Source organism: Arthrobacter sp. P4_H3, assembly GCF_056400885.1.
Map to the genome: position 1 here is coordinate 1 of NZ_JBFUKK010000011.1, position 211,141 is coordinate 211,141.

General features: G+C 66.5%; 200 protein-coding genes, 2 tRNA genes, 1 rRNA gene, 1 pseudogene and 2 riboswitches. Of the genes and pseudogenes, 56 read left to right on the forward strand and 148 right to left on the reverse strand.

What is annotated here, in order from left to right; all coding sequences use genetic code 11:
- The 5 genes from AC1DRE_RS15150 to AC1DRE_RS15170 form a co-directional block, all read right to left on the reverse strand.
- Positions 1 to 187: ribosomal RNA gene (locus tag AC1DRE_RS15150) — 16S ribosomal RNA — on the reverse strand; the annotation flags it as partial.
- Positions 188 to 697: 510 nt separating this feature from the next.
- The gene (tyrS, locus tag AC1DRE_RS15155) at positions 698 to 2,017 is read right to left on the reverse strand and encodes a tyrosine--tRNA ligase (RefSeq protein WP_476985371.1); all 1,320 of its coding nucleotides are present in this window, start codon (positions 2,015 to 2,017) and stop codon (positions 698 to 700) included.
- Between the two features lie 123 nt (positions 2,018 to 2,140).
- Positions 2,141 to 4,369: a HelD family protein gene (locus tag AC1DRE_RS15160; RefSeq protein WP_476985372.1), complete on the reverse strand. Its 2,229-nt coding sequence runs from the start codon at positions 4,367 to 4,369 to the stop codon at positions 2,141 to 2,143.
- 146 nt (positions 4,370 to 4,515) lie between these two features.
- Entirely contained in the window at positions 4,516 to 5,073 is a 558-nt protein-coding gene (locus AC1DRE_RS15165) for an adenine phosphoribosyltransferase (RefSeq protein WP_476985373.1), read from the reverse strand.
- An 82-nt stretch (positions 5,074 to 5,155) separates the two neighbouring features.
- Positions 5,156 to 5,809, reverse strand: coding sequence for a DNA-3-methyladenine glycosylase (locus tag AC1DRE_RS15170; RefSeq protein ID WP_476985374.1), 654 nt, complete (start codon positions 5,807 to 5,809; stop codon positions 5,156 to 5,158).
- A gap of 94 nt (positions 5,810 to 5,903) precedes the next feature.
- Here AC1DRE_RS15170 and AC1DRE_RS15175 point away from each other — a divergent pair, with 94 nt between their 5' ends.
- Positions 5,904 to 7,427 carry an AlkA N-terminal domain-containing protein gene (locus tag AC1DRE_RS15175; RefSeq protein WP_476985375.1) on the forward strand — a complete coding sequence of 508 codons (1,524 nt, stop codon included), beginning with the start codon at positions 5,904 to 5,906 and terminating at the stop codon, positions 7,425 to 7,427.
- A gap of 60 nt (positions 7,428 to 7,487) precedes the next feature.
- Positions 7,488 to 7,982 (forward strand): methylated-DNA--[protein]-cysteine S-methyltransferase, encoded by a 495-nt coding sequence (locus AC1DRE_RS15180; RefSeq protein ID WP_476985376.1) that lies wholly within the window; start codon positions 7,488 to 7,490, stop codon positions 7,980 to 7,982.
- Positions 7,983 to 8,003: 21 nt separating this feature from the next.
- On the opposite strand, the gene AC1DRE_RS15185 is transcribed toward AC1DRE_RS15180, so the two are convergent.
- The 10 genes from AC1DRE_RS15185 to argC all read right to left on the reverse strand — a co-directional run bounded on the left by AC1DRE_RS15185 (position 8,004) and on the right by argC (position 18,216).
- Positions 8,004 to 8,741, reverse strand: coding sequence for a maleylpyruvate isomerase family mycothiol-dependent enzyme (locus AC1DRE_RS15185; RefSeq protein ID WP_476985377.1), 738 nt, complete (start codon positions 8,739 to 8,741; stop codon positions 8,004 to 8,006).
- Between the two features lie 30 nt (positions 8,742 to 8,771).
- Positions 8,772 to 9,311 (reverse strand): pyridoxamine 5'-phosphate oxidase family protein, encoded by a 540-nt coding sequence (locus AC1DRE_RS15190; protein ID WP_476985378.1) that lies wholly within the window; start codon positions 9,309 to 9,311, stop codon positions 8,772 to 8,774.
- A 147-nt stretch (positions 9,312 to 9,458) separates the two neighbouring features.
- Positions 9,459 to 10,886, reverse strand: coding sequence for an argininosuccinate lyase (gene argH / locus AC1DRE_RS15195; protein WP_476985379.1), 1,428 nt, complete (start codon positions 10,884 to 10,886; stop codon positions 9,459 to 9,461).
- 5 nt (positions 10,887 to 10,891) lie between these two features.
- Complete coding sequence (locus AC1DRE_RS15200) at positions 10,892 to 12,097, reverse strand: argininosuccinate synthase (protein ID WP_104172431.1); 1,206 nt, start codon at positions 12,095 to 12,097, stop codon at positions 10,892 to 10,894.
- Between the two features lie 118 nt (positions 12,098 to 12,215).
- Positions 12,216 to 12,752: an arginine repressor gene (locus tag AC1DRE_RS15205; RefSeq protein ID WP_476985380.1), complete on the reverse strand. Its 537-nt coding sequence runs from the start codon at positions 12,750 to 12,752 to the stop codon at positions 12,216 to 12,218.
- Positions 12,752 to 13,759 (reverse strand): ornithine carbamoyltransferase, encoded by a 1,008-nt coding sequence (argF, locus tag AC1DRE_RS15210; RefSeq protein ID WP_476985381.1) that lies wholly within the window; start codon positions 13,757 to 13,759, stop codon positions 12,752 to 12,754. The genes AC1DRE_RS15205 and argF overlap by 1 nt, the downstream gene beginning before the upstream one ends.
- On the reverse strand, positions 13,756 to 15,036 hold the full coding sequence (locus AC1DRE_RS15215) for an acetylornithine transaminase (protein ID WP_476985382.1): 1,281 nt from the start codon (positions 15,034 to 15,036) through the stop codon (positions 13,756 to 13,758). The genes argF and AC1DRE_RS15215 overlap by 4 nt, the downstream gene beginning before the upstream one ends.
- A complete protein-coding gene (argB, locus tag AC1DRE_RS15220) occupies positions 15,033 to 15,992 on the reverse strand; it encodes an acetylglutamate kinase (RefSeq protein WP_104172435.1) in 960 nt (319 codons plus the stop codon). The genes AC1DRE_RS15215 and argB overlap by 4 nt, the downstream gene beginning before the upstream one ends.
- Positions 15,993 to 16,021: 29 nt before the next feature.
- Positions 16,022 to 17,188, reverse strand: a complete 1,167-nt coding sequence (argJ, locus tag AC1DRE_RS15225; protein WP_476985383.1) for a bifunctional glutamate N-acetyltransferase/amino-acid acetyltransferase ArgJ — start codon at positions 17,186 to 17,188, stop codon at positions 16,022 to 16,024.
- The gene (gene argC / locus AC1DRE_RS15230) at positions 17,185 to 18,216 is read right to left on the reverse strand and encodes an N-acetyl-gamma-glutamyl-phosphate reductase (RefSeq protein ID WP_476985384.1); all 1,032 of its coding nucleotides are present in this window, start codon (positions 18,214 to 18,216) and stop codon (positions 17,185 to 17,187) included. Before argC ends, argJ begins: the two co-directional genes overlap by 4 nt.
- A 167-nt stretch (positions 18,217 to 18,383) precedes the next feature.
- On the opposite strand from argC, the gene AC1DRE_RS15235 reads away from it, so the two are divergent.
- The 4 genes from AC1DRE_RS15235 to AC1DRE_RS15250 all read left to right on the forward strand — a co-directional run bounded on the left by AC1DRE_RS15235 (position 18,384) and on the right by AC1DRE_RS15250 (position 26,101).
- Positions 18,384 to 19,472, forward strand: coding sequence for a fatty acid desaturase family protein (locus AC1DRE_RS15235; protein ID WP_476985385.1), 1,089 nt, complete (start codon positions 18,384 to 18,386; stop codon positions 19,470 to 19,472).
- A 148-nt stretch (positions 19,473 to 19,620) separates the two neighbouring features.
- Positions 19,621 to 20,586, forward strand: coding sequence for a quinone oxidoreductase family protein (locus AC1DRE_RS15240; protein ID WP_476985386.1), 966 nt, complete (start codon positions 19,621 to 19,623; stop codon positions 20,584 to 20,586).
- 114 nt (positions 20,587 to 20,700) lie between these two features.
- A complete protein-coding gene (locus tag AC1DRE_RS15245) occupies positions 20,701 to 24,678 on the forward strand; it encodes a Pls/PosA family non-ribosomal peptide synthetase (RefSeq protein WP_476985387.1) in 3,978 nt (1,325 codons plus the stop codon).
- 55 nt (positions 24,679 to 24,733) lie between these two features.
- Positions 24,734 to 26,101 (forward strand): M1 family metallopeptidase, encoded by a 1,368-nt coding sequence (locus AC1DRE_RS15250; RefSeq protein WP_476985388.1) that lies wholly within the window; start codon positions 24,734 to 24,736, stop codon positions 26,099 to 26,101.
- Positions 26,102 to 26,132: 31 nt separating this feature from the next.
- On the opposite strand, the gene AC1DRE_RS15255 is transcribed toward AC1DRE_RS15250, so the two are convergent.
- From AC1DRE_RS15255 to pheS, 3 genes are read right to left on the reverse strand one after another with little or no spacing between them, the layout of a single operon-like run.
- Positions 26,133 to 26,813 (reverse strand): 4'-phosphopantetheinyl transferase family protein, encoded by a 681-nt coding sequence (locus tag AC1DRE_RS15255; protein ID WP_476985389.1) that lies wholly within the window; start codon positions 26,811 to 26,813, stop codon positions 26,133 to 26,135.
- A gap of 46 nt (positions 26,814 to 26,859) precedes the next feature.
- A complete protein-coding gene (gene pheT, locus AC1DRE_RS15260) occupies positions 26,860 to 29,403 on the reverse strand; it encodes a phenylalanine--tRNA ligase subunit beta (protein ID WP_476985390.1) in 2,544 nt (847 codons plus the stop codon).
- A 2-nt stretch (positions 29,404 to 29,405) separates the two neighbouring features.
- Positions 29,406 to 30,467, reverse strand: a complete 1,062-nt coding sequence (gene pheS / locus AC1DRE_RS15265) for a phenylalanine--tRNA ligase subunit alpha (RefSeq protein ID WP_214953183.1) — start codon at positions 30,465 to 30,467, stop codon at positions 29,406 to 29,408.
- Positions 30,468 to 30,750: 283 nt separating this feature from the next.
- On the opposite strand from pheS, the gene AC1DRE_RS15270 reads away from it, so the two are divergent.
- Both AC1DRE_RS15270 and AC1DRE_RS15275 read left to right on the forward strand, forming a co-directional pair.
- The gene (locus AC1DRE_RS15270; protein ID WP_476985391.1) at positions 30,751 to 31,242 is read left to right on the forward strand and encodes an eCIS core domain-containing protein; all 492 of its coding nucleotides are present in this window, start codon (positions 30,751 to 30,753) and stop codon (positions 31,240 to 31,242) included.
- A 1-nt stretch (position 31,243) separates the two neighbouring features.
- Entirely contained in the window at positions 31,244 to 31,888 is a 645-nt protein-coding gene (locus AC1DRE_RS15275; protein ID WP_476985392.1) for an SIMPL domain-containing protein, read from the forward strand.
- A 34-nt stretch (positions 31,889 to 31,922) separates the two neighbouring features.
- Here AC1DRE_RS15275 and pcp read toward each other — a convergent pair whose 3' ends face one another.
- Positions 31,923 to 32,573 (reverse strand): pyroglutamyl-peptidase I, encoded by a 651-nt coding sequence (pcp, locus tag AC1DRE_RS15280; protein WP_476985393.1) that lies wholly within the window; start codon positions 32,571 to 32,573, stop codon positions 31,923 to 31,925.
- Between the two features lie 78 nt (positions 32,574 to 32,651).
- Between pcp and AC1DRE_RS15285 the strand changes: the two genes are divergently transcribed.
- Positions 32,652 to 33,821, forward strand: a complete 1,170-nt coding sequence (locus AC1DRE_RS15285; protein WP_476985394.1) for an Rv2578c family radical SAM protein — start codon at positions 32,652 to 32,654, stop codon at positions 33,819 to 33,821.
- Positions 33,822 to 34,016: 195 nt separating this feature from the next.
- Here AC1DRE_RS15285 and AC1DRE_RS15290 read toward each other — a convergent pair whose 3' ends face one another.
- The gene (locus tag AC1DRE_RS15290; RefSeq protein WP_476985395.1) at positions 34,017 to 34,469 is read right to left on the reverse strand and encodes a (deoxy)nucleoside triphosphate pyrophosphohydrolase; all 453 of its coding nucleotides are present in this window, start codon (positions 34,467 to 34,469) and stop codon (positions 34,017 to 34,019) included.
- Positions 34,470 to 34,681: 212 nt separating this feature from the next.
- On the opposite strand from AC1DRE_RS15290, the gene AC1DRE_RS15295 reads away from it, so the two are divergent.
- Positions 34,682 to 35,893 carry an MFS transporter gene (locus AC1DRE_RS15295; RefSeq protein WP_476985396.1) on the forward strand — a complete coding sequence of 404 codons (1,212 nt, stop codon included), beginning with the start codon at positions 34,682 to 34,684 and terminating at the stop codon, positions 35,891 to 35,893.
- 63 nt (positions 35,894 to 35,956) lie between these two features.
- Here the strand turns inward: AC1DRE_RS15295 and AC1DRE_RS15300 are convergent, their stop codons facing one another.
- On the reverse strand, positions 35,957 to 36,874 hold the full coding sequence (locus AC1DRE_RS15300; protein WP_104172449.1) for a cation diffusion facilitator family transporter: 918 nt from the start codon (positions 36,872 to 36,874) through the stop codon (positions 35,957 to 35,959).
- A gap of 233 nt (positions 36,875 to 37,107) precedes the next feature.
- Between AC1DRE_RS15300 and AC1DRE_RS15305 the strand changes: the two genes are divergently transcribed.
- On the forward strand, positions 37,108 to 37,377 hold the full coding sequence (locus tag AC1DRE_RS15305; RefSeq protein WP_476985397.1) for a GlsB/YeaQ/YmgE family stress response membrane protein: 270 nt from the start codon (positions 37,108 to 37,110) through the stop codon (positions 37,375 to 37,377).
- Between the two features lie 110 nt (positions 37,378 to 37,487).
- On the opposite strand, the gene AC1DRE_RS15310 is transcribed toward AC1DRE_RS15305, so the two are convergent.
- The 4 genes from AC1DRE_RS15310 to infC all read right to left on the reverse strand — a co-directional run bounded on the left by AC1DRE_RS15310 (position 37,488) and on the right by infC (position 40,475).
- Entirely contained in the window at positions 37,488 to 38,384 is an 897-nt protein-coding gene (locus tag AC1DRE_RS15310; RefSeq protein ID WP_476985398.1) for a TrmH family RNA methyltransferase, read from the reverse strand.
- 49 nt (positions 38,385 to 38,433) lie between these two features.
- Entirely contained in the window at positions 38,434 to 38,949 is a 516-nt protein-coding gene (gene rplT / locus AC1DRE_RS15315) for a 50S ribosomal protein L20 (RefSeq protein WP_476985399.1), read from the reverse strand.
- A 120-nt stretch (positions 38,950 to 39,069) separates the two neighbouring features.
- The gene (rpmI, locus tag AC1DRE_RS15320) at positions 39,070 to 39,264 is read right to left on the reverse strand and encodes a 50S ribosomal protein L35 (protein ID WP_009358635.1); all 195 of its coding nucleotides are present in this window, start codon (positions 39,262 to 39,264) and stop codon (positions 39,070 to 39,072) included.
- 113 nt (positions 39,265 to 39,377) lie between these two features.
- A complete protein-coding gene (gene infC / locus AC1DRE_RS15325) occupies positions 39,378 to 40,475 on the reverse strand; it encodes a translation initiation factor IF-3 (RefSeq protein ID WP_476985525.1) in 1,098 nt (365 codons plus the stop codon).
- 345 nt (positions 40,476 to 40,820) lie between these two features.
- On the opposite strand from infC, the gene AC1DRE_RS15330 reads away from it, so the two are divergent.
- The gene (locus tag AC1DRE_RS15330) at positions 40,821 to 41,219 is read left to right on the forward strand and encodes a DUF1844 domain-containing protein (RefSeq protein WP_307049910.1); all 399 of its coding nucleotides are present in this window, start codon (positions 40,821 to 40,823) and stop codon (positions 41,217 to 41,219) included.
- 80 nt (positions 41,220 to 41,299) lie between these two features.
- Here AC1DRE_RS15330 and AC1DRE_RS15335 read toward each other — a convergent pair whose 3' ends face one another.
- From AC1DRE_RS15335 to AC1DRE_RS15370, 8 genes are all read right to left on the reverse strand, one after another.
- Complete coding sequence (locus AC1DRE_RS15335) at positions 41,300 to 42,598, reverse strand: MFS transporter (protein WP_476985400.1); 1,299 nt, start codon at positions 42,596 to 42,598, stop codon at positions 41,300 to 41,302.
- 58 nt (positions 42,599 to 42,656) lie between these two features.
- Positions 42,657 to 43,625 carry an SseB family protein gene (locus AC1DRE_RS15340; protein WP_476985401.1) on the reverse strand — a complete coding sequence of 323 codons (969 nt, stop codon included), beginning with the start codon at positions 43,623 to 43,625 and terminating at the stop codon, positions 42,657 to 42,659.
- A gap of 13 nt (positions 43,626 to 43,638) precedes the next feature.
- On the reverse strand, positions 43,639 to 44,385 hold the full coding sequence (gene priA / locus AC1DRE_RS15345) for a bifunctional 1-(5-phosphoribosyl)-5-((5-phosphoribosylamino)methylideneamino)imidazole-4-carboxamide isomerase/phosphoribosylanthranilate isomerase PriA (protein ID WP_476985402.1): 747 nt from the start codon (positions 44,383 to 44,385) through the stop codon (positions 43,639 to 43,641).
- A 54-nt stretch (positions 44,386 to 44,439) separates the two neighbouring features.
- Positions 44,440 to 44,580 carry a hypothetical protein gene (locus AC1DRE_RS15350; protein WP_476985533.1) on the reverse strand — a complete coding sequence of 47 codons (141 nt, stop codon included), beginning with the start codon at positions 44,578 to 44,580 and terminating at the stop codon, positions 44,440 to 44,442.
- A gap of 18 nt (positions 44,581 to 44,598) precedes the next feature.
- Positions 44,599 to 45,372, reverse strand: coding sequence for an imidazole glycerol phosphate synthase subunit HisH (gene hisH / locus AC1DRE_RS15355; RefSeq protein WP_476985403.1), 774 nt, complete (start codon positions 45,370 to 45,372; stop codon positions 44,599 to 44,601).
- On the reverse strand, positions 45,369 to 45,995 hold the full coding sequence (gene hisB / locus AC1DRE_RS15360) for an imidazoleglycerol-phosphate dehydratase HisB (RefSeq protein WP_104172458.1): 627 nt from the start codon (positions 45,993 to 45,995) through the stop codon (positions 45,369 to 45,371). The genes hisH and hisB overlap by 4 nt, the downstream gene beginning before the upstream one ends.
- An 88-nt stretch (positions 45,996 to 46,083) precedes the next feature.
- Complete coding sequence (locus AC1DRE_RS15365; protein WP_476985404.1) at positions 46,084 to 47,202, reverse strand: histidinol-phosphate transaminase; 1,119 nt, start codon at positions 47,200 to 47,202, stop codon at positions 46,084 to 46,086.
- Positions 47,203 to 47,264: 62 nt separating this feature from the next.
- On the reverse strand, positions 47,265 to 47,630 hold the full coding sequence (locus tag AC1DRE_RS15370) for a LysM peptidoglycan-binding domain-containing protein (RefSeq protein WP_364128893.1): 366 nt from the start codon (positions 47,628 to 47,630) through the stop codon (positions 47,265 to 47,267).
- Positions 47,631 to 48,058: 428 nt separating this feature from the next.
- Here AC1DRE_RS15370 and lexA point away from each other — a divergent pair, with 428 nt between their 5' ends.
- On the forward strand, positions 48,059 to 48,808 hold the full coding sequence (lexA, locus tag AC1DRE_RS15375; RefSeq protein WP_476985405.1) for a transcriptional repressor LexA: 750 nt from the start codon (positions 48,059 to 48,061) through the stop codon (positions 48,806 to 48,808).
- 33 nt (positions 48,809 to 48,841) lie between these two features.
- Here lexA and AC1DRE_RS15380 read toward each other — a convergent pair whose 3' ends face one another.
- Both AC1DRE_RS15380 and hflX read right to left on the reverse strand, forming a co-directional pair.
- Entirely contained in the window at positions 48,842 to 50,899 is a 2,058-nt protein-coding gene (locus AC1DRE_RS15380; protein WP_476985406.1) for an ATP-dependent DNA helicase, read from the reverse strand.
- Positions 50,892 to 52,460: a GTPase HflX gene (gene hflX, locus AC1DRE_RS15385; protein WP_476985407.1), complete on the reverse strand. Its 1,569-nt coding sequence runs from the start codon at positions 52,458 to 52,460 to the stop codon at positions 50,892 to 50,894. The genes AC1DRE_RS15380 and hflX overlap by 8 nt, the downstream gene beginning before the upstream one ends.
- A 529-nt stretch (positions 52,461 to 52,989) precedes the next feature.
- On the opposite strand from hflX, the gene AC1DRE_RS15390 reads away from it, so the two are divergent.
- Positions 52,990 to 53,604, forward strand: coding sequence for a class I SAM-dependent methyltransferase (locus tag AC1DRE_RS15390; protein ID WP_476985408.1), 615 nt, complete (start codon positions 52,990 to 52,992; stop codon positions 53,602 to 53,604).
- Here AC1DRE_RS15390 and dapF read toward each other — a convergent pair.
- The 6 genes from dapF to AC1DRE_RS15420 form a co-directional block, all read right to left on the reverse strand.
- Entirely contained in the window at positions 53,585 to 54,529 is a 945-nt protein-coding gene (gene dapF, locus AC1DRE_RS15395; protein ID WP_476985409.1) for a diaminopimelate epimerase, read from the reverse strand. The genes AC1DRE_RS15390 and dapF overlap by 20 nt on opposite strands.
- Positions 54,530 to 54,606: 77 nt before the next feature.
- On the reverse strand, positions 54,607 to 55,569 hold the full coding sequence (gene miaA / locus AC1DRE_RS15400) for a tRNA (adenosine(37)-N6)-dimethylallyltransferase MiaA (protein ID WP_476985410.1): 963 nt from the start codon (positions 55,567 to 55,569) through the stop codon (positions 54,607 to 54,609).
- A 3-nt stretch (positions 55,570 to 55,572) separates the two neighbouring features.
- Complete coding sequence (gene miaB / locus AC1DRE_RS15405) at positions 55,573 to 57,141, reverse strand: tRNA (N6-isopentenyl adenosine(37)-C2)-methylthiotransferase MiaB (RefSeq protein ID WP_476985411.1); 1,569 nt, start codon at positions 57,139 to 57,141, stop codon at positions 55,573 to 55,575.
- A gap of 17 nt (positions 57,142 to 57,158) precedes the next feature.
- The gene (locus AC1DRE_RS15410) at positions 57,159 to 57,638 is read right to left on the reverse strand and encodes a regulatory protein RecX (protein WP_476985526.1); all 480 of its coding nucleotides are present in this window, start codon (positions 57,636 to 57,638) and stop codon (positions 57,159 to 57,161) included.
- Between the two features lie 163 nt (positions 57,639 to 57,801).
- On the reverse strand, positions 57,802 to 58,857 hold the full coding sequence (recA, locus tag AC1DRE_RS15415) for a recombinase RecA (protein ID WP_476985412.1): 1,056 nt from the start codon (positions 58,855 to 58,857) through the stop codon (positions 57,802 to 57,804).
- A gap of 211 nt (positions 58,858 to 59,068) precedes the next feature.
- Positions 59,069 to 59,293: a DUF3046 domain-containing protein gene (locus AC1DRE_RS15420; RefSeq protein WP_364128776.1), complete on the reverse strand. Its 225-nt coding sequence runs from the start codon at positions 59,291 to 59,293 to the stop codon at positions 59,069 to 59,071.
- Between the two features lie 41 nt (positions 59,294 to 59,334).
- On the opposite strand from AC1DRE_RS15420, the gene AC1DRE_RS15425 reads away from it, so the two are divergent.
- Positions 59,335 to 59,856 (forward strand): MarR family winged helix-turn-helix transcriptional regulator, encoded by a 522-nt coding sequence (locus AC1DRE_RS15425; protein ID WP_476985413.1) that lies wholly within the window; start codon positions 59,335 to 59,337, stop codon positions 59,854 to 59,856.
- 83 nt (positions 59,857 to 59,939) lie between these two features.
- On the opposite strand, the gene AC1DRE_RS15430 is transcribed toward AC1DRE_RS15425, so the two are convergent.
- The 7 genes from AC1DRE_RS15430 to AC1DRE_RS15460 form a co-directional block, all read right to left on the reverse strand.
- Positions 59,940 to 60,392, reverse strand: a complete 453-nt coding sequence (locus AC1DRE_RS15430) for a helix-turn-helix domain-containing protein (protein ID WP_476985414.1) — start codon at positions 60,390 to 60,392, stop codon at positions 59,940 to 59,942.
- A gap of 140 nt (positions 60,393 to 60,532) precedes the next feature.
- On the reverse strand, positions 60,533 to 61,027 hold the full coding sequence (locus AC1DRE_RS15435; RefSeq protein WP_214953227.1) for a CinA family protein: 495 nt from the start codon (positions 61,025 to 61,027) through the stop codon (positions 60,533 to 60,535).
- On the reverse strand, positions 61,024 to 61,665 hold the full coding sequence (gene pgsA / locus AC1DRE_RS15440; RefSeq protein WP_476985415.1) for a CDP-diacylglycerol--glycerol-3-phosphate 3-phosphatidyltransferase: 642 nt from the start codon (positions 61,663 to 61,665) through the stop codon (positions 61,024 to 61,026). The genes AC1DRE_RS15435 and pgsA overlap by 4 nt, the downstream gene beginning before the upstream one ends.
- A 9-nt stretch (positions 61,666 to 61,674) precedes the next feature.
- Positions 61,675 to 64,602: an FtsK/SpoIIIE family DNA translocase gene (locus tag AC1DRE_RS15445; RefSeq protein ID WP_476985416.1), complete on the reverse strand. Its 2,928-nt coding sequence runs from the start codon at positions 64,600 to 64,602 to the stop codon at positions 61,675 to 61,677.
- Positions 64,603 to 64,800: 198 nt separating this feature from the next.
- On the reverse strand, positions 64,801 to 66,492 hold the full coding sequence (locus AC1DRE_RS15450; protein ID WP_476985417.1) for a ribonuclease J: 1,692 nt from the start codon (positions 66,490 to 66,492) through the stop codon (positions 64,801 to 64,803).
- Positions 66,493 to 66,533: 41 nt separating this feature from the next.
- Positions 66,534 to 67,442 (reverse strand): 4-hydroxy-tetrahydrodipicolinate synthase, encoded by a 909-nt coding sequence (dapA, locus tag AC1DRE_RS15455; RefSeq protein WP_476985418.1) that lies wholly within the window; start codon positions 67,440 to 67,442, stop codon positions 66,534 to 66,536.
- An 86-nt stretch (positions 67,443 to 67,528) separates the two neighbouring features.
- Entirely contained in the window at positions 67,529 to 67,861 is a 333-nt protein-coding gene (locus AC1DRE_RS15460; RefSeq protein WP_104172475.1) for a hypothetical protein, read from the reverse strand.
- 67 nt (positions 67,862 to 67,928) lie between these two features.
- On the opposite strand from AC1DRE_RS15460, the gene AC1DRE_RS15465 reads away from it, so the two are divergent.
- Positions 67,929 to 69,164 (forward strand): heparan-alpha-glucosaminide N-acetyltransferase domain-containing protein, encoded by a 1,236-nt coding sequence (locus AC1DRE_RS15465; protein WP_476985419.1) that lies wholly within the window; start codon positions 67,929 to 67,931, stop codon positions 69,162 to 69,164.
- 22 nt (positions 69,165 to 69,186) lie between these two features.
- On the opposite strand, the gene AC1DRE_RS15470 is transcribed toward AC1DRE_RS15465, so the two are convergent.
- The 9 genes from AC1DRE_RS15470 to AC1DRE_RS15510 all read right to left on the reverse strand — a co-directional run bounded on the left by AC1DRE_RS15470 (position 69,187) and on the right by AC1DRE_RS15510 (position 77,036).
- Positions 69,187 to 69,669: a hypothetical protein gene (locus AC1DRE_RS15470; RefSeq protein ID WP_476985420.1), complete on the reverse strand. Its 483-nt coding sequence runs from the start codon at positions 69,667 to 69,669 to the stop codon at positions 69,187 to 69,189.
- Positions 69,670 to 69,674: 5 nt separating this feature from the next.
- Complete coding sequence (dapB, locus tag AC1DRE_RS15475) at positions 69,675 to 70,433, reverse strand: 4-hydroxy-tetrahydrodipicolinate reductase (RefSeq protein WP_476985421.1); 759 nt, start codon at positions 70,431 to 70,433, stop codon at positions 69,675 to 69,677.
- A gap of 115 nt (positions 70,434 to 70,548) precedes the next feature.
- The gene (locus AC1DRE_RS15480; protein ID WP_476985422.1) at positions 70,549 to 71,076 is read right to left on the reverse strand and encodes a molybdenum cofactor biosynthesis protein MoaE; all 528 of its coding nucleotides are present in this window, start codon (positions 71,074 to 71,076) and stop codon (positions 70,549 to 70,551) included.
- On the reverse strand, positions 71,066 to 71,590 hold the full coding sequence (locus AC1DRE_RS15485) for a MogA/MoaB family molybdenum cofactor biosynthesis protein (RefSeq protein WP_476985423.1): 525 nt from the start codon (positions 71,588 to 71,590) through the stop codon (positions 71,066 to 71,068). The genes AC1DRE_RS15480 and AC1DRE_RS15485 overlap by 11 nt, the downstream gene beginning before the upstream one ends.
- Entirely contained in the window at positions 71,587 to 72,081 is a 495-nt protein-coding gene (gene moaC, locus AC1DRE_RS15490) for a cyclic pyranopterin monophosphate synthase MoaC (RefSeq protein ID WP_364128744.1), read from the reverse strand. The genes AC1DRE_RS15485 and moaC overlap by 4 nt, the downstream gene beginning before the upstream one ends.
- Positions 72,069 to 73,334 (reverse strand): molybdopterin molybdotransferase MoeA, encoded by a 1,266-nt coding sequence (locus AC1DRE_RS15495; RefSeq protein WP_476985424.1) that lies wholly within the window; start codon positions 73,332 to 73,334, stop codon positions 72,069 to 72,071. Before AC1DRE_RS15495 ends, moaC begins: the two co-directional genes overlap by 13 nt.
- Positions 73,335 to 73,425: 91 nt before the next feature.
- Positions 73,426 to 74,877 (reverse strand): molybdopterin-dependent oxidoreductase, encoded by a 1,452-nt coding sequence (locus AC1DRE_RS15500; protein ID WP_476985527.1) that lies wholly within the window; start codon positions 74,875 to 74,877, stop codon positions 73,426 to 73,428.
- Between the two features lie 157 nt (positions 74,878 to 75,034).
- The gene (locus AC1DRE_RS15505) at positions 75,035 to 76,306 is read right to left on the reverse strand and encodes a sensor histidine kinase (RefSeq protein WP_476985425.1); all 1,272 of its coding nucleotides are present in this window, start codon (positions 76,304 to 76,306) and stop codon (positions 75,035 to 75,037) included.
- A complete protein-coding gene (locus tag AC1DRE_RS15510) occupies positions 76,293 to 77,036 on the reverse strand; it encodes a response regulator transcription factor (protein ID WP_364128737.1) in 744 nt (247 codons plus the stop codon). Before AC1DRE_RS15510 ends, AC1DRE_RS15505 begins: the two co-directional genes overlap by 14 nt.
- 132 nt (positions 77,037 to 77,168) lie before the next feature.
- Between AC1DRE_RS15510 and moaA the strand changes: the two genes are divergently transcribed.
- Together moaA and AC1DRE_RS15520 are read left to right on the forward strand one after the other, a co-directional pair.
- Positions 77,169 to 78,305 (forward strand): GTP 3',8-cyclase MoaA, encoded by a 1,137-nt coding sequence (gene moaA, locus AC1DRE_RS15515; RefSeq protein ID WP_476985426.1) that lies wholly within the window; start codon positions 77,169 to 77,171, stop codon positions 78,303 to 78,305.
- A 4-nt stretch (positions 78,306 to 78,309) separates the two neighbouring features.
- Positions 78,310 to 78,576 (forward strand): MoaD/ThiS family protein, encoded by a 267-nt coding sequence (locus AC1DRE_RS15520; protein ID WP_104172485.1) that lies wholly within the window; start codon positions 78,310 to 78,312, stop codon positions 78,574 to 78,576.
- A gap of 43 nt (positions 78,577 to 78,619) precedes the next feature.
- Here AC1DRE_RS15520 and AC1DRE_RS15525 read toward each other — a convergent pair whose 3' ends face one another.
- A complete protein-coding gene (locus tag AC1DRE_RS15525) occupies positions 78,620 to 79,744 on the reverse strand; it encodes a helix-turn-helix transcriptional regulator (RefSeq protein ID WP_476985427.1) in 1,125 nt (374 codons plus the stop codon).
- Between the two features lie 163 nt (positions 79,745 to 79,907).
- Between AC1DRE_RS15525 and AC1DRE_RS15530 the strand changes: the two genes are divergently transcribed.
- Positions 79,908 to 80,189, forward strand: a complete 282-nt coding sequence (locus AC1DRE_RS15530) for a hypothetical protein (RefSeq protein ID WP_476985428.1) — start codon at positions 79,908 to 79,910, stop codon at positions 80,187 to 80,189.
- A 192-nt stretch (positions 80,190 to 80,381) separates the two neighbouring features.
- On the opposite strand, the gene AC1DRE_RS15535 is transcribed toward AC1DRE_RS15530, so the two are convergent.
- The 8 genes from AC1DRE_RS15535 to AC1DRE_RS15570 all read right to left on the reverse strand — a co-directional run bounded on the left by AC1DRE_RS15535 (position 80,382) and on the right by AC1DRE_RS15570 (position 89,023).
- Positions 80,382 to 80,768 (reverse strand): nuclear transport factor 2 family protein, encoded by a 387-nt coding sequence (locus AC1DRE_RS15535; RefSeq protein ID WP_476985429.1) that lies wholly within the window; start codon positions 80,766 to 80,768, stop codon positions 80,382 to 80,384.
- Positions 80,769 to 80,816: 48 nt separating this feature from the next.
- Positions 80,817 to 81,275: a DUF1579 family protein gene (locus AC1DRE_RS15540; protein ID WP_476985430.1), complete on the reverse strand. Its 459-nt coding sequence runs from the start codon at positions 81,273 to 81,275 to the stop codon at positions 80,817 to 80,819.
- A gap of 116 nt (positions 81,276 to 81,391) precedes the next feature.
- On the reverse strand, positions 81,392 to 82,735 hold the full coding sequence (locus tag AC1DRE_RS15545; RefSeq protein WP_476985431.1) for a M16 family metallopeptidase: 1,344 nt from the start codon (positions 82,733 to 82,735) through the stop codon (positions 81,392 to 81,394).
- Positions 82,736 to 82,922: 187 nt separating this feature from the next.
- Entirely contained in the window at positions 82,923 to 85,175 is a 2,253-nt protein-coding gene (locus AC1DRE_RS15550; RefSeq protein WP_364128887.1) for a polyribonucleotide nucleotidyltransferase, read from the reverse strand.
- A 246-nt stretch (positions 85,176 to 85,421) separates the two neighbouring features.
- A complete protein-coding gene (gene rpsO, locus AC1DRE_RS15555; RefSeq protein ID WP_104172489.1) occupies positions 85,422 to 85,691 on the reverse strand; it encodes a 30S ribosomal protein S15 in 270 nt (89 codons plus the stop codon).
- Positions 85,692 to 85,914: 223 nt separating this feature from the next.
- The gene (gene kynU / locus AC1DRE_RS15560; protein WP_476985432.1) at positions 85,915 to 87,159 is read right to left on the reverse strand and encodes a kynureninase; all 1,245 of its coding nucleotides are present in this window, start codon (positions 87,157 to 87,159) and stop codon (positions 85,915 to 85,917) included.
- Positions 87,156 to 88,010: a tryptophan 2,3-dioxygenase gene (gene kynA / locus AC1DRE_RS15565; RefSeq protein ID WP_476985433.1), complete on the reverse strand. Its 855-nt coding sequence runs from the start codon at positions 88,008 to 88,010 to the stop codon at positions 87,156 to 87,158. Before kynA ends, kynU begins: the two co-directional genes overlap by 4 nt.
- A 29-nt stretch (positions 88,011 to 88,039) precedes the next feature.
- A complete protein-coding gene (locus AC1DRE_RS15570) occupies positions 88,040 to 89,023 on the reverse strand; it encodes a bifunctional riboflavin kinase/FAD synthetase (RefSeq protein ID WP_476985434.1) in 984 nt (327 codons plus the stop codon).
- Between the two features lie 233 nt (positions 89,024 to 89,256).
- On the opposite strand from AC1DRE_RS15570, the gene AC1DRE_RS15575 reads away from it, so the two are divergent.
- Positions 89,257 to 90,099 carry a DUF937 domain-containing protein gene (locus tag AC1DRE_RS15575; RefSeq protein WP_476985435.1) on the forward strand — a complete coding sequence of 281 codons (843 nt, stop codon included), beginning with the start codon at positions 89,257 to 89,259 and terminating at the stop codon, positions 90,097 to 90,099.
- 28 nt (positions 90,100 to 90,127) lie between these two features.
- On the opposite strand, the gene AC1DRE_RS15580 is transcribed toward AC1DRE_RS15575, so the two are convergent.
- The 5 genes from AC1DRE_RS15580 to truB form a co-directional block, all read right to left on the reverse strand.
- Positions 90,128 to 90,733, reverse strand: a complete 606-nt coding sequence (locus AC1DRE_RS15580; protein WP_476985436.1) for a P-loop NTPase family protein — start codon at positions 90,731 to 90,733, stop codon at positions 90,128 to 90,130.
- A 259-nt stretch (positions 90,734 to 90,992) separates the two neighbouring features.
- Positions 90,993 to 92,921: an HNH endonuclease signature motif containing protein gene (locus AC1DRE_RS15585; RefSeq protein WP_476985437.1), complete on the reverse strand. Its 1,929-nt coding sequence runs from the start codon at positions 92,919 to 92,921 to the stop codon at positions 90,993 to 90,995.
- Positions 92,922 to 92,962: 41 nt separating this feature from the next.
- Positions 92,963 to 93,421 (reverse strand): hypothetical protein, encoded by a 459-nt coding sequence (locus tag AC1DRE_RS15590; protein ID WP_364120593.1) that lies wholly within the window; start codon positions 93,419 to 93,421, stop codon positions 92,963 to 92,965.
- Between the two features lie 15 nt (positions 93,422 to 93,436).
- Positions 93,437 to 93,790, reverse strand: a complete 354-nt coding sequence (locus AC1DRE_RS15595) for a hypothetical protein (RefSeq protein WP_214953279.1) — start codon at positions 93,788 to 93,790, stop codon at positions 93,437 to 93,439.
- A 1-nt stretch (position 93,791) separates the two neighbouring features.
- Entirely contained in the window at positions 93,792 to 94,712 is a 921-nt protein-coding gene (truB, locus tag AC1DRE_RS15600; protein ID WP_476985438.1) for a tRNA pseudouridine(55) synthase TruB, read from the reverse strand.
- A gap of 172 nt (positions 94,713 to 94,884) precedes the next feature.
- Between truB and AC1DRE_RS15605 the strand changes: the two genes are divergently transcribed.
- Both AC1DRE_RS15605 and AC1DRE_RS15610 read left to right on the forward strand, forming a co-directional pair.
- Positions 94,885 to 96,036, forward strand: coding sequence for a pyridoxal phosphate-dependent aminotransferase (locus AC1DRE_RS15605; RefSeq protein WP_476985439.1), 1,152 nt, complete (start codon positions 94,885 to 94,887; stop codon positions 96,034 to 96,036).
- Positions 96,037 to 96,176: 140 nt separating this feature from the next.
- Positions 96,177 to 96,386 carry a hypothetical protein gene (locus AC1DRE_RS15610; RefSeq protein WP_476985440.1) on the forward strand — a complete coding sequence of 70 codons (210 nt, stop codon included), beginning with the start codon at positions 96,177 to 96,179 and terminating at the stop codon, positions 96,384 to 96,386.
- 51 nt (positions 96,387 to 96,437) lie between these two features.
- On the opposite strand, the gene trxA is transcribed toward AC1DRE_RS15610, so the two are convergent.
- Positions 96,438 to 96,911 carry a thioredoxin gene (gene trxA / locus AC1DRE_RS15615; RefSeq protein WP_476985441.1) on the reverse strand — a complete coding sequence of 158 codons (474 nt, stop codon included), beginning with the start codon at positions 96,909 to 96,911 and terminating at the stop codon, positions 96,438 to 96,440.
- Between the two features lie 86 nt (positions 96,912 to 96,997).
- Positions 96,998 to 97,483 (reverse strand): nucleoside deaminase, encoded by a 486-nt coding sequence (locus AC1DRE_RS15620; protein ID WP_476985442.1) that lies wholly within the window; start codon positions 97,481 to 97,483, stop codon positions 96,998 to 97,000.
- A gap of 185 nt (positions 97,484 to 97,668) precedes the next feature.
- Between AC1DRE_RS15620 and AC1DRE_RS15625 the strand changes: the two genes are divergently transcribed.
- Entirely contained in the window at positions 97,669 to 98,781 is a 1,113-nt protein-coding gene (locus tag AC1DRE_RS15625) for a ScyD/ScyE family protein (protein WP_476985443.1), read from the forward strand.
- 76 nt (positions 98,782 to 98,857) lie between these two features.
- Here the strand turns inward: AC1DRE_RS15625 and rbfA are convergent, their stop codons facing one another.
- The 5 genes from rbfA to rimP form a co-directional block, all read right to left on the reverse strand.
- A complete protein-coding gene (gene rbfA / locus AC1DRE_RS15630) occupies positions 98,858 to 99,367 on the reverse strand; it encodes a 30S ribosome-binding factor RbfA (protein ID WP_476985444.1) in 510 nt (169 codons plus the stop codon).
- 245 nt (positions 99,368 to 99,612) lie between these two features.
- On the reverse strand, positions 99,613 to 102,516 hold the full coding sequence (infB, locus tag AC1DRE_RS15635) for a translation initiation factor IF-2 (protein ID WP_476985445.1): 2,904 nt from the start codon (positions 102,514 to 102,516) through the stop codon (positions 99,613 to 99,615).
- Between the two features lie 152 nt (positions 102,517 to 102,668).
- On the reverse strand, positions 102,669 to 103,070 hold the full coding sequence (locus AC1DRE_RS15640; protein WP_476985446.1) for a YlxR family protein: 402 nt from the start codon (positions 103,068 to 103,070) through the stop codon (positions 102,669 to 102,671).
- Between the two features lie 178 nt (positions 103,071 to 103,248).
- Positions 103,249 to 104,229, reverse strand: a complete 981-nt coding sequence (nusA, locus tag AC1DRE_RS15645) for a transcription termination factor NusA (RefSeq protein ID WP_104172507.1) — start codon at positions 104,227 to 104,229, stop codon at positions 103,249 to 103,251.
- On the reverse strand, positions 104,229 to 104,846 hold the full coding sequence (gene rimP, locus AC1DRE_RS15650) for a ribosome maturation factor RimP (RefSeq protein ID WP_476985447.1): 618 nt from the start codon (positions 104,844 to 104,846) through the stop codon (positions 104,229 to 104,231). Before rimP ends, nusA begins: the two co-directional genes overlap by 1 nt.
- A gap of 87 nt (positions 104,847 to 104,933) precedes the next feature.
- Between rimP and AC1DRE_RS15655 the strand changes: the two genes are divergently transcribed.
- The 3 genes from AC1DRE_RS15655 to AC1DRE_RS15665 all read left to right on the forward strand — a co-directional run bounded on the left by AC1DRE_RS15655 (position 104,934) and on the right by AC1DRE_RS15665 (position 108,034).
- Positions 104,934 to 106,100, forward strand: a complete 1,167-nt coding sequence (locus AC1DRE_RS15655; RefSeq protein ID WP_476985448.1) for a ferritin-like domain-containing protein — start codon at positions 104,934 to 104,936, stop codon at positions 106,098 to 106,100.
- Positions 106,101 to 106,181: 81 nt separating this feature from the next.
- Positions 106,182 to 106,910: a VIT1/CCC1 transporter family protein gene (locus AC1DRE_RS15660; protein ID WP_476985449.1), complete on the forward strand. Its 729-nt coding sequence runs from the start codon at positions 106,182 to 106,184 to the stop codon at positions 106,908 to 106,910.
- Between the two features lie 41 nt (positions 106,911 to 106,951).
- Positions 106,952 to 108,034 (forward strand): aminoglycoside phosphotransferase family protein, encoded by a 1,083-nt coding sequence (locus tag AC1DRE_RS15665; RefSeq protein WP_476985450.1) that lies wholly within the window; start codon positions 106,952 to 106,954, stop codon positions 108,032 to 108,034.
- Here AC1DRE_RS15665 and AC1DRE_RS15670 read toward each other — a convergent pair.
- The 12 genes from AC1DRE_RS15670 to AC1DRE_RS15725 form a co-directional block, all read right to left on the reverse strand.
- Entirely contained in the window at positions 108,031 to 109,443 is a 1,413-nt protein-coding gene (locus AC1DRE_RS15670) for a pyridoxal phosphate-dependent decarboxylase family protein (protein WP_476985451.1), read from the reverse strand. The genes AC1DRE_RS15665 and AC1DRE_RS15670 overlap by 4 nt on opposite strands.
- Positions 109,444 to 109,530: 87 nt before the next feature.
- A complete protein-coding gene (locus AC1DRE_RS15675) occupies positions 109,531 to 110,325 on the reverse strand; it encodes a TSUP family transporter (RefSeq protein WP_476985452.1) in 795 nt (264 codons plus the stop codon).
- Positions 110,326 to 110,343: 18 nt separating this feature from the next.
- Entirely contained in the window at positions 110,344 to 112,155 is a 1,812-nt protein-coding gene (locus AC1DRE_RS15680; RefSeq protein ID WP_476985453.1) for a proline--tRNA ligase, read from the reverse strand.
- A gap of 441 nt (positions 112,156 to 112,596) precedes the next feature.
- On the reverse strand, positions 112,597 to 113,184 hold the full coding sequence (locus AC1DRE_RS15685; RefSeq protein WP_476985454.1) for a hypothetical protein: 588 nt from the start codon (positions 113,182 to 113,184) through the stop codon (positions 112,597 to 112,599).
- A 206-nt stretch (positions 113,185 to 113,390) separates the two neighbouring features.
- A complete protein-coding gene (locus tag AC1DRE_RS15690) occupies positions 113,391 to 114,278 on the reverse strand; it encodes a GNAT family N-acetyltransferase (protein ID WP_476985528.1) in 888 nt (295 codons plus the stop codon).
- A complete protein-coding gene (gene ispG / locus AC1DRE_RS15695) occupies positions 114,241 to 115,407 on the reverse strand; it encodes a flavodoxin-dependent (E)-4-hydroxy-3-methylbut-2-enyl-diphosphate synthase (RefSeq protein ID WP_364120539.1) in 1,167 nt (388 codons plus the stop codon). Before ispG ends, AC1DRE_RS15690 begins: the two co-directional genes overlap by 38 nt.
- A 49-nt stretch (positions 115,408 to 115,456) precedes the next feature.
- Positions 115,457 to 115,750, reverse strand: a complete 294-nt coding sequence (locus AC1DRE_RS15700; protein WP_104172518.1) for a YciI family protein — start codon at positions 115,748 to 115,750, stop codon at positions 115,457 to 115,459.
- Positions 115,751 to 115,792: 42 nt separating this feature from the next.
- Positions 115,793 to 116,401, reverse strand: a complete 609-nt coding sequence (locus AC1DRE_RS15705) for a hypothetical protein (protein WP_476985455.1) — start codon at positions 116,399 to 116,401, stop codon at positions 115,793 to 115,795.
- Positions 116,398 to 117,072 carry a MarR family transcriptional regulator gene (locus AC1DRE_RS15710; RefSeq protein ID WP_476985456.1) on the reverse strand — a complete coding sequence of 225 codons (675 nt, stop codon included), beginning with the start codon at positions 117,070 to 117,072 and terminating at the stop codon, positions 116,398 to 116,400. The genes AC1DRE_RS15705 and AC1DRE_RS15710 overlap by 4 nt, the downstream gene beginning before the upstream one ends.
- 105 nt (positions 117,073 to 117,177) lie before the next feature.
- Entirely contained in the window at positions 117,178 to 118,509 is a 1,332-nt protein-coding gene (locus AC1DRE_RS15715) for a M50 family metallopeptidase (protein WP_476985457.1), read from the reverse strand.
- An 18-nt stretch (positions 118,510 to 118,527) separates the two neighbouring features.
- On the reverse strand, positions 118,528 to 119,712 hold the full coding sequence (gene dxr / locus AC1DRE_RS15720) for a 1-deoxy-D-xylulose-5-phosphate reductoisomerase (RefSeq protein WP_476985458.1): 1,185 nt from the start codon (positions 119,710 to 119,712) through the stop codon (positions 118,528 to 118,530).
- A gap of 46 nt (positions 119,713 to 119,758) precedes the next feature.
- On the reverse strand, positions 119,759 to 120,502 hold the full coding sequence (locus AC1DRE_RS15725) for a TSUP family transporter (protein ID WP_476985459.1): 744 nt from the start codon (positions 120,500 to 120,502) through the stop codon (positions 119,759 to 119,761).
- 60 nt (positions 120,503 to 120,562) lie between these two features.
- Here AC1DRE_RS15725 and AC1DRE_RS15730 point away from each other — a divergent pair, with 60 nt between their 5' ends.
- Positions 120,563 to 122,044 carry a lipase maturation factor family protein gene (locus AC1DRE_RS15730; protein WP_476985529.1) on the forward strand — a complete coding sequence of 494 codons (1,482 nt, stop codon included), beginning with the start codon at positions 120,563 to 120,565 and terminating at the stop codon, positions 122,042 to 122,044.
- A gap of 27 nt (positions 122,045 to 122,071) precedes the next feature.
- On the opposite strand, the gene AC1DRE_RS15735 is transcribed toward AC1DRE_RS15730, so the two are convergent.
- Both AC1DRE_RS15735 and AC1DRE_RS15740 read right to left on the reverse strand, forming a co-directional pair.
- Entirely contained in the window at positions 122,072 to 122,758 is a 687-nt protein-coding gene (locus AC1DRE_RS15735) for a response regulator (RefSeq protein WP_476985460.1), read from the reverse strand.
- On the reverse strand, positions 122,755 to 124,362 hold the full coding sequence (locus AC1DRE_RS15740) for a sensor histidine kinase (protein ID WP_476985530.1): 1,608 nt from the start codon (positions 124,360 to 124,362) through the stop codon (positions 122,755 to 122,757). Before AC1DRE_RS15740 ends, AC1DRE_RS15735 begins: the two co-directional genes overlap by 4 nt.
- Before the next feature lie 323 nt (positions 124,363 to 124,685).
- On the opposite strand from AC1DRE_RS15740, the gene AC1DRE_RS15745 reads away from it, so the two are divergent.
- From AC1DRE_RS15745 to AC1DRE_RS15760, 4 genes are all read left to right on the forward strand, one after another.
- Positions 124,686 to 125,696 (forward strand): Bug family tripartite tricarboxylate transporter substrate binding protein, encoded by a 1,011-nt coding sequence (locus AC1DRE_RS15745; protein WP_476985461.1) that lies wholly within the window; start codon positions 124,686 to 124,688, stop codon positions 125,694 to 125,696.
- A complete protein-coding gene (locus tag AC1DRE_RS15750) occupies positions 125,693 to 126,196 on the forward strand; it encodes a tripartite tricarboxylate transporter TctB family protein (protein ID WP_476985462.1) in 504 nt (167 codons plus the stop codon). Before AC1DRE_RS15745 ends, AC1DRE_RS15750 begins: the two co-directional genes overlap by 4 nt.
- Positions 126,196 to 127,806, forward strand: coding sequence for a tripartite tricarboxylate transporter permease (locus AC1DRE_RS15755; RefSeq protein ID WP_476985463.1), 1,611 nt, complete (start codon positions 126,196 to 126,198; stop codon positions 127,804 to 127,806). Before AC1DRE_RS15750 ends, AC1DRE_RS15755 begins: the two co-directional genes overlap by 1 nt.
- 70 nt (positions 127,807 to 127,876) lie before the next feature.
- Positions 127,877 to 128,269, forward strand: coding sequence for a universal stress protein (locus tag AC1DRE_RS15760; protein WP_476985464.1), 393 nt, complete (start codon positions 127,877 to 127,879; stop codon positions 128,267 to 128,269).
- Between the two features lie 60 nt (positions 128,270 to 128,329).
- Here AC1DRE_RS15760 and AC1DRE_RS15765 read toward each other — a convergent pair whose 3' ends face one another.
- The 7 genes from AC1DRE_RS15765 to AC1DRE_RS15795 form a co-directional block, all read right to left on the reverse strand.
- On the reverse strand, positions 128,330 to 129,163 hold the full coding sequence (locus AC1DRE_RS15765; RefSeq protein WP_476985465.1) for an HpcH/HpaI aldolase/citrate lyase family protein: 834 nt from the start codon (positions 129,161 to 129,163) through the stop codon (positions 128,330 to 128,332).
- A 2-nt stretch (positions 129,164 to 129,165) separates the two neighbouring features.
- On the reverse strand, positions 129,166 to 129,714 hold the full coding sequence (locus AC1DRE_RS15770; protein ID WP_476985466.1) for a MaoC family dehydratase: 549 nt from the start codon (positions 129,712 to 129,714) through the stop codon (positions 129,166 to 129,168).
- Positions 129,711 to 130,478: a CoA transferase subunit B gene (locus tag AC1DRE_RS15775; RefSeq protein ID WP_476985467.1), complete on the reverse strand. Its 768-nt coding sequence runs from the start codon at positions 130,476 to 130,478 to the stop codon at positions 129,711 to 129,713. Before AC1DRE_RS15775 ends, AC1DRE_RS15770 begins: the two co-directional genes overlap by 4 nt.
- 2 nt (positions 130,479 to 130,480) lie before the next feature.
- Positions 130,481 to 131,290, reverse strand: coding sequence for a CoA transferase subunit A (locus AC1DRE_RS15780; protein WP_476985468.1), 810 nt, complete (start codon positions 131,288 to 131,290; stop codon positions 130,481 to 130,483).
- Positions 131,291 to 131,350: 60 nt separating this feature from the next.
- On the reverse strand, positions 131,351 to 132,526 hold the full coding sequence (locus AC1DRE_RS15785) for an acyl-CoA dehydrogenase family protein (RefSeq protein WP_476985469.1): 1,176 nt from the start codon (positions 132,524 to 132,526) through the stop codon (positions 131,351 to 131,353).
- A gap of 75 nt (positions 132,527 to 132,601) precedes the next feature.
- Complete coding sequence (locus tag AC1DRE_RS15790; protein ID WP_476985470.1) at positions 132,602 to 134,815, reverse strand: acetyl/propionyl/methylcrotonyl-CoA carboxylase subunit alpha; 2,214 nt, start codon at positions 134,813 to 134,815, stop codon at positions 132,602 to 132,604.
- Positions 134,816 to 134,822: 7 nt separating this feature from the next.
- A complete protein-coding gene (locus tag AC1DRE_RS15795) occupies positions 134,823 to 136,430 on the reverse strand; it encodes a carboxyl transferase domain-containing protein (protein WP_476985471.1) in 1,608 nt (535 codons plus the stop codon).
- Positions 136,431 to 136,577: 147 nt separating this feature from the next.
- Here AC1DRE_RS15795 and AC1DRE_RS15800 point away from each other — a divergent pair, with 147 nt between their 5' ends.
- Positions 136,578 to 137,246, forward strand: coding sequence for an SACE_7040 family transcriptional regulator (locus tag AC1DRE_RS15800; protein ID WP_396020195.1), 669 nt, complete (start codon positions 136,578 to 136,580; stop codon positions 137,244 to 137,246).
- 249 nt (positions 137,247 to 137,495) lie between these two features.
- Here the strand turns inward: AC1DRE_RS15800 and AC1DRE_RS15805 are convergent, their stop codons facing one another.
- Genes AC1DRE_RS15805 through pdhA form a run of 3 tightly spaced genes read right to left on the reverse strand, consistent with a single transcriptional unit; the run spans position 137,496 to position 141,063 of the window.
- The gene (locus AC1DRE_RS15805; protein WP_476985472.1) at positions 137,496 to 138,878 is read right to left on the reverse strand and encodes a dihydrolipoamide acetyltransferase family protein; all 1,383 of its coding nucleotides are present in this window, start codon (positions 138,876 to 138,878) and stop codon (positions 137,496 to 137,498) included.
- Positions 138,875 to 139,885, reverse strand: coding sequence for an alpha-ketoacid dehydrogenase subunit beta (locus AC1DRE_RS15810; protein ID WP_476985473.1), 1,011 nt, complete (start codon positions 139,883 to 139,885; stop codon positions 138,875 to 138,877). The genes AC1DRE_RS15805 and AC1DRE_RS15810 overlap by 4 nt, the downstream gene beginning before the upstream one ends.
- Entirely contained in the window at positions 139,885 to 141,063 is a 1,179-nt protein-coding gene (pdhA, locus tag AC1DRE_RS15815; RefSeq protein ID WP_476985474.1) for a pyruvate dehydrogenase (acetyl-transferring) E1 component subunit alpha, read from the reverse strand. The genes AC1DRE_RS15810 and pdhA overlap by 1 nt, the downstream gene beginning before the upstream one ends.
- A 196-nt stretch (positions 141,064 to 141,259) precedes the next feature.
- Here pdhA and AC1DRE_RS15820 point away from each other — a divergent pair, with 196 nt between their 5' ends.
- Together AC1DRE_RS15820 and AC1DRE_RS15825 are read left to right on the forward strand one after the other, a co-directional pair.
- Positions 141,260 to 141,733 (forward strand): Lrp/AsnC family transcriptional regulator, encoded by a 474-nt coding sequence (locus tag AC1DRE_RS15820; protein WP_476985475.1) that lies wholly within the window; start codon positions 141,260 to 141,262, stop codon positions 141,731 to 141,733.
- Between the two features lie 234 nt (positions 141,734 to 141,967).
- Complete coding sequence (locus AC1DRE_RS15825; protein WP_476985476.1) at positions 141,968 to 142,498, forward strand: hypothetical protein; 531 nt, start codon at positions 141,968 to 141,970, stop codon at positions 142,496 to 142,498.
- 100 nt (positions 142,499 to 142,598) lie between these two features.
- Here AC1DRE_RS15825 and AC1DRE_RS15830 read toward each other — a convergent pair whose 3' ends face one another.
- Both AC1DRE_RS15830 and AC1DRE_RS15835 read right to left on the reverse strand, forming a co-directional pair.
- Positions 142,599 to 144,215, reverse strand: coding sequence for a solute symporter family protein (locus tag AC1DRE_RS15830; protein WP_476985477.1), 1,617 nt, complete (start codon positions 144,213 to 144,215; stop codon positions 142,599 to 142,601).
- Positions 144,212 to 144,592 (reverse strand): DUF485 domain-containing protein, encoded by a 381-nt coding sequence (locus AC1DRE_RS15835; RefSeq protein ID WP_476985478.1) that lies wholly within the window; start codon positions 144,590 to 144,592, stop codon positions 144,212 to 144,214. Before AC1DRE_RS15835 ends, AC1DRE_RS15830 begins: the two co-directional genes overlap by 4 nt.
- A gap of 181 nt (positions 144,593 to 144,773) precedes the next feature.
- Between AC1DRE_RS15835 and AC1DRE_RS15840 the strand changes: the two genes are divergently transcribed.
- Genes AC1DRE_RS15840 through AC1DRE_RS15855 form a run of 4 tightly spaced genes read left to right on the forward strand, consistent with a single transcriptional unit; the run spans position 144,774 to position 148,589 of the window.
- Complete coding sequence (locus AC1DRE_RS15840; protein WP_476985479.1) at positions 144,774 to 145,991, forward strand: sensor histidine kinase; 1,218 nt, start codon at positions 144,774 to 144,776, stop codon at positions 145,989 to 145,991.
- Between the two features lie 45 nt (positions 145,992 to 146,036).
- The gene (locus tag AC1DRE_RS15845) at positions 146,037 to 146,756 is read left to right on the forward strand and encodes a LytR/AlgR family response regulator transcription factor (protein ID WP_214953349.1); all 720 of its coding nucleotides are present in this window, start codon (positions 146,037 to 146,039) and stop codon (positions 146,754 to 146,756) included.
- Positions 146,753 to 147,103: a DUF485 domain-containing protein gene (locus tag AC1DRE_RS15850; RefSeq protein ID WP_104172545.1), complete on the forward strand. Its 351-nt coding sequence runs from the start codon at positions 146,753 to 146,755 to the stop codon at positions 147,101 to 147,103. The genes AC1DRE_RS15845 and AC1DRE_RS15850 overlap by 4 nt, the downstream gene beginning before the upstream one ends.
- A 7-nt stretch (positions 147,104 to 147,110) precedes the next feature.
- Positions 147,111 to 148,589: a sodium/solute symporter gene (locus tag AC1DRE_RS15855; RefSeq protein ID WP_476985480.1), complete on the forward strand. Its 1,479-nt coding sequence runs from the start codon at positions 147,111 to 147,113 to the stop codon at positions 148,587 to 148,589.
- Between the two features lie 36 nt (positions 148,590 to 148,625).
- Here AC1DRE_RS15855 and AC1DRE_RS15860 read toward each other — a convergent pair whose 3' ends face one another.
- The 6 genes from AC1DRE_RS15860 to rpsB form a co-directional block, all read right to left on the reverse strand.
- The gene (locus tag AC1DRE_RS15860) at positions 148,626 to 149,210 is read right to left on the reverse strand and encodes a DivIVA domain-containing protein (protein ID WP_476985481.1); all 585 of its coding nucleotides are present in this window, start codon (positions 149,208 to 149,210) and stop codon (positions 148,626 to 148,628) included.
- Between the two features lie 78 nt (positions 149,211 to 149,288).
- A complete protein-coding gene (locus AC1DRE_RS15865; RefSeq protein ID WP_476985482.1) occupies positions 149,289 to 150,209 on the reverse strand; it encodes a phosphatidate cytidylyltransferase in 921 nt (306 codons plus the stop codon).
- On the reverse strand, positions 150,209 to 150,766 hold the full coding sequence (gene frr / locus AC1DRE_RS15870; protein WP_104172549.1) for a ribosome recycling factor: 558 nt from the start codon (positions 150,764 to 150,766) through the stop codon (positions 150,209 to 150,211). The genes AC1DRE_RS15865 and frr overlap by 1 nt, the downstream gene beginning before the upstream one ends.
- A gap of 111 nt (positions 150,767 to 150,877) precedes the next feature.
- Positions 150,878 to 151,615 carry a UMP kinase gene (gene pyrH / locus AC1DRE_RS15875; RefSeq protein WP_104172550.1) on the reverse strand — a complete coding sequence of 246 codons (738 nt, stop codon included), beginning with the start codon at positions 151,613 to 151,615 and terminating at the stop codon, positions 150,878 to 150,880.
- Positions 151,616 to 151,762: 147 nt separating this feature from the next.
- Complete coding sequence (gene tsf / locus AC1DRE_RS15880; RefSeq protein ID WP_476985483.1) at positions 151,763 to 152,599, reverse strand: translation elongation factor Ts; 837 nt, start codon at positions 152,597 to 152,599, stop codon at positions 151,763 to 151,765.
- Between the two features lie 136 nt (positions 152,600 to 152,735).
- On the reverse strand, positions 152,736 to 153,647 hold the full coding sequence (rpsB, locus tag AC1DRE_RS15885; protein WP_364120445.1) for a 30S ribosomal protein S2: 912 nt from the start codon (positions 153,645 to 153,647) through the stop codon (positions 152,736 to 152,738).
- A gap of 475 nt (positions 153,648 to 154,122) precedes the next feature.
- Here rpsB and AC1DRE_RS15890 point away from each other — a divergent pair, with 475 nt between their 5' ends.
- Positions 154,123 to 154,650, forward strand: a complete 528-nt coding sequence (locus AC1DRE_RS15890) for a M23 family metallopeptidase (protein WP_476985484.1) — start codon at positions 154,123 to 154,125, stop codon at positions 154,648 to 154,650.
- A gap of 10 nt (positions 154,651 to 154,660) precedes the next feature.
- On the opposite strand, the gene AC1DRE_RS15895 is transcribed toward AC1DRE_RS15890, so the two are convergent.
- From AC1DRE_RS15895 to AC1DRE_RS15915, 5 genes are all read right to left on the reverse strand, one after another.
- Positions 154,661 to 155,851 carry an acyl-CoA dehydrogenase family protein gene (locus AC1DRE_RS15895; protein WP_476985485.1) on the reverse strand — a complete coding sequence of 397 codons (1,191 nt, stop codon included), beginning with the start codon at positions 155,849 to 155,851 and terminating at the stop codon, positions 154,661 to 154,663.
- Between the two features lie 185 nt (positions 155,852 to 156,036).
- The gene (locus AC1DRE_RS15900; protein WP_476985531.1) at positions 156,037 to 157,227 is read right to left on the reverse strand and encodes a glycosyltransferase; all 1,191 of its coding nucleotides are present in this window, start codon (positions 157,225 to 157,227) and stop codon (positions 156,037 to 156,039) included.
- Between the two features lie 114 nt (positions 157,228 to 157,341).
- Positions 157,342 to 158,247 (reverse strand): DMT family transporter, encoded by a 906-nt coding sequence (locus tag AC1DRE_RS15905; protein WP_104172576.1) that lies wholly within the window; start codon positions 158,245 to 158,247, stop codon positions 157,342 to 157,344.
- Positions 158,247 to 158,870 carry a CDP-alcohol phosphatidyltransferase family protein gene (locus AC1DRE_RS15910; protein ID WP_476985486.1) on the reverse strand — a complete coding sequence of 208 codons (624 nt, stop codon included), beginning with the start codon at positions 158,868 to 158,870 and terminating at the stop codon, positions 158,247 to 158,249. Before AC1DRE_RS15910 ends, AC1DRE_RS15905 begins: the two co-directional genes overlap by 1 nt.
- Positions 158,871 to 158,951: 81 nt before the next feature.
- A complete protein-coding gene (locus AC1DRE_RS15915; protein WP_476985487.1) occupies positions 158,952 to 159,809 on the reverse strand; it encodes a phage holin family protein in 858 nt (285 codons plus the stop codon).
- Between the two features lie 184 nt (positions 159,810 to 159,993).
- On the opposite strand from AC1DRE_RS15915, the gene AC1DRE_RS15920 reads away from it, so the two are divergent.
- The 3 genes from AC1DRE_RS15920 to AC1DRE_RS15930 are packed head-to-tail and all read left to right on the forward strand — an operon-like array spanning position 159,994 to position 161,856.
- Positions 159,994 to 161,217 carry a multidrug effflux MFS transporter gene (locus AC1DRE_RS15920; RefSeq protein ID WP_476985488.1) on the forward strand — a complete coding sequence of 408 codons (1,224 nt, stop codon included), beginning with the start codon at positions 159,994 to 159,996 and terminating at the stop codon, positions 161,215 to 161,217.
- 10 nt (positions 161,218 to 161,227) lie between these two features.
- The gene (locus AC1DRE_RS15925) at positions 161,228 to 161,407 is read left to right on the forward strand and encodes a hypothetical protein (protein ID WP_476985489.1); all 180 of its coding nucleotides are present in this window, start codon (positions 161,228 to 161,230) and stop codon (positions 161,405 to 161,407) included.
- 41 nt (positions 161,408 to 161,448) lie between these two features.
- Positions 161,449 to 161,856 (forward strand): hypothetical protein, encoded by a 408-nt coding sequence (locus AC1DRE_RS15930; RefSeq protein ID WP_364120426.1) that lies wholly within the window; start codon positions 161,449 to 161,451, stop codon positions 161,854 to 161,856.
- 56 nt (positions 161,857 to 161,912) lie between these two features.
- On the opposite strand, the gene AC1DRE_RS15935 is transcribed toward AC1DRE_RS15930, so the two are convergent.
- The 6 genes from AC1DRE_RS15935 to AC1DRE_RS15960 all read right to left on the reverse strand — a co-directional run bounded on the left by AC1DRE_RS15935 (position 161,913) and on the right by AC1DRE_RS15960 (position 168,335).
- A tRNA-Asn gene (locus AC1DRE_RS15935) sits at positions 161,913 to 161,985 on the reverse strand.
- Positions 161,986 to 162,111: 126 nt separating this feature from the next.
- Positions 162,112 to 162,184 (reverse strand) — tRNA-Asn (locus AC1DRE_RS15940).
- 90 nt (positions 162,185 to 162,274) lie between these two features.
- On the reverse strand, positions 162,275 to 164,182 hold the full coding sequence (dnaG, locus tag AC1DRE_RS15945; protein WP_476985490.1) for a DNA primase: 1,908 nt from the start codon (positions 164,180 to 164,182) through the stop codon (positions 162,275 to 162,277).
- A 73-nt stretch (positions 164,183 to 164,255) separates the two neighbouring features.
- Positions 164,256 to 165,545 (reverse strand): deoxyguanosinetriphosphate triphosphohydrolase, encoded by a 1,290-nt coding sequence (locus AC1DRE_RS15950; RefSeq protein ID WP_476985491.1) that lies wholly within the window; start codon positions 165,543 to 165,545, stop codon positions 164,256 to 164,258.
- A complete protein-coding gene (gene dusB, locus AC1DRE_RS15955) occupies positions 165,538 to 166,719 on the reverse strand; it encodes a tRNA dihydrouridine synthase DusB (RefSeq protein WP_364120420.1) in 1,182 nt (393 codons plus the stop codon). Before dusB ends, AC1DRE_RS15950 begins: the two co-directional genes overlap by 8 nt.
- A gap of 86 nt (positions 166,720 to 166,805) precedes the next feature.
- Entirely contained in the window at positions 166,806 to 168,335 is a 1,530-nt protein-coding gene (locus AC1DRE_RS15960; protein WP_476985492.1) for a YibE/F family protein, read from the reverse strand.
- A gap of 291 nt (positions 168,336 to 168,626) precedes the next feature.
- On the opposite strand from AC1DRE_RS15960, the gene AC1DRE_RS15965 reads away from it, so the two are divergent.
- From AC1DRE_RS15965 to AC1DRE_RS15975, 3 genes are read left to right on the forward strand one after another with little or no spacing between them, the layout of a single operon-like run.
- The gene (locus AC1DRE_RS15965; protein WP_476985493.1) at positions 168,627 to 169,358 is read left to right on the forward strand and encodes an alpha/beta hydrolase; all 732 of its coding nucleotides are present in this window, start codon (positions 168,627 to 168,629) and stop codon (positions 169,356 to 169,358) included.
- 2 nt (positions 169,359 to 169,360) lie between these two features.
- Positions 169,361 to 170,173, forward strand: coding sequence for a DUF1295 domain-containing protein (locus AC1DRE_RS15970; RefSeq protein ID WP_476985494.1), 813 nt, complete (start codon positions 169,361 to 169,363; stop codon positions 170,171 to 170,173).
- Between the two features lies 1 nt (position 170,174).
- Entirely contained in the window at positions 170,175 to 171,071 is an 897-nt protein-coding gene (locus AC1DRE_RS15975; protein WP_476985495.1) for a lysophospholipid acyltransferase family protein, read from the forward strand.
- A 53-nt stretch (positions 171,072 to 171,124) separates the two neighbouring features.
- Here AC1DRE_RS15975 and AC1DRE_RS15980 read toward each other — a convergent pair whose 3' ends face one another.
- The 3 genes from AC1DRE_RS15980 to AC1DRE_RS15990 form a co-directional block, all read right to left on the reverse strand.
- Positions 171,125 to 172,132, reverse strand: a complete 1,008-nt coding sequence (locus AC1DRE_RS15980) for a GNAT family N-acetyltransferase (protein WP_476985496.1) — start codon at positions 172,130 to 172,132, stop codon at positions 171,125 to 171,127.
- A gap of 2 nt (positions 172,133 to 172,134) precedes the next feature.
- Positions 172,135 to 173,520: a glycine--tRNA ligase gene (locus AC1DRE_RS15985; RefSeq protein WP_476985497.1), complete on the reverse strand. Its 1,386-nt coding sequence runs from the start codon at positions 173,518 to 173,520 to the stop codon at positions 172,135 to 172,137.
- 124 nt (positions 173,521 to 173,644) lie between these two features.
- Positions 173,645 to 174,649, reverse strand: a complete 1,005-nt coding sequence (locus tag AC1DRE_RS15990) for a DMT family transporter (RefSeq protein ID WP_476985498.1) — start codon at positions 174,647 to 174,649, stop codon at positions 173,645 to 173,647.
- Positions 174,650 to 174,682: 33 nt separating this feature from the next.
- On the opposite strand from AC1DRE_RS15990, the gene AC1DRE_RS15995 reads away from it, so the two are divergent.
- On the forward strand, positions 174,683 to 174,919 hold the full coding sequence (locus AC1DRE_RS15995) for an RNA-binding S4 domain-containing protein (protein ID WP_476985499.1): 237 nt from the start codon (positions 174,683 to 174,685) through the stop codon (positions 174,917 to 174,919).
- Positions 174,920 to 174,964: 45 nt separating this feature from the next.
- Here the strand turns inward: AC1DRE_RS15995 and AC1DRE_RS16000 are convergent, their stop codons facing one another.
- The gene (locus AC1DRE_RS16000; protein WP_476985500.1) at positions 174,965 to 175,615 is read right to left on the reverse strand and encodes an alpha/beta hydrolase; all 651 of its coding nucleotides are present in this window, start codon (positions 175,613 to 175,615) and stop codon (positions 174,965 to 174,967) included.
- Positions 175,616 to 175,691: 76 nt separating this feature from the next.
- Here AC1DRE_RS16000 and AC1DRE_RS16005 point away from each other — a divergent pair, with 76 nt between their 5' ends.
- The 3 genes from AC1DRE_RS16005 (at position 175,692) to AC1DRE_RS16015 (ending at position 178,339) form a co-directional block, all read left to right on the forward strand.
- Complete coding sequence (locus AC1DRE_RS16005; RefSeq protein ID WP_476985501.1) at positions 175,692 to 176,555, forward strand: SGNH/GDSL hydrolase family protein; 864 nt, start codon at positions 175,692 to 175,694, stop codon at positions 176,553 to 176,555.
- Between the two features lie 7 nt (positions 176,556 to 176,562).
- Positions 176,563 to 177,681, forward strand: coding sequence for a winged helix DNA-binding domain-containing protein (locus tag AC1DRE_RS16010; protein WP_476985502.1), 1,119 nt, complete (start codon positions 176,563 to 176,565; stop codon positions 177,679 to 177,681).
- Positions 177,682 to 177,793: 112 nt separating this feature from the next.
- Positions 177,794 to 178,339, forward strand: a complete 546-nt coding sequence (locus AC1DRE_RS16015; RefSeq protein ID WP_476985532.1) for a hypothetical protein — start codon at positions 177,794 to 177,796, stop codon at positions 178,337 to 178,339.
- Positions 178,340 to 178,358: 19 nt separating this feature from the next.
- On the opposite strand, the gene AC1DRE_RS16020 is transcribed toward AC1DRE_RS16015, so the two are convergent.
- From AC1DRE_RS16020 to mmsB, 5 genes are read right to left on the reverse strand one after another with little or no spacing between them, the layout of a single operon-like run.
- Positions 178,359 to 178,697: a YciI family protein gene (locus tag AC1DRE_RS16020; protein WP_476985503.1), complete on the reverse strand. Its 339-nt coding sequence runs from the start codon at positions 178,695 to 178,697 to the stop codon at positions 178,359 to 178,361.
- Between the two features lie 45 nt (positions 178,698 to 178,742).
- Complete coding sequence (locus AC1DRE_RS16025) at positions 178,743 to 179,816, reverse strand: HNH endonuclease (protein ID WP_476985504.1); 1,074 nt, start codon at positions 179,814 to 179,816, stop codon at positions 178,743 to 178,745.
- Between the two features lie 5 nt (positions 179,817 to 179,821).
- A complete protein-coding gene (locus AC1DRE_RS16030) occupies positions 179,822 to 180,040 on the reverse strand; it encodes a hypothetical protein (RefSeq protein WP_476985505.1) in 219 nt (72 codons plus the stop codon).
- Between the two features lie 50 nt (positions 180,041 to 180,090).
- Complete coding sequence (locus AC1DRE_RS16035) at positions 180,091 to 181,575, reverse strand: CoA-acylating methylmalonate-semialdehyde dehydrogenase (RefSeq protein ID WP_476985506.1); 1,485 nt, start codon at positions 181,573 to 181,575, stop codon at positions 180,091 to 180,093.
- Positions 181,576 to 181,606: 31 nt separating this feature from the next.
- Entirely contained in the window at positions 181,607 to 182,509 is a 903-nt protein-coding gene (gene mmsB / locus AC1DRE_RS16040) for a 3-hydroxyisobutyrate dehydrogenase (protein ID WP_476985507.1), read from the reverse strand.
- 142 nt (positions 182,510 to 182,651) lie between these two features.
- Between mmsB and AC1DRE_RS16045 the strand changes: the two are divergent.
- Positions 182,652 to 183,545: pseudogene (locus tag AC1DRE_RS16045) on the forward strand (LysR family transcriptional regulator); the annotation flags it as partial.
- Here AC1DRE_RS16045 and AC1DRE_RS16050 read toward each other — a convergent pair.
- The 4 genes from AC1DRE_RS16050 to AC1DRE_RS16065 all read right to left on the reverse strand — a co-directional run bounded on the left by AC1DRE_RS16050 (position 183,514) and on the right by AC1DRE_RS16065 (position 188,831).
- The gene (locus AC1DRE_RS16050) at positions 183,514 to 184,509 is read right to left on the reverse strand and encodes an alcohol dehydrogenase catalytic domain-containing protein (protein ID WP_476985508.1); all 996 of its coding nucleotides are present in this window, start codon (positions 184,507 to 184,509) and stop codon (positions 183,514 to 183,516) included. The pseudogene AC1DRE_RS16045 and the gene AC1DRE_RS16050 sit on opposite strands and share 32 nt — an antisense overlap.
- A 6-nt stretch (positions 184,510 to 184,515) precedes the next feature.
- Positions 184,516 to 185,898 (reverse strand): MFS transporter, encoded by a 1,383-nt coding sequence (locus AC1DRE_RS16055; RefSeq protein ID WP_476985509.1) that lies wholly within the window; start codon positions 185,896 to 185,898, stop codon positions 184,516 to 184,518.
- Between the two features lie 171 nt (positions 185,899 to 186,069).
- Positions 186,070 to 187,248: a homoserine O-acetyltransferase MetX gene (gene metX / locus AC1DRE_RS16060; RefSeq protein ID WP_476985510.1), complete on the reverse strand. Its 1,179-nt coding sequence runs from the start codon at positions 187,246 to 187,248 to the stop codon at positions 186,070 to 186,072.
- Positions 187,249 to 187,260: 12 nt separating this feature from the next.
- A riboswitch (SAM riboswitch) is annotated at positions 187,261 to 187,376 on the reverse strand.
- Between the two features lie 138 nt (positions 187,377 to 187,514).
- Positions 187,515 to 188,831 carry a bifunctional o-acetylhomoserine/o-acetylserine sulfhydrylase gene (locus tag AC1DRE_RS16065; protein WP_364120366.1) on the reverse strand — a complete coding sequence of 439 codons (1,317 nt, stop codon included), beginning with the start codon at positions 188,829 to 188,831 and terminating at the stop codon, positions 187,515 to 187,517.
- Between the two features lie 62 nt (positions 188,832 to 188,893).
- Positions 188,894 to 189,009: riboswitch (SAM riboswitch) on the reverse strand.
- A 160-nt stretch (positions 189,010 to 189,169) separates the two neighbouring features.
- Between AC1DRE_RS16065 and AC1DRE_RS16070 the strand changes: the two genes are divergently transcribed.
- A complete protein-coding gene (locus tag AC1DRE_RS16070; RefSeq protein WP_364120363.1) occupies positions 189,170 to 189,808 on the forward strand; it encodes a VOC family protein in 639 nt (212 codons plus the stop codon).
- 122 nt (positions 189,809 to 189,930) lie between these two features.
- Here AC1DRE_RS16070 and AC1DRE_RS16075 read toward each other — a convergent pair whose 3' ends face one another.
- The gene (locus AC1DRE_RS16075) at positions 189,931 to 190,698 is read right to left on the reverse strand and encodes a CPBP family intramembrane glutamic endopeptidase (RefSeq protein WP_364120360.1); all 768 of its coding nucleotides are present in this window, start codon (positions 190,696 to 190,698) and stop codon (positions 189,931 to 189,933) included.
- 94 nt (positions 190,699 to 190,792) lie between these two features.
- Between AC1DRE_RS16075 and AC1DRE_RS16080 the strand changes: the two genes are divergently transcribed.
- Complete coding sequence (locus AC1DRE_RS16080; RefSeq protein ID WP_476985511.1) at positions 190,793 to 191,473, forward strand: histidine phosphatase family protein; 681 nt, start codon at positions 190,793 to 190,795, stop codon at positions 191,471 to 191,473.
- A gap of 5 nt (positions 191,474 to 191,478) precedes the next feature.
- Here the strand turns inward: AC1DRE_RS16080 and hutI are convergent, their stop codons facing one another.
- From hutI to tdh, 4 genes are all read right to left on the reverse strand, one after another.
- A complete protein-coding gene (gene hutI, locus AC1DRE_RS16085; RefSeq protein WP_476985512.1) occupies positions 191,479 to 192,681 on the reverse strand; it encodes an imidazolonepropionase in 1,203 nt (400 codons plus the stop codon).
- Between the two features lie 11 nt (positions 192,682 to 192,692).
- Positions 192,693 to 193,820, reverse strand: coding sequence for an NAD(P)/FAD-dependent oxidoreductase (locus AC1DRE_RS16090; RefSeq protein ID WP_476985513.1), 1,128 nt, complete (start codon positions 193,818 to 193,820; stop codon positions 192,693 to 192,695).
- A 40-nt stretch (positions 193,821 to 193,860) separates the two neighbouring features.
- The gene (locus AC1DRE_RS16095; RefSeq protein WP_476985514.1) at positions 193,861 to 195,069 is read right to left on the reverse strand and encodes a glycine C-acetyltransferase; all 1,209 of its coding nucleotides are present in this window, start codon (positions 195,067 to 195,069) and stop codon (positions 193,861 to 193,863) included.
- Between the two features lie 68 nt (positions 195,070 to 195,137).
- Positions 195,138 to 196,184 carry an L-threonine 3-dehydrogenase gene (gene tdh / locus AC1DRE_RS16100; RefSeq protein ID WP_476985515.1) on the reverse strand — a complete coding sequence of 349 codons (1,047 nt, stop codon included), beginning with the start codon at positions 196,182 to 196,184 and terminating at the stop codon, positions 195,138 to 195,140.
- 122 nt (positions 196,185 to 196,306) lie between these two features.
- Between tdh and AC1DRE_RS16105 the strand changes: the two genes are divergently transcribed.
- Entirely contained in the window at positions 196,307 to 197,215 is a 909-nt protein-coding gene (locus tag AC1DRE_RS16105; protein ID WP_104172612.1) for a LysR family transcriptional regulator, read from the forward strand.
- 80 nt (positions 197,216 to 197,295) lie between these two features.
- Here AC1DRE_RS16105 and gatB read toward each other — a convergent pair whose 3' ends face one another.
- The 4 genes from gatB to AC1DRE_RS16125 all read right to left on the reverse strand — a co-directional run bounded on the left by gatB (position 197,296) and on the right by AC1DRE_RS16125 (position 202,288).
- Entirely contained in the window at positions 197,296 to 198,804 is a 1,509-nt protein-coding gene (gene gatB / locus AC1DRE_RS16110) for an Asp-tRNA(Asn)/Glu-tRNA(Gln) amidotransferase subunit GatB (protein ID WP_476985516.1), read from the reverse strand.
- A complete protein-coding gene (gatA, locus tag AC1DRE_RS16115) occupies positions 198,804 to 200,384 on the reverse strand; it encodes an Asp-tRNA(Asn)/Glu-tRNA(Gln) amidotransferase subunit GatA (RefSeq protein ID WP_476985517.1) in 1,581 nt (526 codons plus the stop codon). Before gatA ends, gatB begins: the two co-directional genes overlap by 1 nt.
- A gap of 3 nt (positions 200,385 to 200,387) precedes the next feature.
- Positions 200,388 to 200,684 carry an Asp-tRNA(Asn)/Glu-tRNA(Gln) amidotransferase subunit GatC gene (gene gatC / locus AC1DRE_RS16120; protein WP_011691167.1) on the reverse strand — a complete coding sequence of 99 codons (297 nt, stop codon included), beginning with the start codon at positions 200,682 to 200,684 and terminating at the stop codon, positions 200,388 to 200,390.
- A 128-nt stretch (positions 200,685 to 200,812) separates the two neighbouring features.
- A complete protein-coding gene (locus tag AC1DRE_RS16125) occupies positions 200,813 to 202,288 on the reverse strand; it encodes a CitMHS family transporter (protein WP_476985518.1) in 1,476 nt (491 codons plus the stop codon).
- A gap of 168 nt (positions 202,289 to 202,456) precedes the next feature.
- Between AC1DRE_RS16125 and AC1DRE_RS16130 the strand changes: the two genes are divergently transcribed.
- Both AC1DRE_RS16130 and AC1DRE_RS16135 read left to right on the forward strand, forming a co-directional pair.
- The gene (locus AC1DRE_RS16130) at positions 202,457 to 204,199 is read left to right on the forward strand and encodes a sensor histidine kinase (RefSeq protein ID WP_476985519.1); all 1,743 of its coding nucleotides are present in this window, start codon (positions 202,457 to 202,459) and stop codon (positions 204,197 to 204,199) included.
- On the forward strand, positions 204,192 to 204,854 hold the full coding sequence (locus AC1DRE_RS16135; protein WP_364120331.1) for a response regulator: 663 nt from the start codon (positions 204,192 to 204,194) through the stop codon (positions 204,852 to 204,854). Before AC1DRE_RS16130 ends, AC1DRE_RS16135 begins: the two co-directional genes overlap by 8 nt.
- 62 nt (positions 204,855 to 204,916) lie before the next feature.
- On the opposite strand, the gene AC1DRE_RS16140 is transcribed toward AC1DRE_RS16135, so the two are convergent.
- Together AC1DRE_RS16140 and AC1DRE_RS16145 are read right to left on the reverse strand one after the other, a co-directional pair.
- Entirely contained in the window at positions 204,917 to 205,300 is a 384-nt protein-coding gene (locus AC1DRE_RS16140; RefSeq protein WP_476985520.1) for a RidA family protein, read from the reverse strand.
- Positions 205,301 to 205,346: 46 nt separating this feature from the next.
- Positions 205,347 to 205,850, reverse strand: a complete 504-nt coding sequence (locus tag AC1DRE_RS16145) for a GNAT family N-acetyltransferase (RefSeq protein WP_476985521.1) — start codon at positions 205,848 to 205,850, stop codon at positions 205,347 to 205,349.
- A gap of 270 nt (positions 205,851 to 206,120) precedes the next feature.
- Here AC1DRE_RS16145 and AC1DRE_RS16150 point away from each other — a divergent pair, with 270 nt between their 5' ends.
- Positions 206,121 to 207,476, forward strand: coding sequence for an LLM class flavin-dependent oxidoreductase (locus AC1DRE_RS16150; RefSeq protein WP_476985522.1), 1,356 nt, complete (start codon positions 206,121 to 206,123; stop codon positions 207,474 to 207,476).
- A gap of 39 nt (positions 207,477 to 207,515) precedes the next feature.
- On the opposite strand, the gene AC1DRE_RS16155 is transcribed toward AC1DRE_RS16150, so the two are convergent.
- The 3 genes from AC1DRE_RS16155 to AC1DRE_RS16165 form a co-directional block, all read right to left on the reverse strand.
- Positions 207,516 to 208,328 carry an inositol monophosphatase family protein gene (locus tag AC1DRE_RS16155; protein WP_476985523.1) on the reverse strand — a complete coding sequence of 271 codons (813 nt, stop codon included), beginning with the start codon at positions 208,326 to 208,328 and terminating at the stop codon, positions 207,516 to 207,518.
- A complete protein-coding gene (ligA, locus tag AC1DRE_RS16160; RefSeq protein ID WP_476985524.1) occupies positions 208,325 to 210,631 on the reverse strand; it encodes an NAD-dependent DNA ligase LigA in 2,307 nt (768 codons plus the stop codon). The genes AC1DRE_RS16155 and ligA overlap by 4 nt, the downstream gene beginning before the upstream one ends.
- 115 nt (positions 210,632 to 210,746) lie before the next feature.
- On the reverse strand, positions 210,747 to 211,010 hold the full coding sequence (locus AC1DRE_RS16165; RefSeq protein ID WP_104172623.1) for a hypothetical protein: 264 nt from the start codon (positions 211,008 to 211,010) through the stop codon (positions 210,747 to 210,749).
- Positions 211,011 to 211,141 lie beyond the last annotated feature (131 nt).

Genomic DNA, 211,141 nt, shown 5'->3' on the forward strand with positions numbered 1-211,141 from the left:
GAGAGGAGTCATATCCGGTATTAGACCCAGTTTCCCAGGCTTATCCCAGAGTTAAGGGCAGGTTACTCACGTGTTACTCACCCGTTCGCCACTAATCACCGGTGCAAGCACCGGATCATCGTTCGACTTGCATGTGTTAAGCACGCCGCCAGCGTTCATCCTGAGCCAGGATCAAACTCTCCGTTGAAGTAAAACAAAAACAGACACAACCACCACCCCCGGGAAAACGGAAGAAAGCGGCTGCACAAAATTTGAAACCAGCTGAAAAACAACCAGGCCACACCACGGGGTGGCACAACCTGGCCAATTCAACCAATCCATATAAATAAATTGGTATCAACAAACTTGGCACACTATTGAGTTCTCAAACAACAGACACATTCGAATACTTCTCAAACAAATATTTGAATTCCGATGAATTCTTTGTTAGTATTTCTTCGCTGCGATGTTTCTAGCTTATTTCATTTATTTCCACTTTGCAAATCCGGATATTCTCCAGAAATTCACTCGGTGGAATGAATCCGCCCAGCAAAACGTGAAGCAATTTTTCATCTCTGCGCCTTGCGCATGAAGAATTGCTTCTCATTTGTAGGGGGTCTGTCACCACTCAGCGGCGGCGACTCAGAAAACAATACACGCTCCTCCCCGGCCGTGCAAATCGGCCGGAAAGGAGCGTGCGGTTGACTCCTGGGGACTGCTAGTTCGAGGACAGTGCTACTTCCACGGTCGCAAGATTCTTCTTCCCCCGGCGCAGCAGCAGGTAGCGCCCGTGCAGGAGTTCGGTACCTGGAATGACGGCGTCGGGGTCAGTCACCTTGGTGTTGTTTACATAGGCACCGCCTTCACCCACGGTCCGGCGGGCAGCCGACTTGCTGTCCGCGAGCCCGGAGGCCACGAGCAGGTCAACGATGCCGAGGCCATCGGCGTTAATGCGGGCCAAAGGCAGCTCAGCGGTTGCGGCCGCAAGGGTGCTCTCGTCCAGAGCCGCGAGGTCCCCGCCACCGAACAGTGCCGCCGAGGCGGCGATGACCTTCTCAGTTGCTTCCACGCCATGGACAAGCGAGGTCACTTCGAACGCAAGCCTCCGCTGGCCCTCCCGTGCAAAGGGACGCTCGGCAATGGAAACTTCCAAGGCTTCGATTTCGGCGCGGGTCAGGAAAGTGAAGACCTTCAGCCTCGCCGCAACGTCGGCATCGGCCGTGTTAAGCCAGAACTGGTAAAAGGCGTACGGGCTGCACATCTCCGGATCGAGCCAGATGGCGTTGCCTTCGCTCTTGCCGAACTTGGTTCCGTCCGAATTGGTGATGAGCGGCGTGCCGAGTGCGTGCACGTGCTTCCCTTCAACCTTGCGGATGAGTTCGGTGCCGCTGGTGAGGTTGCCCCATTGGTCCGATCCCCCAGTCTCCAGGACGCAACCGTAGTCCCGGAAGAGCTGCAGGTAGTCCATACCCTGGAGGATCTGGTAGCTGAACTCGGTGTAGCTGATGCCTTCATCCGAGCTGAGGCGGGAGGCAACGGCGTCCTTGCGGAGCATTGTGCCGACACGGAAGTGCTTTCCGATTTCGCGGAGGAAGTCGATCGCGCTCAGCGGGGCGGTCCAGTCCAGGTTGTTGACCATCCTCGCGGCGTTTTCGCCTTCGAAGCTCAGGAAGCGGCGGACCTGTGCCTGGAGGTACCCGACCCACTCGGTAACAGTGTCCTTGGTGTTCAGGGTCCGTTCCGCCGTCGGCCGCGGATCACCGATGAGGCCTGTCGACCCGCCAACGAGGCCCAAGGGTTTATGCCCGGCCAACTGGAGCCTGCGCATCAGGAGCAACTGCACGAGGTTGCCCAGGTGCAGGCTGGGTGCTGTGGGGTCGAACCCGCAGTAATAGGTGATCGGGTCCCCGGCGAGCAGCTTTTCCAGTTCCACTTCGTCAGTGGACACGTGGACCAGGCCGCGCCAGTTGAGCTCTTGCCAGATATTGGCAAAGGTCGGATCGTTCTGCTGGGACTCGAGATCATTTAGTTGGGACACGTGATCTAAGTTAGCAGGATTGGTTGGTCCCCAGCGCTGCGTGACAAGCCAGGCGGGCGCAGTGCGACGGTGCCGCCGGGGCGGCAGGAGGCCGGTAGGGTCCGGTCCTCCCGCCATCAGGGATTAGCGTTCGATGCCTGCCGGCACCGGGGCTGCTGCAATCAGCCGCAGCCGCTGCGTTGGCCGGGTCATGGCAACGTACAGGTCGCCTACCCGTCCGTGCTCATGGTTGAGCATCATGGCCGGCTCCAACACCACAACGCCGTCGAACTCCAGGCCCTTGGCTTCCCTCGGGCTGATAACGACAATGTCCTGCTCGTAGCTGCCGGCACCGGTACCGACGCGCCGGCCGTAGGCGGCGCGCAGCGCCGACGTGGCCTGCGGCAGCAGTTCGCCGTCGGCAATCACGGCGAGCAAGCCGCCGTCGAGCGCGTCCAGCTCGTCCGGGAGGACCTCCACGAGCCGGCTGACCACAGAACCGTCATCCACACGGTCAATGATCGGCGACCAGCGGCCTTCGCGGACAGCCTTGGGGGCCGAAACAACCAGTCCTGCAGCGGTGGCCATCCTGGCCGCTGCTTCAGCGATCTGTGACGGAGTGCGGTAGTTGACCGTCAGTTCCTCGAGCTGCCAGCGGTCGCCGAACATCGGTTCCAGCGCGCCCTGCCAGGAGTTTGCACCCGCTACGGAACTGGTCTGGGCAATATCGCCCACGATCGTGAACGACTTCAACGGGCAGCGCCTGACCAGCAGGCGCCACTGCATCGGCGACAGTTCCTGGGCCTCGTCAACCACAACGTGCCCGAAGGCCCAGGTGCGGTCGCTGGTTGCCCGCTCCGCCGCACTGAGCCGCGCTTCACGCTCCTGGTTCTGGTCGACGAGTTCCTCGGCCGTGATCAGCACGTCCACGCCGGCGGTTTCCATGTTCACCAGCGTCTGCTTTGCGTTGGCAATGTCCCGTGCACGGTCGTGCTCCTGCTGGGCCAGTCCGCGGCCGGCCGCGGGATCAAGCTCGCCGAGCAGTTCGGCGGCTTCATCCAGCAACGGCACGTCCGCTTCGGTCCACGGGCTGTCAGCCGGACGGCTTAGCAGGGCGCGTTCAGCGTCGGTGAGGTCAGGGGTGCAGGCTTCCAGGATGGCAGGCTTGCTGAACAGCTCGGAGATGAGCTTTTCCGGTGTCATCGGCATCCAGCAGAGATTCAGTGCGATCCGGACATCGCGTGCCGTGCGGACGTCCTCGGCCAGATACGAGCGGTCGGCGTTGTTGCCGATGCTGCCGGCTTCCACCAGCTCGGTCATCTGTTCGGTCAGCTCGCGGAGCAGGATCTTCACGAACGTCACGCGCGCCTCGTTGTGCGGCTTGTGGGTGGCGCGGGCCTTTTCCCGCGCCCGGCGGACCTGGCGCGGGGTCAGGAGCAGCTTGCGGCCGTCCACGTCAAGGATCCGGTTCTCGGCCGGGATCCGCTGCCGGTTGGACACCGCATTGGCCACCACCTCGGCCATGGACAGCCGTCCCTTGACCGCTGCGACGTCCGATTCCTGTTCCGGTACGGCATTGATGCCCGGCATCAGCCGGCCGACGCTCGCCATAACGACGCCCGTCTCGCCGAGGGACGGCAGAACGCGCTCGATGTACTTCATGAACGACGACGACGGGCCCACAAGGAGCACACCGGCAGTCTTGAGCCGGTCGCGGTGGGTATAAAGCAGGTACGCGGCCCGGTGCAGTGCGACAGCGGTCTTGCCCGTTCCAGGGCCACCCTGGACGACGACGGCTCCGGACATGGAGGAGCGGATGATCCTGTCCTGTTCGGACTGGATGGTGCCCACGATGTCCGACATGCGTCCGGTGCGCTTGGAGTTCAGGGCCGCCAGCAACGCGCCCTCACCCTGCAGCGATTCATTGTCAGCCAGCATGCCGGCGTCAAGGACGTCGTCTTCAATGGCCTTGACCTGGCGGCCCTGCAGGATCAGGTGGCGGCGGCGGCGGACACCCTGGCGGTCGAAGGCCGTGGCCTGGTAGAAGTGCCCGGCTTCGGGTGCGCGCCAGTCAACCATGAGCCGCTGGAGGTCGTCCGTGGTGAGGCCGATACGGCCGATGTACTGGGCCTCCCCCGAGTCCAGGTCGAGGCGGCCAAACACCAGCCGGTCGTCCACAGCATCGAGCTGCGCCAGGCGGTCCTCATAGAGGGCCGCGAACGCGTCCCGTTCGGAAACGTTCTGCATGGTTCCCACGGCTCCGGCACGGCGGACCTGGGCCAGTTGAGTGCGCTTTTCCTCGCGCAACTCATCGAGGCGGGCATACAGTCCAGCAACGTAGTCCCGTTCATGGGCCAAATCAGCGTCGAACATCGAGACTTTCCCCTATCGCAAAAGACGGACCGTCCATTCTACAACCATTTTGAGGAACGCGCCTGAAACAGTTCAGTTTCGCCGTTTTCCGGCGCCAAGCTTGGCGCGGCCGGACTCCCCGCGGCACCGGTTCCGACGGGACCACGTCAGATCCGGATGAGCGAGCGGACACGGTGGCCGGTAAGTGCCGAACGCCCGCGCAGCTCGCCGAGCTCCATGACCACGCCCACCCCGGCAACGTGGATTCCGCAGCGTTCGAACAGCCTCGTGGCGGCGCCGAGCGTGCCGCCGGTGGCCAGGACGTCGTCGAGAATCAGTACACGGCTTCCGGCCGGCAGGTCGGTGGTGTGCAGTTCAAGCGTTGCGGTGCCGTACTCCAGCGCGTAGTCCTCCGCGACCACCTTGCGAGGGAGTTTGCCGGCTTTCCGGACTGTGATGACGCCCGTATTGGTGGCGTAGGCGGCAGCGGCTGCCAGCAGGAAGCCGCGGGCCTCAACTCCGGCGACGGCGTCGAACTGTCCTCTGAACGGCTCAACCAGGGCGTCCACAACAGCGTGCAGCGCCGCCCCGTTGGCAAAGACGGGCGTCAAGTCCTTGAACACGATTCCCGGCTTGGGGTAGTCCGGCACCGTGGCGCACAGGCTGTTGACCAGCTGGTCCACGGGAACGGTTCTTCTGGCTTGGCCCGGCTCGCTTTGATTCACGCATCCACCCTATGCCGGTGGCGGCCATTCTTCACGGTCCGCCCCGAGGAGCAGCGGCGCCTACACACGTGAAGCAGCGGCCTTAAACCGGACGGGCTTTGGCGGCCTTGTAGCGCGAGACCGTGGGATCACCGGTCAGCCAGTACCGCCACGGATAGGCGTGGCTGCCGCCCGCTCCTGAAACCCCGACCCGCGGCCCCGTGCTGATGTCGCGTGCCCGTGACACCGGCAGCTCAAGCCTGAACGGTTCGCTGAGGGCGTCCCGGCCGCTGTCCGCCGTCGTCAGTCCCAGCGCCGTCGCCAGGCGGGCAGGCCCGCTGGCCAGGTCCTTGGGGGATTTCGACGTCGGACGCCTGACGCGGGCAAGTTCCTCGCCGCCCACTATTTCCCCGCCGCGGAGCAGGAGCGCAGAGGCAACGCCGGGCGGTCCGCAGACAATGTTGGCGCAGTAGTGCATCCCGTAAGTGAAGTAGACGTACAGGTGCCCGGCCGGTCCGAACATGGGCTTGTTGCGGCCAGTGGGTCCGCGGAAGGTGTGCGAACCGGGGTCCGGGTGCGGCGAGTCGTGCGGACCGAGGTAGGCCTCCACCTCGGTGATCCGCACCGAGACCGAACCTTCGGGACTTGCGTAGCTAAGCACCGCGCCGAGCAGCTGTGGCGCCACGTGCCGGGCGTCCCCGGACAGCAGCTGACGCACGGAGTGTTCGTGTCCGGCTCGTGGCGGGCTGCTGCTCATGCAACGACTTTAACAAAGACCGCCTTGACTACGCCGCCACGGCCGTGTCCGATTTCCGCTAGCACCGGGTGCGGTGAGCTGACAGGATGGAGCCATGGACTTCTGGCAGCGCTACCGGGCAATCGATGCCCGCGACACCCGCTTCGATGGGCAGTTCTACACGGCTGTCCGGACCACGGGCATCTACTGCCGTCCATCATGCCCGGCCAGGACGCCGAAGGCGGAGAACGTCACGTTCTACGAAACCTCCGCTGCTGCCCATGACGCAGGGTACCGGGCCTGCAAGCGCTGCCTTCCGGAAGCCGTTCCGGGCACGCCCGCGTGGAACATCCGTTCCGACATTGCGGGCCGGGCCATGCGGCTCATCAACGACGGCGTGATCAACCGCGACGGCGTGGAGGGGCTGGCGTCGCGGCTCGGCTACTCCTCACGGCAGCTCAACCGGATCCTGAGCCATGAGCTGGGCGCCGGTCCGTTGTCGCTGGCACGGGCCAGCAGGGCGCAGACCGCCCGGACCCTTCTGGTGTCCACCCGGATGAAACTCGCCGATGTTGCCTTCGCGGCCGGGTTCAGCAGCGTCCGCCAGTTCAACGAAACCATCGGCGAGGTGTTCGCCATGACGCCGACGGCGCTGCGGGCCACGGCCCGCCACCACCGGGCACCGGCCGCCACCACGGCATTGACGCTCAGCCTGCCTTACCGTGAACCGTTCGATCCGGGCATCTTCGACTTCCTCGCGGTCCGGTCCATCCCCGGGATCGAGACCGGTACAGCAACTTCCTACGCCCGGACCCTGCGGCTCCCCCACGCCGATGCCCGCTTCAGCGTTGAGTACGACGGCGGCGCCCCGGGACGGCCCCTGATCCTCACCATCGGGGCGGTGGACCTGCGGGACCTGCCGTCCCTGCTGAGCCGGGTCCGGCGGCTCCTGGACCTCGATGCCGACCCGGTGGCCATCGACAGCGCGCTGGCAGCCGATGCGCGGCTGGTGCCGGCGGTAACGGCCCTGCCCGGCATGCGGATGCCCGGGGCCGTGGATCCGCAGGAGCTGCTGATCCGGGCCATGATCGGACAGCAGATCACCGTCGCGGCTGCCCGGACCGCGCTGACCCAGCTGTCCGCCTGCGGAAGCGAGAGCCTGGTGCCCGCGGACGGCCTGCACCGGCTGTTCCCGACGGCCGCGCAGATCGCCGACCCCGGCTTCGGCCTGCTGCGTGGTCCGCAGCGGCGCATCGATTCCGTCCGCACCGCCGCTGCCGCGATGGCCTCCGGCGACCTTGAGTTCGGCTACGGCGACGACCTCGCCGGGCTGCAGGCCAAGCTCCTCCCGCTCCCCGGAGTGGGACCGTGGACCGTGGGATACGTTGCCATGCGGGTGATCGGTGCCCCGGATGTGTTCCTGGCCAACGACGCCGCGGTGAAAAACGGGATCCTTGCGCTCGACGCTGCAACTCAGGAGGACGGCCGCCGGCTGCCCGGCGAACACACCCCGGACTTCACCGAAGTGCGCCCCTGGCGTTCGTATGCCACCATGCACCTCTGGCGCGCCGCGGCCCTGCGCTCCAAGCCCAAACCCAAGCTGCCGGCAGGCACGCCGTCCGCCGTTCCGGCAGGTTGACCCATAGACGTGACCCAAAAAGACGTGACCCACGAAGACTCAACCCAAGGAAGCAAAGCCATGAAAGCCGAACTGCTGACCATGTCCACTCCGGACGGCCCGTTCACCATCATTGCCCGCGACGGTGCCGTCCTGGCGTCCGGCTGGACCGCGGAGCCGGCGGAGCTGACCGGCCAGATCCATCCCGAACTGCTGCCGGATGAGTTCGTCCCGGTTCTTGAGCTGGGCGAAATTTCTGACGCCGTGGATGCTTTCTACGCCGGCGATCCGGAGCCCGCCATGCGGGTGCCGGTGCTGCAGAAGTCCGGGCCGTTCCGCAGCCATGCCTGGGACGTGCTCCGGACGGTCAGCCCCGGACGGCCGGTGACCTATACCGAATACGCCGAACTGTCCGGAAACCCCAAGGCTGTCCGCGCCGCGGCCAGCGCGTGCGCATTCAACGCTGCAGCCCTGTTCGTGCCCTGCCACCGCGTGGTGCGGACGGACGGCACCCTGGGCGGATTCAGGTGGGGGCTCACGGTCAAGGAGAGCCTGCTGGGACGGGAAAAACGCTGACGCCAGCGGCGTGCGCTGCGGCTATTTGTTGATCGGAACGCCCGAGGGCCAGGGCAGGAGCTCCGGAAGGTCAACACCGTCCGCCGCAGCGGACGCGCGCAGGCTGCCCAGCGAAGGCTGGCGTCCCGCCAGCCAGGCAGCGATGTCGGTCAGCATTCCGTTGATGACAGTGGACCGGTTTCCCGTGCCAATGCTCACCGGCGGCAGGCCCAGGGGCTGGAGGACGAACTTCTGCCCCTCCGGCACGCGGGCTGCCAGGAATCCGAACAGCTGCTCGCAGAAAGTGCGGCTCCAGGTTTCCGGCCCGAGTCCGGTGTTGAGGTCCGAGGTGTGGATCACAAGTTCCCGCCACAGTGCGGCACCGCCGTCCAGCACTACTCCGCCGCGGTAGGAAATCGGCGCCTGCCAGCCGGCAGCATCCAAGGAATCGAAGGCCCTCAGTGCCCGTTCCAGCGCAGAGTCCAGATCGGCACGGTGTTGCGCCAGGGTGTGCCCGGCCGCCATCTCGATGGCCTTCGTGCGGCCCTCATAGCCGCCGTCGTAAAGATCCACCGTCTCCCCGCGGCCCGCGAATTCGAGTTGCCGGGCCATGGCGTTCGAGATCCCGGCGATGTGCGCCAGGACGTGCCCGCGCGTCCAGCCGGGCAGCGTGGACGGTGCCGTGACGTCGGCTTCGGTGAGTTTGCCGGCCTGGGAGGCAACGACGTCGGCAGCTTTGTGGAGTTCGGTGAGCAGTGCGTCCGGTGTGATTGCGGTCATACGGCAATCGTAGCGGACAGTTAATCTGACTTAACGCGGCCCGTGCACCCGGCCCGGACCATAGCGGTGGCGCACGTGGCGGCGGTCGTGGCGGGCCTGCCAGAACTCGATCTCCACTGGCTGGATGGCATAAAGCTGCCAGTCCGGGTTCCGGCTGCCGTCCGCCGCGGGCCGGGCATCCCAGTCCGCCGCCGAAGCCGCCGCGGAAAGCTCCACGACGAGGCCGGCCACACGGACCTGCCTGCCTTGCAGCGGCCAGTAGAAATTCAGCGCAGCCTTGGGGTTACCTGCGAGTTCCTGCCCCTTGCGTGAGGTGCGGGACGTCGCGATGTGCCAGCCGTCGTCGTCGATGTCCTTCAGGATCAGCATCCGGGACGACGGCTGCGCCCCGGCACCCACGGTGGCCAGGCTGCACGCGTGCGGTTGCGGCTCCCCCGCGGCCAGCGCCTCCGCAAGCCACCGCCGGAACAGTTCGGCCGGGTCCGCGGGGGCCGCCGCAGCGTCAAAATCCGGAAGATCCTCCGGGAAGTCCGGCAGGGCACGGAGGTACTGGCGGAAGGATTCGCTCATGGCGCAATGGTAGCGGGGAGTTTTCGGTCGTTAACGCCCAACGCTCTCTCACTTTTCGCAGGAAAATCGGAAACGCTCTCTCACTTTCTTGAGGAAAGCGAGAGAGCGTTGGCCAAAAAGCTGCAGGAAGTGAGAGAGCGTGCGGTGTTAGCCCGCGTACTCCCGCACGCCGGCAAGCTCTGCTTCCAGCGCCAGCAGCTGGCGCTCGACGGCGGCCGGTGCCGTTCCGCCCTGGGAGTTGCGGCTGTTGAGCGACCCTTCGGTGGACAGGACCGTGCGGACCTCCGGCGTCAGGTGCTCCGAGATCGCGGCGAATTCCTCATCCGTCAGGTCCCACAGCTCAACGTCCCGGCTTTCGGCCTGCTTGACCGCAGCTCCGGAGAGCTCGTGCGCCTCGCGGAACGGAACTCCCTGGCGGACCAGCCATTCGGCAATGTCCGTGGCCAGCGCGAAGCCCTGCGGTGCCAGCGACTCCATCCGTTCGGTGTTGAACTTCAGCGTCGCGATCATGCCGGAGACTGCCGGGAGCAGGACTTCCAGCGTGTCGGCGGCATCGAACACCGGCTCCTTGTCCTCCTGCAGGTCGCGGTTGTACGCGAGCGGCAGGCCCTTGAGCGTGGCCAGCAGCCCGGTCAGGTTGCCGATCAGCCGGCCGGCCTTCCCGCGCGCCAGTTCAGCCACATCCGGGTTTTTCTTCTGCGGCATGATCGAGGACCCGGTGGAGTAGGAATCGTGCAGGGTGACGAAGGAGAATTCCTTCGTGGCCCACAGGATGACTTCCTCCGAGACCCGGGACAGGTCAACACCGATCATGGCGGTGACCCAGGCGAACTCGGCGAAGACGTCGCGCGAGGCGGTGCCGTCGATCGAGTTGTGCGTTGCCGAGAAGAAGCCCAGGTCCGCGGCCACGGACTCAGGGTCCAGGCCCAGCGAGGAGCCCGCGAGGGCCCCCGAACCGTAGGGCGAAACACCTGCGCGCTTGTCCCAGTCCTGCAGCCGCTGCACATCGCGCAGCAACGCCCAGGCGTGGGCCAGCAGGTGGTGGCTGAGCAGCACCGGCTGGGCGTGCTGGAGGTGGGTCCGGCCGGGCATGGCCACACCCTGGTGCGCCTTGGCCTGGTCCACCAGCGCCTGGATCGTTGCCAGCACGCCGCGGGCAATGATCCGGGCGTGGTCACGCAGGAACATCCGGCCGAGCGTGGCCACCTGGTCGTTGCGTGACCGCCCGGCGCGGAGCTTGCCGCCCAGCTGGGTGCCGGCACGCTCGATGAGTCCGCGTTCCAGCGAGCCGTGGACGTCCTCATCGGACTCCGCCGGCAGGTAGGCGCCGGAGGCAACGTCGTCGTCCAGCTGGGTCAGGGCAGCGAGCATGCCTTCGAGCTCGGCATCGTCCAGCAGCCCGGCCTTGTGCAGCACACGGGCGTGCGCCTTGGATCCGGCGATGTCATAGCGCGCCAGCCGCCAGTCAAAGTGCGTGGACTTGCTCAGCGCCGCCAGGGCGTCTGCGGGGCCGCCGGCGAACCGGCCACCCCACAGAGCACCGGTGTTGGTAGCTTCTGACTTCTGTTCAGCCACAGGGGCTACTTTCCTGCGACGCGGATGTCGCGGCCGGAGGCCACCTTGGCGGACATGCCCCACAGCTCGATGAAGCCGCGGGCCATCGACTGGTCGAAGGTGTCGCCGGTGTCGTAGGTGGCGAGGTCGAAGTCGTACAGGGAGGTGTCGGAGCGGCGGCCGTTGACTACTGCCTGGCCACCGTGCAGGGTCATGCGGATGTCGCCGGAGACGTACTTCTGGGTGTCTTCGATGAAGGCGTCCAGGGAGCGCTTGAGCGGGGAGAACCACTGGCCGTCGTAGACCAGTTCGGACCAGCGCTGGCCGACAGTGGCCTTGAAGCGGGCCTGTTCACGCTCTACGGTGATGTCCTCGAGGTGCTTGTGCGCGGTGATCAGCGCCATGGCACCCGGAGCTTCGTAGATTTCGCGGGACTTGATGCCGACGAGGCGGTCCTCGACAACGTCGATGCGGCCCACGCCCTGGGCGCCGGCGCGGCGGTTGAGTTCCTTGATGGCCTGCAGCGGGGTGACCTTGACGCCGTCGATCGCTACCGGAACACCGGCTTCGAAGGAGATGGTGACCTCATCCGGCGCCGGCGGGAATTCAGGGGTCGCGGTGTAGTCGTAGATGTCCTTGGTGGGCGCGTTCCAGATGTCCTCGAGGTAGCCGGTTTCGACGGCGCGGCCCCAGACGTTCTGGTCGATCGAGTACGGGTTCTTCTTGGTGGTCTCGATCGGCAGTCCCTTTTCCTCGGCGAAGGCGATGGCCTTGTCGCGGGTCAGGGCGAGGTCGCGGACCGGGGCGATGCACTTCAGGTCCGGGCCGAGGGTCTGGATGCCGACTTCGAAGCGGACTTGGTCGTTGCCCTTGCCGGTGCAGCCGTGGGCCACGGTGGTGGCGCCGAATTCGCGGGCGGCCTTGACCAGGTGCTTGACGATCACCGGGCGGGAGATCGCGGAGACCAGCGGGTAGTGGCCCTGGTAGAGGGCGTTGGCCTTCAGGGTTGGCATGCAGTATTCGTTGGCGAACTCATCGCTGGCGTCAGCCACGTAGGCTTCGACGGCGCCGCAGCCCAGCGCGCGCTGGCGGATGGTCTCCAGCGACTCGCCGCCCTGTCCGACGTCGACCGCCACGGCGATGACCTCGGCGCCGGTGGCTTCGCCGATCCAGCCGATGGCTACGGAAGTATCCAGGCCACCGGAGTAGGCCAGAACAATACGCTCAGTCACGGAAATGCTCCTTAGTTGTTTGGTGATGCTTGATGTCTGATGAAAGTTGTTGGTGAAGCTGTCTGCTAAGAGCCTGTCACATCGCTGTGGCGGGCCCAATCCCGCGGCGTTCCGCCGGCTATTGGCTGCCGGCTTCCTCGGCGAACTGCAGGAAGCGGGCGGCCACCTCCGCGCCGCCCATCGGGTCCCGCGTGACCAGCAGCACGGTGTCATCCCCGGCGATGCTCCCCAGGATGGTGGGCATGACCGAATGGTCGATGGCCAGGGCGAGGAAGTTCGCAGCTCCCGGCGGGGTCCTGAGCACCACGATGTTCGCCGAAGCTTCAGCCGTGACGAGCAGTTCGCCACACAGCCGGGCAAGGCGGGCGTCCAGGATCTCCTGCGTGACGCCGGACTTGGCCGCGCGCTCCCCGCCCTCCCCCGGAACGGCGTAGACGAGCACGCCGTCCTTGCCGCGGACCCGGACTGCGCCGAGCTCCACGAGGTCGCGGGACAGCGTGGCCTGGGTGACCTGGACGCCGTCGTCCGCCAGCAGCGCGGCCAGCTCGGCCTGCGAGCGGACCGACTCGCCGGTCAGGATCGCGGTAATCCGCGCCAGCCTGGCCGTTTTGGTGGCGGGGCTCGGGCCCTGCGCCGCCGGGGGGTTGGTGGACACTAGAACGTGCTCTCCCCGGTGCCTTCAACGGGAGAAAGACCGTCGACGAATGCCAGCCCGGACCGGTGCATAAGCCAGGCCATCAGTGCCTTCTGGGCGTGGAGGCGGTTTTCCGCCTCATCCCAGACGATCGACTGTGGGCCGTCAATGACTCCCGCGGAGATCTCGTAGCCCCGGTACGCCGGCAGGCAGTGAAGCACGACGGCGTCCGGCGCCGCCAGCTGCATCGCCGCTTCGTCCACGGAGTATTCGCGGAACAGCTGGAGCCGGGCTCCCTTCTCGGCCTCCTGGCCCATGGACACCCAGGTGTCGGTGGCGACGACGTCGGCACCCTTGAGCGCCTCCGCGGGGTCCGTGGTGATCAGGACCGAGCCGCCCGTTTCCGCTGCCCGCTCTTCCGCCGCAGCCACGATATCGGCGGACGGCAGGTAGCCGTCCGGACCGGCGATGCGCACGTGCATCCCGGCTGTCACGCCGGCCAGCAGGTAGGAGTTCGCCATGTTGTTGGCGGAGTCGCCAAGGTAGCTCATGGTGAGGCCCTTGAGCTCGCCCTTGTGTTCCTTGACGGCCAGCAGGTCCGCCAGCAGCTGGCAGGGGTGGTAGTCGTCGCACAGCGCGTTGATGACCGGGACCTTGGAATTTTCGGCCATGGCCACGAGCCCGGCGTGTGCGCCGGTCCGCCAAACGATGGTGGAGACCATGCGCTCCAGGACCTTGGCCGTGTCCTCCACCGATTCCTTGTGGCCGATCTGCGCCTCCCCCGGGTTGATGATCAGGGCGTTTCCGCCCATGTCCGCCACGCCGGTGGCGAAGGAGACCCGGGTCCGGGTGGAGGTCTTGTCGAAGATGACGGCGACGGTTTTCCGTCCGCTGCCTTCAGCGGCGAACGGCTGGACGCTGTAGGGCGCGGCCTTCATGCGCACGGCGAGGTCGAGGACCTCGGCCTGCTCGGCCGGGGTGAGGTCGGTGTCCTTGAGGAAGTGACGGGTGGTTGCGGAGCTGGTCACTGGGCATCCTTTGCGGTCTGGAGGAGCGTGGGCAGTGCCTGGACGAAGCTGTCGGCCTGTTCGGCGGTCAGGATCAGCGGCGGGGCGAGGCGGATGGTGCGCGGACCGGGGCTGTTGACGATGAAACCGGCATCCAATCCTGCGGTGACCACGGCGGGCGCGACGTCCGCGTCCAGGTCGAAGCCGATCAGGAGGCCTTCGCCGCGCACTTCCGTGACGCCGTCGACCTCGGCCAGCTTCGAGCGGAGGCGTTCCCCCACGCTGCGGACGTTGTCCAGGACGCGCTGGCTCTCAATCGCATGGAGCGTGGCCAGCGCGGCGGCTGTAGCCACCGGGTTCCCGCCGAAAGTGGTGCCATGCTGGCCCGCAGTTAGGAGTGAGGAGGTTTCAGGGCCGAAGGTGACCAGCGCTCCGATCGGGAAGCCGCCGCCCAGGCCCTTGGCGAGGGTCACGGCGTCGGGCACGATCCCGGCGTCTTCACTGGCAAGCCATTTGCCGGTGCGGCCGATGCCGGTCTGGACTTCATCGAGGATCAGCAGCGCGCCTGCCTTCGTGGTGGCTGTGCGCGCGGCCTGCAGGTAGCCGGCGGGCAGCGGCCGGACACCGGCTTCGCCCTGGATCGGTTCGAGGAAAACAGCCGCCGTCGTTTCATCGATGGCTGCCACGAGGGCGTCGATGTCCCCGAACGGGATGTGCACCACACCGCCGGGCAGCGGTTCAAACGGCGCCCGGTACGCTTCCTTGGCGGTCAGCGCCAGGGCGCCCATGGTCCGGCCGTGGAAGGCGCCTTCGAGGGCTATGATCTTGGTCCGCCGTTTGACGGTTCCACCTTCGCCGGCCGACGCCTCGGCGCCGGAGTTGCGGCGCGCCAGTTTGAACGCGGCCTCGACGGCTTCGGTTCCGGAGTTCGCGAAGAACACCTTGGAACCGGCTGGTGCCTTGCTCAGTTCGAGCAGCTTTTCGGCCAGCGCGATCTGCGTGGGGCTGGTGAAGAAGTTGGAGACGTGGCCCAGGGTGGCCAGCTGGCTGGAAATCACCGACGTCACGAACGGGTGGGCGTGGCCCATGGCGTTCACGGCGATGCCGCCCAGCAGGTCCAGGTACTCCTTGCCGTCCGCGTCCCAGACCAGGCATCCTGCGCCGCGGACCAGGACACGCTGCGGCGTGCCGAAGACGCCCATGAGTGAGGAGGAGTACCGGGTCAGCCACTCGGCTCCCGTTGTGTGGCCACGGGTCTCCACCAGTTCGACCACCGGGGACTTTTCAATCTGGCTCATGCGTTCGTTTCCTCGTCCGGGACCACCTGCGTGCCAATGCCCGCGGCAGTGAATGTTTCCAGCAGCATGGAATGCGGCAGGCGCCCGTCCACAATGTGCGCCCGCTCCACTCCTTCGTCGACCGCCTTCAGGCAGGCGGCCATCTTCGGGATCATGCCCGACTCAAGCCGCGGCAGCATCTCCCGCAGCTCCGACGCGGTCAGGGACGAGATGAGCGATGATCTGTCCGGCCAGTTCGCGTAGAGGCCCTCGACGTCGGTGAGGATGACCAGTTTGGAGGCGCCCAGGGCCGACGCGACGGCGGCCGCCGCGGTGTCCGCGTTGACGTTGAGCACCTGCCCGGTGGTCTGGAACCGGCGGGTTCCTTCCTCGCTGCTGCCCTCGTCAATGATTTCCGGGGCAACAGTCGAAATCACCGGGATCCGGCCGGCCGCGAGGATATCAACGATGCCTTCCGGGTTGACGCCGACGACCTCGCCGACGAGGCCCAGGTCCACTTCCTCGCCGTCCACGACGGTTCCCGTGCGGACGGCGCGCAGCAGGCCGCCGTCCTCTCCGGACATGCCGACGGCGTAGGGGCCATGGGAATTGATGAGGCCCACGAGTTCGCGGCCCACCTGGCCGGTCAGCACCATGCGGACCACGTCCATGGCCTCGGGGGTGGTGACGCGCAGGCCGCCTTTGAATTCGGACTCGATGCCCAGGCGGCTGAGCATGGCGTTGATCTGCGGACCGCCGCCGTGCACCACGACGGGGTGGATTCCCACGTGGTGCAGGAACACCACGTCCTCAGCAAACGCACGGCGTAGTTCCTCGTTGACCATGGCGTTGCCGCCGTACTTAATCACCATGGTGGAGCCGGCGAATCGCTGGATCCATGGCAGGGCCTCGATCAGCGTGCCGGCTTTGTCCTGGGCGTCGCTCATCGACGTGGTCTCGCGTGTCTGGGTGTTCATGCTGTCTCCCCGGAAGGTGGGTGCGACACCTAGCTTGAGTAGGCGCTGTTTTCGTGGACGTAGTCGTGCGTGAGGTCGTTGGTCCAGATCGTGGCCTCTGCCTCGCCGGCCTGCAGGTCGATCTCCACGAGGACCTCGCGGGGCTCGAGGTCCACAAGGCTGCGGTCCTCGCCAATGCTTCCGTTCCGGCAGATCTGCACGCCGTTCATGGAAACGTTCAGCTGGTCCGGTTCGAATGCGGCATCGGTGGTGCCAACGGCGGAGAGCACACGCCCCCAGTTGGGGTCCTTGCCGAAAATGGCCGCCTTGAACAGGTTGGAGCGGGCCACGGCGCGGCTGACGATCTCGGCGTCCTTTTCGCTGGCGGCGTTGAAAGTGCGGATCGCGATGTCGTGGCTGGCGCCCTCGGCGTCGCCGATCAGCTTACGGGCCAGCTCGGCGCAGACCTGGGTCAGTCCGGCACCGAAGTCCCTGGCGGCGGGCACGGCACCCGAGGCGCCGGATGCCAGCAGCACCACGGTGTCGTTGGTGGACATGCAGCCGTCCGAGTCCGCCCGGTCAAAGGTGACCCGGGTGGCGTCGCGGAGCACGACGTCGAGCATTTCAGGCTGGACATCCGCGTCGGTGGTGATGACCACCAGCATGGTTGCCAGCCCGGGAGCAAGCATGCCGGCGCCTTTGGCCATGCCGCCGATGGTGTACTGGTTGCCTTCGGCGTCCTTGCCGGTGAAGACGGCCTCCTTGGATACGGAATCCGTGGTCATGATCGCTGTGGCAGCAGCAGTGCCGCCGTCCGCGCTGAGGGCCGACTTCGCCGCACTGATGGCCGGGATGATCTTGTCCATGGGCAACTGCTCGCCGATCAGGCCGGTGGAGCAGACAAAAATATCCGTGGCCGAAACGCCCAGCACTTCGGCGGTCTTTTCCGCAGTGGCGTGGGTGTTCTGGAAGCCCTGCGGGCCGGTGCAGGCGTTGGCGCCGCCCGAGTTGAGGATGACGGCGTCGACGCGGCCGTCCTTGACCACCTGGCGCGACCAGTGCACCGGTGCCGCGGCCACGCGGTTCGAGGTGAACACCGCCGCTGCCACCTTCGAGGGGCCGTCGTTGACGACGAGGGCAAGGTCCGGGTTACCGGATGTCTTCAGTCCGGCTTTGACGCCGGCGGCCCGGAATCCCTTGGGTGCGGTAACGGTCACGGAGCAACTCCCTGCAGGTTGAGGCCGGCGGTTTCCGCCAGGCCAAGGGCGATATTCATGGACTGCACGGCGCCGCCGGCGGTCCCCTTGGTCAGGTTGTCGATGGCGCACGTGACGATGACGCGGCCGGTGTGGGCGTCGAAGGCGAGCTGCATCACGGCGTGGTTGGAGCCCTGGACGGCCTTGGTGGCGGGCCACTGCCCTTCGGGGAGCAGGTGCACGAACGGCTCGTCGTCGTACGCCTCTTCCCAGGCGCTGCGCAGCTCTGCCGCCGTGACGCCGGGCTTCACCTTTGCCGTCGCGGTGGTGAGGATGCCCCGGCTCATCGGGGCAAGGGTGGGCGTGAAGGATACCGTCACAGCCTCGCCCGCGGCGTTGCCCAGCCCTTGTTCGATCTCGGGGGTGTGGCGGTGGCCGCCACCCACGCCGTAGGGGCTCATGGACCCCATGACCTCGGAGCCGATGAGGTTGACCTTCGCGGCTTTCCCGGCACCCGAGGTGCCCGAGGCAGCGACAATCACCACGTCGTCGGGCTGGAGGAGGCCGCCGGCGAACCCGGGCGTCAGGGCCAGCAGGGCCGACGTCGGGTAGCAGCCCGGTACGGCGATCCGCTTGGCTCCCTTGAGCCTTTCCCGCTGGCCCGGAAGTTCGGGCAGCCCGTAAGGCCACGTCCCGGCGTGCGCGGAACCGTAGAACTTTTCCCAGGCGGCGGGGTCTTCCAGTCGGTGGTCGGCACCGGCGTCGATCACTACCGTGCCCTCGGGCAACTGCGCCGCGATCTCGGCGGAGGCCCCGTGCGGCAGTGCCAGGAACACCACATCGTGGCCCGAGAGGTTCTCCACTGTGGTGTCCTCAAGGATGCGGCTGGCCAAACCATGGAGATGCGGCTGCAATTCGCCTAGTCTGGAACCGGCGTTGCTGTGCGCTGTGATGGCGCCGATGGTGACGTCAGGGTGTCCGGCCAGGAGCCGAAGCACCTCGCCGCCGGCGTAACCGCTCGCACCGGAAACGGCAACAGAAATAGTCATGGGAACGACTATACAGCAAGACTATGCATAGAGGCCGATATTTATGCATCAACTCCCACCTGCCCTCATTATGAGTGTGAGCGTATGCTTGGAGAAGGGTGATCCTGACCGTGCGGTCCGAATGTCGGCTGCAGCGTTGCCCGTAACAGTTACGAGGCCCCGAGTCCATGACCCCCACAACTACTTCGGAGCGCCCCCAGACGCGCGTCCGGCAGCCTAATGCGGTTGTCCTGAGCTACTCAGAACTCCTCAAGAGCGTCAAGGCAGCGGGCCTGCTCGAACGGCGCGTCGGCTTCTACGTCACCGTGTTCTCCGTCCTGGCGCTCCTGATGACCGCCACCTGGTTCGGTTTCGCGCTCATCGGTGACAGCTGGTTCCAGCTCCTGATTGCCGCCGCCCTGGGCATCCTGTGCACCCAGCTGAGCTTCCTGGCCCACGAGGCCGGGCACCGCCAGATCTTCGCCTCCCGCCGCGCCAACGACTGGGCCGCAAGGCTGCTCGCCACGTCCGTGGCCGGCATGAGCTATTCCTGGTGGGAGCAGAAGCACGGCGCGCACCACAACCACCCCAACGTCATTTCCAAGGACCCCGACATCGCGCCCGGTCCTATCGCTTTCCACACCGAAGCGGTTGTCGCCCGGCAGGGACGGTTCGCCTTCCTCACCCGCAAGCAGGGCTGGTTCTTCTTCCCGCTCCTGTTCCTGGTGGGCCTCGGCCTGCAGATCGATTCGGTCAAGTTCATCTTCCGCCGCGCCAAGGTCACGCACCGCTGGGTTGAAATCCCGATCCTCCTGGCACGCCTGAGCCTGCTGCCGGTCCTCACCTTCACTTTCCTGCCGTGGGGCATGGCCCTGGCGTTCATCGGCGTCCAGCTCGCCGTCTTCGGCTTCTACATGGGCGCTTCCTTCGCCCCGAACCACAAGGGCATGCCGGTCCTGCCCGCGGACAGCCGCGTGGACTTCTTCAGCCGCCAGGTCCTGACGTCCCGGAACATCTCCGGCGGCCGTTTCATGGACATCCTGCTGGGCGGGCTCAACCGCCAGGCCGAGCACCACCTGTTCCCGGACATGGCCCGCCCGCAGCTGGACAAGGCCGCCAAGATCGTCCGCGAGTACTGCGCCAAGCACCAGGTCCCCTACACAGAGACCACCCTGCTGCAGTCCTACGGCATCATCGTCCGTTACCTCAATGACGTGGGCCTCTCCGCGGGCCGCCACTTCGAATGCCCCATGGCTACCGTCACCCGCCGCTACTAAGCACGCGCCGCTGAGGCCGCACACCCGCATTCCACGTTTGACCCGAAGTGACGGCCGGTTACCGGCCGTCACTTCGTCGTTGGCAGCGGTGTCCCTAGGATGGATCCAGTATCCGGGCCTGGAAGTCCCAGCCCAGGGAAGGAGACACATGATGCACGCAATCGTCGCCCGCAAGGCGGGCGGCCCGGAGGTTCTGGAGCTGGCAGAGGTGGCTCGGCCGGTGCCCGGTCCCGGCCAGCTCCTGGTCAAGGTCGCCGCCACCGGGGTGAACTTCATCGATACCTACAAGCGCAGCGGCACGTACAAGGTGTCGTATCCGTTCACGCCGGGCTCCGAGGCGGCCGGCACAGTGGAGGAGCTGGGCGAGGGCGTAACGGTGTTCTCGGTCGGAGACCGGGTGGCCACCGCTGAAGGCACCAACTGCTATGCCGGCTACATCCTCATCGATGAGGACAAGGCACTGCCTGTCCCCCGCGGCGTAGACGATTTCACCGCGGCCGCCCTTCCGCTCCAGGGCATCACCGCGCACTATCTGATCAATTCCTCCTTCCGCGTCGAACCGGGCCACACGATACTGGTGCACGCCGGAGCCGGCGGCGTCGGCCTGCTCATGATCCAGCTGCTGAAGGCGAAGGGCGCCCGCGTCATCACCACCGTCTCCTCCGACGACAAGGGGAAGCTGGCCCGCGAAGCCGGCGCCGACCAGGTGCTGCGCTACGAAGGCTTCGCCGCCCGGGTCCGGGAACTGACCGACGGAACCGGCGCGGACGCGGTGTACGACGGCGTCGGGAAGGACACGTTCGACGGTTCCCTCGCTGCCCTGCGTGTCCGCGGCACGCTTGTTCTCTTCGGAGCCGCATCCGGACCGGTTCCGCCGTTTGATCCGCAGCGGCTTAACGCCGGCGGCTCCCTGTACCTGACCCGGCCGACCATAAACCACTTCCTGCGCAACGCCCAGGAACGCCGCTGGCGCTCCGACGAGATCTTCGCGGCGGCCGCCAACGGCAGCCTCAAGGTCCGGATCGGCGGCCGCTACGACCTGACAAAGGCGGCCCAGGCCCACGACGACCTCGAACAGCGCCGCACCACCGGCAAGGTCATCCTGGTTCCCTGACCCGGCCCAGGAGGGCCGGTAATAGGCGACCCCGGTTAACGCGGCGCAAACAGCCTGCGAACCCCCGGCGAACTGCGACACCTTCTGTTCATCTTGTGCGGAAAGAATCACCCCGTGACTGAACAACCGCAAGCTCCCGGCGCCACGCCGGAGACCGGCACCGATTCGCGTCCAGCCGTCCGGAACCTTTACCTGCCGCAACTGCCGGGCGCCGCTGCCGCGCCACCCGAGCGGACGTTGATCGACATCCTCCAGGAGACGGCCAGGAAGTATCCGGAGGCCTCGGCGCTGGACGACGGCCACCGGCGGCTGAGCTATGCACAGCTGATGGCCGAGGTCCGGGCAACGGCGCGGGAGCTGCACCAGGCGGGTCTCGGGGCCGGCGCCAAGATCGGCGTCCGCATCCCGTCCGGCACCAACAAGCTGTACGTCTCCATCCTGGCGGTCCTGCTGATCGGGGCCGCGTACGTCCCGGTGGATGCTGATGACCCCGACGAACGTGCCAAGCTGGTGTTCAGTGAAGCCCGTGTGGCGGCCATCCTCAGGGCCGACGGCGGGATCGTCACAGGGGGCAAGCGCCCGCAGCCGTTCCCGGATCCCCGGATGCCGGAGCCCGACGACGACTCCTGGGTGATCTTTACCTCCGGCTCCACCGGCACACCAAAGGGAGTCGCCGTGCAGCACCGGTCCTCGGCCGCATTCGTCGATGCCGAAGCCCGGATCTTCCTGCAGGAGGAACCCATTGGCCCCCAGGACCGCGTCCTGGCCGGACTGTCCGTGGCGTTCGACGCTTCCTGCGAAGAGATGTGGCTGGCCTGGCGCTACGGTGCATGCCTCGTCCCCGCTCCGCGGTCGCTGGTGCGCACCGGAATGGACCTCGGTCCGTGGCTGATCAGCCACGGGATAACAGTGGTGTCCACGGTGCCCACCCTCGCCGCCCTGTGGCCGGCCGAAGCGCTGGAAAACGTGCGTCTGTTGATTTTCGGCGGCGAGGCCTGTCCGCCCGAGCTCGCGGAACGGCTCGCCGTGGACGGCCGGGAAGTGTGGAACACCTATGGACCGACCGAGGCCACCGTAGTGGCATGCGCGGCGCCGCTGGGCCTGCCCGGTCCCGTCCGGATCGGCCTGCCGCTGGACGGCTGGGACCTCGCCGTGGTTGACGCGGGCGGAGTTCCGGTGGCAGAGGGCGAAGTGGGCGAGCTCATCATCGGCGGCGTGGGGCTGGCCCGGTACCTCGACCCCGCCAAGGATGCCGAAAAGTACGCGCCAATGCCATCCCTTGGCTGGACCCGGGCCTACCGGTCCGGAGACCTGGTCCGCTACGAAGCGGAGGGCCTGGTCTTTATGGGGCGCGCCGACGAGCAGGTGAAGCTCGGTGGCCGGCGGATTGAACTCGGCGAGATCGACGCGGCGCTGCAGGCGCTGCCGGGTGTTGCCGGCGCGGCGGCGGCAGTGCGCACGACGGCGGCAGGGAACCAGATCCTGGTGGGCTACCTTGCCCCTGCGGGCACCGCGGATATCGACCTCACCGTCGCCCGTGGTCTGCTGGGGGCCAGCCTTCCGGCAGCGCTCATCCCGCTTCTGACGGTGGTTGAATCCCTGCCCACGAAGACAAGCGGGAAAGTTGACCGCCACTCCCTGCCCTGGCCGTTGGCCGGAGCAGGGGCCGCCGACGCGGACAATGCCCCGCTGAACCTGCCGGACGACGCCAGCTGGATCGTGGAGCAGTGGGGCCGCGTTCTGGGGACACCGGCGTCCGACCTGGATGCCGATTTCTTCGCCCACGGCGGCGGATCCCTCGCGGCAGCGCAGCTGGTCTCGGCGCTGCGGGTCCGTTACCCCACCATCACCGTGGCCGACATCTACGCCACCCCCAGGGTGGGCGCGCTGATCGACGCCGCCCGTCAATCCCTGCCTGAAGGAGTGGCCGGTCCGGCGCCCGAGCGGGAGGTCCGCCCCACGGCATTGAAGTCCCAGGTTTTCCAGACGCTGATGGGCGTCCCCCTGCACATCCTGGTGGGGATGCGCTGGCTCACCTACGTCATGGCGGCCAACAACCTGCTGGCAGCCTTTGCCGGCTTCTCGGCGGCTCCTGTCATCTCGTGGTGGTGGGTGGCTGCCTCCTGGCTGGTGTTCGTGAGCCCGGCCGGCCGGATGGGCATTTCTGTCCTGGCTGCCAGGACCCTGCTCCGGAAGGTGGCCCCCGGGACCTACCCCCGGTCCGGCAAGGTGCACCTGCGGCTGTGGCTGGCGGAGCAGATCCAGGATTTGTCCGGCGCCATCAGCCTGGCCAGCGCTCCCTGGGTTCCCTATTATGCGAAGGCCCTTGGCGCGAAGATCGGCAACGACGTCCAGCTGCACTCCCTTCCGCCGGTCACCGGAATGCTGTCGCTGGGGCGCGGCTGCAACATCGAACCCGAAGTGGATCTGTCCGGATGGTGGATCGATGGCGATTCCGTCCACATCGGCCGGGTGCATGTCGGGGCGGGCGCAGCAGTGGGGGCTCGCAGCACACTCATGCCGGGCGCAAGCATCGGCGCCGGCGGTCAGGTGGAGCCGGGGTCTGCCGTGCTCGGAAAGGTCAAGGCCGGGCAACTCGTGGCCGGTTCCCCCGCCGAGCGGATCGGCAAGGCCAAACACTCGTGGCCGGAGACGCCGGCCGCCCATCCGCTGATCGGCAGGCTCTGGTTCGGTGCATTTGCCACAGCCTCCGCCATTCTGGCGACCATCCCCTACATGTCCGCTTTCGCAGGGGCGTTCGTGGTGTTCCTGTTGATCCGCGGCAGCGAATCCCTCTCGGCTGCGGTGCCCCAGGTCCTGGCCTCGCTGCCGCTCGCGGCGCTGGCGTGGTTCATCACCAATCTCCTGTTGATCCTCGCCACGACCCGCCTGCTGGGCGTGGGTCTGACGGAAGGCTACTTCCGGGTGCGGAGCCGGATCGGCTGGCAGGTCTGGGCCACGGAACGGGTGCTGGACCTGGCCCGCGACGTCCTGTTCCCCATCTATGCCAGCCTCTTCACCCCGGTCTGGCTGCGGTTGCTCGGAGCAAAGGTGGGCAAGAACGTGGAGGCTTCCACTGTCCTGCTGCTCCCCAAGATGACAACCGTCGGCGAGGGTGCGTTCCTTGCGGACGACACCATGGTGGCGTCCTACGAGCTTGGTGGCGGATGGATGCGGATTGCCCCGGCAAAGATCGGTAAGCGCTCCTTCCTCGGCAACTCCGGGATGACCGGTGCGGGACGGAGCGTCCCCAAGAACTCGCTGGTGGCCGTCCTCTCGGCCACTCCGGCCAAGGCCAAGTCGGGCACCTCCTGGCTCGGCAGTCCGCCCGTGCGGCTGCGGCGCACGGCCATCGCCACAGACAACACCCTGACGTTCCAGCCGCCGCTGCGGCTGAAACTGGCGCGCGCCCTGTGGGAGCTTTGCCGGTTCATCCCGGTGATCCTCACGGTGGCCCTGGCCGCCGGCGTGATGCTCGCGTTCGACTGGCTTGCCTCGGTGTCCGGCTACGGTATCGCTGCCCTGCTGGGCGGCCTCGTGCTCCTTGCGGCAGGTGCCGTTGCAGCTGTCAGTGCCGTCGCCGCCAAATGGCTGCTGGTGGGCAGGATCAGGGCCGGCGAGCACGCCCTGTGGAGTTCCTTCATCTGGCGGAACGAGGTTGTGGATACCTTCATCGAAATGGTCAGCGCGCCGTGGTTCGCCCGCTCGGCTTCGGGAACGCCGGCCCTTGTGTGGTGGCTGCGGGGCCTGGGCGCGAAGATCGGCCGCGGCACGTGGTGCGAGAGTTACTGGCTGCCCGAGGCGGATCTTGTGACGCTGGGCGAGAGTTCAACGGTCAACCGGGGCTGTGTGGTCCAGACCCACCTTTTCCACGACCGCATCATGAGCATTGACACTGTTACCCTCGAAGACGGAGCCACGATGGGACCACATGGCGTCATCCTTCCGCGGGCAAGCATCGCGCGGGGCGGCACCGTGGGGCCGGCATCCCTGGTCATGCGCGGGGAAACCGTTCCCGCCGCGACGTACTGGATGGGCAATCCGGTCAGCCCGTGGGCAGGCCCGGCAGTCCCGGCTCGGCGGCTCAAGTAGCTCCAGCACAGCCTGTCCCCGGATCCGCAACGTTCGCAGTACGAAGGCCCGCTCTATGAGTTTTGCAGCAACTTCCAGCCCCGACGGCGTGCGGCGGCCGGACGAACCGTCAGGCTCCCCGGATCCCTACGTCCCGGGGCACGGCACGAACGCCTACCGGGTCACCAGGTACGAACTGGACCTGGACTACAAACTGGCCAGCAACAGGTTGAACGGCCGGGCAGTCCTGCACGCGGAGGCGGACCGGGCGGCGTCGGCCATTGTCCTGGACCTCGCGGGAATGCGCGCCGTCAAAATTTCACTCAACGGCAAAAAGGTGCGGAAATTCAGCCAGCGCGCTGAGCAGCTGGTGGTGGTCCCTGACGCCGCCCTGCTCCCGGGAGACCGCTTCATCCTGGACATCCGGTACGAGGGAAATCCCGCTCCCCGCCGGGGCCTGTGGGGCGAAGTGGGCTGGGAGGAACTTACCGACGGAGCACTGGTGGCTGGCCAGCCCAACGGCGCCGCCTCCTGGTTTCCCTGCAACGACCACCCGCGGCACAAAGCCAGCTACAGGATCGCAGTGACCACGGACGTCAATTACCGTGCCGTGTGCAACGGACTGCTGATCTCCCGCAGGACAGGGTCCAGCCGTGAGACGTGGACCTACGAACAGGCCGAGCCGATGTCGACCTACCTCGCCACCGTCCAGATCGGCCGGTACGATGTCCTCACCCTGGACACGACGCCCGTTGCCGGCAGCGTCCCGCAACACGTCGCGGTGCCCGCGGCCCTGGCAGATGCCGCGCGCCGCGGACTGGCCCGCCAGCCGGAGATGATGCGGACGTTCGTCAACAGCTTCGGCCCCTACCCCTTCCAGGAGTACACCGTGGTGGTGGCCGAGGACGAGCTCGAAATACCCCTCGAATCCCAGACGCTCTCCATCTTTGGCCCCAACCACTTGGACACCGGCTGGGAATCGCAGCGGCTGATCGCCCACGAGCTGTCCCACCAGTGGTTCGGCAATTCCCTGACCGTTGGGGCCTGGAGCGACATCTGGCTGCATGAAGGATTCGCCTGCTACGCGGAGTGGATCTGGTCGGAGGCGGCCGGCGTCATGAGCGCCGCGGAGCGCGCAGCTGCCGCCTGGCGGAAGCTCGACGCCGGGAGCCAGGACATCGTGGTTGGCGACCCCGGCCCTGAACTGATGTTCGATGACCGCGTGTACAAGCGCGGCGCCCTCGCCCTGCACGCGCTGCGGATCCGGTGCGGCGACCTCGCCTTTTTTGCGCTGCTGCACGACTGGGCCGCGAACAACCGCCACGGATCCGTCTCCACCGCCGGGTTCATCCAGACCGCGGACCGTGTGGCGGGCATCGATTCGGAAGCCCTGCTCCATCCCTGGCTGTTCGAGGAGACACTGCCGCCCCTGCCGGCCCGTTAGCGCGCCCGGCTACTTCGGCCGGACCTTGAAATCACCCGACGGCGACGGCGGCCACCAGGTCCACCGGCAGTCCGGACACAGCCGGGGCCAGGTACCTGACGCCGGGCCGGTCAAGCACATCAACCGTCTCCGGCGCCCGGCTGAGGCCCTCCCCCGTCATCTTCAGGAACGCCTCCTTCCGCGCCCACAGCCGGGCGCGGCCGCGCAGGAGGTTATCCCCGTGCAGGGAGGCCACAGCCTGGCGTTCCGCCGCCGTCAGCGCCACCGCGTCGAACCCGTCAAAATCCAGCCGCTGCGGATCTTCGACGTCGACCCCCAGCCGCTCCTCCGGACCGGGGTCCGTCACCACCGCCAACAGGGTCCAGCCCGCTGCCCGCGACAGGCTCAGCAGCAGGGGTGCGGGCACTCCATCCAGCGTGTAGCCGGGCCTGCCGTGGGTGATGCCCGGACCGCTGCCGCACCGCGGGCAACTGTACCGGGCGGTCAGGTCCTGTGCGCGCACGCCCAGCAGTTCCGCCGCGAACAGGCGCTGGGCCAGCCTTGCGGCCAGGAAATCCTGACGTGGCACGGCCGTCATGGCCCGGGCGCGCTCCAGCTCCGCCGGGTCCAGGAACTGCCGGGCATCGCGTTCCAGCGCCGCTTCCGCCCGTGCTGGATCCTGCCCGGGTACGCGGAAGGGCGGGCAGGCACGCACAATAAGCTGTGATGCCATGGCCCGCCCTTCCGGTCTTAGCCCTGAGCGCCTCGCGCTGACCCGACTAGCGCTGAACGGCCCCGAAGCGCTCGGCGGCCATGGCAACGGCGCTCTCACGGGCGGCAGACGCCTCGTCCGCCGTCAGCGTCCGGTCCGCGGCACGGAAGCGGAGGCCGAAAGCCAGCGACTTCTTGCCGTCCTCGATGCCCTTTCCTGCGTAGACGTCAAACAGTGCCACATCTTCCAGCAGCTCGCCGGCGCCTTCACGGAGGGCGGCCAGGACGTCGTCGGCCGGGATCTCCTGGGGAACCACCAGGGCAACGTCCTGGGTGGCCACCGGGAAACCGGAGATGTGCTTCGCGACGATGACGTCGGCTGCCGCTTCGAAGAGGGCGTCGGCGTTGAACTCGAGCGCCACCGAACGTGCCGGCATGTCATGCGCGGCCAGCAGCTTGGGGTGCAGTTCGCCGGCGTAGCCGACAACCTCGCCCGAACGCAGGGCCAGCTGGGCTGCGCGTCCCGGATGGTATGCCTGGTGGTGGCCCTGGCTGACCACAATTTCAACTCCGAGGACGTCGCCGGCGAGGCGGGCGATGTCCACGGCGTCTGCCCAGTCCCAGGCACGCGGCGTGTGGGCTGCGGCAGCGGGCGAGTCATGGCCCGTCAGGACCGCTGCGATGTGCAGCGGCTGGTCCGGAACGCCGTCGTACAGGGCATCCAGCACCTCATCGGAGGGCTTGACGCCGAGCGGCGGGATGGACGGCGTACCCATGGTGTCACCCGGCAGGAACACCAGGCCGGCCTCGAAGACCGCCAGGTCGCGGAAGCCGCGCGAGTGGTTGCGCTTGGCCACCTCGATCAGGCCGGGAAGGACGGACGTCCGCAGGTAGCCCTGTTCCTCGCTGATCGGGTTGGCCAGCTTGACGGCCTTGCGGGCGGTTCCCTGCTCGGCCACGCCAAAGGTGTCATTGGCGGCCTTGGACACGAACGGGTAGGACAGGACCTCGGTGAGCCCCGCATCGGCCAGTGCCTGGACCAGGCGGCGGCGCTGCTGCTGCACACGGGTCAGGCCGCGTCCCGGGGGTGCCACCGGGAGCGTCGCCGGAATCTGGTCGTAGCCGACCAGCCGGGCGATTTCCTCGGAGAGGTCTTCCTTGGTTTCGAGGTCGTTCCGCCAGCTCGGGGCAGTGACCGTCCAGCCGGCGTCGTTCTTCACCACCGTAGCGCCGAGGTCCTCGAGGGAGGTGACGATCTGCTCCTCGGTGAAATCAATGCCGATCCGCGCCGCGGCAAACGCCGCGGGCAGTTCGATGGCCACGGCGTCAGGTGCAGTGCCGACATCGGTGCCGGAATCGTCGGCAGTGCCGCCTGCGAGCTCCACCAGGAGGTCAACCACACGCTGCGCGGCAGTGCCGGCCACCTGCCAGTCAACGCCGCGTTCGAAACGCTTGGACGCCTCGGAGGGCAGCTTGTGCCGCCTGCGTGACCGGGCGATCGACACCTCGTCGAAGTGCGCGGCCTCGACCAGGACGTTCGTGGTGGAATCCGACACTTCGGTGGCGGCGCCGCCCATCACGCCGGCGATGCCGATCGCGCCGGAGCCGTCAGTGATGAGGAGGTCCTCGACGTCGAGCTTGCGTTCCTTGTCATCCAGGGTGGTGATCTTCTCCCCCGCGACGGCGCGCCGCACCACGATGTCGCCGGACAGTTTGTCCAGGTCGTAGCAGTGCGTGGGCTGGCCGAGTTCCAGCATGACGTAGTTCGAGATGTCCACCGGGAGGGAGATGGAGCGGATCCCCGCAAGACGCAGGCGTGAAACCATCCACAGCGGCGTCGGTTTGGTCGCGTCCACGCCGCGGACGGTGCGGGCCACGAAGCGGTCGCAGCCGGGCTTGCCGTAGATGGGGGCGTCGTCGTTGAGCTTGACGCCATAGCCGCCGGCCAGCTCAGCCGGGGCCTGCACCTTTGCCGCCGGGTCCGTGAAGGACGTTCCGGTGGCGTGGGCGTATTCGCGGGCCACGCCGCGGATGGAGAACGCGTAGCCGCGGTCCGGGGTCACGTTGATCTCGGCTGCCTCGTCGTAAAGGCCCAGCAGCTCCATGGCGTCCGTGCCGATTTCCGGATCCAGCCCGATGCGGGACAGCACCAGGATGCCGTCGTGGTCCTCGCCGATGCCCAGTTCGCGGACGGAGGCGATCATGCCGGCCGAGAGATGCCCGTAGGTCTTGCGCGCGGAGATGTGGAAGTCGCCGGGCAGCACGGCGCCGGGAAGGGTGACAACGACCTTGTCGCCCTCCACGAAGTTGTGGGCTCCGCAGATGATGCCCTGGACACCGGACGGGTCGATGCCTTCGCCGGTGAGGGTCTGTTCCCGGCCCTCCGGGACCACGCGGACCTGGCACCAGTTGATGGTCTTGCCGTTGGTCTGCGGTTCCTTGACGAGGCTCAGGACCTGGCCCACCACGATGGGGCCCTGGAGAGTGTCCGTGGGCCGGTGGACCGCTTCTTCTTCAAAGCCGACCTTGACCAGTTCGGCCATCACGTCTTCGGCCGTTGCTCCGGCCGGTACCTGCGCGAATTCACGCAGCCAGGAAAGTGGGATACGCACTGTTAGATCTCCATCCCGAAGTGCTCGCTGAAACGTACATCGCCTTCGATCATGTCGCGCATGTCGCCCACCTCGTTGCGGAACATAAGGGTGCGCTCGATGCCCATGCCGAAGGCAAAACCTGAATAGACGTCCGGATCGATGCCGGCAGCCCGAAGGACATTGGGGTTGACCATGCCGCAGCCGCCCCATTCGATCCAGCGGGGACCGCCCTTGGCGCCGGGGTGCCAGATATCCAGCTCCGCGGACGGCTCGGTGAACGGGAAGTAGTTGGGGCGCAGGCGGATCTGGGCCTCGTCACCGAACATCTGCCGGGCGAAGTGCTCCAGCGTTCCGCGAAGGTCCGCCATGCTGAGCTTCCTGTCGATGGCCAGGCCCTCGAACTGGTGGAACACCGGGGTGTGCGTGGCGTCCAGTTCGTCGGTGCGGAACACCTTGCCCGGGCACAGCACATAGATCGGCACTTCGCGTTCCAGCATGGAACGGACCTGCACCGGGGAAGTGTGCGTGCGCATCAGGAGGTGGGCCTCGGGAGGCTCCACAAAGAACGTGTCCTGCATTTCGCGGGCGGGGTGGTCCGGCTTGAAGTTCAGGGCGTCAAAGTTGAACCACTCGGATTCCACCTCGGGACCTTCAGCGATTTCCCAGCCCATCCCGACGAAGATGTCCGCCACACGGTCCTGCAGCGTGGACAGCGGGTGGCGCGCACCGGCACGGCGGCGGCGCGGGGCGGCAGTGACGTCCACGGTCTCCTCCACGAGGATCCGTGCGTCATTTTCGGCTTCCAGCTCGGCGGTGCGGTCCGCGAGCGCCTTGTTGACGCGTCCGCGGGAGGCACCCATGAGTTTTCCGGCGGCGGCCTTCTGGTCCTTCGCCAGGCCGCCGATCTCACGGTTGGCGAGGCTCAGCGGCGACTTCTCCCCGGTGTGCGCGAGCCTCACGGCCTTGAGCTCATCAAGGGAGGAGGCAGCAGCAATGGCGGCGACGGCGTGGTCTACGGCGGCAGTAATGGCAGCTTCATCCAGAGGGTTCGGGATGGCAGCGCCCGGCAAAGTTTCAGTCATCTACTGTTCTTAGCTACGAGTCGGGTATCGCCAGCGACCTGTCCAGCTGCATTCGGGTCCACCGGCAGCGTGTCCGTCACTGACTTGTCTTTCCGCGCGGCCGTTTTCCGCGGACGCGTGGAGCGACAAAGGGCAGGGCTCGCCGGAATTCGTCCGGCGGGCACTCTCCCCCAGTCTAGTTGAAGGCGCCCGGCTGAACGTGCCACAGCACCCAAGGTGTCAGTCCTGTTGAGAGCAATGGCGGGCAGGAGCAGGGATCACCGGCTGCCGCTACCATGGCCTCATGACCTCCGGACAGCGGCTGCGGCAGATCGCCAACGCGCTGAATGCTTCGACTCTCCTGGGCCTGCTGCTGGCCCGGTGTGCCCGCACGGCCGTCCGCACCGGACCGCGCGGCCTGCTGATCGCCACCGGTTACCGGTGCCGGCTCCCCTTTGCCCAGGCGTTCACCGTGGGGAATGTGGTGCTGTTCCGCGCCGACGCGCCGGAGGCCCTGTCCAATCCGGTGCTGTTGCGGCATGAGGAACGGCACAGCAGCCAATATGCCTTGTGCTGCGGCCTACCGTTCCTGCCGCTGTACTTCATCGCAGCCGGCTGGTCGCAGCTGCGGACGGGAAACCCCGGCTCCGCGAACATCTTTGAACGCCTCGCAGGCCTGGAGGCCGGCGGATACGCGGATATGCGCACCCATAGACCGGACAAGCGCCGTAAGGACCAACGCCGAATAGGCAAACGCCGCACGGGCAACGCTGCCCCCGATGGAATTGAGGCATGACATGACCAAAATCGCGAGGACAGTAGCGGTGACAGGTTCGGGGACGGCTGAGGCAGTGCCGGACCTCCTGACGGTGTCCGTCGGCGTCGAGTGCCGCCGGGAGGACGTTGGCGCCGCGTATGCGGCAGCCGGAAGGGCCTCGGCGGGGATATCGGCAGTCCTCCGGGAGCGCGGTGTGGACGACCGGGACATCAGCACCTCCGGCCTCAACGTCCGCGCCGACGTCGTCTGGAAGGAAGGCGAGGGCCAGACCGTGGCGGGGTATGTGGCCTCAAGCATCCTGTCCGTCCGGCTGCGCGACGTTGCCGGCTCCTCGGACGTTATCGCCGGGGCGGTGGACGCCGGCGGCAACGACGTCAGGCTGAACGGGCTGGACCTCGGCTTCGCGGACCCTGCCGCCGTCACCGCACAGGCACGGGAGGCCGCCTGGCGGGACGCCCTTGCTACCGCCAGTCAGTTCGCGTCGCTGGCGGGGGCTGAACTTGGTCCGGTGGTCTCAGTCACCCAGCAGCCCGGCGTGCCGGGACCGATTCCGCTGGCGAAAATGCAGCGGGCCATGGCCACGGACTCCGTGGGGATCGAGGCCGGGCAGTCGAGCGTGTCGGCAACGGTGGGCGTCGTCTGGGAGCTTCGCGAACGCAGCTAACCTCGCGGCCGGCGAGCGCCGGGACGCGAGAGGCTTAGTGGACTGTACCGGCCGACAACTTGATGTCCGACGTCGTGGCCAGGGCAGTGCGGACGACGACGGCGAGCGCCTCCGCCATCACGGCTGCGGGCAGCGACGGGGTACCGCTGCCCTTGGGCACCTGCCGGGTCTCAAACGGGACATGGATGAAGCCGCCCCGCGTTGCCGGGGCGCCGATTCCGGTGCTCAGTGAGTGCATCAGTGCGTAGAAGATGTGGTTGCAGACGTAGGTGCCGGCGGTCTGGGAAACCTCGGCCGGGATCCCGGCGGTCCGAAGCGCCTCCAGCGCCGCCTTCACCGGCAGTGAGCTGAAATAGGCGGCCGGGCCGCCGGCGACCACTTCCTCGTCCACAGGGCGGTTTCCGGCATTGTCCGGGATGCGGGCGTCGTCGCAGTTGATGGCGACCCGCTCCAGGGAGATCCGCGGCCGGCCGCCGGCCTGGCCGACGCAGATCACAAGTTCCGGGTTGTGGCGCCGCAGCGCGTCCTCCAGCACTGTGATGGACTGCCCGAACACACACGGCAGTTCCACGGCAGCGACGGTATGGCCCTCCCCCTGCAGGATTCCGGACGCCGCCTCCGCGGCGGCCCAGGACGGGTTGGTGGTTTCGCCGCCGAACGGTTCGAACCCGGTCAGGAGAATCATGGCCCCAGCCTAGCAACAGCGGTCCACACGGGGATCGGGGCCTTGACTTCTATTCGAACATACCTTCGAATAGTAACCATGAGATGGGACGCACAAGCACTTCGGCCGGCGACTGCAGGCAACACCGAAGGCAACGCATCAGCGGCCGCCCCAGCCGTTGACGCGTTGCTGCCGCTGGCCGGACTTGTGCGTTCCGTCTCAACCCCCGAATTCGCCGGGGTCACTTTCCATGAGGTCACCGCCAAATCGGTGCTCAACAAAGTGGCGGCCGGTTCCCGCATGCCCTTCGAATGGACCGTCAATCCCTATCGCGGATGCAGCCACGCCTGCGTCTATTGTTTTGCCCGCAAAAGCCACACCTACCTGGACTTTGATGCCGGCCTGGATTTTGACAGCCAGGTGGTGGTCAAGATCAATGCTGCCGAAGTCCTGCGGAAGGAACTTGCCAAGCCTTCCTGGGGCCATCATCACGTGGCCCTGGGCACCAACACGGATCCGTACCAGCGCGCCGAGGGCCGGTACCAGCTGATGCCGGGCATCATCAGCGCGCTTGCCGATTCAGGAACGCCGCTGTCCATCCTCACCAAGGGGACCCTGCTGGCCAGGGACATCCCGCTGCTGAAGCACGCCGCTGCGCAGGTGCCGGTCGGGATAGGGATTTCGCTGGCCATGACTGACGAACAGTTGGCCGAGGCAGTCGAGCCCGGCACTCCGGGACCCCGGGCGCGGCTCAAGCTGGTCTCGAGGCTACGCGAAGCCGGCTTGCCGTGCGGCGTCATGGCCATGCCCATCCTGCCTTGGCTCTCCGACAGCGACGAAGCACTGGATTCGCTCTTTGGCGCACTCGCGGCGGCAGGTGCTACGGGTGTTACGGCCGGTGCCCTGTACCTGAAGCCGGGGACGCGCGAATGGTTTATGCAATGGATCGCTGCCCGCCACCCCGAACTGGCAGGCCGTTACCGCCGGCTGTACGGCACAGGGTCCTACGCGTCCAAGGAGTACCGCGAATGGCTCGCGGGGCGGATCCGCTATTTCAAGGCCCGGCATGGCTTCTCCGGTTCGCACGGCTTCAGCCACCGCGATCTGGCCCAGGACCCTAGGGAAGAGGAAGCACAGTATCCCGCCGGCAGCATTCCCGACGCCGGAACCGGCCCGGGGAGGACAACGGGTCTACGCGGCACCGCAGCAAACCCCGGCGGGGGCGGTCATGCCTCCAGTGAGGATTCCGCCCAGCCCACGCTGTTCTGACCCCGGCAAGGAGCCCGCAGGCAGCCGTCCGTGGAGCGCGTGCGGCTCAAAGCACCGGCTTGAAAGCACCCGGCTTCGGCACTGCCATGGGCAGGACCGGAGCCGCGGCGCGTGGCCAGTGTCTCCCACGCCGGCCCCTGAAGGCGGCGAATCCGAAGTTCGTCCGCTGAAACGGAGTTCAGCACTCGGATAATTTCACGATTCCAGTGGAACCCGCCCTGAACCGGCAACGGCGGCCAGCAGGGCCCGGACAATCGGGAAGTCCGCGGGTATCCAGGGCAGGGTGAGAGCTTCCTCACTTACCGCCAGGCTGATCCAGCGCAGTTCGTCGTGGTCTTCCAGCGGGCGGGGTTCGCCGTCCGCAATCTCGGCAAACCAGACCCGCATGGAAGCCTTGGCATTGAGCGGCCAGCCGGCGGCGGATTCCGCCAGCAATTCAGTGCCCAGCCGGACGCCGATGCCCAGTTCTTCGCGGAGTTCGCGGTGCAGGGCGTCTTCCGCTGATTCGGGCGGCTCCACCTTCCCGCCGGGAAACTCCCACATCCCGGCGAACTGGGGCGGCGCCGTTCGGCGCGCCACCAGGAGCCGGGCAGGGGCACTCAGCGAATCCACAACCGCTCCGCCAACAACATTGATGAGTCCAGTCACCGCAACAGTCTATGGGGGACAATGGTTGAGGCCGATTCCACCGCCATCCCCGAAAATGGCCGCCACATCGGAATACGGACCACTCCCCCATCGTTGCAGTAATCAGATTTATTCAGTCACGCCTCAGCCGCTACGTATGCTTCCCGCACTGCCGGGAACGGTGACCGCCTGAAGCAGACCCGCCAGAACCGGAACTTTCGAAGAGCAGGCCAATGACCTCCACGCCCACCCTCCGCCCCGCCAAGCCAAAGGCAGGAGCCCAGCACCTTGCCCTGGCCATCGTGTCCCTTGCGATGGGCGGTTTCGGCATCGGCGTCACGGAATTCACCATGATGGGACTGCTCAAGGAGGTGGAGCAGGGCCTGAACATCGGCACCCCGGAAGCCGGCCACCTCATCTCTGCCTACGCCCTCGGCGTTGTCATCGGGGCGCCCCTCCTCGCAGCCGTCGGTGCCAAGCTTCCCCGCAAGCACCTCGCGCTGGGTCTTATGCTGTTCTTCAGCCTGGCCAACCTCACGTCGTACATCGCGCCGGACTACGGCACCATGCTGCTGTCCCGGTTCGCGGCCGGCCTGCCGCACGGAGCGTTCTTCGGTGTGGCGGCCGTGATCGCCGCGTCGCTGGTCGCGCCGACCAAGCGCGGTTGGGCGATCTCCATGGTCATGGCCGGCCTGACGATCTCGAACGTCATCGGCGTTCCGTTCGCCACGTGGCTGGGCCAGACCTTTGGCTGGCGCCTGCTCTTTGTCCTGGTGGGCGCAATCGGGCTGGTCACGCTTGGCATGCTCTGGAAGTTTGTCCCGTTCCAGGCGGCACACCCTGACGCCAGCATCCGTCGGGAACTTGGCGCCCTGAAGCGGCTTCAGGTCTGGCTCGCCATCCTCATCGGCATCGTGGGCTTCGGCGGATTCTTCGCCACCTACACGTACATTGCGCACACCATGACCTCCGTGGCGGGCATCCCGGCCGCCTGGCTGCCGCTTGTCGTGGCGCTGTACGGCCTGGGCATGGTGGCGGGAAACATCGTTGGCGGACGCATCGCAGACAAGTCCGTCATGGGCACAATCTATTGGGTCCTGCCCGGCATCGCGGTCGCGCTGGTCATCTATGCGGTGGCGGTTCACTGGCCATGGTCTGCCTTTGTGATGGTGTTTGTGGTGGGCGGGGCAGGCTCCCTCCTGGTCCCGGCCCTGCAGACCCGGCTGCTGGACGCCTCCCCCGATGCCCCGTCCCTGGCATCCTCGCTCAACCATGCGGCCCTGAACGTGGCCAATGCACTCGGCGCCTTCCTGGGCGGCCTGGTCATCGCGTGGGGCTGGGGCTATGTTGCGCCTGCACTCGTGGGGGCGGTCCTGGCCATCCTGGGCCTCGCCGTTGCCCTGCTCAGCGGCCTGTTGGAACGCAAAAGGCCGCTGGTCTCCTAACCTGCCCTAACAGGTTCGGTCCAGCGGCCTACGGCGGGCGTGGAATTGCCCGGGCGGGTTGGATTAGACGTGCGCGCGTTCCACGTCGGGTTCAAGGTAGATGACCCGCGCAATGGGCACAGCCTCACGGATGCGGCTTTCGGCGTCGTCGATGACCTTGGCGATCTCCGCGCCGGTAGCGGCGGCGCCGACACTGATCTTGGCTGCAACCAGCAGTTCTTCCGGGCCAAGGTGCATGGTCTTCAGGTGGATGATCCTGGTTCCGTCGGCCTCGAGGGCGCCGCTGATCCTGGCGGAGTCAGCTTTCGTTGCGGATTCTCCGAGGAGCAGCGACTTGGTCTCCAGGGCCAGCACGATGGCGATGGCCACCAGCAGGAAGCCGATCATCGCGGTGCCAAGGGCGTCCCAGATGCCATTACCGGTAATCAGGGTCAGGCTTACGCCGAACAGTGCGAACACCAGGCCCAGCAGGGCACCGAGGTCCTCGAGCAGGATGACGGGCAGTTCGGGCTGCTTGGCGTTGCGGATGAAGTGCACCCAGCTCTGCTTGCCGCGCACGTGGTTTGACTCGATGATCGCCGTCCGGAACGAGAACGATTCGGCGACGATTGCCCCGATCAGCACAGCCAGGGGAACCCACCAGAAGTCGCCTTCGATGGCGTGGGGGTGCTGAATCTTCTCCCAGGCCTCGTACAGCGCAAACAAGCCGCCCACGCTGAACAGCACAATCGAGACAATGAACGCATAAATGTACCGTTCGCGTCCGTAGCCAAAGGGGTGTTCGGGGCTCGCGGCACGCTTGGCGCGTTTGCCGCCTACCAGCAGGAGGATCTGGTTGCCGGAGTCGGCTACGGAGTGGATGGCCTCAGCCAGCATCGACGACGACAGCGTCAGGAAAAAAGCGACGAACTTCAGTACAGCGATGGTCAGGTTTGCAGCCAGAGCCGCGACGATCGCCTTGGTACCGCCATTTGCAGCCAAGTGAGCTTCACCTCTTCAGGGATTGCCGGAAATTTGCACGTGCGATCACCGCACAACGCCGATGCCCGCAATGAATACCGTACCCGCCAGCCTCGACCGGACACACCACGCGTCACAGCAGATGACACCAAAAACAATGAAACTAAGCCTGCTGACAAGGAATCACACCGTGTGTTAGCTTGAAGCCATAATCGGGACCCGTAGTGAGTTCCGACGAATATGTAGGAGGAGACATGGGCTTTCTTGGCTGGATCATTCTCGGACTCATTGTAGGAGCAATCGTCAAGGCAATCATGCCTGGTACGGTCGGCGGCGGCTGGGTCACCAGCCTCGTGCTTGGTGTCGTCGGCGCCATCGTCGGCGGCTGGATCGGCGACCTTCTGTTCGGCGGCGGCAGGATGGAATTCTGGAACCTCGGTTCCTGGCTTCTCGCCATCGTCGGCGGCCTCGTCGTAGCCGGCATCTACGGCTTCATCACCGGCCGGAACAAGACCACCACATAACTACACTCACCACCGCTCAGGGCACAGAGATGCCCCATGGTGAACATTACGACGGCGGGGGCCCACCGGAAGGTGGGCCCCCGCCTTTGCGTTGTGGGTGTGGCGGCTGGTCAGCTGCGCTTCTGCGACCGGGCGCTTGCGTAGAGGCACACCGTGGCGGCGGTTCCGAGGTTCAGGCTCTCCGCTTTACCGTAGACGGGTACGGCCACCCTGTGGTCGGCCAGGGCGACTTCATCCTCGGACAGGCCCTGGGCCTCGTTGCCGAAGAGCCACGCTGTGGGCTTCTCCAGCGCATAGACCGATTCCGCGGCGGAGTCCCCCAGACGGCGGGCAGCGTTCTCGTCCTGGAGGCGGTCCAGGTTCAGCTCGCCGTAACCGTCGGCAGCGAGGACCCCGATCCCCCGTTCCTTGCACCGGGCCACCACCTCGGCCACGTCGGCACCAAGGACGATCGGCAGATGAAAGAGGGATCCCGCCGTCGAGCGGACAGCCTTCGGGTTGTAGACGTCCACGCTGGACGCGGTCAGGACGACGGCGTCGGCGCCGGCGGCATCGGCCGCGCGGAGCACGGTTCCTGCATTACCGGGGTCGCGGACCTGGCACAGGACGGCAACCAGCTGCGGACCGGCGTCGAGTACCTGCTCAAGGCTCACATCCAGGAAACCGCAGACCGCGAGAATGCCCTGCGGGGTAACCGTGTCCGCCATTGCCGCGAGCACTTCGTCGGTGGCGAGGTAGGCGGTGGTGCCCTCCGCGAGTGTCTCCAGGTCCGGGTGCCGGTCCAAGCAGGATTCGCTCGCGTAGACCTCATAGACGATGCCGGGCTCCCCCGCGGCAATCCGCTTCTGATGCAGCGTCAGGGCCTCGCGTACGGCCTGCGGACCCTCCGCCAGGAACTCGCGGCGCTTTAAACGGGCCGGGCGCCCGGCAAGTTGTGCCACCTTCCTTACCCGATCAGCTCGGGGGTTGGAGAGTGGAATGTCTTGCGGGCGCCCGGTTTCGTTCATATAAGAACCTTAGTGGCTGTTGCCACCAGTCCTTGAACGGGAGGGGATGCTACTCGGCAGCCTTTTCGGCGGCCGGCTTCTTAGCAGCCTTGGCCTTGGGGGCCTTTTCAGCAGCAGCTTCTTCTGCCGTGGCAGCCTTGACGGCCTTGGCCTTCGGAGCCTTTGCCTTCGGGGCGGCTTCGGCGGCGACGGCCGGAGCGGAAGTGTCAGCAGGCAGCGAGTCCTTGGCAATCTGCACCAGGGCGGCAAATGCGTTGGCGTCAGAGACGGCCAGTTCTGCCAGCATGCGGCGGTCAACCTCGACCTCAGCGGCCTTCAGGCCCTGGATCAGGCGGTTGTAGGTCAGGCCATTGGCGCGAGATGCAGCGTTGATGCGCTGGATCCACAGGCGGCGGAAGTCGCCCTTCTTCTTCTTGCGGTCACCGTAGCTGTACACAAACGAGTGCAGCAGCTGCTCTTTAGCCTTGCGGTACAGGCGTGAACGCTGTCCACGGTAGCCCTTTGCGCGTTCAAGGATAACCCGGCGCTTCTTGTGGGCGTTTACCGCCCTCTTCACACGTGCCACGTGCGTACTCCTTCAGAATTCTGATCCCAAGCGACTACTGCCGGAACAACCGGCTGGCCTGAGAAGCCTTTTTGGTAGTTTGACTGCTGCCAGGTGGCTAACAGTCAGAGAACTTGGAACTTAGATGCCGAGCATCTTCCGGATGACCTTGGCGTCGCCCTTGAAGACGATCTTGTCGCCGGCGAGGCGACGGGTCAGCCTGGAGGACTTGTGCTCGAGGTAGTGGCGGCGGTTGGCCTGCTGGCGGCGCAGCTTGCCGCTGCCGGTCAGCTTGAAGCGCTTCTTAGCACCACTGTGGGTCTTCATCTTCGGCATGGGAACCGATCTCCTTACGTATCCGCAGACATGTCTGCAGTCTTTCGTGCAGCCACCCCTGCGGGCGGCGTGCTGGTTGCTTGCTGCGCGAAGGCACTTCGCGCAGCTTTGAACTAGTTGGTCTTCTTGCTGCCCGGCTTGGGAGCGGCCGGCCGTGCTGCAGGCTTGGGCGCTGCGGGCCGTGCTACCGGCTTGGGCGGCGGCGCGGGAACCCCGGCGGGCTTCGGCGCCACAGGGGCAGCCGCAGCAGGCCTCGGCGCTTCAGGCGCCTTGGCCACAGCCGGCTTGCTGACGGCGGGACGCGGTGCTTCTGCAGCCTTGGGGGCTTCGCGTTTCGGCGCTGCCTGCTTCGCTACTTTGGGAGCCTCCTGCTTGGGAGCCTCCTGCTTGGGAGCTTCCTGCTTGGGCGCTTCCTGCTTGGGCGCTTCCTCGGCCGGAGCCTCCTGCTTCGGAGCCTCCTTGGCCGGGGCTTCGGCTTCCGGTGCGGCTTCAACAGGCGCCTCAGACTGAGCCGGAGCTTCGATTTCCGGCTCCGTGGTGATGGCGAAACCTTCCGGAAGAAGGTCAGCCAGCGACTGCGTCAACGGTGCCTGATCGTCGCCGGAGACATCGATGCGGCCGCCGCCCGTAGCTTTCGCTTCATTCTGGGCTTTTGCTTCAGCGCGCTGCGTCGCACGGCGTGCTTCGGCCTTGGCCTCAGCCTTGTTCTTCAGCGGTCCTACAACCATGACCATGTTACGGCCGTCGATGCGGGGGCTGGACTCGACAACTCCCACTTCAGCGACGTCGTCGGCGAAACGCTGGAGCAGGCGGATGCCCATTTCCGGACGCTGCTGCTCGCGGCCACGGAACTGGATCATGGCCTTGACCTTGTCCCCGGCGCCGAGGAAGCGGAGGGCGTGGCCGCGCTTCGTCTCGTAGTCGTGGGTGTCGATCTTCAGCCGGAAACGGATTTCCTTCAGAACCGTGTTGGTCTGGTTCTTCCGGGCCTCGCGTGCCTTGACGGCGGCTTCGTACTTGTACTTGCCGAAGTCCATCAGCTTGCACACCGGAGGCTTGGCCTGCGGTGCAACTTCAACGAGATCAAGGTCGGACTCGGCAGCCAAACGCAGGGCGTCCTCAATACGGACAATTCCTACTTGTTCGCCTGCAGGGCCGACCAGCCGCACCTCGGGGACGCGGATACGCTCATTGATTCTTGGCTCGCTAATGTTAGAACTCCTGTGGTTGAGGTGAGTATTCCACCGACAAAATAGAGAAGGCCCCCAATTGCCGGAGCAATCGAAGGCCTCGAAGATCGGATGTACAAAGCCTACGGGGAGGCTGTACGCGCTCCACCCGGCTGACGCCGCCGTGGAATGCCCGACCAGGTACCCGGCAACCTTGCTTCCGCGGGAATTGCTTCCTGGGAAAACGGCTGACGCGGGTGGGAGAGAACTCCGCTTGCAAACTGAAAATCAATTCTACAGAAGAACCGCGAAAGCTGCACATTCGCAGCCACGAGTTTCACATAGCAAAATAACGACATTCAGTCGGTCTGTGACAAGCTTACCAGTATGAGCACTTCAGACAGTAATTCACACGTTTTCGAGCCCTCCACCGGCCAGGGAGGCGGCCAGGAACAGGTGTCGCAGCAGATCCGCGACATCTCGGAAGTTCCCGCCATCGAGGTCATCACCACCGCCGCTGTGCACCTCATGAGCGCTTCGGCCGTCAAGCTCGGGCTCGCCGCCGAGGAGAACGCCGAAGAGCTTAAGGACTTGGATGAGGCCCGCAAGCTGATCACGGCGCTGGCCGGCCTCGTTACCGCAGCCGCCCCGGAGATCGGTTCACAGCACGCCGGTCCGTTGCGTGACGGACTCCGTTCCCTGCAGCTGGCCTTCCGGGAAGAGTCGACCATTCCGGATGCCCCGGGCAAGGGGCCGGGCGAAAAGTACACCGGGCCGGTCAACTAGGCGATTCACAGAACGCGACGGCGGGCGGACCAACGAAGGTCCGCCCGCCGTCGTTGTTCCCGGCCGGTTCCGGTCAGGCGTCAGGCGGCCATCCGGCGGCGGCGCAGGTGCTGCAGCACCAGGCCCAGGAGGCAGAGGACGACGCCGGCGGTACCCACCGAGACAAACCCGGCGGAGGGCCCGATGCCATCGATGAACACGCCTGCCAGCGGAGCACCCAGTGCCACTCCGGCGGTGAGCGCGGATCCGTACCAGCCCATGGCCTCGCCGCGGCGGCTCTCCTCCACGAGGTCGGCCACCTTTTCCGAGGCGGAGGACAGGACCGGCGCGCACAGCAGCCCCGGAAGCAGCGAAAGAAGGCACAGCGTCAGGGTGTCCTGGGCGAAGCCCATCGGGATGGTCAGGGCAGCCATTCCGAGCAGCAGGAGAATCGGCGAAACGGGCCGGTGCATGGCGCCATAGAGCACCCCTCCAACCACCGAGGCCGCACACCAGAAGATAAAGACCAGGCCGATCTCCGCCTGATGCCCGCCGGTCTCCAACGCAGCAACAATGCCCACGTCCGTGCCGCTGAGCACCATCCCGGCCCCGGCCGCCACAGCAAAGACCGCGGCCACGGCTGCGGTGAACCAGGCAAAGTTGTCGGCCACCTTGTCCCGTAGCCCCGAACGCCGGAGCCCGCCGGCCGCCATCGGCGCGAGTTCCGCTGCAGCTTCCTGCAGATGCGCCGGAGCCGCTGCCACCACGGCCACTTCGGCGCCTTCCTGCTGGTCCGCTTCGTAGTCAACGTCCGCCGCCGCACTGCGGGTGGGAGGGTTGAACCACATCAGGAAGAGTCCGGCCACTGAGGTGGACACGCCAACCACCGTCAGCCCGATGACCGAGTGGCCGGTGGTGGCCACAATCGCGCCGGCGGCGGGGCCGATCATAAAGACCAGCTCGGTGGTGATGGCGTCCAAGGCGAATGCCGTCCGCCGCTGGTCGCCGCCAACCAGCACGCCAAGGGACTGGCGCACCACGCTGAAGATGGGCAGCGTGAGGAGTCCCCCGACGAACACCAATGCCAGCAGCCATTCATAGGGCACGTGCGGCACCACGGACCAGATGACGGCTTCGGAGATCACCGAGGGAATCAGGGCCCTCCGAAGGCCCACTGTGTCGACCCGGCGTCCGCGCCACGGCGCGCCCACGGCGATGCCGATGGTCATCACGGCAGCGGCTGCGCCGGCGGCGGCATATCCCTCACCCAGGGTGAGGACGATGTGCAATGTCAGCAGTACGCCCGCCGCGGAGTGCGGTATGCGGGCTATCATTCCCACGATCAACAGCCGCCGCACAGGCTTGATCGCCAGGAGCTCTTTGTAGAGAGCGAAATTCACGGGTTACGTCCTTCATCCTGCCGGCGGCAACTCCGGAGCGTGTCCCCATTACCGCCAGCTACTCTGCTGCGCGCTGCAACTTTACCTCGATCGAGTCAACGCGCTCGGCGAACACCGCATTCCGGGACCAGTCGGAGTTCAGTCCGGCCACTATTGACTGGACACCGGCAGCGTCGAGTCCGTCTTCCAGATACAGCACCACCCTGAGCTCGGGCCCCGGACCGCCGCCGGGGACGACGGCTCCGCCGGCTGTGGCCGAGGCAACGCCGCCGCCCGGTTCAAGTTCGACACGCCTTACCGGCGGATAGCCCGCCGTTGCCTCGCCCATGGCACGAGCCAGTTCGGGATCCGCATAGGACGGCAGCCATTCGCGCTGCTGGGCGAGGGCCCAGACGGCCGGCCGGCGGACAACGAACGTGTAGTCCGAGCCGGGGTCCAGGACCAGGAGTTCCGCACCTTCGGCCACGGCGGACAGCGCCGCCCGCGCGGCATAGACTGCCACCGGCCGGGCTTCCGGGTGCCACGATTCCAATGCCGCCGCCGACGTGAACACCGGCATCGCCGTCCGGCCGTCCGGTGCCTTGAGCGTCACGAGCGCCATATCCGCCTGCTTGTCACCATGCAGGGTCTCACCGTGCGGCGTAGCCGCGGCTTCGCCTTCCTCGGCAAGCTGGGCAACGATGGGAACGAAGACCCGGGCCGCGGCCAACGATGCGACCACAGCGGCTTCATCGCCCGCAGCCGAGCGAAGAGCGGCAACCGCGGCGAGGTACCCGGCGTCGGCCGTACCGTCGTCGTCCTGGAAGTTGTGGATAATAGCGTCTTCACCGGCGAGGCTGCGGCCCGCCCAGGGCTGGCCGGCGGAGTCCGTGGCGCCGCCGGAACCTGCAAGCGCAGCGGCGATGTGGCCCGGAAGCTTGCGGGATGCCCGCGGCGCAGCCTTCGACGGTGCGCCGGCAAGGTCCCCGGCGGGATCGTCCCGGCTGGCGGGGCCGCCGTCGGCAGGCGATGAGGGTCGCTGGTCCATGGTTGCGGCGGGCCTAGCGGCGGCCGGCTACGTCCAGCGCTTCCGGCAGCGTAAATGCCCCGGCATACAGCGCCTTGCCCACGATGGCGCCTTCGACGCCCAGCGGGACGAGGGACCGCAGGACCTTGAGGTCATCAAGGCTGGAGATGCCGCCGGAGGCCACCACCGGTTTGCCGGTCTTCTCCACCATTTGGCGGAGCAGTTCAACGTTGGGGCCCTGAAGGGTGCCGTCCTTGGTGACGTCGGTGACCACATAGCGTGAGCAACCGGCTTCTTCGAGCCGGGCCAGCACGTCCCACAGGTCGCCGCCTTCCTTGGTCCATCCGCGGCCCGCCAGGGTGGTCCCGCGCACGTCGAGGCCGACGGCGATCCTGTCACCAAAGCGGGCGATGGCGCGCGCGGTCCACTCCGGGTTTTCCAGGGCGGCAGTACCCAGGTTCACCCGGGCAACGCCCAGGTCCAGGGCCTTCTCCAGCGACTCGTCATCGCGCAGGCCACCGGAGAGCTCCACCTTGATGTCCAGCCGGCCCACGACTTCGCGGAGCAGGTCGGCGTTCGAGCCGCGGCCAAAGGCTGCGTCCAGGTCCACCAGATGCACCCACTCGGCGCCCTGTTCCTGCCAGTTCAGCGCAGCTTCCAGCGGGGTGCCGTAGCTCGTTTCGCTGCCGGCCTCGCCCTGGACCAGGCGGACCGCCTGGCCGTTCACGACGTCGACGGCGGGGAGCAGTTCGAGTACGGGCAGCGGCATTTCGGTGGTCATCTTCGGGTCCTCAGGTTGTAGTGAAGCTGCGTTTGTGGAGCGGTACAGGCCGGGCTAGTTCGGCTGCAGGGTAAGCAGGGAGGCGGCCAGCAGCGCCATTCCGGCCAACACGTAGAAAGCAATCTGGGTCCAGAGCGGCTTTTTCTGCTGCCGGAAGGACAGTGCTCCGCCAACCAGGAGGCCGGCGAGGGCCATCAGGACAATCGACCACATCTAGGCGGCCGGTCCGGTGGCGGCAGCGGCTGTTGGCGCGGCTGTCTGCGCGGCGTGCCCAGGGCTGCGGCGCAGGCCGTTGACCCAGTTGCGGAGCAGCCGGGCACCGGCGTCGCCGGATTTTTCCGGGTGGAACTGGGTGGCGCACAACGGCCCGTTTTCCACGGCGGCGACGAACGGCGCGCCGTGCTCGGACCAGGTGACGAGCGGCGCCGCCATGCGCGGCTGGATGACATCGAAGTCCCAGTGCTGCACGCCGTAGGAGTGCACGAAGTAGAAGCGCTCATTTTCGACGCCGTCGAACAGTTTGGAGCCTTCCGGCACGGTGACCGTGTTCCAGCCCATGTGGGGAACCACTTCGGCAGGCAGCAGTTCCACCTTTCCGGGCCACTCTCCCATGCCTTCAGCTTCGGTACCGTGCTCCACTCCGGCTTCGAAGAGCACCTGGAGGCCCACGCAGATGCCAAGGACCGGGCGGCCGCCGGCGACGCGCCGGCCGATCATCCGGATGGCGTCCACGGCCTTGAGCTCGCGCATGACCGTCTCGAAGGCTCCGACGCCGGGGACCAGCAGTCCGTCAGCATTCAGGACATCCTCCGGCTTGGCACTGAGGATGACCTCGGCGCCGGCACGTTCAAGGGCACGGACCGCCGAGCGGACGTTGCCGGAACCGTAATCCAGCACGGTGACGGTGGGCTTTCCTTCCGGAGACGCAGGCTTCGCGTTCCCGGCAGGGTCCAGGATGGCCCCGTCCTGGAGGACCGGGCCGGTCACAGCGCGCCCTTGGTGGAGGGGATGCCTTCAACGCGGGGATCCGGCTCCACGGCCGCCCGCAGCGCACGGGCGAAGGCCTTGAACTGGGCCTCGACGATGTGGTGCGGGTCCCGGCCGGCGATGACGTTCATGTGCAGGCAGATGCCAGCGTGCAAGGTGATGGCCTCGAAGACGTGGCGGGTCAGGGAACCCGTGAAGTGTCCGCCGATCAGGTGGTATTCCTGGCCCGCGGGCTCGCCGCCGTGCACGAGGTAGGGCCGCCCGGAGACGTCAACCACGGCGTGGGCCAGGGCTTCGTCGAGGGGAACCGTGGCTTCGCCGAACCGGCGGATACCGGCCTTGTTGCCCAGGGCGGTGCGGAGCACCTCGCCAAACGTGATGGCAACGTCCTCCACCGTGTGGTGGACGTCGATGTGGATGTCACCGGTTGCCTTGACGGTCATATCGATGAGCGAGTGCTTGCACAGGGCCGTCAGCATGTGGTCGTAGAACGGAACCGAGGTGCTGATGTCCGAGACGCCGGTGCCGTCAAGGTTGATCTCGACCAGCACGGACGATTCGCTCGTGGCACGCTCCATGCGTGCGGTCCGGGCCTCGGCAGCAATGGATCCGGTGGTGCTCATGTGTTGTGTCCTTTAGATGAAGGAGAAGTGTTGTCCGGGTGCCGGCTTGTGAGAACCGGAGCCCTGGTGACGTGGGTCTGATTCCAGTTTAGGCCGGGACGCTGGGCTGCCCGGTCAGGATCAGTTCGAGGGCTTCCAGGAACGCTGTGGTTTCCGTCTCAGTTCCGGCAGTGACGCGCAGGTGGCCCGGGATCCCCACATCCCGGATCAGGACCCCAGCGTCCAGCAGTCCCTGCCAGATCTCGTGCGGGTTTTCCAGCCCGCCGAAGAAGACGTAGTTGGAATCCGACGCGGCGGGCTTGAGGCCCATTCGCGTCAGCTCCGTGACGATCCGGTCGCGCTGCAGTTTGATGTCCTCGACGTCCGCCATGAGGGCTTCGCGGTGGGTCAGCGCGGCCAGGGCCGTGGCCTGGGTGATGGCGGACAGGTGGTACGGCAGCCGCACCAGGCGCAGGGCGTCAGTAACTTCGGGGGCAGCCGCCATGTAGCCCAGCCGTGCCCCGGCGAGGGCGAAGGCTTTGCTCATGGTGCGGGACACGATCAGGCGCTCACGGCCGGGAAGGAGCGTCAGCGCGCTGGGCGTGCCGTCGTGGGCGAACTCGTGGTACGCCTCATCAACGATCACAACCGTCTGGCTGGCCTCGCCGGCAGCGTAGACGGCCTCGACCACATCCAGTCCCAGGCCGGTGCCGGTGGGATTGTTGGGCGAGCACAGGAAAACGATATTGGGCTGAAGTTCCCTGACCTGCCGGGCCGCCGATTCGGCGCTGAGTCCGTAGTCGTCCGCCCGCTGGCCGACGATGTATTCCGTGTCCGTTCCGCTCGCCAGGAGAGGGTACATGGAGTACGTGGGCGGGAACCCAAGGGCTGTGCGGCCCGGTCCGCCGAATGCCTGCAGAATCTGCTGAAGCACTTCGTTGGACCCGTTGGCGGCCCAGATGTTCTCCGCTCCCAGGCCGTGCCCGAGGTACTCCGCAAGGCGCTCACGGAGTTCGGTGAACTCACGGTCCGGATACCGGTTCAGTCCCGCGGCAGCTGCCGTCACGGCCTCGGAAATGGCCGCGAGGACATCCGCCGGAACACCATGGGTGTTCTCGTTGACGTTGAGCAGGATGGGAACGTCCAGCTGCGGCGCTCCGTACGGGGTAAGGCCCCGCAGGTTTGTCCGGAGGGGAAGTCGGTTCAGTCGCTCTAGCTGGTCAGTCACTTCAACAGTTTAAGTGAGGGTGGCCGGGCCGCTGAAACTGTGACGCCCCCCGGGCCGCTGTTCTACTTCGAGGGGACGAAGATCTGCTGGCCCGGCATGACTTTGCCGCCGTCGAGGTTGTTGAGCTGGACGATGTCCGCCACCACGTCGCGGGGATCACGCTCCGGCGCCACGGTGCCGGCAATTCCCCAGAGGGACTCCCCGGGCTGGACCGTGACAGACACTGTTGGAGTCAGCGACAGCTCGGACACGGAATCCGCGGCCTTGGCCGGGGAGTTGAGGAAGCCGGCCAGTGAAATGAGCACCACCGACAGCAGAATCAGCGGGAGGCCCACCAGGACAATGCGGCCCCGGCGGGTCAGGCGGAGCGGTGGCTGGGCGGACCTGGCCTTCCCTGAAGGACGGTCCTCCCAGTTGAAGCCCTGCATTCCGGAGCCGTGGTCTACCCGACTGGTGGAACGCTGCTCTTTCGAACGCTGCTGACCCGAACCCTGAATAGCGCGTATTGCTGACATGAACTGAGCCCTCCTGGACCTGACTGTGCCGCCCGGCATGTTCCCAAAGATGCCATCCGCCCGTCCCGGCCTTCGAACATGGAACTCTTCGAACATAGAACCGAATGGGGCTTGCGACTAGAACACATATTCGAACTTTGCTGTTTCTGTTCTAGCACTTATTAACGAACATTGTCGAGACTCACTAGAACAAATGTTTGAAAAACGTGTGCGGCTGACCTACGTTTGAGCTACAGAACAACCACTTCTGCAGTTGATCAGCAGGGTCTGACATTTTCAGGCCGGAAGTTCCCGGCAGCTGCAGCCACGGAGGCCGGGTGGAACGAAAGGCGTTGGCGAACATGGCAGCACAAGCCACCGGCGGCAGGGCTACGCAGCGGAGCCTGCAGTCACCAGCGAAGCCCAAGGGCCTCACGGTGCGGCAGAAGAAGATTCTGGAAACCATCCAGCGGTCCGTCAACGACAACGGCTATCCGCCGTCCATGCGTGAAATTGGCGACACCGTGGGCCTGGCCAGCCTCTCCAGCGTCACCCACCAGCTCTCACAGCTCGAGAAGCTGGGCTACCTCCGGCGCGACCCCAAGCGTCCGCGCGCCATGGAAGTGCTCATGCCGCTGACCCTGGACGAGGGAACCGCCAAGATCTCCGGCGTGGAGAAGCCTGCCCGGCTGCGCACCATTGGCGGCCTGTCCGTTTCCGAACTGGCCACGGCAACGGATACGGCGATGGTCCCCTTGGTGGGCCGGATTGCGGCAGGCGGGCCCATCCTGGCGGACCAGATGGTCGAGGACGTCATGCCCCTGCCGCGGCAGCTCGTCGGCCACGGCGAGCTTTTTATGCTGAAGGTGTCCGGCGACTCCATGATCGACGCGGCAATCTGCGACGGCGACTGGGTGGTGGTCCGCCGGCAGAGTGATGCCGTGAACGGCGACATTGTGGCCGCCCTGCTCGATGATGAAGCCACCGTCAAGACATTCCGCCAGCGTGACGGCCACACCTGGCTGCTCCCGCAGAACACGCAGTACGAGCCCATTCTCGGCGATCACGCCAACATCATGGGCAAGGTCGTTTCGGTTCTCCGCTCGCTGTAGCCGCCGCTCCCCCGCGTCAGCCGGCAGCCCGGCCTACGCGGGGGCCTTCGCTAGCCTACTCAGGGCCGCCACCGCCACCGCAGGATCAGTCGTCGGCCAGAACGGCGGCAGGGCGGCCCTCAGGAAGCCCCCGTAGCGTTCCGTGGACAGCCGGGAGTCAAGAACAGCCACCACGCCTTTATCGCCCGTAGAACGGATCAGGCGGCCTGCCCCCTGGGCAAGCCGGATGGCTGCATGCGTGGCAGACACCGACATAAAACCGTTGCCGCCCGCCTGGGCCACCGCCCTGGAGCGCGCGGTCATCAGGGGGTCGTCCGGCCTGGGGAACGGGATCCGGTCGATGACCACCAGCCTGCACGAAACGCCGGGAACATCGACGCCCTGCCAAAGTGACATGGTGCCGAAAAGGCACGTGTCCGGTTCGTCGGCGAACTGGCGCACCAGGGCGGTCATGGTTGATTCGCCCTGGCAGAGGATGCTGACATCCAGTCGCGGCCGCATCGCCTCGGCCGCGTCCTCCGCCGCCCGGCGCGACGAAAAGAGGCACAGCGCCCCGCCGCCCGAGGCCCGGATCAGTTTCTCGAGCTCGTCGAGCGCTTCGGGCGATGTTCCACGTCCGGGCTTCGGCAGGTGGCTGGCAACATAGAGGATGCCCTGCTTGGGGTAATCGAACGGCGATCCGACATCCACACCGGTCCAGCTGGGTGCCCCGGGACCCACCAGCCCGAGCCCTCCCGCCGCCGGCTCGAAGGCCGATCCGATCGCGAGTGTGGCCGAGGTGAGGACCACTGTGTGGTCCGCGAAGAGCCCGTCGCGCAGCTTCCCGGCCACGCTCAGGGGGGCGATGTTGATCAGGGCCGGTGCGGCGTCGTCCGGCTGCGAGTAGCCCTGCTGCGGGTCAAACGTGCTGGCCCGCGAGAACCACACCACCTCGCGGTTTTCCCGGGCGGCAATCAGGCGTTCGCAAAGTTCGAGGATGACCATCAGGCGTGACCGCGCAAGCTGGCGCCCGCCGTCGGCCGTGTTGGCGCTGTCCCCTTTGGAGTCGGAAAGGGCCGCGCGGCAGGCTTCGCGCAGCTGGTCCACACAGTCGAGCTGTTCGTCGTTGAGGCCGTTGGGCAGAAGGCCGCTCGGAACCCCGGCGATGGCCACCTCTAGGTTCGCGGCTGCGTTGTTGAGCGCATCAACCGTGATGCCGGTGTTTTTGCGCGCGCCAGAAGCGGCGGCGTGGACCATGGCCACGGACAGCTGGCCGGAGACTGCTCCCGTCACCCTGTCCTGCAGCTCGTGGGCCTCGTCAACCACCACGACGTCGTACTCCGGCAGCACGGCGAGCCCTTCGAAGGCACTGACGGCCAGCATGGCGTGGTTGGTGACCACCACGTCGGCGTCGGCCGCGTTCTGCCGGGCCAGTTCGCTGAAGCACTCGGCAGCCATGGGGCATTTCTGTGCTCCCAGGCATTCCATCGATGTTACGGACACCTGCCGCCAGGCCCGGTCCGTCACACCGGGCATAAGCTCGTCACGGTCTCCCGAGGCCGTCTTCTCCGCCCACTCGCGGAGCCGGACCACTTCCTTGCCCAGTTGCGACGCAGGGCCGCCCAAGGAGGCGGCAAAGTGCGGGACGCTGGTGTCCTCTCCCAGCGAGAAAAGCTGTCCCTCGGACGGCTCCTCGGAGGGGAACCCGCCGTCGAGCTTGTGCCGGCAGACGTAGTTGGACCTGCCCTTGACGAGTGCCACCTTGACGGGACGTTCAAGGGCGGGAGTGATCGTTTCCAGCAGTCTGGGGAGGTCCCTGCCCACGATCTGGGTCTGCAGGGCGAGGGTGGCCGTGGAGACGAGCGTGGGTTTGTCGCTGACCAGTGAATGGGCGATCAACGGAATGAGGTACGCCAGGGACTTTCCGGTGCCCGTTCCGGCCTGGACCAGCAGGTGGTCGCCGCTATCGATAGCGCGTGCCACCTGCCGGGCCATCTCGTGCTGGCCGCTGCGGCTCTGTCCGCCCATGCCGGAAACCGCCCGGTCGAGCAGCTCGATGACGAACTGCTCGCCGGCAGAGCCGCTGGCTTCCCCAGCCCCGGAATCAGACATTGCTGATGAAGGATTCCAGTTCAGAGGCAAGCCCCTCGCGCACCATGACGAGGGCACGTGTGCCCTCCTCCTCATGGTCCAGGCGAAGGATTTCGGCGTCCGTTTCGTGGAGTTTGCTGAGCAGGTCCCCGCGATTGTAGGGAATCAGCAGTTCCATCTTGACGCTCGGCCGCGGGATGGCCTCACTGATCGCTTTCAGCAGTTCAGCAATGCCCTGGCCGGTCCGCGCGGACACCACCACATGGCGGGGTTCGCGCTGCTTCAGGCGTTCCACCACGAACGGATCCGCGGCATCAGCCTTGTTCAGCACGATGATTTCCGGGACCTTGCGCGCGTCCACTTCGCTGAACACGGCGCGGACCGCGGCGATCTGGCCCTCCGGATCGGGGTGCGAGACGTCCACGACGTGCAGGATGAGGTCCGCGTCAGCCACTTCCTCCAGGGTGGACCGGAAGGCTTCCACCAGCTGCGTGGGAAGTGAGCGGACGAAGCCCACCGTGTCGGCCAGGGTATAGCCCAGGCCGTCGGCAGTTTCCGCCTTGCGGACGGTTGGATCCAGCGTCGCGAACAGGGCGTTCTCCACCAGGACACCGGCATCGGTCAGCCGGTTCAGGAGCGAGGACTTTCCGGCGTTCGTGTACCCGGCGATGGCAACGGACGGGACGGAATTACGACGGCGGTTGGCCCGCTTGGTTTCCCGCGCCGGCTTCATCGCGGCGATTTCACGCCGCAGCTTGGCCATCCGGGTGCGGATCCGCCGCCGGTCCAGTTCGATCTTGGTTTCACCGGGACCGCGGGAGCCCATGCCGGCACCTGCGCCGCCCACCTGGCCACCGGCCTGCCGGGACATTGATTCGCCCCAGCCGCGCAGGCGCGGGAGCAGGTACTCGAGCTGCGCCAGCTCCACCTGCGCCTTGCCTTCGCGGCTCTTGGCGTGCTGGGCGAAGATGTCCAGGATCAGGGCCGTGCGGTCGATGACCTTAACCTTCACGATGTCTTCAAGTCCGCGCCGCTGTGAGGGTGCCAGCTCGGCATCCACCACCACGGTGTCGGCACCTGTGGACATCACGATGTCTTTGAGTTCCAGCGCCTTGCCGGAACCCAGGAACGTGCCGGGATCGGGCTTCGCGCGGCGCTGGACGATGCCGTCCAGCACTTCCGAGCCTGCCGTCTCCGCGAGTGCAGCAAGTTCACGCAGTGAGTTTTCGGCGTCCGCCAGGGTTCCCTCTGACCAGAGACCGGCCAGGACCACCCGTTCAAGGCGCAGCTGCCGGTATTCAACCTCGGTGACGTCCTCGAGCTCGGTGGACAGGCCTGCCGTGCGGCGCAGGGCCCGGCGTTCTTCGAGGTCCTGCTGGTCCCCGTCGAAGATGCTGTGTTCGCTGTCCTGGCGGGAAATCGCCTGCGCCGACCCCAAGACTCCCCGCGGGTCTTCCGGGTCGGATTTGGCGGAGCGGGCCGGGACATCCTTGGACAGAATCCGGTCGATGACAGCCTGGATTTCCTCAGGACTCATGTCCTGTGAGGCTGAATCTGATCCGGTGTTGGGCTGGTTGGTCATGTTCTCCTTTGAAGATTCGACACCTTCAGAATAATGCTGATTACTTGTCTGCGGGGCGGTATTCGCGCTGGGCTGACGACTATTGGTCATTCGGGCTCCTGGGATGCCGGCGGCTGCGGCGCAGCGGGCGGCGGTATGGGCGGTGGCGAGGCGGCCTGCCTGGCAGGCGCCGTTGCGCAGGATGCGGTGGCGTCGGTGACACCGGAATGGTCAGCGGACGGTTTTCCACACGGTGCGGTGTTCCACAGGGAAGTTCACGCGCGCCGTCCGGATGACGGGATTCCGATGGCAGGTCAGATGATCAGCATTGCTGTACTCCAAGTAGTTCGGGCATCACGTCCGGCCGGAGGATCACGGCAGGACGGTGCACTGAGCGGAAGGTGATTACCTGCGTCGCTGCGGGACGGGCCAGGGCCCGTGCCGGCTACTCAAAGATCAAGAACATGAATTCAAGATTAGCAGACCGGTTTCCCTGTTCCGTTCCCCCCGCGTTTCCCATCCGCGCCCGGGACAACTAATCTGGCGAGTTATGGAGTCTGCACACTATTTCAGCGCCCAGCCCGCCGGGCCGTTCACCCGCAAGCCGCTAACCGTGGAGCTTGCCGGTGAAGCCCGCAAGCTGCAGACCTCCAGCGGCATCTTCAGCCCCGACGGGATCGACAAGGGCACCGCTGTGCTGCTGGCTGACGCGCCGGCCCCGTCTCCCCAGGGCAACCTGCTGGACATCGGCTGCGGCTGGGGCCCGATCGCCCTGACGATGGCCCTCAGGGCCCCCCACGCGCACGTCTATGCCGTGGACGTGAATGAGCGCTGTGTCGCGCTGACCAACGAAAACGCCGGCCTGCTGGGGCTGGGCAACGTCACGGCCAGCCTGCCGGCCGACGTTGATCCCGGCCTCCGGTTCGACACCATCTGGTCCAATCCCCCCATCCGCATAGGCAAGGACGAACTTCACTCCCTGCTGCTGCTGTGGCTGCCCCGGCTGGCCGCGGGCGGGTCGGCCTGGCTGGTGGTCCAGAAGAACCTTGGTTCGGATTCGCTGCAGCGCTGGCTGGGCGCCGAACTGGACAGCAGCTTCACCGTCACCCGGGAGAGCACCTCGAAGTCGTTCAGGATCCTTCGGGTCAGGAAAGCGTCCCACTAGCCACGATCACGGCCGGACCGCTGAGTTCCACATGCTCGTGGCCTTCCGGCCCCGGAAAGAATTTCACGCCGACGACGCCGCCCGGCACCTTGACGTTCCAGGCATCCGGAGCGCCCTGCCCGGCCCAGTGACGGATGGCAACGGCTGCCGCACAGGCGCCGGTGCCGCATGACTGCGTCTCCCCCACGCCGCGCTCGTGGACGCGCATGGTGATGGTCCCCACGCCGTCATGCACCAGCGGTTCGGAGGGTACGACGAACTCCACATTGGTGCCGTTGGCCGGCTTCGGGTCAACGTGCGGTGCCTTGAACAGCTGGGTTGCCTCAAGTTCGCTGAGCTCTGCCAGCGCCACCACGGTGTGCGGGTTCCCCATGCTGACAGACAGCGCCGGCCGCGGCACTTCCAGGCCATCGGCGGTCACAAGCGAGTCCATGGCGCGTGCAGTTGCCTCTCCCGGGAAAATGAACTCCCACGGGCCCATGTCCACGGCGTAGCCCTCCTCAGTCCGCACGACCGTTTTGACGCCCCCTCGCGTGCCGATGGTCAGCGCATCGCCGGTCTCGAGCCGGACCAGTCCCTCGGCAACGAGGAAGTGGACGAAGACGCGCACGCCGTTGCCGCACATTTCCGACAGGGAGCCGTCGCCGTTGCGGTAGTCCATGAACCACTCGGCGTCCGGGTGGACTGCCTGCAGCTCGCGCCCCTCCGGAAGGCAGCGTGACGGCACGGCGCGGATCAACCCGTCGCCGCCGATTCCGCGGTGGCGGTCGCAGAGTTCCGCGACCTGCTCGGGCGCAATGGGCCAGGTGCCCCCGGGGTCGGCAACAAGCACGAAATCATTGCCGGTGCCGTGGCCCTTGGAGAAGGCCAGGCCACTCAGCCCCTGGAGTGTGCGGTCAGGGGTGGGTGCAAGGGTTTCGTCCATGGTTCAAGATTACAGTCACGGGTGGACGGGCCCGAAAACCGTGCGCACGGGGCTGGCGCGGGCTGAGCAGCGCCGGCTCAGCGGCAGATGGCCGCTGCTTTGTCCACCAGGTCCGGGTCCTGCCAGTCGAGCCAGGTGATGCGGGGATCAGCCCTGAACCAGGTGAGCTGCCGGCGGGCGAATTTTCGCGTGGCCACAATGGTGTCTTCCGTGGCCTGGCCGGCATCCCATGCACCGTCGAGCACTTTGAGGAACTGGGAGTAACCCAGGGCACGGGACGCGGTCTTGCCCTTTCTCAGCCCTGCAGCGTCCAGCCGCTGCACTTCGGCCTGCAGCCCGCGGGCGACCATACTGTGAACACGCTGCGCCAGCCTGTCCTTCAGGAGCTCCCGGTCCACCTCGAGGCCGATCTGGACTGCCGGCTGGAAGTACTCCCGGGCCGGCATGAAGGAGCTGAACGGGCGTCCTGTCAGCTCGAAGACCTCCAGTGCGCGGACAACCCTGCGGGCGTCTCCCAGCCGGGCGGCGGAAACCGGGTCCACGGCTTCCAGCCTGGTGCGCAGCGCGGCAAGGCCGGTGTCGTCGGCTTCGGCTTCGAGCCGGCGCCTGATGTCCGGATCCGTTCCGGGAAACTCGAGCACGTCCAGCGCTGCCCGGACATACAGGCCCGATCCGCCGACGAGGATGGCCCGCCTGCCCCTGCCGTGGATATTGGCGACGGCGGCGCGCGCCTCCCGCTGGAAATCGGACACGCTGGCTTCCTGGGTGACGTCGAGGGTGTCCAGCAGGTGGTGCCGGACTCCCCTGCGCTCCTCCGCGGTGATCTTGGCCGTGCCGATGTCCATGCCGCGATAGAACTGCATGGCGTCCGCGTTGATGACCTCGCCGTCAAGTTCCAGCGCGAGCGAAACGGCGAGATCCGACTTCCCGGATCCGGTGGGGCCGACCACCGCAATGACAGGCGGCTGACCGGCGTCGGCACCGCGCGCCCCGGCCGACGGCACAAAGGCGTCCCGGCCGTTCCCTATGGGCGTGGCCATTGCCTAGTTGCGGCGGACGGGGAGCGCCGGCATACCAAGGGACACGCCGCTCTTGCCGCCGGTCGCACCGGAGCCGCCGCCGGGCACCGGGGCGCCGCAGGAATCCGCCTGGGACCTGTCCCAGGCGTCACCCGCACGCGACCGGCGGAGCGCGTAGTCTGCCGGCGATGCCGGATCGGCCACCAGATGGAACGCAGCTGCTTCCGTGATCGTGACGGTCACGAGGTCTCCGGGCCGGGGCTTCTCCGCACCCTCCGGGACTGAGAAATGCACCAGCCGCTGATCCTGCGACCGGCCCGACAGCCGGTGTGTTTCCTCCGACTTGCGGCCGGACTGTGCCGTGACCATGACCTCCACCCGGCGGCCCAGCTGACGGGCGTTTTCCTCGGCTGCAATCCGGTCCTGCAGGGCGGTCAGACGCTCAAAGCGCTCCTGGACCACGGCCTTGGGGAGCTGGTCCGGCAGATCCGCGGCGGGGGTGCCGGGACGCTTCGAGTACTGGAACGTGAACGCAGTGGCGAAGCGCGACTTTTCGACGACGTCCAGCGTGGCTTGGAAGTCCTCTTCGGTTTCACCGGGGAAGCCGACGATAATGTCCGTCGAAATGGCGGCATGCGGAATCCGTTCCCGGACCTTGTCCAGGATGCCCAGGAATTTGGTGGAGCGGTATGACCGCTTCATGTCCTTGAGTACTTTGTCCGAGCCCGATTGCAGGGGCATGTGAAGCTGCGGCATAACGTTCGGGGTTTCGGCCATGGCGTCGATGACGTCGTCCGTGAAGGCAGCGGGGTGCGGGCTGGTGAAGCGGACCCGCTCCAGCCCTTCGATTTCACCGCAGGCACGCAGCAGCTTGGAGAACGCCTGGCGGTCGCCGAATTCCACGCCGTAGGAGTTCACGTTCTGGCCCAGGAGTGTCACCTCGATGGCGCCGTCGTCCACCAGTGCCTGAATCTCGGCGAGGATGTCGCCCGGACGGCGGTCCTTCTCCTTGCCGCGCAGGGCAGGAACGATGCAGAAGGTGCACGTGTTGTTGCATCCCACCGAGATCGACACCCAGCCCGAGTACACGGAGTCCCGCTTGGTGGGGAGGGTGGAGGGGAAAACGTCGAGTGATTCCAGGATCTCGAGCTGCGCCTCATTGTTGTGACGGGCGCGGTCGAGGAGCGCGGGCAGGGCACCGACGTTGTGCGTGCCGAAGACGGCGTCCACCCATGGGGCCTTCTTCAGGATGGTTTCGCGGTCCTTCTGCGCCAGGCAGCCGCCCACGGCGATCTGCATCCCCGGGTTGGCGGCTTTGACCGGGGCCAGCATTCCGAGGTTGCCGTAAAGCTTGTTGTCGGCGTTCTCCCGGACGGCGCATGTGTTGAACACCACGACGTCGGCGTGCTCACCGGTCGCCGGGACATACCCCGCGCCTTCGAGCATCCCGGCCATCCGCTCGGAGTCGTGCACGTTCATTTGGCAGCCAAAAGTGCGCACCTGGTAAGTGCGCGGCGGCGCCGCTGCGGGGGCTCCATCCGGGCTGGCGGAAGTGCTGGTGCCGGACGCTGGGGAGGGAATGGTCAAACTCACCTGTTAAGGGTACCGGTTCATAGGAATTCCGTTTCCGCCTGCCCGCCGGCTGCGGCGTCGAGGACCTCCCCGACGATCCGGAAGGCCTGCGATGGCTGGTACCCCTTCCGGGCCAGCATCGAGGCCAGCCGACGCGTCACCTTGTCCCGCTCGGCGCGGTCCGTGAGGTCTGCGGTGCCTTTGAGCTTGCGTTGGACGAGTTCACGGGCGGCAGACTCCTCCGCTTCGTCACTGACCTGCTCCAGGGCCCGGGCAGCAATGTCGGCCTCAATACCCTTGTCCGCAAGCTCGCGCCGCAACGCACCCTTGGCGAGCTTCCGGGTCTGGGACCTGCTCCGTACCCACATGTCCGCAAACTCGGCGTCATCCACGAGCCGGACTTCTTCGAACCTGTCCAGGACGGCCTCGGCCACGTCCTCCGGAACATTGCGCTCGGCCAGCTTGCGGGCAAGCTGCAACCTGCTTTTCGGTGAAGCGGTCAGCTGCCGCAGCACGATCGCCCGTGCAACGGAGGCCGGATCCGGCTCACCATCGTGTTCCGCTTGCGGATCCGGCGCGAACCCGGCCTCGGCGGGAATGACCCCGTCCGGGCCCGCATCGTCGAACGCAGCCGGGCCAGGTTTCCGGGATCGGAATCCTGGCCCGCTCCGCCGGGTTCCCCTAGAAACCGTCAACGGCCTTGAGCTTCGGAGACGCTTCCTTGTCAGCTTCGGCGGGCTTGACGCCGACGCCGAGCTTCTCCTTGATGAGGCGCTCCAGCTCCGCGGCAAGCTCCGGATTGTCGCGCAGGAAGCGTCGCGAGTTCTCCATGCCCTGGCCCAGCTGGTCACCGTCGTAGGTGAACCAGGAACCGGACTTCTTGATCAGGCCGTGCTCCACGCCCATATCGATGATGCCGCCCTCGCGGGAGATGCCCTGGCCGTAGATGATGTCGAATTCAGCGATTTTGAAGGGCGGGGCCATCTTGTTCTTGACGATTTTCGCCTTGGTGCGGTTGCCCACTGAATCAGCGCCTTCCTTCAGCGTCTGGATGCGGCGGACGTCGATGCGGATGGAGGCGTAGAACTTCAGCGCCTTACCACCGGTGGTAGTCTCGGGCGAGCCGAAGAAGACGCCGATTTTCTCACGCAGCTGGTTAATGAAGATGGCGGTGGTCTTGGTCTGGCTCAAACGTCCGGTGATCTTACGGAGCGCCTGGCTCATCAGGCGGGCCTGCAGGCCGACGTGGCTGTCGCCCATGTCGCCTTCAATTTCCGCCCGGGGCACGAGGGCGGCCACGGAGTCGATGACAATCACATCGAGGGAGCCCGAGCCAATCAGCATGTCCATGATTTCCAGGGCCTGCTCGCCGGTGTCCGGCTGGGAGACCAGCAGCGCGTCGGTATCCACACCCAGCTTGGCGGCATATTCCGGGTCCAGGGCGTGCTCGGCGTCGATGAACGCAGCAATTCCGCCCAGGCGCTGGGCATTCGCGACGGCATGCAGGGCAACGGTGGTCTTACCTGACGATTCCGGGCCGTAGATTTCCACGACGCGGCCGCGCGGCAGGCCGCCAATTCCCAGAGCAACGTCCAGGGCAATGGAGCCGGTGGGGATTACTTCGATGGGCGCACGCACTTCGTCGCCCAGCCGCATAACAGAGCCTTTGCCGAACTGCTTGTCGATCTGGGCAAGCGCTGCATCGAGCGCCTTCTGACGATCCGGGGCTGCCGCCATGGTTCACACCTCTAGTTTTCTCGCTGTGGAGTGGCCTGAGCGGCCCTTTATCTGTCATCACCGACGCTAACGGCACCCACCGACATTCTTGCCGGATGACATTGCGTATGTGGAAAACGCTCTGAAAAAAGCATAGCCCTACCCGAACAGATATTCGAACAATTGCCCGGCGTGTCAAGGGCGGAGCCATCCAGCGTCAGGGCGCCGTGGATCAGTTGCGGGACGGCTTGATGTCCCTGCCGAGCCGCCGGTCCGCCGGGACGTCCTGCACGTCGCACATGGCGAGCCAGACCTGCCGCGGAGGAACACCGGCTGCCAGCGCCTGGTCCGCTGTCCGGCTGCCGACACCTGCCAGCACCAGTGAGCTGCTGAGGACACGGGAGTAGCCTGCACCGAACTCATCGTCCATTAGCCGCCAGAAGTCGCTGATTCTCACCGATAAAGTCTCTCACGGCTGCGGCCAATAGAATGGTTGCCATGAGCAACCCAGCCGTGGAACCCGATGCCCCAAGGGCCACCGAAAACAGCGTCGACGCGGCCCTGCGAACCGTGGAACATCAGATCAGCCTGTTCTGGCGCCGTGGCCGCGCCCTGTCCCAGCAGCTGTCGCGGGAAGTGCACCCGGACATGGAACCGGCCGCGTACGGCCTCCTCACCGTCATCCGCCGGGAAGGTCCCATCAGGCTCACGGAACTGGCATCATGCATCGGCGTCGGCAAACCGTCTGTCAGCCGGCAGATTGCATTCCTCGAAAGCATCGGTCTGGTGTCCAAGGAGGCCGATCCCCTCGACGGCCGGGCCCAGACCATCCAGCTGACCCCCAAGGGCGAGGAGAAGATGCACCAGGTCCAGGACGCTCGGCGGGAGGTTTTCCGTGAGCGGCTGGGGGAATGGCCGGTGGAAGAACTTCAGACTCTTGCCACATACATGGCGAAGCTCAACGCGACGTATGAGCGCGACGGCTTCCCGAAGGACGAAGCCAACCGGCCCGGTACTTAGCCTTGGTTTAACGCCGAAGGGCCTCCGGCTTTGCCGGAGGCCCTTCGCGTGAGTCTGGTATGACTGAGTATGAACGACGCAGGTCAGCGGGCGCCCGAGAGCAGTCCCTTGGCCAGTTCGGCAGACAGTTCAGTGTTGAGTTCGCGGTCAAGGTCGCGGCCATAACGCTGCGAGAATTCCTGCGGAACGGTGTCCGGAACAGCAACGCCCTCAGCGACGGCGACGCGGTCGCTGACTTCGCGGAGCATGCTGGACAGCGGGACGTCCAGGGCCGAGCAGATCGAAGACAGCAGCTCCGAAGAGGCTTCCTTCTGGCCGCGCTCCACTTCACTGAGGTAACCCAGGGAAACCCGGGCACTGTGTGAAACTTCGCGGAGGGTTCGGCCCTGACGCTGGCGAACGTCGCGCAGAACATCACCGATTTCGTGACGAAGTACAACCATCTTGCGCTCCTTCTGTTCGCTCTTTGCCTGATCGGCGAGGCCCACATCCTTCCAGCGGACAACGCCGTTCACGGATACGGGCTGCTTTACCATCTGTATCGCCTTGCTCCCTCGTTCGTCAGGCCCGCCCTCATCAGGCGAACCATAATTATTTACTCATCCTAGGCGCCACCGCGATTCGGAAGCGACACAATCTAACAACTATTAGGAATCAAATTTTGTTCCCGGCAACTTTACGCCTGGTAAGCCTCGGAAGATAGCGCCTCAAGCAGCCGCTCCAATGCAGCCGCGCAGGCCTGTCCGCGGATGTCGGCGCGGTTCCCCTCAAAAACGTAACCGAACGACGTCGTGCCCTCCGCGGTGGCGATGCCGACGAAGACTGTTCCCACGGCTTTCCCGCCGTGCGGTTCCGGACCGGCGACGCCGGTTGTCGACACCCCCACGTCCGCGCCGCAGACCCTTCGGGCTCCGGCTGCCATCGCTTCTGCAACTGCTCCCTCGACGGATCCGACGGCGTCGAGCAACTCTTGGGGCACGCCCAGGACGTCCGCTTTGACTGCGTTCTGGTAGGACACGACTCCGCCCTGAAGCATGCCCGAGGCGCCGGGTGTGTCAGCGAGGACCGCCGTCACCATGCCCGCTGTCAGCGATTCGGCGGTGGCGACTGTCAGTCCCCGCGAGATGGCGCCGGTAACTGCCTGTTCGGCGATGCGGTGCAGATTGCTCACGGCATTTCTCCTTGAACGCGCTGGCTGGCGGCACGACGTCCGCTTGCCCGCAGCTTGAGTGCTTCGACAACATACTGGACTCCGGTCCAGACGGTGATGGCCACGGCGGCGAGCATCACCAGGAAGGCGACCACACCCAGCCACGGGGCCAGCGATGCGAGCGGAATCACATATAGCAGGATCGCAACGGTCTGCACAACGGTCTTCAGCTTGCCGCCACGCGACGCCGGAATGACGCCGTAGCGGATGACGAAGAACCGCAGTGCCGTGATGCCCCATTCGCGGACCAGGATCAGGATGGTGATCCACCAGGGCAGCTCGCTCAGGACGGACAGCATCACCAGTGCGGAGCCCGTCAGCAGTTTGTCCGCGATGGGATCGGCAATCTTGCCGAAGTTGGTGATGAGTCCCCTGCTGCGGGCGATGTCGCCGTCGAGCTTGTCGGTGTAGATGGCGACGGCAAACGTCAGGGCAGCGGCCCAGCGCCAGACGCCGTTCTGGCTATCGAGCCCCGGAGCGTCCGCGACGAGGAACCAGACGAAGAACGGCACCAGCGCAATCCGCAGCATCGTCAGGATGTTCGGAAGGTTCCAGATCCCGGAGGCGGAGCCTGAGCTGTTGGCTTCAGTGCTAGTCACTCTCCTAGGCTACCGTCCGGTGAGCGACCAGGCGTCCTCGGAGCCGTCCTCGTCGTCACCGGAGCTGCCGTCTGCGCCGTCGTAGTATTCGACTTTCTGGGTGCGGTTGTCCAGGTCCGCCGCCACGAGGTCCTCGGCATAACCGCCCTGGGCGATGTTCGCGTTGGCGTTGTCACTCAGCGCCGCGGTCTGGGAATCCGGCGCGGCCGGGGCGTCCTGGCCCTTCATGGCTGCGAGGACCGCCGCCAGGTCATCGGGCTTCACCAGGACGTCGCGGGCCTTGGAACCCTCCGAGGGCCCCACCACTCCCCTGGATTCGAGCAGGTCCATGAGCCGGCCCGCCTTCGCGAAGCCGACGCGCAGCTTGCGCTGCAGCATGGAGGTTGAGCCGAACTGGGTGGTCACCACGAGCTCAGTGGCCTGCAGCAGGACCTCAAGGTCATCCCCGATGTCGTCATCGATCTGCTTCTTCTGCGCCTCGGGGGCGACGTCGTCGCGGTAGTCGACCTTGAGCTGGCCCTTGACGTGCTCAACGACCTTGTGGATTTCCGATTCAGTGACCCAGGCGCCCTGCACGCGCATGGCCTTGGACGCGCCCATGGGCAGGAAGAGCGCGTCACCCTGGCCGATGAGCTTTTCCGCTCCGGGCTGGTCCAGGACCACGCGGGAGTCGGTCACGGAGGAGGTCGCGAAGGCCATGCGGGACGGTACGTTGGCCTTGATCAGGCCGGTGACGACGTCCACCGAGGGCCGCTGGGTGGCGAGCACCAGGTGGATACCGGCGGCACGCGCCAGCTGGGTGATCCTGACGATGGAATCTTCGACGTCGCGCGGGGCCACCATCATGAGGTCGGCGAGCTCGTCCACGATCACCAGCAGGTACGGGTAGGGGCGGATGACGCGCTTGGAGTCGACCGGCGGGTGGACCTTGCCGGCCCGGACAGCCTTGTTGAAGTCATCAATGTGTTTGAACCCGTAGTTCGCGAGGTCGTCGTAGCGGGCGTCCATTTCCCGGACCACCCATTGCAGGGCTTCGGCGGCTTTCTTGGGATTGGTGATGATGGGCGTGATCAGGTGCGGCACACCTTCGTACGCCGTGAGCTCCACGCGCTTGGGATCCACCATGACCATGCGGACCTCGTCCGGGGTGGCACGCATCAGGATGGACGTGATCATGGAGTTCACGAACGACGACTTACCGGCACCGGTGGCACCGGCCACGAGCAGGTGGGGCATCTTGGCCAGGTTCGCGACCACATAGCCGCCCTCGACGTCCTTGCCGACACCCATCACCATGGGGTGGTCGGTGCGGCGGGCGTTCTGGCTGCGGAGCACATCGCCGAGCGAGACCGTCTCGCGGTCCGTGTTGGGGATCTCGATGCCGATGGCGGACTTGCCGGGAATCGGGCTCAGGATGCGGACGTCGCTCGAGGCAACGGCGTAGGAGATGTTCTTGGACAGCGCCGTGACGCGTTCCACCTTGGTGCCCGCGGACAGCTCAATCTCGTAGCGGGTCACGGTGGGGCCGCGGCTGAAGCCGGTGACCTGCGCGTCGACGTTGAACTGGTTCAGCGTGTCCGTCAGGGAGGCCACAATGGCGTCGTTGGCCTCGGTGCGCTCCTTGGGGATGGAGCCGGGCGCCAGGACGTCCGAGGACGGCAGGGTGTAGGTGACGTCGCCGGCGAGCGATAGCTGCTCCGTGCGCTGCGGGATAGGCGTGGGCAGCGGCGGGGCAACGGGGCGTGAAGGCACCTGCGCGGCTGCGGCGGCCCCTGCGGCGGGAGCCACGGGGTTCAGGGAACCGGCGGCGACCATGCCAGGGGTGACGAGCGGGATGGCCTCTGTGGCATTCTCACCGCTGAAATCGGGGCCCTTGGTGCCCAGGCCCTGGGCTGCCTTGATCTTTTCGACGGCGATCTCGGCCTGGGTGGGCCGCCGGACGCCGGGTGCCGGGCGGGACCCCTTGCCGCCTGCCTTGGTGCCGTTGACGCTGTCGGTTGCCTCGTCGTCGTCGATGACGGCATGTTCGAAGGCTTCGTCCCCGACGTAGCCTTCGAGGCGGGGATCGGTGTCCTGGTCCTTGCCGAACAGCCGGCCGCGCCTCTTTTTCTTCGGCGCAGCCTGGGCGGAGTTTTCGTAGAGGTAGCTGCGGTCGTGGACGTCGCCGGCTTCCTGCAGGTCGATGCCCATGAGGTGCTCATAAGCGTCCCTGATCCGGCGGGGAATGGCGCCGAAGGGGGTAGCAGTGATGATCAGGAGGGACGTGAAGGCAAGCAGCCCGTAGACGGCCACGGGCACAGCCGTGTGCAGGGCGGCCAGCGGCGAAGCGGCCAGGAAGCCCAGCATTCCGCCGGCCCGGCGCAGGCCGTCGAATCCGTCCACGACTGTGGGCTGGCCGCCGATGACATGTGCCAGGCCGCAGCCGGCAAAGGTCATGATCAGGAAGCCGATACCGATCCTGTTGTTGCCCCGCCCGTCCGACGGCTGGCGGAACAGCCGGAAGGCGCAGACGAAAAGCATCAGCGGCAGCAGCAGGGACATCCAGCCGAAGGTCCCGTTGACGATCGCGAAGACAGTGTCCGGGAACCATCCTGTGAAGCCCCACCAGGCGAAGGTGGCAACAAACACGCCAAGTGCGAGATTGAAGAGGGCGGCCCCGTCCCGGCGGTCCTCCGGCGCGAGGTCGCTGACGTCGTATCCGATCCTGCGCACGCCCCCGCCGACGACGTGGCCGATGCCCAACCAGGCCCCTGCGGCCACCCTCACGAGCCACGGCTGGCGGGGTTCGACGGCGGCCATCTGTCGTGTGCGCGCCGTGCCTGATGTTCCCCCGGTCCGGCTGGATTTGGACGCAGCGGAGCCGGAGCTCCGGCCCGCGGAGCTGCCTGATTTACCGCTTGAGTTGCCTCTAGGCGCGGAGGAGGTACGTGTCGCCATACCCGCCACGGTACCCGAAGCGAGGCAAAAAACCGCGGATTTCCGGGGCAGTCCGGGCTGCATGTTGCGGCAGGGACGGCGGACATAATGCGCCGTTGACCCGTCCGGGCGGCTTAAACACGGGGGCCTCCCCCGCAGGCAGCTGCCGTGGCGGCTGCGTTTCTGCGGGGAAGGCCCGGGTGGCACAAGACCTGATGCTTAGGCCTCGAGGACTACCGGGATGATCATGGGCTTGCGGCGAAGCTTGCGGTTGACCCAGGTGCCGACGACGCGGCGGACAACCTGCTGGAGCTGGTGCGTCGTGTGATCCGTGTGGTTGAGCACGGCTTCTTCCAGGGCAGCATTGATCTTGGGGATGATTTCGTCGAAGACGGAGTCATCTTCAGCCACGCCGCGGGCGTGGATTTCCGGCCCGGAAACCACCTTGCCGGTGGCGCGGTGGATCACCGTGATGATGGAGATGAAGCCTTCATCACCGAGCGTCTGGCGGTCCTTCAGGTCGGCTTCCGTGACTTCGCCAACGCTGGAGCCGTCGACGTAGACGAAGCCCACTTCCACCTGCCCCACGACGTCGGCCTGGTGGTCACGAAGGTCAATGACGGTGCCGTTGTCAGCCAGCAGGATGCTCTCATCGGGTACGCCCGATTCGAGGGCGATCTTGCCGTTGGCGATCAGGTGCCGCGTCTCGCCGTGCACCGGCATGGCGTTCAGCGGTTCGAGGATGTTGTAGCAGTACAGCAGTTCCCCGGCCGCGGCGTGGCCGGACACGTGGACCTTGGCGTTGCCCTTGTGGATGACGTCGGCGCCCAGCTTCAGCAGGCCGTTGATGATGCGGAAAACCGCGTTCTCGTTGCCCGGGATCAGGCTGGAGGCCAGGATGACGGTGTCGCCCTTGCCGACGACGACGCGGTGGTCCCCGTTGGCCATCCGGGACAACGCAGCCATCGGCTCGCCCTGTGAACCCGTGGACATCAGCACTACGCGGTTGTCCGGCAGGTTGTCGATGTTCTTGATGTCCACCAGGATGCCGTCCGGAACGTCAAGGTAGCCAAGCTTTGCCGCGATGGCCATGTTGCGGACCATGGAGCGGCCCACGAAGGCAACCTTGCGGTTGTGGTTGGCCGCAGCGTCCAGGACCTGCTGCACGCGGTGGACGTGTGATGAGAAGGAAGCGACGATGATGCGCTTGCTGGCCTGGCCGAAGAGCCGGTCCAGGGTGGGGCCGATTTCCTTCTCGGCGGTGGTGAAGCCGGGGACGTCCGCGTTGGTGGAGTCGGACATGAACAGGTCAACGCCTTCTTCGCCCAGCTTGGCGAAGTGGCGGAGGTCCGTGATCCGGCCGTCCAGCGGCAGCTGGTCCATCTTGAAGTCGCCCGTGTGCAGCACGGTGCCGCCGGCGGTGCGGATGAACACAGCCAGGGCGTCGGGAATCGAGTGGTTGACCGCAACGAACTCAGTTTCGAAGGGACCGAAGCGCTCCACCTGGCCCTCCGTCACGGTGAGCGTTAGGGGCTTGATCCGGTGTTCCTGCAGCTTGGCCTCGATCAGGGCAAGGGTGAGCTGGGAGCCGACCAGGGGAATGTCGGCGCGCAGGCGCAGCAGGTACGGCACGGCACCGATGTGATCCTCGTGGCCGTGGGTCAGGACGACGGCCACGATGTCGTCAAGCCGGTTCTCGATGTAGGAGAAATCGGGCAGGATGAGATCGACGCCGGGCTGGGTCTCCTCAGGGAAGAGGACACCGCAGTCGACGATGAGCAGCTTGCCGTCGATTTCGAAGACGGCCATGTTGCGGCCGATCTCCCCCAGGCCGCCGAGCGGCACGATCCGCAGGGTCCCTTGGGGCAGTTTCGGTGGCGTGACAAGGCCTGGAAGGGCGGTTTGGGTCATAATGCACTACTTTCCGGGCGGAACAGTGGGGTCTTTACCGATCAGGAAAAGACCATTCCTGCTTCCGCCAAATCCTCGCGGATGGTTACGATCTCGGTTTCGTCCGGCTCCACGAGGGGCAAACGGACAACCGAGTTGGGCAGGACTCCCTGCCATTTAAGAATCTGCTTGGCCGCAACGGCCCCCTGTACGCGGGTCATCGTGGCCCGGATAACAGGTTCGAGTTCAAAATTGATCTTCCGGGCGGTGCCGAAGTCGTTCGCGTTGACGGCGTCGATCAGCTCGCGGAACCGGCGGGTGGCAACGTGGGTGGTGACGCCCACGAGTCCGACGGCGCCCAGCGCCATCCACTGCAGGGTCAGGCCGTCGTCGCCGGAGTAGAAGAGCAGGTCGGTCTCTGCCATAACGCGGGTGGCGGCGGCGAAATCGGCCTTGGCGTCCTTGACGGCGACGATGTTCGGGTGCGCTGCCAGACGGATCATGGTCTCCGGAGCAATTTGGATCGACGACCGGCCGGGGATGTCATAGAGCATCACGGGCACGTCGGTGGAGGAGGCGATGGCCTCAAAATGTGCGCGCACGCCGGCCTGGCTGGGCTTGTTGTAGTAGGGCGTTACGATCAGGAGGCCGTCGACGCCGACATCGGCTGCCAGCCGGGAAAGATGCACGGAGTGTGCGGTGTCGTTGGTTCCGGTGCCGGCGATGATCGCGGCACGGCCGCCGACAGCTTCCTTCACCGCGCGGAACATCCCCACGTTTTCCTCGTCGGTGAGGGTGGAGGTTTCGCCGGTGGTTCCGGTGACGACCAGGCCGTCGCAGCCGTCGTCGACAAGCTTCACGGCCAGTTCCGCCGCCTGCTGGTAGTCCACTTTGCCGTCCACTGTGAACGGCGTGACCATAGCGGTCAGGAGGGTGCCAAAAGCAGGGATATTCGCGGAAGTGTCAGCCATAGGAAAAACGTTACCCTGTCCCCGCCTTGTTAGGACAATGGCGGCGGCGTGATGATCGTCAAAGTAGGCCCTTCAGTCGTCACTTTTCAGGGGTTTGACACGGTTCCCGGCGGAGGGGTGCCGCAGTAGCGGCTGACCGCTTCCTCCCGGAGCGACTCCGCCCACGAAGCGAGCCGCTGGGCGGCGCGGACGTAGTGGAAGAGTTCCGTGGGCGTGAGGGCCTCGAGGTCGCACTCAGAGAGCCTGCGCGCCAGTTCCGCGCCGGGCGGCTGGGCTGACAGCGCCACGCCTTCCTTGCCCCACTGAATGTCCTCGGCCGGGTCGCCGGCGACCAGCCGGCGGAAGAGGTAGTCCACCACGCCAGGGCTCATCGCCTTGAGCGGTCCGGCCGGCGTTCCGCGTTCTGGTGCGTTGTTCATGAAGCGATCCTATTCGAACATATATTCGAATACAAGGGGTCCCGCGCGGATATGAGACGATCGGCTCATGACCTCCCGTGGCACTGCTTCTCCCTCGCGGACCGCCAAAGGCACCACCAAGACGACGAGACTCACCGGAATCGACGCCGCCCGCGGGCTGGCGCTGCTCGGCATGATGGCCACCCACCTGCTCCCCACGTTCGAAGCCGACGCCCAACTGACGCCCACCTGGATCGGGCTCACCTTCTCGGGGCGGGCGGCGGCTTTGTTTGCCGTCCTGGCCGGGATCGGGCTGGCCCTGTCCACCGGAAAACAGCGTCCGCCGGAAGGCCGGGAGTTGTGGGGTGCCCGCCGCGGCATCGCCCTGCGCGCCCTGGTGATCGCCGTAGTCGGGCTTTTCCTCGGCGGGCTGGAAGTCAACGTCGCGGTGATCCTGGTGCATTACGCCGTCCTGTTCGTGTGTGTCCTGCCGTTCATCGGCCTCAGCATCCGGCCGCTTTGCGCCTTTGCCGCGGGCTGGGTGATTGGTTCGCCGGTGCTCGGCTACCTGCTGCGGCCGTGGCTCCTGGCCGCTTCCCCGCCGCTGCAGCTGCGCCACAACCCCAACTGGGACGACCTTGCCACGCCCGGGCGCCTGCTCGGGGACATCTTCCTGACCGGCTACTACCCCGTCCTGCAGTGGCTCAGCTACCTGCTGATCGGGCTGGTGATCGGCCGGCTGGCGCTGACGAAGATGGCCGTGCAGGTCCTGCTGCTGGCCGGAGGCACGGTGGTGGCCGTGCTGGCCAAATGGCTGGGCGTGCTGATGATGAACGACTGGGGCGGCAAGGCCGCGCTGCAGGCGCAGCTGGCTGACCCCCGCTACCCGCTGGACAGCCTGCTGCAGGTGAACCTGGCCGGCGTCGACCAATCGGGCTCGTGGTGGTGGCTGGCGGGAAGTGCGCCGCATTCGGGCACCACACTGGACCTACTGCACACGTCAGCGGTAGCCGTTGCCGTGGTGGGCGCCTGCCTGCTCCTGGGGCGCCTGGGTGAATGGCTCAACCTGGACCTGCTGCTGCCGCTGCGCGGTGCCGGCGCCATGACGCTCAGCCTGTACACGGCGCATGTGTGCCTGGTGGCTGCGATGTACCTGCAGCCTCTCCCCGTCGGCTGGACCGAGGAAGGCGTCTATGCCGCCCAGGCCCTGACCGCGGTCCTCATCGGAGGTTCGTTTGCGGTGCTCCACTGGCGGGGCCCGCTCGAGTGGGTGGCCCACGCCGCCAGCGAGGTTGGCAGGTACCAGCGGGCGGGCATCCGCTAGGCGGTGCCGCTGCCAAGTGCCGCTAGGCGGTGCCACTGCCCTCGCGGAACAGCTTCAGGGCGTCGCGCATGGCTGCCCGGGCGCGTTTGCGATCCCCCGCGGCGTCGTAGGCGCAGCTGAGCCGGAACCATGAACGCCAATCATCCGGCGCTTCCTCGGCTTCGATCCGGTATTTCTCAAACTCGGCGTCTGCCGATTCCCGCACGATCCGTCCGGCGGGTGTGCGCTGCAGGTTGTCGACGGGCAGGCCGCCTTCGGCCTCGAGGACCTTGGCCATCTGTTCCGTCCTGGCACCGAACAGCAGCTCGCGGACCAGCGCCCAGGCCCCGATGGCCGGCAGGATCAGATAGGCGGCGCCAATGGCCTTGGCCACGGGATTGGGATCGGTGAGGAGCAGCACGGAGCGCTGGAAGGACACCACCAGGTAGAAGACCAGCAGGAGCGTCACGGCGCCGACCCAGATCTTGGTGCGGTTCTTCTTCAGGCCGGCGAGGACATTGACCACGGCCGTCAGACTCCGAGGTCCAGGTAGCCGTCCAGGCCTACGGTCAGCCCGGGGTGGCCGGCGATGTTCCGCACTCCCAGCAGCACGCCCGGCATGAAGGACGCCCGGTCGAAGGAGTCGTGCCGCAGCGTCAGTTGCTCCCCCGGTCCGCCGAGCAGGACTTCCTGGTGCGCCACGAGGCCGCGGAGCCGCACGCTGTGGACGCGGATGCCGTCGACGTCGCAGCCCCGGGCGCCGGCAAGTTCGGTGGTGGTGGCGTCCGGGCTGGCCCCGATGCCGGCGGCGGCACGTTCAGCCGCGATCAGCTGCGCGGTGCGGACAGCGGTGCCCGACGGTGCGTCAACCTTGTCCGGGTGGTGCAGTTCGATGACTTCCACCGACTCGAAGTACTTGGCGGCCTTGGCGGCAAAAGCCGACGCCAGCACGGAACCGAGGGCGAAGTTGGGGGCGATGAGGACGCCGACGCCGGCATTCCGGCCAAGCAGTTCCTCAAGGTCCTGGAGCCGGGCGGCGTCCCAGCCGGTGGTGCCGACGACGGCGTGCATGCCGTGTTCGACGGCGAAGCGGACGTTCGCCTCGGTGCTTTCGGGGACGGTCAGGTCCACCACCACCCGGGCGCCGGCGTTGACCAGCTCAGCCAGGGAATCACCCCGTCCGAGGGCCGCTACGAGCTTCATGTCGGCGGCCGCTTCAACGGCTTTCACGGCCTCGGCGCCCATGCGCCCGTTCGCGCCCAGGACGGCGACGGCAAGTTGTTCGGTCATGGACTTAACCCTACCGTCGGGCTGCCCGCCCGGATGAACCGGCCAGGCAGGTTGCCGCCGGCCCCCTCCCGGCCGCCCCTGCCCCGCCTTCGCTAGGCGCGGGCCAAAACTGCCTCTAGGCGCCGGCCCCGACCCATTCGACGGTTCCGTCACTGAAGAACTGTTCCTTCCAGATGGGCACCTGCGCCTTGATCCGGTCAACGAGCTCCGAGCACACCTCGAAGGCCTGGCCGCGGTGTGCCGCGGAAACCGCGCACACCAGTGCGGGGTCGCCGATTTCCAGCATGCCCACCCGGTGCGCGGCCCAGATCCGTACCGGCTCTCCGCCGGACACGGCACCCACAGGGCCAGCAACAGCGGCAGCGTCGCCGGCGTGTTCGGCCACCAGTTGCGCGACGACGTCGGCCATCACCTGGTGGGCGGTGGGATGCGCACTGTAACTGAGCCGCTCAACCGGCTTCCCGCCGTCGTGGTTCCGCACCACGCCGCTGAAGCTGACAACGGCACCGGCCGTGTCCGATTCCACCGCGGCAATCGCCTGCGCCACGGAAATCGGTTCCGCGCTCAGCACCGCATTCACAATCTCGAATCCGGAGCCCGTCCCCGCTTGGGTGCCGGTTTCCATGCCTTTTTCAGTGCCCATGATCTCCCTCCAACTGGTCGCACAGGTGGCCGATGACCGGATCCAGCACGCCCAGGCCGTCCATGACGCCCTTGGGTGATCCGGGAAGATTAACGATGAACGTCCGCCCGGCTGCGCCTGCGTGTCCGCGGCTCAGCATGGCCATGGGCGTCTTGGCCAGACCGGCCTGCCTGATTCCTTCCATGATCCCCGGGATTTCGCGGTCCAGCAGGGGAACCGTCATTTCAGGGGTGAGGTCATCGGGGCTGAGCCCGGTTCCACCGCTGGTGATGATGACGGCGGGCTGCTGCGTGAGCAGGGCGCGGAGCGCGGCTCCCACGGGTTCGCCGTCGGGCACCACCATGGCCGGGAACGTGTCGAACCCGTGCTCGGTCAGCCAGTCGATGATCACCGGGCCGGTTTCGTCGCGGTAGATGCCCGCCGCTGCCCGGTTGGAGGCAATCACGACGCCGGCCTTCCGGCCGGTGGCCTCTCCGTGGCGGTGCGGTTCGGGCTGCTGTCCAAAGCTGCTCATGCTGTCCAGTCCCCGCTCTTGCCGCCGCTTTTGGCCAGCACCCTGATGTCGGTCAGCACTGCATGCTTGTCGACTGCCTTGATCATGTCGTACACGCTGAGGGCCGCCACGGACGCTGCCGTGAGCGCCTCCATCTCGACGCCGGTCACGCCGCGGGTCTTGACGGTTGCCAGCACTGCGACGGCATCCTCGCCCAGTTCAAAGTCGACGGTGACCTTGGAGATGGGCAGCGGATGGCACAACGGGATCAGCTCGGGTGTTTTTTTCGCCGCCATGATCCCGGCCACGCGGGCCACCGCCAGGGCGTCGCCCTTCGGCAGGTCGCCAGCGCCCAGGAGTGCCAGCACCTCGGCTGTGGTGCGGACCGTCGCGGTGGCTGTGGCCTCCCGGGTGGTCTCGGCCTTGCCGGAAACATCAACCATCTGCGCTGTTCCGTCCCGGCGCAGATGCGTCAGGCCGGAAGCGTTATCTTCATTGTTCACAGCGTCCATACTTCCACTTCCGCGCCTGCAGCGAGCACAGATGTCCCAACCGGGACATGGATCAGGGCGTTGGAACCGGCCAGGGCATGAACCAAGTGCGAGCCTGCGCCGCCCTCCAGCCGGACCGTGCCGTCCGGTTGGAGGGTGCCGCGCCGGAGCTGGTGTTTCCCCGCAGGTGATTCCAACGGGTCAGCCAGCCTGGCCCGGATGGCCGGGCGGGGTGCCGGTGAGCCCAGCAACGCACTGAGGACCGGGCGGAGGAACATCTCGAAGGAGACCAGGCAGCTGACGGGGTTACCCGGGAAACCCACGAAGGGCACGCCGTCGAACCGTCCGATGCCCTGCGGGCCGCCGGGCTGCATGGCCACATGCAGGAATTCCACGTCCTGTTCCGCGGTGGCCTGCCGGACCACTTCATAGGCGCCCTTGCTGACGCCTCCTGTGGTGACGATCAGGTCGACCCGCGGGGCGTGCTGCCGCAGGAGGGCTGTCAGTTGCTCCGGGTTGTCCGTTGAGATCGCGGTCCGCAGGACGTCCAGCCCGGCCTGGCGCATCGCGGCTTCCAGGAGGGTGCCGTTGGCGTCGTAGATCTTGCCGGGTTCCAGCGGCCTGCCGGGTTCCACCACTTCGTCCCCCGTCGTGGCCAGGAGCACCTTGAGGTTCCGGTTCACGGTGACCTGGGTGATGCCGAGCGCTGCCAGGAGTCCCAGCTGGCCCGGCCCCAGGAACGTTCCGCCGGCGAGCGCCAGCTCCCCTGTCCGGACGTCGCTGCCCGCATCACGGACATAGGCGCCGGACTCCGTTGCCGGCAGCCGGACGGACGCAGGGGTTCCGGGACGGGGGAAGAAATCGGGAACGGCCCTCTCAATGGGTACGACGGCGTCAGCCCCGGGGGGAATCATGGCTCCGGTCATGATCGGGGCGGCCGTGCCCGGTTCAAGCGGTGCCGCCACGGCACCGGCGGGGATGGGGTCCACCACCCTGAGTTTCCTGCCACCGTCGGGAATGTCCGTGCTGCGGACGGCAAAGCCGTCCATTTGGGAGTTTGCGAACGGAGGCAGGTCCACGGGAGCAGTGATGTCCGCCGCCAGCCCGCGTCCCAGCGCCGACAGAAGGGGCAGCTGCTCGGTGCGGCCCGGGCCGCCGAGGCCGGCCAGCAGCTCCCGTACGGCCTCGCGGTGCGCCGCCACAGTGCGGGCCGGATGGCCGCCCTTGTCGCCGTGGCTGCCGCCTGTGACGTGCCTGTTGTCGGTGCGGTGCATGCTTTCCTTACCTGGGTCCGGGCGACTGCGAATTGGGAAGTATTACGAGTTCGGCGCACTGGGCTTTGCGGCCCGCAGGGCCGGCGGCCTGCTACGGCGTCACGTCAACTCTAATGGTGTGGAATCCCGTGGCGCCGTCGGGAGCGACCTGTGACCGCTCTTCGACCTGCGGCACCCCGTTCAGGTCCGTGGCCCTGACCTGGACCTCGTACTGCCCGGGCGTCAGGGGCAACGACAGCTGCCACTGGTACCAGGTGTCCCGCGATATGCCGGGAGCAAGCTGCGCCGTCTGCCAGTCGCCGCGGTTGACGCGGAGTTCCACCTTGCTGATCCCGGCGTGCTGGGCCCAGGCAACGCCGCCGAACGCCACCGTTCCGGCACGCACCGCGCGTCCGGCACGCGGAACGTCAATGCGGGACGACGTCTTGATGGGCCCGCGCTCACTCCAGCCGCGGGGCGTCCAGTAGCCGACGTCGTCCGCGAACCTGGTCACTTTGAGCTCAGTAAGCCATTTGGTGGCGGAAACGTAACCGTAAAGACCGGGAACGACGAGCCGTACCGGGAAGCCGTGCTCCAGCGGCAGCGGCTCGCCGTTCATTCCCACGGCGATCAGGGCGTCCCGGTCGTCAGTGAGAGCCTCCAGCGGCGTGCCGGCGGTCCACCCGTCCTTGCTGCGGGACAGCACCATGTCGGCGCCGACCGTCGGCCCGGCCAGGGCCAACAGCTCGCGAACCGGCCAGCCAAGCCACAGCGCATTGCCGATGAGGTCCCCGCCAACCTCGTTGGAGACGCAGGCGATGGTCAGGTGGCGTTCGGTCATCGGTTTTGCCAGCAGCGTGGCGAAATCCAGTTCGATTTCCCGTTCCACCATGCCCGTGACCCTGAGGACCCAGGTGTTCGGATCCACCGCAGGAACAGAGAGGGCTGTGTCGATCCGGTAGAAGTCGCGGTTGGGCGTCACCAGCGGATCCATGCCGTCCAGCCTCAGCTCAGCCCCGGCCGGAACCGGCGAAGCCGGGGAAGCCGCGGACGGCAAGGCCAGTCTGCTTCGGATTTCACTGACACCTGCAGCCGCTCCGCGAAGACCTGCAGCCAGGGCGCCGCCAACGGTCGCGACGACGGCTCCCCCGCCCAGCGCGTGGAGGAACCGGCGCCGGTCGGGTCCGGGGTCTGGTTCGGCGGCCGGTGCGGGACGCTCCCCCGCCGTTGCCGACGTCGTCCAGTCCCGGAGTCGCGACATCAGCCAGCGCAGCACCAGGATTCCTGTGGCGGCGGCAAGCAGTGGCAACGCCATGGCGTTGCCGGTCACTTGGGCGCGGCCAAGGACAGCCACCAGCCCCACCACGCCAAAGATGCCGATGACTGCAAACCCGGCAAAGCGGCGCCGCCACTCCAGGAGGCCTGCCAGCGCAGCCAGGGCGGCAATGGCCAGCCCCATGCCGACGAGCAGCGCCAACTTGTCAGCGGTGCCGAACACTGCGACCGCCCAGTCCTTGATGGCTGGCGGTACAGCATCAATGACTGCACCCCCCACACCTGTCATAGGCGAAAGCGCCGGGCTGACGAGGGCAGCGACGAGTTCGCCGACCACCACCCCCGCGGCCACGGCCACAACTCCTGCTGCAGCCGCCCACCGGCCGGGATGGCCGGCGGTGCCGGGTCGGGTGGCGGCCGCACCAACGGACGCTTTTCCCTGCAGATCAAAGCCCACGGGGCACCTCCGCTACCGGAGCGTCCTGGCTGGTCTGCGCACTCCTGCGCGGGGCGTCGGCCGGGCCAGCCGGATCCTGGGCGGGGAGGCGAAGGGAGAACCGGCAGCCGCCGTCGACATTCTCAACCGTCACGCTGCCCTCATGGGCCCGGACGATCCCTGCGACCATGCTGAGCCCGATCCCGGCGCCGCTGTAGCCTGCCGACTCCGGATCCCGGGCCGCTTCGGGATCCCGTCCGGGCTCCGGCCCGGCAAGGCCGGCACCGCCGGAGCGGCTGCGCGACGGGTTCTTCTGCCATCCGGTGTCGAAGAGGTGCCCGATGTCTTCCGGAGCGATTCCGCCGCAGCCGTCCGTCACGGACACCACCGACTCCTTCCCGTCCCTGCCGACTTCCACGATCACGCCAGAGCCGGGCTTGCTATAGAGAATGGCGTTCAGCACCACGTTGCGAACCGCGCGGCCCAGCGAGGGACCGTCCGCCACGGCGAGGCACTCCCGGAGGCCGCCGCCGTCGAGAGTGATCTGCCGGCGGGCGGCGAGCGGCGCGAGGACGGCGATGGCGTCGCTGGCGAGGTCGTAGAGGTCCAGCGGCTCGGCTTTGAGGCGCAGGGTGCCCGCCTGGATCTTGGAGAGTTCCAGAAGGTCGTTGACCATTATGGCCATCTGGTCGGTCTGGCTGATGATCTTGCGGTAGTAGCCGCGGACGTCCGCGGCCATGCCGTCCTCGAGGGCTTCGGCCATGGCCCGCATGCTGGCCAGCGGTGTGCGGAGGTCGTGGGAGATCCAGCTGACGAGTTCCCGGCGGGCACGCTCCACGGCGGCCTCCCGCTCCCGGGATTCGGCCAGCATGCGGCTGCTGCGTTCGAGTTCGTCCGCGAGTTCGGACAGTTCCGAGCTCATGAGCGGCGCCGGCAGCCCCGGGCTTTCGCCGCGCCCGATGCTCCGTGCCGCGGCGGCGAGCAGTTTTGCGTTGCGCGAGACCCGTGCTCCGAGGACCAGGGAGATGGCCAGTGCAACGGCGGAAGCGATGGCCAGGACGTACCACATGACTTCGAGGTCCCGGGCTGAAATGAACATGGCGTTGAACGCGCTGACCATGCCTGCGGTCAGCACGGCCACAGTGGAGAGCACCACGATACAGATCTGCACGGCGATGGACGTCCTGCGGAGTGGCTTGAGCAGGAGCAGCGACACGGTTCCGATGACCACGGCCCACAGGAGCGCCCAGGCCACGATGGCGAGGAGTTCAGAGGTTTGCACCGGAGGCTCCGTCCGGGGTGTCGAGCCGGTAGCCCACGCCCCATACCGTCTTGAGGAGGGCAGGCCGGGTGGGATCCGCCTCGATCTTTTCGCGCAACCGGCGGACGTGCACGGTGACTGTGGACAGGTCCCCGAAGTCCCAGCCCCACACGGCCTTGATGAGTTCCTCCCGGCTGAACACCTGGTTGGGGCGGCGCAGCAGGAAAGCCAGCAGATCGAACTCACGGATCGTCAGGGCGAGCGGAGCCCCGTGGTGCGTCACGGTCCGGGCGGCCGGGTTGAGTTCGAAGCCGGCAACCTCCACCGCAGGTTCGGGGCTGAATTCCTGGACGCTGCGGCGCAGCACCGACCGGACCCGGAGCACCAGTTCGCGGGGCGAAAAGGGCTTGGTGATGTAGTCGTCCGCACCAACCTCGAGCCCCAGGATCCTGTCGTCCTCGGTTCCCAGTGCCGTCAGCATGATGACGGGGACGCTCATCGTCTGGCGGAGCCTGCGGCACACCTCAACACCATCCAAGCCAGGCAGCATGCGGTCCAGCAGGACGAGGTCGGGGTTCCGCTCGGCGGCCAGGCGAAGGGCGGTGAAACCGTCCGCCGCCAGATCCACCTGGAAGCCCGCCTGCACAAGGTAGTCACGGACCACGCCGGCGATGGTCTGTTCGTCTTCGACGAGGAGTATCCGCCGGTTTCCGACCGCGGCCTGGACCGGGGCGGGCTGGGACTTGTTCACACCTCCAGCATAGGTTCGGGGCCCGGGCCGGACACGCGTTTGCCGCCTGCTGTGGCGATCCGTAGGGATTCCGTAAGATCCGCCGATGTCACAGGTGTGATGGATGGCACCAAGGTGGCGTAGCCTGAATTCATGAGTGTTCAGCTTGGCATGCCGCAACCCCGGGAGGGGGCCGGTTCCGATCCGGGAGTACCCGCACTGCCGCTGCCGTCGCGTCCCGAGGGTATGCCGGCCGGCCTGATGGACCGCTACGGCCGCCGTGCCACGGACATGAGGCTGTCCCTGACGGACAAGTGCAACCTGCGCTGCACCTACTGCATGCCGGCCGAGGGCCTTGAATGGCTGGCCAAGCAGGCCGTTATGTCCGCCGAAGAGATTGTCCGGATCGTTCGGATCGGCGTAGACATGCTGGGCGTGCGCGAACTGCGCCTGACCGGTGGCGAACCCCTTGTCCGGGCCGACCTGCTCGACATAATTTCCGCCCTGCGCCAGGCCCATCCGGAGCTGCCGATCTCCATGACCACGAACGCCGTGGGCCTGGACAAAAAAGCGGCCGGGCTCAAGGCAGCCGGGCTCTCCCGGATCAACGTCTCGCTGGATTCCCTGCACGAAGAGACGTTCACCAAGCTGACCCGCCGCCCGTTCCTGGACAAGGTGCTGGCCGGAGTGGACGCCGCCTGGGCCGCGGGTCTCGGTCCCGTGAAACTTAACGCCGTCCTGATGCGCGGAATCAACGACGCCGAGTCCCCTTCCCTGCTGGCGTGGGCGCTGGACCGCGGCTACGAACTCCGCTTCATCGAGCAGATGCCGCTCGACGCCGACCACGGCTGGACCCGCCGGAACATGATCACCGCGGCGGAAATCCGCGCGCTGCTGTCCGTCGACTATGTGCTCAGCGCCGATCCGAGGGACCGCGACGGCGCCCCGGCCGAACGCTTCGAAGTACGACGTCGGGTTTCGGGTTCCGCCGAAGCCGCCGGCCCTGTGCTCGGAACCGTAGGAATCATCGCCTCCGTCACCGAACCGTTCTGCTCGGACTGCCGGCGCACCCGGATCACGGCGGAAGGCAAGATCATGAGCTGCCTGTTCTCACGCGAGGAAGTCGACCTCCTGGGACTGCTGCGCGAGGGCGCCACAGACCAGCAGCTCGCCGAGCGCTGGCAGGACGCCATGTGGATCAAGCCAAAGGCCCACGGCATGGACCACGTCGGTCTGGATGCTCCGGACTTCGTCCAGCCGGACCGCAGCATGAGCGCCATCGGAGGCTGAAAACTTGAACGTACGTTACTTCGCTGCCGCGCGCGCCGCAGCAGGGGTCGAAGAAGAACGCTTCGAGCTGCCCGCCGGCTCCACGGTGGAGGCCCTGTTGAGCGCAGTGCTCGACGTCGACCGGCCGGTTCCGCCCGCCGGGACGCCTCCGCTTGCGCGGCTGCTTTCGCGCAGCAGTTTCCTGTTGAACGAAGTGGCTGTCCGTGACCGGTCGGTGGTCCTTGGCCCGGACGACGTGGTGGACGTGCTGCCGCCCTTTGCCGGCGGCTAGGAACGTCTGCCGTTCGGCCGGGATTCCGCCGGCCAATGGCCCATCATGCCGACGCGCCGGTCTCCGTCCCGAGCGCCAGGGCCAACAGTGCATTCCTGCTCCGGACGCCGCACGCGGCAAAGACCGCTTTGAACTGGTCCTGCACCGTGTAGTGGCTGATGCCAAGGGAAGCCGCCATGGCGGCAGTGTCCAGTCCGCTGGCGGCCAGGCCGAGCAGGCTGCGCTGCCTCGGCGTCAGGCCAAAGCACCGGGCAAACACCTCCAGCCTCTCGGCCCCAGGACATTCCTGGATGGTCACGGCGACCGGCGCGTCACCTTTCCCTACGTTCATCCGGAATGACCTCAGCACAGCCCACTGGCCAAACCCGATGGGCACCCGGGCCGACGCCTCATGGGAATCAATTCCGGCCTCGCGGGCCAGCAGCTGCGCGGCGACGTTGAAAACCTCGGCCGGGACGGATTCGTAAGGGGATGGTCCCGGCTGCAGCAGGCTGATCCAGTCGGCTGCGGAGGCGCTCCGGCCGGTTATTCCGAGTGCGGCGTCCAGCGTCAGCACTGCCTGTCCGGGCAGGCCACGCCGCGAAGATCCTTCCTCAGCTTCCGGCCGCCGCGCGCCGTGCCGCAGCCGGGCGTCCCGCGTCATTTGCGCGGCCCGGCTCCGCCGCAAGCCGGCCGCAATGATGGGTGCCGCCGTCGCCAGGTACCTGGATTCAGCGTCAGTGAAGAGTCCCCCGTCACCGGACCTCCACAGGTCAAGCCAGCCCCAGCAGCCGTATTTGTCGCCGAACACCGAGAAAAGCACGTCGGTCACCTCATACCGGCGGAGGATGCCGTCCCATAACGGGCTCACGGCCGGGTTACCGCCGGTTGCGGCCTGCAGGGTGACGGCTGGGGAGCCTCCGCCCAGGAGCGATGTCCAGCGGCCGGCTTCCGTCAGGTACTTCAATTTGATCAGGGCGGGCAGTTCTTCGGGACAGGGAATGCGGGCCATGGGCGACGTGCCGGTGCAGGTCCCGGGATCCGCCAGGGGCCACGCAAACCAACTGAACGGAACAACACTGCCCAGCTCGGCGAGCACTGCGGCGCGCATTTCATGGTCCTCCATGGAGCCGCCGCACAGGTGACCGATCCGTTCCAGGCTCCGGCTCAGTGCCCAATGCGTGGTCATGGAACCCAACATGTGGTCATGGAAACAGTATGGCCCGCCCACTCCGCCGAACAGGCGTTTGGACTGGGTCCGCCCCAGAATTCTGGGATACCCGGTGCTCACCAGGCCGGCCTACCGTGTGGCTATGGGGTTGACCCGCAGGCCCCGGACGGAAAGGAATGACATGTACACGCTTCAGATCGAGCACGGCATCAAGGACTTCGGGATGTGGAAGGCCGCCTTCGACCGGGACCCGGTCAACCGCGCGGCGTCGGGTGTTGTCGCCCACCGCATCAGCCGGCCGGTGGACGATCCGCACTATGTGGTGGTTGAACTTGATCTTGCGAGCCGGGAACAGGCCGAGGCGCTGCTGGCCAGCCTTCAGCAGAAGGTGTGGAATTCACCTGCCGCGGCTCCAGCTCTACAGGGGGCACCGCGGACGCGGATTGTGGAATCTGCCGGCTGAGAGTCATCCGGCGGGGCGCCAACTGTCCGTTCGCGCTCCGCGGGGGCCGCAAATGCCCGTTCGCGGACCGCCCCGTCTCATTCGCCACCGTCCGGTGACTATGTCAGGTTTGGATGGCCCCGATCGGGCGGTCACCTCCACCACGCCGGTAGCGCCGATCAGTCTGAAAGACAGCGCATTGCCCGCCGGGTCCTATTGGGCCGGCGGCATCCGCGCTTTCAGCGCCTCATTGACGGGGGCGAAGGCGGCCCGATCCAGGACAAGTTCGATCTCGCTGATTTTGTCTGCGTTGATGGTGAGCAGCTCGATGCACCTTACGGCACCAGCAGCCGTATCAGTGATGAAGTCGTACACGACGCAGGCACGGTCCTGCGCGCTGAAGACCTCCCGGATCTCGTTGCGGACCAGCGCCGGGAGAAGGCGCTTGATTGCCGTGGTCCACCCGGCCTTGTCGAGGGTCGTGCCGGCGAAGGTGGCCAGGAGATCCTCACCGAGCAGGTTTTCAAGGGCTTCCATATCGTGGGAGCCAACGGCCTGGATGTAGGAGCGCGCGATCCCTTCGACGCTGGAGTCTGGCATGAGATTCCTTTCTTGAGTGGCGGAGGCTGCATCTGTCTGCTCGCGCTGTCAGGTGCGGCGGCAAACAGATGTCATGAACGGGGCGAACGCAGTGGCCTCGGCCAGGCGGACCTCGGACCTGTGCGTCAGCACGCCGTCGTCCACCCGAAAAGTGTGCCGTGACGTGGCCCGGCCATTTCGCCGTTCCACGGTGAGCACACCGCCGTGCCAGGTGCACCGCGTCGGGGCTTCCCGCGGCTGGCCCACACTGTCCACGTGGTACCAGACCGTGTCCGGGTGGTCGGGATCCAAGGTGAACATGCCGTGCCGCTCAAACCGGATCCCTCCGGTTTCCGTGTGCCGGTAGCTCTGCAGCACGGCATAGCCGCCGGCGGCCTTGGTGAACACCACTTCGGCCTCCGCTGTCCGGGCAGGCCCGCGCGGTGAAGCCTCTATTTGGGTAGTGCCTGTCCAATGGCCGAGGAAAGCCTCGAGCTCCTGCGCAGTGCCCGGGTGCGGTTGGTCCATCGTTCCTCCAGTGTGGCCCCGGGTTCATCATCACGCGGCCACGTTGGGATGTCCAGCGTTCGGATGTACAGCGCGCAGCCCGCCAGCGGCCTTTCAATGCCCGGAGCGGGAGGGGGTCAGAGGCCGAAGGTTTCGTCTTCCTCGAACGGACCCACAACGGTCACTGTCCGCGGTGCTGCCGCCAGCTCCTGCGCCAGCACCCGCACCTGTTCCACGGTGACGCCCTTGATCTGCCGGAGGGTCTCCTCGATGTCCTGGTATTCACCGGACACCAGTTCGGCACGGCCAAGCCGGGACATCCTCGAACCGGTGTCTTCCAGTGCCAGCACAATGCCGCCGCAGAGCTGGCCCACGGCCTTCTTGAGCTCGTCGTCGGAGATGCCGTCTCCTGCCAGCTTGTCCAGCTCGGCGCCGAGCAGCTCCAACACCTGGCGGACCTTCGACGGCGTGCAGCCTGCGTACATCCCGAAGTAGCCGGCATCAGCGTAGGAGGAGGCAAAGGAGTAGGTGGAGTACACCAGGCCACGCTTTTCCCGGACTTCCTGGAACAGCCGCGAGGACATCCCTCCGCCGAGCACCGCGTTCAGCACGCTCATGACGTAGCGGCGCTGGTCCGTGGCGACGATCGTCGGGCAGCCCATGATGATGTTTGCCTGCTCAACGGGCCGCTTGACCACATGGAGTCCGGCCGTGCCGGAGATGTCGGCCCGTTCGGTGGAGCGCCGTTCCACCGGCGCGGCCCCGGCCTCCAGGGCCCAGCCCGCCTGGTGGAGTGCTTCCACCACAAGCCCGCAGACGACGTCGTGGTCCAGGCCGCCGGCGGCCGTGATGACGAGCTCGTCCGGACGGTAGTAGCGGCGGTAGTGGTCCCAGACCGAATCGCGGGCCACCGCACGGATGGCCTCCGGGGTTCCGCCAATCGGACGTCCCAGCGGATGCGTTCCCAGCACTGCGGCGACGAAATGCTCGTGGGCGACGTCCGTGGGGTCGTCGCTGTCCATGGCGATTTCCTCAAGGATGACGTCGCGTTCCTGCTCCATCTCCTGCGGGTCCAGGACCGCGCCGGTGATCATATCCGCAATGACGTCGATCGCCATCGGCAGGTCGGTATCCAGGACCCGGGCAAAGTAGCAGGTGCTTTCCTTGGCTGTGGCCGCATTGGACTCGCCGCCAACCTCGTCGAAGGCGGACGCGATTTCCAGCGCCGTGCGCCGTTTGGTGCCCTTGAAAAGCAGGTGCTCAAGGAAATGGGTGGATCCGTGCTGCCCGTGGGCTTCATCGCGCGAACCCACGCCAACCCAGAAGCCAATGGTCGCGGAACGCTGGCCGGGCATGGCCTCCGTCAGTACACGCACGCCGCCGGGGAGCACCGACCGGCGGACAACGGACCCGCCGTCGGCTCCGTGGATCAGGGTGTCACCGGGCTGGTTCTGCACTAGCGGCAGGGGTACGACAGTCATCAAGGCCTTTCAAGAAACGGGTGCCAAATCTGCCTGCAATCGTACCAGCGGACCATTCCCCCTATGCTTCAGGAACGGCGGTTCAATCGCTCGGCTTAACGGCGGCGGGTATATCTTAACGGCGGCGGGGCCGGTGGATGATCCACCGGCCCCGCCGTCGTGTTTGTCCTACGAAGTACGCTGCAGACTACTCTGCGGCCGCCTCGACGACTTCGGCGCTTTCAGCGCCTTCTTCCTCGGCGATGACCGGGGACAGGGACAGCTTTCCGCGGTCGTCGATCTTGGTGATCTCAACCTGGATCTTCTGGCCCACGGAGACGACGTCCTCGACGTTGTCAACGCGCTTGCCGCCGGCGATCTTGCGCAGCTCGGAGATGTGCAGCAGACCGTCCTTGCCCGGGGTGAGGGAAATGAAGGCACCGAAGGTGGTGGTCTTGACGACCGTGCCCAGGTAACGCTCTCCGATTTCCGGAACCTGCGGGTTGGCGATGGCGTTGATCGCGGAGCGTGCGGCGTCGGCGGACGGGCCGTTGGTGGCGCCGATGTAAACGGTGCCGTCGTCCTCGATCGAGATGTCCGCGCCGGTGTCTTCCTGGATCTGGTTGATCATCTTGCCCTTGGGCCCAATGACCTCGCCGATCTTGTCCACGGGGATCTTGACAGCGATGACGCGCGGCGCGAACTCGGAGAGCTCGTCCGGGGTGTCGATCGCGGAGTTCAGGACCTCGAGGATGTGCAGGCGGGCTTCGCGTGCCTGCTTCAGTGCAGCAGCCAGGACGGAGGCCGGAATGCCGTCGAGCTTCGTGTCCAGCTGGATGGCCGTGACGAACTCGGAGGTACCGGCAACCTTGAAGTCCATGTCACCGAAAGCATCTTCGGCGCCGAGGATGTCAGTCAGGGCCGCGTAGCGGGTTTGACCGTCGACCTGGTCGGAAACCAGGCCCATGGCGATGCCGGCAACGGCAGCCTTCAGCGGCACACCTGCGTTGAGCAGGGACAGCGTGGAGGCACAGACGGAACCCATCGACGTCGAACCGTTGGAGCTGAGAGCCTCAGACACCTGGCGGATGGCGTACGGGAATTCCTCGCGGGACGGCAGCACCGGCACGATGGCGCGCTCTGCGAGTGCACCGTGGCCGATTTCGCGGCGCTTGGGCGAACCCACGCGGCCGGTCTCACCGGTGGAGTACGGCGGGAAGTTGTAGTTGTGCATGTAGCGCTTGCGCGTTACCGGCGACAGCGAATCGATCTGCTGTTCCATCTTCAGCATGTTCAGCGTGGTGACACCCATGATCTGGGTCTCGCCGCGTTCGAAGATAGCCGAACCGTGGACGCGGGGCAGAACCTCAACCTCGGCGGTGAGCTGGCGGATGTCCGTCAGGCCACGGCCGTCGATGCGGATCTGGTCCTTGAGGATGCGCTGGCGCACAACCTGCTTGGTGACCGAGCGGAAGGCTGCGGACAGCTCCTTTTCGCGGCCCTCGAACTGGCCGGCGAGCGAAGAGGTGACTTCGTCCTTGAGCTCGTCGGACGCGACGTCGCGCTCCTGCTTGTCTGCGATCTGGAAGACAGCAGCAAGCTTCTCGGCGGCAGCGGCTTCAACAGCGGCGTAGACGTCGTCCTCGTAGTCGAGGAAGACCGGGAATTCGACGGTCGGCTTGGCGGCGCGGGCAGCCAGGTCGGCCTGGGCGTCGCAGAGGGCCTTGATGAACGGCTTGGCAGCCTCGAGGCCTTCGGAAACAACCTCTTCGGTGGGAGCGGTGGCGCCCTGTTCCTTGATGAGGTTCCAGGAGTTGTCCGTGGCTTCGGCTTCAACCATCATGATGGCGATGTCGTCTCCGTCGGCTCCCGACACAGTCCTACCGGCAACGACCATGTTGAACACGGAGTTCTCGAGCTGGGAGTGCTTCGGGAACGCAACCCACTGCGAGCCGTTTTCGTCGGCAACGAGGGCAACGCGGACGCCGCCGATCGGGCCGGAGAAGGGCAGGCCCGAGAGCTGGGTGGACATCGAGGAGGCGTTGATGGCCACGACGTCGTAGAGCTCGTCCGGGTTGATCGCCAGGACGGTGACGACGATCTGGACCTCGTTGCGCAGGCCCTTGATGAAGGCCGGACGCAGCGGGCGGTCCATGAGGCGGCAAGCCAGGATGGCTTCGGTGGACGGGCGGCCTTCGCGGCGGAAGAACGAGCCCGGGATGCGGCCGGCGGCGTACATGCGCTCTTCGACGTCAACGGTGAGCGGGAAGAAGTCGAAGCCTTCACGCGGGTGCTTGCCGGCGGTGGTTGCGGACAGCAGCGCGGTGTCTTCGTCGATGTACACCATGGCTGCGCCGGCTGCCTGCTTGGCAAGGCGGCCGGTTTCGAAGCGGATTACACGCTTACCGAAGCGGCCATTATCAATGACGGCTTCTGAGAACTGGATTTCGGGACCCTCCAAGAGAGTCACCTCCGTTTCTTGGTTAACGGAAGTCCAGCCGCATCAACCCAGTCCAGCATCTGTCTACTGGCCTGCACTGCACCCGGTCATCGATCGAGACCCACGGGCCGGGCTTCATTCTTCGAAGCCGTTCCCGGGAATCACTACCGAGGACCGCGAATGCGTGATGCGGTTGATCCTCCTGTTTAGTTTTCTACTGAAGAAGGCGGCCCGTCCCGGAAGGAAAGGGCCGCCCCGTAATTCAGACTAGCGGCGCAGGCCGAGACGCTCGATGAGCGCACGGTAGCGGGCAATGTCAGTGTTCTTGAGGTAGGTGAGCATACGCTTGCGACGACCAACCATGGCCAGCAGACCGCGCTGGGTGTGGAAGTCGTGCTTGTGCACCTTCATGTGCTCAGTGAGATCCTTGATCCGCTGAGTCAGGACTGCAACCTGGACCTCCGGCGAACCGGTGTCGCCCTCGGACGTTGCGAAATCCTTGATGATGGACTGCTTTACAGCGGCTTCAAGTGCCACAATAACTCCTAGAGATGTGCCGTGAGGCCCGAATCAGTAACTCACTGCCGGGTGTGTTTGTACCGGAGATCCCGGCCTAACCGGGAATTCCTGCACATAACAAGAGCCAGCCGCCACGGACTGCAGCCGGATCCAACGTTTAGTTTACCGGCCCAGCCGCAATCTTGTCGAAACACCGTGTTGACTCATCAAAGATGCCGGCCGTCCCTACAGGCGGCGCGGACTACGGACGCGCCAGCAGATCGCGAATCGCAGCGACACCGCGGTAGACCTCCGCGAAGGACGTACTGAGTGGTGAGAGCCCGATCCGGATCCCGTGCGGTGCCCGGAAATCGGGGATGACATCCTGCTCCCAGAGCTCGGCCGTCATCTCCCGGAAGTCCGGGTGGTCCACGGTGATGTGGCTCCCCCGCTGATCCGGGTCCCGCGGTGTTGCCAGGAGGACACCGGCCGGAGCCAGCCACGCATCATGGAGTTCAAGCGCGAAGGCCGTCAGCTTCCGGGACTTTTCGCGGAGTGCCTTAATCCCGGCTTCTTCGATCAGGTCCAGCGTGCCCTGCATCGCGATCATGCCGAAAATTGCCGGTGTTCCGCTGAGGAAGCCGCGGATCCCCGGGGCCGGTTCGTAGCCGGCCGCCATTTCGAAGGCGTCCTTCCGGCCCATCCAGCCCCAGATCGGCTGGTTCAACGCCGGCAGGTGCAGCGCGTTGACGTAGGCGAAGGCGGGCGAACCCGGTCCCCCGTTGAGGTATTTGTACGTGCAGCCCGCGGCGAAGTCGACGCCGGCGGCATCAAGCTGCAGCTCGACTGACCCGGCGGAATGGCACAGGTCCCACACCACCAGCGCACCGGCGTCGTGCACTGCCGACGTGATCGCCGGGAGATCGGCGAGGAACCCCGAGCGGTAAGCCACCTGGCTGAGGACCACGACGGCGGTGGCCGGCCCAACGGCCGCCGTCACCTGATCCACCGTCACCCCGGCGGCCGGGTCGGCATCGATCCAGCGCAGGGTCAGCCCTTCCTCCTGGGCGATGCCTTCAAGCAGGTAGCGGTCCGTGGGGAAGTTGTCCGTGTCCAGCACGATCTCGGTTCTGGCGGGGTCCTTGACCGCGGCGAGGGCGGCGCGGATCAGCTTGTACAGGACGACGGTGGTGGAGTCGGCGATGATGGTCTGTCCGGGAGCCGCGCCGAGCACTGCCCGGCCCAGCTGGTCGCCGATGGCTTCGGGCAGCTGGAGCCAGTCCTCGTCCCAGCCGCGGATCAGCCGGCCGCCCCAGCTGTCCTGGATGAAAGCGCTGATGTCAGTGACGGTCCGCTTGAGCGGACGGCCCAGCGAGTTGCCGTCCAGGTAGGACAGATCGGTGTCCGTTCCGACGAAGTGGTCGCGATAGCCGGCCAGCGGGTCCGCGGCGTCGAGTTCGACGGCGCGCTGCAGCAGGACGTCTTGGGTCTCGTGAACTGTGCTCATTGGCCGATCTCCGTCCGGACGGCAAAAAGTTCGGGGAAGAAGGTCAGCTCCAGGGCCTTCTGCAGGAACGCGGCCCCGCTGGAACCGCCGGTGCCCGCCTTCATGCCGATGGTCCGTTGCACCGTCCGCAGATGCCGGAACCGCCACAGCTGGAAGTTGTCCTCCAGGTCCACGAGTTCCTCGCAGGCCTCGTAGGCACCCCAGTTGTCCGCCGCGTTTTCGTAGATGTGCTTGAACACGGGCACCAGTTCGGGGCAGAACTCGTGCGCTTTCGTGACGTCGCGCTCCAGCAGCGAGGCCGGAACCTCGAAGCCCTGACGGTGAAGGTAGGCCAGGAATTCGTCGTAGATGCTCGGCGCCTCAAGGACCCGGCGGAGCTGCTCGTGGGCCTCGGGATCGGATTCGAACACCGGAAGCATCTTGCGGTTCTTGTTGCCGAGAACAAACTCCACTGCCCGGTACTGGCTGGACTGGAACCCCGAGGAATTGCCCAGGAAGCCGCGGAACTGTGAGTACTCGGTGGGGGTAAGCGTTGCCAGGACGGACCATTGCTCGGTCAGGGTCTTCTGGATGTGCTTGACGCGCGCAATCGCCTTCAAGGCGGAGCCGAGGTCGTCGCTGCGGAGCCATGCTGCCGCGCTGCGCAGTTCGTGAAGGACCAGCTTTAGCCAGAGCTCCGTGGTCTGGTGCTGGATGATGAACAGCAGTTCGTCGTGGTGTTCGGGATCGCTGACCGGCTGCTGCGCGCTCAGGAGCGTGGACAGCTGCAGGTAGGACGCGTAACTCATCCGCGAACTGAAATCCCGGACTATGTCCTTTTCCAGTTTCCTTGTGTTCTTCTCAACGGACACAGCGGTGCCTTCCTTGCCAGTGACTGTGGTCAGCGCCGGAACAGGATGTCGTGGGCCTGGACGACGTCCAGGCGCATCTGTTCGACGAGCGCTTCCGGCCCACGGTACGCCACCATGCCCCGCAGCCGCGCCACAAACTCCACCACTACTGTCTGGCCGTACAGATCGAAGTCTTCAACCGGCTCTTCCGGGCGGTCGATCACGTGTGCTTCAACCTGCCGGCTGACCCCGTCGAACGTCGGGTTCGAACCGACAGAGATGGCTGCAGGCCACCTGGTGCCGATCTGGTCCACCAGCCAGCCGGCATAGATGCCGTCCGCCGGAATGTAACCGCTGGCTTCAGAGGCCAGGTTGGCGGTGGGGAAACCGAGGGCACGTCCACGGGCGGCACCGTGCACCACCTCGCCGCGCATCCTGTGCGGGCGGCCAAGCACGGCAGCCGCGGTGGTGACATCGCCGTCCCGCAGCGCTTCACGAACCCAGGTGGACGAACAGCGGCGGTCCCCGCCGCCGTCGTCGTGAATGGGAAATCCTTCGGAGCCAAACTCACTGATGACCTGGACGGTGAAGCCGAACTTCTGCCCCAACTCCTGCATGGTGGAGAGGTCACCTGAGTTTCCGCGGCCAAACCGGGCATCGTGGCCGATCACCACGTGGCTGGCCTTGAGGCTGTCCACGAGGACGCCTGCCACGAACTCTTCGGGGGTGAGGCTGGCGAGTTCCAGGGAGTACTTCATGACCAAGACGGCATCCAGTCCCACTTCGCCGAGGGCAACAAGCTTGTCTTCCAGGCCCATGATGAGCTCAGGAGCGGACTCGGGCCGGTGGACCTGCGCAGGATGCGGATCAAAAGTGACCGCCACTGAGCGCGCCCCGTTGAGCCGGGCCGTACGGATGAGCTGTGAAAGCACCTGCTGGTGCCCCCGATGCACGCCGTCGAAATTGCCAAACGTGACAACGGTAGGGCCGAAGTCCGCGGGGACCTCGGACGGATCGTTCCAGATGTGGACCATCAACCTCGCCTTTTACTGCCTGCCATTGACTCGTCCGGAGTGCCGCGCCGGGCTCCGGAACTCTCTAAGATTACCCGCAATTGCCCGGAGCAACCGACGCCCCGGCCGGTGCCCAGCCTGCCCTTCCACGGGTCTACGTCCCGGACTAGGATGCAAGGGCAGCACCCGGCGACGCAGCTGCGCGCCGCATCCAACGATGCCATTGGCCGCCGGCCGGGCTGAAGGAGAATGCCATGCCTGACCTCCGCGAGATTCTGGAACAGATACCGGTGGACCAGATTGCCGGGCTGTTGGGCACGGACAGGGAGTCTGCCCAGGCGGCCATCGAGGCCGCAGTACCCACCCTCCTCGCCGGCATGCAGAGCAATGCACAGGCGCCGGATGGTGCCGCGTCCCTGGAATCCGCCCTGGCCCAACATCGTGACGGGCTCGTGGACGGCGGCGTGGACGCCTCGCAGGTGGACACCGACGACGGCGAGAAGATTGTGAGCCACGTGTTTGGCGGGCAGCAGGACCGGGTGGCAACCCAGCTCGCGGGATCTGCCAACCTCGGCGGCGTTGGCAGCGACCTCGTCCGGAAGCTGCTGCCCATTCTCGCGCCCATTGTTATGTCCTACCTCGCCAAGAAGATCCTCGGCGGACAAAATGCGGGAGGCGGGGCCGGCGACGTGGCAGGCCCCGACGGTTCAGGCGAGCCTTCTGACGACAGCGCGGGCCGGGCCGGCGGGATCGATCTCGGCAGTATCCTGGGCGGCATTCTTGGCGGCGGCCCGCAGGGCGGCACCGGCGCCCCGGGCGGAGGCTTCGGGGATATTCTTGGCGGCATTTTGGGCGGGGGCTCGCAGGGCGGGCAGCAGTCCCGGGGTGCAGTAGTCCCGGAACGGGTGAGTAAGTCGGCGCCGCAAGCCCCCACCGGGCCTCTGGGGCAGCCCATACCGCAGGGCGGTGCGCCCGTTCCGGGTGAGTTGATCGACGTCGACCTCCCCGACGACGGGACGGTCGGGCACGAAGAGGACAAAAAGAACGACGACGGCGGCTTCGGCGGCCTGTTGGGCCGGCTCTTCGGGAAGAAATAGCCGCCCCAGACTCAGCTCAAAGCTCAGCTCAGGGGTGGCCCGGGTCGTCAGCTGCGCGCACCGTAGCCGCAGCGGCAGCGGCAGCGGCCACTTGGGCCAGCCATTCGTCGAGCTCCCGGGGCCTGCGGAAGGCCATCACCGGCGGCATGCCCGGATCTGTCTGCCACTCCCTGAACACCCGCTTCTTCCTGGCGAAGGAGTTGAAGTGCCAGGAGAAGATCGAATCCCTGGCGAAGAGCCTCCCGAGCGTTTCGACGTTTCCGTTGCACACGGGCTGTCTGGTGATGACGCGCCGGAGGGAACGGCGCAACAGGCGGGAGAGTGAAAGCCAACGAGGATAGTCCAAGGCGACAACGAGCTCAGCGCGGGGAACAACGATGTCGCGCCACACTCCGTAGGCGCTGTCGAGGACCCAGCGGTCGCGTCCAGCGACAGCTGAAGCGATTTCCCGTTGCTGTTCGACGGTGCGTTGCTGCCAGCCGGGAAGCCAGCCAATATCGTCGTCGGCCGAAAACTCCGGGAGTCCCGACGCTGCCGCATATGCGTGGGCTGCCGAAGACTTGCCGCTGCCCGTCACACCGTAGAAGAGGATGCGGGACGGGTTTCTGGGGATGCATTTCTCGGGCTGGCTCATAAAAATTTCCCCGTGCTCCCGGCCGTTTGCTGCGGAACGTGGCCGACGCCGGCCCGTAACCCCGTGCGGCAGTGACCTACTGCGCCGTAGTGTTCGGCTGCTGCCTCTTTCACGTTGTGCTCCCCTGTTTTGCCCGGCACTTTTGTGGAACCGCTGAACACTGCGCACCGGCGATTTGTCACGATAGCACCCCCGACTTCAGCCCCGAGCCGCTGAGGATGTTCGCCAAGTTCCGCTAGCCATCGGATCCGAGGCAGCATCATTCGAGCCTGAAGTAGCTGTTCCGTTGAGGCCGTTGGCGTGGGTCGATGTGGGGTGGCGGGATGAACCACGGGACCCCGGTTTTGACCTGGATGGTCCATTGTTCTTTGTGGATGAGGTGGTGGTGATGGGAGCAGAGCAGGGTTCCGTTGTCTGTGTCGGTGGGTCCGCCGTGTGACCAGTAGGTGATGTGGTGGGCTTCGCACCAGGGGGCGGGGATGGTGCAGCCGGGGAAGGCGCAGCCTTGGTCGCGGGCGGTGATGGCTTTGCGGATGTGGGGCGGGAAGATCCTGGTGGTGCGGCCGATGTCCAGGATGCGGCCTTGGCTGCCGAGCAGGACGGGGATGATGTCCGCATCACAGGCGATCTTCCGGACCGTGGACGCCGGGACCGGGCCGGTGAACGTGAACGACCCGGTGCCGGGGAGCCTGCCGGTGCTTCCGGAGCTGAGGGTGGTGTCGCTGGCGTGGTCCGTGTCCCAGGTTCCGGCCGGCCCAGCAGTGCCGGCGCCAGTGCCAGCGGCCGTGCCCGTGGCCGCGGTCCGGGTGCGGTAGCGGGGTCCCTGGTTGGTGGTGTGTTCGAGGCGGTCCAGGAGGTCGCGGTAGTCGATGGTGACCATCACCTGCGGGCGGAGTCCTCCCGTGGCCGGGAGGGTTCCGGTGGTGAGGGCTGTTTTGCAGGCACCGACGAGGCCGTCCAGGAGCCGCTGCTGCCGGGTCCGCCGGTCCAGATCGGCATCAGCTGCGCCGCCGGTCCCGTCGCCGCTGTCCAGGGTGCCGTCTGCCCCGCCGCAGCCGGTCCCGTCGCCGCTATCCGCTGCACTGTCCGCGTTGTTGCCGGCGTAACTGTCCGTACCGTCGCGGTCCTCGGTAGTACCGGCCTGGGTGCGGGGGTTGGTGGCGGTGTTCATCACGGTCAGGAGGGGTTCGCATTGGTCCGGGGTCGCGAAGATTTCGATGTGCTGCAGGCCGCGGCGGGCCTGCCGGAGGAASACGCCCTGGCGGCSGCGGAGTTCTTCCTCGGAAGGYTCSGAMCCGTCCTGGTCGATCGCGTCGGTCCAGCGSCGGGCGACCCGGGTCASGAAATCCRTGTCGTAYTCGGCTGCGGTACGGGTCAGGGCGTGTTCCATCCGGGCCGTGGTGTCCCCGGTCGCGTGGTGCCGGACCCGGTCCAAGGCCAGGGTGATGATGGTCGCGGGCCGGGACGCGACGGTCCCGGCGGCGACGGCGGCTCCGAGTTCGGGCCGCTCCGCCGGCTCCGTRTGGCCTGCAAACCCTGGCCTGGGCAGCACCGCGGACGCGAGGCTGATCCGGCGCCGCGCTTCGGCAATGCTGATCCGCAGCCTGGCGCGGAGGAACTCGGCCGCGTTCCGGGACCCGTCATCAGCCGGGTCAGGCCCGGTGGGGTTCGGCGCCGGTGGCGCGTCATGACCCGCTGCGGCCGTATCGGTGCCCCAGCCGGTCACCCAGCCCACCCCCGCGCCGGAGACCGCCGTACCAGAGCCCGGGCCGGCTGATCCCCAGCCGGCCGATCCTGAGCCGACTGCGGCTGAGCGCGCAGCCGCTGCGGCTGCCTGCCGGGTCCGGTCCACGGCCCCGGCCGACACGATCTGCAGGTACTCGACGGCCCGGGAGATTTCCTCGACCTTGTCGGCGAAGTCCGCGGCTCCGCGGAAGCCGAGCAGCGCGGCGTCGTAGACCGCCGTCGAACTCAAGGTCCTGAGCAGCTCAAGGCACCGCGCCAGGTCAACGGACCCGCCGCCGTCGGACGCTAAACTGTCCGGATGCTGGAGTGCCGCGGGGACGCTGCGCAGGCCCCGCCCGCGAGCAGCCGGAGGCACAACAGGAAGCTGAACAGCAGCAGCATCAGTGGGCAGCTCGGCCCACCGCAACGCCCCTCCTGATGCAGAATCCCCCATGGCTTCCATGGACTAAGTCTGCCGTGAGGGTGTGACAATTTCGGAGCGTGTCAGCCCAACTTCGGGGCCGGACGCCGCCGGTACAGCCACACAAGCCCCAGTATGGGAAGCAGGAGCGGGATAAAAGCGTAGCCGCGGCCGAACAGGGACCACACGGTTTCATGCGGGAAGTTGACGGAGTCGAAGATACTTAGCGCCCCGACCACCAGCACGCCCACCAATTCCACAAGGACCGCAGCCACGGAGACCTTGAACCAGGTCCGTCCCGCCTTCGCCAGCGAAACCGTCGCCACGACGTAAACGAGCGCCGCGAAGGCGGAGAGCAGGTACGCCAACGGGGCTTCAGAGAACTTGGTGAGGATCTGGTAGCCGGCCCGTGCCGTGGCGGAGATGGCAAAAACGGCGTAGACCGCGATCAGCAGGCGCCCGGGCCCGGTATTCCGGGTGTCCTTGGGCTGGGCCTCCGAGGTCGCGTTCTCGGCTTTGTTGACGGGGGTTTGCGGAGTCACGTCTGCTTCTTCCACTCAGTACCAGATCTGGTTCATGCGGGCGGCCATAACAAGGGCGGTAACCCCGACGGCAGCCAGGACAAAGTTGCTCCACCGGGTGCGCTCCAGGATGGACCAGTACACGGCGCCCACCGGAAGAATCAGCGCAGTCACAAGGTAACCCCAGAACTCCCACGCTTCGCCGGCGATCTGCTCCCCCGAAGCCACGCGGACGATCGAACCCACCAGGTAAACCAGCAGTGCGAGTTCCACAGCGGCGACGGACAGGATGGTCGCATCGTTCGGAGCCTTCTTCATGATCCCCGCTGCGGTGCAGATGATCGTGGAAAGCAACCCGACGGCCAGGATGATGTAAAAGTACGCGTCCAAGCTACTTGGCCTGCTGTTCGTTGCTCGGGGCAAACACCAGCACCGGCTTTGCGTAGCTTCCGGCATCGGCGAGCAGGGCCACCAGCGAGCCGTCCGGAGCGAACCCTGCGGCAGGTTTGTCCGCAGTGGCGGCTTCCGGCGTCCCGGCAGGCACACCTGCGGCGATTCGCCGGCCGAAGGAAATTTCGGTGGCTTCATCCTCGCTGAGCTCGCGGTTGGGCATGAGCGCCCGCGCGGCCAGGGACATCTCCAGCACTTCGAGTTCCTCGGCAAGCTGCTCCAAGGTCCGGGCCTGGTCAAGGGTGTACGGCCCAACCTGGGTCCGGCGAAGGGCGGTCAGGTGGCCGCCCGTACCCAGCGCTTCGCCGAGGTCCCGCGCCAGGGCACGGATATAGGTTCCGGAAGAGCATTCCACGGTGACGTCCACGTCGAGGATTTCCCCGTCACGCTCCGGACGGACGGAGTGGACATCGAAGCGGTGGATGGTGACCGGTCGCGCGGCGAGCTTGACGTCTTCCCCGGACCGGACGCGGGCATACGCTCGCTCGCCGTTGACTTTGATGGCGCTGACGCTGCTGGGAACCTGTTGGATTTCGCCGGTGAGTGCCGCAACGCCGGTCCGAATGGCTTCCTCGGTGACTGCGGCGGCAGATTGGGTGCTGACCACCTCGCCCTCGGCGTCGTCCGTCACGGTGGACTCGCCGAGGCGGATGGTGGCCGTGTATGTCTTGGATGTGCCAACGATGTATGTCAGGAGCCGCGTGGCCTTGTTTATCCCCAGGACGAGCACACCCGTGGCCATGGGATCCAGCGTTCCGGCGTGCCCCACTTTCCGGGTACCGGCCAGCCGCCGCATCCGTCCAACCACATCGTGGCTGGTCCATCCTTGCGGCTTGTCCACTATTACCAGTCCAGAAAGCACGCCTCCCAGTATATCCGCGCCGGCGGCTCTCCCTTTCCGCCCGACGGCGGGCGGCCAGTACGACGGCGGGCGGCCGACGACGGGCGGTTAGTACGACGGCGGGCGGCCGGTACGACGGCGGGCGGCCGGTTGGGCGGCAAGCGCCCGACGACGGGCGGTTAGGATGGCAGACATGCCCGAGCTTGCCGCACATGTCCGCGATGTTCCCGTCAACCAGATCCGCGAGATCACCGAGGCCGCGTGGGCCACCCCCGGCGCCATTGTGCTGAGCATCGGAGAACCGGGCTTCGCCCTCCCCCGCCACGTCCTTGAGGCCGGGATGGCCTGCCTGGACCGCGACGAAACCAACTACACGCCGAATGCCGGAATCCCCGCCCTCCGCGAGGCCTTCGCTGCCAGGTTCCGTGAGCACAATGGCGTTGACATCGGTTCCGAGCGGGTCTACATCGTGGAGGGCGCCCAGCAGGGCCTCCACTTCGCCATGAGCCTGCTGCTCTCCCCCGGCGACGAAATCCTGATCCCCAACCCCGGGTACCCGACGTTTGCGATGACCAGCCGTCTGCTGCACGCGGTTCCCGTGGGATACCCGCTGTACCCGGAGCACGACTTCCAGCCGAGGATCGAGGACATCGAGGCACTCATCACGCCGCGGACCCGGGTGCTGATCCTGAATTCGCCGTCCAATCCCCTGGGCGCGGTCCTGGGCGAAGACCTGACCCGCCGCCTGGTGGAGCTGGCTCAGCGCCATGACCTGTGGATCATCTCCGACGAATGCTACGAGGCGTTCACCTACGATGTTCCCCACGTCAGCCCCGCCCGCTTCGACAGTGATGTCCCTGGGGAGGCAAGGGTCTTTACGTCCCTGACGCTCTCCAAGACTTACGGCCTGACGGGGCTGCGGATCGGCGCGCTGGTGTGCCCTCCCGGGCTGGAGCGGAAAATGAACAACGTGATGGAGTCGATTGTTTCCTGCGTCGCGTCCCCGTCCCAATACGCCGCGATAGCCGCCCTGACGGGCCCTCAGGACTACGTCAGCCACGCGCATGCCCACTACCGGGCAAACCGGGACTCGGCTTCTGCGGTGCTGGAATCCAAAGGCATCCCCTTCCTCTCCGCACAGGGTGCCTTTTACCTGTGGGCCGATGTTTCACACGTCAGCGGCGACGTGCGGTCCTGGGTCCGGACGTTTCTGGCCGAATCCGGGGTGTCCTTCGCCCCGGGAACGGCCTTCGGTTCCATCGGCGAAGGCTGGATCCGGATTGCGCTGTGCGCCGCCCAGGCAGACCTCGTGGAAGGCCTGGGCCGCCTCCCGTCGCGAAGCTGATCCTCCCCTCGAGGAACTGCCTCCCGAACCTGATGCACCCCGGCTGAAGAAACAACGTCCCAAGTGGGGCACAGAGCCCCTAGTGCAGTTGCCAGTCGTCCCCTAGCCTGTCCAGAGGGGCAGCTCCGGAGAGGAAGATCATGTGGTGGCAGGACCTGCTGTGGGGCTTCTGGAACGGTATTACGGCGTGGGTAGTGCTAATTGCCCATGTGTTCGGCGCCTGGGCGGAGTTCCCCTTCTACAACACCGGCCGGGCCGGCAACTGGTATGACTTCGGCTTCCTGCTGGGCATGGGATCACCGTTGCTCGGAGGACTGGGTACGCGCGGCCGGCGTTCCCGGCGTACGTAGCGCGGCGCCCAGCCAAGCACGGGGCCTCAGCCGCGGTAACTCAGCGGTAGCTCAGCTCAGGCTCGAGGACAGCGCGTGTTCCAGCCATGTCCTCAGGGTCACCGCGGGTGCGGCACCCGCCTGCCGGGCAATCACTATTCCGCCGACAATCACCATCAGCGTGGGGATCGCCTGCACCGCAAACCTCGCTGAGAGCCCGGGAGCGTGGTCCACATCCACTTTCACCAGCTTGATGCGGCCCGCTTTCTCGGTGGCCAACTGGTCCAGGACGGGGCTGACCAGGCGGCAGGGGCCGCACCATTCCGCCCAGAAGTCGATCAGGGCAGGCACCGTTGACTCCTCCGCGATGTGCTTGAAGTCCAAGTCCCCGGCGTCAACGATCCACGGCAAGTCATGGCTGCAGTTGCCACAGCGGGGACGGCCGGGAGCCGCTGCGGGGATCCTGTTCGTCTTACCGCAGCCGGGACACCTGATGAGTCTCGGTTCCACTGCTCTCCGCTGCCTTCCAGTCGCACCTGAAGCCATAGGTTAATCGCACGCCCGGCTGCCGGGGCCGCATAGAGTCGAAGGTCCCGCAGGCCCGGCAGTCCGGTCCACTCTGCGACCGGAGCTCAGTATTCGGTGCGGTCCGGGTTGTCTCGCCACGCGTCGAACGGAACGTTCGACGTCGGAATATCGGTCTGGCGGACCGGCATCAGTTCCGGCCGGGTGCCCTCAAAAAACTCGTAGAACAAGGCGTCGTCGAACCCGGCGGCCGCTGCCCCGTGCCTGTCCGCGGCAAAATACACACGCCCGATCCGCGCCCACAACGCCGAGGCCAGGCACAACGGACACGGCTCACAGCTCGCATAGAGCACGGCGCCGCTCAGGTCGAAGGTCCCGGACGCGGCCGCTGCTGTCCGGATGGCCACAACCTCGGCGTGGGCCGTGGGGTCGTTGTCGCGCGTCACCCTGTTGACGCCGAAATGGAGATTCCCGTCTGCAGTGACCACTAGTGCACCAAACGGCCCACCGCCTTCGGCCACATTCTGAACGGCCAGGTCAACGGCCTGGCCAAGGAACTCCTGGATGTCAGCGGCTGAAGGTTGGGCGTCCATGCTCCGATCATAGCCAGCTATCCCCCGCTTCACGTGAAGAAGGCGGCTGCAGTTTGCCGGATCCATCGACTTACCCGGAGGCGAAGAAATAGAATGTGCCCAGTGGGGGCGGCGGTCTTTCCCGTAAGCCGAATACGTGGTCTCAATGATTCCCGGTAATCATCATTGGCCATTTGGAGACCACCATGAGAAAGCACGTTTCGCTTGCCGCGGCTGCTGTGACCGCCGCGGTTTTCCTGGCAACCGGCTCAGCAGGCGTCGCAGCCCCGCCGCAGGGCGAACCGGTCACCCTTGCAGACGGGCTCGTCGGCCCGCTCCATGCCAGCGCCGGCCCCGACAGTTCCGTCACGGTCAGCGAGTCATTCGCCGGCCGGCTGACCCGGATCGGCTCGGACGGCGCCAAGTCGGTGCTCTATTCGGACCCCGCCTGGGATGTCGCCGGTAGCGGCGAACGCCGCGGAACCACCTATTTTGCCGAAAGTCAGGGCGCCGGTCCCTTTGATGACCGCCCCCTTGCCGGTCACATCCGGTCCATCCAAGAGGACGGCACGCAACGCACGTTCGGCGATTTTGCTGCACTGGAGACGGAAGAGAACGCCGATGGCGGCGAACACTACGGTTTCAAGGACCTTCCGGACGCGTGCCTGGCACAACTGCCGCCCGAGGTGCCGGCTGCATATACCGGTGACGTCGACTCCCACCCGTACGGGATTGCCGTCGACGGCCGCACAATTTACGTTGCCGATGCCGGCGCCAACAGCGTGGTGTCCGTGGACATTCGGTCGGGTCAAACAGAAACGGTAGCGGTACTTCCGTCGCAGCCCTACCGGATCACGGCAGAGGTGGCGTCGACCCTGAAGCTCCCCGACTGCGTTGTGGGCCGAACCTATGCCTTTGAACCCGTCCCCACGGACGTCGCGATGGGTCCCGACGGCTGGCTGTACGTGTCCGTGCTCCCCGGCGGACCGGAGGATCCCGCACTCGGTGCCCGCGGTGCCGTGTACCGGGTCAATCCGGACAACGGCCGGGTCAGGCTCTTTGCTGACGGGGTCATGTCACCCACCGGGCTGGCATTGGACGACGACGGCGACGTTTACGTCGCGTCCCTGTTCGGCGAGGGCGTGCTCAGGATCGACGGCGACAGCAGGCAAAGGACGGTGCTGGCCGGCGTCCTCACGGCGGACGTTGCCTTTGAGGACTCGACGCTCTATGCCACTGTGGATGCCCTGCCGGCAGCGGACCAACCTCCGAACGGACGCCTGGTCTCCGTGGACCTGGACGGGCATTCCCGCCACTGACCGGATTTAACACACAAGTGTGGCCGGCCCCTTCGCGGGTCCGGCCACACTGTTGCTGCTCTATTTGTTGCTGTGCTTATTTGTTGCCGTCTTCGTCGATTTCTTCGTCGTCAAGGAGGTCGTCATCCTCTTCGTCGAAGTCGTCCTCGTCGATTTCCACGTCCTCGGGAATGTCGCTCTTGTAGGGATCTGCGTCGCCGGCATGCTTGGCGCCTGCAGCCAGGGCAGCCACCTCAGCGTCGCGTTTCTTGGCTGCGCGGAGCAGTTCCTCAAGGTTGGACGCGTTGACGGGAATCTGGTCGGCCACGAACTCCAGGGTGGGGGTCAGCCGAACAGTGATGTTGCGGCCGACTTCCTGCCGGAGGACGCCCTTGGCCTTCTCCAGGCCCTTGGCGGCATCCGCCTGGACAACCTGGTCCCCGAACACGGTGTAGTAGATCGTGGCGTGCTGCAGATCATTGGTCACACGGGCATCGGTGACGGTAATCCCCTCAAGCCGGGGATCCTTGACCTTCCGGCCCAAAGCCTCTGCAACAACAACCTTAATCCGCTGCGCCAACTTGGCAGCGCGTGCCGGATCAGCCATTTCCACTCCTAAAATATTTGGATGTACGACGGCGCCGGAACGGTGCCCGCACAACTGTTGGGTTTTTGATGCCACGCACCTAAGGCGAGTCTACGACGGACGCCGTTGGGATTTTTCCGGCGGCCTGGGAGTGGCATCGGGCCTTCCGGAGCTGGGCGGCAAGGGATCGCAGATCCCATGCCGCCCAGCGAAGGGGCGGGGCCGCCGGAAAATCCCAGCGGCCCCACCAGCGAAAGCAACGAACCTTAGACGCGCGGCTTCTCGCGCATCTCGAAGGTCTCGATGATGTCGCCTTCGGTGATGTCGTTGAACGAGCCAAGACCGATACCACACTCGAAGTCCGTGCGGACCTCGGTTGCGTCATCCTTGAAGCGCTTGAGCGTCTCAACGGTGAGGTTGTCACCGATGATCTTGCCGTCGCGGCTGATGCGGGCCTTCGTGTTGCGTCGGATAACACCCGAGCGAACGATGGAACCGGCAATGTTGCCGAACTTGGAAGAACGGAACACTTCGCGGACCTCGGCGGTGCCAAGCTGGACTTCTTCGTACTCCGGCTTGAGCATGCCCTTGAGGGCCATCTCAATGTCATCGATTGCTGCGTAGATGACGGAGTAGAAGCGCATGTCCACGCCTTCGCGGTCTGCCAGTTCGGCAACACGCTCGGCGGGCTTGACGTTGAAGCCGATGATAACGGCGCTGTCGACCGTTGCCAGGTTGACGTCGTTCTGCGTGATCGCACCGACACCGCGGTGGATAACGCGGAGCTGGACGCCTTCGCCGACATCGATCTTGAGCAGCGCGTCTTCGAGGGCTTCCACGGCACCGGACACATCACCCTTGAGGATGAGGTTGAGGGTGTCGATCTTGCCATCGGCGACGGCCTGGTCGAAGTCTTCCAGGCTGATGCGCTTGCGGCGCTTGGCCAGGGCGGCGTTGCGGTCCGCTGCTTCACGCTTCTCGGCGATCTGGCGGGCGGTGCGCTCGTCAGCGGTCACAAAGAAGGTGTCACCTGCACGCGGGACGTTGGACAGACCCAGCACCTGCACGGGGCGGGACGGGCCGGCCTCGGTCAGGACGCTGCCGTCGTCGTCGAACATCGCACGGACGCGGCCGTGGGCCGTGCCTGCCACGATGGTGTCGCCGACCTTCAGCGTTCCGGACTGAACCAGGACGGTAGCAACCGCACCGCGGCCCTTGTCCAGGTTGGCTTCAATCGCGATACCGCGGGCGTCCTTGTTCGGGTTGGCGCGCATGTCCAGGGCTGCGTCTGCGGTCAGCAGGACAGCCTCGAGCAGCTCGTCGATGTTGAGGTTCTGGCGGGCAGAGACCTCCACGAACATGGTGTCGCCACCGTACTCTTCCGGAACCAGTCCGTACTCGGTCAGCTGGCCGCGGACCTTTTCCGGGTTGGCGCCTTCCTTGTCGATCTTGTTCACGGCCACGACGATCGGCACGTTGGCCGCCTGTGCGTGGTTGAGGGCCTCAACGGTCTGCGGCATAACGCCGTCGTCCGCTGCGACCACCAGGATGGCGATGTCGGTGACCTTCGCACCACGGGCACGCATGGCGGTGAACGCCTCGTGGCCCGGAGTATCGATGAAGGTGATCTTGCGTTCGATGCCTTCGTGGTCGGTGGTGATCTGGTAAGCACCGATGTGCTGCGTGATGCCGCCGTGTTCACCCGCGACAACGTCGGAGTTACGGATAGCGTCCAGCAGGCGGGTCTTACCGTGGTCAACGTGACCCATGACGGTGACAACCGGAGGACGTGCCTCGAGTTCCTCGTCGCCTTCGGCTTCCAGCTCGGCATCAAAGTCGATATCGAAACCGGAGAGCAGCTCGCGCTCCTCGTCTTCCGGGGACACGACCTGGAGCTTGTAGCCAAGCTCCTCGCCCAGCAAGGCGAAGGTCTCTTCATCCAGCGACTGCGTGGCCGTGGCCATTTCGCCGAGGTGGAAGAGCACGGTCACCAGTGCAGCGGGGTTCGCCTCGATCTTGTCGGCGAAGTCCGTGATGGACGAGCCGCGACGGAGCCGGACAACGGTGTTGCCGTCGCCGCGGGGCACACTTACGCCACCCAGCGACGGAGCACTCATCTGCTCGAGTTCCTGGCGCTTGGCACGCTTCGACTTGCGCTGCTTGCCACGGCCTGCGCCGCCCTTACCGAAGGCACCCTGGGTACCACCGCGACCGCGGCCGCCCTTGCCGAAGCCACCGCCGGCCGGAGCACCGCCACCGGCACCCGGAGCGCCACCGGTACCCGGTGCCCCGCCTGGGCGTCCGGGACCGCGGCCTCCGCCGCCGGGACGGCCTGCACCAGCGGGTGCGGGACGTTCGGTGCGGTTAGGCATCATGCCGGGAGTAGGACGGTTTCCGCCGCCTGCACCGGGACGTGCACCTGCAGCGCCGGCCGGACGCGGAGCGCCCGGACGTGCACCCTGTGCGCCAGCGGGACGGGGAGCACCCGGACGGGGACCCCCGGCGCCGGCTGCCGGACGCGGGCCGCCGGGGCGTTCGCCCTCAGTGCGGTTTCCGCCCGGACGGGGCATGCCCTGGGAAGGAGCGAACGGGTTGTTACCCGGACGCGGCGGACGTTCGTTGTCGCCGCCGCGGCCGCGGGGCATGCCCTGGGACGTGGCGAAGGGGTTGTTGCCGGGACGGGGACCGCCCGGACGGGGTGCTGAACTGCCCTGTCCGCCGGAGCGGGACGATGCTGCCGGAGCTTCAGCCTTGGGGGCCGGGCGTGCGCCGGGCTTGGCACCGGTGGACGGTGCAGCCGGAGCGGGCGCCGCAGGCGCAGACGCTGCAGCAGCGGGTGCTGCCGGAGCCGCAACTGACGGAGCGGCCGGGGCGGGGGCTGCAGCCGGAGCTTCAGCTTTGGGTTCCGGAGCCTTGGGAGCTGCCGGTCCCGGCGCGGGCGCCGGACGGGAAGCCGAGGGGCTGACGGGCGCCTTGGGCGCTGCAGCGGGAGCTTCGGACTTCGAAGCGCCGGCGGCGGGGTAGGCGTTGCGGAGTTTCCTCACAACGGGGGCCTCAATGGTTGAAGAGGCAGAGCGAACGAATTCGCCCAGTTCCTGCAGTTTGGTTACTGCATCTTTGGAAGTAATACCGAGCTCTTTAGCAAGCTCATGTACGCGGACCTTGGCCACATTTCTCCTGTCTCGGTCCGCACCGAGCCAGGCACGAACCGTCTACTTCTTACTGCGGACCTTCGCCGCGATAGCAGCTGAAAGGCCCATTGCAGAGCGCAACAAAGTTGTCATCGTTGCGCACTCATCGCTGGGAACTCATCGGGTTTCCATCAGTTTTCTGACCCGCTTTCAGGTTGGACGGTTGTTGCTGCAGCCACCGGAGTGTCCACGGCATGCGTGCCCGCCGTTATCCGGCGTTCGACGGCGGCAGTTCCGGTTGTGCCCGGGAGGGCACGTCCGAACGCACGCCGCTTGATTGCCAGCGCCAGGCACGTTTCGCTGGAGTGCAGCCATGCACCCCGGCCAGCCATCCGGCGTCGTTCGTCAACGATGACAGCGGTGGAACCGCTGCCTTCGGCGACGAGCCGGAGTAACTCAGACCGTGCGCCCTTCTTCCGGCATCCGATGCAGGTACGCTGCGGCTGATTCTCAGGGTGTTGCACTAGTGCCACGGTGAGTATCTTCCTGCCCGTACATATCTGCTGCCCCGAGCCCGCCTGCGTCAGCCGCATTCATAATGAACGCAGATTTGCGGGCACGCTCAAGGCGCACGAATACCGGCCATCAGGCGCGGTCATGTCTATTCTAGCCCCTCAGGTGCCCCGGCCCCGAAACGACGGGTCGAAACCGGGCGGGACAATCCGAGGGGCCCTCCGGGGAGCCGCCCGAGGGGCCCTCCGCCAAAGCGGCTTAGTTTTCGCGCGGAACCGCGGCGTCGGAGACGATGTCGATGCGCCAGCCGGTGAGCTTGGCAGCCAGGCGGGCGTTCTGGCCCTCCTTGCCGATGGCAAGCGACAGCTGGTAGTCCGGCACCACAACACGTGCGGAACGCGTTGCCTCATCGGTGATGGTGACGGAATTCACCCTCGACGGCGACAAGGCGCTGGCGATGAAGGCCGCCGGGTCCTCGCTGAAATCGACGATGTCGATCTTTTCGTCGTTGAGCTCAGTCATGACTGCCCGGACGCGTGAACCCATTTCACCGATGCACGCACCCTTGGCGTTGATGCCGGGGATGTTTGCCTTGACGGCGATCTTGGTGCGGTGTCCGGCCTCGCGGGCCAGCGCCACGATTTCCACGGAGCGGTCGGCGATCTCCGGAACTTCCAGTTCGAAAAGCTTCCGGACCAGGCCGGGGTGCGAACGGGACAGCGTGATGGACGGGCCCTTGGTGCCGCGGTGAACGTCGATCACGAAGGCGCGCAGCCTGTTGCCGTGAATGTACTTCTCGCCGGGTACCTGCTCGGGCGGGGGCAGCAGCGCCTCCACCGTTCCCAGGTTGACCTGGATCATGTGCGGGTTGTTGCCCTGCTGGATGGTGCCCGCAACGAGCTCGCCCTCGCGGCCCTTGAACTCGCCCAGGACGTTGTCGTCCTCGACGTCGCGCAGGCGTTGCAGGATGATCTGGCGGGCGGTGCTGGCAGCGATGCGGCCAAAGCCGGCCGGTGTGTCCTCGAACTCACCGATGGGGGCACCGTCGTCGTCGATTTCGGTTGCCCAAATGGTCACGTGGCCGCTCTTGCGGTCGAGCTCTGCGCGGGCCTTTTCGAAGGCTCCCGGAGACTTGTGGTAAGCCACCAGCAGTGCCTGCTCAATGGTGGGGATCAGGAGGTCCAGCGGAATTTCACGCTCACGCTCCAGAAGTCTCAGTGCGCTCATGTCAATATCCATCAGGCCTCCTCAGAAGGTCCATTGTGTTCGTCTTCCAGACCGACCTCGTCGAGGTGGCTGAACTCTATCTCGACTTTTCCATTACGGATCCTGTCGAAAGGAATTTTCTCGGGCTCGCCCTGCTTGGGCTTCATTCCCTTTTTTGCCGCGATCTCTGGAACCAGGGTCACGCCGTCGTCGTCAACGGACTGGATCCTGCCGGTCAGGTTCTCCCCCTGGATGACATTCACCTTGACCATGCGTCCGCGGGCACGGTGCCAGTGGCGCGGTTCGGTCAGGGGCCGTCCGACGCCTGGCGAGGAAACCTCGAGGTCGTAGGGGCGGCTGTCGTAGTTGGGGTCGCTGTCCAGGATGCCGGAGAGCTCCTTGGAGATCTCCGCGATGACGTCAAGGCTTACCCCGCCGGTTTCCTCCTGCGGCAGGTCCACCACTACGTGGACCACCCGGTGCGAACCCTGGATGCTGATGGCAACGTCCTCCAGGTAGAGCCGGTTTGCCTGGACCGTGGGTTCCATCAGCGCCCGGACGCGCTCTGCCTCCGGGTTGTGCACGGATTCGGCCCCAGCCTTTCCCGTCCCGGTCCGGTCTGATGAAGTCGTGGCTTCTGCATTACTCACGATGCCGGCCGCCTCCCGCTAGATGATGTTGTGTGTACTAGCGTAGCGATTTTATGGGCGCCATGGTGCACTCGCCTGCTGCCGGGCATGACAACATGGTCTGTTGTGAAAGACGACACCAAGGAAAATCGACGGCCGGGCCGATATTTCCGGTACGGCATCCTGGCGTCATTGGCAGTGCTGGTCATCAGCCTTGGGCTGGCGCTGACTCCGGGGCCGCCCCCGCAGGCGCCGGAACCGCCCTTTTCCGAACGGGCACGGGCCGCGGCCCTTGCCGAAACGATGCAGCTGCGCCTCGCCGGCAGCAAACTTGCCGACGCTGTTTCCGGCGCCGAACGCCAAGGCCTGCTGCGCGCTGTGACATTGCTGACAACGCAGGCAAAGGCGCTGACCGGGCCCGATCAAGGTCCTTCGCCGTCAGCCACGGGCCCTGCCGTCGGCACCCCTGCAGCCACCGCGTCCGGTACCCCCGCTCCCTCGAGCGGGCAGGCCGCACCGCTGGACTCACCCGCTGCGCTCATCACGGCGCTGTCCGCGAGCGGCGGGCAGCGCCTCTCGGATGCGGAAGAGTCCGACGGCGGGATGGCACGGCTGCTTGCCGCCGTCGGTACCGCCCAGCTGCTTCAGGCGTCTTCGCTGGCCACGGCTCTGGGGGCAGCAGCACCGGATATGCCTGCCCTGCCAGGACCGGCAACGCCACCGGCGTCGTCGGCAGCACCGGCAGGCTCATGCCCGCCGGTCCCCACCCCTTCCGGAGCGGGTGAAGGAACAGCAACTCCGGCAACCGCCCTTGCGATGACAGTCAAGACCGAGGCCGAAACCGTTTACGGCTACCAGGTGGCGCTCGCCCGCCTCGAAGGCACGGCCGCCGGCTCTGCGGCCCAGCTGCTGGCACGGCATGAATCGGTCCTTACCGAGGCCGAAGCCCTGAGCCGGGCACAGTGCGTGGACATTCCGGCACGGGAAGCGGGCTACACCCTGGGCCCGCTGTTCCTCGAAGCGCCGGCGGCCGGCCTGGGCAGCCTCGAAGCAGGAACCCTGCCGGTTTACGGGGACCTGGTGGCATTGAGCGACGGCAGTACCCGGCACTGGGCCATTTCAGGCCTCCTGGCCGCTGCACGCCGTGCGGCGCTCTGGGGCGCCGACTCCGGTCCCCTGCCGGGCATCGTGGTGGACACGGCGCAGCTCCCTGAACTGCCGGACGCCAGCCCGGCGCCCCAATCCCCGGGAACAGAGTCCCCCGGAACACCCTGAGCCGGTGCCGCAAAGTATGCCTAGCCTTCCTTAGCCCCGTATTACTGGCACGCTCCCGGGCACTGGTGGTTTGCTGTAGTCATGGACACCCCCGGAACACCTGCGCTGCACGAGAACGAGCCGCATGGCAATGACGTCGCCCACCGGCTGAACTGGCTGCGCGCCGGTGTACTCGGGGCCAATGACGGGATCGTTTCCGTGGCCGCGATCGTGGTGGGCGTGGCCGGTGCCACCAGCCAGACCGGCCCGATCCTCGTCGCGGGTGCGGCGGGCGTAGTGGGCGGCGCAATTTCGATGGCACTGGGTGAATACGTTTCCGTCAGCAGCCAGAGCGACAGTCAAAAGGCACTGATCGAAAAAGAACGTCGCGAGCTTGAAGAAGAGCCCGAAGAGGAGCTGGCCGAGCTGGCGGCCATCTATCAAAGCAAGGGGCTGAGCCCGGACACCGCCCAGGCAGTGGCAAGGGAGCTCACGGCACATGACGCTCTCTCCGCCCATCTGTCGGCTGAACTCAACATCGACCAGGAGGACATCGTCAGCCCCTGGCATGCCGCATTCGCCTCGGCAATCGCCTTTGTCGCGGGAGCCGTCCTGCCCATGCTGGCCATCCTCCTGCCGCCCGAGAACATCCGGGTCCCGCTGACGTTCGCTGCCGTTCTGGTGGCACTGGCCGCGACGGGTTCCGTTGGCGCCTGGATTGGCGGCAGCTCCAAGACAACGGCGGCCGTTCGGGTGGTGATCGGCGGCGCACTGGCGCTCGCTGCGACATTCGCCATTGGCAATCTCCTGGGCGCCACCGGCATCGTCTGACGTCCGCGCCGGAAGCCCGTGCCTCAACTAGTCTGGAGTTGATGAGCAGCCCAGCAGTAGTCCCGATCCCGCCCGACCTCAGCCGCCGCTACAGCGGAAGCAGCGCGGGGCGTGCCTGGCTTGCTGCCCTGCATGGGTTGATTTGCGGACGCCTGGAGCGCTGGGGACTTGAGGTCGACCTCAAGCCCGGCCAGCTGCCGTGGAACGGCCACGGCGGTGTGGTGGTCCCGGTAACGCGGGAAGGTGTCCCTGCTGCGCTGAAGGTTGCCTACCCCCACGACGAAGCCCGGGTTGAGCGTTTCGCCCTGCGGCTCTGGGACGGCCACGGGGCGGTCCGGCTGCTTGAGTCCGACGCGGGAACGTGTTCGATGCTGCTGGAGCGGCTCGACGCCGGCCGCTCACTCCAGGAGGTTCCGCTGGAAGCGGCCGTGGAGGTCTGGGGCGGGCTGACGCGGCAGTTGAGCCTGGCGCCGGACCACCGCCCGGAGTGGCAGGAGTTCGACCACGTGGCGGCGCGCGCCGAACAGTGGAGCGATGACCTTCCGGCGGACTGGGAACAGCTGGGCCGCCCCTTTCCGCGGTGGCTGCTGGAGGCCGCCCTGGAGGTCTGCCAGACGCGCGGAGCCGTGGGCCGCCGTGCCGGGACCGACGTGCTGGTCAACACCGACTTCCACTACCTGAACATCCTGGCCCGGCCCAAGGACCAGTCGCTGCCACCGGCCGCTGCCGGCGCAGATATTGCCGGCACCGGCGCCAACGGCCGTTCCAACGGTTTTGCCGCCATAGACCCTCAGCCGATGATTGGCGAGGCTGAGTTCGCCGTGGCCCCGCTCCTCTGGAACCGCATCCGGGACCTTCCCCGAACGGATCCCCGGCAGGGACTCTTGGACAGATGCCGGGACTTCAGCGCGGCTGCCGGGCTGGATGCCGAAGTGGCCCGGCAGTGGAGCCTGGCCCGCGAAGTTGAAAATGCCCTCTCGTACGCCTCCCGGCCCCACCATGGCGGTGACCTCGCACGGTCCCTGTGGGTGGCAAGCACGCTCGCGGGACGGACCCTGGCAGGGCTCCCCGCGGCACACGACCTCCCCGCCCCGGGAGAAGCCGTGGGGCTGGCCGTTTCCTAGCCGCGGACCGCTGCCAAGGCCTTCCGCACCGCGTCGACGGCTGTCTCGACGTCGCCGTCGTCCGTGGTCCAGTTGCTCACCGAAATCCGCAGCACATCCCGTCCCTGCCAGCGGGACCCCGACATCCACACCAGCCCGTCCGCAATGATCCGTGCCGTCACGGCCCGCGTTGTGGCGTCATCACCGAAAGCCAGCGAGACCTGCGTGTATTCGACGTCGTTGAGCACTTCGACGCCGTCCAGCCCCGACAGCTGGTGCGCCAGTTGCGAGGCACGGCTGACCAGGTTGCGCACCTGCGCGGCCACTCCGTTCCGGCCGAGGGACTTCAGCGCCGCCCACACGGGAACGCCGCGGGCCCGGCGGGACAGCTCCGGGACGAGCTGGAACGGGTCCGCGGCCGCAGCCGCGTCGCGGATCATGTAGCTGGGGTTGACGCTCATCGCGGCGTGCAGGGCTTCAGTGTCCCGCACGGCGACGATGCCGCAGTCGTAGGGCACGTTGAGGGTCTTGTGCGCATCGGTGGCCCACGAGTCAGCCAGGTGGAGCCCGGCGGTCAGGGCGGCGAGTTCAGGTACCGCGGCCGCCCAGAGTCCGAAGGCGCCATCCACGTGCACCCAGGCTCCATGCGCTTTCGCGACGGTGACCGCCTGGAGGAACGGATCGAAAGCTCCGGAATGCACGTTCCCGGCCTGTAGGCAGACCAGCAGCGGGGCCGGGGCCGATCCATCGGCAGCGGCCAGCGCACGGTCAAGGGCACAGTCCAGCTCCGCGGCATCAATGCGGCCCTGCGGGTCCGAGGGCACCACGATGGGACGTCCCATGCCGAGATACCGCAGTGCGAGATCGATCGAGTCATGGCGTTCCTGGCCCACGAAGCAGCGGATGGCGGGAGCGCCGGTCAACCCGTCGGCGTTCACGTCCCAGCCGGCTTGCTCCAGGACGCGCCAGCGGGCTGCGGACAACCCGGCGAAGTTGGCCATTGTCGCTCCGGTGACGAAGCCGACGTCGGCCTCTTCCGGCAAGCCCAGCAGGTCCAGGAACCAATGCCCGGCGGCCGCCTCGATGACCGCGGTGGCTGGCGTGGCAGCCCGCAGGAACGAATTCTGGTCCCAGGCGCTGACCAGCCAGTCCGCGGCCAGTGCGGCGGGCAGCGTACCCCCGATGACCCAGCCGAAGAAGCGCCCCGAGGGCATGGCCATAAGGCCCGGTTCAGCCTTGGTCGCGAGGAAGTCGATCACTTCGCCCGCAGGGAGGCCGCCCGCGGGCATTGGGCCCCCGAAGACGGCCTCCAGCTCCCCTGCCGTGGACCGGGGCCCTACGTGGCGGGTCGGCTGGCTTTCCAGCCATTCACGGGCATGCCCGGCTGCTGCGTCCAAGGCGTCCCGGAAGGGTTCGTCCCCTGTTGACATAGGAGCATGCTACGCCGGGTCACGCCCGTCCGGGAGGGTCTTCCGCATGGTATCCGGACCCCGCCGGGTTGCCGGATCGGATGGAGGCTAGGCGAAGGTGTCCTGCCAGATGTCGTAGCCCAGCTTGATGATCAGTGCGCCCACGACGGCGAGGAAGACGTTGCGGATGAAGGTGCTGCCCTGCTTCACCGCGGTCCGGGCACCGAGGTAGCCGCCGGCCATGTTGGCAAGCCCCAGCACGAGCCCCACGCCCCACAGCAGCGAGCCGTGGGGCAGGAAGAAGATCAGGGCGCCGGCATTGGTGGCCATGTTCACGATCTTGGCCTTGGCGCTGGCCTCGAGGAACGCATACCCCATCGCGGAGACCAGGGCGATGATCAGGAACGAGCCCGTTCCGGGTCCGATCAGGCCGTCGTAGAAACCGATGGCCGCGCCGATGAGGCAGGCCACCACGTAGTGCGTCCTGCCGTCGTGGCGGAGCGCGGTCAGGTCGCCGATGTTCGGTTTGAAGGCCGTGAAGAGCGCGACGGCGATCAGCGCCGCCACGATGATGGGTTTGAAGACGCTGGCGGGCAGGGTGGCGGCCAGCACAGCACCACCGAAGCTCCCGGCCAGCGCTATGACCGCCATGGGGATGGCCGTCCGCAGGTCCGGCCCGACGCGGCGGTAAAACGTCACAGCGCTGGTGGTGGTCCCGAAGATGGAACCCATCTTGTTGGTGGCAAGCGCCTGGACCGGGCTGATGCCCGGCACCAGCAGCAGCGCGGGGAGCTGGATGAGACCTCCGCCGCCCACCACGGCGTCAATCCACCCTGCGGCGAAACCCGCCACGACGATAAGGATCAGCGTGGCGGGCTCCAGCGACTCGAATCCCGAGATCACTCCTTCGACTGCGGTGAGTTACTTGCTGCGGACGGCATTGACCACATAGTCAACCGCCTTGTCCACAGCCACGTTCTCCGCCTCGCCGCTGCGGCGGTCCTTGATCTCCACGACGCCGTCCACGAGCCCCTTGCCCACGGCGAGGATGGTCGGCACGCCGATGAGCTCGGCGTCGCCGAACTTCACGCCGGGGGAAACCTTGGGACGGTCGTCGTAAATGACCTCAAGTCCATTCGCTTCAAGCTCAAGGGCGAGCTGCTCTGCGGCGGCGAAGATCTCCTCGCCCCTGCCGACAGCGACGACGTGGACATCAGCCGGTGCCACTGCCCGCGGCCAGATCAGGCCCTTGGCGTCGTGGTTGGATTCAGCCAGGGCCGCGACAGCACGGGTCACGCCAACGCCGTAGGAACCCATGGTAACCACAACCTGCTTGCCGTTCTGGTCCAGGACCTTCAGTTCAAGGGCTTCGGCGTACTTGCGGCCGAGCGCGAAGATGTGGCCCATCTCGATGCCGCGTTTGGTCTCGAGCGGACCGGAACCGTCCGGCGCTTCGTCACCGGCGCGGACCTCGGTGCACTCGATCACGCCGTCCCAGCCGAAGTCGCGGCCGGCGACGAGACCGAAGACGTGCTTTCCGGCCATGTTGGCCCCGGTCACCCAGGTGGTGCCGCTGACCACGCGGGGATCCACCAGGTACAGGAGCTTCGCGGCGCCTTCCAGGCCAAGGAGGGGCGTGCCAAGAGTCATCCCCGGGCCGAGGTATCCCCGAACGATGAGCGGGTTGCGGGCGAGGTCTTCCTCGCCTGCGGCCTCCACGGTGATCTCGCCGGCGACCGGCAGGTACGTGCCGATGTTGGCCTCAACACGCTTCAGGTCCACGCCGCGGTCACCGGGCACGCCGATGACTACGATCTGGCGTTCCCCGGTGGGCAGGGTGACGGCGAGGACAACGTTCTTCAGCGTGTCCGCGGCCGTCCAGGCGCCGCCGTCGTTCTCCCCGCGCGGCACCAGCTGGTTGGCGGCGTCCACGAGCGTTTCGATGGTGGGAGTGTTCGGGGTGTCCCGGATGTCCGCAGCCGGAGCGTTGGTGTAGTCGATCTCGGCGGGGACCACGGTGGTTACGGCTTCCACATTGGCCGCGTAGCCGCCGGCCGAGCGCACGAACGTGTCCTCACCGATCTCGGTGGGGTGCAGGAACTCCTCGCTCCGGGAGCCGCCCATGGCACCGGCAGTGGCGGCCACCGGGACAACTTCGAGGCCGAGGCGCTCGAAGATCTTCAGGTAGGCGGCGCGGTGCGCGTTGTAGCTGGCGTCCAGGCCGGCGTCGTCGACGTCGAAGGAGTAGGAGTCCTTCATGATGAACTCGCGGCCGCGCAGCAGGCCAGCGCGGGGCCGTGCCTCATCGCGGTACTTGTTCTGGATCTGGTAGATGCTCAGCGGAAGGTCCTTGTACGAGGAGTACAGGTCCTTGACCAGGAGCGTGAACATTTCCTCGTGCGTGGGAGCCAGGAGGTAGTCCCCGCCCTTGCGGTCCTTCAGCCGGAAGATGCCCTCGCCGTACTCCGTCCAGCGGTTGGTGGCCTCGTAGGGCTCCTTGGGCAGGAGCGCCGGGAAGTGGACTTCCTGGGCGCCGATGGCCGCCATTTCCTCGCGAATGACCTGCTCCACCTTGCGCAGGACGCTCAGGCCCAGCGGCAACCAGGTGTAGATGCCCGGCGCGGCCCTGCGGATGTATCCGGCACGCACCAGGAGCCGGTGGCTCGCCACCTCGGCGTCGGCGGGATCTTCGCGCAGGGTGCGCAGGAACAGCTTGGAAAGTCGAAGGACCACGGGTAGGAATCCGTTTCTTGGGAGGTGCCTGTTCAGATGACGGGCTGGGGCAGATCTGTCTGGTTACTAATCTACCGTGACGCGGCGAGTGTCCGGTCACCCGAAGCCAGCCGCTGGCTCTGCCCGTTGCTGCGGCCCCGCTTAACGGGGAAGAGCCACGCCAGAACTAAGAGGAAGCCCCTGGCCGTTGCCGGCTGGTCATCCTGTTTTGGCGTGGCTCTTACGGCCCGTCAGACCGTCAAGTCCGGAGGAAGCGCTGGGCGTGCCTGGCTGGGAAGGTCAACGCTCAGTGCCAATTACTGATTCCCCTCTGAGACCGCACGCACCCCATCGGCGCGGCTAGCTAGAACCTATGTGATCCACGGCACCATTACAAGAGTCGTCACGCAGTTTTCTGCAGTTGACTTGGGGTTACACCAGGTGTCCGTGGAAGACGGCCCGCTAGTCAATGAGGGCGGCAGCCTGGTCCAGGAGTTCCTCGGCCGAGGCCAGGTCGGCAGAGGTCACGCCGGTGCCTGACGCCTGTGCCGCAATCAGGACTCCGCCCTTGACCGCGAAGGTCATCACCGTGCTTTGCGTGGTACCAGTGGGCAATGTGACGTCCGTTCGCATGGCGATGGCGCCGGGGGTTTCAGCCCCACTGTCAAGCCCGGTGGTGGTTGCTGTCACGGACATTTCGCCGATTTTCATGCTGAGGTTTCCGCAGTCTGCAATCTCCTTGCTGCGCGCGGAAAGCGTCTCGTCCAGCTTTTCCTTGTCCACGCCGGAGAGAAGGGAGAGCGTCTGGGTCAGCTCGGCGTTGGAGGACGTGGACGCGCCGATGGCCATGGTGGTGCTGCTGTCCGGCTTCAGCGCCGTGCCTGTGGCGATGGAATTGCACTCGGCAGGTTCCACCTGGACCTCGGTCATGAGGGACATCATCTGGTCCAATGCCTGGGAGACCTTGTCCGCGGGCATCACGGCCAAAGCGACGCTGTCCGCGTCCTTAACTCCTCCGGCGATCTCCGCGAGCTCATCGGAAGTCAGCATCTTGAAGGCGTCTTCCGTCGGCGTGGGGCTTGGAGTTGTTGTGGCGGAGGTTTCCGGGGCTGCACCGCCCCCTGTGTCCGGCGACTTGGCGGGTCCGCCACAGCCTGTCAGAGCGAGCACTAGGAGGGCAGATCCCCCGAAATAGCGCACAACAGACGTATTCATTTATCCCCCAATAAGTTCGAATGCCGGCCGGTACCGGCCAGCTAGAACAGAACTGTAGCGAACGTGCCCACCTGGCGGAAGCCCACGCGCTCGTACGTTGCCCTTGCGCGCGCGTTGTAGTCGTTGACATACAGGCTGGTGACAGGCGCGAGCTGCTGCGCCAGTTCTACGACGGCGGCCATGTAGCCGGCACTGAGCCCGAGCCCGCGGAAGGAAGGGTTCATCCAGACCCCCTGGACCTGCGTCACGTCGGCGGTGACGGCGCCCAGCTCGGCCTTGAACAGGACCTGACCGTCCGCGTTGAGGTGGACCAGGGAATGGCCCTGCCTGATGAGTCCTTCGACGCGCCTGCTGTAGAACTCACGGCCGCCGAGGAACGGTGAGTAGCCGACTTCCTCTTCGAACATGGCCGCGCAGGCAGGCAGGATCCGGTCAAAGTCGGCGAGCTGGCCGAAACCCAGATCCGAATTTGCCAGTACGGCGGGTGGCCCGGTGATGGTCATCAGCGGCTGGTCGGCCCGGACCTCGTGGGCAGCCTGCCCCAGCTGCTCCAGCTGTTCATACATGGCCAGGACGGTATCTGCAGGGCCGAAGATGGAGGCGAAGCGGCGGCCGGAGCGGTGCGCGTGCCCGGCCACGAGTCCGGCAAGTTCCGGGTCCAGCTGCACGGGTACAAGGTTGGCCCCCGCCCAGCACGCGCCCACGAGGTCGTCGCCGTCGAACACGCCAAAGATACTGGCCCCGCCCACAGTGGGCGCGGCACTTCCCATCGCAGCCAGGTGCGACAGGATGAAGACGTTGGCCACAACGTCGGTCCGGGCCAGTTCCCGCAACATGGCGGTGTCCGGCCCGGACAGGACCCGGATTGATACGCCGGATCCTGCATTCTCCTTACGAGACGCTAACCACGGGGCTACCCTTGACAGCATCTTCGCCATCGGCCTCCCCCATCTCTTCAGCGATACGCATGGCCTCTTCGATCAGTGTCTCAACAATTTCGCTCTCGGGAACAGTCTTGATGACCTCCCCCTTCACAAAGATTTGCCCCTTGCCGTTGCCGGACGCCACGCCCAGGTCGGCTTCACGGGCTTCACCGGGGCCGTTGACGACGCAGCCCATGACGGCAACGCGCAGCGGGATCTCCATGCCTTCGAGGCCCGCCGTGACCTGCTCAGCCAGGGTGTAGACGTCCACCTGGGCGCGGCCACACGACGGGCAGGAGACAATTTCAAGCTTGCGGGGTCGCAGGTTCAGCGACTGCAGTATCTGGTTGCCAACCTTGATTTCCTCGACGGGAGGGGCCGAGAGGGAAACACGGATGGTGTCGCCGATCCCCCTGGACAGGAGCGCACCGAAGGCCGTGGCGGACTTGATGGTGCCCTGGAAGGCCGGTCCGGCCTCGGTGACGCCAAGATGCAGGGGCCAGTCGCCCTGTTCGGCAAGCATTTCGTAGGCGGCGACCATGATCACGGGGTCGTTGTGCTTGACGGAGATTTTGAAGTCGTGGAAGCCGTGCTCCTCGAACAGCGAAGCTTCCCAGACCGCTGACTCAACCAACGCTTCCGGGGTGGCCTTGCCGTACTTCTTCATGATGCCCGGTTCCAGGGATCCTGCATTGACGCCGATCCGGATGGACGTGCCGTGATCCTTGGCGGCGCGGGCAATTTCCTTGACCTGGTCATCGAACTTGCGAATGTTGCCAGGGTTGACGCGCACCGCGGCGCAGCCCGCTTCAATGGCGGCGAAGACATATTTGGGCTGGAAGTGGATGTCAGCGATGACCGGGATCTGCGATTTGCGCGCGATGATCGGGAGGGCCTCGGCGTCGTCCGCGGACGGGCAGGCAACCCGCACGATGTCGCAGCCTGACGCCGTCAGCTCAGCAATTTGCTGCAGGGTGGCGTTGATATCCGTGGTGGGGGTGGTGGTCATCGACTGCACGCTGATGGGCGAATCCGAGCCGACACCCACCGAGCCCACCTTGATCTGACGGGTTTTCCTGCGCGGAGCGAGGACGGGGGGCGGTGCTGACGGCATTCCCAGGCTGACCGAGGTCACGTGGACTCCTATTTAGATCGAAGTGTCGATGGTGTGTGGTTCCGGCTGGCTAGGCGGCGTGCTCGGCCAGGAGGCCGGTCACGGGGGCCCATTCCGTGGTGCGCGTGCCGGCAATCACGCTGGCCGCGGCGAAGGGGTCCTGCTTGAGGATCCCGTTCAGTGCGTTTTCGTCGTCAGCCTTGAAGATGAGCAAGGCACCGGCTCCGTCGCCGTAGGGTCCGCTGGCGAGGAGTGCGCCTTCACTGGCCAGCCGGGCTGTCCATTCCCGGTGCGCCGGACGGGCGGCGTTCCGCGCTTCGGTGGACTCGGGGGCATATACGTACTCAACAGCAAAAACAGTCATACGGATACCCTATCGCCCTGCCCGCCCGAGTTTGTATCCGGTTCAGCTGAGGAAGAGGACCCTGACAACGGCGGCAACCCCGGCGGCCCACAGCATGGAGGCCAGCGTGCCGATGATGAACCTCTCCGCGGCTACGGGGGTCTCTTTCAGTTCGGCGAAGCGCCCCAGGCCCTTGATGGCCACCACGTAGGCGATGGCCACGGGCTGGCCGGTGAGGATGGCCAGGCACACTGCCAGCCTTTCCAGGACGCCGATGATGGCACCGCCGCGCAGGATCCGCGTGGTGTGCGCCGGCGGGCCTGCTGCCGCTTTGGCTGCCTTTCCCGTTTCGTCCCGGGTTTCGTCCGCGGCAACGGTGATCTCCCCGTCGACGGTCCCCCGGTCCGCCGATACTTTGTCCGCCGTATCCTTGCCGGATGTGACGTTGTCCGCTGCTTTTTGGTCCACGGTAACGTCGGCGGAGGGGTCGTCAGCCGACTCTTCGGCGGCCCTGGCGGCGTCCGCCTTGTCTTCGGCAGCTCTGTCTTCGGCGGCTTTGGCCGCGTCCGCCTTATCGTCGATGGTCCGTGCCAGCCGGAATACCAGGGCGGTGACCGGCCAGCCGACGAAGCCTGCCGTCAGGAGGGCGAGCGTAATCCAGAGCGCGTTCACGTTTGTCCTTCCAGGACTGCGTCATGGGCCAGGGCCAGAAGCATCCCGGCGGCCGGCCTCGCCGCCCATTCTTCCTGCCAGCCGGACCTCAGCACGGCACGGCTCACCGACTGCTCCGTGATTCCCAGTTTTGCAGCCGCAAGCTTCTGGGTACCGTGCCTGGCGGCCGTGTCCTGTTGCAGCACCCGAAGGGTGTCCACGACTTTCCACTGGGCGTCCGTACGTTCCTGCACCAGGCGCCCGATGAGACGGAGGACCGCTTCAGCGTTCGCGCAGGCCCGGATGCCGGGCTCGGCCGCCGGCAGCAGTGCGCCACCGCGGCGGAGACCGCCGGAAACCACGGACAACGGCACATGGGATGCAGCAGACTTGGCTTTCTCGACGGCCAGCCTGGCAGCAACGAACGCCGGCCCGGATCCTTCCCTCGGGCTCGCAGGCAGGGGCAGGTCAACGGCGCCCACTCCGATTCCGACGTACCACTGGCCGCTGCGCAGGGCGTGAAGTGCAATTTCGACTACTTCCGCCGCCTGCTCCACCACGCCCTGGACTTCGTCGCCGACGGAGCGTTCGAAGCGGCCGCCGGTTGAGATGCGGTGCAGCTCAGCCAGCAGGCCGGGCACCCGGTCCTTATCCCCCGTGCTGCCCCGTTGGTCGATGGTGAGTACGTACATACCGCAAACGTAATCGACCGATTATCTTAAATCAATCGTTTTCGACTGATTTGTACATATCAGTCAAAAAAGGCTGATTATTGATTCCAAGACGCTGGAAGCTGATTATCCAAAGAGATTTACCGGCTTGACGATGTCCGCATAGATCAGCAGCGCACTCATGCCCATCAGCAGCGCGGCCACCACGTAGGTCACCGGCAGGAGCTTGGCAATGTCGAACGCACCGGGATCGGGCCGGCCGAACAACTTGGCCACTCGCCGTCGGACGCCTTCGTAGAGCGCCCCGGCCACATGGCCGCCGTCCAGCGGCAGCAGCGGGACCAGGTTGAACACGGCCAGCGCGAAGTTCAGGCCGGCCAGCAGCCCCACCAGCGCAGCCAGTCTGGACTGCAGCGGGACCTCTTCCATGGCGGCCACTTCACCCGCCACGCGGCCCACACCCACCACGCTGATGGGTCCATTGGGATCGCGGGGCTCTTCGCTGAAGGCCGCCTTGGCCACGCCCACCACCCGCGCGGGGAGGTTCAGGACGACGCCGGCCACCTGCTGGATGTTTTCCCCCGCCATGGGGAGAACGGACGACGCCGGCTGGGCGACAAGGGCGGTCTGCGCGCCGATCCCCAGGAAGCCGACTTCCTGGTACTGCAGGGTTCCGTTGGAATCGGTGGCCTGCCGGCCGTCCGCGCCGATGACCGGCCGGGCCGAGAGAACGGGAGTCACCGTAGTGGTGACGGGCGAGCCGTCCCGTTCCACCGTGATGTTGACTTCCCGGCCGGCCGACGAACGGATCCAACCGGTGAGTTCGTCCCACGTAGTCACGGCCTTGCCGTCGAAGGACGTGATGGTGTCATTGGGCTTGAGCTGTGCCGCAGCCGCAGGAGTGAGCTTGCAGTCCGCGGAATCCGGATCCACGGTCTCCCCGGCCTTGACCTGGCATTTGGAGACGTCCGCAATGGTGGTAGTGGGTGTGCTGATCCCGAATCCCATGAGCAGCACGGCCGTCAGCGCCACGCCGATCAGCAGGTTCATGGCGGGACCGCCGAGCATCACGATCACCTTCTTCCAGACCGGAAGCCGGTAGAAGACCCGCTTCCCGTCACCGGGTCCCACTTCCTCGTGGGCCATGGAACGTGCCTCGGTGGCGAGGGTCTGGAACATCCCGGTGCTGGACGGACGCACGGTGCCGTCGTCCTTGTTCGGTGGGTACATGCCGATCATGGACACGTAACCGCCCAGCGGGATGGCCTTGACCCCGTACTCGGTCTCCCCCTTGCGCTTGGACCACAGCGTGGGGCCGAAACCGATCATGTACTTGGTGACCCGCACTTTGAACAGCTTGGCCGGAACCAGGTGGCCCACCTCATGCAGCGCGATGGAAATTGCGATGCCGATCGCCACAAAGACGACACCGAGGATGAAGAGAATGACGGGACTCATGCTTAGATCTGCTGCTTCCTAGAGACTGCTCACTGCTAAACGTTCGTGGGTGCGCGCTCGTGCCCACGTTTCAGCATCCAGCACGGACTCAACTGTCAGCCCGGAAGATCCTGGGTGTTCGCTGAGCACCGCTTCGATAGTATCCACAATGTCCGTGAACCGGATCCGCCCGGAGTGGAAGGCCATCACGGCCTCTTCGTTGGCGGCGTTGAAAACCGCGGGATAGGTGCTTCCCTGCTTGGCAGCGTCCTTGGCAAGAGCGACCGCGGGGAACGCCCCGGCGTCGAGCGGTTCGAAGGTCCAGCTGGTTGCCTGGCTCCAGTCGCACGGCGTGGCCGCCTTCGGGACACGGTCCGGCCATCCCAGCCCGAGGGCGATGGGCAGGCGCATGTCCGGCGGCGAAGCCTGGGCAATGATGGAGCCGTCCACGAACTGGACCATGGAATGGACCACGGACTGCGGGTGGACAACGACGTCGATGCGGTCCAGCGGGATGTCGAACAGCAGGTGTGCCTCGATCACCTCAAGGCCTTTGTTCACCAGGCTGGCGGAGTTGGTGGTGACCATCAGGCCCATGTCCCAGGTGGGGTGCGCCAGGGCATCCTGCGGCGAGACATTGTGCAGTTCCTCGCGGGTCCTGCCGCGGAAGGGACCGCCGGAGGCCGTCAGGATGAGCCGGTCCACCTCGGCGGCTGTGCCGGAGCGCAGGCATTGCGCGATGGCGGAGTGCTCGGAATCCACCGGGACGATCTGGTCTTCCCGCGCGGCAGCCTTCACCAGGGCACCGCCGACGATCAGGGACTCCTTGTTGGCCAGTGCCAGGGTGGCGCCTGACTTCAAGGCCGCCAGCGTGGGTGCCAGCCCGATGGAGCCGGTGATGCCGTTGAGCACCACGTCCGCGTCGATCTCCGCAATCCTGGTGGAGGCGTCCGGGCCGGTGATGATCTCGGGGCGGTAGCCGGTGATGCCGGCCGCGCGGGCGGCGTCGTCGATCAGTTCCTGCAGGGCGGACGCATCGCCGCTGGCGGTACCCACGGCCTTCGCCTTCGTGTGCACGGCCTGCCGGGCAAGGAGGTCAAGGTTGCCGCCGCCGGCGCTCAGCGCCACCACCTCGAAAAGGTGCGGGGCGCCGTCGACGACGTCTATCGCCTGGGTGCCGATGGAACCGGTGGATCCGAGAAGAACGATTCTGCGTGGCTGCATCCGTTAAGTATCCCGCACGTGACTGGCATGCCGGCGCCTGCGCGGCCTACCCGAAGGCCAGCTCCACCATGCCCTTGGTAATCGTGGATACGGCTCCCGTGTAGGCGATCACCACCACAATCCGGCGGACGGCTGCCGGCCGCACCCGCCCCGACAGCAGGTCCCCTGCGACGATTCCGAGCACCATGGCGGCCAGGACCCCCAGCCATTGCCAGCCTTCGAGGGCGGGAACATGCCCGCCGGAAAAGAAGTACTTGGTCAGCAGCGAGGACAGGCCCGTGGTGACGAAGTACGGCTGCAGGGTGGCGCCGAAGCTCTTCTGGTCCCAGCGCGTGGCGATGGCGTAGGCAGTGATCGCCGGTCCGCCCACGCCTGCCGCGGCGTTCATCAGGCCGCTGGAAAACCCCAAGGACATCATGGGCACCGGCCCGCCGGCGCGCCAGGCACTACGGGTCAGCCGTTGGGAAGCGAGCAGGGCGATGATGAGCAGCACACCGATGCAGATTTCCAGCGGCGCCGCGGGGACATTGCTGGCGAGCCAGGCACCCGGGGCCACGCCCACCACCGCGGAGGCGGCAAGGCCGGCGTAGCGCCGCCAGTTCACGTGGCGCCACACCCGGGACAGGATCAGCAGCGACGACGCCGCGCCGCAGAGGTTGATGATCATCACCCCGTCAAAGGGGCCAAGCAGCACCACCAGGACCGGCGATACGAGGAGGCCGAAGCCGAGGCCTGCAATACGCTGGGCCATCGCCCCGGCGACAACAGCGGTGAGCACCAGCGCAAACATGGTTCGGTCCTAGTGCTGCAGTGCATTGACGCCGTGGACGGCAGGCGTAACGTGAACAACGTGGAGTGGACCGCGTGGTTCGACGCGCCGGAGTATGAGTTCGCCCGGCAGGTGCTGCAGCGCGGCATTGCCACGATTTTCTTCGTGGCGTTCCTCTCCTGCCTCAACCAGTTCCCCGCGCTGCTCGGCGAGCGTGGCCTGCTCCCGGTTCCCGACTACGTGGACAGCTTCAGGCGGCGCCGGCGGCCCAGCCTGTTCCTCTGGCGATACACGGACCGCCTGCTGCGATGGGTCTGCTGGAGCGGCATGGCCATCGCGGCCACGATCGTAGCGGGGCTCCCCCAGCTCGGGCCGCCATGGCTGCCAATGCTCGCGTTCCTGTCCCTGTGGCTGCTGTACATGTCGATCGTGAACGTGGGCCAGACGTTCTACGGGTTCGGCTGGGAAATGCTGTTGCTTGAAGCGGGTTTCATCGTGGCGTTCCTGGGTTCGGACCAGACTCCGCCGCCCCGGACCATCCTGATCCTGCTGGCGTGGCTGCTGTTCAGGCTGGAGTTCGGTGCCGGGATGATCAAGATCCGCGGCGGCAGCGAGTGGCGCGACCTGACCGCCCTGTACTACCACCACGAGACCCAGCCGATGCCCGGACCGTTGAGCCGCCAGGCGCACCTGCTACCGAAGCCCCTGCACCGGATGGAGGTCCTGGGCAACCATTTCGCGCAGCTGGTGGTCCCGTTCTTCCTCTTCGCCCCGCAGCCGCTGGCCGGCATCGCCGCGGGCATCGTCATCTTTACCCAGCTGTGGCTCGTGGCAAGCGGCAACTTTGCCTGGCTCAACTGGATGGCCATCCTGCTGGCCTTCGCGGCCGTCAGTGATCCGGTGGCCCACGCTGTGCTTCCCGTTATCCCGTTGGACTGGCAAGCATCCGGTTCGGGCGCGGGCGCCGGTGAGGGCACGGGCGGAACGCAGACCCCGGTGTGGTGGCTCGCCATCGTGCTCGCCGTGACGGTGCTCCTGCTGGTCCTCAGCTACTGGCCTGCCCGGAACCTCCTCCAGCACCGGCAGCTCATGAACGCCAGCTTCAACCGCTGGCAGCTCGGCAACACGTACGGGGCCTTCGGCACCGTGACCAAAATGCGGATCGAGATCGTGGTGGAAGGGACCCTCGACGCCGAGCCCGACGACGACTCCGACTGGCGGGAGTACGGTTTCCGGGGCAAGCCCGGCGACGTCCGCCGGCTGCCGCGGCAGTGGGCCCCGTACCACCTCCGGCTGGACTGGCTCATGTGGTTCCTGCCCCTTCGCACCGTGCACGAGGAGTGGTTCTACGCCTTCCTGGCCAAGCTGCTGGAAGCTGACGGGCAGGTGCTCCGGCTCCTGCGCCAGGACCCGTTCGACGGCGCCCGCCCGCGGTGGGTGCGCGTGCACAGCTACCTCTACCGCTTCGCGAGCCGTGCGGAGTACCGCGAAACAGGCCAGCGCTGGATCCGGACCCTGCTGTACGAAGCCATCCCGCCGCTGTCCCTCCCGCCGGGGCGCTGAGGTCAGGGCATTGCCGCCGCACCGATGTTACACAGGCTTCAGGGCGTAGCGGCGCTCGGGCCGGCCTGCACCGTACTTGAGCCGCACCTCCACCCTGGACTCGTCGTGGAGGTATTCGAGGTACCTGCGGGCACTGACCCGGGACGTGCCCAGCAGGTCGGCCACTTCGGCGGCCGACAGGTCAGCCTCGGCGGAGGTGAGCACGTCCACCACACGCTTGAGGGTTTCCGGGCTGCAGCCTTTGGGGAGGTGGGGCTCGGTGCGTTCGGGCCGGTCGGTGCTTTCCAGCCCGAAGACCCGGTTGACGTCCGACTGCTCAGCAACGTCCTTGGCCAGGTCCAGGCCCTGGTAGGCGCTGCGGTAGTGCTCAAGGCGTTCCTGCAGGTCCGTCTGCGAAAACGGCTTGATGAGGTAGTGCACAATCCCGCCCCGCAGCGCACGCCGGACCGTCTCTACCTCGCGGGCGGCACTGATCACCAGCACGTCCAGTTCCGGTGCCGCCTCCCGCAGCCTGGTCATGAGGTCCAGCCCGTTGATATCGGGAAGGTGGATGTCCAGCAGGACCAGGTCGGGCTGCAGGCGGGCGGTTTCCACCATGGCCTGGGCTCCGGTGTGCGCAACCCCCACGACGGCGAATCCCGGCGTGCGCTGGATAAAGCCGGCGTGGACTTTGGCCACCATGAAGTCGTCGTCGACGATCAGGACATTGATCATGGCTTGGCCACCCTTCCTTTTGCCGGCATCCGCTTCAGCGGGGCCCGTTTCAATCGCGCGGTGAAGACCGCGCCGCCGTCGTTGGCCACGTCAAGCTCTCCGCCGCTCCGCCGGCACACGACACGCGACAGCGCCAGGCCAAAGCCCCTGCCGCCCGCGGGTCCCGGTTGTTTGGTGGTGAAGCCCTGCCGGAAGATTTCTTCGGTGGCCGCAGCATCGATGCCCGGGCCGGTGTCCCGGACGGTAACCACCACTTCCTCGGGACTGTCCTCCACGTGGACCCGGACAGACGCCTCCGCGGCCCCCGTGACAGCGTCGAGGGCGTTGTCCACGAGGTTGCCCACCACGGTGGTCAGGTCCCGGGCGAGCTCGTCGTCCACGCGCTCCAGCGCAGACTCCGGGTCAAGCTGGAGGGTGACTCCCCGCTCTGTGGCGAGGCTGGACTTGGCGATCAGCAGGGCAGCCAGCGCCGGGTCCCGGATACGGCTGGTCACGTCGTCGTTGAGCCTGGTCCGGTCCAGGGTGGCGCCATTAACGAACTGCACCACGGAATCGTACTCACCGATCTGGATCAGGCCGGAAATGACGTGCAGCTGGTTGGCGAACTCATGGGCCTGCGCGCGCAAGGTATCGGTGGCGGTCCGGGTGGCGCCCAGTTCCCGCTCCAACGACGAGAGTTCGGTCCGGTCGCGCAGGGTGGTGACGGAGCCGATGTCGCGGCCGCGTGAGCGGATGGGCACGCGGTTCAGCACCACCAGGCGCTCGCCTACCAGCACCAGCTGGTCCGGACCCGGCTGCTCCCGGGTCAGGACGTCCTTCAGCGCGGGGTCTACCGGCAGGACTGCCAGGACCTTGCCCACGCAGTCGGCAGGCAGGCCCAGCAGTTCGCGGGCACTGTCATTGGCCACGGTGATACGTTCGTGCGGGTCGAGAGCCACCACGCCTTCCTTCAATCCGTGCAGCATGGCCTCGCGGTTCTCCACCAGCCCGGTGATTTCGCTCGGTTCCATGCCCAGGGTCTGCCGCTTGACCCGGCGCGCCAGCAGCAGCGAGCCTGCCACACCCAGCACGCTGGCCACTCCCAGATAAGTGAGCAGGTTGGGGACGGCGTCGCCCAGCCGTTCCCAGGTGGACGGGTAGGTCCGGCTGATGGAGGCGATGCCGATCATTTTTCCGGCGTCATCCAGCACCGGGACGTGGGCGGACAGTACCGGAGCGGCGTTGCCGTCCACCACGCCGGTCCAGGCCCGCCCCTCCATCACCCGGCTCCCGCCAAGTTCAAGTGGACGGCCCAGCATTCCGGGGTCCGAGGATGCCACCACAGTGCCGTCCAGTCTGGCGAGGGCCACTTGCGCGGACCCGGAGACAGTGCGCACCGATTCGGCGACGGAGGACAGCGCCGCGCTGCCGCGCGGTTCGGCCGAAGGCAGCAGGAAACGGACCGTGGGGTTGTTGCCCAGCGCTTCCGCGGCCGACAGCGCGCGGCGGCCTTCGACCCGTTCAAAGGCCGCGGCGGACTGCGCCAGGGAGATGGCGACGACGGCAACGAGGACGGCCAGGACAATCAACAGCTGCAGCACCAGGTATTGCCCGGCGAGGGACATTCCTCTTCGTCGAGTCACGTGCCGTCTTTCCTATTTTCTCAGTGATACTTCAGCCGGCTTCGTGAAACCAGAGGCCGGAGTGCGCCCGCGGGACTCCCGATCCGCCGCGATGCGCTGAACTATACCCCACCCCGGAATGCCGGAACTTGGCCTGTTTCCACAGCAGGCTCCGCGACGGTTGAGAACCGGAAACGTGAACGAAATGAACTTAACTTTCTCTGCTTACACAAGAGTGATACCCGTCACTTTCAGACCTAGCATCAAATCACCGGTCAGTTTTGCTGACCTGCTTTACCGAGAACTTTACTGAGAAGAGGAACACCATGCGCCAGATCCGCGCATTGCGAATTGCCGCCGTCGCCGCCGGCATCGCCCTGATGGCCACCGGTTGCGGGGCAACCGGCAAGAGCTCCACCGGCGGTGCCAGCTCCGGCGCCGCTGCAGGCCCGCTGACCGGTCTCCAGATCATGGTCCCCAACACCCCGGGCGGCGGTTACGACACCACCGCCCGTGTCGCGGCGAAGGTTCTCGACGACGAGAAGGTCGCCACCAACACCGAGGTGTTCAATTTGGCCGGCGCAGGCGGAACAGTGGGCCTCGCCCGGATCGTCAACGAAAAGGGCAACGGCGACCTCGCCATGCTCATGGGCCTGGGCGTGGTGGGCGCCAGCTACACCAACAAGTCCGAGTCCAAGCTGACGGACACCACTCCGCTGGCCAAGCTCATTGAAGAGCCCGGCGCCATCATGGTCAACAAGGACTCGCCCTACAAGACCATCGATGACCTGGTCACCGCCTGGAAGGCAAATCCCGGCTCCATCAGCGTGGGCGGCGGCTCCTCCCCCGGAGGCCCCGACCACCTGCTGCCCATGCAGCTCGCCGGAGCCGTGGGAATCGACGCCACCAAGGTGAACTTCGTCTCCTACGACGGCGGCGGAGACCTCCTCCCGGCCATCCTGGGCAACAAGGTGGGCTTCGCAGCCTCCGGCGCCGGCGAATACCTGCAGCAGATTCAATCCGGCGAGGTCCGCGTGCTGGCAACCAGCGGCGAGAACCGGCTGGACGGCGTGGATGCCCCCACGCTGAAGGAATCCGGCATCGACCTGGTGTTCACCAACTGGCGCGGCATGGTGGCCCCTCCGGGAATCAGCGACGCCGACAAGGCCAAGCTCATTGCCGCCCTCGAAAAGATGCATGGCACCGAGGCCTGGAAGGAAGCCCTCAAAACGCACAGCTGGTCCGATGCGTTCCTCACGGGCGATGAGTTCAAGGCGTTCCTGACCGAACAGGACAAGCGGGTGGCGGACGTCCTGACCAAGCTCGGGTTGGCATGAGCTCCATAGCCTCAGGCTTGAAAGGCCGCGCCGAGCTGGGGGTAGCCCTCCTGCTCGGCGTGGCCGGCGTCGTCGTCTTCCTGGACACGAGCCGCCTGGCCATCACGTACTCCCAAACTGACCCGGTAGGGCCCAAGACGCTGCCGTACCTGGTGTCCGGCCTTCTGGTTGTCTGCGCCGTTCTGTTGGCAATCAACGTGCTGCGGGGCGGGCAAGGCGAGGCCGAAGGCGGGGAGGACGTTGACCTCACGCACCCCGCCGACTGGAGAACCGTCCTTCCCCTGGCGGCGGCCTTCATCGCCAACATCCTGCTGATCGACTGGGCCGGATGGGTGATCTCGGGAACCATCCTCTTCTGGGGCAGCGCCTGGGCCTTGGGGAGCCGGCATTACGTCCGTGACGGGATCATCTCCGTGGCCCTTTCGGTTCTCACCTTTTACGGCTTCTACCTGGGCCTTGGCATTCACTTGCCGGCCGGTGTCCTGAAAGGAATTCTGTAATGGACGTCTGGTCCTCCCTCATGGACGGTTTCGCCACCGCCCTGACTCCCATGAACCTCCTCTACGCAGTGATCGGCGTCATCCTGGGTACCGCCGTCGGCGTCCTCCCGGGACTGGGCCCGGCCATGACAGTGGCGCTGTTGCTGCCCGTCACCCAGGTCCTCGAACCCACCAGCGCATTTATTATGTTCGCCGGCATCTATTACGGCGGCATGTACGGCGGGTCCACTACGTCCATCCTCCTTAACACCCCCGGCGAATCCTCCTCCGTGATCACCGCCATCGAAGGAAATAAGATGGCCAAGGCCGGCAGGGCCGCCCAGGCTCTGGCGACGGCGGCGATCGGCTCCTTCGTGGCCGGCACCATTGGTACTGCCCTGCTGGCAATGTTCGCGCCGATCGTTGTGCAGTTCGCCGTCAGCCTGGGCTCCCCCAGCTACTTCGCGATAATGGTCCTGGCCCTACTGGCGGTCACCGCCGTGCTGGGCTCCTCCCGGCTGCGCGGCTTCGCTGCTTTGGGCCTTGGCCTGGCAATTGGCCTGGTAGGCATGGGCTCCGGCCAGGCCCGCCTCACGTTCGGTATTCCACTGCTGGCTGACGGCATAGACATTGTGGTGGTTGCCGTGGCCATCTTTGCCGTGGGCGAGGCCCTCTGGGTTGCGGCGCACCTGCGCCGCACCCCGCTCCATGCCATTCCGGTGGGCCAGCCCTGGATGGGCAAGTCCGACTGGAAGCGCTCCTGGAAACCGTGGCTGCGCGGTACCGCCTTCGGCTTCCCCTTTGGCGCCCTGCCGGCCGGCGGTGCCGAAATCCCTACCTTCCTGTCCTATGTGACGGAGAAACGGCTCAGCAAACACCCCGAGGAGTTCGGGCACGGTGCTATCGAAGGCGTGGCCGGGCCGGAAGCCGCTAACAACGCCTCCGCTGCCGGCACCCTAACACCCATGCTGGCCTTGGGCCTGCCAACCAACGCCACTGCCGCCGTGATGCTGGCCGCGTTCACCGGATACGGCATTCAGCCTGGCCCTCAGCTGTTCGCCAGCCAGGGTCCCCTGGTGTGGGCGTTGATCGCCAGCCTCTTCATTGGCAACTTCCTGCTGCTGCTCATCAACCTGCCCTTGGCTCCACTGTGGGCGAAGCTCCTGCAGCTTCCCCGCCCCTACCTGTATGCCGGCATTCTGTTCTTCGCCACGCTGGGCGCCTATTCGGTCAACCTGCAGGCCTTCGACCTCGTGCTTCTATTGGTTTTCGGCGCCTTGGGTTTCATGATGCGGCGCTTCGGCCTCCCTGTCCTGCCGCTGATCCTCGGCGTGATCCTCGGCCCGCGGCTGGAGGACCAGCTCCGCAAGGCACTGAAGCTGTCCGGTGGCGACCCGTTGGGCCCCCACGGCCTGCTCGGTGAGCCGATCGCCGTCGTGGTCTACATCATTGTGGCCATCATCCTGGTCTGGCCGTTGCTGTTCAAGCTGTACCGCCGCGCCCGTCCGGCAGCCACACCTGCAGGCATTCCGGTGACGTCCGGTTCGTCAGCGCCGAAGGATGCCACCGGCACCCACAGCCACAGCTCCAGCACCGGCGGTGGCGCCAGCGACGGTGACGGCCACGGCTAGTTCCCCCGGCACCGCCCACTACCGGAACACACCAATCTGGAAGTACAGATCACACAGACAAGGAGACACCATGACCATCGTTGTGGGCTACGTTCCAACACCAGAGGGCGAAGCCGCCTTCGACCAGGCCATCAAGGAGGCACGGAAGGCGCAGTCCAAGCTGGTGGTCATCAATTCCTCCCGCGGCGATGCCCTGGTGGACAAGCGCTATGCCGGGGAAACCGAAATCGAGGGGATCGACGAGCGTCTCGGCAAGGAAGGCATCGAGCACGTCATCCTCCAGCCCGTGCGCGGCCACGACGCCGCCATTGAGGTCCTGGAGGCGGCGGAGGCACACCAGGCCGACCTGATTGTGATCGGGCTGCGGCGGCGCACCCCCGTCGGCAAGCTGATCATGGGCAGCACCTCGCAGCGGATACTCCTGGAAGCGGACTGCCCGGTGCTGGCGGTGAAGGCGGGCTAAGCGATACAGCTGAACAAGGCAGAGGCCGGGAGTCGTAAGACTCCCGGCCTCTGCACTGCCTTAGTGGGCTGCCCGCCGCAGGGTGGATTCCGCGTGCTTCAGGATGGGCCCGTCGATCATCTTCCCGTTGAACTGGAACACGCCGCTCCCGGCCGCAGCGGCAGCCGCCAGGAGCTCCTTGGCCGCGGCGACGTCCGATTCCGCGGGAGCATAGGCGCCCCGGACGACGGCAACCTGGCCGGGGTGGATGCAGGCCTTGGCACCGAATCCCGAGGCGACGGCGTCGCGGGACTCGGCGGCCAGCCCTTCGAGGTCGGGAATGTTGACGTACACCGAGTCGATGGCCGCTTTGCCGAAGGCCCCGGCGGCCAGCAGCACGGTTGACCTGGCGTGCTGCGCCACTGCCCGGTAGCCGCCGTCGTCGTTCCTGCTGGAGGTCCCGCCGAGGGAAGCGAGCAGGTCCTCGGCACCCCACATCAGGCCCACCACGTTGGGTTCGGCGGCGATGGCGGCGGCGTTGAGTATTCCGGCGGCCGTCTCGCACAGCGCAATCACGCTGAAGCCCTCGAGCGCTTTGAGCTGGCCGGGGTTTTCGGCCTTGGCCAGCATCACGTGGCGGTACGGAGTGTGCTTGAGGCAGTGCAGGTCCTTCTCGAACTCGTCCGTTCCGGCCGGGTTGATCCTGATGATGGTGCGGCTGGGATCCAGCTCGGGAACGTCACCGGTGGCACCAAGCTGGGCGAGGATGGCGCCGCGGGCACGCTGCTTGTCACCCGGCGCGACGGCGTCCTCCAGGTCCACGATCACGGCGTCGGAACGCTCCGCGGCCTTCTGGTAGCGCTCGGGACGGTCGGCGGGACAGAACAGCAGGGCGGGGCCCATCAGGAAAGTCATGCTTAAATTGTCCTCTTTTCGGTGCTTTCTTTCTGCCCGGATTCTTCCCCGGCAGCTGCGTGAGCCTCCTGCGTCCACATCAGGCAACTGCGGGTGGCCAGTGCCACCACCACGCCGTCCTGGTTCCGGCCTGTGTGCTGCATGGTCACGATTCCCTGCCCGGGCCGCGAGGACGACAGGCGTTTGCCCGTGATGACGGTCTCCGTATACAGGGTGTCACCGTGGTACAGCGGGTGCGGAAAGGACACATCGGTCAGTCCCAGCTGCGCGACGATGGTCCCCTGCGTCAGCTGCGGCACGGACTGCCCCACCACCGTGGCCAGCGTGAACATCGAGTTCATCAGCCGTTGGCCGAACGGCTGCCCGGCGCTCCAGGCCGCGTCGAGGTGCAGCGCCTGGGTGTTCATGGTCATGGTGGTGAAGAGGACATTGTCCGTTTCGGTGACCGTCCGGCCCGGCCGGTGGGCGTAAACAACTCCTTCGTCCAATTCGTCGAAGTAGAGGCCGCGCTGTTCAATCACGCGGGGCGTACCTTCCGGGCCCGTCGTCATACGGTCAGTTCCTGGTCTTCCTCGAAAAGCTCGGCGCCGGTGGCCGCGGCGACGTCTTCCGCCGTGACGTTGGGAGCCAGCTCGCGCAGCACCAGCCGGGAGGAGCCGCCCTCGGTGACCACGTCGATGACGGCGAGGTCAGTGATGATCCGGTCCACGCACCCCTTGCCTGTCAGTGGCAGCGTGCACTTCTCCACGATTTTCGGCTTGCCGTTGCGGTCCACGTGCTCCATCATCACGATCACCTTCTTGGCCCCGAACACCAGGTCCATGGCACCGCCCATACCCTTGACCATCTTGCCGGGAATCATCCAGTTGGCCAGGTCGCCGTTCTGCGCCACTTCCATGGCGCCCAGCACGGCCACGTCCACGTGCCCGCCCCGGATCATGCCGAACGAGGCTGCGGAGTCGAAGAACGAGGCGCCGTTGTTGACGGTGACGGTTTCCTTGCCGGCGTTGATCAGGTCCGGATCCACCTGGTCCTCGCCGGGGTACGGCCCGACGCCGAGGATGCCGTTTTCCGAGTGCAGGACCACTTCGACGCCGGCCGGAATGTAGTTCGGGATCAGCGTCGGCATCCCGATACCGAGGTTGACGTACTGCCCGTTGTGAAGTTCCAGGGCCACGCGTGCGGCCAGTTCATTGCGGGTCCAGCCTTTGGTCTCCGGGCCGGTGTCCTCGGGATGCCCGACGGCGGACCGCCGGTATTCGTGGCGGACGGCCTCGGGGCGGGGCGGGGCTCCCGGTGTGGTGTTCGATTCCACGGTTATGCTCCTGCCTGCTCGGTTGCTTGCCGGCCAGTCCCCCGGGAGGGGTTGCCGGCGGCGGCCACGGCGACCGTCCGCTTTTCAATGCGTTTCTCGCCCTGGGGCGCGACCACCACCCGTTGAACAAAGATGCCGGGAACGTGGACGTGCTCCGGATCCAGCTCCCCGGGCTCCACCAGCTCCTCGACCTCCGCGATGGTGATCCGTCCGGCCATGGCGCACAGCGGGTTGAAGTTCATGGCCGTGGCGTGGAAGACGAGGTTTCCGTGCCGGTCACCCTTCCAGGCGTGAACGAGGCCGAAATCCGGGGTCAGCGATTCCTCCAGCACATAATCGGCGCCGTTGAAAGTGCGGACTTCCTTGGGCGCGGAGGCTATGGCGATGCCGCCGTCGGCGTCGTACTTCTGCGGCAGGCCGCCGTCGGACACCTGGGTACCCACGCCGGCCGGCGTGTAGAACGCCGGGATGCCGGCGCCGCCGGCGCGCAGTTTCTCCGCGAGCGTCCCCTGCGGGGTCAGCACCACCTCGAGTTCGCCGGAAAGGTACTGCCGGGCGAATTCCTTGTTCTCCCCGACGTAGGAGCTGATGGTGCGGCGGATCCGGCCGTCCTTCAGCAGGATCCCCAGGCCCCAGTCGTCGACGCCGCAGTTGTTGCTGACGGTTTCCAGGTCCCGGGTTCCGTGCCGGTGCAGTGCATCGATCAGGGCCACCGGAATGCCGCACAGTCCGAAACCTCCGACGGCGAGTGACGCGCCGTCGGGGATGTCGGCCACCGCGGCCTCGGCGCTGGCAACAACCTTGTCAATCATCGTCGATCCTTCCTGGTTACGCTCCGTGTTTTGCTCCCTGCGCTGCTCCCTGGCGGGGTGCTAAAGGCCGAGTTCGCGGGCGATCAGCATCAGCTGCACCTCCGTGGTGCCCTCCCCCACTTCAAGGATCTTGGAGTCGCGGTAGTGGCGTGCCACAGTGAATTCGTTGATGAAGCCATAGCCGCCGAACACCTGGGTGGCGTCCCGCGCGTTGTCCATGGCTGCCTCACCTGCGACCATCTTAGCGATGGCCGCCTGGGTCTTGAACGGCTTCCCGGCAAGCATGCGCGCGGCGGCGTCGTAGTACGCCAGCCGTGCCGTGTGGGCGCGGGCCTGCATGCGGGCAATCTTGAAGGCGATCGCCTGGTACTTGCCGATGTTGTGGCCGAAGGCGCTGCGTTCCTTGGCGTATTTGACGGAGAGGTCCACGCAGCCCTGCGCCGCGCCCGTGGCCAAGGCGGCGATGGCGATGCGGCCCTCGTCCAGGATGGAGAGGAAGTTCGCGTAGCCGCGGCCCTGCTCGCCGAGCAGGTTCGCCTCAGGGACGTGGACGTCCTTGAGCGTGAGCGGGTGCGTGTCCGAGGCGTTCCAGCCCACCTTGTTGTACGCCTTCTCCGCCTTGAACCCGGGGGTGTCGGTGGGCACCAGGATGGTGGAGATTTCCTTCTTGATGCTGCCGTCCTTGCGCTCGTGCCTGGCGGTTACGGCCGTCACGGTGACCAGGCGGGTGATATCCGTGCCGGAGTTGGTGATGAACTCCTTGTTGCCGTTGATGATCCAGGTCTTTTCGCCTCCGACGACTTCGAGCCGGGCCGTGGTCTTGGTTCCACCCGCGTCCGAACCGGCCTCCGGTTCCGTCAGGCCGAAGCCGGCGAGCGCCTTGCCGGAAGCCAGGGACGGCAGCCATTCCTCCTTCTGGGCGTCGGTGCCGAACCGGTACACGGGCATAGCGCCAAGGGAGACGCCGGCTTCCAGCGTGATGGCCACGGACTGGTCCACCCGGCCCAGCTGCTCCAGCGCCAGGGCCAGGGCGAAGTAGTCCCCGCCCATGCCGCCGAATTCTTCCGGGAAGGGGAGGCCGAAGAGCCCCATGTCGGCCATCTTGGAGACGACCTCGTAGGGGAAGCTGTGTTCCTCGTCGTGTCTGGCGGAAACCGGGGCCACCACTTCGTCGGCGAATTCGCGGACGGTGTTGCTGAGGTCCTGGTATTCCTCGCTGAGCTCAAAATCAGCCATGTTGGGACTTCCTTGTCTTAACTGTGTGACGGGTCTGTTGGGTGTAGCGAATTTTTTTGTTTCGGGGCGGGCGGGCTAGTCTCCCGCGCCCATGGCGATGACGGATTCCTCCACCGCATCCTCCGCTGCGTCCTCCGCCACGGGCGGGCCGGATACGTGGACAGTAGCCAGCACCTGGTCTGCCTTGACCAGGTCGCCTGCCTTCGCGCTGATGTGTACCGTCCCGTCCTGGGGAGCCACCAACTGGTGTTCCATTTTCATGGCCTCCACGGAAAGGAGCACCTGTCCTTCATCCACGTGGTCGCCGTCGCTGACGGAGACGGACACCACTGTCCCCGGCATGGGCGAGCGGACCTGGGGGTCGGCCGCGCCCTCCTCACGCTGGACCGCGGCAAGGACGCGGGCCAGCCGGGTCTCGCGGGTGAGGACCTCGAGCCGGCCGGACCAGCCGTCGTTGCCGAGGAAGAGTTCCGTGGGGAGGCCCGGCTCCGGGTTGTTCCGGTCCGGTGTGGCGGGGCCGGCGTATACCAGGGCGAACGAGTAGGTCCTCGCCTGCCCGTCCAGTGTGACCTCGGCACGGCGGCTTGAGAAGTCCACGGAGGCGGTCCGCCACGGGCCGCCGTTCACCGACACCGCCAGCTCGCCCGTTCCCCCCTCGCCGGCGGCCTCCTGCCGCAGCGCCACCGTGGCAACACCGCCGTCGGACGTTCCCACGCTGATCCTGCGTGGCGCGTGCCCACCGGGCCGCCACCCGTCTTTCCGTTGCCACACCCCCGAAGGAGGTTCGTGCCTCGCCTGCTCCGCTTTGCGCGCTGCAACGGACAGGGCGGCGGCAACAACCTCGGCGTCGCCTACGCGGCGGAAGGCGAAGCCCGGCATCTTGCGCTCGATCAGCCCGGTGTCCAGGCGGCCGGCGCGGACGTCGGCGTCGTTGATGAGCAGGCGCAGGTATTCGACGTTGGTGTCCACCCCAAGCGCGGTGTACCCGGCGAGCGCCGCGTCCAGCGTGTCGAGGGCCGCCGTGCGGTCCTTGCCCCAGGCGATGACCTTGGAGATCATCGGATCGTAGCTGGAGGAGATCTCCAGGCCCTCGAGCAGCGCCGAGTCCACGCGGACTTTGCGATCTGCGTGAGCGGGGAGTTCGTCCAGCAGTCGCACGGTTCCGGTGGACGGCAGGAAGTTCCGCTCCGGGATTTCGGCGTAGACGCGTGCTTCCACCGAGTGCCCGGTAAGCACGACGTCGTCCTGGCGGACGGTGAGTTCCTCACCGGCGGCGATCCGCACCTGCCATTCGACCAGGTCGATCCCGGTGACCATCTCGGTGACCGGGTGTTCCACCTGCAGGCGGGTGTTCATCTCCATAAAGAAGAACTCGTCCGGGGCGTTGTCCGAGACCAGGAACTCCACGGTTCCGGCGCCGCTGTAGTGGACGCTGCGCGCGGCGTTGCAGGCGGCCTCGCCGATCCGCGCCCGGACGGCGGCGCCGTCAGGCAGGGATTCCAGCAGTGGCGAGGGTGCTTCCTCAATCACTTTCTGGTGGCGGCGCTGCAGCGAGCACTCGCGCTCCCCCAGGTGGATGACGTTGCCGTGGTTGTCAGCCAGGACCTGCACTTCGATGTGCCGCGGGGTGAGCACGAGCCGTTCCAGGAAGAGGGTGTCGTCGCCGAAGGCGCTGGCTGCGACCCGGCGGGCGGTGGCCAGCGTGGCTTCCAGCTCCTCGGGGCGCTCCACGATGTGCATGCCCTTGCCGCCGCCGCCCGCGGACGGTTTGATCAGCAGCGGGAAGCCGACACCGGCGGCCGCCTCGATCAGCTGGGCATCCGACATCCCGGGCTCGGCAATGCCGGGGACCACGGGGACGCCGTAGCCCGCGACGTGGTTCTTGGAGCGGATCTTGTCCCCCATCACGTTGAGGGATTCGACGCCGGGGCCGATGAAGGTGATGCCGGCCGCTTCGAGGGCGCGGGCGAAGTCGACGTTTTCGCTCAGGAAGCCGTAGCCCGGGTGCACTGCCTCGGCGCCGGTTTCGCGGCAGGCCTCGATGATGGCCTCGATCTTGAGGTAGCTCTCGGTGGCCGCCGCCGGGCCGATCCGGACGGCACGGTCAGCCTCGCGCACGTGGCGGGCGCCGGCGTCGGCGTCGCTGTACACCGCCACCGAACGGATGCCCAGCGCACGCAGGGTGCGGATGACGCGGCACGCGATCTCGCCGCGGTTGGCGACGAGGACGGTGTTGAACAGCGGCTTCTGCCGGGGTGTGGAAAGAACGGTCGGCGAAGAATCAGTCATGGCTGGCTCACATCCGGAACAGGCCGAAGGAGGTCTCCGGCAGAGGGGTGCGGGAGACGACGTCGAGCGCCAGTCCCAGGACGGTACGGGTGTCCGCGGGGTCGATCACGCCGTCGTCCCAGAGGCGGGCGGTGGAGTAGTAGGGGCTGCCCTGGTCCTCGTACTGCTGCTTGATGGGGGCCTTGAAGGCTTCCTCGTCCTCGGCGGACCATTCCTCGCCGCGGGCCTCGTACTGGTCGCGTTTGACGGTGGCGAGGACGCTGGAGGCCTGGTTGCCGCCCATCACCGAGATCCGGGACGCCGGCCACATCCACAGGAACCGTGGCGAGTAGGCGCGCCCGCACATCGAGTAGTTCCCGGCGCCGAAAGACCCGCCGATCACCACGGTCAGCTTCGGCACCCGCGCGGTGGCGACGGCGGTGACCATCTTGGCGCCGTTCTTGGCGATGCCGCCCTGCTCGTAGTCCTTGCCCACCATGAAGCCGGAGAGGTTCTGCAGGAAAATCAGCGGGATGCCGCGCTGGTCGCAGAGTTCGATGAAGTGCGCGCCCTTGAGCGAGGATTCGCTGAACAGCACCCCGTTGTTCGCGACAATGCCCACGGGGTGGCCGTGCAGCTTCGCGAAGCCCGTGACCAGGGTGGTGCCGTAGTTCTTTTTGAACTCGTGAAAGCGGCTGCCGTCCACCAGCCGGGCAATCACTTCACGCACGTCATACTGGGCGTTGACGTCCGTGGGGACGGCGCCATAGAGCTCGGCGGGGTCCGCGAGCGGTTCGACGACGGCGTCGATATCCCAGGCCGGGGCGGCCGGCTTCGGCAGGGTGGAGACGATGTCCCGAACAATCTGGAGGGCATGCTCATCGTTCTCGGCCAGGTGGTCGGTGACGCCGGAGATTTTCGAGTGGACGTCCCCGCCGCCGAGCTCCTCCGCCGTGACGATTTCGCCGATCGCGGCCTTCACCAGCGGCGGACCGCCCAGGAAGATGGTGCCCTGGTTGCGGACGATGACGGTTTCGTCGCTCATGGCGGGCACGTAGGCCCCGCCGGCAGTGCAGGAGCCCATCACGGAGGCGATCTGCGGGATTTTGGCCGCGGACATCTTTGCCTGGTTGAAGAAGATCCGGCCGAAGTGCTCCTTGTCCGGGAAGACCTCGTCCTGCTTCGGTAGGAAGGCTCCGCCGGAATCCACGAGGTAGATGCAGGGCAGCCGGTTCTCCAGCGCGATCTCCTGCGCACGCAGGTGCTTCTTGACCGTCATCGGGTAGTAGGTGCCGCCCTTGACGGTGGCGTCATTGGAGATCACCAGCACCTGGCGGCCGTGGACCAGACCGATCCCGGCGATGACTCCGGCGCCCGGGGAATCGTCGTTGTACATCCCGGTGGCCGCGAGCGGCGCGATTTCGAGGAAGGGGCTGCCGTCGTCGAGCAGCTGGTCGATGCGCTCGCGTGGCAGCAGTTTTCCGCGGGCCACATGGCGTTCCCGGGACTTCTGCGGACCGCCGAGCGCTGCCTGGGCGAGCCTGTCCTTCAGCTCGTTTGCAAGTGCCAGCTGGGCTTGCCGGTTGGTGGCGTACGCTGCGCTGCCGGTGTCCACCAGGCTGGCGATTGTCTCCATTGACTGCTTCCGTTCCCGGACGCCCTGGCGAGGCCGTCCTGAGCGATTCGGTTAGTACCGCATAACTGAGATTTAGGTTAGTCTCTATTAACTGTGATGTCCAACACGCGCTTGCATTGCTAGGATTTGCAGTTCCAAGGAGGAAATGTGCCGATCATCGAGCGCGACCAGGCGAGCGGGCGGGGCCTGGCGGACCAGCGAGTTCAGACAACCCAGCGCAGCCAGGCCAAAGAGAGCCGGCGCCAGGCGCTGCTGTCCTCGGCCGCCACACTTTTTGCCCTCAACGGCTTCAACCGCGTTTCGCTTGAGGACCTGGGCGCTGCAGCGGGCGTCAGCGGCCCGGCCGTATACCGTCATTTCGCCGGCAAGCAGGCGGTCCTGGGGGCGCTGCTGCTCAGCGTGAGCCAGGAACTGCTGGAAGGCGGCCGCCGGGTGGCGGCAGATGCCGGCGACCCCGCTGCGGCGCTGGCACGCCTGGTTCAGTTCCACGTTGACTTCGCCCTGAGCAACCCTGACGTCATCCGGGTCCAGGACCGCGACTTCAGCAATCTCTCCGACAACGACCAGGCCGAGGTCCGCACCCTGCAGCGCAACTACGTGGAGCTGTGGGTTGAAGTGCTGCAGGAGTTGCACGGGGATACGGACACCGCGGAACTCCGGATGCGCGCCCACGCGGCTTTCGGACTCATCAACTCCACGCCGCACTCGGTCCGCAGCCACGGCCGGCGCGTCGCCGTGAAGTCCGCCCGGCCGCTGCTGGAGAGCATGGCCCTCGCCGCCCTCCTGGTGACGGCCAGCCCCGTACCCGGCGAGTAGACGCAAAGCTGCCGGCTGTCCGTTCTCCCCGGCGACCCGGCTCGCGGCCTAACCGGGGCACTTAGACACGGACACGCCGAAAACTGTGGCGCCGCCGTCGTAAATTGGCCTCACAGTGCCCCACGACGGCCGACCCCCGCGCCCGTCGGCTGCGGCGAAGGAAAACCGCGGTCGACAAGGGCGCAACCCAAAAAGCTGCCGGCTGCCCGTTCCCCCCGGAACGGACAGCCGGCAGCTGTGGTGTGTCCGCTAGACCATTGCCAGGACCATGCCGGGATCAGCGAGGATGGCCCCGATATCCGCCAGGAAGCGGGACCCCTGCTCGCCGTCGACCAGCCGGTGGTCGAAGGACAGGCTGAGCGTCATGACCTGGCGGAGGGCGACCTCGTCCTTGTACTCCCATGGCATTTTCCGCACGGCTCCCATGGCCAGGATGGCCGCTTCGCCGGGGTTGAGGATCGGAGTGCCGGCGTCGATGCCGAACACGCCGATATTGGTAATGGAAATGGTGCCGCCGGAGAGTTCGGCCGGGCTGGTCTTGCCGGCGCGGGCAGTTTCCGTCAGGCCCGTAAGCGCCGTGGACAGGTCAGCCAGGGACATCCGGTCGGCGTCCTTGATGTTCGGCACGGTCAGTCCCCGGGGAGTCGCCGCGGCAATCCCCAGGTTCACATAGTTGAACTGCACGATCTCCTGGTTGGCTTCGTCCCACCGCGAATTCAGCGACGGCTGGCGGCGCAGGGCAATCAGCAGGGCCTTGGCCACGAGGGTCAGCGGAGTCAGCTTGAAACCCTCAAACGCCCGGCTGGCCTTGAGCCGGGCCAGCAGCTCCATTGTGGGGGTGACATCAACGGTCAGGAATTCCGTGGCGTGCGGTGCCGTGAAGGCACTGGAGACCATGGCCGCAGCGGTCAGTTTCCGGACACCCTTGATGGGAGTCCGCGTTTCGCGCTCACCATGGATGACGCCGCCGACGCCGGCTGCCGGAACCGCCCCGGCCGGGGTACCGGCCGCAGTACGGTCTCCCCCGCCGGCAAAGTTCTGCACGTCCTCGCGCGTGATCAGCCCGCCGGCGCCCGTGCCGGTCACTGCCGTCAGCTCAACGCCCAGGTCCTTGGCCAGCTTCCGCACTGGCGGTGTGGAGCGCGGACGCTCGTCCGCGTTTGTTGTGGCAGTCTCGGCCGCGGCCGTGGGTTCGACGCGTCCAACCACCGCGGTGGCAATCGGCGCCGCGGCCGTAGCTGCGGCCGGAGCAGCGAAAGTGCGGGCACGCCGGGTGGGCCGGCCGGAGGCTTCAACAATGGCGCCGTACCCCACGAGGTTGGGCTCGCGTTTGGCGGTCTCCGCCTCAGCCGGACCGCCAGCGGAGGGCCCGCCGTCGTCGCCCTCCACCTCGAAGGACACAATCGGCTTGCCCACCTCCACCACGGTTCCCGGCTGTTCGTGGAGGGCGGTGATCACGCCGGCGAATGGCGACGGCAGTTCGACGACGGCCTTCGCCGTCTCCACTTCCGCAATGACCTGGTTCAGGGCAACGGTGTCGCCCACGGCAACTTTCCAGCTGAGGATTTCCGATTCCGTCAGCCCTTCGCCGAGGTCCGGGAGCCTGAATTCCTTGATCATGGCGGCGCTCATCCTTCCAGCCCGCTGAGGGAGTTGGGGCGGCCAAGGGCACGGTCCACGCCGTCAAGGATCCTGTCCAGACTTGGCAGATGGTGCGATTCGAGCTTCGAGTACGGGTACGGGACGTCGAAACCGGTGACCCGGACGGGGGCAGCTTCCAGGTGGTAGAAGCAGCGTTCCGTAATGCTGGCAGCCACCTCGGCACCGAGCCCGCCGGATTGACCGGCCTCATGCGTGATCACCAGGCGGCCCGTCTTGCGCACCGAGGCCTCCAGCGTTGCGAAGTCCAACGGTGCCAGCGAGCGCAGGTCGATGACCTCGATCGAGACGCCGTCATCTGCAGCGGCAAGGGCGGCGTCCCTGGCCGTCTTGACCAGCGGACCATAGGCGACGAGCGTGACGTCCTTGCCTTCGGTTACCACACGCGCCTTTTCCATCGACAGCGCGGTGGCAGGATTGATCGACTCATCAACCTCGCCCTTGTCGTGGTAGCGGCGCTTCGGCTCGAAATACAGCACCGGATCGTCGGAGGCGATGGCCTGCTGGATCATGGTGTGGGCATCCTGCGGGTTGGAGACGCTGACCACCCGCAGTCCTGACGTGTGCGTGAAGTACGCCTCGGGAGACTCCGAGTGGTGCTCCGGGGATCCGATGCCGCCGCCGAACGGGACGCGCACGGTGATGGGCATCTTCACGGCGCCCTGGGTCCGGTAGTGGATCTTGGCCACCTGGGACACGATCTGGTCGAACGCCGGGTAGATGAACCCATCGAACTGGATTTCCACCACCGGCCGGTAGCCCCGGTAGGCAAGGCCGACGGCGGTGCCCATGATGGCGGACTCGGCGAGCGGGGTGTCCACAACGCGGTGTTTGCCGAAGTCCTTCTGCAAACCGTCGGTCACCCGGAAGACGCCGCCGAGGGTGCCGATGTCCTCGCCCATCAGGATGACTTTGGGGTCGTTTTCGAGGGACTTGCGGAGGCCGGAGTTAATCGCCCGGGCAAAGGTCATTTGCGTCATCAGCGAGCACCTTCTTCTGAGTGGGTCCCTGCGGGATCGCCGAAGGAAGCCAGGTAGCGGGAGTAGTGGTCTTCCTGGCGGTCCAGCCAGGAGTTGGGGGTGCTGTAGACATGCTTGAAAATATCCAGCGGCTCCGGGTCCGGCATGCTGATGCAGCCGGCCCGCATCTCGCGGGCCACGGCGTCGGCTTTGGCAGCCACCCGCGCTTCGAGCTGCTCCGTCAGCAGGCCCTTGCGTTCCAACAGGCCCTTGACGCGGGCAATCGGATCCTTGGCCGCCCAGTCCTCCAGTTCGTTGGCATCCCGGTACCGGGTGGGATCATCGGCAGTGGTGTGCGGGCCCATCCGGTAGGTGACTGCTTCGATGAACGTGGGGCCGCCGCCGTGGCGGGCCCGTTCGAGCGCTTCGCGCGTGGCTGCCATGACGGCGAGCACGTCGTTGCCGTCGACCCGGATGCTGGGAATCCCGAAACCTGCCGCACGGTCGGCGATCCTTATGTGGGACTGCAGGCGCACCGGCTCGGAAATGGCCCAGTGGTTGTTTGAGCAGAAGAAGATTACCGGGGACTGGAAGCTGGCGGCGAAGACCATGGCCTCATTGACGTCACCCTCGCTGGTGGCGCCGTCGCCGAAATACGTGATGGCTACCGAGTCGGCGCCGTCGTTCTGGATGCCCATCGCATAGCCGGTCGCGTGAAGTGTCTGGGCGCCGATGATGATCTGCGGCGTGGCCATGTTGACGGTGTATGGATCCCAGCCCGCCGAGGCGTTGCCCCGCCAGACCTTGACGATGTCGGTCAGATCCACGCCGCGGCAGTAGGCGACGCCGTTCTCGCGGTAGCTGGAGAATACGAAGTCATCGTCGCGGAGTGACCTCGCCGAGCCTATCTGGGCGGCCTCCTGGCCCAGGAGCGGCGGCCACAGGCCGAGCTCCCCCTGGCGTTGGAGGGCAGTCGCTTCTGTGTCGATCCGCCGGATGACCACCAGGTCCTCGTAAAGGTAACCCAGCTGCTCCTCACTGACATCCTGGACCCAGGCATCGTACTGAGGATGACTGACGCGCTCACCCCCGGGAGTGATCAGTTGTACCAGGCTCTCGCCTGTCCCGCCGTGATGTCCTGCACTGTTGTCCGGGCCGCCGGCGGCGATGCCGCCCTGACCCAACTCGTCTGTAAACACAGTTGCACGCAACCTTCATACGTCGTGTCACCGGCGCTCAAGGGACTCGTGATCCCCGTACACGCCAGCCGCCCGGGCGCCGTTGCCCCGGATATTTGTGACGATACTCACAATGCTCAATGGGTACAACCACCGCCAAAAAAACTGAGCAGAATGCACTGTAGGGAGGCCCGCAGCCGTGCTAGCCTTGCGCACTATGCAAGCTTTGGATGGCACTGACACCCGGCTCCTTTCCGCCCTCGCGAAGGACCCGAAGCGGACGGTGGTGGCCCTGGCGCAGAAACTGGGGCTGTCCCGCAACACGGTGCAGGCCAGGATGGCCCAGCTCGAGAAGAAGCACGTCTTCCTGTCCTTCGAGCGGCGGATCAGTCCGGCGGCCCTGGGATACCCGCTCATGGCGTTTATCTCTGTCCACGTGCAGCAGCAGAAGCTTGGCCAGCTGGCAGTGGACCTGGCCGGCATCCCGGAAATCCTGGAGGGCTACGGACTGACCGGCTCGGCAGACCTGCTGCTGCGGGTGGTGGCGCTCGATGCGGAAGACCTCTTTCGCATCAACGGCAAGATCCTGGCCTGTGAAGGGGTGGACCGGACGGACACAGCGCTTGCCATGGGCGAGCTCATCCCCTTTCGCATCCAGCCGCTGCTTGAGCGCGGCTCCGCCGAAGGCTGAACAGTGGGCCGGGGTTATAGGCTGGGGTCCAGTTGAACGAAACGCGGCCGTGAACGGCCCGTGCAATCAGGCAATGGCCAAGCGGCCTGCCGGAAAGGCTTGATCTTGAGCAATCCTCAGGAACCGTACCAGCCGGCCCAACCGGATGCCGGAGTCCCAGGACAACCGCCTGTCCCGCCGCATGCGCCCTCGGGCCAGCAGCCACCTGCACCGCCGTACGGGCAGCCTGAGTACGTGAACCCGCAGTACGGTGCTGCGCAGTACGGTGCTGCGCAGTACGGTGCTGCGCAGTATGCTGCGCCCGGACCTTACGGCACACCGGACCAGCAGCCGCCGGCCCGGAGCCGCAAAAAATGGATACTGCTGGGCATTGCGGCCGGAGTGCTGCTCCTTGTCATCGCGGGAGGGGTGTTCGTGTTCAACCTCGTGGGCGGCGCAACGAACAAAGCCAGGAACCTCGCCGACGATTTCACCCAGCTGGTCATCGCCGGAGACACCGACAAGGCCTATGACGACTTCCTCGACCCGGCCCTTCAGGAACAACTCTCCAAGGAGAAGTTCGCGGCCGGAGTCCAGAGCCTCGAACTGAATGAAACGTGCAAGCCGACGTACAACGACTTCAAGGTGAGCAACGAAAACGGCAACAACACGGCCGACGTCGCGGGCGTCATCGGCTGCGACGGCAAGGAAGTGGATCTGGCGTACAGCTTCGACAGCGACCGGGATATGAAGATGATCAATATCAAGCTCAGGCCCAGGGCCTGAGCCCACAGCGCTACACAGAACAGGAGCCCCCGTTTTCGGGGGCTCCTGTTCTGTGTCAGCTGTATCTTTCTCTGTCAGCAGCTGTGTTGCAGAGCCGGTGTCAGTGGTCCACCGCCTTCTCGGCGCCCACACCGGTCAGCGAACGGACTTCCATCTCAGCCTGCTTGGTGGTGTCTTCCAGCTTCCGGTCCAGCACGGTACCCAGCCAGCCCAGGAAGAACGCGAGCGGAATGGACACGATTCCCGGGTTGCTCAGCGGGAAGACCGCGAAGTTCGCCGTCTGGATCATGGAGGTCTTCGTTCCGGACACCACCGGGGAGAGGGCAATCAGGATGATCGCCGACGCCAGGCCGCCGTACATGCTCCACACCGCGCCCTGGGTGGTGAACCTGCGCCAGAACAGCGAGTAGATGATCGTGGGCAGGTTCGCCGAAGCCGCGACGGCGAAGGCGAGCGCCACCAGGAAGGCGACGTTCTGGCCGTTGGCGAAGATGCCGCCGACTATGGCCAGGAGTCCGATGACCACGACGGTGCGCCGCGCCACCTTGACCTCCGTGTCGGCGTCGGCCTTCCCCTTGGCAATCACGTTGGCGTAGATGTCGTGGGCGAAGGATGCCGCGGCGGTGATGGTGAGGCCGGCCACCACGGCGAGGATAGTGGCGAACGCCACCGCCGAGATGAAGCCCAGCAGCAGCGGTCCACCGAGGTGGAAGGCGAGCAGCGGTGCGGCCGAGTTGACCCCGCCCGGAGCGGACTTGATCGTGTCAGCGCCCACCAGGGCAGCAGCGCCGTAGCCGAGGACCAAAGTGAACAGGTAGAAGATGCCGATCAGCCAGATGGACCAGACGACCGATTTGCGGGCTTCCTTGGCCGTGGGGACCGTGTAGAAGCGCATCAGCACGTGTGGGAGCGCCGCGGTACCCAACACCAGGGCGAGACCCAGGGACATGAAGTCCAGCTTGGACGTTTCCGACTTGCCGTACTGGAGGCCGGGGTTCAGGACTGCCGGGTTCTTGGACGTCTCCACCGCACCGCCCAGGAGATCGGAAAGGTTGAAGCCATAGATGGCCAGGACCCAGAACGTCATGACCGCCGCACCCGCGATCAGGAGCATGGCCTTGATGATCTGCACCCAGGTGGTGCCCTTCATGCCGCCGATCAGGACGTACATGATCATCAGGGCGCCGACGACGATGATCACCAGCGCCTGTCCGCCCCAGTCGCTGATGCCCAGCAGCAGCGAGATCAGGCTGCCTGCGCCGGCCATCTGGGCCAGGAGGTAGAAGAAGCAGACAGCCAGGGTGGAAATGGCCGCCGCGATCCGGACCGGGCGCTGCTTGAGGCGGAAGGAGAGCACATCCGCCATCGTGAACTTGCCGGTGTTGCGGAGCAGTTCGGCCACGAGCAGCAGGGCGACGAGCCAGGCGACCAGGAAGCCGATGGAGTACATAAAGCCGTCATAGCCGTTGATGGCAATGGCGCCGGTGATGCCGAGGAAGGAGGCCGCGGAGAGGTAGTCCCCCGCGATGGCCGTACCGTTCTGCGGGCCGGTGAAGGAACGTCCGGCCGCGTAGTAGTCGGCTGCCGTCTTGTTGTTGCGGCTGGCACGGATCACGATGAACATGGTGACCGCCACGAACAGGCCGAAGATGCCCATGTTCAGGAGGGTGGTGTCTTTGAGGGCGGCGACGTTGACCGCAGGAACCATTCCGATCATTTTGTTGGCCCGCCTACCCGGTTGCCGGCTTTGTCGAACTCGTGGCCTTCAATTTCGTGGCGGATCTCGGCCGCGATGGGATCGAGCCGCCGGTTGGAATAGCTCACGTACCAGCCCGTGATAGCGAAGGTGGATACGAACTGCAACAGGCCCAGGATGAGCCCGATGTTGATGTTGCCCCAGACCTTGGTGGACATGAAGCCGACCGCGTAGTCTGCCAACAGGACGTAGGCGAAGTACCAGAGCAGGAATGCAATGGCCATCGGAAAGACGAAACTGCGGTGACGTTTGCGTAGTTCCTGGAACCGCTCCGTCGACTGCACTTGCTTGAAATCCACGGCCGCCGCGGCGTCCGTTTCGTGGGCATCGTGACCCATTGCTCCTCCTCATTGAGACTTTCCGTACACACCGGCTACCCTGCTCTTCCACAACAGACCCAGCCAATGTGACTGCACTCACTCTGACGCGTGACGGTGGTTACATTCCAGAGAAGCCGCCAGACGGTCGCTCAGCGGTCCCGATGCTGCGCCAAACGGCACCCGAAGCTACGCTGGGCCCATGCCGGACTCTCCGTTGTTCACCGCCGCCGCAATCGCCGTGATCGCGATGGCGATCGCCGTCGTCGTCGGTGTGGGCCTCAAAGTCCTGCGGTCCTTCCGGGAGCTGGGCACCGACGCCGAGCGTGCCACCTACAAGACCCTCCATGCGGCTTCACGGGCCGGACAACACCTGCGCACCGGGCTGAACCCCGCTGGCGCGGCCAAAGCAAGCAGGCAGCTGCGCACCATCCTGGGCTGCGATGCCCTGGCCATCACCGACACCTCGGGCGTGCTCGCCTGGGATGGCGCCGGGGAGGAACTCCGGCCCGCGCTGATGGGTCTGGCGGCGAACGTGCTCGACGGCGGCCACACGGCCGTGATCCCGGCGGGCGAGCTGTACCTGCTCGCCGGCGATGCGGCCTCGGGGCCGATCCCGCAGGACGTGGAACGCGCCGTCGTTATTGCCCCCATCAAGGCCGGCGCCCGGGTTGTGGGAGTGGTGGCGGCTTTCGCCCCGTCAGCGGGAGCCGGGCTGGTCCGTGCCACCGGCGAAGTGGCCGACTGGGTGGCGGCCCAGGTTGAACTCGCCGAACTCGACGCTTCCCGGACCCTCCTGATGGAGGCCGAGGTCCGGGCCCTCCGCGCCCAGATCAGCCCGCACTTCATCTACAACTCGCTCAACGCCATCGCGTCGTTCATCAACACGGATCCCGTGCGGGCCAGGGAACTGGTGGTGGAGTTCGCCGACTTCACCCGCTATTCGTTCCGCCGCCACGGGGACTTCACCACCCTCGCCGAAGAGCTCCGCTGCATCGACCGCTACCTGCTGCTGGAACGGGCGAGGTTCGGCGACCGCGTGCAGGTGAGCCTGCAGATCGCCCCGGAGGTGCTGAGCACGGTCATCCCGTTCCTCAGCCTGCAGCCGCTGGTCGAGAACGCTGTCCGCCACGGCCTGGAAGCCAAGGAAGGTCCGGGCCACATCACCATTGCGGCGAACGATTCCGGCACGTTCGCGGAGGTCACCATAGAGGACGACGGTGTGGGGATGGATCCGGAACAGCTGCGGTCCATGCTGGCCGGACACAGCGACGGCGACCATGTGGGGCTGCGCAATGTGGACGCCCGGCTCCGCCAGGTCTACGGCGAGGACCACGGCCTCGTCATCGATACGGCTCCCGGCGAGGGCACTCTGATCACCATGCGTGTCCCCAAGTCACAACCCGGCCACGACGCCTGAGCGTCCGGGCCGTCCCCGGGCGGCCCGCCGGGCTAATCTAGAACCATGATCAACGTCCTCGTCGCCGACGACGAACTCCCGGCCGTCGAGGAGCTGGCGTTCCTGCTCGGCCGGGACGACCGGATCGGGGCCATCCACCGGGCGTCGTCCGGTGCCGAGGCCCTCCGCGTGCTCGACGCAGAAGCCGTGGACGCGGTGTTCCTCGACATCCACATGCCCGCCCTGTCCGGCCTGGACATCGCCCGGGCCATCTCGCGCAGCAGCAATCCCCCGGCAGTAGTCTTCGTCACCGCGGACGAAGAGTGCGCACTGGAAGCGTTTGAACTCGCCGCCGTCGACTACCTGCTGAAGCCCGTGCGCGCTGAACGGCTGGCCCGGTCGGTGGGCCGCATCAGCGAACTCATGAAGGACGGCGCCGCACCGCCGGAAATGATCACGGTGGATCTCGGCGGCACCACCCGGATGATCCGGCGTGACGACGTCACGTATGTCCAGGCCCAGGGCGACTACGCGCGGCTGCACACAACGGACGCCAGCTACCTCATCCGCGTCCCCCTGGCCGATCTGGAACAGCAGTGGGCCGAGGCCGGATTCCTCCGCACACACCGGTCCTACCTCATCGCCCTCAACCACGTCAGCCATATGAAGCTCGCCGCAGCCCGGCCGACCGTCACCGTGGCAGGGGCCGAGTTGCCCATCAGCCGCCGCCACCTGCCATCTGTCCGGGAGAAGCTCGAAACCACGCGGATCCGGCCGCAGGCATGACGCGCGTCAGGGTGACAGCCCCGCAGTCCGCTGCAAGGCCAGTGCTGGAATCCCGCGAGGCCGCCGAGGAATCCGATGTGGGCCAGGTGTTCGTGCGGTCCCTGATCCGCACGCAGCTTCGCCTGGCAGTGGTGGTGGCCGGCGGGTTCCTGCTGATCCTGCTGGCCTTCCCCCTCATGCTGGGACTGGTTCCCGGGCTGGCTGAATCGAAGATCGCGGGCATCCCGTTCGGCTGGCTGCTCCTCGGCGCCGGAATCTACCCGGTGATCGGCCTCAGTGCGTGGCTGTACATCCGGACGGCCACCCGCAACGAAGCCCGCTACCGGGACCTGGCGGAGGACAGGTGAGGCGGCCTTGAACCCGGTGGTGGGCATCGCCGCGTTCGCTGCCGTGTCCGTGGCCACAGCGGTTATCGGGTTCTACGGGTTGCGGATTTCACGCACCACCGGCGACTTCTACGTGGCATCCCGGACGGTCCGGCCATGGTGGAACGCGTCCGCGATCGGCGGCGAGTACCTCTCGGCCGCCAGCTTCCTGGGGGTGGCCGGACTGATCCTGCTCTCCGGCACGGATGGGCTCTGGTTCCCCATCGGCTACACCGCGGGGTACCTGATGCTGCTGCTGTTCGTAGCCGCTCCGCTGCGGCGCTCCGGCGCCTACACCATCCCGGATTTCACCGAGGTGCGGCTGGACTCACGGGCGGTCCGCCGGGTCACCAGCCTGGCGGTTGTGGTGGTGGGCTGGCTTTACATTGTGCCGCAGCTCCACGGTGCGGCCCTGACGATCCGCATCACCACCGGGCTTCCGTCCTGGGTGGGATCCGTGGCGGTGGTCATCGTGGTGTGCCTGACGGTTGTGGCCGGCGGGATGCGCTCCATCACGTTTGTGCAGGCGTTCCAGTATTGGCTCAAGCTGACGGCGCTGGCGGTGCCTATCGTGTTCATCGCCCTGGTGCTGGCGGGCAACGGCACCCCGGCCATGGCCGAAGCCAGCACCAACCCCACCGGGCTCGCACCGAACGGTCCCTACCAGAACATCTCGTTGCTGGTTGCCCTGCTCTTCGGCACACTGGGCCTGCCGCACGTGCTGGTGCGGTTCTACACCAACCCCGACGGACAGTCGGCGCGCCGCACCACCCTGATCGTGCTGGGCTTGCTGTCCGTTTTCTACCTCTTTCCCACCGCTTACGGAGTGGCCGGCCGGATGTTCGCTCCGGACCTTGCCCAAAGCGGCCGGTCGGATGCCCTGGTCCTGCTGCTGCCGGGCCGGCTGATCGGAGGGCCGGCCGGGGACATGCTCTCCGCGCTGGTGGTGGCGGGGGCGTTCGCCGCGTTTTTGTCCACCACGTCAGGGCTGGTGGTTTCGCTCGCCGGCGTGATCAGCCAGGACGTGCTGGGCGGGAGCGTCCGCGGTTTCCGGCTGGCTGCGCTGATTTCAGCCACCGTGCCGCTGGGCTTCGCCTTCATGACGGACTCGCTGGCTTTGGCCGGAAGCGTGGGCCTCGTTTTCGCCTTCACCGCGTCCACGATCTGCCCGGCCCTGCTGCTGGGGATCTGGTGGCGCGGCCTTACTGACGCCGGAGCCATCGCCGGAATGGTAACGGGGGGTGTCCTGTGCGGCGGTGCCCTGGTGGCCGGCGCACTGTCCGGTGCGGCTGCGTCCGGCGCCGCGATACCGCCGTGGCTGGCCCAGCCCGCCGCCTGGACAGTGCCGGCCGCGTTCGCTGTGATGATCCTGGTGTCCCGTGCCACCAAGGACCGCGTGCCGCGGACGCTCACGAAGGTGATGACCAGGCTGCACACACCGGAACGTCCGCTGGCCACCGAACGCTAGGCGAGCCTCCCAGGACCGTCAGTCGATGCGGGCCCGTCAGTCGATGGCGGCCATCAGCTCGACCACGCGGTCAAGGAAGGCATCCACCTGGGTTTCTTCGTAGCCGTCCTTGCCCTTGGCCGGACGGAAGACCGCGCGGCGGACATTGTCGACGCTGAGGGGCTGGTCCTCTTCGAGGTACCCAATGAGGTCGTGGCACAGGTTGTCCACGTCCACGGTGTTGTAGCTTCGGCCGCGGCCGCCGGACGGCCGGCGGAACCGGTCGCCGTCGGGACGGTGGAGCCGGCCCCGCAGCAGGCCGGACAGCTTGCCGATTTCGCGGAGCCAGGCGTCCTCGCCGCGTGCCTCTATCAGCTCATCACGCTCGCGCCGGGCAAAGGCGTCTTCCAGGCGGTCCAGGGCGGCGTCGACCCCGGCCGCGGCGTAACCGCCCTTGACGGGATCGAAGCAGACAGCCCGGACGTCGGCGCTCTTGATGATCTGGGCGGTTGCGGCAGGATTCTCAAACGAAACCCGTGCGCGCTGGAGGAACTGGTCCACCTGCTTGGCGTTGTAGCCGTATTCGTTCCGCTGCACACGGTCGAATGACGCAGGTATCTGCCGTTGAATGTCCACTGTCACTATGCTTCCTTCAGTGCTGTTCAGCTGTTTTTGCTCCGCACCAGTCTAAGGCGCCGAACTGTTGCCGGGCGGGACGCCTCAGGCTCCGGAAACAGCTGTGAACAGGATAAACGCCGCCGGAGAGGCGAAGACGATTGAATCCAGGCGGTCCATGACGCCGCCGTGTCCGGGCAGGATGCTGCTCATGTCCTTGATGCCGAGTTCCCGCTTGACCATGGATTCGGCGAGATCGCCGATGGTTGCCGCCGCCACCATGCCCACGGCCAGCACCACACCCACCCACCAGGGTTTGTCCAGCAGGAAGAGGCACGCCAGGACACCCACGGCAATCGCTCCGCCGATCGATCCGGCGAAGCCTTCCCATGATTTCTTCGGGCTGATCTTGGGCGCCATGGGATGCTTCCCGAAGGAGGCCCCGACGAGGTAGCCGAACGTGTCATTGGAAACAACCAGCAGGAGCATCGTGGCAATCTGCCACGCACCGGGCGGAATCACTCCGCCGGGCCACAGGCCCACCGGCGTGACGCTTCCCACCGCATGCAGCGGCAGGATCGCGAAGCTGATGAAGAACGGCACCCAGGCCAGGGTGAACACACCCGCGAAGATGCTGCGCGCTGATCCGGCTGCGCTCTCGATGGTCCGCCACAGCAGCACGGCCACGCTGCTGGCCAACAGCGCGAACAGCAGGCTCTCCACTCCGCCGAAATACGCGGCCAGCGGCATCCCCACGGTGCCCACCATCACGGGGACGATGGGCAGCCGGGTGCCACTTACCTCGAGCGCACGGAAGATCTCCCACACGCCGAACACCGCGAAGGTGGTGGTGAGCAGGACAAATCCCAGCGGCAGGAACAGGAGACCCCCCAATACGGCGAAAAGCATTGCCAGACCCACCGCGGTGGCGGCCGGAAGGTTCCGTCCGGCCTTGGGCGTTGGGTTGGAGCGCTGCTTCCCCCGGACCCGGACCCTGTGTCCGGGTGCCTGCTGTGCCTGATCCATCAGACCTCGAGCAGCTCGGCTTCCTTGCGCTTGAGCAGGTCGTCGATGCCGTCAACGTGCGATTTGGTCATGGCGTCGAGTTCTTTCTCGCCGCGCGCGCCCTCGTCCTCGCCGGCTTCGCCGTCCTTGACCAGTTTGTCCAGCGTTTCCTTGGCCTTGCGGCGGATGTTCCGGATGGACACCTTGGCGTCCTCGCCCTTGGACTTGACGATCTTGACGTATTCCTTCCGGCGTTCCTTGGTCAGCTCCGGGATGGTGATCCGGATGACGTTGCCGTCGTTGGACGGGTTGGCGCCCACCTCGGAGTCGCTCAGGGCGCGCTCAATATCCCGCAGTGCCGTCTTGTCGAACGGGGTGATGAGGATGGTGCGCGCGTCCGGGATCGCGAAGGACGCCAGCTGCTGCAGCGGGGTGGGCGAGCCGTAGTAGTCCACCAGCACCTTGTTGTAGAGGCCCGGGTTTGCCCGTCCGGTGCGGATCGAGGCGAAGTCTTCCTTGGCTACCTCGACTGCCTTGTCCATCTTGTCCCCGGCTTCGAGCAAGGTCTCTTCGATCACGGTCTCTCCTCAGAAATTGGTGCATTCCGGCTAGTCGGAACAATGCACGGTACGTTCCGTCTTTGCGGCCTGCCCACCGGGCCGGCCTTCCTCAAATCATCCTAGCTGTTGCTAGGGGGTGACTACGGTGCCCAGCTGCTCGCCGCGGATGGCCCGGGTCACGTTGCCTTCGCCTTCCATGCCGAACACCACCATGGTGAGGTTGTTGTCCTTGCACATGGTCATGGCCGTCTGGTCCATAACGCGAATGTCGCGGCGCAGGGCATCGTCATAGCTGAGGTGGTCCAGCTTTTCGGCGCTGGGGTCCTTCTTGGGGTCTGCGGTGTAGACGCCGTCCACTCCGCTCTTTGCCATCAGCACGACGTCGGCATGGACTTCCAGCGCACGCTGGGCAGCAACGGTGTCGGTGGAGAAGTACGGCAGTCCGGCGCCAGCGCCGAAGATCACGACGCGGTTCTTTTCCATGTGGCGGATGGCGCGGCGGGGAATGTACGCCTCGGCCACCTGGCCCATGGTGATGGCGCTCTGCACGCGGGTCTCGACGCCGGCCTGTTCCAGGAAGTCCTGGAGCGCGAGGCAGTTCATCACGGTACCCAGCATGCCCATGTAGTCGGCACGGGAGCGGTCCATGCCGCTCTGCGACAGTTCGGCGCCGCGGAAGAAGTTGCCGCCGCCTACGACGATCGCAACCTCGACGTCGGGAACGGCTGCGGCGATCTGCTTGGCGACCCCGCGGACGGTATCAGGGTCCACGCCCAGCTTTCCGCCACCGAAGACCTCGCCGGACAGTTTCAGGAGGACGCGACGCCGGCTCTTCTCTGACTGGACAGAATTGTTGACGGTTTCCATGGTGCCTTCCCGTAAATGAGCTCTGAGCTAGGTTATCGTGCCGGATGGCCAAAGGTGTCATTTCCCCGGCCCGTACATGCAGCCCTGGGGCTGCGATTGCATGCAAAAGGGGCGGCCACCGAAGTGACCACCCCTTTGCGTGTCTAACTAGGAACCGACGCGGAAACGCGCGAATGCCGTAGCCTTGACGCCGGCCTCGTCGAGGATCTGCGCCACAGACTTCTTGGCGTCCTTGGCGAATGCCTGGTCAACCAGCACCTCGCCCTTGTAGAAGCCGGTAACACGGCCTTCCACAATCTTGGTCATGGCTGCTTCGGGCTTGCCCTCAGCCTTGGCCGTTTCCTCGGCGATGCGGCGCTCGGACTCAACGAGCTCAGCCGGAACGTCTTCGCGGGTCAGGTAGTTCGGAGCCATTGCGGCAACGTGGACAGCAACGTCGTGTGCTGCGGTTGCGGCTGCGTCGCCTTCGCCCTCAACGGCGAACAGGACGCCGACCTGGGCCGGGAGGTCCTTGGAGGTCTTGTGCAGGTAGGCGTCGACAGTGCCGCCCTCGATGCGGGCAATACGGCGGACAACAACCTTTTCGCCGAGAACTGCGCCCTCTTCGACAACAACCTCGGACAGCGGTTTGCCGTCAACCTCGGTGGCCAGCAGGGTTTCGATGTCGGCAGCGCCGGACTCGACCGCGATGGCCAGGACCTTGTCGGCGAGCTGGATGAACTTGTCAGCCTTTGCCACGAAGTCTGTCTCGCAGTTGACTTCGATCATCACGCCAACGCCGCCGTCAACCTTGGCAGCAACCAGGCCTTCCGCGGTGGAGCGGCCTTCACGCTTGGTAGCGCCCTTCAGGCCCTTGATGCGGATGATCTCGATGGCCTTTTCGGCGTCACCGTTGGCTTCGTCAAGAGCCTTCTTGACATCCATCATGCCGGCGCCAGTGCGCTCACGCAGAGCCTTGATATCAGCGGCAGTGTAGTTCGCCATGTGAACCCCTCTGTCTAGAAATTTTGTGTGGTGTACGGACTGACAGGACGGCAGCTCACCGAGTGAGCGGCCATCCTGTCAGAAAACCCCCGGCACTGCGGACAGTGCCGGGGATGGTCCAGATTTACTTGTCTGCCTACTTGGCAGCGTCGGCTTCGCCGGTGGCGGCTTCGGTTGCCTCGGCAGCTGCCGGGGCTTCCTCTGCAGCTGCGGGAGCTTCTTCAGCGGCAGGCGCTTCTTCAGCAGCCGGAGCTTCTGCGGCGGCGGGAGCTTCTTCAGACTTGCTGCCTTCGAGGAGCTCGCGCTCCCACTCGGCCAGCGGCTCTTCCGGAGCTTCCGTGGTGCCGGTTGCGCGCTGGTTACGGGCGATCAGGCCCTCAGCAACAGCGTCAGCAACAACGCGGGTCAGCAGGTTGACGGAGCGGATGGCGTCGTCGTTGCCCGGGATCGGGAAGTCGACTTCGTCCGGATCGCAGTTGGTGTCCAGGATGGCAACAACCGGGATGTTCAGCTTCTTGGCCTCGTCAACGGCGAGGTGTTCCTTCTTGGTGTCCACGATCCAGAGCACGGAAGGTGCCTTGGTCAGGTTGCGGATACCGCCGAGGTTGGTCTCGAGCTTGGTGAGTTCACGGCGAAGGAGCAGCAGTTCCTTCTTGGTGTACGCCGAGCCGGCGACGTCGTCGAAGTCGATCTCTTCGAGTTCCTTCATGCGCTGGATACGCTTGGAGACCGTCTGGAAGTTGGTCAGCATACCGCCGAGCCAACGCTGGTTGACATACGGCTGGCCAACGCGGGTGGCCTGCTCGGCGATGGATTCCTGCGCCTGCTTCTTGGTACCGACGAAGAGAACGGTGCCGCCGTGTGCAACGGTGGCCTTCACGAACTCGTAGGCACGGTCGATGTAGGACAGCGACTGCTGCAGGTCAATGATGTAGATGCCGTTGCGCTCCGTAAAGATGAATCGCTTCATCTTCGGGTTCCAACGACGGGTCTGGTGTCCAAAGTGGACGCCGCTGTCAAGCAGCTGGCGCATAGTTACGACGGGCATGCCGACGCTCCTTCCGGCAGGTCATTCATGAGAGAACCCAAGGCTCTCTTACCCTGCCAATAGTTGACGGTTGATTTAGCTTCGCCCAGGCGGGCGTTGCTCCTGGCATCCACTGCGCTTCCCATCCGTGCCATAGGGCACGGACCGCAGGAGGCACAGTCCTTCGCAGCGGAAGTTTTGGCTTCGTATGAGGAGGGCTGGATACGCGTAGTCAGCCGCTGCTCCCCCACACCTCTGAATGAGACGTGCTGACTAGAACGGCCTGGAGGACCAAGCGACCCGAAAGTACTTGAACCGCCGGCCGGGCATCGTTGAGGGCACAGCAAACTGCTCCGTCAAGTGTACTACAGCGGCCCCGCCGGATCGGACCATTTCCGGGCCCGCCGCCCTGCCGCTTTCCGGGCTCTTTTCCGGCTTGTCCACATAACGCCACGCGCCCCTGTCAGCGAATGCGCGGCGCAGGCAGGCTGAGGGAATGAAAGCCCGGATCCTGTTGGCAACACTTGTACTGGCCGCCTCCGCGACATCCCCGGTTTCCGAGACCGACTCCAGTGCGGCGGCCGGACCCTCCGCCGCTCCGACGGCGGGCTGGAGCTGGCCCCTGGCGCCCAGGCCGGCCCTGCTGCGCCCGTTCGACCCGCCGGACAAGCCGTGGATGAGCGGGCACCGCGGCGTGGATCTCCAGGCGGCGGCCGACGGCGCCCCGGTCACCGCACCGGAGTCGGGAACCGTCAGCTTCGTGGGGATGGTGGTGGACCGTCCAGTGATCACCATCGATCACGGCAATGGGCTCCGCAGCAGTTTCGAGCCGGTGGAAAGCGGCCTGGCAGCCGGCGCCACAGTGTCGAAGGGGGACGTCCTCGGGACGGTGCTCCCGGGCCACTGCGCCGCGACGCCGTGCGTGCACTGGGGCGTGCGGCGGGGCGAAGAATACATCAATCCGCTGTCCCTGGTGACAGACCTGCGGCCCTCCATCCTGCTTCCCCTTCTGGTGCCGGGATGAGGACGAGGGGCTAGACGATTGCCGAAATACCGGTGATCGCGCGGCCGGTCACCAAGGTGTTGATCTCGTGCGTGCCTTCGTAGGAGTAGATGGCCTCGGCATCCGAGAAGATCTTGGCCATCTCGAAGTCGGTGACGATGCCGTTGCCGCCCAGGAGGCTGCGGCCGATAGCCACGCTTTCGCGCATCCTGGCCGTCGTAAAGGCCTTGGCGAGGGCGGACTGCTCGTCCTTGGCTTCGCCCGCGTCTTCGAGCTGCGACAGGCGGACCATCATGCCCATCGAGCTGACAGCGTTCCCGAGGATCTGCACGAGCTGGTTCTGGACCAGCTGGAAGGAGGCGATGGGCCGGCCGAACTGGCTGCGCTCCACTGCGTAGCGCCGGGCGACATCGAGGGCTGCGAGCTGCTGGCCGACGGCCTGCCAGGCCACGGCGAGCCGGGTTACCTTCAGGACCTTGTTGGTGTCCCGGAAGCTGTTGGCGTTGGCGAGCTTGAAGAAGTCCGGCACCACGACGTTCTCGAGCGTGATGTCGGCGTTCTGGACGGTGCGCAGTGAAATCTTGTTTTCGATCTTCGTGGCGCTGTAGCCCTCGGCCGCCGTGTCCACGAGGAAGCCCTTGACCTGGTCGTCGGCGAGGTCGCGGGCGTAGATGACCACCCAGTCGGAGAACGTGGCGTTGCCGATCCAGCGCTTGGCACCATTGAGGATCCAGCTGTCACCCTCGCGGCGGGCCGTGGTGCGGGTGCCGCCGGCGACATCGGAGCCGCCGAGCGGCTCGGTGAGGCCGAAGGCGCCGATCTTCCGAAGCGAGTAGATATCCGGCAGCCATGCCTCCTGCTGCTCCTGCGAGGCGAGGGCCTCAATGGACCCGGTGAACAGACCGTCATGGACGCCCATGAACGTGGCGATAGACGTGTCCGCGCGGGTGACCTCGGCGTGCAGGATGCCGGCGAAAAGGTTGGAGTAGCCCTGGCGCCGAACGGGGCTGACGAGGTCGATCTCCGCCAGCTTCGGAATCAGGTCCATCGGGAACTCGCCGCGGTTCCAGCAGTCGACCGCGATCGGCTTGACCTCGCGCGCCAGGAACTCCCGGACTTCGGCCAGCCGGTCCCCCTCTTTGCCGCTGAGCAGCTGCTCGAAGGCAAAGAAGTCGCCGTCGGCGTACGGCAGGTTGTTGATGTCGATTGCAGCTTTGGACATGTTGTTCCTTCACGTGTGATCAGCAGCGACCAAAGGTCCCGGGCTTCGAGCCAGCATAAGTTACTCACGAGTAACATACCGCAGCGGAAGAGGCCGGGCAAGCGGCACGGGGCGCTTTGCGGCAAAAGAAAACCCCGGCGCCGGCGGCACGCCCGGACTGGACGCCTGCGAGCACCGCTTGGGAATTACACCACTTTGTCGTCGTAGCTGGCGCCGTAGTAGAGGTCCTCGAACGTCTGCAGTGTCCCCTGGATGCTGTGCGGCTCCACCATGCAGCGGCTGGCCTTGCCCATCGTCGCAAGCTCCTCGGCCGGAAGCTGAAGCACACGGGTGATCTTGGCGGCAAGGTCGTCGCTGTCGTTGGGGGTGAAGAGGTAGCCGTTCTCTCCGTCACGCACCAGGTGCGGCAGCGCCATCGCATCCGCCAGAAGCACCGGGGTGGAGGCAGACATGGCTTCCAGCGTGACCAGGGACTGGAGCTCGGCCGTTCCGGGCATGCAGAACAGGTCCGCCTTGATATAGGCCTCACGCAGTTCGGCATCGCTGGCCAGGCCCAGGAACTTCACCCGGGATTCCAGCCCCAGCCGCGCCACCTGGGACTCAAGGGCGGCCCGTACTTCGCCACCGCCCACGATCTCCAGGTGCACGTTTAGTTCGGCCGGGGTTTTTGCCACAGCATCGATGAGGATGTTGACGTGCTTTTCCTCGGCGAGACGGCCTGCGAAAAGTACCGTGGGATGAGGGTGCCGACTAATCACTTCGCCGTCCCGGAGCTCATAGGCAGCGGAGTCAATGCCGTTGGAGAGCGGCAGGACCTTGCGCAGGAACGCATGCTGGTGCATCGCCTTGGCGGCTAGCGGCGTGGGGGTGGTGACGACGTCGGCTTTGCCCATCACCTTTCCCATGTCCTTCCAGGAGATGCGTCCCACGATGTCCTTGAACCACTGCGGGAACGGCAGGAACGGGTTCAGGTTCTCCGGCATGAAGTGGTTGGTGGCCACAATCCTGACGCCGCGCCGCTCGGCTTCGTAGAGCACGTGCTCGCCGATCATGTAGTGGCTCTGGATGTGCACCACGTCCGGCTTGATGCGGTCAAACAGAAGGCTGATCTCCTTCTTGATTTCCCAGGGGAAGGTGATCCGGAAATACTCGTGCGTTGGCACGGAGTGCGAACGGATCCGGTGCACGGTGCCTTCCGCGCGGAACTCGGTGAAGCTCTTGCCCTTGTCCGGCCGGCACGCGAGCACATGGACGTCGTGTCCGCGCGCAGTCATGCCCTTGGCCAGCCGGTATCCGAATTGCGCGGCTCCGTTGACATGGGGCGGGTAGGTGTCCGCAGCAATCAGGATGGTCAGTGATTGCTGGCTGTCGGGCATGGTCACGTGGAGAGCTCCTGGTGGTCACGGTGCGGTCAGCACTGGCTGTAGCGGCCAGTTGTCCCTCGGCGCGGTGGCGCCCGGACTTCTGGTGAAATCTGGATATCGCTCGCCCTACGACACCCGTCCAGCGGCCTTGCGCGCGTCCTTCTTGCGCTTGGTCACTTCGGGATGGTGCCGCGAAAGGGCGATTACCCCCACGATAGCAAGGGAAGCGGCCGCCCCCATGGCAATCGCCAATACGGCGTGGACATCCGGCTGGAGTTCGCCAAGGATGGCGATACCGATGGCGATGCCCACAATGGGATCGATGACCGTCAATCCGGCGATGACAAGGTCCGGCGGTCCGCCGGAGTAGGCCGACTGGACGAACCACGAGCCCAGGCCGCCGGCAGCTGCGATGGCCACCACGGAATACCACTGGACATTGAGCAGGGCCAGCCCGTTCGGATCGAGCAGGTGTTTGCCGATGATGCGGGTCAGCACCGCGACGAAGCCGAACAGCACGCCGGCACCGAGGATGTAGATGAAGGCGCTCATGCGGTGCTTGAACACTACCGCCAGGGTGCCGAAGAGGCCCACGGCCAGGGTGAGCAGCAGCACGATGGTGAGTTCGTCGTCGAAACTAACGTGGTGGTTTTCCACCGTCGCGTTTACCGCCAGCAGGACAAACATCGCCGAGCCGGTAACGCAGGCTGAGATGGCCACCACGGTGGCACGGTTGATGCTCAGGCCCTGGTCCTTGGCGTTGACCACCGTGGTGATGACCAAGGCGATCGCCCCGATGGGCTGCACCACCGTCAGCGGCGCCGATACGAGAGCCACGGCATTCATCGCCATGCCGGCACACAGCAGCAGCAGCCCGAATACCCAGCGCGGATTCCGAAGCAGCCGAAGGAAGCCATGCGAGCTCAGCGCAAGGCCGCCGGTGTCCGCTTTGACCGCACTCCCCTGGCGCTGTGCGCCGATGGCCAGGCAAAAGGCGCCCAGCACCGCCAGGGAGACGGCAAGCCACACCATCAGCCGGGTCCGCCGTCGCCGGCGGCCCTGAGCCTGCCTTTGCGGATGATAGCCAGGAAGTAGTTGTAGCCGGCCACCCAGTGGCCCAGCAGCCCGAGGCCAAGGAAAATCCACGCCGCGGTGAAATAGACCTCGGTCAGCGGAATAGGCAGTTTGGCCAGTACCAGCAGCGGGGTGCCCACGAGGAGGAGAGCGGTGCGGATCTTGCCGATGCGGCTGACGGGGAGGTCGGGGTGGCTGCGGAAGTAGTAGAGCGAAGCGGTCAACAGGATGGCATCCGGAACCACCAGGGCCGTCAGGTACCACCACTCCACGACGCCGGCAATCACCAGGGTGACCGCGACGGCAATGAGCGCCAGCCGGTCCGCTATTGGATCCATGATCCGGCCCAGCCGGGACGTTTGGTTGAAGCGGCGGGCAATGTATCCGTCCACCCAGTCCGTGCTGCCCATGATGACCAGCACCAGCGCGGCCAGGGCATACTCCTTCTGCGCCAAAACCAGCCAGATGAACACGGGGACGCCCATGAACCGGAGGACCGTCAGGACGTTGGGGACGGTGAAGACGGCGTCACTGTCCACATGCCGCTGGCCCGGACGCTCGCCGGCGTTGATGAACCTCATCCCTAACCTCCTTCCGTTCCCGCTATGGCCGCGGGTAGTGCCCTGTCCTGGTAATGCCCTGTCCTGGTAGCGGCCGGGGCCCTACCCCTTCAGGAGCCTGCGGAGCAGGACAACGAAGACCGCGGCCGAGGCGGCCAGGGCCGCCAGCGGCTTCCAGCGCACTCCGGCCTGTCCCTCGTTGGCCCGGTTGAGGAAGCCGGACGCAGAGCGGCCGAGGGATTCGAACTGCTGGCCGGCGCGTTCCTTGCCGGTCTTCAGCTGGGCCTGGGTGGCGCCGAGAAGGATCCGGGCCTGGGTCTTGACGTCCAGTTCCTCGCCGAGCTCATCGCGGACGCCGGTCAGGTGGCGACGGCGCTTGTCCAGGCGGCTCCGCAGCTCGGCTTCGGTGGGGGCGGGTCCCAGGTCCGGCTTTGCCGCTTCCTGTGCTGCCTTCTCCGCTTTGTCCTTTGCCTTCTGCGCTTCCTTGGCCGCCTTGGCGGCCTTGGCCTGCTCGGAGGACGGATCCAGAATGGCCGGGTTGAAGTCCGAGCCTTCCTTCACGATGCCGAGATCGTGCTTGAGTCCGCGGATCGTGTCTTCGGGAACAAGGGGCATGGCCTTCTTGAATTTCCGCAGGCCGACCAGCGCGCCAATGAGGGCGATAACGAGGAAGACGGCGCACACCAGGAGGGCAGCCAGCCAGGCAGGCATGATGGTGGCGAGCCCCATGATCGCGGCCACGATGAGTCCCACGACGAGGAAGGCTACGAACACCAGTGCAACGGCGAAGAACGCGGCCGCCACCCCGACCTGGATTCCCTTGCGCTTGATCTCGATCTTCGCGAGGGCAATTTCGTCGTTGAGCTGCCTTGGCGCCAGCTTGGCAACCAGCCTCAGCGTTTTGGGCAGCGCCCCAATACTCAATCCGCCCTTGGTCCGCCCGCTGTGTCGTCCGCTCATCGATCCCGCCTAACTGGTTCCATCTTTGATTCGGATTCCGCTGGATTCCGGGGGCCTGCGCGGCTTCACACACTCCCCGCTGACAAAACTATCATTCAGGTTCGGGACCTCCTTCGGGTAATAACACGTGGCGCGCCCTGCAACGCTGTAAAAGTATGATCTGAGGGCCATAGGATGGTTCTCTGTGAGCATCCCCGCCAATCCGGGCGACTCCCTGAGCCGCAACCGGAAACTCCTGTACATCCTCCTCCTCGGCGCCCTGACGGCCCTTGGGCCCTTCACGATCGACCTCTACCTCCCGGCCTTCCCCGCCCTCGAGGCCAGCCTCGGGGTGTCCGAAGCGGAAGTCCAGCTCACACTCACCGGCACCACCGTGGGCTTCGCCCTGGGCCAGCTGGTGGTGGGTCCGCTGAGCGACAAGTTCGGCAGGCGGCTTCCGTTGATCCTTGCCACCGCGCTGCACATCACCGCCTCAGTCGGCGCGGCACTCTCCACGGACCTGGCAACGCTGGGACTCTTCCGGGTGCTGATGGGAATCGGCGCGGCCGGCGGCGGCGTGGTGGCCATGGCCATGGTCCGGGACCTCTTCAGCGGGTACGCCATGGTGCGGATGTTCTCCCGGATGGCACTGGTTAACGGCCTGGCCCCGATCCTGGCACCGGTCATCGGCTCCCAGCTGCTGCTGATCATGCCCTGGCCGGGCATCTTCTACTTCCTGGCCGGCTACGGCACGCTGGTGATCATCGCCGCCATCCTCCTGGTGCGCGAGACCCTCCCCCGTGAGCTCCGGGGCAAATCGGGCCTCACTGCGGGGCAGCGCTACAGGCTCCTCTTTTCGGACCGGATCTTCGTGGGCCTGCTGCTGCTTGGCGGCATGAACTTCGCCGGGCTCTTCGCGTACCTCTCCGCCTCCCCCTTCCTCTTCCAGGACGTCTACGGGTTCTCGCCCCAGCAGTACGGCCTGCTCTTCGGCATCAACTCGCTGGGCATCGTGGCCGGCGTCCAGACCAGCTCCCGGGTGATCAGGCGGGTCCCGCCGCAGTGGATCCTGGCCTGTTCCACCGCGTGGATGTTCCTGATGGCCGTGCTGATCGTCGTATTCGACCAGCTTGGCTTCGGGCTCTGGGGCGTGATGGTGCCGCTCTGGTTCTACATCCTCGGCACAGGCTTCACATTCCCCTGCGTCCAGGTCCTCGCGCTGTCCAAGCACGGGGCACAGGCAGGAACGGCCGCGTCCCTGCTGGGTGCCGCCACCTTCATGATGGCCGGCATCGTGTCCCCCGTGGTGGGCTGGTTTGGCGACATCTCGGCAACCGTCATGGGCGGCGTCCAGGCCTCGAGCATCCTGCTGGCAGCGGCCGCCCTGTGGCTGGTGGTCCGGCCCCGCACCGTCCCGTCGATCCACTAGGGCTGAAGCCATGGCCAGGAAACCGCACCGCAACAGCAGGGGGCTGTTCCTCGGCGCCGTGATTGGCGCCGTCGCCGGGTATTTTGCCGGACGCGCCATGGGGAACCCGGCCATGGGCATCATTCTGGGTGCGATCGCCGGCTCGGCCCTGCTGTACCGGGTCAATCCCGGCCCATGGAACCGGCACTAACGGCCCTGTTCCCGGAATTGGGCGCGCGATAAAGTTGTTCTGTGCCCGACTGGCAGCACCATCAGCCTTTACCGGCCACGTGGCAGCGATGCGACGGCGGCATCCTGCCCCTGTGGTGGGAACGCCTGTGCTCGCAGACCAGCGCCCAGTCGGCCGCCCTGTATGCGGCCGGCCTGTTCACCGAGGACCGGCGCCGTCCGATCGCCCAGTGGTTCAATCCCGCGTTCAACGCCGCGCTCCTGGTGGCCCCGGAAACGTCCCCTGAATGGCCTGTCCAGCGGTTCGGCATCTTTTACGCCCCACCGAACGGCGGCTTCACCAGGGTGCACTCCGCGCCGCATGAGTGGCACCCGCGGGAGCCGCGGAAGTCCCCCACCGAGGAGGAAGCGTTCCAGGCCGCCATCGCCGAGGCGGAGCGCTTCCTGCAGGTGGAGATGGACTTCGTCTAGCGCCCAAACAAAAAAGGCCCCGTGGCCGGCTGTTCGCCGGCCGCGGGGCCTGTCCGCTCCTCCTGCTGGACTTGAACCAGCAACCCTTCGATTAACAGTCGAATGCTCTGCCAATTGAGCTAAGGAGGAATGAAGCAGGTATGACATTAGCAAAGGTTTTGCCCCAAAGGGAAATCGGCTGCCGCAGCAGCCCGAAATACCCCGCCCGGGTATAAAAAAGTCCCCGTCCCGGTGACCCGGAACGGGGACTGCGCGCTCCTCCTGCTGGACTTGAACCAGCAACCCTTCGATTAACAGTCGAATGCTCTGCCAATTGAGCTAAGGAGGAATGAAGCGGGTACTAGCCTAGCAAACACCCGCCCGGTAAACGAAATTGAGTGGATCGGCACTCCGCCGGGCCTGCTTCGGGACGCAGCGGTCAGGCGTCGGAACGCAGCGAACGGCGCTCCATTTCGAGCACCATCAGCTCCCGGTTCAGCCGCTGGAACTCCTCCGGATGCGCCGAGGCATCGAGCCGCTGCAGCTGCCCCATCTTGTCCGCCTTGACCCGGGTGATCTGGAGTTCGAACAGCCGGGCCAGGATGTCACGGCAATACTTGAGCACACCTTCCGCGTTGCTCGCCGGCAGCGGCACCACGGCAAGCTCCGAGACCAGCGGGCGGAGCGGTTCCGGCACCTCGTGCATGACCTGTTCAACCCACCGCACGGGATCAACGGTCAGGCCGGGCCCGGAGGCGCGCATGGCGTCGTGGACGGCCTGGTAGGCGGGGGTCCTGAACCCGGCCGCACTGAACCGGTCCCAGGTCTCTCCGGCGAGCATGGCGGGCTCCTGAAGCGCCACTTCCAGCGCCTGCCGCTCCATGGACGCCACGGGGTCCCGCGGATCCGGCCTGTTGAAGGACGGCACAACGCCCGACGCCGGCAACTCGGCAATGCCGGGAGTCGCGCCTGTGCGCTGCTGCGCCCCGCCCTGGCCTGCGGGCGATTCGCCCTGGGCGGCACGCTTGGCAGCGACGGCCACGGCGCGGCTGACCTCCTCGACGGGCATACCGAGCCAGCCCGCAAGTTCGCGTGCGTAGGCGGGCCGGATTCCGGCGTCGCGGATCTGGGCCACCACCGGCGCCGACTCACGCAGCGCGGCGATGCGGCCCTCCACCGTGTCCAGGTTGTGTCGCTTCAGGGAGGCCCTGATCGCGAACTCAAACAGCGGCCGCCTGGTGCCTATCAGGTCCCGGACAGCGGCGTCCCCCTTGGCCTGGCGCAGCTCGCAGGGGTCGGCGCCGGTGGGCTCCACGGCGACGTAGGTCTGCGCCGTGAAGCGCTGGTCTTCCTCGAAGGCCCGCAGCGCGGCCTTCTGGCCCGCCGCGTCGCCGTCGAAGGTGAAGATGACCTCTCCCCCGGTGCCGTCGTCGGACAGCAGCCGCCGGGCGATCTTGATGTGGTCGGCGCCGAACGCGGTGCCGCAGGTGGCCACCGCCGTCGGGATTCCCGCGAGGTGGCAGGCCATCACGTCCGTGTAGCCTTCCACCACCACCAGCTGGCGGTCCTTGGCGATGTTCCGTTTGGCGAGGTCGATGCCGTAGAGCACCTGGGACTTCTTGTAGAGCGTGGTTTCCGGGGTATTGAGGTACTTGGGGCCCTGGTCGTCCTCGTAGAGCTTGCGGGCGCCAAAGCCGATGGTGTCGCCGGCGATGTCCCGGATAGGCCAGATCAGGCGCCCTCGGAACCGGTCGTAGATCCCGCGGTTGCCTTCTGAGAACATCCCCGTGAGCTTGAGCTCTGCGTCCGTGTAGCCGCGGCCGCGGAGGTGCTTGAGCAGTGCATCCCAGCCCTGCGGGGCGTAGCCGACGCCGAACTGCTCGGCGGCGGCGCGGTCAAAGCCGCGGCCATGGAGGAAGTTGCGGCCTTCCGCGGCGCCGGGAGTCAGCAGCTGGGCCCGGAAGAACTCGTCAGCCACTTTGTGGGCGTCCAGGAGTCGCTGGCGCTTGCCCACCTCTTCCCGGTTGGGACCCGTGCCGCCGTCCTCGTACCGCAGTTCGAAGCCGATCCTGGCGGCCAGCTTTTCCACGGCTTCATGGAATGAGGAGTGGTCCAGCTTCTGGACGAAGGAGATGGCGTCGCCGTCCTCGCCGCAGCCGAAGCAGTGGTACCTGCCCACCTGGGGGCGGACCGTGAACGACGGCGAGCGCTCGTCGTGGAAGGGGCACAGGCCCTTGAACGAGCCCAGGCCGGCGCCCTTGAGCGTCACGTAGCCATCGATGACTTCCTTGATGTCCGTGCGCTGGCGTACTTCGTCAATATCTTCGCGTTTGATCAGCCCAGCCACAGAGCCATCCTAGTCCCCGGGTACGACACCGACGGCTGGCCCGGCACCGGCGTGACGGCGGGTGCGTCCAATGTCACCAAAGCGACGGCAGGCTGCCGACCAACCGCTCGTACATGGCCAGCGCCGAACCGTCGGTGAGCGACGCGACCTGGTCGATGACCACGCGAAGGCGGGCGCCGTCGTCGGCCGCGTCACGCCAGTCAGCGGCGAACATCGGTTCCAGGTGGCGGTCCCCGGTGGCGTTCAGCGCTGTCACCAGTGCGTGCAGGACCTCCCGCTGGCGCTCATAGATCGGCTGGCGGTGCTCGGTGGTCATCACGAAAGTGGTGGCCAGGCCCTTCATGACTGCGATTTCCATCACGGTCTCGTCCGGCACCATCAGCTCGGCGTTGTACCGGGTCAGGTTTTCGGGGCCGTAGACAGTGCGCGTGGTTTCCAGTGCGCTCTGGCAGAACCTGCCGATCAGCTGGCTTGTCATGTCTTTCAGCGCCGCCATGGCCTTGCGGCTGCCGTCCGCTTCGCGCACCCAGACCTCGGTGGCCTCGAGCCGGGCCAGGGCGGCGTCGATGGCGGCGGGGTCGTTGTGGGGCAGGTACCACTGCTTGGCATACCCCACCACGCGGGCACGGTGGTCCGGGTTGTCCATCCAGCGCAGCTGGAAGTGGCCGGCCACGATGGCGTCCTCGACGTCGTGGACCGAGTAGGAGATGTCGTCGGCGAGGTCCATCACCTGGGCTTCCAGGCAGGACCGGCGCTCGGGGGCACCCTGGCGGAGCCAGTCGAAGATGGGCAGGTCGTCCTCGTAGGCGCCGAACTTGCTGGTGCGCTGGCCGTGGATCACCGGGGCGTTCAGCGCCGACCACGGGTATTTGGCGGCCGCGTCCAGGCTGGCGCGGGTGAGGTTCAGCCCCGCCGGGGTTCCGTCCGCGGCCAGGACCTTCGGCTCAAGCCGGGACAGCAGCCGGAGCGTCTGGGCGTTGCCCTCGAAACCGCCGATGCCGTGCGCCATTTCGTTCAGCGCGGATTCGCCGTTGTGCCCGAACGGCGGGTGGCCGAGGTCGTGGCTGAGGCAGGCGGTGTCCACGACGTCGGGATCGCAGCCGAGCGTCCGTCCCAGTTCGCGGCCCACCTGGGCCACTTCCAGGCTGTGCGTGAGCCGGGTGCGGACGAAGTCGTCGGTGTCCGGGGCAACCACCTGGGTTTTGGCGCCGAGCCTGCGCAGCGCGGATGAGTGCAGGACCCGTGCGCGGTCCCGTTCGAAGTCGGAGCGGTACGTTGTCTTGGGCGGTTCCTCCACCCAGCGGGCGGAGTCGTGGGCGTCGTAGCCCGGCAGAACGGGTGCTGCAGTCCGTGTTTCAGCCACCTGACACGTCCAGTTCCGCGGCGGCGATGTCGCGGGTCTGGTCAGCGTCCATCTGCCGGCTGAGCAGCCAGTCCTTGGGCAGCGCGGGCTTCTTGGGGGAACCGGCACGGCCGCGGGGGCCCTCGGAATCGACGCCCGGGTACGGCAGGTCCATGTCCAGCTGGTCCAGGAGTTCGCGCAGGACCTCCAGGGTGGGAACAGTGGCTAGTTTGGCGCGGAGCTCGCCGCCCACCACGTAGCCCTTGAAGTACCAGGCCATGTGCTTGCGGATTTCCCGCAGGGCCTTGTACTCGTCATTGCCAAAGGTTTCGATCATGAGCTGGGCGTGGCGGTAGACGCCGTCGGCCACTTCGCGCAGGCCCGGGCGGTGACGGTGGTCGCTGCCTTCGAAGGCGGCCTGCAGGTCACCGAAGAGCCAGGGACGGCCCTGGCAGCCGCGGCCGATCACCACGCCGTCCACTCCGGTCTCGCGGACCATCCGCACGGCGTCCTCCGCGGACCAGATGTCGCCGTTGCCCAGCACCGGCACATCCGGCAGCGCTTCACGCAGCCGGGCGATCGCGGACCAGTCGGCCTGGCCGGAATAGAACTGCGAGGCCGTACGGCCGTGAAGCGCGACGGCGGCGACTCCGGAATCGCGGGCGATCCGGCCCGCGTCGAGGTACGTCAGGTGGTCCTCGTCAATGCCCTTGCGCATCTTGATGGTCAGCGGGATGCCGCCCTTGGAGGCCTCCCGGACCGCCGTCTGCACGATGGAGGTGAACAGGTCGATCTTCCACGGCAGGGCCGACCCGCCTCCCCGGCGGGTCACCTTGGGCACCGGGCAGCCGAAGTTGAGGTCGATGTGGTCCGCCCGGTCCTCGTCGACGAGCATCCGGACGGCCTGGCCGACGGTCACGGGGTCCACGCCGTACAGCTGGACGGACCGCACCTTCTCGTCGGGGTCGTGGGAGATGATCCGCAGGGATTCAGGGGTGCGCTCCACCAGCGCACGGGAAGTGACCATCTCCGCAACGTACAGGCCGCCGCCGTATTCGCGGCACAGCCTGCGGAATGCGGTATTGGTGATTCCGGCCATGGGGGCCAGCACCACGGGGGTGTCCACCGTGATGGGGCCGAGCTTCAGGGGCGGGAGTTCCAGCTTGGGGGCGGGAGGCGTTGCTACAACAGTCACCCGTTCATTGTCTCAAAGCCGGGCAAATCGGCGAGCAGTGCGCTTCGGTGCGCCGGAACACCGGTCCGACGGCGGCGCGTCCCCCGCTACTCCCGTTCTGCGGCCCGCCGTGCGCGCCGGCCGCCGGGCACGGCTTCGGTCCCTGCTTCGCTCCTGTCGTCGCGGGAAGCGCGGGAACCGGCCGCGCGCGTCCGTCCCCCGCGCGAAACCGCCGCTGCCGCTGCGAGCGCGCCGGTGTCCGCGACGTCGTCGGGCGTCACGGACAGACGCCCGGAATCGGTGCTGCCCGAAGCATTGCCGCCGGTTTGCAGGCCGCTGGCCGGCCTGATCCCCGTGGCCTTCACCACCAGCACCGCGATCAGCGTGGTGACGGGGATGGCCAGCACCAGTCCCACGGAACCGACGAGCGTCCTGATGACTTCCTCGGATAGTTCCGCGCTGGTCAGTGCTTCACCGAGGGGGCGGTCGTACAGCATCACGATGATGAGGATGGGCAGTGCGGCGCCGGCGTAGGCGAAGGCGATGGTGTAGACAGTGGACGCAATGTGGTCGCGGCCGATCCGCATGGCGGAGGAGAAGAGCTGGCGGGAGCTTGTCTCCGGTGCAAGCTCGTACAGTTCCCACACCGCGGAGGACTGGGTGATGGTGACGTCGTTCAGCACGCCGAGTCCGGAAATGATCAGGCCGCACAGGATGATGCCAGAAATGGAGATGTTGTCCGAAATATTGGCCAGCGTAGCGGCGTCATGGCTGCCCACCCCGGCCAGGTTTGCCGCGTCGGTGGCCCATGCCGCCAGCAGCGCCGTGATGCCCAGGCCGAACATCGTGCCGAGCAGCGCCGTGGAGGTGCGCGCCGAGAAGCCGTGGGCGAAGTAGAGGACCCCGATCATGATCACCGTGGATCCCACCAGCGCCAGCAGTAACGGCGGTTTTCCCTCCACCAGCCCGGGCAGCATGAAGGACACCAGCACCGCATAGGCGCCGAGGAGGCCGATCAGTGCCCGCAGCCCGCGCCAGCGCGCCACGGCGATCACCACCACGGCGTAGAGGACGGCCAGCAGGATGATGGGCATGGTGCGGACGAAGTCCACGAAGATATACCCCGGGGCGCCCTGGCCGGCGGACGCGCCCTGGGCGTTGGAGAGGTTCAGGTAGCGGATGTTGTCCCCGACCTTGACGCCGTGCGATTTCACCACGTCCGGGTTGATCACCACTTTGACGGGATTGCCGCCCTTGTCCGGCTCGGTGAAGGCGAAGGTACAGTCGCTCCCCTGCCCGGCGGCGCCTTCCTGGCCAGTGCCTTCCTGGCCTGTGCCGGGCTGTGCGCCCTGCTGTGGTGTGGCGCCCTGGGCGGTCCCCTGGATGCAGCTTTCCACGACCACGCGCTGGATCTTGCCGGTATCGAAGGTCACACCCGGTGCCGCCGCATAGGGGCTGGCCAGCTTCAGGTCCGCCTTGTTCCCGGACGGCCACAGCATGGCCATGGCCGCCAGGGTCAGGAGCGTCAGCGGAATCAGCACCGCCGCGAGAAGCCAGTTGGCCCGTTTGCGGGCGGCGAGAGCCCGAGGTGTCGGATCCGAACCATCTGTGTGACCGTGGGAGTGTCCGGCACCCATCAGCAGTAAAACCTCATGCCTGCACTTTACTGTGGCTTGATGTTCTGGTTCACATGGAACAGTTCGGTCCGTAATTCTCCGCGACCTGGGGGGCAGGCACGGGCAGAGTCGTAGTCGGCACCATCGGGTATGACCACCCGGACACGGCGCGGCAATCGGTGGGGGCCGCGGCTCCGAATGTCCTGTATGACCGCGGGAATGTCCGGCGCCTTTGCAGGCCCGGCTCCGCCCGGAACTAAACGCCGGCATCCCGGGGTTTATAACTGTAGGACGAGGAGTCTGGAGGCCCGCATGGGTAATCGCAGGAATGACGAAGACGGCACCAGGCCCGTGCTCACCGTGAGGGAGGCTGCGGGCACCACCCGCGGCGTGGCCCTGGTGCTCCACGGCGGGCGCTCGCACAGCTACGAGCCGGTGGAAGCGCGCCACCTGAGCCCTGCCCGCATGGTGCCCTTCGCCAGGCACCTGCACAGCGCCGGCCGCAGGCACGGGCTCGCGGTCTGGACGCTCCGGAACAGTGTCCGCGGCTGGAACGGCCCGGACATGTCACCGCTGCTGGATGCCCGGTGGGCGCTCGCCCGGATCCATGAACAGCACCCTGGCGTGCCCGTGTACCTGCTGGGTCATTCGATGGGTGGGCTCACCGCCATTTGTGTGGCCGACGATCCACTCGTTGACGCCGTGGTGGCACTGGCCCCGTGGCTGAGCGCCGGGACACCCGCCGAGACCGTTGCCGGCCGCAAAGTGCTCATCGTGCACGGCACCGCGGACCGCTGGACGAGCCCGGCCGAATCGCTTAAATTTGCACGGCGCGCCGCTGCCCTGGCCGACGAGCTGCGCTACGTGTCCCTGGCTGGGGCGGGCCACTTCATGTTCCGCAGGGTCCGCCTGTGGCACACCCTGGCCACCGGCTTTGTCCTCAAAGCCTTCGGTGAAGCCGCGGGCGCGGAAATCGGGGGCGGTCCGGCACGCTTTGATGCCTTGCTGCCAGCAACAGCGCCGGGCCTCCCGGTGGTGCTGTGACCATGGCTGCATTTCCGATGAACGAATTCCTGGCGAGCCTGCCGTGGACAGCCCTTGCCGTGGCCGGCGTCCTGGCGGTCACTTTCGCCCTTGCGGTCGCCCAGCGACGGCACTCGGTGATGGACGTGGCGTGGGGACCCGGCTTCGTGGCCGTTGCCGCAGTGTCGTGGCTGCTGTCCGCCGGAACGGGCGACGACGGCAGGCGCCTCCTGCTCCTGCTGCTGACGGGCGTGTGGGGCCTTCGCCTCGGTACGCACATCGGTTGGCGCGCCCGAGGCGGCCATGAGGACCCCCGCTACGAAGCAATGCTCAGTACGGCACCAGAATCACGCAATACCTATGCGCTGCGCCGTGTCTACCTGCCCCAGGGCACGGTGATGTTCTTCGTTTCTCTCACCGTGCAGGTCGGGATGTTCGCTGCCGGTGCCGTGGGCTGGGTGGCGATCCTCGGAGTGTTGCTGTGGGTCATCGGTTTCGTGTTCGAAACCGTGGGTGACTGGCAGCTCGCACAGTTCAAGAAGGACCCCGCCAATAAGGGAACCGTGCTGAACACGGGGCTGTGGCGTTACACCCGGCACCCCAACTACTTTGGCGACGCCGCCGTCTGGACCGGCCTGTTCCTTATTTCCGCAGACTCCTGGCCCGGAATCCTCACGGTCCTGTCCCCCGCCCTGATGGTCTGGGCCCTCGCAGGCAAAACCGGGAAGCCGCTAACGGAAAAGGCGATGTCCGCCCGGCCGGGCTACAAGGAATACGTCGAGTCGACGTCGGGCTTTATCCCCTGGCCGCCGCGCCGGCAGGCGGGCAGGCGCTGAGATGGCGTGGCGGCCGCAGCCGAATGACCGCTTCTACCGCTTCATTGTCCGTACCGGACTGGCGCTGCGGTGGCTCTTCCGGATCCACGTCATCATCACGGGCAGGGAGCACCTCCCGCCATCCGGGCACCTCGACGGCCCGTCCCGCCAAGCGGTGCCGGGTGCGGGGGCCGTCGTCGCCATCACCCACTTCGGGTACCTCGATTTCGCCTTTGCCGAGCTGCTCCTGTGGCGGCACAGCCGGGCCCAGATGCGCTACCTGATCACCCAGGGCGCGGCCGATCACTGGTTTGCGGGTCCCGCCATCAGCGCTGCCGGGCAGGTTGTGGTGGGTTACGGGTCCGGTTCCGGCGCCTACGACGCCGCCGTCGCGAAACTCCGCGAAGGCGAATACATCGCCATCCTTCCGGAGGCAGGCGTCAGCCGCAGTTTCACGGTCCGCGAGTGCAAAACGGGGGCGGTGCGCATGGCGGCCGAGGCCGGTGTGCCGATCATTCCCGTCTCGGTGTGGGGAGCGCACCGGCTGCTGACCCGCCATCATGCGTTCTCCCCGCGCCGCACCTGGCGCGCGCCGGTGCGGATCCATGTGGGCGAACCCCTCCGGCCGGGCTCCGGCCGGGTGGGCGCCGATGCTGACGTCCTGGCAGCCACGGCGCGGCTCCGGGCCGTGCTGCAGGACGGCATCGACACGGCCATCGCGGACTTCCCGCTCACACCCCGGCCCGGAGCATGGTGGATGCCCGCACATCTGGGCGGCGGTGCGCCCACGGATGTGGAACGGCGGCGGCTGGATGAGGAGGAGGGGCCGCGGCGCGCTGGCGGCTGGCGCGCCGGCCGACGGCGCGCGGGCGGACGGAAGACTCAACAGGCCGCGGCGCGCGGACGGCAGAAAGCTTAAACAGGACGGCCCGCAGTAGTCACCTACTGCGGGCCGGTGGCGTCGGCCGAAACCTAGGCGGGGTCGGAAACCACCAGGGTTTCGGTACCGCGCACGCGGGCCTTGCCGCTCTCCAGCAAAGGTTCGACGACGGCGCACAGCGCAGCCATCGAGTCGTCCAGTTCCAGCACCACGGGGTGTTGGAACGCGATGAGCGCCAACAGGTCGCGGACGGCGGAGCGGGCTTCATCCTCGGACAGCTTCGGCTCATGGCCGACGAATACGTCCGTGGGCTGGCCCGCCGCGGACCCGTCGCCGCCCGGCGCGTTCTCCCCGCCGGGGGCAAGCTCCGCGTAGCTGATCGCGAACGCCTCGAGCCGGCCCTTCCTGCTGGCCGGGACGCCCTGGCCGAAGGCGCTGGCCTTCGGGGAACGCAGCACAATGGCGCCGTGCGCCCCGCTGAGCTCGTCGAGGAACAGCCGCTGCACGGTGCCGATGCCCAGCTCGCCCGGGCTGTCCCAGCCGTGAACGGCTGTGTAATACCGGCCAACCACGTCGCTGAGCTCCACGGAGCCGGTGGCAAGATCCTCGATCTGCTCCGAGGCCGCGGCCTCGGAACCGTCGCCGAAGACCGGCAGCTTGAGCGCCCCCGGCTCCACGACAACCAGGCGTGAACGCTGGATGGGAGCCAGGCCGGCAGCTTCGGCGAAAGCGGCGCCGGGCGTGCCCGGTTCCACCTTGGTCCGGAGCCTGGAAACGCCCGACGGCGCCTGTCCTGCCTCGTGCCGGAGCATCGTCAGCAGGGTGGAGCCGACGCCGGCGCGGCGGTGATCCCGCGCCACCTCGATGTAGGCCCAGAGCCGCTCCGGGTGCAGGGAGGCCTCGTGGACCACGGCCGCCCCGATCGGGATGGCCACACCGTCCACGACGTCCTCGGCCACGATGCAGCGTCGCCACGGCGAGTTGCCCGAAGGCGCCAGGGTGCCGCGGAACTGCCGGGCCTGTTCGGTCTCCGGGCCTCCCCAAAGCTCCAGCAGCGCCAGGTCGTCGCCCTCGCGCCATTCACGGTATTCGATGGGCATGCTCAGGCGCCGATCAGCCGTGCGGCCAGGTAGCCCTCCACCTTGTCCAGGGAGACACGTTCCTGGCTCATGGTGTCGCGTTCACGGATGGTGACGGCCTGGTCCTCGAGGGTGTCGAAGTCCACGGTGATGCAGAACGGGGTGCCGATCTCGTCCTGGCGGCGGTAGCGGCGGCCGATGGCGCCGGCGTCGTCGAAGTCGATGTTCCAGTTCTTGCGCAGCTGGGCGCCCAGGGCCTTGGCCTTCGGGGACAGGTCCTCGTTGCGGCTCAGCGGCAGCACGGCGGCCTTGACGGGGGCCAGCCGCGGGTCCAGCTTCAGGACCGTGCGGACGTCCACGCCGCCCTTGGCGTTGGGGGCCTCGTCCTCGGTGTACGCGTCGATGAGGAACGCCATGAAGGAACGCGTCAGGCCGGCGGCGGGCTCGATCACGTACGGGGTGTAGCGCTCGTTGGTGGCCTGGTTGAAGTAGCTCAGGTCATGGCCGGAGGCCTTGGAGTGCGTGGAGAGGTCGAAGTCCGTGCGGTTGGCGATGCCTTCCAGCTCGCCCCACTCGGAGCCCTGGAAACCGAAGCGGTATTCGATGTCCGTGGTGCCCTTGGAGTAGTGGCTCAGCTTCTCCAGCGGGTGCTCGAAGAAGCGCAGGTTCTCGGCCTTGAGGCCCAGGCCTGTGTACCAGTCCATCCGTTCCTGCATCCAGTACTGGTGCCACTGCTCGTCCGTGCCCGGCTCGACGAAGAATTCCATTTCCATCTGCTCGAACTCACGGGTGCGGAAAATGAAGTTTCCGGGCGTGATCTCGTTGCGGAAGGACTTGCCGATCTGGCCGATGCCGAACGGCGGCTTCTTTCGCGAAGTGGTGAGCACGTTGTTGAAGTTCACGAAGATGCCCTGCGCAGTTTCCGGGCGCAGGTAGTGCATGCCTTCCTCGCTGGCCACCGGGCCAAGGAAGGTCTTGAGCAGGCCGGAGAATTCCTGCGGCTCGGTCCATTCGCCGCGGGTGCCGCAGTTGGCGCACGCGATGTCCTTCAGCCCGTTCTCGGCCGGACGGCCTTTCTTTTCCTCGTACTCTTCTTCGAGGTGGTCGGCGCGGTAGCGCTTGTGGCAGGAGAGGCACTCCACCAGGGGATCGGAGAAGACCTCCACGTGGCCCGAGGCTTCCCAGACCTGGCGGGGAAGGATCACCGAGGAGTCCAGGCCCACCACGTCCTCGCGGCCGCGGACCACCGACTGCCACCACTGGCGCTTGATGTTTTCCTTCAGCTCGGCGCCGAGGGGCCCGTAGTCCCAGGCAGAACGGGAGCCACCATAGATTTCACCGGCCTGGAAAACGAAGCCCCTCCTCTTGGAGAGTGAGATGACCTGGTCGAGAACGGATTTTGCTGCCATGGGGAACTCCAATTTCTACAGGGCCGCTGGGTGCGGTCCGCGCGGTTTCTAGGCCCCAGTACCCGGCTGGTTGCCGGGCGGGGCGGTACGAAGGAAAGATGTGCAGGAAGCTGCGTGTCCTAGCCTACCGGCCCGGCTGCCGCTTGAGGGCGCCGCGCGGCCACGGCAGGGTGGCCAGGACAATCGCGCCGAGGGTCAGGACCGTGCCGAGGACGGTGGGCAGGGCAACCACCGTGCCCGGGGCGGGAAGCACCAGGTCGAGGCCCAGCGAACCCAGCAGCTGGCCGGCGATCATGCCCAACCCGGTCACCAGGACGCCGAGGCTCCGGACCAGCAGTGCGCCCAGGCCGATGAACGCGCACCCCATGGGTCCGCCCAGGTAGTACCACCATTCAGCGGGCAGGCCGTTGCCGGCTCCGGCAACAGCGAGTTTGATCAACCAGGCGAGCCACAGCACGGTGGCGCCGGAGATGAAGTTCACCAGGGTCGCCGCGATGGGCGTGCCGTAGTGCACTGTGGCCATCCCGTTCATAGCCTGCTGGAAACTCATCAGGAAGCCCGCGATGACGGGCAGGAGCACCGGCAGCAGCAGCTGGGCAGGGTCCGTGCCGCCTCCCCCTGCGCCGCCTCCTCCTGCGCCGCCGAACCGCGGGGACACGGCCCAGGCGACGGCGGCTATGGTCAGCACAGTGCCCAGGACCCGGATTCCGGTGACGGACTTCTTGCCGGCGGGGCCGATGCCGAGCCGGTCCACCAGCAACCCGCTCAGCGTCTGGCCCGTGACCGTGGCCACGGTAAACAATGCCACGCCGAGCAGGCCCACGGTGAAGGACTGGGCAAAAACGAAGAACGCGCCGATGCCGCCGGCAATCACATAGACCGGCGGGAACCGGCGTTCCCGGAGGGCAGGCAGGATCTGGGCCAGCCCGCGGCGTCCCCTCGGCAGGACCAGCGAAACCACGATCATCACGACCAGTCCCGTGGTGAAACTCACCACCGCCGCAGCTATACCGTCGTTCAAGCGGGCGCCCAGCGCACCGTTGATCCGGCCCTGGACGGGAATGGCGAGTCCGGCGGCTACAGCCAGCGGCAGTCCTGCAATGAGTGGGAGACGGGGTGCGTGGGTCACTGGATTCACCTTACGTCAGGCATCATTGCTTGTATGAGCAACCCGGAAATCGAAGAGATCCCCATCCGCGACGACATGATCCGCCTGGGTCAGCTCCTGAAGCTGGCCAGCCTGGTCGAGGACGGCGTGGAGGCCACGGAGCTGATCAAAAACGGGCTGGTCAAGGTCAATGGCGAAATCGACGATCGCCGCGGCCGGCAGCTCCACCACGGCGACACTGTCACCGTGAATGGCAGGACCGTACGGATTGCGACCCCCGCCGGTTCCTGACTGTCCTCCGGCTGGCCGGCCGCGCCCCGCGGCCGGCTCCCGAAGCTACTTCTTCAGCACCTCGTGGGTGAGGAACTCGGACACGTGGCCGATCTCCTGCTGGTTGATCCCGTGCCACATCCCCGTGTAGAGGACCTTCGTCAGTTTCACGTGGTTCCGCACCCAGCCCATGGTGTATTCGATCTTGTCCTGGGTGATGACCGGGTCCTGCTGGTCGCGGCCCCAGAACAGCGGCACGCTGCCGTTAAGTTCGTCGTCGCGGAAGCTCGGGTCCCCGCCGGCATTCACCACAAACCCCGAAAGTCCGACGACGGCGGCGAAGTCCGCCGGGCGCTGCCTCAGCAGCGTCGTGGCCATCGCCATGCCCATGGAGAACCCGAGCAGCGTGACGGTGGGGTGGTCGCCCTTGACGCCGTCGAGCCAGTCCAGCACGAAGCTGGCGGCAGTCTTGACCGCGTCAAGGGAATAGTCCGCGGAGTCCGTCAGGGGGAACCAGGTGAAGCCCGGACCCATCGCAATGGGGGCACGCACGGACGCCACCGCGAAATCGCCGGGCAGCAGATCGGCCAGGCTGAGCAGATCCTGTTCGTTGGCACCGTAACCGTGCAACAGGACCAGCAGGGGCTTTCCCGAGCGCGCTTCGCCAGGAGTGGACCACAGGACAACAGGGGCAGTGGATACGTCGGCTTCAGTCATGGATCCATTCTTGCAGTTACCCTCGGGTAACAACCTACGGTGGCGTAGCTTGAGGCTAACGAGGCAGGATGGAAACGTGAGCGAAACTGATGCCATTCCCAATCCGCAGGACACTGTCGATGCCCATCCCTGGGGCCGCTATGTAGCCATGGGCGATTCCTTCACGGAAGGCATTGGGGACCCGGAGCCCGGAAGCCCTGGCGGGCACCGCGGCTGGGCCGACAGGGTGGCCGAGGAACTGAGCCGTGGCCACGCTGACTTCGCTTACGCGAACCTGGCCGTACGCGGGCGGCTCCTGGAACAGATCGTGGATCAGCAGCTGGCACCGTGCCTGGCCCTCAAACCGGACCTGGTGACACTCTCCGCAGGGGGCAACGACCTTATCCGGCCCGGCGGCGACCCCGATGCGCTGGCGGAAAAGCTCGATTCGGTGGTGCATATCCTCAGCCTTGGCGGCGCCACCGTTGTGCTGTTCAACGGCCCGGACACCGGATCCTCCGTCCTCGGCAGGCTGCGCAGCAAGATCGCCATCTACAACGAGAACCTGCGCACCGTGGCGGCACGGCACGACGCCGTCATTGCCGACATGTGGTCGCTGCGCCAGCTCAGCGATCCGCAGATGTGGGACCAGGACCGCCTGCACTTCTCGCCGTTGGGCCACCACACCATCGCGGCCATGGTGCTGGATTCCCTCAACATCCAGCACACCCTGGAACCGCTCTCCCCCAAACCCCTGCCCCAGCGGAACTGGCGCGAGGCACGGTCCGGCGACCTGGTCTGGGCACGCGAATACTTCGTTCCGTGGGTTGTCCGCCGGCTGCGCCACCAGTCCTCCGGGGACGGCGTCACCGCCAAACGGCCCACCCCGGGTCCGGTTTTCGGTCCCGGCATGCCGTTGGGTTCAGGCGAGGTCCCCGGACTAGAGCCCGGGCGGAGGTAGGCCCCGGGTGGACGCCGACGACGTCGTCAGGCAGCGGCTAAGACGGCAGCAGCTGCGCGCGCCCCAGGCAGATACACCCGAAGCCGCCCTGAAGAACCTCCTGGCCGTGCAGTCCCAGGAATTCCCCTACGCCCGCTGGTCCCTGGCGCAACGCACGGCAGGAGCGTCCGCTGCCGGCGTCGAACAGGCGGTGGCCGACGGCCGGATCCTCAGGACGCACATCCTGCGGCCCACCTGGCACTTTGTGCACCGCGACGACCTCCGCTGGCTGACGGCGCTGTCCGCACCACGGCTCCATCAGGGAAACCAGGGCATGTACCGGCAGACGGGCATCGACGCCGCCGCGGCGTCCCGGAGCGCCCGGGTCCTCGCCGGTGCCGTGGCCGGCGGCGCCCACAAGACCCGGGAGGAGCTCGCCGCGGAACTGCAGCGCAGCGGTTTTACGGGCAAGGGCCTGGAGCTGGCGTACCTGATCATGCACGCGGAGATCAGCGGGGTGCTGACCAGTGGAACACCCGTCCGCAGCAAGGGCGGCGCGCTGCGCCAGACCTATGCCCTGTTTGATGAGCGTGTTCCGGCGGCACCAGCCGGCCCCGCCGACCGCCCGGCGGCCCTGGCCGAGCTTGTCCGGCGCTATTTCCAAAGCCGCGGACCCGCCACCGCCAAGGACTGTGCTGACTGGTCCGGGCTTACCGTCACGGACATCCGGTTAGGGCTGGCGCTGGCGCTGGAAATTGACCCCGATGCGCTCGAGACCGCCGCGCTGGACGGCACTGAGGTTCATTTCAAGCCGAACTCGCAGCACGAACCTGTGGCGGATGGACGGCCCCGGATCGACCTCATCCAGTGCTACGACGAGTACGTCATGGGCTATTCCCGTACGCGTCACTTCCTGGGCGGCACGGCCCCGGCGTTGCCCGAACGGGACACTCCCATGCATGTGGTGCTGCGGGATGGCCGCATGATCGGTTCCTGGCGCCATGTCCTGACGGGCGGTCGATGCGAGCTGGACATCCGCACCGGACCGGACCCCGGCGGTGGCGCCAACCCAGGGACCGACCGTGCGGTCGACGCGGCAGTTGAGGCTTACGGAAAGTTCCTGGAAATGCCGGTGGTCCGGAAATAAGTGGCCCGGAAGTTACCGGGCCGGGGTGCCGCCTGCGACGGACAGGGCCGGGCTTGGCAGCCGGGGGTTAAACTGAAGGGACACTTCTGAGAGGCCGTCCACCGTGAGCAACATGTTCTTCTGGATCATCATCCTGTCGTTCCTGATTCCCTTTGCCATGCGCATGTACCGGAAGTCCGTCCGGGGCAGGAACCAAAACCAAGGATTCAATGGTCAGTACCCGGGCCAGTTTCCCGGGCAGCAGCCGGACCGCCCGAACAACCAGCCGCGCGACGGTTACACCCAGCAGGACTACTTCGGCGGCGGGTTCCGCCAACTCGGCGGACAGCAGCAGCCCCCTTTGGACCAGCCGTACCAGAACCCGGGCTACCCGACCGGCGGCTACCAGAACCCCGGTTACCCGCCCGCCGGGTACCCGCCCGCGGGGTATCCGGCCCCGGGCGGCCCCGGACAGGTGCCGTACGAGGACAGCCCCGAGTGGGCCACCCAGTCACGCCAGGAACCGCAGCAGCCGTCCGCCCCGGCGACGCCGCCGCCGCCGTCGGCTCCGCAGGGTTTCCGCGCGCGGAAACTGGCCGAGCTGGACCAGCAGTACAGCAACGGCGAGATCGCCATGGAGGAATACATGACCCGGCGCGACGAGATCATGAAGGGCTAGCTGTACTGCACCAGGACAGCTAGCTCGCCGGGTCGTACCCGAACTCGCGGAGCTCCTGCGAGCAACGGCAGGCCACCGCGATCTTCCCCGCCCACTCGACCGCGTCCTCTCGCGTCGGCAGCTCCAGCACGAGGAACCCACCATTGAGCTCGGAGCCCGGATAGATTTCGGTGCTCACCGACCCGTCGGCGGAGACCAGCACCGGAGCGGCTTCCTCCTTGATCCCACCGCCGAATACATAGACGCCGGCGGCCTTCGCCTCCTCGATCACAGCGTGGGATTCGGCGGAGACGATCGGGAACTCCTCGTCGGTGAGCACCATGGCTTCGCTCGGGAAGGAGATGAGGTATTTGGTCATGTCTCGATGGTGCCCCAAGGGCGGGCAGGACAGCAACGGTTGTCCTCAGGCCGCCTGGGAGTTTTTGAAGCGGGTACGTTTCAGGACTTTGGCACGGTGGAGTGGGGCCGGCGTCCCCGGCAGTGGCGGCGCGGTGGATTGGTAGGTATGACCGGTCGGTGTGTGGATTTGCAGGGTGTGTCGGGGTCCGGGGCGCGGTTCGGCGCCCCAGCCGGGTGATTCCTTGGTGTGGTTGCAGGATTCGCAGAGTCCGCTGCCGTTGATGTGGCTGGTGGGCCCGCCGAGGTGCCACGCGACGATGTGGTCGTGGTGGCGGATCGGCGCATCGCAGTATGGAGTACGGCACGTGTCATCCCGCGCCTGGATGAAGCGGCGCAGCCCTGGCGGGAAGAGCCGCGCCCGGGAATCCATCGCCATCAGGTCACCGGTCCCCGGGGCCGTGTAGAGCCTCCGGAGCCATGCTGGATACCCGCCTGCGCTAGGCCCATCCGCGTTATACGCCGCCGGGTCAGACCCACCCGAGGAGTCCGTGTCGCCGCTTGGGCCTTCCTCAAACAGAGTGACCGCCGCTCTTGCCCAGGAAGCCGGGACGACGCCATATCCCGGGAGGCGGGCTGGTTCGCTGTCGCCTTGGAACAGCGTGCGGTCGGTCATGATGAGCTGGATTTCAATGCCGGTGATCCCGCCGACGGTGCCCGTGATCCTTTCGACCAGTTCATCGGCCATGATCTGCCCGCGTGAGCGGCCATCCCCGCCCGAGCGCAGGGTGTCAGCCTGCCGGCTGAGCGCGGCGTGGACCGCCACGCCGGCGGTGACCGGAAGAAGGGCCGTCAGGTACGTCATGGTGTCCGGGGCAGGGCGGAGGCTCACGTGCCGGTCGGCCACGGCGTTCCGGGCACGGTTGACGACGGAGCGCGGATCCAGCCGGTAGGCGGCGGCCCGGGCTGCGGCGATGATTGTCCGGTCGCCGGCGCCGGCCAGCGCACCGGAGTCCGCGGCGAGTTGCTCATCGACCGCGCACCGGTCGGCCGCGGACAGGCAGGCTGTTTCCTGGACCAGCAGCGTGGCGCGCCATTCATTCAGCTGCCCGGTCTGCGGGGCCGCCAGGGTGTGGGGCATTTCGGTTACGAGGGCTTTGGCCAGTCCAAGCAGCCGGCCGCCGCGGCGCGGGCCTGCAGCCCGGCCGCTGCTGCCTTGAGCTCCTCCAGGTCCGCCACCTGCTCAACCAGGGCAGCGCCCTCGGCGCAGGGCCGGATCGAGGCCAGGAACCCGATGAGGTCCCTGACCGTGATCCCGCGTCGCGCTGCTGCCTGAGCCCGCCCCGGCTCGCCGTTGCCTTCCATGACTGAAGTCTGCCAGGAGGCTCTGACAATATAGCGGACCGGCCTGGCTCCTAGTCGACCTGCGGGAAGCCGAGGTCAATCACGGAGGTGGAGGGATCCGGCCAGCGCGTGGTCACCACCTTGCCGCGGGTGTAGAAGCGGATGCTGTCCGGGCCGTACATGTGGGTGTCGCCGAACAGCGAGTTCTTCCAGCCGCCGAAGGAGAACGTCCCCACCGGCACCGGAATGGGCACGTTGACGCCCACCATGCCCACCTCGACGTCGAACTCGAACTGGCGGGCCGCCCCGCCGTCGCGCGTGAAGATGGCCACGCCGTTGCCGAACTCATTGTCGTTCACCAGCCTGACGGCGTCGCTGTAGCTGTCCGCGCGGACCACCGAGAGCACGGGACCGAAGATTTCGTCGTCGTACACCTTCATGCCCGGCTTCACGTGGTCCACCAGGCTGACCCCGATGAAAAAGCCGTCCGAGTCGAAAGCCTGCTCGCGGCCGTCCACCACCACGGTGGCGCCTTCGTTGGCTGCCCCTGCGACGTAGGAAGCCACCCTGTCCCGGTGTTCCTTGGTGATGAGGGGACCCATCTGCGAGGCCGGGTCCGTGCCGGGGCCGATCTTGAGGTCAGCCATCCGGGTGGAAATTGCCTCCACCAGGTCGTCGGCGATGTTGCCCACCGCCACGAGCACGGAGACGGCCATGCACCGCTCCCCCGCGGAGCCGTACGCTGCTGAGACGGCGGCGTCTGCCGCCATGTTCAGGTCCGCGTCCGGCAGGACCACCATGTGGTTCTTGGCGCCGCCCAGCGCCTGGACGCGCTTGCCATGGTCGGCCGCCCGCTTGTAGATGGACTGCGCGATGGGAGTGGAGCCGACGAAACTGACAGCTTTCACGCCCGGGTGCTCCAGCAGGACGTCCACGGCCTCCTTGTCACCGTGGACAACGTTCAGGACTCCCGGCGGCAGGCCCGCCTCGGCGAAGACTTCAGCGATGAAAACGGCCGACGACGGGTCCTTCTCGCTGGGTTTGAGGAGCACAGTGTTGCCGCAGGCCAGCGCACTGCCGATCATCCAGAGCGGCACCATGGCGGGGAAATTGAACGGGGTGATGCAGGCGACCACGCCCACGGGCTGGCGAACCGAGTGGACGTCCACGCCGCTGGAAACCTGCTCTGAGCGTTCGCCCTTGAGCATGTGCGAAAGCCCGGTGGCGAACTCGATGTTTTCCAGGCCACGGGAGATTTCGCCCTCGGCGTCGGAGAGCACCTTCCCGTGTTCGCTGGTCAGGATGGCTGCCAGCTCAGACTTGCGCTGTGTCAGGATTTCGCGGACCCGGAAGAAGATGTTGGTGCGCTTGGCCAGGCTCGTGGCCCGCCAGCCCGGCAGGGCAGCCTGTGCGGCGGCGATGGCTTCCTCCACGCGGGCGGCGGAGGCCAGCGCCACTTCCTTTTCCTGGGCGCCGGTGGCGGGGTTGAAAACGGGGCCGAAGCGGTCGGCGTCGCTGATCAGGGCGCCGTTGATGAAGTGCGGAATGCGTTGCATGGGAAAGTCCTGTTCGTAAGGCCGGCTGGGGCTAGTTGGAGGTCTCGAGGGAGCCGTCGACGAGTTTGATGATCATCGAGCAGTCCTTGCCGGACTGGCCGGAATCGATGAGGCGCTGGAAGAGGGTCTGCACGTGCTCGCCGATTTCCAGCGGGGTGCCGGTGTCGCGGGCGGCGCTGATGGCCAGGCCGATGTCCTTGTTGGCGAGCTCGGTGGTGAAAGTGGGGGCGAAGCCGTTGTTGGAGGCGGCGGTGGGAACCACACCGCCTACCGGATACCAGGTCCGCAGGGCCCAGCTGTCACCTGAGGACACCGAGGCGATGTCCCAGAAAACCTGTTTGTCCAGGCCCAGGCGCTCGGCGAGCACGGCTCCCTCGGCGGTGGAGGCAAGGTTGATGAAGAGCATCAGGTTGTTGCAGATTTTCGCTGCCTGCCCCGTGGTGGCGCCGCCGGTGGGTATGACGTTGGCCGCCATGGCGTGGATGTATTCGGTGGCGTCGGCCACGGCGCCCGCCTCACCGCCGATCATGAAGGTGAGTGTTCCGGCCTTCGCGCCGCTCATGCCGCCCGAGACCGGGGCGTCGACGAACCGGAAGCCGGCGGCAGCGGCGGCGTCGTGCAGTGCCTGGGCGGAGGCGATATCGATGGTGGAGGAATCCACCAGCAGCGTGCGGGTATCGGCATGGGCCAGAACGCCGTCCTCGCCCAGGTACACGGCACGGGCATGCTCGCCCTTGGGCAGCATGGTGAACACGACGTCGGCCCCGTCCACCGCAGCGGCAAGGCTCGCCGCGGGCTTCACGCCGCCCGCTTCGGCGGCGGCCACCGCTTCGGGGTTGAGGTCGAATCCGCGGACGTCATGCCCGGCCTTGACCAGGTTTGCCGACATGGACCCACCCATGTTCCCGAGACCGATCCAAGCGACTACTGCCATGGCGAAAGCTCCTTTGCTTCGTGTGCCGGCCGATGCCGGCCGATGTTCCGTGTCCACCATCACACCCTGCTACAGTGCAATCAAGGGGAAAAATTACAGACGGCATGTGCATTGATGCACACTGATCCGAAAAGGCTGAACCATGGATTTGAACCGGCTGCCGAGTCCGGATGACCTGCTGATCCTGCTGACCGTTGCCCGGCTGGGCCGGTTCAACGCCGTCGCGGAGACGCTGGGCACCACGCACACCACGATTTCCCGCCGGATCCTGGCGCTGGACAAGCAGCTGGGCGGACGGACCTTGGAGCGCAGCCCGCACGGCTGGGAACTGACCGAACTGGGCAGCCAGGCCGTTGCAGCCGCCGAGGCGATCGAGTCGACCCTGGGGTCGCTGGCTGGAGCCCTCAGCAACGGCGACGCGTCGCTCTCCGGGCTGGTCCGGATCAGCACCTCCGACGGGTTCGGGGCGGAATTCGTCGCTCCGGCGCTGGTCCGCCTGCAGCAGGACAACCCCCTGCTTAACGTCGAGATGCTCAGCGCCACCCGCAAGGTCAGCCAGAACCGCTCCGGCGTGGACCTGGAAGTGGTGGTGGGCCGGATGGAAGTCACCAACGCGCAACCCATCTTCCTCACCAACTATTTCCTGCGGCTCTACGCCAGCCCGCACTATGTCCGCTCCCGCGGGCTGCCTGCCGCTCTGGACGACGTCCGGGACCACGGCTTTGTGTCCTACGTTGAGTCGGCACTGCAGGTCGCGGAGCTGGGGCACCGGTCCTCGCAGCTGCCCGCCCCCAAATCCAGCTTCCAGGCCACCAGTGTGTTCGCCCAGGTGGAGGCTGTCCGCCGCGGCGCGGGCATCGGCCTGCTGCCGAACTTCATGGTGGCGGACAACCCGGACTTCGTGCCGGTGCTGCCCGAGCTGTTCCAGCGCCAGCTCCCCATCTGGGCGGTGGCGCGTCCGGAGTCGCTGCGCTCGGCGTCCGTCCGGGCCGTGGTGGAGGCGCTCAAGGCGGAAGTGTCAGGCCGCCAGGAAATCCCACGGCATCACCCATGTAGGAACCGAGCAGCCGCTTCCCGGCACCTGCGAACTGCAGGGCCCCCACCGTCAGCTCCGCGGACGGTTTCGGCAGCCCGACCGAGACGACGGCGCCGCCGCGCGTTATGAGGTCCAGGCACGATGCGATCACCCCGGCGGACCCCACGGCCTCGACGGCGACGTCCACGCCGTCGCCTGCCGCCTCACCGACCAGCCGCGCCGCGTCGCCCGGGGTGCCCACGGCCGTAGCGCCGCAGTCCAGGGCCAGATGGTGCTTGCCTTCGTTGGGGTCGATGGCAATGACGGCGGCGGCACCGGCCAGGGATGCCGCCATCACGGCGGAGAGCCCGACGGCGCCGAGTCCGAAAACGGCCACCGACTGCCCGGCAGTGACCGCCGCGGTGTTCAGCACAGCCCCCATTCCGGTGAGCACGGCGCAGCCGAACATAGCCGCAACGGTGTCCGGGACGTCGTCGCCGATCACCACGACGGATTCCCGGGCCACCACGGCATAGTCCGCAAAGGCCGACACCCCGAGGTGGTGGTTGATCCGCTCCCCTGCCGGAGTCCGCAGCAGCGCCTCACCGTGCAGGAGGTCGCCTGAACCGTTGACCTCCGCGGCGCGGTGGCACAGGGCCGGGCGGCCCGCGCGGCACGCCCGGCAGTTTCCGCAGCTGGGGACGAAGACCAGCACCACGTGGTCGCCTTCGGAGACGTCGTCGACGCCCTCGCCGACGGACACCACCCGCCCCACGGCCTCATGGCCGAGCGCCATCGGCAGTGGCCTGACGCGGGAGCCGTCCACCACCGAAAGGTCCGAGTGGCACAGGCTGGAGTAGGTGATGGCGACGCCGAGCTCGCCGGGCCGCGGTTCGGGCCGGTCCAGTTCCTGGATCAGCAGCGGACGGGCTTCGGTGTAGCCGGTTCCGGCGGGAACCGTGGAGTAGAGGACTGCTGCCCGCATAGGTGACTACTTCTTCGCCGCGGCCAGGAGGTCCGCCGTGCCCTGCGCGTCCGCGGCGTCGACATCGTGGAGGGAAATGCCGCGCGTCTCCTTGAGGAAGTACACAGAGACCGCCGTCACGATGCAGGCGCCCAGCAGGTAGAGCGCCACCGGGGTGGAGGACTTGAAGCTGCTGAGCAGTGCGGTGGCGATGATCGGCGCCAGCGAACCGGCCACGATCGAGGTGACCTGATAGCCCAGTGATACGCCCGAATACCGCATCCGGGTGGGGAACATCTCGGCCATGATGGACGGCTGGCCGGCGTACATCAGTGCGTGGAACAGGAGTCCGATGGTGATGGCCGCGAGGATGACCAGGTCATTGGCGGTATCCATCATGGGGAAGGCGAAGAAGCCCCAGGTGCCGCCGAGGATCGCTCCGGCCATGTATACCGGGCGGCGGCCGAAGGCGTCCGACAGTTTCCCGACCATCGGCACGGCGCAGAAGTGGATGAAGTGTGCCACGAGCAGGAGCAGCAGGATCCTGGACGTGTCTGTCTGGACCACGACCTTCAGGTACGTGATGGAGAACGTGACCACGAGGTAGTACAGGATGTTTTCCGCGAACCGCAGGCCCATGGCGGTGAACACACCACGCGGGTAGCGGCGGAACACTTCGGCCACGCCGTAGCCCTTCTTTTCCACGGTGGCTTCCTTGCGGGCCTCGAGGAAGATGGGGGCATCCTGGACCTTGGTGCGGATGTAGTAGCCCACGATGACGATCACTGCGGACAGCCAGAAGGCCACGCGCCAGCCCCAGCCGAGGAAGTCGGCGGAGGACAGCGTGGAGGACAGCGTGAACAGCACGCCGGTGGCCAGGAGGTTGCCCATGGGAACGGCCGACTGCGGCCAGCTGGACCAGAATCCGCGCGACTTGCTGGGGCTGTGTTCGGCCACGAGCAGCACGGCGCCGCCCCATTCACCGCCGACCGCGAAGCCCTGCACGAAGCGCAGGAACACCAGCAGGGCCGGAGCCCAGTAGCCGATCTGGGCGAAGGTGGGCAGGCAGCCCATGGCGAAGGTGGAGACGCCCACCAGGACGATGCTCAGCTGGAGAAGCTGCTTGCGGCCGAACTTGTCGCCGAAGTGGCCGAAGACGATGCCGCCGATGGGGCGGGCCACGAAGCCCACCGCGTACGTGACGAAGGCGGCAATGATCCCGTCCAGTTCCGTACCGGAATTGGGGAAGAACATCTTGCCGAAGACCAGGGTGGCCGCGGACGCGTAAAGGAAGAACTCATACCATTCGACAACGGTGCCGGCCATCGAGGCCGTTACCACCTTCTTCAGCCCGGAGGCCTTGACGTCAGTCTCATCCGTGCGCCCTGCGGCAGAGTTTTGCGTGCTCATTTGTGAACTCCTTCGGCGTCTCCGTCGACACCATGTGGACCATTCCGTAGCGGACGCGTGTGATGTGCACCACCAACGCGTCGGTCCCCTAGAGTATGGGCTCACATTGCCGCAGGCTCAACGCCGTTTTCTGCAGGACAGCTCTGCATAAATGCACATTGAGCCGGCGGGCTACGCGAAGAAGTTCTGCCGAAGCTGGGTGTTGAGCTGGCCGATCTCGGTCAGGAATCCGTCGTGGCCGATGGGCGCCTCGATCACGTGGACCGGCACGTCACCCGGGAGCGCAGCCGCCAGTTCGTGGGACTGGGCGGGGAAATACAGCCGGTCAGTGTCCACGGCGGCAATGAAGAACTCCGCCGTGGACTGTGCCAGCGCTTCCTTGAGCGAGCCGCGGCCCCGGACCACGTCGTGGCTCATGAGCGCTTCGGTGATGGCGATGTAGCTGTTGGCATCGAACCGCCGGACCAGCTTGGTGCCCTGGTGGTCCAGGTAGCTCTCCACCTGGTAGCGTCCGCGGTCCCCCAGCGAGACTGCCTGGAGCGGTGCTTCGCCGCCCTGGGCACTGCGGCCGAAGCGGGTCTCGAACTCGTTCGCGGAGCGGTACGTGATGTGCGCAATCCTGCGGGCAAGGGCCAGGCCGGCTTCCGGCTCGGGGCCGCCGTAGTAGTCGCCGCCGTTGAAGTTGACGTCCTGGCGGATGGCGAGGGTCTGCGCCTGGGCAAAGGCGATCTGCTCGGCGGTGCTGCTGGCGCCAATGGAAATCACGCCGCAGCGCCGGACCCGGTCCGGGAAGCTGACGGCCCACTCCAGGGCGCGGGCGCCGCCCATCGATCCGCCCAGTACCGCGTACCAGCTCCGGATGCCCAGGGCGTCTGCCAGCCGGGCCTCGGCCGCCGTCGTGTCCCGCAGGGTGACCAGCGGGAAGCGTGAGCCCCACGGCTTCCCGTCCGGGGCAGGAGTGGAGGGGCCGGTGGAGCCATAGCAGCCGCCCACGATGTTGATGGAGATCACGAAGTACTTGTCCGTATCAACCGGCGCGCCCGGGCCGGCAAGCTGCTCCCACCAGCCTTCCTCGTCGCTGGCTCCCCTTGTCACGTGGGTGCTGCCGGTCAGTGCGTGCTGCACCAGCACGGCGTTGGAGCGGTCCGGGTTCAGCGTGCCCCACGTTTCGTAGGCGAGGGTGACATCGGGCAGGTGCCCTCCGGCTTCGAGGTCAAGGCCGCCGATGCTCAGGAACTTGACGGTGCCATCGGGTGCGGTGTCATCGGGAACTGCGTTGGCATCTGTGCTGGTGTCCGCTGCGCGGACGTTTGTTTCGGGTACACCGCTGCGGGTGACGGCAATCGTCATCTGAGGACCTCTTCTTCGCGCTTGCCCGCCGCCAACTGGCCGGCAGGCCAGGTCTTCACCCGGGGCACCCCGCCGCGTAAGGAGGGTTGCCGGCCAGCAAGCCGGGGCTGTCGCTGGCACTCATGACCTGTAGTGAGTCTACGAAATGCGTCCCGGCAATGGCGAAGATTGTGACACCAATATGACTCCCGGCGTCGAGGCGCCGGGAGTCATATTGGGTCAGCACGGCGGCGGCAGGTCCTTCCAGGGCAGCCGCCGCCGTTCCGTTAGGCGCCTTTGGCGGCGCGGAACCCGGCGTCGAGGTCGGCGATGATGTCATCGATGTGCTCCAGCCCCACGGAGAGCCGGACCAGACCCGGCGTCACGCCCGCGACAGCCTGCTGTTCGGCTGTCAGCTGGCTGTGCGTGGTCGACGCCGGGTGGATGACCAAGGAGCGCACGTCACCGATGTTCGCCACATGGGAGTGAAGTTCCAGGGCGTCCACGAACCGCTTGCCGGCCTCGGCCCCGCCGGCGATGTTGAACGAGACGATGGCGCCGGTGCCCTTGGGCCCGTACTTGCGGCCGCGCTCGAACCAGGGGCTGGACGGCAGCCCCGCATAGGCGACGGATTCGACGTCGGACCGTGCTTCGAGCCATTCGGCGACGCTCACTGCGTTGGCAACATGACGCTCAACGCGGAGGCTGAGGGTTTCCAGGCCCTGGGCGATGAGGAAGGCGTTGAACGGGGAAACGGCCGAGCCCAGGTCGCGCAGCAACTGGACCCGCGCCTTGAGGATGTAGGAGAGGTTCGCCCCCAGGGCACCCTCCGCCCCGAGGTCCCGCGCGTACACGAGTCCGTTATAGGTGGGATCCGGGGTGTTGAAGCCCGGGAACCTGTCCGGATCCTTGCCGAAGTCGAAGTTGCCCGAGTCCACGATCACTCCGGCGATCGCACTGCCGTGGCCGCCAAGGTACTTCGTTGCCGAGTGGACCACGATGTCCGCGCCCCACTCCAGCGGCCGGATGAGGTAGGGCGTGGACAGCGTGTTGTCCACGATCAGCGGCACGCCCGCTTCATGGGCGGTGCGCGAGACCCCCTCGATGTCCAGGACGTCCTGGCGGGGGTTGGACACCACCTCGGCGAAGAACAGCTTGGTGTTGGGCCGGACTGCGTCCTTCCACTGCTGCAGGTTGTCCGGATCCTCCACGAACGTCACGGAGATGCCGAACTTCTTCAGGGTGTGGGCCAGCAGGTTGTACGTGCCGCCGTAGAGGCTGGGGCTGGCCACCACGTGGTCGCCGGCTTCGGCGACGTTGAGGATCGCGAACGTTTCGGCAGCCTGACCCGAGCTGAGCAGGAGGGCTGCCAGGCCACCTTCGAGGCTGGCCACGCGCTGTTCAACGGCGTCCTGGGTGGGGTTGCCGATCCGCGTGTAAATGGGCGCAAGCTCGGCCAGCGCAAAGCGGTTGGCTGCACTTTCGGCGCTCGGAAACACGAACGACGTCGTCTGGTAGATCGGCAGTGCCCTGGCACCGGTGGCACTGTCCGGTTCCTGGCCGGCGTGGATCTGGCGGGTTTCGAATGACCAGGCGTTGGACATCGGGAAGCTCCTTCTTGAAAAGGGCACCTGTGCCGGAGGCAGGACATGCCCTGACGGGACCGGTGCCGCGCTTGCCGCCCGGCGGATGCCGGAGGGCCAGGTCTTCACCCGGGGCACCCCACCGCGGAACGAGGGTTGCCGGCCAGCAAGCCGGGGCTCAATGCTGGCGCTCATGACCTGGGCCCAGTCTAGGAACGCGAATATGCGCGTGAACAGCTTTATGACGAAGGACGTCAGCCCTGCGGTTTCGTGGTCTGCAGGCTTGCCCGGCAGGACATCCCATCAAGGTTAGGGGAACCTTAGCTGAGAGCTCCATCACAAAGTGCCAAGATGAGGGCATGCGCATGGATCACGTCTCTTACGCCTGTGAACAGGATGGCTTGGCAGCCACCACCGAACGTATTTCGTCCGCCCTCGGCGTCGAAGCCGTAAAGGGCGGGGTGCACCCCCGTTTCGGCACCCGCAACATGATTATCCCGCTCGCCGGGCATAAATACCTGGAGGTCGTGGAGGTCCTGGACCACCCGGCATCCGACAAGGCTCCCTTCGGGCAGGCTGTCCGGGCCCGCTCGGCGGCAGGCGGCGGTTGGATGGGCTGGTGCGTCGAAGTGGACGACCTGGCACCGTTCGAAGAACGCCTGGGCCGGTCCGCCGTCAACGGCAACCGCAAGTTCCCCGACGGCCGCGAACTCGTCTGGAAGCAGATCGGCATCCTGGGCCTCATTGCAGACCCGCAGGTGCCGTACATGCTCAAGTGGGAAGGCGATCCGGGCCTTCACCCGTCCAACGCCTACGCAAGCAACGTCAAGATGTCCAGCCTCACCATTGCCGGCTCCGCGGAGCGGGTCACGGAGTGGCTGGGCGAACCGGTGGAAAGGCCGCTGGAGGATGTTGCAGTGAACTGGGTCGCCCCGCACGGGACGCCGGGAATCCTCTCCGTCACGTTCGAAACCGCCTCCGGGGCAGTCATCATCTGATCCTGATCCACCGTGTGGTCCGTTACGGGCCACGGGCAGCGTGCTGCCCCTGAACTTCGGCCGCTATCAGCGGGTGCCAAGGACGTCACCCACCGATAGCGGCCGAATCCTTTTAACGCACGCTAGCCCAGCCCGATGGCCTTGCCGAAGAGGCTGAAGCCGACGAAGGCCACGATATCCAGCAGCGCGTGGGCGATCACCAGCGGCATCACGCGGCGGGTCTTCGTGTAGATCCAGGCAAACACAGCACCCATCACGGCGTTGCCGATGAACGGGCCGAAGCCCTGGTAAAGGTGATAGCTGCCCCGGAGCATCGAGCTGGCAAAGATGGCCAACGGCATGCTCCAGCCGAATTTGCCGAGCCGGTCCAGCAGGTACCCCACCACGATGACTTCCTCGACGATGCCGTGCCGTACAGCGGACAGGATCAGCACGGGGATGGTCCACCAGTAGGCGTCCAGTGCGCTGGGAATGATGGCGGTGGTGATGCCCAGCGCCCGGCCCGCGGCGTAGAGCCCCAGGGACGGAATGCCGATCAGTGCGGCGAGGCCCAGTCCCTGCAGCAGGTCCTTGCCGGGACGGGCGAAGTTGAAACCCAGTCTGCGGAAGGCTGAGGCGCCGGACTCCCCTGCCGGCCGGTGCTCCGTGAGGAAGTAGATCACCAGCAGCACCGGCACCAGCGCGAACACAATGTCCAGCAGCTGGTACGTGAGGTCGAAGTATTCGCGGGTGCTCTGCGAGCGGTTCAGGGTGGAGGTGCCCTCCGCCAGGGGTGCGCGCGTGAGCTTGTCCAGCAGTTGCACCACCGAATACACGGCGGACTGCCCCAGCGACAGACCCAGGACAATCCAGACTTCAATCCGCAGACGACGGCGGGAGGGAACAAGCATGTTCCTATCTTGCCTCCACTTTCTGGTTCTTTCCTGTCCGCGGCGTGCCGACCCTCCGCGGCCGCTCCCCCGCCCGGGCCTATGCTTGGAATTTATGAGTGCGCCCGGAAAAATCATCATGATCCGGCATGGCCAGTCCGCCGCCAATGCCGACACCTCCATCTATAACCGGGTGCCCGATTACCGGATACCCCTGACGGAGCTCGGTCTGGAACAGGCAAAGGCGGCCGGATCGCAGGTCCGGCGGGAACTGGACGGGCGGCGCGTGTGTGTTTACGTCTCGCCCTATCTCCGGGCCTACCAGACCCTCGAAGCGCTCAACCTGGGATCCCTCGTGGAGCGGGTCATCGAGGAACCCCGGCTCCGTGAACAGGACTGGGCGAACTTCCAGATCGCCGGAGAGATCGAGGACCAGAAGGAACTCCGGAACGCCTACGGCCACTTCTTCTACCGGTTCCGCGAGGGTGAATCCGGCTCGGACGTCTACGACCGGATCTCCTCCTTTATGGAGACACTCCACCGGCACTGGTCCAAACCGAACTACGCCCCCAACGCGCTGTTCGTGACGCACGGGCTCACCATGCGCCTGTTCTGCATGCGCTGGTTCCACTGGTCCGTGGAGTATTTCGAGTCCCTCAACAACCCGGACAATGCCGAAGTGCGGACCCTGGTGCGCACCGACGTCGGCAAGTATGAACTGGACAAACCGTTCAGCCAGTGGGTGGACCGCCGCGTGGACGAGACGGTCCTGAACGCCCCGCCCATGATCTTCTAGCGCGGTCAGCGGGCGCGGACGCCCTCCCGCCAGACGGCGTGGGTCAGCGGGATGCCCGGCCGGTAGGCCAGGTGCGTGGCGGAGGGGGCGTTGAGCAGGTGCAGGTCCGCGCGGTGCCCGACGGCGACCGAACCCACCGCCCGTTCGCCGTCGGCGTCGTTCCCCACTTCCCGCCGCAGCGCAAGCGCGCCGCCGAAGGTCGCGGCCCGGACAGCCTCGTGGACGCTGAGCCGCATCTGCAGCACGGCGGTGGTGACGCAGAACGCCATCGAGCTGGTGTAGGAGGTGCCGGGGTTGCAGTTGGAGGCCAGGGCTATCGGCACCCCGGCGTCGAGGAGTTCGCGGCCGGGGGCAAGCGGCTGGCGCGTGGAGAGGTCGCAGGCCGGCAGGCACGTGGCCACGGTTCCCCGCGTTCCGGAGTCCTGCCACCCGGCCCAGCTGGCGGCCAGCGCTTCGATGTCCGCTCCGGATAAGTAGTTCACGTGGTCCACGCTGGCCGCACCGAACTCCACGGCCAGCTGCACGCCGGGGCCCTCGCCGAGCTGGTTGCCGTGCACGCGCAGGCCAAGGCCGGCGTCCTTGCACGCCTGCAGCACGCGGCGGGATTGCCCTTCGTTGAAAGCCCCCTGCTCGCAGAACACGTCCGCCCAGCTGACATAGGGCCGGACGGCCGCCAGCATGGGTCCGCAGACCAGGTCAGTGTATTCGTCGGCATCGGCGCCGGCCGGGACCAGATGGGCGCCGAGGTAGGTCACTTCGTCAGCAACCGTCGAGGCGATGCGGGCACTCCGCGCCTCGTTCTCCAGGTCCAGGCCGTAGCCGGTCTTGGTTTCCAGGTAGGTGGTTCCCTGCGAGACGGCCTCGGCCACGCGGCCCAGGGCCAGCCGGGTGAGGTCGTAGTCGCTGGTGCTCCGGGTGGCTCCCGTGGTCACGGCAATGCCGCCGGCGCTGTAACTCTCCCCCGCCATCCGGGCCTCGAACTCCGCGGTCCTGTCGCCGGCGAAGATCAGGTGCGTGTGCGAATCCACCCATCCCGGGAGCAGCGCCCGGCCTCCGGCGTCCACGGCCTCGTCGGCTGCAGGTGCGCCGGCGGCAGGCCCGATCCAGGAGATGCGTTCGCCTTCGATCACCACGGCGGCGTCGTGGAGGACGCGGTGCTCCGCGTCCTGGGTCATCAGCTCGGCAATGTTGGTGATGAGGGTGCTCATGAGTCCATTCTTCAGTGCCGGATGGACCAGCGGGTCGCGGCCAGGGCCGCCGCTGTCCGGGATGCCGGACTTAGCCCGGTTTCCTCGTCCCAGGCACTCTGCCCCACGGACGGGCCAGCCAGGATCAGTTCCGCAGCCAATTCGGCAATGCCGGACGAGGTCTGGAAACCGTAACCGCCCTGTCCGGCGAGCCAGAAGAAACCAGTGGCTTCGGCGTCGAACCCCACTACCGGGACGCCGTCGGCGGCTTCCGTGCGGAGGCCGGTCCACGCAGACTTCACACCCCTGATGCCCATCGTGGTCACCGCGTTGAGCCGCGCCACCAGCGCGTCCACGTCGCCGGGGTAGGGTTTCGCGTCCTCCGGACCGCTCGGCACCGATTCCGACGGCGAAATCAGTACGTCGTCCCCTTCCTTGCGGAAGTAGAAAGACTCGTCGGCAGCCGCCACCATGGGACAGGCTTCGGGGAGGGAGCGTTCGACGTCGACAATCGCCGCCGTGCGGCGGTACGGCTGGAGTCCGAGCTTCTCCACGCCGCTGATCACGGCGAGTTCATCTGCCCAGGCCCCGGCCGCGTTGACCACGATGCCTGCCTGGAAGGCCTCCTGGCCGGCGCCCAGCTCCCAGCCGGATCCGAGCCGCTGGGCGGAATGGACCTTGGCCCCGGTGATGATGTCCACCCCGCCGGCTTCGGCCCGCTGCCGGTGGTCCTCCAGCAGCACGGGGGCGTTGCAGGCGAACGAACCGGTGTCCAGGCCGGCGGCGGTGAAGAACCCGGGATCGAGCACCGGGCACAGCTCCAGGGCCTCGGCATGCGGGATCCGGTGCATGTGCCCGCTGGCTTCCTCCCGCACCGTGTCCTCGTCGCCGATCAGCATGAAGCTGCGCGGCGACAGGACGGGCTCCGGCAGCTCCGCATCCCGTGCCGCGATCAGCCCGAGCGTGCGGAGGGTCAGCTCCTGCACCACCACGGGCCCGTAGCTGGGGATCAGTTGCCGGGCCGAGCGGGCTGAGGTGTGGTAGGCCAGGGACTGTTCGGCCTCGACGAGCGCCACACTGCATTTACCGGCCAGGGCAGAGGCGAGGGACAGCCCGGCAATGCCGCCGCCCACAATCACCACATCGTAATTTGCTGACATGCCTCCATCCTTGCACCCGTCAGGACGTCACGTCAGTACCTTAGGCCCCCACCGCGTTGCGGCTGTCGACGAACGCCCGGACGCAGGCTTCGACATCGTCCGAGCTATGCGCCGCGGAGAGCTGGACCCGGATCCGGGCGGCGCCCTTGGGCACCACCGGGTAGCTGAACGCAGTCACGAACACTCCGTGGTGGAGCATCCGGTCGGCCACCTTCGCGGCCATCACGGCATCGCCGAACATCACCGGCACGATGGCGTGCTCGCCGTCGAGAAGCTCAAAGCCTTCCGCCGCCATCCGGCTCCGGAACAGCCCGGCGTTGGCGAAGAGCTTCGAACGCAGCTCGGCGGAGTTCTCCACCAGGTCCAGGGCCTTCAGCGTAGCCGCGACGATGGCCGGTGCGAGCGAGTTGGAGAACAGGTAGGGCCGCGCCTTCTGGCGGAGCATGGCCACCACTTCGGCGCGGCCGGAGACGTAGCCGCCGGAGGCGCCGCCCAGCGCCTTGCCGAACGTGCCGGTGTAGATGTCCACCCGGTGGCTGACGCCGGCGTGCTCGGGGGTGCCCGCGCCGGTGGAACCCATGAAGCCCACGGCGTGTGAGTCGTCCACCATCACCAGGGCATCGTACTTTTCGGCCAGGTTGCAGATCGCCTCGAGCGGAGCCAGGTAGCCGTCCATGGAGAAGACGCCGTCCGTCACGATGATCTTCCGGCGGGCCGGCTTCTCCTGCGTGGTGGCCTCGATCAGTTTCGCCTCGAGGTCAGCCATGTCGCGGTTGGCGTAGCGGAACCGCTGTGCTTTGCAGAGCCTGATGCCGTCGATGATGGACGCGTGGTTCAGTGCGTCGGAGATGATGGCGTCCTCCGGACCGAAGAGGGACTCGAACACGCCCCCGTTGGCATCGAAGCAGCTGGAGAACAGGATGGTGTCCTCGGTGCCCAGGAATTTCGAGACACGCGCCTCCAGTGCCAGGTGCAGGTCCTGGGTGCCGCAGATGAAGCGCACGCTGGCCATGCCGAAGCCGCGCTCGTCCATGGCTTCCTTGGCGGCGGCAATGATGTCCGGGTGGTCCGCGAGTCCCAGGTAGTTGTTGGCGCAGAAGTTCAGTACGTTGGCGCCCGCCTCGCCGATCTGGCCGGCCGTGATGTGGCTGGCCTGCGGCGAGTCGATGTGGCGTTCGGTCTTGAACAGGCCCGCGGTGCGGATCTCATCCAGCTCGTTCTGCAGCTGGTCCTTGATGGCTGAATACATGGGGTGCGCTCCTCAGCGGAAGTGGAAGTATGCGGGTGGTGGCGGCACGGCGGCCGGTGGCGGAACGGCTAGAAGACGGTCCAGTCGAGGACAACCTTGCCGCCCACGCCGGCGCGGGCAACCTCGAAGCCCTTCTCCCAGTCCGTGGCGGGCAGGGTGTCCGTCACCACCGCCGAGATGTTGGCGTGCAGCACCGGATTCGAGGACAGCATGGCGCTCATGGCGTACCAGGTTTCGAACATTTCGCGGCCGTAGATGCCCTTCATGGTCAGCATATGCGTGACCACCTTGCCCCAGTCGATGTCGATGGACTGGCTCGGCAGGCCCAGCATCGCGATCCGGCCGCCGTGGTTCATGTTGTCGATCATCTCCGGCAGGGCGGTGGGGTGCCCGGACATTTCCATGCCGATGTCGAAGCCCTCACGCATGCCCAGTTCGCGCTGGGCATCCCTGACGCGCATCTTTGACACGTCGATGGCGAGGTCCACGCCAAGCTGGCGGGCCAGTGCCAGCCGCGGCGCCGAAACATCCGTGATGGCAATCTTCCGGGCGCCGGCGTGGCGGGCCACGGCAATGGCCATGAGTCCGATGGGCCCGGCGCCGGTGATCAGCACGTCCTCGCCCACCAGCGGGAAGCTCAGGGCGGTGTGGACGGCGTTGCCGAACGGATCGAAGATGGCTCCGAGTTCGGGAGTGACCGAAGGGTCCTGGTGGACCCAGACGTTGGTCTCGGGGATGACAACGTATTCGGCGAAGGCACCGTCACGCTGGACGCCGACGCTGACGGTGTGGATGCACATCTGCTTGCGCCCCGCACGGCAGTTCCGGCAGATGCCGCAGACGATGTGCCCTTCCCCGGAGACGCGGTCGCCCACTTTGACGTCCATGACGTCCTCGCCGGTTTCCACCACTTCGCCATAGAATTCGTGGCCGGCAATCAGGGGCGCCTGGATGATGCCCTGCGCCCATGCGTCCCACGACTGGATATGGAGGTCGGTGCCGCAGATCCCGGTGGTCATCACGCGGATCTTCACGTCGCTTGGGCCGGTCTCCGGCTCGGGGCGGTCCACCAGCTCAAATCCGGCGTGTGCGCCCGCCTTGTACAGAGCCTTCATTGGCTTCCTTACTCTCGGTGTTGCGGTGCTGGCTCCCTTCATTAGAACCACAAAGAAGCATTAGCACAACCGAATTTTTCTCAATCGACGATTTAGAGTTTTCTAAGCAATAGACTCGGTGGATGGAAATCCATCAGCTCGAAATGCTTCGGGAACTCGGCGCCCTCGGCAGCGTCAAGGCGGTCGCCGAAACACTCCTGGTCACGCCCTCCGCCGTATCCCAGCAGCTGGCGGCGCTGCAGCGAAGCGTCGAGGTGCCGCTGACCCGCAAGGAGGGCCGGAACCTGGTGCTTACCGAGGCCGGACAGGCACTGGCAGACGCCGGTGCCGCCGTCGTGAGCGCCATGGCGGACGCCCGGATGGCGATCGGTGCGTACCACGGCTCCACGGTGGCCCCCGTGACGGTGAGCGGCTTCCACAGCGCCGGGCAGGCACTGTTCGCACCGCTGGCCCGGCTGCTGGACTCACCCGACAAACCCCGGGTGCTGCTCTCGGACGAGGACGTGGCCCAGCAGGACTTCCCGGCGCTCACTGCACGCTACGACCTGGTGCTGGCACACCGCATGGACCACAGCCCGCGGTGGCCGGAGGAGAGGGTGGCCGTCATCCCGCTGGCGCACGAGCCGCTGGACGTGGCGTTGTCCGCGGGGCACCGGCTGGCGGGCAAGGAAATCCTGACGGCACACGACGTCGTCGGCGAACCGTGGGTGACCAGCCACACCGGCTACTCCCCCGCGGATGTGCTGTCCGCCGTCGCAGCCGTGTCCAGCAGGGAACTGAACATTGTCCACCGGATCAACGACTACTCCACTGTGGCGGGACTGGTGGCAACCGGCAGCGTGATCGGGCTGCTGCCGCGGCATACCGCACGGCCGGTGCTGAATCCGGAGATTGTGCTGCGGCCGCTGCAGGGAATCAGCACCCGCCGCCGCATCGACATCCTGGCCCGCCCGGAAAACCTCAAGCGGACTTCGGTCATGATGGTCTGCGAGGCCCTGGAGGACATCATGGCCGGGCTGGTGTCCCCTTAACCCAACTGGGTCGCAGTAGATGTCGTTATGAGCGATCAAAACGACATTAACTGCGACCCAGTTGGGATAAGACGGGTGAATTAGCCTTCGACGCCGAGCCTCTGCAGGATCAGTTCCTTGACGCGGCCGGCGTCGGCCTGGCCGCGGGTGGCCTTCATAACGCCGCCCACGATCGCGCCGATGGCCTGCAGCTTGCCGGCGCGGATCTTGTCCGCGACGTCGGGCTGCGCGGCGAGTGCCGCGTCGATGGCTTCCAGCAGGGGGCCGTCGTCGGAGACCACGGCCAGGCCGCGCTTCTCCACGATCTCCGCCGGGGTGCCTTCGCCGGCAAGGACGCCGTCGAGGACTTCGGCGGCCATCTTGTTGTTGATCTTGCCTGCCTCGACCATCGTGTTCAGTTCCACGATGGTTTCGGGCTTGACGCCGAGCTGGCCGGGGTCGACGTCCGCGTTCTTGGCGCGGCCGACGATCTCGCCCATCCACCACTTCCGGGCCACCGTGGCGGCGGCGCCGGCGGCGATGGTTTCCTCGATCTCGTCCATCACACCGGCGTTGACCACGTCGCGGAATTCCAGGTCCGAATAGCCCCAGTCGGCCTGCAGGCGCTTGCGGCGCTCGGCCGGCGGCTCGGGCAGGGTGGCGCGCAGTTCCTCGACCCATTCCCGGGAAGCGACGATCGGCACGAGGTCCGGCTCCGGGAAGTAGCGGTAGTCGTCGGCGTCGGACTTGGCCCGGCCCGACGTCGTCGAGCGGGTGTCCTCGTGCCAGTGGCGCGTTTCCTGGATGACCGGCTCGCCGGAGTCCAGGACGGCAGCGTGGCGCTGGATCTCGTAGCGGACGGCATGTTCGACGGCGCGCAGCGAGTTGACGTTCTTGGTTTCCGAGCGGATGCCGAAGCGTTCGCGGCCGTGCGGGCGCAGCGAGACGTTGGCGTCGCAGCGGACGTTGCCGCGTTCCATCTTCGCGTCCGAAACGCCGAGGTTCTTCACGATCTCGCGCACCGCGGCCACATAGGCCTTGGCCAGTTCCGGGGCACGGCTGCCGGCGCCCTGGATCGGCTTGGTGACGATCTCCACCAGCGGAACACCTGAACGGTTGTAGTCCACCAGCGAGTAGTCTGCACCCTGGATGCGGCCTGCGGAGCCGCCCATGTGCGTCAGCTTGCCGGCGTCCTCCTCCATGTGGGCGCGCTCGATTTCAACGCGGAACACGGTGCCGTCCGACAGTTCGATGTCCAGGTAGCCGTCGTACGCGATGGGTTCGTCGTACTGGGAGGTCTGGAAGTTCTTCGGGGTATCCGGGTAGAAGTAGTTCTTCCGGGCAAAGCGGCAGGTCTCGGCGATCTTGCAGTTCAGCGCGAGGCCGATCTTGATGGAGGACTCGATCGCCGTCCTGTTCACCACGGGCAGCACGCCCGGCATGCCCAGGTCCACCTCGTTGACGTTCGTGTTCGGCTCGTCGCCGAAGACGTTCGGGGCGGAGGAGAACATCTTGGTCTTGGTGTTGAGTTCCACGTGGACCTCGAACCCCAGGACGGGATCGTACTTCTCCATGGCCTCTTCGAAGCTCAGGGTTGCGTCAACGCTCATTATTTTGCCTCCTGGGCTTCGACAAGGCTCTCGACAGGCACGTCCACCGAGGTGGCCAGAGCCGGGGCCTGGGCCAGGAGCGGTCCGCCCCATTTGGCCTCGAGCAGGGATTCAAGGACAGCGCCCACGCGGTACAGGCGCGCATCCTGGCGGGCCGGGGCCAGGAGCTGGATGCCGACCGGCAGGCCGTCCTCATCCGCCAGGCCGCCCGGCAGGGACAGGCCCGGAACTCCGGCCATGTTGGCCGGAATCGTGGCGACGTCGTTGAGGTACATGGCCAGGGGGTCGTTCAGCTTCTCGCCCAGCTTGAAGGCCGTAGTGGGGGCCGTCGGGGAAATCAGCACGTCGGCCTGGGCGAACGCGGCCTCGAAGTCACGCTGGATCAGCGTGCGGACCTTCTGGGCCGAGCCGTAGTAGGCGTCGTAGTAGCCGGCGCTGAGCGCGTAGGTGCCCAGGATGATGCGGCGCTTCACTTCATCGCCGAAGCCCGCGGCGCGGGTGGCACCCATCACGCGTTCGATGGTGAGCGGCGCATCCTTGGGCAGGACCCGCAGGCCGTACCGGACGCCGTCGAACTTGGCCAGGTTGGAGGAAGCCTCCGAGGGCATGATCAGGTAGTAGGCGCCCAGCGCGTACTTGAAGTTGGGGCAGGACACCTCAACGATTTCCGCGCCGGCCTGCTTGAGCAGCTCCAGCGATTCGTTGAAGCGGTTCTCGACGCCGGCCTGGTAGCCCTCGCCGTGGAGTTCCTTGATGATGCCGATCTTCATGCCGTCCACGTTGCCCAGCCGGGCGGCCGCAACGAGGTCCTCCAGGGGGTCCGGCAGGGACGTGGAGTCATAGGGGTCGTGGCCGCCGATGACCTGGTGCAGGAGGGCCGAGTCCAAGACCGTGCGGGAGACGGGGCCGATCTGGTCCAGCGAGGAGGCCATCGCAATGGCGCCGTAGCGGGAAACGCTGCCGTAGGTGGGCTTGACGCCCACGGTGCCGGTGACGGCGCCGGGCTGGCGGATGGATCCGCCGGTGTCCGTGCCCAGGGCAAGGGGCGCTTCGAAGGCGGCGACGGCGGCAGCCGAGCCGCCGCCGGAGCCGCCCGGGATCCGGTCCAGGTCCCACGGGTTGCGGGTGGGGCCGTAGGCCGAGTGCTCCGTGGAGGAGCCCATGGCGAATTCGTCCAGGTTGGTTTTGCCCAGGATGGGCATCTTGGCGTCGCGCAGGCGCTTGACCACCGTGGCGTCGTACGGGCTGTGCCAGCCTTCGAGGATCTTGGAGCCGGCCGTGGTGGGCTGGCCGATGGTGACGATGAGGTCCTTGACGGCGATGGGAACGCCGGCGAGTTCATGGAGTTCTGCTGCCGCGGCGCCGCCTGCGGCGCGGATGGCGTCCACCTCCGCGGCGACGGCGAGCGCCTCCTCGGTGTTGACGTGCAGGAAGGCGTGCACTCCCCGGGGACCTCCGTCCACCGCTGCGATGCGGTCCAGGTAGGCCTGGGTGACCTCAACGGAGGTGACCTCGCCGGCTGCGAGCTTTTCGGCGAGCGCGGCGGCGGAGAGGCGGATCAGTACGTTGTTCTCAGTCATGTATCAGTCCTCATCCAGGATGGCCGGAACCTTGAAGCGGCCCTCGTATGCGTCGGGTGCACCGCTCAGGGACTGCTCGGCTGTGAAGGTGTGGCCCACAACGTCCTCGCGGAACACATTCGTCAGCGGGATCGGGTGGGACGTGGCCGGGACATCATCACCGGCGGCTTCACTTACGGACTTCACTGATTCGACGATGACGGCCAGTTCGCCGGCCATCCGGTCCAGCTCTTCAGCACTCATCTCGATGTGCGCGAGACGCGCGAGATGCGCGACGTCGTCGCGGTTGATCGCAGCCATGGATCTCCCCTGCAATGTAGTTTTGGTTTCCCCAATAGTCTACGTTGCAACAGTGTGCCCGCCTGACGACCCCCAGCGGGCGTCAGACGGGCAACACCGGCCCACGGCTAGCCGCAGGCAGCTTTACCCTAGCCGATCCCGATGGCTCCCGTCAGCACCCCGACACCGAGCATGACGAGGGAGATGACGGCCGTGCGCCACAGCACCTTCTTGTGGTGGTCGCCGAGGTCCACCTTGGCCAACGAAACGAGCAGCAGGATGGCGGGCACCAGCGGGCTCTGCAGGTGGAACGGCTGGCCGGTGATGGAGGCCCGCGCCATGTCGGCGGCGCTGACGCCGTAGTGGGCAGCGGTCTCGCTCAGCACAGGGAGGACACCGAAGTAGAAGGCGTCGTTGCTCATGAAGAACGTCATGGGAATGCTGAGGACGCCGGTGATCACGGCCATGAACGGGCCCATGCTGGTGGGGATGATCTGGACGAGCCACGCGGACATGGCCTCGACCATGCCGGTGCCTTTCAGGACGCCGGTGAGGACGGCTGCTGCCATGACCATGCTGACCACGGCGACGATGGACGGGGCGTGGGCGATCAGCTGGGCACCCTGGTCCTTGACCTTGGGGAAGTTGACCAGCAGGGCGATGGCGGAGCCCACCATAAAGACGAACGGCAGCGGCACCAGGTCCGCCACGAGCATGACCATGACGGCGACGGTCAGGCCCAGGTTGAACCAGAACAGCTTGGGGCGCAGGGTCTTGCGGTTGGGGTCGAGGGCGGTGTCGGCCATGGCGGAGTCGCGGTCGTCAACGAGGGATTCGGTGCGCTCGAGCACGGCAACGGAGCCGCCCGCCGGGGAGACACCTGCAGGGGCTGTTCCGGCAGGACCGGAACCCTTGCGTCCGGTACCGGAACCGCCGGCCGAGCGGCCGCCGCTGGTACCGCCGTCGAGCTCTTCTGCCGTATCAGGCACGCCCCAGATTTCCGGGGCGGTGGCGCGGAGGCGGTTGCGTTCCTGCAGGCCCAGCAGCCAGGCGAAGACGAAGACCACAACGAGGCCGGCGATCAGCGACGGGACCATCGGGACGAAGACGTCGTTGACATCGATCTTCAGTGCGGTGGCGGCGCGGGCGGTGGGGCCGCCCCAGGGCAGGATGTTCATGGTGCCGTTGGCAAGGCCCGCCACGCAGGTCAGGACGACGGGGCTCATCTTGAGCCGCAGGTAGACAGGCAGCATGGCGGCCGTGGTGAGGATGAAGGTGGTGGAGCCGTCGCCGTCCAGGGACACTGCGGCGGCCAGGATGGCGGTGCCCAGCACCACCTTGGCCGGGTCATTGCCCAGCTTGCGGAGGATGAACCGCACCAGCGGGTCGAACAGCCCGACGTCGATCATCAGGCCGAAGTAGATGATGGCGAACATCAGCAGGGCTGCGGTGGAGGTCATGGACTTCATCGAGTCCAGCACCATGTCCCCGATGCCCAGCCCCGCCCCGGCGAACAGCCCGAAGACGGTGGGAACAATGATCAGCGCCAGTACTGGCGTCAACTTCTTCGTCATGATCAGCACCATGAATACCGCGATCATGGCGAATCCAAGTAATACCAGCACAGCCGGCTCCTTTGTCAGTCAATCGGCACCACTCCGGTGTGATGCGCACTACAGACGTTAGAGTGGCCCGCATCACGGCAGTGCCTTTGGTTCAATTGATTGGCATACTGCTTATTAGGAGCATTTTGCTCATTTAGCTCAGCAGGCCAAAACCCCGTCAGGAGGGCAATGAAGCGTCCGGCACCGCGGCAGCCCCTGCGGTTTTCTACTCAGACCCTCCTGCTCCAGCTCGGTGTGGTTTTGCTCGTTGTGCTGCTCAGCGGTGCCGTGCATGCCTGGCTGACGTACGAACGGCTTGGCCGCGAAGCAGAGAGCCAGGCACTGACGCTTGCGCGCACCGTGGCCTCCGATCCCACCGTCCGCCGGGAGGTCCAGTCCATCAGCCGCGGGGCGGGCACTCCCCCCGCGTCGGTGCTGCTGGCCGGCCCGCTGATGGCGGTGGCCGAAGGTGCACGTACCCGCACCGGGGCGCTGTTCGTGGTGATCACGGATGAAACGGGCCTGCGTCTCGCGCACCCCGACGCCGACCGGCTGGGTGAGAAGGTCAGCACGGATCCCTCCGAAGCCCTCTCGGGCAAGGAGGTGACCACCCGGAACACCGGCACGCTGGGACCGTCGGCGGGAGCCAAGGTGCCCGTCTTCGGCCCGGACTCGGACACTGTGGTGGGCGAGGTCAGCGTGGGGTATTCCACCGAGAGCATCGTCCAGAGCCTGGCCCGGGACATCACGCCCATCGCGCTGACCGCGGCCGGTTCGCTGCTGGCCGGAGTCCTGGCCTCGTTCCTCTTGCGCCGCCGCCTGCAGCGGCTGACGCTTGGCCTGGAACCTGAGGAGATCAGCACCCTGGTCCACGACCAGGTGGCGGTCCTCCAGGGCGTTGACGACGGCGTGATCGGCGTGGCGGCAGACGGCCGGATCAGTGTGTTCAACGCCGCCGCCCAGCGGTTGCTTGGCCAGACGGATCTCACCGGCACACCGTGGCAACAGGCGCCGGTCCCGGAACAGCTGAAGGCCCTGACGCAGCCGGACGCGGCCGAAGCAGACGCCGTCGAAATCATCGCCGGCATCCGGGTGCTGGTGGCCAGTGCCCGCAAGGCACTGCACCGGCGCGAAGACCTCGGCTGGGTGGTGATGCTCCGCGACCGCACCGAGCTGCAGCACCTGACGCGCCAGCTGGATGCCGTGGGCACCATGTCCACCGCGCTGCGCGCCCAGCGCCACGAGTTCGCCAACCAGCTGCACACCATTGCCGGTTTCATGAGCATCGGGCAGCACCAGCAGGCCCGCGACTACCTGGCGCGTCTGGCGGCCACCGGCCCGCTCAAGTTCCCGGTGGACCAGGCCGAGCTCCTGCAGGACCCGTACCTGCAGGCTTTCGTCGGCGCCAAGGGCGTGGAGGCGGACGAACGCGGCGTGGCACTGCGTATCGGCCCGGAAACGCTGGTGCGCGGCCAGGTGACCGAACCGCAGGACGTCACCACGGTCCTGGGGAACCTGATCGACAACGCCGTGAACGCCGCCGTCGCCGGCTCCGCGGCGGACCGCTGGGTGGAAGTGGAACTGCTGGACGAGCCGGGGCCCGACGGCGGGACGCTGCACGTCGTCGTCGCCGACTCCGGCGACGGCCTGGCTGCCGAAACGGCGGCCGGCGGGGCGGAGGCGGTGTTCGCCGAAGGATTCACGACGGCGGCAGGGCCGGCACGTGCCGCCGGCGGGCAGGGCCTGGGGCTGGCACTGGCCCGGCAGCTGGCGCGGCGCCGCGGCGGGGACGTCCGGGTCCTGGAGCCCGGCTCCCCCGGCGGCCCCGGCGCAGTCTTCATGGCAACGCTGCCGCGGACCACAGCCGACCTGCCCGGAAAGGACAAGCCCATCAGGAACGACAGTTTGATCGGGAAGGACACCGATGTCTGAGGATTTCAGGGTGCTGATTGTGGACGACGACTTCCACGTCGCCAAGCTGCATGCGGCCTACGTGGATTCGGTGGCCGGCTTCCTGGCGCTGCCGCCCGCAGGTTCGGCGTCGCAGGCGCTGCAGGCCATCCACAGCCTGCGCCCGGACCTGGTGCTGCTGGATGTGTACCTGCCCGACGGCTCGGGCCTGGACCTGCTCCGCCAGCTGGATGTGGACACCATGATCCTGAGCGCGGCGTCGGACGCCGTTTCGCTGCGCGCCGCCTTCCGGCGCGGCGCCCTGGGGTACCTGCTGAAGCCGTTCACGGCCGAGTCGTTGTCCCAGCAGCTCCGTTCCTATGCCCGGTACCGGCGGATCCTGGCCCAGCCCGGCGCGCTGGACCAGGACACGGTGGAGCGGGCCAAACGGTCCTTGATTCCCGGGGACGTCACGGTATCGGCCAGGCCGCGCTCCGCCACCGAGGCGGCAGTGCTGGAATCCCTGGTGCCCGGGGAACAGTATTCGGCGGCCGAGGTGGCGGGGCGGGTCGGTGTTTCCCGGGCCACCGCCCAGCGGTACCTGTCCTCGCTGGCGGATGACGGCGCCGTCGACATCCAGCTCCGCTACGGAACCACCGGCCGCCCGGAACACCGCTACGGTCTTCCTGCTTCCTAAGCGCGAACGGACACGTGAGGCCCCCGCTCCCGGGCGGGCCGCAAGTGTCCGTTCGCGCTCTGCTAGCTGGCGCTCTTCTGGGCCACGAGTTCGATCTCCACCAGCATGTTCGGGTCGAGGAACGGCAGTACATGGACCAGGGACAGGGTGGGACGGATGTCGCCGAACACTTCACCGTGGGCCCGGCCGGCGTCCTCCCACTTGCTGATGTCCGTCAGGTAGAGCTTGGACTGCACCACGTCGCCGTATTCGAACCCTGCCTCGGCCAGGACTGCACCCAGCTTTTCCAGGATGAACCTGGTCTGGGCATAGAAATCCTCGCCCACGATTCCGTCTTCACCGCTGGCGGCGGTGGCGGAGATGTGCAGGGTGTTGTCCACCTGCACCGCACGGGAATAGCCGAGGGTCTGCTCCCACGTGGAGCCGGAGCCGAATGTCTTGCGCATGGTGTGCCTTTCGATGGTGCCTTGAGTCGGCACCACTTTAGGGCGGCTAGACGTCCAGCCGGTAAACCAGCAGCTTTATGTCGGTATCCGGCACGAACCAGTCGCGCTCGGGTACGCGCTGGAAGCCAACCTTGCGGTACAGCCCGTGCGCGCTTTCCCACGTGAGGCCCGTCGTGAGGGCCACGGCCCTGATGCCGTCAAGCGACTTGGCGTGGGCAATGATCGCCTCGACCATGGCCTTCCCCGCGCCGCTGCGCTGGACGGACGGGTCCACGACTAGCATGCGGAATTCGAGTTCGTCCACCAGGGCGATGTCCGCGAAAGGCTCACCGGCGACGGCGAGTGTCACGGAACCGACGACGCGGCCCGCCCGCTCGGCAACCCAGACGGTGGCCTGGGCGGCCCGCTTGGCCACATCCTGGATCTGCAGCATGTACGGGTGGTCGGCATCCGCGAAGTAGCCCGCGGCAAGGTAGGCGTCCCGCGTAATGCGGGCCACGGCGTCGTAATCTGCCGGGACGGCGGGGCGAATGAGGATCTGCGGATGCACTTATCCATGCTAGGTGTGCGCGCGTCCCGCAGCCGACGAAAAGGCTGTTTCCGTGACTGAACTATCACCAGGCGCCGGTTGCCTTGTGTTGCGCCGCGTGTCCGGGCGTTGCCCTGTGTGTCCGGGCGTTGCCCGCTGTTTCCGTGCATTTCCCGCTGTTTCGCGCCGTTTCTCCAGTGGTCGGCGGGGCTGGCAGCGGCCGGTGCGGCTGTGGTTGATTTGCACCACCGACACGCCGCCCGAACAACAACCCACCGACAGGATCACCCCATGGCACCGTCCCAGCGCACCCTGCACCTTAACGCTTTCCTCATGAGCACCGGCCACCACGAAGCCTCGTGGCGGCTGCCCGAGAGCAACCCCCGGGCAAGCACGGACATCAGCCACTACCGCAACCTGGCACAGATCGCCGAGCGCGGCACGTTCGATTCCATCTTCTTCGCGGACTCTCCCGTGATCTTCGGCAACGTGGGCCGCCGGCCCGCCGGAAAGCTCGAACCGACGGTGCTGCTGACCGCCATCGCCGCCGCCACCGAGAAGATCGGCCTGATTGCCACGGCCTCCACCACCTACAACGATCCGTTCAACCTTGCCCGCCGGTTCGCCTCCGTGGATTTCGTCAGCGGCGGCCGTGCCGGCTGGAACGTGGTTACCACTGCAGGGCCCGACGCCGCGCGGAACTTCGGCGTCGATGACCAGCCGGCGCACGCCACCCGTTATGAGCGGGCGGCGGAGTTCCTGGACGTCGCCGGCAAGCTCTGGGACAGCTGGGATGACGACGCCGTGGTGGCGGACAAGGAGGCCGGCGTCTGGGCCGACGCGGACAAGGTCAGGCCGATCGACCACGCCGGCAAGCATTTCAGGGTCCGCGGTCCGCTGAATGTACCGCGGTCGCCGCAGGGCTACCCGCTGATCGTCCAGGCCGGATCCTCCGAAAACGGCAAGGGCCTGGCGGCGCGCTACGCGGAGGCTGTATTTACTGCGCAGCAGACGCTCGAAGACGCGCAGGTTTTCTACGCCGACCTCAAGGCCCGCACCGCAGCCGCCGGACGCGACCCGGAGGGCATCAAGATCCTGCCCGGCATTGTGCCCGTGCTGGCCGGCACGGAAGCCGAGGCCAAGGAACTGGAACGCGAACTCGACGATCTGATCCGGCCCGAGTACGCACGCATCGAACTCGCGAAGACCCTGGGCGTCAGCCCGGACGACCTGCCCCTGGACAGGCAACTGCCGGCGGACCTTCCGGATGAGGACTCCGTCCAGGGCGCCAAGAGCCGCTACACCCTGATCGTGGAGCTTGCCCGCCGCGAACAGCTCACGGTGCGCCAGCTGATCGGACGGCTGGGCGGCGGCCGCGGCCACCGCACGTTCTCGGGAACGCCCGAGCAGGTAGCCGATGCCATTCAGCTCTGGTTCGAGAGCGGCGCCGCGGACGGCTTCAACATCATGCCCGCAGTGCTCCCCTCAGGGCTGGAGGCTTTCGTGGACCACGTGGTGCCGGTCCTTCGGCGGCGCGGCCTGTTCCGCACGGAATACACGGCAGATACGCTGCGCGGTCACTATGGGCTGGAGCGGCCGCTCAACCGCTACTCCGGTGCCGCCGGGCTGGCTGCCGCGCACGCCTGAGCGCCGCCTGAGCCCCCGCCGCCCGTCAGCCTCCGCCCGTCAGAGCGGAAACTTCCCGGACAGCTCGAGCGTCCCGGCACATGTCCACGCGGCGAGGCGTTCCTCGTCCGAAGGTCCGCCGTCGAGCGGGCTGGTGAGGCGGGGGCGGCGGACCCAGCATCCCGCCTCCTCGGCGATCAGGGCACCGGCGGAGAAATCATGCTCATTGAGACCGCGTTCACCGAAGGCGTCATGGGTTCCGTCCGCCACAAGGCACAGGTCCAGGGCAGCGGACCCCAGCCGGCGCACATCGGCGAAACCGTCCATGAAGCCGCCGAGGGCCTCGGCCTGCTCGGCACGGACCTCGGGATCGTAGCTGAAGCCCGTGGCCAGGATCTGCCCGGCGCGGCCTGGAACGGGACCGGTGAGCTGGGTCCGCTGTCCGCGCTCCTCCAGCCACGCGCCCTGCCCGCGGGATGCGTAGTAGACGCGGCCCAGGGCGGGGGCATTGACGACGCCGGCCAGCCAGGCGCCGTCGGGATCCGCCACTGCCACGGACGTGCCGTAGTAGACGATGTTCCGGATGAAGTTGGTGGTGCCGTCCAGCGGGTCGATTGACCAGCGGTACCCGCTGGGATTGTCCCGGCTGAGCGTGCCGTGTTCCTCGCCGGTCACGGTGTCCTGCGGCCGGGCGCGGGCAATGACTGCACGCACGGCGTTCTCGGCGGCGACGTCGAACGCCGTAACCCAGTCCCCGGACTCTCCCTTGTTGCTGATGTCCAGTTCCGCGGCGTTCCGGGTGGCGAGCACCGCCGCCCCGGCTGCGGCGGCCTCCTTGGCCACCTCGAGCAGGTCTTCCGGTGTGACACTCATTCCCGCAGCTCTTCCTGGTGGTCCTCGGCATCGTCTCTGGTGGCGGCTGCATCCGGCGCATCCTCAGGAGCGCTATCGGAAGCGCCGGCGGGTCCGTTGGCCAGGAGCTCCCGGAAGCCGTCCTCGTCCAGCACCGGAAGCCCCAGCTGCTCGGCCTTGTCCAGTTTTGTTCCGGCGTTCTCACCCGCCACGACGTAGCTGGTGTTCTTGGAAACGGACCCGGCGGCCTTGCCGCCACGGATAAGGATGGCTTCCTTGGCCTCGTCCCGGCTGAACCCTTCGAGGCTTCCGGTGACCACGATGGTCAGACCTTCCAGGGTCCGCGGGGTGGATTCGTCCCGCTCATCCGCCATCCGCACACCGTCTTCAGCCCAGCTGTCCACGATTTCGCGGTGCCAGTCCTCGGCGAACCATTCCTTCAGCGCCGCGGCGATCACCGGGCCCACGCCGTCGACATGGGCCAGATCTTCCTCGGAGGCCTGCCGGATGGCCTCCATCGAACCGAAGGCCGTGGCAAGGGCACGCGACGCGCGGGGCCCGACATGCCGGATGGACAGCGCCACCAGGACGCGCCACAACGGCTGGGTCTTGGCTTTATCCAGTTCGCTGAAGAGCTTTTCGGTAGTGGCCGTCGGCTTCGAAGGCGACTTGGCCGTGCCCTTGCTGAAGAAGTACGGCACCAGTTCGAATTCGCCGGTGCCCACTCCCTTGGACCGCTTCTCGCGGCGGATGCGGACATCGGCGAGGTCTTCGCGCGTAAGCCGGAACAGCGCGGCTTCGCTGGTCAGCGGCGGAGTTTCGGGCTCAGCGGGCTGGGTGAGGGCAATGGCGGCTTCCCAGCCGAGGGCCTCGATGTCGAAGGCGCCGCGGCTGGCCACGTGGAACACGCGTTCACGCAGCTGCGCAGGGCAGGAGCGTGAATTGGGGCAACGGATATCGACATCCCCTTCCTTCCCGGGAGCAAGCGGCGTCCCGCAGGACGGGCATTCCGTGGGCATCACAAAATCCCGTACCGGCGGATCCTGCTGGTCCCGGAGCGCAAGCACCGGGCCCACGATCTCCGGGATGACGTCCCCGGCTTTCCTGAGCACCACGATGTCGCCGATCTTCACACCCTTGGCCTTGACGACGTCCTGGTTGTGCAGGGTGGCCATACCCACCGTGGAACCCGCTACCTTCACCGGCTCCATCACTCCGTACGGGGTGACGCGGCCGGTGCGCCCCACGTTCACGGCGATGTCCAGCAGCTTGGTGTGGACTTCCTCCGGCGGGTACTTGTAGGCGACAGCCCAACGGGGCACCCGGGAGGTGTACCCGAGTGCGCGCTGCGTGGCGAAGTCGTCCACTTTGACCACGATGCCGTCAATCTCATGCGTGAGGCTGTGCCGCTTGTCGCCGTAGCGTTTGATGAACGCGAGCACTTCCTTGAGGCTGCCGAGGAGCTCAAAGTACGGGCTCGTTGGCAGGCCCCAGGCGGCCAACTGGCGGTAGGTGTCCGACTGGCTGGCCGTTTCCAACCCTTCGCGGGCACCGATGCCGTGCACGTACATGCGCAGCGGGCGCTTGGCCGTTTCCGCCGGGTCCTTCTGGCGGAGCGAGCCGGCCGCGGCGTTGCGCGGGTTGGCCAGCGGGGCCTTGCCGGCCTCGATGAGCGCCTCGTTGAATTCGGCGAAGGCCTGCGACGGAATGAAGACCTCGCCGCGGACCTCCATTTCGGCCGGGAAGTTGCCGCCGGTCAGCTGCTGCGGGATTTCCTTGATGGTCAGGACGTTGTGGGTGATGTCCTCGCCCGTGTAGCCGTCCCCGCGGGTGGCGGCCCGGACCAGTTTGCCGTCGCGGTAGAGGAGGTTGACCGCCAGGCCATCGATCTTGAGTTCCGTGAGCCAGGTGGGACCGGCGGTGCCGTTGCCGAGCTTGGCGACGCTGGCCTCGGCCTTCGCGATCCAGGCCTCGAGTTCCTCGAGGGAAAAGACGTCCTCGAGGCTGTACATCCGCTGGAGATGTTCGACGGCGGCAAACGCGGCGGACACCTCGCCGCCCACCTCCTGCGTGGGCGAATCGTTGGACACCAGTTCGGGGTGCATTGCTTCGATCGTTTCGAGGCGCCGGAAGAGTTCGTCGAACTCGGCGTCCGAAATGGTCGGCGCGTCCTCCTGGTAGTAGGCAAAGCGGTGTTTGCGCACCTCTTCCACCAGGTTGTGGTATTCCTCGCGCGCGGCGCCGGAGGGCACCTGTTCCCCTGCGGCGCTGGCCTGATTTGTGCTGTCTGTTTCGGTGTCTGCTGCCGTGTTCCCTGTGCTCACAGACCTATCCTGCCTTAGATCACTGACATTGTCTGGCTGCTAACGCACGGATGCCCCGGACGCTTTACGGCGTCCGGGGCATCCGGCATGCTGTCCCTGGCGGGAGGAGGCCTTCCTAGCGGGAAGCCTCTTCCTGCTGGGAAGCGTTCTTGGTTGCCTGCTTGCCGGCTTCCTGCAGCGCCTGTGCCACCTTGGCCAGGGCCGTCACGTGCGAACCGGACCACTCACTGCGGAACTTGTCCGCGTCCGGGCCCTTCCAGTCAGTGCCGTCAAGAGCCTTCGACAGCTGCGACTTCTGCTTCTCAATCTCGGACGAACCAGCCTGCAGCTTGGTTCCGAGCGCCTTGAGCTGAGCAATGTCTGCACCCCAAATAGCCATTAGTTATCTCCCTTTAGTCAACGGACCCGATCCGATCGGCTCCCCAGCGGCCCCCGGCTCATCCGGAAGATCCATTACCTAGAACCTATCCCGCGGTCCAACCCATCGTCGATGGGCACCGCTCCCCATGC

What these genes read in the sequence shown, in the direction of transcription:
- AC1DRE_RS15160 (WP_476985372.1), bottom strand. Translation starts at nt 4,369, where the DNA reads ATGTTCGACGCTGATTTGGCCCATGAACGGGACTACGTTGCTGGACTG.
- AC1DRE_RS15170 (WP_476985374.1), bottom strand. Translation starts at nt 5,809, where the DNA reads ATGAGCAGCAGCCCGCCACGAGCCGGACACGAACACTCCGTGCGTCAG.
- AC1DRE_RS15175 (WP_476985375.1), top strand. Translation starts at nt 5,904, where the DNA reads ATGGACTTCTGGCAGCGCTACCGGGCAATCGATGCCCGCGACACCCGC.
- AC1DRE_RS15180 (WP_476985376.1), top strand. Translation starts at nt 7,488, where the DNA reads ATGAAAGCCGAACTGCTGACCATGTCCACTCCGGACGGCCCGTTCACC.
- AC1DRE_RS15185 (WP_476985377.1), bottom strand. Translation starts at nt 8,741, where the DNA reads ATGACCGCAATCACACCGGACGCACTGCTCACCGAACTCCACAAAGCT.
- AC1DRE_RS15190 (WP_476985378.1), bottom strand. Translation starts at nt 9,311, where the DNA reads ATGAGCGAATCCTTCCGCCAGTACCTCCGTGCCCTGCCGGACTTCCCG.
- AC1DRE_RS15215 (WP_476985382.1), bottom strand. Translation starts at nt 15,036, where the DNA reads ATGAGCCAGATTGAAAAGTCCCCGGTGGTCGAACTGGTGGAGACCCGT.
- argB (WP_104172435.1), bottom strand. Translation starts at nt 15,992, where the DNA reads ATGAACACCCAGACACGCGAGACCACGTCGATGAGCGACGCCCAGGAC.
- argC (WP_476985384.1), bottom strand. Translation starts at nt 18,216, where the DNA reads ATGACTATTTCTGTTGCCGTTTCCGGTGCGAGCGGTTACGCCGGCGGC.
- AC1DRE_RS15235 (WP_476985385.1), top strand. Translation starts at nt 18,384, where the DNA reads ATGACCCCCACAACTACTTCGGAGCGCCCCCAGACGCGCGTCCGGCAG.
- AC1DRE_RS15240 (WP_476985386.1), top strand. Translation starts at nt 19,621, where the DNA reads ATGATGCACGCAATCGTCGCCCGCAAGGCGGGCGGCCCGGAGGTTCTG.
- AC1DRE_RS15250 (WP_476985388.1), top strand. Translation starts at nt 24,734, where the DNA reads ATGAGTTTTGCAGCAACTTCCAGCCCCGACGGCGTGCGGCGGCCGGAC.
- AC1DRE_RS15255 (WP_476985389.1), bottom strand. Translation starts at nt 26,813, where the DNA reads ATGGCATCACAGCTTATTGTGCGTGCCTGCCCGCCCTTCCGCGTACCC.
- pheS (WP_214953183.1), bottom strand. Translation starts at nt 30,467, where the DNA reads ATGACTGAAACTTTGCCGGGCGCTGCCATCCCGAACCCTCTGGATGAA.
- AC1DRE_RS15270 (WP_476985391.1), top strand. Translation starts at nt 30,751, where the DNA reads ATGACCTCCGGACAGCGGCTGCGGCAGATCGCCAACGCGCTGAATGCT.
- AC1DRE_RS15275 (WP_476985392.1), top strand. Translation starts at nt 31,244, where the DNA reads ATGACCAAAATCGCGAGGACAGTAGCGGTGACAGGTTCGGGGACGGCT.
- pcp (WP_476985393.1), bottom strand. Translation starts at nt 32,573, where the DNA reads ATGATTCTCCTGACCGGGTTCGAACCGTTCGGCGGCGAAACCACCAAC.
- AC1DRE_RS15285 (WP_476985394.1), top strand. Translation starts at nt 32,652, where the DNA reads ATGAGATGGGACGCACAAGCACTTCGGCCGGCGACTGCAGGCAACACC.
- AC1DRE_RS15295 (WP_476985396.1), top strand. Translation starts at nt 34,682, where the DNA reads ATGACCTCCACGCCCACCCTCCGCCCCGCCAAGCCAAAGGCAGGAGCC.
- AC1DRE_RS15305 (WP_476985397.1), top strand. Translation starts at nt 37,108, where the DNA reads ATGGGCTTTCTTGGCTGGATCATTCTCGGACTCATTGTAGGAGCAATC.
- AC1DRE_RS15310 (WP_476985398.1), bottom strand. Translation starts at nt 38,384, where the DNA reads ATGAACGAAACCGGGCGCCCGCAAGACATTCCACTCTCCAACCCCCGA.
- rpmI (WP_009358635.1), bottom strand. Translation starts at nt 39,264, where the DNA reads ATGCCGAAGATGAAGACCCACAGTGGTGCTAAGAAGCGCTTCAAGCTG.
- AC1DRE_RS15330 (WP_307049910.1), top strand. Translation starts at nt 40,821, where the DNA reads ATGAGCACTTCAGACAGTAATTCACACGTTTTCGAGCCCTCCACCGGC.
- AC1DRE_RS15340 (WP_476985401.1), bottom strand. Translation starts at nt 43,625, where the DNA reads ATGGACCAGCGACCCTCATCGCCTGCCGACGGCGGCCCCGCCAGCCGG.
- priA (WP_476985402.1), bottom strand. Translation starts at nt 44,385, where the DNA reads ATGACCACCGAAATGCCGCTGCCCGTACTCGAACTGCTCCCCGCCGTC.
- AC1DRE_RS15350 (WP_476985533.1), bottom strand. Translation starts at nt 44,580, where the DNA reads ATGGCCCTCGCCGGCCTCCTGGTTGGCGGAGCACTGTCCTTCCGGCAG.
- hisB (WP_104172458.1), bottom strand. Translation starts at nt 45,995, where the DNA reads ATGAGCACCACCGGATCCATTGCTGCCGAGGCCCGGACCGCACGCATG.
- AC1DRE_RS15370 (WP_364128893.1), bottom strand. Translation starts at nt 47,630, where the DNA reads ATGCAGGGCTTCAACTGGGAGGACCGTCCTTCAGGGAAGGCCAGGTCC.
- lexA (WP_476985405.1), top strand. Translation starts at nt 48,059, where the DNA reads ATGGCAGCACAAGCCACCGGCGGCAGGGCTACGCAGCGGAGCCTGCAG.
- AC1DRE_RS15380 (WP_476985406.1), bottom strand. Translation starts at nt 50,899, where the DNA reads ATGTCTGATTCCGGGGCTGGGGAAGCCAGCGGCTCTGCCGGCGAGCAG.
- hflX (WP_476985407.1), bottom strand. Translation starts at nt 52,460, where the DNA reads ATGACCAACCAGCCCAACACCGGATCAGATTCAGCCTCACAGGACATG.
- AC1DRE_RS15390 (WP_476985408.1), top strand. Translation starts at nt 52,990, where the DNA reads ATGGAGTCTGCACACTATTTCAGCGCCCAGCCCGCCGGGCCGTTCACC.
- dapF (WP_476985409.1), bottom strand. Translation starts at nt 54,529, where the DNA reads ATGGACGAAACCCTTGCACCCACCCCTGACCGCACACTCCAGGGGCTG.
- miaA (WP_476985410.1), bottom strand. Translation starts at nt 55,569, where the DNA reads ATGGCCACGCCCATAGGGAACGGCCGGGACGCCTTTGTGCCGTCGGCC.
- recA (WP_476985412.1), bottom strand. Translation starts at nt 58,857, where the DNA reads ATGGCGGCAGCCCCGGATCGTCAGAAGGCGCTCGATGCAGCGCTTGCC.
- AC1DRE_RS15425 (WP_476985413.1), top strand. Translation starts at nt 59,335, where the DNA reads ATGAGCAACCCAGCCGTGGAACCCGATGCCCCAAGGGCCACCGAAAAC.
- AC1DRE_RS15430 (WP_476985414.1), bottom strand. Translation starts at nt 60,392, where the DNA reads ATGGTAAAGCAGCCCGTATCCGTGAACGGCGTTGTCCGCTGGAAGGAT.
- AC1DRE_RS15445 (WP_476985416.1), bottom strand. Translation starts at nt 64,602, where the DNA reads ATGGCGACACGTACCTCCTCCGCGCCTAGAGGCAACTCAAGCGGTAAA.
- AC1DRE_RS15450 (WP_476985417.1), bottom strand. Translation starts at nt 66,492, where the DNA reads ATGACCCAAACCGCCCTTCCAGGCCTTGTCACGCCACCGAAACTGCCC.
- dapA (WP_476985418.1), bottom strand. Translation starts at nt 67,442, where the DNA reads ATGGCTGACACTTCCGCGAATATCCCTGCTTTTGGCACCCTCCTGACC.
- AC1DRE_RS15460 (WP_104172475.1), bottom strand. Translation starts at nt 67,861, where the DNA reads ATGAACAACGCACCAGAACGCGGAACGCCGGCCGGACCGCTCAAGGCG.
- AC1DRE_RS15465 (WP_476985419.1), top strand. Translation starts at nt 67,929, where the DNA reads ATGACCTCCCGTGGCACTGCTTCTCCCTCGCGGACCGCCAAAGGCACC.
- dapB (WP_476985421.1), bottom strand. Translation starts at nt 70,433, where the DNA reads ATGACCGAACAACTTGCCGTCGCCGTCCTGGGCGCGAACGGGCGCATG.
- AC1DRE_RS15480 (WP_476985422.1), bottom strand. Translation starts at nt 71,076, where the DNA reads ATGGGCACTGAAAAAGGCATGGAAACCGGCACCCAAGCGGGGACGGGC.
- AC1DRE_RS15485 (WP_476985423.1), bottom strand. Translation starts at nt 71,590, where the DNA reads ATGAGCAGCTTTGGACAGCAGCCCGAACCGCACCGCCACGGAGAGGCC.
- moaC (WP_364128744.1), bottom strand. Translation starts at nt 72,081, where the DNA reads ATGGACGCTGTGAACAATGAAGATAACGCTTCCGGCCTGACGCATCTG.
- AC1DRE_RS15495 (WP_476985424.1), bottom strand. Translation starts at nt 73,334, where the DNA reads ATGCACCGCACCGACAACAGGCACGTCACAGGCGGCAGCCACGGCGAC.
- AC1DRE_RS15500 (WP_476985527.1), bottom strand. Translation starts at nt 74,877, where the DNA reads ATGACAGGTGTGGGGGGTGCAGTCATTGATGCTGTACCGCCAGCCATC.
- moaA (WP_476985426.1), top strand. Translation starts at nt 77,169, where the DNA reads ATGAGTGTTCAGCTTGGCATGCCGCAACCCCGGGAGGGGGCCGGTTCC.
- AC1DRE_RS15525 (WP_476985427.1), bottom strand. Translation starts at nt 79,744, where the DNA reads ATGACCACGCATTGGGCACTGAGCCGGAGCCTGGAACGGATCGGTCAC.
- AC1DRE_RS15530 (WP_476985428.1), top strand. Translation starts at nt 79,908, where the DNA reads ATGTACACGCTTCAGATCGAGCACGGCATCAAGGACTTCGGGATGTGG.
- AC1DRE_RS15535 (WP_476985429.1), bottom strand. Translation starts at nt 80,768, where the DNA reads ATGCCAGACTCCAGCGTCGAAGGGATCGCGCGCTCCTACATCCAGGCC.
- AC1DRE_RS15540 (WP_476985430.1), bottom strand. Translation starts at nt 81,275, where the DNA reads ATGGACCAACCGCACCCGGGCACTGCGCAGGAGCTCGAGGCTTTCCTC.
- AC1DRE_RS15545 (WP_476985431.1), bottom strand. Translation starts at nt 82,735, where the DNA reads ATGACTGTCGTACCCCTGCCGCTAGTGCAGAACCAGCCCGGTGACACC.
- kynU (WP_476985432.1), bottom strand. Translation starts at nt 87,159, where the DNA reads ATGAGCACAGTTCACGAGACCCAAGACGTCCTGCTGCAGCGCGCCGTC.
- AC1DRE_RS15570 (WP_476985434.1), bottom strand. Translation starts at nt 89,023, where the DNA reads ATGGTCCACATCTGGAACGATCCGTCCGAGGTCCCCGCGGACTTCGGC.
- AC1DRE_RS15575 (WP_476985435.1), top strand. Translation starts at nt 89,257, where the DNA reads ATGCCTGACCTCCGCGAGATTCTGGAACAGATACCGGTGGACCAGATT.
- AC1DRE_RS15580 (WP_476985436.1), bottom strand. Translation starts at nt 90,733, where the DNA reads ATGAGCCAGCCCGAGAAATGCATCCCCAGAAACCCGTCCCGCATCCTC.
- AC1DRE_RS15605 (WP_476985439.1), top strand. Translation starts at nt 94,885, where the DNA reads ATGCCCGAGCTTGCCGCACATGTCCGCGATGTTCCCGTCAACCAGATC.
- AC1DRE_RS15610 (WP_476985440.1), top strand. Translation starts at nt 96,177, where the DNA reads ATGTGGTGGCAGGACCTGCTGTGGGGCTTCTGGAACGGTATTACGGCG.
- trxA (WP_476985441.1), bottom strand. Translation starts at nt 96,911, where the DNA reads ATGGCTTCAGGTGCGACTGGAAGGCAGCGGAGAGCAGTGGAACCGAGA.
- AC1DRE_RS15620 (WP_476985442.1), bottom strand. Translation starts at nt 97,483, where the DNA reads ATGGACGCCCAACCTTCAGCCGCTGACATCCAGGAGTTCCTTGGCCAG.
- AC1DRE_RS15625 (WP_476985443.1), top strand. Translation starts at nt 97,669, where the DNA reads ATGAGAAAGCACGTTTCGCTTGCCGCGGCTGCTGTGACCGCCGCGGTT.
- rbfA (WP_476985444.1), bottom strand. Translation starts at nt 99,367, where the DNA reads ATGGCTGATCCGGCACGCGCTGCCAAGTTGGCGCAGCGGATTAAGGTT.
- AC1DRE_RS15640 (WP_476985446.1), bottom strand. Translation starts at nt 103,070, where the DNA reads ATGCGGCTGACGCAGGCGGGCTCGGGGCAGCAGATATGTACGGGCAGG.
- nusA (WP_104172507.1), bottom strand. Translation starts at nt 104,229, where the DNA reads ATGGATATTGACATGAGCGCACTGAGACTTCTGGAGCGTGAGCGTGAA.
- AC1DRE_RS15655 (WP_476985448.1), top strand. Translation starts at nt 104,934, where the DNA reads ATGACAACATGGTCTGTTGTGAAAGACGACACCAAGGAAAATCGACGG.
- AC1DRE_RS15660 (WP_476985449.1), top strand. Translation starts at nt 106,182, where the DNA reads ATGGACACCCCCGGAACACCTGCGCTGCACGAGAACGAGCCGCATGGC.
- AC1DRE_RS15665 (WP_476985450.1), top strand. Translation starts at nt 106,952, where the DNA reads ATGAGCAGCCCAGCAGTAGTCCCGATCCCGCCCGACCTCAGCCGCCGC.
- AC1DRE_RS15670 (WP_476985451.1), bottom strand. Translation starts at nt 109,443, where the DNA reads ATGTCAACAGGGGACGAACCCTTCCGGGACGCCTTGGACGCAGCAGCC.
- AC1DRE_RS15685 (WP_476985454.1), bottom strand. Translation starts at nt 113,184, where the DNA reads ATGCTGACTTCCGATGAGCTCGCGGAGATCGCCGGAGGAGTTAAGGAC.
- AC1DRE_RS15690 (WP_476985528.1), bottom strand. Translation starts at nt 114,278, where the DNA reads ATGCTGTCAAGGGTAGCCCCGTGGTTAGCGTCTCGTAAGGAGAATGCA.
- AC1DRE_RS15700 (WP_104172518.1), bottom strand. Translation starts at nt 115,750, where the DNA reads ATGACTGTTTTTGCTGTTGAGTACGTATATGCCCCCGAGTCCACCGAA.
- AC1DRE_RS15710 (WP_476985456.1), bottom strand. Translation starts at nt 117,072, where the DNA reads ATGTACGTACTCACCATCGACCAACGGGGCAGCACGGGGGATAAGGAC.
- AC1DRE_RS15715 (WP_476985457.1), bottom strand. Translation starts at nt 118,509, where the DNA reads ATGAGTCCCGTCATTCTCTTCATCCTCGGTGTCGTCTTTGTGGCGATC.
- dxr (WP_476985458.1), bottom strand. Translation starts at nt 119,712, where the DNA reads ATGCAGCCACGCAGAATCGTTCTTCTCGGATCCACCGGTTCCATCGGC.
- AC1DRE_RS15725 (WP_476985459.1), bottom strand. Translation starts at nt 120,502, where the DNA reads ATGTTTGCGCTGGTGCTCACCGCTGTTGTCGCCGGGGCGATGGCCCAG.
- AC1DRE_RS15735 (WP_476985460.1), bottom strand. Translation starts at nt 122,758, where the DNA reads ATGATCAATGTCCTGATCGTCGACGACGACTTCATGGTGGCCAAAGTC.
- AC1DRE_RS15740 (WP_476985530.1), bottom strand. Translation starts at nt 124,362, where the DNA reads ATGTCCCTCGCCGGGCAATACCTGGTGCTGCAGCTGTTGATTGTCCTG.
- AC1DRE_RS15745 (WP_476985461.1), top strand. Translation starts at nt 124,686, where the DNA reads ATGCGCCAGATCCGCGCATTGCGAATTGCCGCCGTCGCCGCCGGCATC.
- AC1DRE_RS15750 (WP_476985462.1), top strand. Translation starts at nt 125,693, where the DNA reads ATGAGCTCCATAGCCTCAGGCTTGAAAGGCCGCGCCGAGCTGGGGGTA.
- AC1DRE_RS15755 (WP_476985463.1), top strand. Translation starts at nt 126,196, where the DNA reads ATGGACGTCTGGTCCTCCCTCATGGACGGTTTCGCCACCGCCCTGACT.
- AC1DRE_RS15760 (WP_476985464.1), top strand. Translation starts at nt 127,877, where the DNA reads ATGACCATCGTTGTGGGCTACGTTCCAACACCAGAGGGCGAAGCCGCC.
- AC1DRE_RS15765 (WP_476985465.1), bottom strand. Translation starts at nt 129,163, where the DNA reads ATGACTTTCCTGATGGGCCCCGCCCTGCTGTTCTGTCCCGCCGACCGT.
- AC1DRE_RS15770 (WP_476985466.1), bottom strand. Translation starts at nt 129,714, where the DNA reads ATGACGACGGGCCCGGAAGGTACGCCCCGCGTGATTGAACAGCGCGGC.
- AC1DRE_RS15780 (WP_476985468.1), bottom strand. Translation starts at nt 131,290, where the DNA reads ATGATTGACAAGGTTGTTGCCAGCGCCGAGGCCGCGGTGGCCGACATC.
- AC1DRE_RS15785 (WP_476985469.1), bottom strand. Translation starts at nt 132,526, where the DNA reads ATGGCTGATTTTGAGCTCAGCGAGGAATACCAGGACCTCAGCAACACC.
- AC1DRE_RS15790 (WP_476985470.1), bottom strand. Translation starts at nt 134,815, where the DNA reads ATGACTGATTCTTCGCCGACCGTTCTTTCCACACCCCGGCAGAAGCCG.
- AC1DRE_RS15795 (WP_476985471.1), bottom strand. Translation starts at nt 136,430, where the DNA reads ATGGAGACAATCGCCAGCCTGGTGGACACCGGCAGCGCAGCGTACGCC.
- AC1DRE_RS15805 (WP_476985472.1), bottom strand. Translation starts at nt 138,878, where the DNA reads ATGAGCGCCGCCATGATCAAGGAATTCAGGCTCCCGGACCTCGGCGAA.
- AC1DRE_RS15810 (WP_476985473.1), bottom strand. Translation starts at nt 139,885, where the DNA reads ATGACGCAAATGACCTTTGCCCGGGCGATTAACTCCGGCCTCCGCAAG.
- AC1DRE_RS15820 (WP_476985475.1), top strand. Translation starts at nt 141,260, where the DNA reads ATGCAAGCTTTGGATGGCACTGACACCCGGCTCCTTTCCGCCCTCGCG.
- AC1DRE_RS15830 (WP_476985477.1), bottom strand. Translation starts at nt 144,215, where the DNA reads ATGATCGGAATGGTTCCTGCGGTCAACGTCGCCGCCCTCAAAGACACC.
- AC1DRE_RS15835 (WP_476985478.1), bottom strand. Translation starts at nt 144,592, where the DNA reads ATGGGTCACGATGCCCACGAAACGGACGCCGCGGCGGCCGTGGATTTC.
- AC1DRE_RS15840 (WP_476985479.1), top strand. Translation starts at nt 144,774, where the DNA reads ATGCCGGACTCTCCGTTGTTCACCGCCGCCGCAATCGCCGTGATCGCG.
- AC1DRE_RS15845 (WP_214953349.1), top strand. Translation starts at nt 146,037, where the DNA reads ATGATCAACGTCCTCGTCGCCGACGACGAACTCCCGGCCGTCGAGGAG.
- AC1DRE_RS15850 (WP_104172545.1), top strand. Translation starts at nt 146,753, where the DNA reads ATGACGCGCGTCAGGGTGACAGCCCCGCAGTCCGCTGCAAGGCCAGTG.
- AC1DRE_RS15865 (WP_476985482.1), bottom strand. Translation starts at nt 150,209, where the DNA reads ATGGATCAGGCACAGCAGGCACCCGGACACAGGGTCCGGGTCCGGGGG.
- pyrH (WP_104172550.1), bottom strand. Translation starts at nt 151,615, where the DNA reads ATGGAAACCGTCAACAATTCTGTCCAGTCAGAGAAGAGCCGGCGTCGC.
- tsf (WP_476985483.1), bottom strand. Translation starts at nt 152,599, where the DNA reads ATGGCGAACTACACTGCCGCTGATATCAAGGCTCTGCGTGAGCGCACT.
- rpsB (WP_364120445.1), bottom strand. Translation starts at nt 153,647, where the DNA reads ATGCCCGTCGTAACTATGCGCCAGCTGCTTGACAGCGGCGTCCACTTT.
- AC1DRE_RS15890 (WP_476985484.1), top strand. Translation starts at nt 154,123, where the DNA reads ATGAAAGCCCGGATCCTGTTGGCAACACTTGTACTGGCCGCCTCCGCG.
- AC1DRE_RS15895 (WP_476985485.1), bottom strand. Translation starts at nt 155,851, where the DNA reads ATGTCCAAAGCTGCAATCGACATCAACAACCTGCCGTACGCCGACGGC.
- AC1DRE_RS15900 (WP_476985531.1), bottom strand. Translation starts at nt 157,227, where the DNA reads ATGCCCGACAGCCAGCAATCACTGACCATCCTGATTGCTGCGGACACC.
- AC1DRE_RS15905 (WP_104172576.1), bottom strand. Translation starts at nt 158,247, where the DNA reads ATGGTGTGGCTTGCCGTCTCCCTGGCGGTGCTGGGCGCCTTTTGCCTG.
- AC1DRE_RS15910 (WP_476985486.1), bottom strand. Translation starts at nt 158,870, where the DNA reads ATGAGGTTCATCAACGCCGGCGAGCGTCCGGGCCAGCGGCATGTGGAC.
- AC1DRE_RS15915 (WP_476985487.1), bottom strand. Translation starts at nt 159,809, where the DNA reads ATGAGCGGACGACACAGCGGGCGGACCAAGGGCGGATTGAGTATTGGG.
- AC1DRE_RS15925 (WP_476985489.1), top strand. Translation starts at nt 161,228, where the DNA reads ATGGCCAGGAAACCGCACCGCAACAGCAGGGGGCTGTTCCTCGGCGCC.
- AC1DRE_RS15960 (WP_476985492.1), bottom strand. Translation starts at nt 168,335, where the DNA reads ATGGGTGCCGGACACTCCCACGGTCACACAGATGGTTCGGATCCGACA.
- AC1DRE_RS15965 (WP_476985493.1), top strand. Translation starts at nt 168,627, where the DNA reads ATGGGTAATCGCAGGAATGACGAAGACGGCACCAGGCCCGTGCTCACC.
- AC1DRE_RS15970 (WP_476985494.1), top strand. Translation starts at nt 169,361, where the DNA reads ATGGCTGCATTTCCGATGAACGAATTCCTGGCGAGCCTGCCGTGGACA.
- AC1DRE_RS15975 (WP_476985495.1), top strand. Translation starts at nt 170,175, where the DNA reads ATGGCGTGGCGGCCGCAGCCGAATGACCGCTTCTACCGCTTCATTGTC.
- AC1DRE_RS15980 (WP_476985496.1), bottom strand. Translation starts at nt 172,132, where the DNA reads ATGCCCATCGAATACCGTGAATGGCGCGAGGGCGACGACCTGGCGCTG.
- AC1DRE_RS15985 (WP_476985497.1), bottom strand. Translation starts at nt 173,520, where the DNA reads ATGGCAGCAAAATCCGTTCTCGACCAGGTCATCTCACTCTCCAAGAGG.
- AC1DRE_RS15995 (WP_476985499.1), top strand. Translation starts at nt 174,683, where the DNA reads ATGAGCAACCCGGAAATCGAAGAGATCCCCATCCGCGACGACATGATC.
- AC1DRE_RS16000 (WP_476985500.1), bottom strand. Translation starts at nt 175,615, where the DNA reads ATGACTGAAGCCGACGTATCCACTGCCCCTGTTGTCCTGTGGTCCACT.
- AC1DRE_RS16015 (WP_476985532.1), top strand. Translation starts at nt 177,794, where the DNA reads ATGTTCTTCTGGATCATCATCCTGTCGTTCCTGATTCCCTTTGCCATG.
- AC1DRE_RS16020 (WP_476985503.1), bottom strand. Translation starts at nt 178,697, where the DNA reads ATGACCAAATACCTCATCTCCTTCCCGAGCGAAGCCATGGTGCTCACC.
- AC1DRE_RS16025 (WP_476985504.1), bottom strand. Translation starts at nt 179,816, where the DNA reads ATGCCCCACACCCTGGCGGCCCCGCAGACCGGGCAGCTGAATGAATGG.
- AC1DRE_RS16030 (WP_476985505.1), bottom strand. Translation starts at nt 180,040, where the DNA reads ATGGAAGGCAACGGCGAGCCGGGGCGGGCTCAGGCAGCAGCGCGACGC.
- AC1DRE_RS16035 (WP_476985506.1), bottom strand. Translation starts at nt 181,575, where the DNA reads ATGCAACGCATTCCGCACTTCATCAACGGCGCCCTGATCAGCGACGCC.
- mmsB (WP_476985507.1), bottom strand. Translation starts at nt 182,509, where the DNA reads ATGGCAGTAGTCGCTTGGATCGGTCTCGGGAACATGGGTGGGTCCATG.
- AC1DRE_RS16050 (WP_476985508.1), bottom strand. Translation starts at nt 184,509, where the DNA reads ATGCGGGCAGCAGTCCTCTACTCCACGGTTCCCGCCGGAACCGGCTAC.
- AC1DRE_RS16055 (WP_476985509.1), bottom strand. Translation starts at nt 185,898, where the DNA reads ATGAGCACGCAAAACTCTGCCGCAGGGCGCACGGATGAGACTGACGTC.
- metX (WP_476985510.1), bottom strand. Translation starts at nt 187,248, where the DNA reads ATGACGATTGCCGTCACCCGCAGCGGTGTACCCGAAACAAACGTCCGC.
- AC1DRE_RS16065 (WP_364120366.1), bottom strand. Translation starts at nt 188,831, where the DNA reads ATGTCCAACGCCTGGTCATTCGAAACCCGCCAGATCCACGCCGGCCAG.
- AC1DRE_RS16070 (WP_364120363.1), top strand. Translation starts at nt 189,170, where the DNA reads ATGCGCATGGATCACGTCTCTTACGCCTGTGAACAGGATGGCTTGGCA.
- AC1DRE_RS16075 (WP_364120360.1), bottom strand. Translation starts at nt 190,698, where the DNA reads ATGCTTGTTCCCTCCCGCCGTCGTCTGCGGATTGAAGTCTGGATTGTC.
- AC1DRE_RS16080 (WP_476985511.1), top strand. Translation starts at nt 190,793, where the DNA reads ATGAGTGCGCCCGGAAAAATCATCATGATCCGGCATGGCCAGTCCGCC.
- hutI (WP_476985512.1), bottom strand. Translation starts at nt 192,681, where the DNA reads ATGAGCACCCTCATCACCAACATTGCCGAGCTGATGACCCAGGACGCG.
- AC1DRE_RS16090 (WP_476985513.1), bottom strand. Translation starts at nt 193,820, where the DNA reads ATGTCAGCAAATTACGATGTGGTGATTGTGGGCGGCGGCATTGCCGGG.
- AC1DRE_RS16095 (WP_476985514.1), bottom strand. Translation starts at nt 195,069, where the DNA reads ATGTATTCAGCCATCAAGGACCAGCTGCAGAACGAGCTGGATGAGATC.
- tdh (WP_476985515.1), bottom strand. Translation starts at nt 196,184, where the DNA reads ATGAAGGCTCTGTACAAGGCGGGCGCACACGCCGGATTTGAGCTGGTG.
- AC1DRE_RS16105 (WP_104172612.1), top strand. Translation starts at nt 196,307, where the DNA reads ATGGAAATCCATCAGCTCGAAATGCTTCGGGAACTCGGCGCCCTCGGC.
- gatB (WP_476985516.1), bottom strand. Translation starts at nt 198,804, where the DNA reads ATGAGCGTTGACGCAACCCTGAGCTTCGAAGAGGCCATGGAGAAGTAC.
- gatA (WP_476985517.1), bottom strand. Translation starts at nt 200,384, where the DNA reads ATGACTGAGAACAACGTACTGATCCGCCTCTCCGCCGCCGCGCTCGCC.
- gatC (WP_011691167.1), bottom strand. Translation starts at nt 200,684, where the DNA reads ATGGCTGCGATCAACCGCGACGACGTCGCGCATCTCGCGCGTCTCGCG.
- AC1DRE_RS16130 (WP_476985519.1), top strand. Translation starts at nt 202,457, where the DNA reads ATGAAGCGTCCGGCACCGCGGCAGCCCCTGCGGTTTTCTACTCAGACC.
- AC1DRE_RS16135 (WP_364120331.1), top strand. Translation starts at nt 204,192, where the DNA reads ATGTCTGAGGATTTCAGGGTGCTGATTGTGGACGACGACTTCCACGTC.
- AC1DRE_RS16140 (WP_476985520.1), bottom strand. Translation starts at nt 205,300, where the DNA reads ATGCGCAAGACATTCGGCTCCGGCTCCACGTGGGAGCAGACCCTCGGC.
- AC1DRE_RS16150 (WP_476985522.1), top strand. Translation starts at nt 206,121, where the DNA reads ATGGCACCGTCCCAGCGCACCCTGCACCTTAACGCTTTCCTCATGAGC.
- AC1DRE_RS16155 (WP_476985523.1), bottom strand. Translation starts at nt 208,328, where the DNA reads ATGAGTGTCACACCGGAAGACCTGCTCGAGGTGGCCAAGGAGGCCGCC.
- AC1DRE_RS16165 (WP_104172623.1), bottom strand. Translation starts at nt 211,010, where the DNA reads ATGGCTATTTGGGGTGCAGACATTGCTCAGCTCAAGGCGCTCGGAACC.